This window comes from Micromonospora sp. DT46 (genome assembly GCF_049841735.1).
Lineage (GTDB): Bacteria > Actinomycetota > Actinomycetes > Mycobacteriales > Micromonosporaceae > Micromonospora > Micromonospora reichwaldensis.
The window spans coordinates 1-177,346 of the sequence record NZ_JBNCKW010000012.1 but is presented as its reverse complement, the minus strand read 5'-3'; the positions used below and the strand labels follow the sequence as shown (position 1 = coordinate 177,346).

At 74.6% G+C, this 177,346-nt stretch carries 125 protein-coding genes and 4 tRNA genes; 54 read left to right on the top strand and 75 right to left on the bottom strand.

What is annotated here, in order from left to right; all coding sequences use genetic code 11:
• Window positions 1–173: 173 nt before the first annotated feature.
• The 3 genes from ACLQ20_RS28660 (at window position 174) to ACLQ20_RS28650 (ending at window position 6,175) form a co-directional block, all read left to right on the top strand.
• Window positions 174–1,796, top strand: a complete 1,623-nt coding sequence (locus ACLQ20_RS28660) for a pectate lyase family protein (protein WP_425858144.1) — start codon at window positions 174–176, stop codon at window positions 1,794–1,796.
• 121 nt (window positions 1,797–1,917) lie between these two features.
• A complete protein-coding gene (locus ACLQ20_RS28655; RefSeq protein ID WP_425858143.1) occupies window positions 1,918–4,446 on the top strand; it encodes a pectate lyase family protein in 2,529 nt (842 codons plus the stop codon).
• 295 nt (window positions 4,447–4,741) lie between these two features.
• Window positions 4,742–6,175, top strand: coding sequence for a hypothetical protein (locus ACLQ20_RS28650; RefSeq protein ID WP_425858142.1), 1,434 nt, complete (start codon window positions 4,742–4,744; stop codon window positions 6,173–6,175).
• Window positions 6,176–6,254: 79 nt separating this feature from the next.
• Here the strand turns inward: ACLQ20_RS28650 and ACLQ20_RS28645 are convergent, their stop codons facing one another.
• Window positions 6,255–7,976, bottom strand: a complete 1,722-nt coding sequence (locus ACLQ20_RS28645; protein ID WP_425858141.1) for an acyl-CoA dehydrogenase family protein — start codon at window positions 7,974–7,976, stop codon at window positions 6,255–6,257.
• A gap of 26 nt (window positions 7,977–8,002) precedes the next feature.
• A complete protein-coding gene (locus ACLQ20_RS28640; RefSeq protein ID WP_425858140.1) occupies window positions 8,003–8,554 on the bottom strand; it encodes a PadR family transcriptional regulator in 552 nt (183 codons plus the stop codon).
• A 67-nt stretch (window positions 8,555–8,621) separates the two neighbouring features.
• Between ACLQ20_RS28640 and ACLQ20_RS28635 the strand changes: the two genes are divergently transcribed.
• The 3 genes from ACLQ20_RS28635 (at window position 8,622) to ACLQ20_RS28625 (ending at window position 8,896) form a co-directional block, all read left to right on the top strand.
• A tRNA-Glu gene (locus tag ACLQ20_RS28635) sits at window positions 8,622–8,699 on the top strand.
• Window positions 8,700–8,726: 27 nt separating this feature from the next.
• Window positions 8,727–8,801, top strand: a tRNA-Trp gene (locus ACLQ20_RS28630).
• A 20-nt stretch (window positions 8,802–8,821) separates the two neighbouring features.
• Window positions 8,822–8,896 (top strand) — tRNA-Ser (locus tag ACLQ20_RS28625).
• A gap of 802 nt (window positions 8,897–9,698) precedes the next feature.
• On the opposite strand, the gene ACLQ20_RS28620 is transcribed toward ACLQ20_RS28625, so the two are convergent.
• Window positions 9,699–10,193 (bottom strand): hypothetical protein, encoded by a 495-nt coding sequence (locus ACLQ20_RS28620; RefSeq protein ID WP_425858152.1) that lies wholly within the window; start codon window positions 10,191–10,193, stop codon window positions 9,699–9,701.
• Between ACLQ20_RS28620 and ACLQ20_RS28615 the strand changes: the two genes are divergently transcribed.
• The 10 genes from ACLQ20_RS28615 to ACLQ20_RS28570 all read left to right on the top strand — a co-directional run bounded on the left by ACLQ20_RS28615 (window position 10,085) and on the right by ACLQ20_RS28570 (window position 19,472).
• Entirely contained in the window at window positions 10,085–10,504 is a 420-nt protein-coding gene (locus tag ACLQ20_RS28615) for an ankyrin repeat domain-containing protein (protein WP_425858139.1), read from the top strand. The genes ACLQ20_RS28620 and ACLQ20_RS28615 overlap by 109 nt on opposite strands.
• Before the next feature lie 41 nt (window positions 10,505–10,545).
• Window positions 10,546–10,621: transfer RNA gene (locus ACLQ20_RS28610), tRNA-OTHER, on the top strand.
• A 24-nt stretch (window positions 10,622–10,645) separates the two neighbouring features.
• Complete coding sequence (locus ACLQ20_RS28605; RefSeq protein WP_425858138.1) at window positions 10,646–12,010, top strand: SDR family NAD(P)-dependent oxidoreductase; 1,365 nt, start codon at window positions 10,646–10,648, stop codon at window positions 12,008–12,010.
• Window positions 12,007–13,143, top strand: a complete 1,137-nt coding sequence (locus tag ACLQ20_RS28600) for a gala protein (protein ID WP_425858136.1) — start codon at window positions 12,007–12,009, stop codon at window positions 13,141–13,143. Before ACLQ20_RS28605 ends, ACLQ20_RS28600 begins: the two co-directional genes overlap by 4 nt.
• Window positions 13,140–14,801, top strand: a complete 1,662-nt coding sequence (locus tag ACLQ20_RS28595; RefSeq protein WP_425858135.1) for an ankyrin repeat domain-containing protein — start codon at window positions 13,140–13,142, stop codon at window positions 14,799–14,801. Before ACLQ20_RS28600 ends, ACLQ20_RS28595 begins: the two co-directional genes overlap by 4 nt.
• On the top strand, window positions 14,798–15,979 hold the full coding sequence (locus ACLQ20_RS28590) for an AAA family ATPase (protein WP_425858134.1): 1,182 nt from the start codon (window positions 14,798–14,800) through the stop codon (window positions 15,977–15,979). The genes ACLQ20_RS28595 and ACLQ20_RS28590 overlap by 4 nt, the downstream gene beginning before the upstream one ends.
• A complete protein-coding gene (locus ACLQ20_RS28585) occupies window positions 15,976–17,157 on the top strand; it encodes a DUF2201 family putative metallopeptidase (protein WP_425858132.1) in 1,182 nt (393 codons plus the stop codon). The genes ACLQ20_RS28590 and ACLQ20_RS28585 overlap by 4 nt, the downstream gene beginning before the upstream one ends.
• A 76-nt stretch (window positions 17,158–17,233) precedes the next feature.
• A complete protein-coding gene (locus tag ACLQ20_RS28580; RefSeq protein WP_151453262.1) occupies window positions 17,234–17,959 on the top strand; it encodes a FadR/GntR family transcriptional regulator in 726 nt (241 codons plus the stop codon).
• On the top strand, window positions 17,956–18,807 hold the full coding sequence (locus tag ACLQ20_RS28575; protein ID WP_425858131.1) for a sterol desaturase family protein: 852 nt from the start codon (window positions 17,956–17,958) through the stop codon (window positions 18,805–18,807). Before ACLQ20_RS28580 ends, ACLQ20_RS28575 begins: the two co-directional genes overlap by 4 nt.
• Window positions 18,804–19,472: a lysoplasmalogenase gene (locus tag ACLQ20_RS28570; RefSeq protein ID WP_358122086.1), complete on the top strand. Its 669-nt coding sequence runs from the start codon at window positions 18,804–18,806 to the stop codon at window positions 19,470–19,472. Before ACLQ20_RS28575 ends, ACLQ20_RS28570 begins: the two co-directional genes overlap by 4 nt.
• A 60-nt stretch (window positions 19,473–19,532) precedes the next feature.
• Here the strand turns inward: ACLQ20_RS28570 and ACLQ20_RS28565 are convergent, their stop codons facing one another.
• The 4 genes from ACLQ20_RS28565 to ACLQ20_RS28550 form a co-directional block, all read right to left on the bottom strand.
• Window positions 19,533–20,381 carry a hypothetical protein gene (locus ACLQ20_RS28565; RefSeq protein ID WP_425858130.1) on the bottom strand — a complete coding sequence of 283 codons (849 nt, stop codon included), beginning with the start codon at window positions 20,379–20,381 and terminating at the stop codon, window positions 19,533–19,535.
• Between the two features lie 189 nt (window positions 20,382–20,570).
• Window positions 20,571–21,626, bottom strand: a complete 1,056-nt coding sequence (locus tag ACLQ20_RS28560; protein ID WP_425858129.1) for an enediyne biosynthesis protein — start codon at window positions 21,624–21,626, stop codon at window positions 20,571–20,573.
• Window positions 21,623–23,530 carry a CRTAC1 family protein gene (locus tag ACLQ20_RS28555; RefSeq protein ID WP_425858128.1) on the bottom strand — a complete coding sequence of 636 codons (1,908 nt, stop codon included), beginning with the start codon at window positions 23,528–23,530 and terminating at the stop codon, window positions 21,623–21,625. Before ACLQ20_RS28555 ends, ACLQ20_RS28560 begins: the two co-directional genes overlap by 4 nt.
• 414 nt (window positions 23,531–23,944) lie before the next feature.
• Window positions 23,945–24,622: a MerR family transcriptional regulator gene (locus tag ACLQ20_RS28550; RefSeq protein WP_358122080.1), complete on the bottom strand. Its 678-nt coding sequence runs from the start codon at window positions 24,620–24,622 to the stop codon at window positions 23,945–23,947.
• A 458-nt stretch (window positions 24,623–25,080) separates the two neighbouring features.
• On the opposite strand from ACLQ20_RS28550, the gene ACLQ20_RS28545 reads away from it, so the two are divergent.
• Entirely contained in the window at window positions 25,081–25,857 is a 777-nt protein-coding gene (locus ACLQ20_RS28545; protein WP_151453268.1) for a helix-turn-helix domain-containing protein, read from the top strand.
• Between the two features lie 437 nt (window positions 25,858–26,294).
• On the opposite strand, the gene ACLQ20_RS28540 is transcribed toward ACLQ20_RS28545, so the two are convergent.
• The 9 genes from ACLQ20_RS28540 to ACLQ20_RS28500 form a co-directional block, all read right to left on the bottom strand.
• A complete protein-coding gene (locus tag ACLQ20_RS28540) occupies window positions 26,295–27,656 on the bottom strand; it encodes a cytochrome P450 (protein ID WP_151453269.1) in 1,362 nt (453 codons plus the stop codon).
• Window positions 27,653–28,186: a flavin reductase family protein gene (locus ACLQ20_RS28535; RefSeq protein WP_151453270.1), complete on the bottom strand. Its 534-nt coding sequence runs from the start codon at window positions 28,184–28,186 to the stop codon at window positions 27,653–27,655. The genes ACLQ20_RS28540 and ACLQ20_RS28535 overlap by 4 nt, the downstream gene beginning before the upstream one ends.
• Window positions 28,187–28,206: 20 nt before the next feature.
• The gene (locus ACLQ20_RS28530) at window positions 28,207–28,647 is read right to left on the bottom strand and encodes an acyl-CoA thioesterase (protein WP_132238187.1); all 441 of its coding nucleotides are present in this window, start codon (window positions 28,645–28,647) and stop codon (window positions 28,207–28,209) included.
• Between the two features lie 3 nt (window positions 28,648–28,650).
• Window positions 28,651–34,473: a type I polyketide synthase gene (locus ACLQ20_RS28525; protein ID WP_358122077.1), complete on the bottom strand. Its 5,823-nt coding sequence runs from the start codon at window positions 34,471–34,473 to the stop codon at window positions 28,651–28,653.
• Window positions 34,474–34,546: 73 nt separating this feature from the next.
• Window positions 34,547–35,509 carry a DUF1702 family protein gene (locus ACLQ20_RS28520; protein WP_151453272.1) on the bottom strand — a complete coding sequence of 321 codons (963 nt, stop codon included), beginning with the start codon at window positions 35,507–35,509 and terminating at the stop codon, window positions 34,547–34,549.
• Window positions 35,510–35,694: 185 nt separating this feature from the next.
• Window positions 35,695–36,690, bottom strand: a complete 996-nt coding sequence (locus tag ACLQ20_RS28515) for a DUF1702 family protein (RefSeq protein WP_358122073.1) — start codon at window positions 36,688–36,690, stop codon at window positions 35,695–35,697.
• A 135-nt stretch (window positions 36,691–36,825) separates the two neighbouring features.
• Window positions 36,826–37,431, bottom strand: coding sequence for a copper resistance CopC family protein (locus tag ACLQ20_RS28510; RefSeq protein ID WP_151453274.1), 606 nt, complete (start codon window positions 37,429–37,431; stop codon window positions 36,826–36,828).
• Window positions 37,428–38,006, bottom strand: coding sequence for a hypothetical protein (locus ACLQ20_RS28505; protein ID WP_225852009.1), 579 nt, complete (start codon window positions 38,004–38,006; stop codon window positions 37,428–37,430). The genes ACLQ20_RS28510 and ACLQ20_RS28505 overlap by 4 nt, the downstream gene beginning before the upstream one ends.
• A gap of 113 nt (window positions 38,007–38,119) precedes the next feature.
• Complete coding sequence (locus ACLQ20_RS28500; protein WP_358122070.1) at window positions 38,120–39,193, bottom strand: carboxymuconolactone decarboxylase family protein; 1,074 nt, start codon at window positions 39,191–39,193, stop codon at window positions 38,120–38,122.
• Window positions 39,194–39,388: 195 nt separating this feature from the next.
• On the opposite strand from ACLQ20_RS28500, the gene ACLQ20_RS28495 reads away from it, so the two are divergent.
• The 6 genes from ACLQ20_RS28495 to ACLQ20_RS28470 all read left to right on the top strand — a co-directional run bounded on the left by ACLQ20_RS28495 (window position 39,389) and on the right by ACLQ20_RS28470 (window position 47,115).
• Window positions 39,389–40,450 carry an SDR family NAD(P)-dependent oxidoreductase gene (locus ACLQ20_RS28495; RefSeq protein WP_358122068.1) on the top strand — a complete coding sequence of 354 codons (1,062 nt, stop codon included), beginning with the start codon at window positions 39,389–39,391 and terminating at the stop codon, window positions 40,448–40,450.
• Window positions 40,451–41,016: 566 nt separating this feature from the next.
• Window positions 41,017–41,586 (top strand): DUF5987 family protein, encoded by a 570-nt coding sequence (locus ACLQ20_RS28490; protein WP_425858127.1) that lies wholly within the window; start codon window positions 41,017–41,019, stop codon window positions 41,584–41,586.
• Entirely contained in the window at window positions 41,583–43,217 is a 1,635-nt protein-coding gene (locus ACLQ20_RS28485; protein WP_132238204.1) for an FAD-dependent oxidoreductase, read from the top strand. The genes ACLQ20_RS28490 and ACLQ20_RS28485 overlap by 4 nt, the downstream gene beginning before the upstream one ends.
• Before the next feature lie 101 nt (window positions 43,218–43,318).
• The gene (locus tag ACLQ20_RS28480; RefSeq protein ID WP_358122124.1) at window positions 43,319–44,407 is read left to right on the top strand and encodes a hypothetical protein; all 1,089 of its coding nucleotides are present in this window, start codon (window positions 43,319–43,321) and stop codon (window positions 44,405–44,407) included.
• Window positions 44,391–46,157 carry an MFS transporter gene (locus ACLQ20_RS28475; protein ID WP_425858126.1) on the top strand — a complete coding sequence of 589 codons (1,767 nt, stop codon included), beginning with the start codon at window positions 44,391–44,393 and terminating at the stop codon, window positions 46,155–46,157. Before ACLQ20_RS28480 ends, ACLQ20_RS28475 begins: the two co-directional genes overlap by 17 nt.
• Before the next feature lie 163 nt (window positions 46,158–46,320).
• Window positions 46,321–47,115 (top strand): TIGR03084 family metal-binding protein, encoded by a 795-nt coding sequence (locus tag ACLQ20_RS28470; protein ID WP_425858125.1) that lies wholly within the window; start codon window positions 46,321–46,323, stop codon window positions 47,113–47,115.
• 432 nt (window positions 47,116–47,547) lie between these two features.
• On the opposite strand, the gene ACLQ20_RS28465 is transcribed toward ACLQ20_RS28470, so the two are convergent.
• The 3 genes from ACLQ20_RS28465 to ACLQ20_RS28455 all read right to left on the bottom strand — a co-directional run bounded on the left by ACLQ20_RS28465 (window position 47,548) and on the right by ACLQ20_RS28455 (window position 51,016).
• On the bottom strand, window positions 47,548–48,003 hold the full coding sequence (locus ACLQ20_RS28465; RefSeq protein WP_151456140.1) for an SgcJ/EcaC family oxidoreductase: 456 nt from the start codon (window positions 48,001–48,003) through the stop codon (window positions 47,548–47,550).
• Window positions 48,004–48,135: 132 nt separating this feature from the next.
• Window positions 48,136–49,728 (bottom strand): GMC family oxidoreductase, encoded by a 1,593-nt coding sequence (locus ACLQ20_RS28460; protein WP_425858124.1) that lies wholly within the window; start codon window positions 49,726–49,728, stop codon window positions 48,136–48,138.
• A gap of 106 nt (window positions 49,729–49,834) precedes the next feature.
• Window positions 49,835–51,016 (bottom strand): acyl-CoA dehydrogenase family protein, encoded by a 1,182-nt coding sequence (locus ACLQ20_RS28455; protein ID WP_327028755.1) that lies wholly within the window; start codon window positions 51,014–51,016, stop codon window positions 49,835–49,837.
• A gap of 424 nt (window positions 51,017–51,440) precedes the next feature.
• Here ACLQ20_RS28455 and ACLQ20_RS28450 point away from each other — a divergent pair, with 424 nt between their 5' ends.
• The 9 genes from ACLQ20_RS28450 to ACLQ20_RS28410 all read left to right on the top strand — a co-directional run bounded on the left by ACLQ20_RS28450 (window position 51,441) and on the right by ACLQ20_RS28410 (window position 60,903).
• Window positions 51,441–51,908 (top strand): SgcJ/EcaC family oxidoreductase, encoded by a 468-nt coding sequence (locus ACLQ20_RS28450; RefSeq protein ID WP_132238216.1) that lies wholly within the window; start codon window positions 51,441–51,443, stop codon window positions 51,906–51,908.
• 37 nt (window positions 51,909–51,945) lie between these two features.
• Window positions 51,946–52,431, top strand: coding sequence for an SgcJ/EcaC family oxidoreductase (locus ACLQ20_RS28445; protein ID WP_358122057.1), 486 nt, complete (start codon window positions 51,946–51,948; stop codon window positions 52,429–52,431).
• 71 nt (window positions 52,432–52,502) lie between these two features.
• Window positions 52,503–53,303 carry an SAM-dependent methyltransferase gene (locus tag ACLQ20_RS28440; RefSeq protein ID WP_151456137.1) on the top strand — a complete coding sequence of 267 codons (801 nt, stop codon included), beginning with the start codon at window positions 52,503–52,505 and terminating at the stop codon, window positions 53,301–53,303.
• 56 nt (window positions 53,304–53,359) lie between these two features.
• Window positions 53,360–54,703 carry a nucleotide disphospho-sugar-binding domain-containing protein gene (locus ACLQ20_RS28435; protein WP_425858122.1) on the top strand — a complete coding sequence of 448 codons (1,344 nt, stop codon included), beginning with the start codon at window positions 53,360–53,362 and terminating at the stop codon, window positions 54,701–54,703.
• 183 nt (window positions 54,704–54,886) lie between these two features.
• The gene (locus ACLQ20_RS28430) at window positions 54,887–56,041 is read left to right on the top strand and encodes a DegT/DnrJ/EryC1/StrS family aminotransferase (protein WP_151454574.1); all 1,155 of its coding nucleotides are present in this window, start codon (window positions 54,887–54,889) and stop codon (window positions 56,039–56,041) included.
• A 57-nt stretch (window positions 56,042–56,098) separates the two neighbouring features.
• Window positions 56,099–57,160: a glucose-1-phosphate thymidylyltransferase gene (locus ACLQ20_RS28425; protein ID WP_151454573.1), complete on the top strand. Its 1,062-nt coding sequence runs from the start codon at window positions 56,099–56,101 to the stop codon at window positions 57,158–57,160.
• A 58-nt stretch (window positions 57,161–57,218) separates the two neighbouring features.
• A complete protein-coding gene (gene rfbH, locus ACLQ20_RS28420) occupies window positions 57,219–58,523 on the top strand; it encodes a lipopolysaccharide biosynthesis protein RfbH (RefSeq protein WP_151454572.1) in 1,305 nt (434 codons plus the stop codon).
• Window positions 58,524–58,573: 50 nt separating this feature from the next.
• On the top strand, window positions 58,574–59,920 hold the full coding sequence (locus ACLQ20_RS28415) for a nucleotide sugar dehydrogenase (protein WP_151454571.1): 1,347 nt from the start codon (window positions 58,574–58,576) through the stop codon (window positions 59,918–59,920).
• Window positions 59,917–60,903 (top strand): NAD-dependent epimerase/dehydratase family protein, encoded by a 987-nt coding sequence (locus tag ACLQ20_RS28410; RefSeq protein WP_151454570.1) that lies wholly within the window; start codon window positions 59,917–59,919, stop codon window positions 60,901–60,903. Before ACLQ20_RS28415 ends, ACLQ20_RS28410 begins: the two co-directional genes overlap by 4 nt.
• A 207-nt stretch (window positions 60,904–61,110) precedes the next feature.
• Here ACLQ20_RS28410 and ACLQ20_RS28405 read toward each other — a convergent pair whose 3' ends face one another.
• Window positions 61,111–62,712 carry an MFS transporter gene (locus tag ACLQ20_RS28405; RefSeq protein ID WP_425858120.1) on the bottom strand — a complete coding sequence of 534 codons (1,602 nt, stop codon included), beginning with the start codon at window positions 62,710–62,712 and terminating at the stop codon, window positions 61,111–61,113.
• Between the two features lie 30 nt (window positions 62,713–62,742).
• Window positions 62,743–63,411 carry a DUF899 domain-containing protein gene (locus tag ACLQ20_RS28400; protein ID WP_151454568.1) on the bottom strand — a complete coding sequence of 223 codons (669 nt, stop codon included), beginning with the start codon at window positions 63,409–63,411 and terminating at the stop codon, window positions 62,743–62,745.
• A 381-nt stretch (window positions 63,412–63,792) separates the two neighbouring features.
• Between ACLQ20_RS28400 and ACLQ20_RS28395 the strand changes: the two genes are divergently transcribed.
• Window positions 63,793–67,230 (top strand): AfsR/SARP family transcriptional regulator, encoded by a 3,438-nt coding sequence (locus ACLQ20_RS28395; RefSeq protein WP_425858119.1) that lies wholly within the window; start codon window positions 63,793–63,795, stop codon window positions 67,228–67,230.
• 117 nt (window positions 67,231–67,347) lie between these two features.
• Here ACLQ20_RS28395 and ACLQ20_RS28390 read toward each other — a convergent pair whose 3' ends face one another.
• The 3 genes from ACLQ20_RS28390 to ACLQ20_RS28380 form a co-directional block, all read right to left on the bottom strand.
• Entirely contained in the window at window positions 67,348–67,761 is a 414-nt protein-coding gene (locus ACLQ20_RS28390) for an SgcJ/EcaC family oxidoreductase (protein ID WP_132238240.1), read from the bottom strand.
• A gap of 66 nt (window positions 67,762–67,827) precedes the next feature.
• Window positions 67,828–68,220, bottom strand: coding sequence for a hypothetical protein (locus ACLQ20_RS28385; RefSeq protein WP_151454566.1), 393 nt, complete (start codon window positions 68,218–68,220; stop codon window positions 67,828–67,830).
• An 80-nt stretch (window positions 68,221–68,300) separates the two neighbouring features.
• Window positions 68,301–71,309: a hypothetical protein gene (locus ACLQ20_RS28380; protein WP_151454565.1), complete on the bottom strand. Its 3,009-nt coding sequence runs from the start codon at window positions 71,307–71,309 to the stop codon at window positions 68,301–68,303.
• A gap of 346 nt (window positions 71,310–71,655) precedes the next feature.
• Here ACLQ20_RS28380 and ACLQ20_RS28375 point away from each other — a divergent pair, with 346 nt between their 5' ends.
• Both ACLQ20_RS28375 and ACLQ20_RS28370 read left to right on the top strand, forming a co-directional pair.
• Window positions 71,656–73,005: an acyltransferase family protein gene (locus ACLQ20_RS28375; RefSeq protein ID WP_425858118.1), complete on the top strand. Its 1,350-nt coding sequence runs from the start codon at window positions 71,656–71,658 to the stop codon at window positions 73,003–73,005.
• 73 nt (window positions 73,006–73,078) lie between these two features.
• Window positions 73,079–74,467 (top strand): FAD-dependent oxidoreductase, encoded by a 1,389-nt coding sequence (locus ACLQ20_RS28370; protein ID WP_425858117.1) that lies wholly within the window; start codon window positions 73,079–73,081, stop codon window positions 74,465–74,467.
• 294 nt (window positions 74,468–74,761) lie between these two features.
• Here the strand turns inward: ACLQ20_RS28370 and tpx are convergent, their stop codons facing one another.
• From tpx to ACLQ20_RS28295, 15 genes are all read right to left on the bottom strand, one after another.
• The gene (tpx, locus tag ACLQ20_RS28365; RefSeq protein ID WP_358121369.1) at window positions 74,762–75,289 is read right to left on the bottom strand and encodes a thiol peroxidase; all 528 of its coding nucleotides are present in this window, start codon (window positions 75,287–75,289) and stop codon (window positions 74,762–74,764) included.
• Between the two features lie 179 nt (window positions 75,290–75,468).
• On the bottom strand, window positions 75,469–76,704 hold the full coding sequence (locus tag ACLQ20_RS28360; RefSeq protein ID WP_327028764.1) for an MFS transporter: 1,236 nt from the start codon (window positions 76,702–76,704) through the stop codon (window positions 75,469–75,471).
• A complete protein-coding gene (treY, locus tag ACLQ20_RS28355) occupies window positions 76,701–79,022 on the bottom strand; it encodes a malto-oligosyltrehalose synthase (protein WP_425858116.1) in 2,322 nt (773 codons plus the stop codon). The genes ACLQ20_RS28360 and treY overlap by 4 nt, the downstream gene beginning before the upstream one ends.
• Window positions 79,022–80,524, bottom strand: a complete 1,503-nt coding sequence (malQ, locus tag ACLQ20_RS28350) for a 4-alpha-glucanotransferase (RefSeq protein ID WP_425858115.1) — start codon at window positions 80,522–80,524, stop codon at window positions 79,022–79,024. The genes treY and malQ overlap by 1 nt, the downstream gene beginning before the upstream one ends.
• Window positions 80,505–81,914, bottom strand: a complete 1,410-nt coding sequence (locus ACLQ20_RS28345; protein ID WP_151454558.1) for a glycogen synthase — start codon at window positions 81,912–81,914, stop codon at window positions 80,505–80,507. Before ACLQ20_RS28345 ends, malQ begins: the two co-directional genes overlap by 20 nt.
• Window positions 81,911–82,645: an HAD family hydrolase gene (locus ACLQ20_RS28340; RefSeq protein ID WP_327028766.1), complete on the bottom strand. Its 735-nt coding sequence runs from the start codon at window positions 82,643–82,645 to the stop codon at window positions 81,911–81,913. Before ACLQ20_RS28340 ends, ACLQ20_RS28345 begins: the two co-directional genes overlap by 4 nt.
• The gene (locus ACLQ20_RS28335; protein WP_132238266.1) at window positions 82,645–82,920 is read right to left on the bottom strand and encodes a MoaD/ThiS family protein; all 276 of its coding nucleotides are present in this window, start codon (window positions 82,918–82,920) and stop codon (window positions 82,645–82,647) included. Before ACLQ20_RS28335 ends, ACLQ20_RS28340 begins: the two co-directional genes overlap by 1 nt.
• Before the next feature lie 14 nt (window positions 82,921–82,934).
• Entirely contained in the window at window positions 82,935–83,708 is a 774-nt protein-coding gene (locus tag ACLQ20_RS28330; RefSeq protein ID WP_225852181.1) for a thiamine biosynthesis protein ThiG, read from the bottom strand.
• 280 nt (window positions 83,709–83,988) lie between these two features.
• Entirely contained in the window at window positions 83,989–84,588 is a 600-nt protein-coding gene (locus ACLQ20_RS28325) for a nitroreductase family protein (RefSeq protein ID WP_327031238.1), read from the bottom strand.
• Between the two features lie 168 nt (window positions 84,589–84,756).
• On the bottom strand, window positions 84,757–85,902 hold the full coding sequence (locus ACLQ20_RS28320) for a M20/M25/M40 family metallo-hydrolase (protein ID WP_327028767.1): 1,146 nt from the start codon (window positions 85,900–85,902) through the stop codon (window positions 84,757–84,759).
• Window positions 85,903–86,186: 284 nt separating this feature from the next.
• Complete coding sequence (locus ACLQ20_RS28315; protein ID WP_151456677.1) at window positions 86,187–86,999, bottom strand: SigB/SigF/SigG family RNA polymerase sigma factor; 813 nt, start codon at window positions 86,997–86,999, stop codon at window positions 86,187–86,189.
• 180 nt (window positions 87,000–87,179) lie between these two features.
• Complete coding sequence (locus ACLQ20_RS28310; RefSeq protein WP_151456678.1) at window positions 87,180–87,647, bottom strand: MaoC family dehydratase; 468 nt, start codon at window positions 87,645–87,647, stop codon at window positions 87,180–87,182.
• The gene (locus ACLQ20_RS28305) at window positions 87,644–88,816 is read right to left on the bottom strand and encodes an acyl-CoA dehydrogenase family protein (protein WP_151456679.1); all 1,173 of its coding nucleotides are present in this window, start codon (window positions 88,814–88,816) and stop codon (window positions 87,644–87,646) included. The genes ACLQ20_RS28310 and ACLQ20_RS28305 overlap by 4 nt, the downstream gene beginning before the upstream one ends.
• A gap of 35 nt (window positions 88,817–88,851) precedes the next feature.
• Complete coding sequence (gene fabG / locus ACLQ20_RS28300; protein ID WP_327028768.1) at window positions 88,852–89,610, bottom strand: 3-oxoacyl-ACP reductase FabG; 759 nt, start codon at window positions 89,608–89,610, stop codon at window positions 88,852–88,854.
• A 14-nt stretch (window positions 89,611–89,624) separates the two neighbouring features.
• Complete coding sequence (locus ACLQ20_RS28295; RefSeq protein WP_425858113.1) at window positions 89,625–90,773, bottom strand: acyl-CoA dehydrogenase family protein; 1,149 nt, start codon at window positions 90,771–90,773, stop codon at window positions 89,625–89,627.
• A gap of 90 nt (window positions 90,774–90,863) precedes the next feature.
• Between ACLQ20_RS28295 and ACLQ20_RS28290 the strand changes: the two genes are divergently transcribed.
• The 3 genes from ACLQ20_RS28290 to ACLQ20_RS28280 are packed head-to-tail and all read left to right on the top strand — an operon-like array spanning window position 90,864 to window position 94,066.
• Window positions 90,864–91,529 carry a TetR/AcrR family transcriptional regulator gene (locus ACLQ20_RS28290; RefSeq protein ID WP_327028770.1) on the top strand — a complete coding sequence of 222 codons (666 nt, stop codon included), beginning with the start codon at window positions 90,864–90,866 and terminating at the stop codon, window positions 91,527–91,529.
• A 48-nt stretch (window positions 91,530–91,577) separates the two neighbouring features.
• On the top strand, window positions 91,578–92,996 hold the full coding sequence (locus tag ACLQ20_RS28285) for an aldehyde dehydrogenase family protein (RefSeq protein ID WP_327028771.1): 1,419 nt from the start codon (window positions 91,578–91,580) through the stop codon (window positions 92,994–92,996).
• Window positions 92,993–94,066: a Zn-dependent alcohol dehydrogenase gene (locus ACLQ20_RS28280; protein ID WP_327028772.1), complete on the top strand. Its 1,074-nt coding sequence runs from the start codon at window positions 92,993–92,995 to the stop codon at window positions 94,064–94,066. Before ACLQ20_RS28285 ends, ACLQ20_RS28280 begins: the two co-directional genes overlap by 4 nt.
• Window positions 94,067–94,217: 151 nt before the next feature.
• On the opposite strand, the gene ACLQ20_RS28275 is transcribed toward ACLQ20_RS28280, so the two are convergent.
• The 3 genes from ACLQ20_RS28275 to ACLQ20_RS28265 all read right to left on the bottom strand — a co-directional run bounded on the left by ACLQ20_RS28275 (window position 94,218) and on the right by ACLQ20_RS28265 (window position 98,521).
• Complete coding sequence (locus ACLQ20_RS28275) at window positions 94,218–96,941, bottom strand: LuxR C-terminal-related transcriptional regulator (protein WP_425858112.1); 2,724 nt, start codon at window positions 96,939–96,941, stop codon at window positions 94,218–94,220.
• Window positions 96,942–97,038: 97 nt separating this feature from the next.
• Complete coding sequence (locus ACLQ20_RS28270; RefSeq protein ID WP_121401380.1) at window positions 97,039–97,650, bottom strand: TetR/AcrR family transcriptional regulator; 612 nt, start codon at window positions 97,648–97,650, stop codon at window positions 97,039–97,041.
• Window positions 97,651–97,753: 103 nt separating this feature from the next.
• Window positions 97,754–98,521: an SDR family oxidoreductase gene (locus ACLQ20_RS28265; protein WP_425858111.1), complete on the bottom strand. Its 768-nt coding sequence runs from the start codon at window positions 98,519–98,521 to the stop codon at window positions 97,754–97,756.
• Between the two features lie 134 nt (window positions 98,522–98,655).
• Here ACLQ20_RS28265 and ACLQ20_RS28260 point away from each other — a divergent pair, with 134 nt between their 5' ends.
• Entirely contained in the window at window positions 98,656–99,876 is a 1,221-nt protein-coding gene (locus ACLQ20_RS28260) for an acetyl-CoA C-acetyltransferase (RefSeq protein ID WP_425858110.1), read from the top strand.
• Between the two features lie 66 nt (window positions 99,877–99,942).
• Here the strand turns inward: ACLQ20_RS28260 and ACLQ20_RS28255 are convergent, their stop codons facing one another.
• The 6 genes from ACLQ20_RS28255 to ACLQ20_RS28230 all read right to left on the bottom strand — a co-directional run bounded on the left by ACLQ20_RS28255 (window position 99,943) and on the right by ACLQ20_RS28230 (window position 105,929).
• A complete protein-coding gene (locus tag ACLQ20_RS28255; protein ID WP_327028775.1) occupies window positions 99,943–101,226 on the bottom strand; it encodes an ABC transporter substrate-binding protein in 1,284 nt (427 codons plus the stop codon).
• Between the two features lie 87 nt (window positions 101,227–101,313).
• Window positions 101,314–102,429 carry a branched-chain amino acid ABC transporter permease gene (locus ACLQ20_RS28250; RefSeq protein ID WP_327028776.1) on the bottom strand — a complete coding sequence of 372 codons (1,116 nt, stop codon included), beginning with the start codon at window positions 102,427–102,429 and terminating at the stop codon, window positions 101,314–101,316.
• Window positions 102,426–103,304, bottom strand: a complete 879-nt coding sequence (locus tag ACLQ20_RS28245) for a branched-chain amino acid ABC transporter permease (RefSeq protein WP_151453904.1) — start codon at window positions 103,302–103,304, stop codon at window positions 102,426–102,428. Before ACLQ20_RS28245 ends, ACLQ20_RS28250 begins: the two co-directional genes overlap by 4 nt.
• A gap of 26 nt (window positions 103,305–103,330) precedes the next feature.
• Complete coding sequence (locus ACLQ20_RS28240; protein WP_151453905.1) at window positions 103,331–104,053, bottom strand: ABC transporter ATP-binding protein; 723 nt, start codon at window positions 104,051–104,053, stop codon at window positions 103,331–103,333.
• Window positions 104,050–104,835: an ABC transporter ATP-binding protein gene (locus tag ACLQ20_RS28235; RefSeq protein WP_425858109.1), complete on the bottom strand. Its 786-nt coding sequence runs from the start codon at window positions 104,833–104,835 to the stop codon at window positions 104,050–104,052. Before ACLQ20_RS28235 ends, ACLQ20_RS28240 begins: the two co-directional genes overlap by 4 nt.
• A 194-nt stretch (window positions 104,836–105,029) precedes the next feature.
• A complete protein-coding gene (locus ACLQ20_RS28230; RefSeq protein ID WP_425858108.1) occupies window positions 105,030–105,929 on the bottom strand; it encodes an alpha/beta hydrolase family protein in 900 nt (299 codons plus the stop codon).
• Window positions 105,930–106,099: 170 nt separating this feature from the next.
• Here ACLQ20_RS28230 and ACLQ20_RS28225 point away from each other — a divergent pair, with 170 nt between their 5' ends.
• From ACLQ20_RS28225 to ACLQ20_RS28185, 9 genes are all read left to right on the top strand, one after another.
• Window positions 106,100–107,314, top strand: a complete 1,215-nt coding sequence (locus ACLQ20_RS28225) for a hypothetical protein (RefSeq protein ID WP_151453908.1) — start codon at window positions 106,100–106,102, stop codon at window positions 107,312–107,314.
• Window positions 107,307–107,891, top strand: a complete 585-nt coding sequence (locus ACLQ20_RS28220; RefSeq protein ID WP_425858107.1) for a hemerythrin domain-containing protein — start codon at window positions 107,307–107,309, stop codon at window positions 107,889–107,891. The genes ACLQ20_RS28225 and ACLQ20_RS28220 overlap by 8 nt, the downstream gene beginning before the upstream one ends.
• Before the next feature lie 162 nt (window positions 107,892–108,053).
• Complete coding sequence (locus ACLQ20_RS28215; RefSeq protein WP_327028777.1) at window positions 108,054–108,845, top strand: shikimate dehydrogenase; 792 nt, start codon at window positions 108,054–108,056, stop codon at window positions 108,843–108,845.
• A gap of 147 nt (window positions 108,846–108,992) precedes the next feature.
• Window positions 108,993–109,865, top strand: coding sequence for an STM4015 family protein (locus ACLQ20_RS28210; protein WP_425858106.1), 873 nt, complete (start codon window positions 108,993–108,995; stop codon window positions 109,863–109,865).
• A gap of 5 nt (window positions 109,866–109,870) precedes the next feature.
• Window positions 109,871–110,821, top strand: a complete 951-nt coding sequence (locus ACLQ20_RS28205) for an STM4015 family protein (RefSeq protein WP_425858105.1) — start codon at window positions 109,871–109,873, stop codon at window positions 110,819–110,821.
• A gap of 1 nt (window position 110,822) precedes the next feature.
• Window positions 110,823–111,962, top strand: a complete 1,140-nt coding sequence (locus tag ACLQ20_RS28200) for an STM4014 family protein (RefSeq protein ID WP_192581343.1) — start codon at window positions 110,823–110,825, stop codon at window positions 111,960–111,962.
• On the top strand, window positions 111,950–112,753 hold the full coding sequence (locus ACLQ20_RS28195) for an STM4013/SEN3800 family hydrolase (protein WP_327028779.1): 804 nt from the start codon (window positions 111,950–111,952) through the stop codon (window positions 112,751–112,753). Before ACLQ20_RS28200 ends, ACLQ20_RS28195 begins: the two co-directional genes overlap by 13 nt.
• Window positions 112,750–114,072 carry an STM4012 family radical SAM protein gene (locus ACLQ20_RS28190; RefSeq protein ID WP_425858104.1) on the top strand — a complete coding sequence of 441 codons (1,323 nt, stop codon included), beginning with the start codon at window positions 112,750–112,752 and terminating at the stop codon, window positions 114,070–114,072. Before ACLQ20_RS28195 ends, ACLQ20_RS28190 begins: the two co-directional genes overlap by 4 nt.
• On the top strand, window positions 114,069–114,992 hold the full coding sequence (locus ACLQ20_RS28185) for an STM4011 family radical SAM protein (RefSeq protein ID WP_151453915.1): 924 nt from the start codon (window positions 114,069–114,071) through the stop codon (window positions 114,990–114,992). Before ACLQ20_RS28190 ends, ACLQ20_RS28185 begins: the two co-directional genes overlap by 4 nt.
• A gap of 92 nt (window positions 114,993–115,084) precedes the next feature.
• Here the strand turns inward: ACLQ20_RS28185 and ACLQ20_RS28180 are convergent, their stop codons facing one another.
• The 4 genes from ACLQ20_RS28180 to ACLQ20_RS28165 form a co-directional block, all read right to left on the bottom strand.
• Window positions 115,085–116,680 carry an MDR family MFS transporter gene (locus ACLQ20_RS28180; protein ID WP_151453916.1) on the bottom strand — a complete coding sequence of 532 codons (1,596 nt, stop codon included), beginning with the start codon at window positions 116,678–116,680 and terminating at the stop codon, window positions 115,085–115,087.
• 66 nt (window positions 116,681–116,746) lie between these two features.
• Complete coding sequence (locus ACLQ20_RS28175) at window positions 116,747–117,367, bottom strand: TetR family transcriptional regulator (protein ID WP_151453917.1); 621 nt, start codon at window positions 117,365–117,367, stop codon at window positions 116,747–116,749.
• 157 nt (window positions 117,368–117,524) lie between these two features.
• Complete coding sequence (locus ACLQ20_RS28170; protein WP_425858102.1) at window positions 117,525–120,152, bottom strand: discoidin domain-containing protein; 2,628 nt, start codon at window positions 120,150–120,152, stop codon at window positions 117,525–117,527.
• A 174-nt stretch (window positions 120,153–120,326) separates the two neighbouring features.
• The gene (locus tag ACLQ20_RS28165) at window positions 120,327–121,565 is read right to left on the bottom strand and encodes an ROK family transcriptional regulator (protein WP_425858101.1); all 1,239 of its coding nucleotides are present in this window, start codon (window positions 121,563–121,565) and stop codon (window positions 120,327–120,329) included.
• A gap of 220 nt (window positions 121,566–121,785) precedes the next feature.
• Between ACLQ20_RS28165 and ACLQ20_RS28160 the strand changes: the two genes are divergently transcribed.
• The 4 genes from ACLQ20_RS28160 (at window position 121,786) to ACLQ20_RS28145 (ending at window position 126,395) form a co-directional block, all read left to right on the top strand.
• On the top strand, window positions 121,786–123,084 hold the full coding sequence (locus ACLQ20_RS28160; protein WP_425858100.1) for an ABC transporter substrate-binding protein: 1,299 nt from the start codon (window positions 121,786–121,788) through the stop codon (window positions 123,082–123,084).
• A gap of 66 nt (window positions 123,085–123,150) precedes the next feature.
• Window positions 123,151–124,137: a carbohydrate ABC transporter permease gene (locus ACLQ20_RS28155; protein ID WP_425858099.1), complete on the top strand. Its 987-nt coding sequence runs from the start codon at window positions 123,151–123,153 to the stop codon at window positions 124,135–124,137.
• The gene (locus tag ACLQ20_RS28150; protein WP_132238333.1) at window positions 124,130–124,969 is read left to right on the top strand and encodes a carbohydrate ABC transporter permease; all 840 of its coding nucleotides are present in this window, start codon (window positions 124,130–124,132) and stop codon (window positions 124,967–124,969) included. The genes ACLQ20_RS28155 and ACLQ20_RS28150 overlap by 8 nt, the downstream gene beginning before the upstream one ends.
• A gap of 25 nt (window positions 124,970–124,994) precedes the next feature.
• Window positions 124,995–126,395 (top strand): GH1 family beta-glucosidase, encoded by a 1,401-nt coding sequence (locus tag ACLQ20_RS28145; RefSeq protein WP_358121438.1) that lies wholly within the window; start codon window positions 124,995–124,997, stop codon window positions 126,393–126,395.
• Window positions 126,396–126,470: 75 nt separating this feature from the next.
• Here the strand turns inward: ACLQ20_RS28145 and ACLQ20_RS28140 are convergent, their stop codons facing one another.
• Together ACLQ20_RS28140 and ACLQ20_RS28135 are read right to left on the bottom strand one after the other, a co-directional pair.
• Window positions 126,471–126,761 carry a hypothetical protein gene (locus ACLQ20_RS28140; protein WP_207914442.1) on the bottom strand — a complete coding sequence of 97 codons (291 nt, stop codon included), beginning with the start codon at window positions 126,759–126,761 and terminating at the stop codon, window positions 126,471–126,473.
• Window positions 126,758–127,078, bottom strand: coding sequence for a hypothetical protein (locus tag ACLQ20_RS28135; protein ID WP_311410419.1), 321 nt, complete (start codon window positions 127,076–127,078; stop codon window positions 126,758–126,760). The genes ACLQ20_RS28140 and ACLQ20_RS28135 overlap by 4 nt, the downstream gene beginning before the upstream one ends.
• Before the next feature lie 122 nt (window positions 127,079–127,200).
• Between ACLQ20_RS28135 and ACLQ20_RS28130 the strand changes: the two genes are divergently transcribed.
• Window positions 127,201–128,130, top strand: a complete 930-nt coding sequence (locus ACLQ20_RS28130; RefSeq protein ID WP_151453923.1) for a diacylglycerol/lipid kinase family protein — start codon at window positions 127,201–127,203, stop codon at window positions 128,128–128,130.
• Window positions 128,131–128,151: 21 nt separating this feature from the next.
• On the opposite strand, the gene ACLQ20_RS28125 is transcribed toward ACLQ20_RS28130, so the two are convergent.
• The 14 genes from ACLQ20_RS28125 to ACLQ20_RS28060 all read right to left on the bottom strand — a co-directional run bounded on the left by ACLQ20_RS28125 (window position 128,152) and on the right by ACLQ20_RS28060 (window position 154,045).
• On the bottom strand, window positions 128,152–129,327 hold the full coding sequence (locus tag ACLQ20_RS28125; RefSeq protein WP_425858098.1) for a trans-sulfuration enzyme family protein: 1,176 nt from the start codon (window positions 129,325–129,327) through the stop codon (window positions 128,152–128,154).
• 121 nt (window positions 129,328–129,448) lie between these two features.
• Window positions 129,449–130,309, bottom strand: coding sequence for a carbon-nitrogen hydrolase family protein (locus ACLQ20_RS28120; protein ID WP_425858097.1), 861 nt, complete (start codon window positions 130,307–130,309; stop codon window positions 129,449–129,451).
• Window positions 130,291–130,620: an AzlD domain-containing protein gene (locus tag ACLQ20_RS28115; protein ID WP_132238343.1), complete on the bottom strand. Its 330-nt coding sequence runs from the start codon at window positions 130,618–130,620 to the stop codon at window positions 130,291–130,293. The genes ACLQ20_RS28120 and ACLQ20_RS28115 overlap by 19 nt, the downstream gene beginning before the upstream one ends.
• A 5-nt stretch (window positions 130,621–130,625) precedes the next feature.
• Window positions 130,626–131,510: an AzlC family ABC transporter permease gene (locus ACLQ20_RS28110; RefSeq protein ID WP_425858096.1), complete on the bottom strand. Its 885-nt coding sequence runs from the start codon at window positions 131,508–131,510 to the stop codon at window positions 130,626–130,628.
• Complete coding sequence (locus ACLQ20_RS28105) at window positions 131,503–136,479, bottom strand: amino acid adenylation domain-containing protein (RefSeq protein ID WP_425858095.1); 4,977 nt, start codon at window positions 136,477–136,479, stop codon at window positions 131,503–131,505. Before ACLQ20_RS28105 ends, ACLQ20_RS28110 begins: the two co-directional genes overlap by 8 nt.
• A gap of 12 nt (window positions 136,480–136,491) precedes the next feature.
• Entirely contained in the window at window positions 136,492–138,267 is a 1,776-nt protein-coding gene (locus ACLQ20_RS28100) for a condensation domain-containing protein (protein WP_425858094.1), read from the bottom strand.
• On the bottom strand, window positions 138,267–141,104 hold the full coding sequence (locus tag ACLQ20_RS28095; RefSeq protein ID WP_425858093.1) for an amino acid adenylation domain-containing protein: 2,838 nt from the start codon (window positions 141,102–141,104) through the stop codon (window positions 138,267–138,269). Before ACLQ20_RS28095 ends, ACLQ20_RS28100 begins: the two co-directional genes overlap by 1 nt.
• Window positions 141,101–141,943, bottom strand: coding sequence for an SDR family oxidoreductase (locus ACLQ20_RS28090; protein WP_327028794.1), 843 nt, complete (start codon window positions 141,941–141,943; stop codon window positions 141,101–141,103). The genes ACLQ20_RS28095 and ACLQ20_RS28090 overlap by 4 nt, the downstream gene beginning before the upstream one ends.
• Entirely contained in the window at window positions 141,936–142,640 is a 705-nt protein-coding gene (locus ACLQ20_RS28085) for a thioesterase II family protein (RefSeq protein ID WP_132238353.1), read from the bottom strand. The genes ACLQ20_RS28090 and ACLQ20_RS28085 overlap by 8 nt, the downstream gene beginning before the upstream one ends.
• Entirely contained in the window at window positions 142,637–143,389 is a 753-nt protein-coding gene (locus ACLQ20_RS28080) for a thioesterase II family protein (protein WP_151457456.1), read from the bottom strand. The genes ACLQ20_RS28085 and ACLQ20_RS28080 overlap by 4 nt, the downstream gene beginning before the upstream one ends.
• Complete coding sequence (locus tag ACLQ20_RS28075) at window positions 143,382–148,718, bottom strand: amino acid adenylation domain-containing protein (protein ID WP_425858091.1); 5,337 nt, start codon at window positions 148,716–148,718, stop codon at window positions 143,382–143,384. The genes ACLQ20_RS28080 and ACLQ20_RS28075 overlap by 8 nt, the downstream gene beginning before the upstream one ends.
• A complete protein-coding gene (locus tag ACLQ20_RS28070) occupies window positions 148,715–149,731 on the bottom strand; it encodes a TauD/TfdA family dioxygenase (protein ID WP_358121418.1) in 1,017 nt (338 codons plus the stop codon). Before ACLQ20_RS28070 ends, ACLQ20_RS28075 begins: the two co-directional genes overlap by 4 nt.
• Window positions 149,728–150,786 carry a TauD/TfdA family dioxygenase gene (locus tag ACLQ20_RS28065; RefSeq protein WP_425858089.1) on the bottom strand — a complete coding sequence of 353 codons (1,059 nt, stop codon included), beginning with the start codon at window positions 150,784–150,786 and terminating at the stop codon, window positions 149,728–149,730. The genes ACLQ20_RS28070 and ACLQ20_RS28065 overlap by 4 nt, the downstream gene beginning before the upstream one ends.
• Window positions 150,779–154,045, bottom strand: a complete 3,267-nt coding sequence (locus ACLQ20_RS28060; protein WP_425858088.1) for an amino acid adenylation domain-containing protein — start codon at window positions 154,043–154,045, stop codon at window positions 150,779–150,781. The genes ACLQ20_RS28065 and ACLQ20_RS28060 overlap by 8 nt, the downstream gene beginning before the upstream one ends.
• Before the next feature lie 499 nt (window positions 154,046–154,544).
• Here ACLQ20_RS28060 and ACLQ20_RS28055 point away from each other — a divergent pair, with 499 nt between their 5' ends.
• Window positions 154,545–156,158, top strand: coding sequence for an RICIN domain-containing protein (locus ACLQ20_RS28055; RefSeq protein WP_425858087.1), 1,614 nt, complete (start codon window positions 154,545–154,547; stop codon window positions 156,156–156,158).
• Window positions 156,159–156,340: 182 nt separating this feature from the next.
• Here ACLQ20_RS28055 and ACLQ20_RS28050 read toward each other — a convergent pair whose 3' ends face one another.
• From ACLQ20_RS28050 to ACLQ20_RS28020, 7 genes are all read right to left on the bottom strand, one after another.
• Window positions 156,341–157,144: an SGNH/GDSL hydrolase family protein gene (locus ACLQ20_RS28050; protein WP_151454649.1), complete on the bottom strand. Its 804-nt coding sequence runs from the start codon at window positions 157,142–157,144 to the stop codon at window positions 156,341–156,343.
• Between the two features lie 237 nt (window positions 157,145–157,381).
• Window positions 157,382–158,560, bottom strand: a complete 1,179-nt coding sequence (locus ACLQ20_RS28045) for a class I SAM-dependent methyltransferase (RefSeq protein WP_425858085.1) — start codon at window positions 158,558–158,560, stop codon at window positions 157,382–157,384.
• A 35-nt stretch (window positions 158,561–158,595) separates the two neighbouring features.
• A complete protein-coding gene (locus ACLQ20_RS28040; protein ID WP_358121428.1) occupies window positions 158,596–159,402 on the bottom strand; it encodes a thioesterase II family protein in 807 nt (268 codons plus the stop codon).
• A gap of 25 nt (window positions 159,403–159,427) precedes the next feature.
• The gene (locus ACLQ20_RS28035; protein WP_151454651.1) at window positions 159,428–160,363 is read right to left on the bottom strand and encodes a TauD/TfdA family dioxygenase; all 936 of its coding nucleotides are present in this window, start codon (window positions 160,361–160,363) and stop codon (window positions 159,428–159,430) included.
• 56 nt (window positions 160,364–160,419) lie between these two features.
• On the bottom strand, window positions 160,420–161,748 hold the full coding sequence (locus ACLQ20_RS28030) for an MFS transporter (protein WP_425858082.1): 1,329 nt from the start codon (window positions 161,746–161,748) through the stop codon (window positions 160,420–160,422).
• The gene (locus ACLQ20_RS28025; RefSeq protein ID WP_425858081.1) at window positions 161,745–162,728 is read right to left on the bottom strand and encodes an ornithine carbamoyltransferase; all 984 of its coding nucleotides are present in this window, start codon (window positions 162,726–162,728) and stop codon (window positions 161,745–161,747) included. The genes ACLQ20_RS28030 and ACLQ20_RS28025 overlap by 4 nt, the downstream gene beginning before the upstream one ends.
• A complete protein-coding gene (locus ACLQ20_RS28020) occupies window positions 162,728–177,334 on the bottom strand; it encodes an amino acid adenylation domain-containing protein (RefSeq protein ID WP_425858079.1) in 14,607 nt (4,868 codons plus the stop codon). Before ACLQ20_RS28020 ends, ACLQ20_RS28025 begins: the two co-directional genes overlap by 1 nt.
• Window positions 177,335–177,346: the final 12 nt, after the last annotated feature.

Sequence of the window (177,346 nt, the reverse complement as noted above, 5' to 3'; positions counted from 1 at the left end):
GGCGCCGGGGGGGCCGGGGGGGGTGGGCGGGGGGGGGGGCGCGGCCGGGCTGCCCCTCTTGGCCGCCGGCCGCGGCGCGGGGCGGGGGGCCCGCACGGCCGGTGGGCCGCCGCGTCCGGCGCTCAGCGCGGCGGCCCACCGGTGCACACCCCCCCACCACCAGGAGGTGCACCATGAACCGGACACCCCGCTCCCGGACGCGCACACCGAGGCTGCTCGGCGCGGCGCTCACCGCCGGCGCCCTGGCCGTCGGCACGGTGCTCGCGACCACCTCGTCGGCGCACGCCGACACCCTGTTCAGCGACACGTTCTCCGACGGCGCGGCCGACGGATGGTCCCGCTCCGGCGGCAGCTGGTCGGTGGTGACCGACGGCTCGTACGCCTACCGGCAGTCCGGCACCAGCAGCGACGCCCGGGCCCTGGCCGGCGCGGGCACCTGGACCGACTACGGGGTGCAGGCCCGGGTCCGGCCGACGGGCTTCGGCGGGGCGAACCGGCACGCCGGGGTGATCGCCCGGGCGCAGAGCAGCAGCAGCTACTACGCGCTGGTGGTGACCGCGAGCGGCGGCGTGCAGCTGATCCGCCGCTCCGGCGGCGACCCGGTGTCGCTGGGCTCCGCCCCGGCCGGGATCACCGTCGGCAGCTGGGCGACGCTGCGGCTGGAGGCGGTCGGCAGCTCGCTGCGCGGCTACGTCGACGGCACGCTACGGGTGCAGGCCACCGACGGCGCGTTCGCCGCGGGACGGGTCGGCCTGGCCACCTCGTACGCGAGCGCCACCTTCGACGACGTCCAGGTGGACACGGCCACCGGCGCCCCGCCCACGGCCACGCCGACCGGCGGGCCCACCCTGCCGCCGACCGGGCCCCCGATCGATCCGGGCGCCCCGCCGATCGGTTTCGCCTCGGTGCACGCGCTCGGCCAGAACGGCACCACCGGCGGGGCCGGCGGCCCGACTGTCACGGTGGACACGGCCGCCGAGCTCCTCGCCGCGATCGGCACGGCCGGCCCGCTGACCGTGCGGGTGGACGGGATGATCGCGCTGCCCGGCCCGATGCACGACGTCACCTCGGACAAGACGATCGTCGGCGTCGGCGCGAACTCCGGCATCACCGGCGGCGGGCTGAACATCGGCCTGCCGGTCAGCGATGCGACCAGCCCGCCGGCGAACGCCGTGCACAACGTGATCGTGCGGAACCTGAACTTCCGCAACACCGTCGACGACGCGATCAACGTGCAGATGTTCTCGCACCACGTGTGGATCGACCACAACGACCTGGCGTACGGCTACGACGGCCTGATCGACGTCAAGCGCGGGTCCAGCTACGTCACCGTGTCCTGGAACCACACCCACCACCACACGAAGAACATGCTGCTCGGCCACGACGACCGCAACGCCGCCCAGGACGTCGGCAACCTCAAGGTCACGTACCACCACAACTGGTTCGACCGCACGCCGCAGCGCAACCCCCGGGTCCGCTACGGCGATCCCGTGCACGTGTTCAACAACTACTTCGTCTACAACACCGACGTCGGGGTGGCCTGCCAACTCGACTCCGGCTGCGTGGTCGAGGGCAACTACTTCGAGGACGTCGAGGTGCCCTGGTCGATCAGCTACTCCGGGGACCGGGGCCGCATGATCGCCCGCGACAACGTGCTCGCCGGTACCAGCGAGCCCGGCGACGCGGGCGGCACCGTCCAGGAGCCGCGCACGTTCTACCCGTACACCCTGACCGAGCCGGCCACTGTGAAGTCCGTCGTCACGGCCGGCGCCGGCACCGGCAAGCTCCCCTACTGACCGCCCCTCCGCGGACCGCCGGGTGCGGTTCGGCGCCGGGCATCGGCCCGGCGGTCCACGGCGCACCACACCCTCAGGGATCGATGTTCATCGATCATTTGATCACCACCAGGGAGGTCCCGTGCACCACTCCGACACTCGTCGGCGGAGGCACCGCCGAGGGTTCCTCACCGCGATCGGGGCCGCGTTCCTCGCGGTCGCCCTCACCGTCGGCATGGCCGCCACGGCCCACGCCGACACGCTCTTCTCCGACGACTTCTCCGACGGCAACTCGTCCGGCTGGACGGCCTCCGGCGGAAGCTGGTCGGTGACCGGCGACAGCGCGCGGGCGCTGCGACAGGGCGGCACCAGCAGCGACGCCCGCTCGCTGGCCGGCACGTCGAGCTGGACGGACTACTCCGTCCAGACGACCGTCCGGCCGACGGCGTTCAACGGATCGAACCGGTTCGTCGCGCTGCTCGCCCGGGTGCAGAGCAGCACCAGCTACTACTACCTCGCGCTGCGCAGCAACAACACCGTCGAGCTCAAGCGGCTGACCGGCGGCTCCGCCACCACGCTGGACACCGCCGCCCTGCCGGTCGGCACCGGGACGACCTACACCGTGCGGCTGGACGTCGCCGGCGGCTCGCTCAAGGGGTACGTGAACGGCGCCCTGCTCGCCGAGGCGACCGACACCTCGTACGCCAGCGGCCGGATCGGCGTCGCGACGTTCTACGCCAGCGCCGACTTCGACGACGTGCGGGTCGACTCGGGCGGCGCCGGCCCCACGCCGACGCCGACCAACCCGACGCCGTCGCCGACCGGCGACCCGGGCAACCCCGGCACCAACGTGGCCGACGGTTGGGCCTCGGTCGACGCGTGGGGCCAGAACGGCACCACCGGCGGCGCGGGCGGTCCGACCGTCACGGTCTCGACCGCCAGCCAGTTCGTCACCGAGGCGGCATCGAGCGGGCCGAAGATCATCCAGGTCAGCGGGATGATCGCGCTGCCCGGCCCGATGCACGAGGTCACCTCGGACAAGACGATCGTCGGCGTCGGCGCCAACTCCGGGTTCACCGGCGGCGGCCTGAACATCGGCCTGCCGATCGACAACGCGGTCACCGCGCCGCCCGCCAACGCCGTGCACAACGTGATCGTCCGGAACCTCAACTTCCGGAACTGGGCGGACGACGCGATCAACGTGCAGATGTTCTCCCACCACGTCTGGATCGACCACAACACCTGGACCACCGGGGCGGACGGCGGCGTCGACATCAAGCGCGGCTCGTCGTACGTGACGGTCTCCTACAACCACGCCGACGGCACCGACAAGAACATGCTGCTCGGCCACGACGACGGCAACGCCGCCCAGGACACCGGCCGGCTGAAGGTCACCTACCACCACAACTTCTTCGACAACACCAACCAGCGCAACCCGCGCGTGCGCTTCGGCGACCAGGTGCACGTCTACAACAACTACTACCTGAACACCGGCAACTACGGCGTCGCGTCCACCGAGAACGCCGGGGTCGTCGTCGAGGGCAACCACTTCGAGAACGTCGACGACCCGTACCACCTGGCGGAGGGCTCCTCCGGCGACGGCCGACTGGTCGCCAGGAACAACTGCCTGGTCAACTCCGGCGCCGGGCAGACCGGCGGCAGCGTGACCAACCCGCCGTACGCGTACACCGTGGGCACGGCCTGCGACATGAAGGCCGTGGTCACGGCGCAGGCCGGGGTCGGCCGGGTCGGCCTGCCCGGCAACCCGACCACCCCGCCGCCGAGCACCCCGGCGCCGACCCCGACGCCGACCTTGCCGCCGGCCGGGGACCTGGTCGGCTGGGCGACCCAGAACGGCGGCACCACCGGCGGGGCCGGCGGCCAGACCGTCACCGTCTCCGACGGCCAGGCGCTCGCCGACGCCCTGGAGTCCTCGTCACCGCTGGTCATCCGGGTCACCGGGTCGCTGACCATGCCCGACAAGATGAACGACGTGCGCAGCAACAAGACCGTGCTCGGCGTGGGCGCCGCGACGCTGGACAACGGGTTGAACATCAGCGGCGCGAGCAACGTCATCGTCCGCAACCTGACCTTCCGGGGCTGGGACGACGACGCGATCAACGTGCAGGGCTCGCGCAACGTCTGGATCGACCACAACACGTTCGACGGCGGCTACGACGGCGCGGTGGACGTCAAACGGGCCTCCGACTTCGTCACCGTCTCGTGGAACCGGGTCACGAACCACACCAAGAGCATGCTGCTCGGCCACGACGACGGGCACACGGCCGACATCGGCCACCTGCGGGTCACCTACCACCACAACTGGTTCGACGGGAGCAAGGAGCGCCACCCGCGCGTCCGGTTCGGTGACCCGGTGCACGTGTTCAACAACTACTACTACGGCGCGGACTACGGCGTGGCGTCCACGATGGGCGCCGGGGTGCTGGTCGAGGGCAACCACTTCGAGAACGTGACCCGCCCCACCGCCGTCGGCTACGCCGAGTCGGACCCGGGTGACCTGGTCCAGCGCAACAACATCTTCACCAACTCCGGCGCGCCGGAGAGCGCCGGGGACGTCGCCCCCATTCCCTACCCGTACCGGCTCGACGACGCGAGCGGGGTCAAGGCGGCCGTGACCGCCGGGGCCGGCGCCGGTCGGATCAACCCCTGAGCCGGACCCGGGGGTGGCGGTCGGGCCGACCGTCACCCCCGGGGCGGTGGCCGGGCGGGCTGCAACAGACCTGCACGTACGGCATCGGCGACGGTGGGCAGGGCGAGAGCCCGGAAGCGATAGCCCCCACCAGGGCGGCGGCGGCCCCGCTGACCATCCGGTCCCGCGGGGCCGTCGCATGTGGTCACCCTTTTCGCGGGGGCGTGCGGCCGCGACGGTAGCGTGGCGCCTCAGCACGGCCCGTGGGGCGGCTCTCCCGCCGGCGCGGCGCTCGCGATCGTACGGAGGAGGATGCATGTCCCACGGCGACGACCCGTTCGCGGCACGCGAGGACGCGGCCTCGCGGCCGAGCTTCGACCTCGCGCTGCGCGGCTACGACAAGCGGCAGGTGGACCGCTACGTCGAGCAGGTCGACGGCGAACGGTCGGCGCGGGCCGCGGAGCGGGAACGGGCCTCGACCCAGCTGCGGGAGCTGACCGTCGAGGTGCACCGGCTGCGCGCGGAGGCGACCGAGCTGCGGGACCGGCCGGCGCAGCCGGACCGGGCGTCCTTCCGCGACCTCGGTCCGATGGTCGACCAGATCCTGGCCCTGGCCGAGAAGCAGGCCGGGGCCATCACCGACGCCGCCGGGCAGCGGGCCGCCGAACTCGAGGCCGAGGCGGAGCGGGTGCTCGCCGAGGCCCGCGAGCAAGCCAGCACGACGCTGCGTGAGCTGACGGAGGAGGCGGCCGCGCGGCGCGACGAGCACGACCGGGAACACGAGGAACGCCGCGCCAACGCCCAGGCCGAGCTGGCCAGGATCCGGGAGGCGGCGGAACGGCTGCGGACGGCGGGCGAGGCGGCCCACGACCACGCGATGCAGGAGGCGAAGCGGATCGACGAGCAGACCGCCCAGCAGGTCGAGCAGGCCCGCGTCGAGTCCGAGGCGTTCCTGGCCTCGGCCCGCGCCCAGATCCAGCAGGAGGTGCAGGCGGCGCGCGCGAAGACCCAGCAGGAGCTGGGCAAGTGGCAGGCCGGCGTGGAGCGGGAGATCAACGACCGGCGGGCCGCCGCCGAGCAGGAGATCGCCGAGCAGCTCGCGTCCGCCGAGCGGGAGCTCGGCGCCCAGCGTACGGCGGCCGAGCAGGAGATCGCGACGCTGATCGCGGAGGCCCAGCAGTACGCAGCCAAGGTCCGCCAGCACGTGGACGAACAGGCCGCGACCCACCAGCAGCAACTCGCCGCGACACAGCAGGGCATCCGGGACCGGCGGGAGGCGCTGGCGCGGATGCAGTCCGAGCTGGACGCCGCCCAGCAGCAGCTGGCCCAGGCGCGGCAGGAGAGCGCCGGCGTCGAGCACGAGTTCGCCGAGGTGCAGCAGCGCCTCACCGAGACCCGGCAGGAGCTGACCGACGAGCTGCGCCGCCTCGACGAGGCGCGCCGGGCCGCGGACTCCGCCGAGCAGCACGCCAAGGAGGTCCGCGCCCGGGTCAAGCGGGAGGCGAAGCGGGTCGCCGACCTGGCCGCGGCGGCGGTCATGGCGGCCGCCACGGGCGGCGCGGAGACCGCCGAGTACCCGCAGGTCGCGGCCCGGCCGAGGCCGGACCGGCCGGTGCCGGTGGCGGTGCGCCCCGCCGACGACGCGGCCCCGGAGGGCAGCGACGACGCGGCGGCGCCCGGCGACGGCGGGCGGGCCCCGGCCGAGGCGCCGGCGCCGCAGCCGGCGAACCAGGTGGTCACGGCCGGCTGACCCGGCGCCGGGTGGTGACCGGCGGCGGCCGACCGCCCCGCGCCGGGCAGCCGGCCGTCGGCCGCCACGGTCCGCAGCGTCAGGGGCGCATCTCGTACGCGCCGCTGAGCGCCGCCACCCGCGCCCACATCCGCGCCGTGCGCCCCGCGTCCGCCACGGGCCGACGGACGTGCGCCAGCGCCCAGGCGGCCTGCTCCCCGGTGGTCGCCGCCCGGCCGTGCAGGTCGACGGCGTACGCGGAGAAGTCGCGGACCAGGACGTCGAATATCTCGTCGAGCACGTCGCGGTCCAGGCCGGTCAGCTCGGCCTGCTCCAGGATCAGGTGGCCGTAGACGATCAGCGCGAAGAGCTGGCCGAGGGCGAGCAGGAAGTCGAGGTCGCGCTGCTGCTCCTCGCTCGGGGCGTGGGCGGCCAGCAGCGCGCAGAAGCCGTCGGCCTGCTCGCGGAAGCGGGCGACGTTGGGCACCTCGGCGTGGGCGTCGTAGGCGGCGCGCCAGTCGTGGAACCGGATCGTGCCGAGGCCCCGGGCCGGGCCCTGCCGGAAGAGGAACTCGTCGTCGGTGGCGTCGTGCCGGGTCGGCACCGGCGGGTGTTCGGCCGGGTGGAACAGGTAGTTGGCCATGAACTTCATGATCAGTGTGAGGTTGACGTGCACCGTTCCTTCGAGCTTGGGCAGCCCGCGGATGTCCTTGGCGGCCTTGTCGAAGTAGGTGTCCGCCTCGAAGCCCTTGGCGGCGATGACGTCCCAGAGCAGGTCGACGACCCGCTCGCCCTCGGTGGTGACCTTCATCTTGGTCATCGGGTTGAACAGCAGGTAGCGGCGGTCGTCCGGGCCCGCCGAGCGGAAGTAGTCGACGGCGCGGTCGCTGAACAGCTTCATCGCGACCAGGCGCGCGTACGCGTCGGTCAGCTCGCGCCGTACGTGCGGGAAGTCGGTGACCCGCCGGCCGTAGAGGACCCTGTTGTGGGCGTGGGTCACGGCCTCGTACATGGCGTGCTCGCAGATGCCGATCGAGGCGGTGCAGAGGTTGAACTTGCCCACGTTGACGGTGTTGAGCGCGGCGTCGAACGCGGCCCGTCCGGTGTGCAGCACGTCCTCGGGGCGCACCGGGTAGTCCTGGAGGCGGAACTCGCTGACGTACATCTGCGCGTTCACCACGTTGCGGACCAGGTGGTAGGCGGGGTGGCGGCTGTCGGCGGCGAAGAAGACGTAGCCGTCCGGTCCCTCGACGTCGGCGCGGCGGCCGAAGACGGAGACCAGTCCGGCGACGTTGCCGTTGCCGATGTAGTACTTGGCGCCGGTGGCGCGGAACCCGCCGTCGCCGTCGGGGGTGAGGACCATGTCGGTGGAGTAGATGTCCGCGCCGTGGGCGCGCTCGGAGAGGCCGAACGCCATCACGTGGCCGTCGGCGAGCAGCCCGGCGGCGCGGGCCCGCGCGGCGGCGTTTTCGCTCTGCCAGACCGGGCCGAGGCCGAGCACCGTGACCTGCCAGGTGTACCAGTAGCCGAGGCCGTAGAAGCCGAGGATCTCGCTGAGCGCGGCGTTGCGTGCGGTGTCCCAGCGCCTCGCCGGGTCCCCTCCCCCGTCGGCGGCCGGCGTGCAGAAGGCGGCGAACAGCCCCTCCTTCGCGGCGAAGTCCAGGAAGTCGGCGTACCACTCGTGCCGGTCGTAGGAGTCGAGCAGCGCCTTCTTCCCCCGGCCCTCGAACCAGTCGACGGTGGCCCGCAGCAGCCGGCGGGAGGTGTCGTCGAGGTGGGTGGGGTCGTAGCTGTGCGGGTCGAGCAGGAGCGAGTCCGCCATGACGGGACTCCCTTCGGTGGGGTGGGTCAGTCGTCCAGGGTGCGCAGGGTGGCCAGCACGTCGTCGAGCCAGGCGAGCACCATCCGCTCGTACGCGATGCCGCCGCGCAGCACGACGTGCTGGAGCGCCGCTGCGGCGTCGGGCGCGACGGGGTCGGGGAAGTCCCGCCGCTCGCCGGCCAGGTAGCGGGCGAGCGTCTCCTCGTGGGTGGCGCGGTAGCGCTCGACCTCGGCGACGAGCGCGGCGCGGCCGGCGGCGTCGTCGAAGGCGGCCCCGCGGATCTTGACGGCCAGTTCGTGCCGGACCGCCTCGGGTTGGACGGGCGCGCGCAGCCAGTCCACAAGCGCGGCCCGGCCGGCCGGCGCCACCGAGAAGGACCGCTTGTCGGGGCGGCCCTTCTGGCCGATCTCCTCGGCGGTGACCCAGCCGTCGGCCTCCATCCGCTTCAGCACCCGGTAGATCTGCTGGTGGGTGGCCGTCCAGAAGCGGCCGATGGAGCGCTCGAAACGCCGGGCCAGCTCGTAGCCGGAGCCCGGCCGTTCGAGCAGGGAGACCAGGATCGCGTGTTCGAGCGCCATGCCCGCCATCCTGCTATGCAATTCGTTGCATAGCAAGCTTGGGTGCGTGAGGTGCCCTACACTGCCCGCGGCAGGCGGTAGCGCAGAGGTCGTCGCGTCTCCCTCTCAAGGAGAAAGACGCCGGTTCGAATCCGGCCCGTCCGCCACCCGGGCGTCGCCCGGCCGCCACGTGCGGGCCGTAGCGCAGCGGTCGTCGCGCCCGGTCTCCAAAACCGGGAGGACGCCGGTTCGAATCCGGCCGGCCCGCACTCCTACACTCGCCGACGAGCGGGTCGTAGCGCAGCGGTCGTCGCGCCCGATTGCTCATCGGGAGGACGCCGGTTCGATCCCGGCCGGCCCGCTCCCGACGGAACGAGGACGCCGAGATGGAACGCCGCCGGCAGCGGGAGAAGCAACTGCGACTCCTGGGCTACGCCTCCCCGCCGGCCGTGATCGCCGCCGCCACCGCCCGCCGACGGGCCGGTGACTGGCGGGGTGCCTGCGCCGCCGCAGCGGTCGACGCGCACGTCGACCTGCGGGACGTGGCCGCCCGGTACGGCACCGACGAGGCCGCCCGCGTCGAAGGCGAGCTGCGCGGCCTCGCCCCCGACCTGCTGCGCCGCTTCCTGCCCCGCACCGGGTCGCTGGCCCTGCTGCCCCGCGCTGCCGTCGTGCTCTCCCGGCTGCCCGGCCCGGTCCGGACGACCCCGCGGCTGCTCCGCCGGGGCGTCCCGCTGCTGGTGGCGACCCTGCCGCTCACCGACCACAGCCCCCAGCGGATCGGGCTGCGGGTCACCGACAGCCTGCGCCTGCCAACCCGGTGGCACGACCTGCCCGGCTGGTGCTGGGACGCCGAGGCGGTCGCCACCCGCCGCTGGGCCTACGGCGCCTCGGCCGTCCGGCTCGCCTGGCACACGCCCGACGGCCGCCCGTACCCGCAGGGCGGCACGGCCGCGGCCGGTCGTGCCGACGACCGCGCCACGGAGGTGGAGACGGTGGCCGCGCTGCTGGCGGCCCGACAGCCGGTGGCGGCGTACGAGGCGGCCGGGCTCGCCGTCGACCCGGACGTGGGCCGGCAGGACCCCGCCTGGCGCGCGCCCGCGCTCGTCGTCCACGCCCCGGCGCTGTCCGTGCTCGCCGATGAGACCCGGCGGCTCGCCCACCGCTACGGGACGACGACGCAGTTCGGCGACAGCCACAGGCTGGCCGTCGAGGTCGCCGCCGACGGCCGGCTGACCGTCCGCCAGGCGGCCTGGGACGAGCCGGTCGCCGGGCCATACGCCTTCGGGGTGCCCGCGCCGGCGGACGTGGCGCTGCTGCGCTGGGGCGACCTGGCCCCGGACGAGCTGCACCCGCTGGTGCACGAGGCCCTCTTTCCCGGGCGGACCCAGGCATGGCGGGCTCCGGAGCCGGCGCCGTGCCCACCGATCCGGATCCGGTGCGGGCGGGACTGGCACTCCGTCCAGCTCGCGGCCGGCCGCCTCGTCACCGCGCACACCGACGAGGAGTTGCGCCGGGAGTTCCTGCTCGCCGGGCTGGGCGGGCCGGTCGGTGGCTGCGCGGCGGCGGTGCGCTCCTGGCGTACCGGGGCGAAGCCGGTGCCGAAGGAGATCCGCAGGCTCCGGCAGGACCTCTTCGCCCGCGCGTTCCACGGCGACACCGAAGGGCTACTCGCCCTGCTCGCCGACGGGATCGACCCGGAGCTGCGCGACAACCAGGGTCGCACGCTGGCACACTGGCTGCCCTGGGTCGACCACCACCGGGTGCTCCCGGCGCTCACCGCGGCCGGGCTCGACCTCGACGCACCCGACCCGGGACGGGCACACCCCCCTGCACGCCGCCGCCCTCACGCTGGCCACCGAGGTGATGGAGGTCCTGCTCGCGGCCGGGGCCGATCCGGACGCTGTGGACGAGCGGGGTCGTACCGCCGCCGAAGTGCTCGCCTTCGCACGAACGCTGACGCGCCGGTAGGGGGCCGGTTGTCGGTGGCCTTCGGTATGCTCCCGCGCGGCGAGGCCGTAGCGCAGAGGTCGACGCGCCTTGACAGCAAGCTGGAGGACGCCGGTTCGAATCCGGCCGGTCTCGCCACCCCACCCTCCATGAAGGAGCACCGTGCCCGTCGATCCCACCGAGCTGGCGGCCTGCCTCGCCGTTCTCGGCCGGCTCGACGACGCCGACCTGGACGAGGCGACCCGGCAGAAACTGGAGCGGGCGGTCACGGCCGCCCACCGGGGGATCAAGAGGCGCGCCAGAGCGCGCCGGGACGCCACGACCCGGGCGGCGGACCGCGCGCTGCTGGCCACCGCAACGCGTTTCCACACCGAAATCCCCGACCCCGCACCGCCCGGCCCCGGTTCCGCACCATCCGGTGCCGACCCCGGCGCGGCCGGACGCGGGACGCTCCGCAGGGCACGGCACTGCTACGTGTGCAAGGTTCCCTACCGGCAGGTGGACGTGGACTACCACCTGATGTGCCCGCTGTGCGCGGCGGAGAACCGCGAGCGGCGCCACGCCCGCTGCGACCTGACCGGCCGCACCGCCGTGGTGACCGGCGGCCGGGTGAAGATCGGCTTCCACACCGCGCTCAAGCTGCTCCGTGACGGTGCCGACGTGATCGTGACGACCCGGTTCCCCCGCGACGCGGCCCGCCGCTTCGCCGCCGTGCCGGACGCCGACGACTGGACCGGCCGGCTCTACGTGCACGGGCTGGACCTGCTCGACCTGGCCGGCACGTTCGACTTCGTCGCGCTGGTCGGGCGGCGCTTCGCCGGGCTGGACATCCTGGTCAACAACGCCGCACAGACGCTCTACCGGCCGGCGGCGTACCACCGGGAGGTCCGGGCGGCCGAGTCCACGGCGCTGGACGGGCCGGCGGCACGGATCGCGATCGGCGCCGCGCCCGCCACGACCCCTTCGGCCGGGCTGCCCTCCGGGCTGGACGCGTTCTTCCCCGCCGGGCGGGTCGACGAGACGGGTCAGCCGCTCGACCTGCGCGAGGTCAACTCCTGGATGCTCAGCGACGCCGACGTCAGTCCGGACGAGTGGTTGCAGGTGCACGTGGTGAATGCGTTCGCGCCGTTCCTGCTCACCTCCCGGCTGCGCCCGCTGATGCGGGCGAGCGGCCATCCGCAGCGGCACGTCGTGCAGGTCTCCGCGATGGAGGGCAGCTACTCCCGTTCCGGCAAGACCACCCGGCACCCCCACACCAACATGGCCAAGGCCTCGCTGAACATGCTGGTCCGCACGGTCGCTCCCGATTACCTGACCAGCGGCATCCACATGAACAGCGTGGACACCGGCTGGGTCACCGACGAGCGGCCACACCCGGGCAAGGCGGCCCAGCGCGACCTCGGCTTCCGGCCACCACTCGACGTCGTCGACGGGGCCGCCCGGGTCTACGACCCGATCGTGCGCGGCGTACGCGGGACGCCGGTGAGCGGCCAGTTCCTCAAGGACTACCGGAGCGTGCCCTGGTGACCGACCCGACGCCGGTGCGCTGCCCGGCCATCGCCGACCCCGACGCCGGCCTCGCCGATCCCGGCGACTTCGACCCCCTGCTGGCCCGCCTCGCCGCGCCGGACACGGTCGCCGGGCCCGAGGTGTTCGCGCGCGGCACGGTGCAGCCCGACGGCCGGCTGGACCTGTGCAAGCAGGGCGTCGGCCCGGTGCAGACCGCCCGGATCGTGGCCGCCGCGGTCGACTCCCCGCTGGTGCGGCACCTGCTGTTGGGCACCAACGGCCTCGGCGCCGACGGCGCCCGGGCGGTGGCCGAGGCCCTGCGTCCGGGCCACCACCTCCAGACGCTCTACCTGGGTTGCAACCGGATCGACCCGGCCGGGGTCGACGCGCTCGCCGACCGGCTGGCCGGCGACGACACCGTGCGGGCGCTGTGGCTCAAGCGCAACCCGGTCGGCGACGAGGGTGTCCGCCGGCTCGCCGCGGCGCTCGCGGTGAACTCCGCCATCCGCACGCTCGACCTGGTCAACGTCGGCATGGGCGTGGCCGGGCTGACCGCCCTCGCGGAGGCGCTGACCGCCCGGGAGCGACCCGTACGGCGGCTCTTCCTCGGCGGCAACGGCTTCGGACCGGACGCCGTGCCGGTGCTCGGCGCGCTGGTCAACGCCGCCGGTGTGCGGGAGCTGTACCTGGCGGCCAACCACCTCGGCGACGCCGGCGTGGCCGCCCTCGCCGAACTGGTCGACGGGGTGGAGCTGACGCTCGGGCTGGGAGGCAACGGGATCACCCCGGCCGGGGTGGCGGTGCTGGCCCGGCACCTGGGTTCCTGGCGGGCGCTCGACCTGGCCCGGCCGCCGTCGGAGCGGGCCCTCGGGGCGCGCGGCAACGTCGTCGCCGACGAGGGCGCGGCAATGCTCGCCGACGCGCTGCCCGCCGCCCGGCTGCGTCGGCTGGACCTGCGGCGTACGGAGATCGGCGGGCGGGGCGCGCGGCGGCTCGTCGAGGCCATCGAGGGACACCCGACGCTGGAGTACCTCGGCATCAACGGCGGCGTGCCGCGCCGACAGCGCCGCCGCGCCTCGACACTGCTCGCCGAGCGGCCGGTCACCGCACCCCACGAGGACATCCGGGCGATCGCGAGCGTCTACCGGTGAACCCGCCCGTCATCGACGAGATCCGCACCTGGCAACGCATCCGCCGGTACGCCGTACCCGCCCCGATGATCGAGGCGTGCACCGCCGCCCGGGAAGCCGGCGACTGGCGGGCCGCCTGCGCCGCCGGGCGGATCGACGTGGCGTTCGACCTGGCCGAGGTGGCCCGGGAGCACGGCCGGTCCCGGGCCGGCCGGATCGAGGCGGACCTCGGCGTGCTCGCCCCGGATCTGCTGCGCTGGCACCTGCCGCGCGTACTCGGCGGCCGCACCGGTGTCGCCACCCACCAGCAGTTCCTGCTGTCCACGAGGGACGATCGGTTCGGCGACGGCGACGTCGCGCTGGTGGTGCGGACGCCGAAGACCGTGGACGGGTCGCAGCGGCTGCGGTTGACCGTCAGCCCCGTGCTGGCGGAGGACGTCATCCGGCAGGACCTGGCGCCGGCGTACTGGAGCGCCGGGCACGTGGACGGTCTCGCCGTCGCGTACGGCGGCTCGCCGGCCCGGCTGCCCGGCTTCGAGTCCGACGGCGCCCTCCGGCCGGTCGGGTCGTACGCGCCGGCGGTCGACCCGTACGACCCGGCGAGCCGGGCCGAGGTCTTCGACCGGCTCATCGCCGCTGGCGAGGTGCTCCAGGCGTGGGCCGTGGCCGGCGTCGACCTGGACCCAGACGTCCACCGCCTCGATCACGGGGTGGCGGACGCCGAGCAGGGTCGCCTGGTCCCGCTCGGGCTGGACGCCGAACTCGCCCGGCTCGAGGCCCGCTACGGCGCCGACCGGGTCATGATCGGCTCGGGGTGGCGGCTGGTGGCCGAGGTGCACCGGCTGCGCGACGGCTCGGTGGCCGCCTCGTTCGTCGGGTACGACCGGCAGCACTTCACCCGCCCCCGGTTCGCCACCGTGGTGCACGAGCGGCCCCCCGACCTGGACCTGGTGCGGCACGGCCTGCTCGACCCCGCCGATCTGCATCCCCTGGTGCGCCGGGCCCTGTTCCCGACGACACCGCCGGGGGCCGGCTCCGCCGCGCCGACGTCGGGCATACGGGTGCGCGTGCCGGTGCGCTGCGGGAGTGAATGGCACGCCCTCGTGCACGGCGGCGGCCGGCTCGACCCGGTCTCGCACACCCACGAGGAGGTCGCCGCGGAGGAGTTGCTGCGCGCCCTCGGCGGGCGGTCGGCGGGCTGCTTCGCCGCCGTCCAGGCGTGGCGGGGCGGCACCGGTCGGCTGCCCCGGCCGCTGCGCGAGCTGCGGCGCGACGTGCTGCTCCGGATCCAGCACGGCGGTGCGACGGCGCTGGCGGCGCTGCTCGACGCGGGGCTCGACCCGAGGGTGGCCGACGGCCGGGGTGGGACCCTGCTGCACCACCTGCGCGCCGTGGAGGACGTCGCGCTGCTGCGGCGACTGTGCGACGCCGGCGTCCCGATCGGGGCCGCTGACCGTCGAGGACGCACCGCCCTGCACGTGGCCGTGGGCGACGGCGGCACCCCGGAGCTGGTCCGCGCGCTGCTGGCGGCCGGCGCCGACCCGCACACCCCGGACGAGGACGACACCACCGCCTGCGGCCTGGCGGAGGGAAAGGCGAGCATGTACGACGACGACGGGGACGACGTGCGGCCGGTGTTCGAGATCCGGGACGTACTGGCAGAGTGGACGGGCCGGTGACGGCGACCGCGCGGGCGCTGACCGCGGCGGACGACCTCGTCGCCGCGACCCGCGCGTGGCGGACGGAGCCGGCCGCCGACCCGAAGGTCGAGGCGCTGGCCCTGGCGGTGTCGGCGAACCTGCCGGTGCTGCTGTGGGGCGAGCCGGGCATCGGCAAGTCCGCCACCCTGCAACAGCTCGCCGACGGGCTGGGCCTGCCGCTGGAGACGGTCATCGCCAGCGTGCACGAGCCGTCGGACTTCGCGGGGCTGCCGATCGTCGGGGACTCCCCGGCCACCGACGGCGTGCCGATGGCCCCGCCGGACTGGGCGGTCCGGCTGGCGCGTACCGGATCGGGGTTGCTCTTCTTCGACGAGCTCTCCTCGGCGCCGCCGGCGGTGCAGGCGGCGCTGCTGCGGGTGGTGCTGGAGCGCCGGGTCGGCAGCCTGTCGCTGCCGCCGTCGGTGCGGATCGTGGCGGCGGCGAACCCGCCGACCAGCGCGGCGGACGGCTGGCATCTGGCCCCGCCACTGGCGAACCGGTTCGTACACCTGCACTGGACGCACGACGCGCGCACCGTCGCGCGGGGCCTGGCCGGCACCTGGCCGGCAGTCAGCGTGCCGGCGGTCCGCCCCGCGCGCACCGGCACGGCGCTGGCGCGGGCGCGCGGGGCCGTCGCGGGTTTCCTCACCGCCCGGCCGGGGCTGACCCACCACCTGCCGGCCGACGCCGAGGCCCGTGGCGGCGCCTGGCCGTCGCCGCGCACCTGGGAGATGGTGCTGCGCCTGCTCGCCGTCCATCATGCCGCCGGAGCCGGGGCGGAGGCGCTGGCGCTGGCCGTGGTCGGCGCGGTGGGCGATGGCGCGGGGTTGGAGTTCGTCACCTACCTGGAGAACCTCGACCTGCCCGACCCGGAGCGGGTGCTCGCCGACCCGGAGGCGTTCCGGCTGCCCGAACGCGGCGACCGGCAGTTGGCGTTCCTCACCGCGGTGATCTCGGCGGTGCAGGCGAAGGTCGACCGGTCGCGCTGGGAGGCCGGCTGGGTGGTGCTGGGCAAGGCGGTCGAGGCGGGTGTGCCGGACGTGGCGGCGCGCGCCGCGATGGACCTCGCGGCGTTGCGCGACACCTCCTGGCCGGTGCCGCCGGCCATCCACGCCTTCGCCGAGGTGCTCGGGCTCTCGGGGCGCCTGACCGGATGAGCCCCGACGGTACCCGGCTGGACCGGACGAAGCTGCTCGCGGCCCGGTTCCGGGCGGCGCAGGACCGGCCCTACCTGGCCACCGCGCTGTACAGCCTCACCGTGGTGGAGTCCCCGGAGGTGCCCACCATGGGGGTGGACCGGCGCTGGCGCTGCCACGTCTCGCCGGAGTTCGTCGACCGGCTGCCGGTGCCGCAGCTCGCGGCGGTGTGGATCCACGAGGTCGCCCACCTCCTCCGCGACCACCACGGCCGGGCCGACCGTCTTCCGGCGGGTCAGCAGCACGACCACCACCGGGTCAACGTCGCGCAGGACTGCGAGATCAACGACGACCTGGTGGCGGACCGGCTGCCGCTGCCGGCCGACCGGGTCGAGCCGGCGACCTTCGGGCTGCCGACGGGCCTGCTGTTCGAGGCGTACCTGCCGCTGCTGCCGGCGCACGTGCGGGGACGCGAGGCGCCGGACTGCGGTTCGGGGGCACACGGTGTCGACCGGCGGTGGGAGATCGGTGGTGCGGGCGGAGTCAGCGCGGTCGAGGCGGGGGCGATCCGTCGGGAGACGGCACACGCCGTCCGCGCCCACGTCCGGGCCCGGGGCGCCGTCGCGGCCGGCTGGGAACGGTGGGCCGCCGAGGTGCTCGAGCCCCGGGTGGACTGGCGGCGGGCGTTGACCGGGGCGGTGCGCGAGGCGGCGGCCTGGGCCAGTGGCGCGGTCGACTACACGTACCGGCGCCCCTCGCGGCGTTCCGGGGCGACGCGCGGCGTGGTGCTGCCCAGCCTGCGCCGGCCGGTGCCCCGGGTGGCGATCGTGGTGGACACGTCGGGCTCGATGGGCGACGGTCAGCTCGCGGCGGCGCTCGCCGAGGTGGCCGGGGTGCTGCGGGCGGTCGGTGTCGGCGGCAACCGGGTCACGGTGCTCTCCTGCGACGCGGCCGTGCACGTCGTACGGCGGGTGCACACCGTCGGCGAGGTCCGGCTGGCCGGGGGCGGCGGCACCGACATGCGGGTCGGGATCGACGCCGCGCTGCGCGACCGGCCGCACGTCGTGGTGGTGCTGACCGACGGGCTGACGCCTTGGCCGGCCGCGCCGTTGGAGTCCGTCCGGGTGATCGCGGGGCTGATCGGCGCCGGCGCGCCGCAGCCCTCGTCCTGGATCGCCAGCGTCACGATCGACGACTGAGTCTGCTCGCCGGCCGACGATGCCGACTGGTCCAACCAGTTGACGGGTTGATGTGCGCTGCCCCACACTCCACGGCATGGCGTTCGCTCCCGTCCCCCGCTCGTCGGTCTCCGACCACGTCTTCGGCCAGATCCGCGACGCGATCGTCAGCGGCGTCTACCGCCCGGACGAGGCGCTGCCCGGCGAGCGGGAGCTGGCCGCCACCTTCGGGGTCAACCGGCACGCCGTGCGGGAGGCCCTGCGCCGCCTTCAGCAGCTCGGCCTGGTGCGGGTCAGCCAGGGCGACGCCACCCGGGTGCTGGACTGGCGGGTGCACGCCGGGCTCGATCTCGCCCTGTCGCTCACCCGCTTCCACGACACCCTCCCGGTGGACACCCTGGTCCGCGACATGCTGGAGATGCGGGCCTGCATCGGCGTCGACGCGGCCCGGCTCTGCGCCGAGCGCGGCGACCCGGCGGTGCGGGCCGCGATCCTGCGGGCCGTCGAGGAGTACGCGGGCCTCGCGCCGGATCTGACCGGGATGGGCGAGGCCACCATCGTGCTCTGGCGACACATCGTCGCCGGCTCCGGCAACACCGCCTACCTGCTGGCCTTCAACAGCCTCGTGGCCGGCGCGCTCGCCGTCGGCGAGGTGCCCCCGCAGCGGCGCGCCGCGGAGCTGCTCGACGTCGCGGGACACCGCCGGCTCGCCGACGCCGTCGTCACCGGCCGGTCCGCCGACGCCGCCCGTGAGGCACGGGCCCTGCTCACCGCCCCCCTCACCACCCCCGCCGCAGCACCGAGAAGGGAAGCCCGGGCATGATCCCCGCCGTCCTCTACGCCGTACCGGCGTTCCTGCTCCTCATCGTCGTCGAGGCGCTCTCCTACCGGTTCGCCCCCGACGACGGCGAACGCGGGTACGAGCTGCGCGACACCGCCACCAGCCTGACCATGGGCGCCGGCAGCCAGGTCATCGGCGTGCCGTGGAAGCTGGCGACGATCGGCCTCTACGCCGCCGCGTACACCGTCACGCCGATCCAGCTCTCCCCCACCAGCGTCTGGACGTGGGTGCTGCTGTTCTTCGCCGACGACCTCGCCTACTACTGGTTCCACCGCTCCCACCACGAGGTGCGGCTGCTCTGGGCCGGGCACGTGGTGCACCACTCCAGCGTCTTCTTCAACCTCTCCACGGCCCTGCGGCAGAGCTGGACCCCGATGACGTCCTTACCGTTCTGGCTGGGCCTGGCGCTGCTCGGCATCCCGCCGTGGATGATCTTCCTTCAGCAGTCGGTCAGCCTGCTGTACCAGTTCTTCCTGCACACCGAGCGGGTCGGCCGGCTGCCCCGGCCCGTCGAGTGGTTCTTCAACACGCCCTCGCACCACCGGGTCCACCACGGCGCCAACGCCGAGTACCTCGACCGCAACTACGGCGGCATCCTGATCGTCTGGGACCGGCTGTTCGGCACGTTCGAGCCCGAGCGGGCAACCGTCCGCTACGGCCTGACCAAGAACGTCGGCACGTACAACCCGCTGCGGGTGGCGACGCACGAGTACCGGGCGATCTGGGCCGACGCCCGGGCCGCCTCGTCCTGGCGGCACCGCCTCGGCCACGTGTTCGGCCGGCCGGGCTGGCAGCCCACCCCGCAGGCGCAGCCGGCGGTGGCCCGATGAGCATCCTCTGGCTGTTCGGCGTGGTGGCCGCCGTCGAGCTGATCGGCGTGGCGACCGACTCGACCCTCCTGCAGTGGCTGGCCAAGCCCCTGCTCGCGCCGGTGCTGCTGGTCCACCTGCTGCGGGTACGCCGACGCGTCGACCCCGTGGCCGTCGGGCTGGTCTTCGCGACCGGCGGCGACATCGCGCTGCTGGTCTCCGGCGACACGGCGTTCCTCGTCGGCATGGGCTGCTTCCTCGGCACCCAGGTGGCCTTCCTGACCGCCTTCCTGCGCCACCGGCGCCCGCCGGTCGTCGCGGTCGCCGCCTACCTCGCCTGCTGGGTGGCGGCGAACCTGGTGCTGTGGAACTCCCTCGGCCCGCTGCGGCTGCCAGTGCTCGGCTACAGCCTCGCGCTCAGCCTGATGGCCGCCGCCGCGGCCGGCGTCTCCCGGCGGGTGGCCCTGGGCGGTGGGCTGTTCCTGGTCTCCGACCTGCTGATCGGGATGGACGCCGCCGGCTCCCGGATCCCCGGCCACGGCCTGGCCGTGATGACCACCTACATCGCGGCCCTGCTGCTGATCACGACCGGCTGGATGGCGGCCACCGCCGGGCGTGCCCGGCCCACGGCCGGCACCGGCAGCCCCGCGCGCGCCCCGGGGCCGGTGCCCGGCAACGCCCGTTGACCGGGCCGACGGCGCCCCCGGTCCAGCCCGGACCGGGGGCGCCGTCGGTCGTCGCGCCGCTCAGTTGTACGGCATCGTCGGGAACCAGCCCACACCGAAGATCGCGGGCACGCGCAGGTCCCAGTACACGACGGTGAAGACGCCCAGCGCGACCAGCAGCGCGCCGGTCACGGTCGCGGCCCGGCGCGGCGACGCCATCCAGGCGAGGAACCGACCCCGGCTGGCCAGGATCAGGACCGCGAAGAGCGCCGCGACGATCAGCACGTTGCCCAGCGACTGGAGGGCGAAGGCGAGCGCGCCGTACCCCGGGTTGCCGGTGTCGACGGCCCAGTGGAACAGCTTGTTGAACAGCGGGTACGGCCGGCCGACCAGGAACCCCCCGACCAGGGCGCCCATGACGACCACCCGCGCCACCGGCCGGCGCGCGAAGACGTCGGGCAGCAGGCCGAGGGCCGCCAGCCCGAGGTAGGTCAGCGCGAGGCCGATCAGGCCGAAGACCACCGACGACTGGATCAGGCGTACGGGCATCCCGCCCACGGTGTCGGTGGACAGCTGCGGCAGCCGTTCGCCGAGCAGCACCCCGAGCGCGCCGTAGGTCGCCGACACCGCCAGCATGCCGACCGTCAACCAGGCGACGGGCCGCAGCAGCGACCGTACGCCGTGGCGGCGCCCGGCCGCGCCGGCCTGGCTCATCGGGCCGACCGAGGCCGCCATCGCGATGTTGCAGGCGGTGAAGGTCCCGGCGAAGCCGGACACGAAGGCGAACAGCAGCCCCGCCGCGGTGCCGGTGATGGCGGTGCCCTTAGCGTCATGGCCCAACAGGGTGTCGGCGACGGTGTCGCCGATCACCGAGTCCACCAGCTCGAACGACCAGAGCACGGCGAGCAGCACGCCCGCCGCGGCGCTCATCACCGCCGTCCGTCCGGGGCGGGCCACCGGCCGGGGTACGGATTGCGGCGGCACACCTCGCGGTGGGGCCTGCGGGCTGTGGTGCACGCTCATCGCCTCGCTCTCCTCTCTGCCGTGCGGGTCGGTCGGAACGAGGTCCGTCGCCGGCGCGCCCACCCGGGGCCGCGCCGGCGACGGACCGCCCGTGCGTCAGGTGACGGCGGGCCGCGCCTCCGGCGTGTTCGCACGCCGGGAGCGGTCACGCAGCCAGATGCCCCACCAGAGCAGGCCCCGGGCGAGACAGACGATCGTCACGGCGAAGAAGAGCGTGTAGACGACGTTGAAGGTGATCAGCACGCCGTACACGCCGGCGACGCTCGCGCCGAACATGAACTGGGCCCGACCCGAGCTGGGCGTCGTGCCCGGGTCGGTGATCATGTAGTTGGTGAAGAGCACGAACGCGACACCGGTGATCGGCAGCAGGGCCGCCCAGAGGGCGACGTCCCAGATGAAGTGCCGCACGAGCGCCTGGATGACGAAGCCGCCCACCCAGCCCACGACCAGCGGGATCTTCTTGGTCAGCACCCCGTTGAGCACCGTGCCGGCCGTCAGGATGACCAGCGGCACGAGGATCCGGATCATGTCCGGGACGTCCTCGGTGAAGTGGTACGGCGGGGCGATGTTGACCCAGGAGAAGGCCACCAGGGTCACCGTGATGCCGAAGTTCGACGGGTTCATGAAGTGCCGCATGCGGCCCTTGATCGGCGCCAGGAAGATCGCCTTCTGGCCGATGGCGACGACCACCGCGAAGGCGATCGGCCAGAAGTTGTCGTTGGCGTAGAGCAGCATGTTCGCGGCGAGCGCGGTGATGTGGGTGGGCAGCAGGAATGTGTACATGCCCCAGGCGCCGTTGCCGGTGAAGGCGGCGGGGCGCTTGTTGGCGCGGGCGGTGACCAGCTCGACCACGATCTCGGTGGCGTAACCGACCGCCAGGGCGAGCAGCGGCCAGGTCCAGGGCTGCTCGAAGCCGAGCACCGTGTAGCCGAGGATGTTGAAGATGCTCATGGAGAGGGCGAAGTTGCGCAGGGCCAGGTAGCGGGGGTCCCGCCGGTCGACCCTCGGGGGAGCTCCGGGCGTGGCCGCCACCGCCGCGTTACGGTCGAAGGTGACGGCCGGCGCCGGGCCGACCGGGGCGTCGGCGACCGCGGTGCCCCCCACCCCCCTCACGTCGGTGTCGGTGCGGGCGCTGTCTCGGACGTCGGTCATTTGGCGTTCATCTCCTGGGCTTTGTCCGTGAGCATGATCGTGTGCCAGCCCGCGGCGAGGTCGAGGGTCTGCTTGTGCACGCCACCGTTCAGGTCGCGCCAGGCGATCTCCGCCGAGACCGGCTTGGCGCCGGCGTCACCGAGACCGAAGAAGACGTCGAAGCTGCGCTTGCCCGAGTGGCCGCTGCCGCCGTCGAGCTGGGCGACGCGGGTACGACCGTCCGCGGTCTTCACCCGGACCTGGGCCCCGTACGCGGGCGTGCCGCGGCCGTCCTCACCCGGGCGGCACAGGCGCAGGCCGAGGAAGTTGCCGTTGCCGGGCTTGTCGTTGCGGTAGTAGGACGGGGCGCCCCACTGGCGGGCCACCGCGAAGTCCTGACCCCCGTCGCCGTTGGTGTCGGCGACGGCCACCCCACGGCTGGGGGTGCTGTCGGTCATGCCGAGCTCGGCGCTGATGTTCGCGTAGCGTCCGTTCTTCTCCCGCACCCAGAACGCGAACGGCTCGGAGCCGGCGATGTCGTCGCCCGGCTCGGCCTTGGGCCACATGGCCGGGTTACGGAGCATGAGGTCGTTGCTCATGGCCAGTTCCTGCAACCAGGACCAACGATTGATCTTGCCCTTGACGAACCCGGCGGTCTGGACCACCGACATCTCGCCGCTGTTGTCGAAGTCCGCGATCTTGGCGTCCCAGCCCCAGCCGACCCAGGCCATGTTGAGTTCGGCGGCCTTGTTGTCGAAGACGGCCTTGCCCTCGCTCAACCGCTTGCGGGCGTCGGCCAGGCTCGACGAGTTGTTGCGCCAGACGAAGTTGCTCTCCTCCAAGCCCCAGGAGGTGGTGATGTTGCTGACGAACATGTCGAACTTGCCGGTGCCGCCGAGGTCACCGAACTCGATGGACATGCCCTTGAACGAGTCGTGGCCGACCACCATGGACTTCGGGGTGAGCGCGCCGCGGCGTCCCTCCGCCATCGCGAAGCGGATCTGCCCCGGCGTGGAGACGTTGTGGAAGAAGCGGTCCCGTCCGAAGTCGTTGGCCAGGTACAGCTCGGGCAGCAGGTCGCCGTCGATGTCGGCGGAACCGGCGCCGAGGGTCCAGCCGGTCGCGTACTGCGGCGGGATGGCGGACTGCTCGACGTACGTCGCGGTCGGGTTGTCGCCGCTGGTGGCGGCGGTCCAGCGCAGCACGTGCGCCCCGCCGGCGTTCTGCGCCCGGGACAGCGAGTGGTTCATCTCGACGTTCGGCTGGCCGGCCGGGTCGAGCACCTGGCTGTCGGGGAAGTAGTTGAAGACGCCGATGTCCGGCCGGCCGTCGCCGTCGAAGTCCGCGACCGCGACCGCGTTGGTGTTCCAGAACTTGCCCTGGTACTCGCCGCTGGAGGAGGACGGCTGGCCGATCAGTTCGGTGGGGTGGTAGGTCCCCAGGGCCAGCGGTCCGGCGGCGGAGGCGCGGTGCAGGAACAGCACCGGCGTACGACCCCAGTAATAGGCGAGCAGGTCGGTGCGGCCGTCGCCGTTGAAGTCGCCGGGCACGCAGCCCATCGGCGCCATCGACTTGTGGGTGGGCAGGGGCGCGGGGTCCAGCACGAAGGGCGCGTACCGGGCGGGCCCGTCGGGCGACGGCGTGACGATGACGCTGTCGCTGCGGGTGTCGACCAGACAGAGGTCGTTGGCGATCATGTCGCCGTCGAGGTCGTTGGCCGCGACGGCGGCGCCGACCGACGACACCCAGGCGCGGATGTGCTCGTACTCGGGATTGACGGGCCGCACGGAGCGCTCGGGAAGGCCGGGCGGCAGCGCGATCGGCAGCTCGGTGAAGCCGAACCGCGACGCCAGCGTCTGACGCTCCTCGGCCGACGCGCTGGGCAGCCGGGCCACGGCGAAGAACGCGGCCACGAGGACCAACACGAAGACAGCGGGAATGATTCGGCGGATGGCGCCGACGGGTTGGGATGGCAAGGGGTTCCCCTCCAGATTGGGCCACCACCCGTGCCGTGCAGCGGCTGATCTCGCCGTGCGGCCGGGTCTGGCGACGGGCAGTGTCGCCGACCGAGAAATGGAGTGAATTGTCCCGGCGACAATTTTATCGCTGTCATCCATCGGCAGTTGATTGCCGCAGGAACGGGGCATTCACTCACGCGGGGCGCTACGGCGTACGTGGCCGGCGCTGCCCATTCTCAGCCGATCGAGGCATGGCGTGCGGTCCCTTCACGATGCCTGGTGAACCGGCCGCGAAAGTCGCCACCGGCCCACTTATGGTCGCGGGAGCACGGCTTGAGTTCTTCTCAAAAGTTGCTCAGTGGCCGAGGGAGGGCGCGCACGTTACCGGCCGGTTGGATCCGGCATCTCACCTGTTCGAGGACCGCACTCAACCGTATTCAGTGGGAATCGCAGCGCGGCGTGGTGCTCATGCGCCATGCGGCGCAGGGCGGACAGGGCGACCCCGAACAGGACGCTGCGCACGATCGCGGGACCCTTCTCGGTCCCGCCGTCGCCGGCGAGCAGGTCGAGCTCCGCGACGACGAGTTGCTCTGCGGCGCGGGCGTAGGCGAGGAAGAAGGGAGCGTCGGCCTCGCAGCCGAGGCTGCGCAGCCCGGCCAGCACCTGCGCCAGCACCTCGCCGCCGGAGGCACTGGTCTCGCGGGACCAGCCGAGCCCGTCGGCCAGCTCGGCCACCTCCGTGCGTGCGCAGTCCACGGCGGCCCTGCCCAGCGTCTCCGACCCGTCGAGGTAGAGGGCGCGGTCCAGCACCTGGTACGCGTCGCGCAGGGTGACCTCGTCGTCGTCGATGGCCGCCAGGATCTCCCGGACCGACGAGAGGTCGAGCCCGGCGATCCCGCTCAGGGTCCGGATCAGTCGGATCCGGCGCAGGTGCCGCTCGCTGTAGTCCGCCTGGTTGCGACCGGTGGGCAGGCCCGCCGGAAGCAATCCCTCACGCAGATAGAACTTGATCGTCGGGACCGACACGCCACTCTGTCGACTGAGCTCCGAGATACGCACGCGTCCTCCGCCCTGGCGAACGTTTGGGCAATCTTGCCATAGAGATCGATCGCTAGCCATTGATCGATGCTCATCCACGGCGGATCGGACACGCCGGCGACGGGGGCGCGGGCCACTTGATCGCCACGCATCGGAACGCGCCGCCGATGTCCGAAAAATTACGCTAAGGATTGATAGAAGGCGGCGCGGATACTGGCGAGTTCCACAATACGAAGCGCAATCTTAGCGATCTTCATCCGGAACGTACAGTGGCACTTGCCAATTCTGGGCAAGAATTGATAAGCCCCCCCTCGTCACTCCGCGCTACTCTCCGAACGCAGAACGTGTTGACCGGCCGTCCGGCCTCGGCTAGCATCGACTGCGGTTAGCGGGGAATAGTGGCGGTCGATGCTCCCAAATGACTCGGCCCAATTCGCCACATCCACACATTGGGATTGTCCGCAATCCGGGGGAGACAAATGCACGACAGCGCAGAGCAGGCAGTGGAACGAGCGATCGACACGATGCGCAGCAATTTATCGGAGCAGTTGACGGTGGACGACATGGCACGCGCAGCCATGTTCAGCAAGTTCCACTTCACGCGGATCTTCCAGCGGGTCACCGGCATCTCGCCCGGTCGGTTCCTGTCCGCGATCCGCCTGCAGGAGGCCAAGCGGCTGCTCACCACGACCAGGCTCAACGTCACGGACATCAGCCTCCGAGTGGGCTACAACAGCGTCGGCACGTTCAGCACCAGGTTCACCAAGAGCGTCGGCCTGCCACCCACCACGTACCGGCGGATGGGCGGCTTCGCCCCGCGCATCCCCACCCAACGCCCGTCGGGCCAGACGCACGGCACCATCACCGGGCGGGTCACCGCCCCCGCCCGCGGGCCGGTGCCCGGGCTCATCTTCATGGGGCTGTTCCAGCACCGCATCCCCGAGGGCCCGCCAGCACGCTGCGCCATCATGGAGTCGCCGGGCGTCTACCGCTTCGTGAACGTGCCCGACGGCACCTGGTACCTGCTGTGCCACTCCGTCTCGGGCGACGTGCTCCGGCTCCAGCAGGACACCATGATGGTGTCCGCGGTGGGTCCGCTGGTCGTCCGCGGCCGGCAGACCCTGACCGCGGACGCCCACCTCAAGGAGGTGTCCAAGATAGACCCACCGGTGCTCCTGGCCCTGCTCGACAGCCGGAAGGCGGCGAGCGAACGCCAGGCCCAGGGGGAGAACCGGGCCGAGGTGTACGCGGCCTGACCCGCCCCCGGCGGAGCACCGCGTACCCCTCGGGCGGCGCTCCCCACCGCCGCGTCACCCGCGGTCGGCCACGAGGCACCCCGGCCGCCGGCGCCAGCAACGGCGTCGACGGCCGGGGTACCGCCATGTCCGCCGACGGACCGCCTCGTGCACGCCGCCGGGCCGCACCCGTGCACGCCGCCCCCGCGTCACGCCCCCCGTGCACGCCGCCGCGTCACGCCCCGTTCACGCCGCTCCCCGGCGTCACGCCCCCGTTCGCGTCACGCCCCGTTCACGCGCTCCCCCGCGTCACGCCGGCGCTCCCGTCACGCCCCGCGTCCACGTCCCCGCGTCACGCCAGCGCGGAGCCGGCGTCCGTCCGGGGCGGTGCGGACGCCCGGGCGGACACGCAGCGGTCCCGCGGACGCCGTGGCGCCCGCGGGACCGCTGCGCGGCAATCAGTCGACCTTGTGCACCGTCATCGGCAGCCCGCCGCGCACCCGCAGCGACAGCATCGGCTCGGGCACCACCGGACGGCCCGGCACACCGGCCAGGCGCACGTCCCGCAGCAGCATGGCCAGGACGAGGGTGGCCTCCATCATGCCCAGGTTGTTGCCCACGCAGAACCGTGGGCCGGCGCCGAACGGGATGTACGCGTACCGGGGGCGCTCCGTGCTGCGCGACGGGTCGAAGCGGTCCGGGTCGAACCGGTCCGGCTCGTCCCAGAACCGGGGATGCCGATGCAGGGTGTACGGGGAGATGAGGATGTCCGCCCCCGCCGGCACGTGGTACCCGCCGATCTCGTCGGCCTGCTGGGCCTTGCGGGGCAGGAGCCAGACCGGCGGATAGAGCCGGATGGCCTCCTCCACCACCATCGCCGTGAAGCGCAGCCGGTGCAGGTCCTCGTACCCGGGCAGCCGGTCGCCCAGCACCGTCACGGCCTCCTCGCGGACCCGCTGCCGGATCTCCGGATGCCGGTCGAGCAGGTGCAGGCTCCAGCCCAGCGTGCTGGCGGTCGTCTCGTGCCCGGCCAGCAGCAGCGTGACCAGCTCGTCGCGCAGCCGCTGCCGGGCCACCCGCGGGTCCTTTTCCAGCCGGGTCGAGATGATCAGGCGGGAGAGCACGTCGTCGCGGCCGTCCACGTTCCGGCCCCGGCCGGCGACGAGCTCGTCGACGACCTGCTGGAGGTGGCGACGGGCGCGCCGGAAGCGCAACTGCCGGGGCAACGGGATCCACGGCGGCACCGCGCTGAGCGTCTCCAGCTCGAACATCGCCTGGTCCTGCACGGCGGCGAACGACCCGCCGACGCCGTGGAAGCCGCTCAGCTCGGCGTCGAGCAGGGTCCGCCCGAGCACCCCGAGGGTCAGCGTGGTCATCTCCTCCAGCACGTCCACCGGAGGGCCGCCGGCCCGCGCCGCCAGCCGCTCGACCAGCAGCGCGGCCTCCTCGCCGATCACCCCCGCGTACTGGGCGAGCCGTCCCTTCTGGAACGCCGGCTGGATCACCTTGCGCTGCTTGCGCCACAGCTCACCCTCGCTGGTGAGCAGGCCGTCACCGAGCGCCCGGCGGGCGTGCACCAGGCCGATGCCCTTCTGGTAGTTGGCGCTGTTGTCCGACAGGACGTGCTTGGCGTGGTCGGGGTGGTTGAAGAAGTAGAGCTGCTTGGGGCCGACCGGCAGCCGGGCGGCGTCGCCGTACCGCTCCGCGGCCAGGGTCATCATCCGCAGCCGGTCCCGGCCCATCAGGACCAGCATCTGCAGGCCGGCGGAGCGGGGCGGGCCCGGCGGCGTGCGCCGGGCGGCTCCCTCGATCGTCGTCATGCCGCCTCACTCCGCTCCCGCTCGACCTGACGGAACCGTCCGGAGAGGAAGAGCAGGGCCTCCCCGTCCGACCGGCGCTCCAGGGAGAGCAGCCGGCCGAGGAAGATGGTGTGGTCGCCGCCGTCGTAGGAACGCCACACCTCGCACTCGAAGTGGGCGAGGGCGCCGCTGATCAGCGGCGCTCCCGTCGTCGCGCCCGGCCGCCAGTCCACCTGGTCGAACTGCTCGCCGCCGAGCGGTCGCCGCCCGTCGGCGAAGTACCGGGCCACCTTCTCCTGGTCGTCGGTCAGCACCGAGACCCCGAACTCCCGGGTCTCGGAGAGACAGGCGTGCATCACCGCGTTCCGGTCGACGCACACCAGCACCAACGGCGGGTCGAGCGACACCGAGGTGAACGAGTTGGCGGTCATCCCGTGCGGGGTGGCACCGCCGACGGTCACCACCGTGACGCCGGTCGCGAATGCGCCGTACGCCCGCCGCAGTGCCGTCACGTCGGGCGTCCCGACGGTGAGTGTTCGCTGTACGTCCACGACGTCTCCTCCTCGCGCCGTCAGGTGCGCCGCGCCGAGGTGTACGGCGCGAGCGCCGTCACCAGTGCCTCCGGCACCCTCGCCGGCGCGGTGCGGGTGTTCGGGCCGCGCATGCAGGCGATGCGCTGCCGGCCCCGGGCCACCAGCGTCTCGCCGCCGTCCCGGTCGAGCTTGACGTAGTCGAAGCTGAACTCCAGCTGGGTCTGCGCCAGCTCCACCAGGCGCATCCGGATGGACAGCTCGTCGAACGCGGTGATCTCGGCGAAGAACTCGCAGTCGACCCGGAGGGTGAACAGCTTCAGGTCGTCGCGTACGTCCGCCAGCACGTCCGGCGCCCGTTCCTTCAGGAACATCTCCCGGCAGCGCCCCTGCCAGCGCAGATAGTTGACGTAGTACACGTTGCCGACGAGGTTGGTCTCCTCGAAGCCCACCGTGTGCAGGTACTCGAAGTACTTGTCCATCGCCTACGCCCGTCCTTCCGTGAGGATCGCGAACGCCATCGGCTGGGGCAGGTCCCGCACGGTCGTGACGAGCGTGGCGATCCGCAGGTCGCCGGAGGCGAAGACCAGCCAGCCGGCCCGGTCCGAGGGCACCGCGGCCAGCGGCGCCCGGTGCGAGAGCCCCGCCTTGCGCAGGCACTCGATCGCCGCCCACACCCGCGTGGCCGCCGCGTCCAGGGACTCCCCGCCGTCGGCGGCGCAAAGCCGGGCGAGGTCGACGTGTGCGCCGAGCAGGCCCTGCCAGACCGACTCCTCCCGGGCGCGTACCGCCTCGACGTCGCAGGCCAGCGGCCCGGTCCCCACCACGCACAGCGTCAGGTCCTCGGCGTGCGCGGCGGAGAGGGACCGCCCGTCGGCCAGCTCGGGGCGGCCGTCCGGCCGGTACGCGACCTCGACCGGCCCGCCCGCGGCCCGGCCGGCGGCCACCGCGGTCCGGGCCCGCCGCCGACGGGTCTCGTCCGGCGTGCCCTGCCCGGACGGCTCGCCGCGCCCGCCCTGCTCCGTCGGGGTCGGCTCCACCGCGACGGCGACGTCGCCGCCGACCAGGTCGCCGACCGCCCGCTCTAGGTACGAGCCGAGCAGCGGCGCGACCCACGGGCCACGGCCGTCCTTCTTGCGTACCGCCCGCAGCCGCAGGCCCTCCCACCGCTCCACGACCACACCGTCGGCGGAGCGCAGCGCGATGTCGTAGACGTAGGTGTCGCCGTCGCGGCTGCGCTCCTCGGCGCAGTAGCGGAGCTCCTCCGCCCCGGTCAGGCGGGTCCCCGCCGGGTGCAGCCGCTCGATCCCGGCCGGCAGCAGCGTCGCGTCGGGAACGCAGACCTGGTTGCCGTGCATGAGGGCGTCCCGCACGCCGGGGTCGCCGAGGAGCAGGGCGTCCGGCAGGTAGTCGGCGAACCAGCGCGTCTGCGGAGCCGTGACGACGTCGGCGTCGACGTGCCGGGCGGCCGACCGGTGGTAGCGGCGCAGCCGCTGGAACCGTCCACCCTGGAACAGGATGTCGCCGTACAGGTCGGTGGCGGGCTCCAACGGCACCGCCGGCAGCCCGGCGGGCACCTGCTCGGGCGGGCCCGCCGGCGGTCGCGTGCCGGTGAAGTGCAGCCGCGCCCGGAAGTGCGCCGCGCTGAACTCCGTCTCCGCGCTGTAGATGACCGCGTCCACGACGTCGTCGTCGACCACGAGGGTGGCGATCCGGATGGTGGTGCTGCCCTCCGGCGGCACCACGATGGGCCGCAGGAACTCGGCCCGCTCGACCACCGGTGTGTCGTCGCGTCCGGTCACCGCCGCGGCGACCTGGGCCATCGCCTCCATGCCGAACACCGCCGGGAACAGCAGGTTGCCGTCCAGCCGGTGGTGGTCCAGGTAGAGGTCGGTGACCGGCTTCAGCTCGGCCTCGGCGACCAGCTCGACGCCGTGGTAGCGCACGAGCGGGCGGTCCACGAACCGCAGCAGCGGCAGCTCCGGACGGTCCATCCGGACCGTGTCGATGCCCTCCGTACGCCCGCTGACCACCACCACCGACGGTGCCTGCGGGTCGGCGAGCAGGCGCCGGAGCATCTGCACGCCCTGGTCGGGGGTGACCGGGGTGATGCCGTCGCGGGTCAGCGCCTCGACCACGGACAGCCGCTCACCCATGCCGACGCCGGACCAGACCGACCACTCCAGGCAGAGGCTGCGGCAGTTCGGGTGACGCCGGCCGAAGTCGACGGTCAGCTCGGCCAGCCAGTCGTTGGCCGTGGCGTAGTGCGCCTCGCCGCGCAGGCCCGCCCGGCCGATGATGCTGCCGAACGTCACCAGCAGGCGCAGCCGGTCGGGGTCGACCGCGTCGAGCACGGCGCGCAGGCCGTCGACCTTCGGCGCGAACGTGCGGCGGAACGCGTCCATGGTGAGGCCGGTCAACGCCGCCGGCTCGTTGCGGCCCGCGCCGTGCAGCACCGCCGTGACCGGTCCCAGCTCGGCGACGAGCCCGTCGACGGCCTGCCGCACCTGCTCCGGGTCGGAGACGTCGGCCCGGGCGTAGCGCACCCGTACGCCGGCGTCCGCCATCCGCTTGAGGTTCGCGGCCAGCTCGTCGTCCTGGGCGGGATCGGAGCGGCCCAGCACGGCCAGGCCGGCGCCGCTGTCGACGGCCATGGCCAGGGCGCACTCCGCGGTGATGCCCTTGCCGCCGCCGGTGACCAGCAGCAGGTCCTCGGCGCCCAGCGGCTGCCGCGTCTCGGCGGGCCGCACCGGCAGCCCGCGCAGGGTCGGCACCCGGCGCCGCCCGGCGGCGTCGTAGCGGACCTCGGCGAACCCGTCCGTGGCGCCGACCTCCGCCGTCACCCGGGCCACGGCCTCCGGCACCGGCGGGGTGTGCACGATGGTGGTGCGCAGCTGCGGCGCCTCCAGCCGTAGCGTCTTGGCCAGCCCGGCCGCGCCCGGTCCCTGCTGGACGAGGACGAAGCGGGTGCCGGGGGCGGCGGCCGTCGCCGCCTGCGCGCCGCGCAGGGCCAGTTCGAGATCGGCCTCGGCGCACCGCTCCGGCAGGCACACCAGCACGCCCGCGCCGAGGCCGGCGGTCTGCAGGGCCGCGCGCAGCGGCTCGGCGAGCGGGTGACCGGCGGGGGCGAACAGCTGCCAGGCTCCGTCGGCCCCGGCCCGGGCGGCGACCGGGGCCGGCGCCTCGTCGAGGTCCACCGACCAGGCCCGGCACCAGTCTGCGACGCCGTGCACGATGGCCGGGCCGGCCGCGTCGGTGTCCCGACCGGTCCGGGCGAGCTGCTCCAGTGCCTCGGCGAGCTGCCCGACGGTGGCCGTCGCGAAGTTGGTGGGAGTCTGCGCGGCCGGCACGCCGAGCTGCTGCGCCGCCTGGTTGACCAGCTGGCCGACGGTGATCGAGCTGAGGTGGAGGTCGTCGAGGAGCTGGCTGCCGTCGTGCACCATCTCCAGCGGCAGCTCCGCCCGCTCGGCGGCCAGCCGGCGCAGCAGTTGCAGGCTCGACTCGCCGGCCGGCTGCTCCGACTCCGGCCGCTGCCCGTTCGCCGTCGACGGGACCGCCGCCCGGACGCCGGCGCCCTTGGGCAGGCTCACCACCGGGGCGGACTCGCAGGGGCTGGCGAAGAAGCGGAAGTTCTGGCCCACCTCGAGCGGCCGGACCAGCCGGTCGTGGAAGAGGGTGCCCTCCACGCCGCCGGCGCCGACGACGTACGCGGCCGCCGCGACCCGCAGCAGGCCCGCCAGCGACTCGTCGTCGGTGTTGAGCGCCACCGCCGGCAGGTCGGTGCTGGCCGCCGCGAGGCCGGAGAGCACCTGCCCCGGGCCGACCTCGACGAAGAGGTCGACCTCCTTGGCGGCGAGGGCCACGGCCTGGCTGAACAGCACCGGGTCGGTGATCTGGCGGTGCAGGAGGGCGGAGACGTCGGTGTCGTGGGCGAGCGGTTCGCCGGTGACGGTGGAGACGACCCGCCGGGTGACGGATCCGAACCGCTCCCCCGCCAGCGCGCCGAGGAAGGCGTCCGCGGCCGGCTCGACCAGCGGGGAGTGGAACGCGTGGGACACCGACAGCCGCGTGGTCCGCAGGCCGGCGGAGCGGGCCCGCTCGCAGGCGTCCTCCACCGCGGCCTCCGAGCCGGCGATCACGGTCTGCTCCGGCCCGTTGTACGCGGCGATCACCACGGACAGGCCGGCGATCAGCCCGGCCACCCGCTCGGGCGGGGCGCCGATGTTGGCCATCGTGCCGGAGGCGCTGTGCTCCCCCATCGTCCGGCCGCGCACGCCGGCGACCCGGAGCAGGGCCTCCTCGTCGAGCACGCCGGCCCAGTGCAGGGCGGCGATCTCGCCGAGGCTGTGCCCGACGGCGACCGTCGCGTCGAGGTTGAGCAGCGACAGCGCCCGCAGGCCGGCGAGCGAACCGGTGACGATCCGCGGCTGGGCCACCGCGGTGGCGACCATGTCGCCGCTGCTCGGCAGCGCCGCCCGCTGGTACACCTCCTCCACGTCGGCGAAGCGGCGGCGCAGCGCGCCACCCGAGGTGCCCTTGCCGGACCCCTGCCCGGGGAAGAGGAAGCCGATGCGGCCCGGGCCGCTCACGTGGCCCAGGAAGCAGCGGCCGTCGGAGGAGAACAGGCGTACCTCGCCGGCGTCGAGGGCGTCGCAGATCCGGCGCAGCTGCCGCTCGCCGTCCTCCGGCGAGGAGACCACCACGCCCGCCCGGTACGGCAGGTCGCGCAGTTCCCGGTGCAGGGTGGCGGCGAGGTCGCCCAGCTGGGCGTACGACACCGTGGGCACGAACTCGACGAGACGCTGCAACCGCTCGCGCAGCTCCTGCGGGCTGCCCCCGTCGACGAGCAGCAGCTCCACGTCCTGCATCGAGGCGGCGAGGTTGCGGAAGCGGCTGTCCAGCCGGGACGAGCGACGCGGCTGCCCGTTCTCCAGCACGATGTGGGTGTTGATGCCGCCGAAGCCCATCGCCGTGATGCCGGCGCGCACCGGCAGGCCGCGCGGCCACGCCTCGGCCTTGCGCAGGGCCCGCAGCGCGGACTGCTCGGCGGTGAGGATCTCGTGCGGGTCGACGCAGCCGATGGTGGGCGGCAGGACCTCGTGGTGGACGGCCATCGCGGCCTTGATCAGGCCGGCGACGCCGGCCGCCGCCTTGGTGTGCCCGATCATGCCCTTGATCGAGCTGATCGCGGCCTGGGCGGCGTTCTCGTCGGCGGTGCGCCGGGCCAGGGACAGGGCCTGGAGTTCGGTGGCGTCGCCCACCTGCGTGCCGGTGCCGTGGCCCTCGAAGAGCCCGACGGTCTCGATGCCGAACCCGGCCCGGTCGTACGCCCGGCGCAGGGCGAGCTGGTAGCCGGCGACCTCGGGCCGGGTGATGCCGCCCTTGCCGTCGGAGGAGATGCCCCAGCCCGCGATGGTGGCGTAGATGCGGTGCCCCGCCTGGCGGGCCTCGGCCTCGCGCATCAGGACCACCATGCCGCAGCCCTCGCCGGGCCAGAAGCCGTTCGAGCCGCGGTCGTAGACCCGCATCTCGCCGCGCGCCAGCGCGCCGGTCTTGGCGAAGCCGATGATCTCGAAGGGGTCGATGGAGAGGTCGACCCCGCCGGCGACCGCCACGTCGACCTCGCCGTCGGAGAGGGTCTTGCACGCGGTGGCGACGGAGAGCAGCGACGAGGAGCAGGCGCCGTCGACGGTGTAGCCGCCGCCCTTGAAGTCGAAGTGGTTGCAGATGCGCCCGGCGATGGTGTTGGACAGGCCGCCCGCGAGGGTGTCCTCGTCGACCTCCGGGAACGGGCCCTTGAAGGTCGCCTCGAAGTCGTCGAGGAACGTGGTGAGCTGGTCGTCGTCCCAGTCCTGCTCCTTGAGCGCGGCGGCGACCATGCGGCGCACGTAGGGCCAGCGCAGCCGCAGCTGGTTGGCCCGGGAGAACTCGCCGGTCAGCGTGTTGCCGACGACCACGCCGGTGCGCTCGCGGGGCAGTCCCTCCCCCATCGGGAACCCGGCGTCGGCCAGCGCCATGGCCGCCATGTCGAGGGCGAGCCAGTGGGTGAGGTCGGTGGAGCGGTAGGTGCTGCCGGCGATCTTGTAGGCGATGCGGTCGAACTCGTAGCCCTCGATGACCGCCGCGTTGCGGGCGTAGAAGCGGTCGGGCGTGGCCGGGTCCGGATCCCAGTAGTCGTCCAGACTCATCCGCACGTCGGGCAGCCGGCGGAAGGCCCGCCGCCCGGCGAGGGCGTTCTCCCACAGTTCACGGGGCGACGTGGCGTCCGGGTAGCGGCACGCCATCCCCACGACAGCGATCCTTGTCACGAGGTCTCTCCTTCGTTGCGTGCGGTGGTGGACCGCCTGGGCGCGGGACGGGCCGCTGGGTGGGGCGCCACGGTCAGCACCGCCCCTCGAACTCGGCGGCGATGGCCTGGCGCCACCGCTCGTAGGCGGGCGTGCCGCCGTCCTGCCCGCTGGGCAGGGTCACGTCGGTCACCTTCGACGCCTCGGCGGTGGACATGCCGCAGAACACCTGCGTGGCGACCTCGTTGTGCGGGACGACCAGACCGGCGCGTACCCGGGCCCCGGCCGCGAAGGCGCTGCCCTGGGCGAGGTCCACCCGGTAGTCGCCGGCCCGGTCGCGGAACCGGTGCAGGTCCGCCTCGGTGGCTCCCCCGGCGTAGGTGGCGGCGAGGCCCGCCCCGGCGTACAGGTCGGCCCGCCGGTGCGCGGGGAACGCGGCGAAGATCTCCGTCACCCGGTCCACGTCGGTGCCGCCGACGAACCAGGTGGCCCGCCCGATGCCCTGGTCGATGACCCGGTCGGCGTACTCGCGCGGGCCCTCGGCCGGCCACGGGAACCGCGGGTGGCGGTACTGCCCGTACACGTACCGGTCGGTGTGGAAGTACGCCTGGTGGAAGCCGTAGCCGTCGAGCACCAGCCACCGCAGGAGCGGGTCCGGGGCGTACAACTGGCCCCAGCGGATCCGGGGCAACCGGGCCATCGCCCAGCCCACGCCGACGTACGCCATGTAGACGTGCGCGTCGCCCCGGCCGGCGAGCAGACCCGCCACGTGCCGGGGGCGGCCCGGCCGCAGCGCGTCCCGGACGGCGAAGCCCATCGCGGCGCCCTCGTACGCGAAACCACGAAAACGCGTCGGCACCGTTTCCAGGCGGCGTTCGGCCGCCTCGGTCGTCGGCGCCTCGGCGGCGTATCCGTAACCGGCGAGGAATGAGGCGCCGACGGTTTCGAGCAGCGCCTTCGATTCCTCGTTCTTCACGTGGAATCCGCGCACGTCCATTTTCGTCTCGGAGATATTTGGCGTCAGGATTCTGCGCCGCAGATCACGCAGGCTCTGCATGGCACGTTCCCCCAAAGGGTCGGTGTTTCCGTTTACCGGGGATGGACATCCATTTCGATGATGGCAAGCGCGGGAAGGATTGATTTCTTCAACCTTGCGCACTCGTCGCAACTAGGCGGAACATTCACGTGCACCGTCGGCACGCGGCGGCACGGCGACCGTCCGGGGGACGACGCGGGCGGTTCTCAGCGACCGTGGTTGATGCCGGCCGGCTCGAAGTGCGCGCGGACGTTGCGCCGCCACACCTCGTACGCGGGCACCGGCCCGGCCGGCTCCGCGCGGACCGCCACGTCGTCGGCGAGCGCCGCGGCGGCGGCCACGGACCGGCCGCCGAGCGCGTGCATCGCCGCCTCGCTGTGCGCCGGCACGTGCCCGGCGTGGCTGCGGGCCTTGGCGGCGAAGACCGCGCCCTGGGCCAGGTCCGGCGCGCACGGGCCGGCGTCGGCGCGCAGCGCGGCGAGCGCCTCGGCGTCGGCGCCGCCGGCGAAGGTGGCGGCGAGCCCCACCCCGCTCCACAGGTCGCCGTGCCGGTCGGCGGCGAAGGCCCGCACGGCCCCGGCCACGTCGGCGGTGCGGGCGCCGTGGATGAACCACAGCGCCCGGCCGAGGCCCTGGTCCGTGGCCCGGAGGAAGTAGTCCCCGTGGCCCTGCCACGGGTACGCCGCCAGCCGCTCCTGCCGGGTCACCCAGCGGTCGAGGTGGAAGTAGGCGCGGTCGAACCCGTAGCCGTCCACGGCCAGCCAGGTCATCGTCGGGTGGTACGGGGAGCCGGTGAGGTCCGGCACGACGTGCCGCCAGAGGGGCCGCGGCAGGCGTGCCATCGCGAAGCCGATGCCGATGTAGGCGAGGAAGAGGTGCGGCGCGCCGGGGCCCCGCAGCAGGTCCCGGGTGCGGGTGCCGCGCCTTGGCCCCATCACGTCGAGGATGGTGCAGGCCATCGTGGCGCCCTCGTAGGCGAAGCCGAGCAGTTCCCGGTCGACGAGCGCGAGCCGGCGTTCCAGCTCCCACGGGTCGCGGGTGTCGATGCCCCACTCGAATCCGCAGACGACCGACTGCGGAACCGCCTCCAGCCGGCGGGTGACCTCCGTGGCGGGGCCGGGGAAGCCCCGACGCGCGAAGGTCACCTCCGCGAGCGTCGGTGCCATCAGCAGTCGACGCATGGAGCCCAGTACCGTCGGCATGGCAGATCCCCCTGTCGTTACGACGACGCCGGCCCCGGCCGGCGGGTGACTTCATCGTCACGCCGCGCCGGCCGGGGCCGCGTCTTCTGCTGTGCGCTCATCCGCCGCGACGGGCGGGGCCGCGCGGTGGGCGGGTCACGGGCCGGTGACGGGCCCCCTTCCCCGCTGCGGACGGAGGAACATCAGCAGCAGGGCCACCGCGACGAGGCCCAGGTCGAGCAGGAGGAGCACGCCGTTGATGCCGTCGATCCGGGCGTGGTCGTGGCTGGCGTTCGCGGCCTCGTCCCCGATCGGCGCGGCGACGGGCCCGGCCGGAACGGCGCCGGGGGTCACCGTGAAGCCGGCCAGGCCGGCGACCTGTCGGCCGTCGGGCAACAGGGCCCGGTAGGCCACGCGGTACGCGCCCGGCCCGGCGTCGCGTACCCGCACGGCCAGGCGGCCGTCGCGGACGGCCGCCTTCCCGATCGAGACGACCGCCCCGGTCGGTCCGGTGACGGCCAGGTGCACGTTCTCGGCCGACTCGGCGCCGCCGAGCGTGAGCGTCACCTCGGCGGGCGCGACCCCGACGACCGACCCGTCGCCCGGGTTCAGCATGAACCTCCGGCTCTCGGCCGGAGTGCCGAAGGCCAGCAGCGCCACGATCGACAGCACGATGCCGACCGCGACGGCGATGGCCGCCCGCTGCACCGCCCCGACGGACGTGGGCGGTGCCGGCGGACGGGCGCCGTCCACGGTGGTCATGACGGCTGGGCCGCGACCTCGGGCTGCCGGCAGCTGCACGACATCAGCTCCGCCTCCGCCGGGGAGGGCCGCAGGTGCAGGTACATCGCGATCACCATCGGCACGAAGACGACCGTGTTGTAGAACAGGTGCAGCTCGACCCGGGGGATCACGACCTGGAGCAGGCTGGTGGGCACGGGGCTGTCGAACAGGTGCCGGCCGGTCTGCGCCTGCAACAGCAGCAGCAGGTGCTCGATGTGGTGCCAGAACTGGATCGCCAGGGCGGCGGTCCACCAGCTCCGGCTGCGCCCGACGAAGCCGGGGCGCAGCATCCACAGCCCGACGAGCATCACGATGGCGTAGCCGTAGTGCAGCCACTCCGAGCTGACCAGCCACGGGAACGGCATGCCGAGCACCCCGCGGGCCTCGGGCCGCGACCAGCCCAGGCCCCAGATCTGGTACGCCTGCACCAGGTGCTCGGCCCAGTGCGCCAGCACGATGACGAGAAAGGCGTTCAGGGCCGCCCGGTGGTGCGCGCCGTTGAGTGTCGCCCAACGCCCGGAAGCTCCGGGCAGGGTCGCCTGGTAGCTGGTCACGTTTCCTCCTTGGAAGGGTCACGGGCGCGAGAGACACCACGCCCCTCACCCAGCGTGTCGGCTCCGACACGCCGTCACGTCTCCAATGTTGCCCAGTTGAAGTCGGGAATCCGTCAGACCGGCTCGGGCGAGCCGGCGGGGGCGTACCAGGTGCCCACCCGGCGGGCCGCCGCGAAGCTGGCCCAGGCCACCGCGTCGACCAGGGCCGCGTCACCCGGCTGGTGGCGGCGGAACTCCGTGACCACCTCCTCGTCGACCTGGTAGGAGGCGAACACGGTCAGCAGGGCCAGGCGGCCGGCGGCCCGCTCCGCCTCGGGCAGCGGCGCGATCAGCCGCTCGCACCACTGTCGACTCAGGCCGGTCTCCTCCCCCCGCCAGGCGTCGAGGCGTTCCGCGACCAGCTCCCGGACCGCCGGCGGGACGGCCCGCTCGCCGGCCGCCTCGAACGCGGCGTAGGCACGGGCCATCGCCCCGGCCACGTGCGGGCTGCCCGCCGCCCAGGCGGCCTCCGCCGGCAGCGGCGCCGGCGGCAGCAGCTCCACCGAGCGGCCCGGCTCGCGGGCGTCGCGCAGCGTTCCCTGCAACACCCAGCCGATGCCCCGCTTCAGGCGCCGGCGCGCCCGCGGCGTCAGCCCCGGCGGGAGCAGGAAGTTGGAGAGGAACACGTTGACCACGCGGGCGATGTAGTGGAAGCCCACCACCACGCCGACCAGCTCCGGGCGGTCCCGCTCCGGAAACGGCAGGACCGGCCGCGAGGTCTGCGGCTGGTGTGCCGTACGGCCCCACTCCGCCGCCACGCGGATGCGCCGGTCGGCGATCTCGGTGAGCCGGTCGGCCACGATCGCCTCCGCGTCGTGCTCCGTGGAGAGTTCGTAGAGCCCGACGCTGTGCATGTCCACGCAGTACGGGCAGATGTTCGCCACGGACACCGCGGCGGCCACCGCCTCCTTGGTCGCCCGGTCCACGTTCTCCGTCGGCAGCAGCGGCTCCCGCATCACCATCCAGTACGCCGCCAGCACCTCCGGCGACGGGGAGTGCAGCTGCGCCGGCGGCACCACCAGCTGCATCTCCTGCGCGACCTGCCGGTAGACGGCGTCCACCAGGCCCCGCGCGGACCCCTGCGGCACCGGCGTGACGTAGTTGACCTGGCGCTGGACCACCGACGAGGCCACCCGACGAGCGATCATGATCTGCCTCCTGTTCTGCGCCGCCCCGCCGGACGGTCACGACGACGGCTCCCACGACTGCGGCAATGCCAGTATTGGGAGTCCGGGGGCGCGGGCAACGCCATCGACGCCGGTTGAGCACCCTGGGAGAAGGAGGGCCCGGCGGCGCCCGCCCATGATGGGCGACGACCCAGTCCCCCACCCGCGGGAGTCGCGATGCTGGTCCTGGTAACCGGTGGCACCGGATTCATCGGCTCCCACTCGACGGCGGCCCTCCTCGACGCCGGGCACCGGGTCCGGCTGCTCGTGCGCGACCCGGCCCGCGCCCGGCGGGTGCTGGCGGCGCTGGGCGCCGACGCCGGGCGCGTGGAGCTGGTCACCGGCGACGTCACCGACCCCGCCGACGTGGCCCGGGCCGCCGACGGCTGTGCCGCCGCGCTGCACGCCGCCGGCGTGTACAGCTTCGACTCGCGGGACCGGGCGCGGATGCGGGCGGTCAACCTCCGCGGCACCGAGGTGGTGCTCGGGGCGGCGCGGGCGGCGGGCCTCGACCCGATCGTGCACGTCTCCACCTTCGGCGCGCTGCTGCCGGCCACGGGGTCGCCGCTGACCGTCGACTCCCCGGTGGGCGCGCCCCGGGAGGCGTACCTGAGCAGCAAGGCCGCCGCCGAGCACGTGGCGCGCCGGCACCAGGACGACGGGGCACCGGTGGTCATCACCTATCCGCTGGCCTCGCTCGGGCCCGACGACCCGCACCTGGGCGACCAGACCACCCGGGTACGCAACGTGCTGCGCGGGTTGATGCCGCTGTGGCCGACTGGCGGCTTCCCCGTCGGGGACGTGCGGGACGTGGCCCGGCTGCACGCGGCGGTGCTCGAACCGGGGCGCGGCCCCCGCCGCTTCCCGGCCCCCGGCCGGTACGTCACGACGCGGGAGTTCGTCGACGCGCTGCGCCGGGTCACCGGGCGGGCCCTGCCCACCCTCCGGCTGCCGGCCCCGGCCCTGCTGCCGATGGGCCACCTGGTCAGCGCGGCGCAGCGGCTCTCGCCCGTGCACCTGCCCGCCGAGCACGGCGCCATCTACCTGTGCGCCACGGCCCGCCCGATGGACGGCACGCCCACCGAGGAGCTGCTCGGGTCGGCGAGCCGGTCGCTGGACGAGACCCTGACCGACACCGTGCGCTGGCTGCACCGGACCGGGCGGCTGAGCCGCCGGCAGGCCGGGCGCGCCGCGCTCCCGGCGACCGCCCCGCCGCGCCGCGCCACCGAACCGGCCTGACCCCCGCCCCGACCCGGCCGGACTGCGCTCCGCGCGCGCCGCCCGCCCGCGCGGACCACGCCGCCGCAACGCGCCGGCCTGGGCACACCGCACCGGCTCCCAGATCGTGCCGCTCGCGAGAACGGGACGCGCTGCGAGGACAGGGCGCGCTGCGAGGACAGGGCACGTGGCCGGGCACCGGGCCCGGCCCCACCGTTCGCCGCGGCCGGGCCGCGGTGTCCGCCGCCCGGGACGGCCCGCCGTGTCCGCCGCGCGGAGCGGCACCTTCCGTCCGCGTGGATCGGGGCGCGGAAATTGCGCTCCCGCCGCCGTACGCAGATTCCACGCCAATCCTCCCGACCGTCGGGACAGCGGCCTCAGCAAAACAGAAGATGCGTCCCACCTGCGTCGGTAGCCACGATGATGCAGAACTTCGCGCACCGTCCACGCCGCACGGAAAGCATTTCCGGGCGACCACCAATTCATCCCTTGCATCCGTCGCCCTAGCGGGCGGTGGTCAAGGCTGCCCGAAAACGCCCTGGCGGGACCGGTAACCGACGCGCCCGCCCCAGAAGGAGGTAGCCGCCGTGCAACCGGAAACACCCGAGGAGCAGCAGGCACGCGTGCTGACGCTGGAAGCGTTCGCCGACACCATCATCCCCGGGGCGAAGCGGTCCGCCGACGACCGGGCGATCGCCGGCGTCTCGACCGACGGCGGCGCCGTCGAGTGCGGGGCGCTGGCCCTGATGGAGGACCCGGCCGGCGGGTTGTCGCTGATGCTGGGGACGCTCAGTGAGGCCCTCAACGCGCACGCGACCGGGTACGCCGAGGCGAACGGCCTGACCCTCGACCCGGCGGTGCCGCCCTTCGTCGCGCTCGCGTTCGACCACCGCACCGCGCTGCTGAGCCACCTGCTCGCCCCGGACAACCCGGAGAAGGAGATGTGGGTGGGGCTCGCCCTGTTCAGCAACATGGCCTACGACAGCGCCGCCCACATGAACACGCTCGACGCGCTCGCCGCCGGGCATCCGGGGCTGCTGGCGATTCGCATCACCCAGCCCGACGACGACGGGCTGTGGCGGTTCCCCGAGTACTCGTACGGACGCCCGCTGTCGCGACTGCACCCACACACCACCCCCACAGGGAGCCCGGCATGACCAGTAGCGCAAGCACCGACGTCGTGGTGATCGGCAGCGGCTTCGGCGGCGCGATCCCGGCCTACCACCTGGCCGCGGGCGGGGCGCGGGTGGTGGTCCTGGAGCGCGGACCGTGGCTGTCCAGCGAGGAGTTCGACCACGACTTCAAGCTCGGCTCGTCGTACACCCGGATCTTCGACTTCACCGTCGGCGACGGGATGAGCGTGCTCGGCGGCAACTGCGTCGGCGGCGGCAGCGTCGTCTACTTCGCCACCATGCCGCGCGCGCCGCAGTTCGTCTTCGAGCGGCAGGGCAGCATCGGCCGCCGGATGTGGCCGGCGGCCATCACCCGCGCCACGCTCGACCCGTGGTACGACCGGGTCTGCGAGTCGCTGCCGGTGACGATGCAGAGCTGGGACAAGGTGCCGTACGCCGGCGGCCTCTTCGCGGCGGCCTGCGCGCACGCCGGGCGCACGGCCAACCCGGTGCCGTCGGCCGTGGACGTCGACAAGTGCACCAACTGCAACTGGATGATGGCCGGGTGCCGCTTCGACGCGAAGCGCTCCCTGCTGCTCAACTACCTGCCGGCCGCCCTGGCGCACGGCGCCGAGATCCGGCCGTTGCACGAGGTGCAGCACCTCTCCCGCACCGAGGACGGCGGGTACCGGGTGCACTACCGCATCGTCGACGCGGAGGACTACCGGATCCTGCACGACAGCGGGACGATCGACGCCAAGATCGTCATCGTGGCGGCCGGGGCCGGGGCCACCCCGGTGATCCTGCAACGCTCGGAGCCCACGCTGGGCACGATGCCCCCCGCCGTCGGCCGGTACTTCTCCGGCAACGGCGAGCGGCTCAACACGGCCGTCTTCGACGACGACCGGGTCCGGGAGGTGCTCGGGCTCAGCCGCCCCAACGGAAAGGGCTACGACGCCAACCAGATCGGCCGCGGGCCGACGGTGGCGACCTGGGACCGGCTCGACCCCGACCTGCCCGAGTACGAGCGGTACTCGCTGGAGCAGCTCTTCTTCCCGTTGGGGCTGGGCACGATCCTCGCCCAGGTGCCCGACGCGCAGGGCCCGAGCTGGTTCGGCCTGGAGAAGAAGGAGATGCTGCGCCGCTGGCAGTCGTGGCTGACGCTGTTCACGATGTCGGAGGACGACAACGAGGGCGTCTTCGGGCCGCCGCCGGCGACCGGCAACGCCGACCGCATCTCCCAGCAGATGCTCGGCCGGGGCCCGTTGCGTTACCGGCCCACCGCCAACACGCTGCGGGGCTGGGCCGCCGCCGACGCGGACGCCCGGGACATCCTGGAGCGCGACGGGCTGGCCCGGGTGATGCCGTGGACCAACGACGTGGTCGGCGCGTACACGGTGCACCCGCTGTCGTCCTGCCGGATCGGCGACGACCCGGCGACGTCGGCCCTCGACGACCGGCACGAGCTGCGGCAGCACCCCGGCATCTTCGTCACCGACGGCTCGGCGGTGCCGGGCGCGCTCACCGTCAACCCGGCCCTCACCATCGCCGCGCTGGCCGAACGCGCCGTGCCCGGCATCGTCCGCGCGGCGCAGCAGCGGGGCATCGACGTCACCTACCACGGCTCGCTGCCCGACGGCACGGTCACCGCGGTGCCCCAGGTCGTGCCCAGCTAGGACCACGACGGGCCGGGGGCGCGCCCCGCCCCCGGCCCCGGCCCGCCCGACCAGGAAGGAAACCGATGGGCAGGCGACTGGCTCGGGTGACGAGCCGCACCATGCTGACCCACGTCCGGCACGTGACGCCGGTCGCCCCGGAGGCCGCCGACGGGCCCGTCGCGCGGGTCTACCGGCAGATGGCCGACGACTTCGGCGTCCTCGCGCCCCCGGTGCTGCTGCACTCCCCCGCCCCCGACGTGCTGCGGGCCTGCTGGCTGATGCTGCGCGAGACGCTGCTCGCCGAAGGGCTGGTGGGCCGCGAGGCCAAGGAGGTGGTCGCCGCCGCCGTCTCCGAGAGCAACCGGTGCCCGTACTGCGTGGAGGTGCACGGCGCCACGGCGGCCGGACTGCTGGGCGACCCGGGCGGGTGGCTGGGCGCCGGGGTCGGCGGGATCGGCGACCCCCGGCTGCGGGCCCTGGCCGAGTGGGCCCGGCACAGCGGGGACGCCAGCGCGGCGCGCCGCCGTCCCCCACCGTTCCCCGCCGCGCACGGGCCGGAACTGATCGGCGTGGCGGTGGCCTTCCACTACCTGAACCGGATGGTGAGCGTCTTCCTCCAGGACTCCCCGTTGCCGCCGGCGCCGGCCGGGATCCGCGCCGGGGTCCGGCGGACCGCCGCCCGCATCATGGGGGCGCTGGCGCGCGCCGGACGGCCACCCGGCCGGTCCCTGGAGCTGCTGCCGCCCGCGCCGCCGGAGGCCGACCTGGCCTGGGCCGTCGGCCAGCCGCACGTGGCCGCCGCCTTCGCCCGGGCCGGCCAGGCGGTCCACCACGCCGGTCAGGCCGCCCTGCCGGAGCACGTCCGGCGGCGGATCCTGGCCTGCCTGGCCGGCCCGCCGCCCCCGGAGCCGGGCGGCGGCCGGTGGTTCGACGCCGCCGTCGCCGAACTCGCGCCGGCCGAGCGACCCGTCGCCCGGCTGGCGCTGCTGACCGCGCTCGCGCCGTACCGGGTGACCGACGCCGACGTCGCCGCCTGCCGCGACGGCGGCGCCGACGACGCCGCGCTGGTCACGGTCACGGCCTGGGCGAGCCTCGCCACGGCCCGCCGGATCGGCGCGACCCTGTACGAGGACGGCCTGCGGCCCGCCCCGCTCGGCGTGCCCGACGCCGACGACGAGCAGGAGGCGTCGCGTGCGGAGCAACCGTGACCCGGAGCGGGGCGCCGAGGCGGTGACGACGCCGCGACCGGTCAACCCGTGGGCGGCCCTGCTGGTGCTGTGCCTCGGCAACTTCCTCATCCTGCTCGACACGAGCATCGTCAACACCGCCGTGCCGGACATGATGCGGTCCCTGGACACCGGGATCGACAGCATGCTCTGGGTGCTGAACGGTTACCTGCTGGCGCTGGCGTCGCTGCTGATCGTCGCCGGGCGCCTCGGCGACCTGTTCGGCCCGCGTACCGTCTTCATGGCCGGCATGGCGGTGTTCGCGGTGGCCTCCGTGCTCTGCGGGGCGGCCCAGTCCCCGGGGCAGCTCATCGCCGCGCGGGTGGTGCAGGGCGTGGGCGCCGCGGCGCTGCTGCCGCAGGCGCTGGTCCTCATCTCCGGCATCTTCCCGGCCGCGCGGCGGGGCGCCGCCTTCGGGATCTTCACCGCCGTCGCGGGCGTGGCCGCCGTCAGCGGCCCCACCCTCGGCGGTCTCGTGATCACCCGGCTCGGCTGGGAGTGGATCTTCTACCTGAACGTGCCGCTCAGCGTGGCGGGCGTCGCCCTCGCCTGGTGGCTCGTCCCCGACCTGCGCACCCGCCGGCCGCGCCACCTCGACGTGGTCGGCGTGCTCCTGGCCACCGCCGCGCTGGTGGGCCTCATGTACGCCCTCATCGAGGGCGAACGGCACGACTGGGGCACGGTACGCGGGCCCGTGAGCATCCCGGCGATCCTGGCCGTCGCGGCGCTGTGCGGAGTGGTCTTCGCGCTGCGCCAGCGCCAGCAGCGGGAGCCGCTCGTCCCGCCCGGGCTGTTCCGCCTCGGCAACTTCGGCCCGGCGACCCTGATCACGCTCGTCAGCTCCTTCGGGCTGTACGGCTTCCTGCTGGTCTTCGTGATCGAGACGCAGGCGCTGCTCGGCATGAGCCCGCTGGAGTCGGGCCTCGCCGCGCTGCCCTGGACGGTGGTGCTCAGCGCCGTCGCGCCGGTCGCCGGGCGGCTCACCGACCGGCTCGGCGGCCGGCGTCTGCTCGCGGGCGGGCTCACCGTGTACGCGCTCGGCGTGCTGGGCATGGCGCTGCTGGTCACGCCGCACTCCACGGCCGGCACCTTCGTCCTGCCGCTGGTCGCCGTCGGCATCGGCATGGGGGCGTCCATCGCGCCGACCACCACCGAGGCGATGCGCCACGTCCCCGCCCAACTGGCCGGCGCCGCCGCGGGCGTGCTCAACACCGCACGGCAGGTCGGCGGCGCGCTCGGCGCGGCCGTCGTCGGCGCCGTCCTGCAACACCGGCTCGCCGACACCCTGCCCGAGGCCGCCCGCGCGGGGGCGGCGCAGCTGCCTCCCGAGGCCCGGGCGGACTTCCTGCACGGCTTCGGCGGGGCCGCCGGGGAAGGCGTCAAGCTGGGTGCCGGCCAGGCCGGCGGGTTCGTCATGCCGCCCGGAACCCCGCCGGAGCTCGCCGACCGGTACCGCGACGTGGCCGCCGGCGCGTTCGCCGACGCGTTCCTGCCCGCCGTCCGGCCGGCCCTGGGGGTGGTGGTGGGCGTCCTGCTGCTCGGCGGGCTGTTCGCGCTCCGGCTACGCGGGCGCCCGGCCGGCCACGAGGCGGAGCCGCCGGTCGACGGCACGCCGCCGCCCGACGGCGGCCCGGGCCGCGAGGCCCCGGAGACGGTCGGACCGGGACGTGGCCGCCCGTCGCGCTCCGCACAGTGGGAGAAGACACCCACCACGCCACCCGCCGATGATTGATGCGCCGGCACCGACCCGATCGGCCGGCTCCCCCGTCAACCGCCGGCCGTACGGCGCCGGCGACGTGCGCCACCGCACCGGTCGAGGTCACCCCCCGCGACGAAGCCCGGGGCCCGCATCGTCCGTCCGGGTCGGGGCGGCACCGCATCGAGAGGATGAGCGCGTGGCAGAACAGGACGTGTTCGCCGCCCTGGAGGCCGAGGGCGACGACGTCGACCGCATGGTCGCCGAGCTGGACGACGCCGGGTGGCGGACCCCCACCCCCGCCGAGGGCTGGACGGTCGCGCACCAGATCGCCCACCTGACCGCCACCTTCCGGATGGCCGGCCTGGCCGCCGCCGACCCGGACGGCTTCAAGGCCCTCATGTCGCGCATGAGCGGCGACTTCGACGCGAACGTGAACGCGGCGATGGCTCCGTACCTGGCCGAGGCGCCCGCGGCGCTGCTGGCGCGGTGGCGCGAGGAGCGGACCCTCGCCGAGAAGGCCCTCGCCGCCGTCCCGGCGGGACAGCCGGTGCCCTGGCTCGTCCGGCCGCTGCCGGCGCCGGTGCTCGCCGCGGCGGGCATGATGGAGCTGTTCGGGCACGGCCAGGACATCGCCGACGCCCTCGGCGTACGCCGCCGCCGCACCGACCGGCTCCGGCCGCTCGTCGAGTTCGCGGTCCGCACCTGGGACTTCGGCTACCTGGCACGGGGGCTGGAGGTGCCGAGCAGCACGTTCCGCTTCGTCATCACCGCCCCGTCGGGCGCAATCTGGTACTTCGGGCCGCCGGACGCCGAGCAGATCGTCAACGGCACCGCCGAGGACTTCTGCCTGCTGGTGACCCGGCGTCGGCACCGCGACGACCTGTCGCTGAAAGCCATCGGCGCCGAGGCCCACCACTGGCTGGACATCGCCCAGGCGTACCGGGGCCCGGCCGGCCCGGGGCGGCGGCCGGGACAGTTCGCCACCACCTGACGTCCCGTGCGCCCCGGCCGGACCGCCGGGGCGCACGGGCCACCCCGCGACCACGGCCGAGCGCCGTGGTCGCTTCCGTGTGCGCGGCCCCGCCATCGCGTACCGCCTGCGGCCGACCGGGGTCGGCACCAGGGCCCGGCGCGGCGCGACGGCGGACCAGGACCAGGGCCCCGGCCACGGCGCCGCGAGCACGCCAACGGCGGACCTCGTCCGGGGAGCCGACGAAGAGCGGCCGGGCCGCCGGACGAACGACGAACCGCCGCCGGCGGGCCGGCGGCGGACGCGGTGGGTCCGGACGGTGAGGTTCCGGGGCGGGTGCCGGAGGAGCCGGTCGCGGGGTACGACGCGACCCGGGCCCGGGAGCGGGACGCGGCCGGCCGGAGCCGGTCGTCGCCTCCCGCGCCCGGGCCCGGGTCGACGGGGTGGGCCGGGTCAGCCCTTGACCGGGCTCGACTGGTAGGACAGGACCCGCCAGTCGTCGTCGACGCGGACGGTGACGAAGACGATGCGGCTGCTCCGCTCCGGGGCGACCTCGGTCTCGCCGGCCAGCAGGATGCCGCCCTCGGCGACGATCAGGGCGGAGTCCCGGTGCAGCATGCTGATCTCGACGGGCTCGAAGGTCATCCGGGCCCCCTTGTACGGGCCGGCGAACGTGTCGGTCAGCCAGGCGCGGATCTCATCCCGGCTCTTCAGCTGTTCGTCGCCCATCAGCATGCTGCCGTTGTCGGTGAACATCTCGGCGATGGCGTCGGCGTCGTTGGCGTCCCAGTTGGCCCGCACGCGCAGCGGCGCGGTGAAGGCGTGGCCCTCCTCCCCGTTGCTGTACGCCCCGTAGTGCTTCGCCCACTGCTTGGACTGCTCGACGAGCGACGCTGCCTTGTTGGTCATGGTGTGCTCCTCTGCCGGGTGTCGGATGTGAGTGGTCGCCGGCGCTCCGGTCGCGTCGGCGCGGGTACCGCTGGTGGTCGCCGCCTCGGGCCACGGCCGGTCGCGTCGCCGGCCGCGGCCCCGCCCGACGCGCTACCGCGCCGGGCCCGCCGCACCGGCGGCCAGCGCGGGCTCGGTGGCCGCGGCCACCCCCTTGATCAGGTCCGCGGCCTTCTCGCCGATGGCGATGGTCGCGGCGTTCGGGTTGCCGCTGACCAGGCGGGGCATCACGGACGCGTCCGCGACCCGCAGCCCGTCGACCCCGAGGACGCGCAGCTCCGCGTCGACCACGGCGCCCATCGCGCAGGTGCCGGCCGGGTGGTAGATGGAGTGCGCGTACTGGCGGACGTAGTCCCGCAGGTCGGCGTCGGACTCCGACGCCGGCGGCCGGAACGGACGCTCCGTGTACGGCGCCAGGGCCGGCTGCCGGGCGATGTCCAGCCCGATCCGCAGGGCCGCCACCGCGTCGTCCAGGTCGGACTCCTCGGCGAAGTAGTTGTGCACGATCTTCGGCTTCGCGGTGGGGTCGGCCAGGGCGAGCAGCACGCTGCCCCGGCTGCGCGGCGCCAGCATCGACGGACCGTAGGACAGGGCGTGGTCCGTGGGCGTGCCCAGGCCGTTGTCGGCGAACATCACCGGCGCGGAGAGGAACTCCACGTCCGGCGCGGCCAGGCCGTCGGAGGTCCGGACGAACCCGCCGGCCTCCGGGCCGTTGGAGGTCATCGGCCCCCGCCCCTCGGACATGAACTGCTCGAGGTCGTCCGGGGTGCCGGCGGCGATCAGGCTGACCGGGTGCGAGTGGGCGTAGATCAACGGCACCAGGACGTGGTCCTGGAGGTTCTGCCCGACCTGCGGCTGGTCCAGCGCGACCGGCACGCCGAGCGCCGTGAGCAGCGCCGCCGGCCCGATGCCGGAGAGCATGAGCAGCTGCGGCGAGTTGTACGCCCCGCCGGACAGCACCACCTCCCGCTCGGCCCGGATCTCGACGTCCTCGCCGAGCCGCTGGCCCACCACGCCCACCGCCCGGCCGTTCTCGATGAGCACCCGGTGCACCTGGAGGTTGACCTCGACGGTCAGGTTGGGCCGGTCGGCCACGGGGTGCAGGAAGGCGGTGGCGGTGCTGGCCCGCCGGCCGTCGCGCTGGGTCAGCTGGAACAGCCCGAAGCCGTCCTGCTGGGCGCCGTTGAAGTCGTCGTTGGCGCCGAAGCCCGCCTCCTGGGCAGCGGCGACGAAGGCGGCGGACATCGGGTTGCGGGACCGGCCGTCGGAGACCCGCAGCGGACCGCCGGCCCCGTGGTAGGCCGACTCGCCCCGCTCGTTGTCCTCCGACCGCTTGAAGTACGGCAGCAGCTCGTCGAAGCTCCACCCGGGCTGGTTCCACCCGTCGAAGTCCGACCGGTGGCCCCGGACGTAGATCATCGTGTTGATCGAGCTGGTGCCGCCCAGCACCCGGCCGCGGGGCAGGTAGATCCGGCGGCGGTCCAGCTGCGGCTCGTCGTGCGTGTCGTAGTCCCAGTCGAGCTGGGTGCGGAACAGCTGGCCGAACGCCACCGGAACGTGCACGTTCTGCGCCGTGTCCGCCGGGCCGGCCTCGACGAGGCAGACCCGGACGTCGGGATCCTCGCTCAGTCGCGCGGCCAGCACGCAGCCCGCCGATCCCGCCCCGACGATTACATAGTCGTACATCCACCCCTCCTCGTCGCGTGCCCGCCCGCAGGCGTGACATCAGCGCAGCTGGTACGGATCCGGGGCGGCACCCGGCGTCGCCGGGTGCCGCCGCCCGGGCCCGGTGTCAGATGTAGAAGCTGTTCGGCTCCTGGCCGCAGAGCACCCGGCCGTAGAGCTCGAAGTTGGTCTGCGGGGTCATCAGGGCGTGCAGGTTGACCGTGTGCACGTCCCGGGCGATCCGCTGGATCGGCACCGAGCTGTAGACCGAGGAACCGCCGCTGGCCAGGGCCAGCACCTCCACCGCCTCGCGGCCCAGCTGGCAGACCGCGCCCACGTCGGCGCGGGAGCGGACCCGCTCCTCGAGCGTCCACGGCTCGCCCGAGCGGCCCTTGCTGTCGGTCAGGTCCGCGACCCGGTACCCGTGGAACTCGGCCTGGTCGGCCTTGAGCGTCGCCTCGGCCACCTGGAGGTGGGTCACCGGCGCCTCGGCCTGGCTGCCGTAGTCGGTGTAGGTGATCTTCCGGCCGGGCAGCCGCTCGAAGAACACCTCCCGGGCGGCCCGGGCCAGCCCGATCACGGTGCCGACCGAGGACGCGGCGGCGACGCCGAGCAGGGGCGCCCGGTACATCGGCGACTCGGCGTTGAGCTTCGAGGCGTACTGGCCCTGGAGCACGGCCGGCAGCGGCAGCACCCGCTCCTGCGGCACGAAGACGTCCCGGGCGACGGTGGTGACGCTGCCCGAGCCCCGCATCCCCGCGGTGTGCCAGTCGTCGACGACCTCCAGGTCCGACATGGGCACCAGCATCATGAGGGGCATCGGGGTGCCGTCCGGCGCCGCCCCCATCGCGATGATCTCCTGCCACTGGCTGTGCAGGGCTCCGCTGATGAAGCCCCACTGGCCGTTGAGCAGCACACCCCCCGGCCGGGGCTGCGCGTTGCCGGTCGGGCTCAGCGTGCCGCAGACCCGCACGTCGGGCGTGCCGAAGACCTCGTCCTGCACCTCGTCGGGGAACATCCCGACCATCCAGCCCGGGATGCACCACACCGAGGCGGTCCAGGCGACGGAGCCGTCACCCCGGGCCAGCTGGGCCGTCACGTCGGTCAGCGTCCGGGTGTCCGACTCGTACCCCCCGTACCGCTTCGGGATCCGCATCCGGAACAGGCCGGCGTCGGCCATCGCCTCGACCACCTCGTCGTGCATGCGGCGGTTCTCCTCGGACCAGCTCGCGTGCTTCTGCAACAGGGGCACCAGCTCCGTCGCGCGACGCACCAGTTCCGTGCCGGGCACCGTCTGGGTGACGTCCACCCTGACCTCCTCGATAATCGTCGGTTCGGCGGTTACACCACCGCCGCGTGACCGCCGGGCGCACGGCACGGGACCGGGCCAGCGGGGGCATCCGCCCCGGTCGCGTCCGGTCCGGCCAGCCGTCACCGGCGGCGGGCGGCGCGGTCGCTCGGGGCGCGCCCCGCCTGGGGTGGCCCTGGCATCGTCTGCTCCCGCCGGAGGTCGACGCATCTCCGCAAGTGCGGTGTCGCGGGATTCGCCGCCGGCCACCCCCGCTCCCACCCCGCCCCGACCGCCCGGCGCGACGGCCTGCCCCGGCCTGCCCGGCAGCGCAATCAGAGAGATGCAGTCGGTGACGGGCCCCGGCAACGATTCGGGGTAGCGATCACGACCGGTACCCGGCGTCGGCGCATCCCGCCGCCCGAACCGACGAAGGAGCACCCCCATGACCACGACCACCCAGGCCAACCGACCCGACCTCGACGCCTACTACGGCCCCTTCACCAGTGAGAAGGAGAAGGAGGCCCTCGGCGTTCCGCTGCGGCTGGTCGCCGCCTGGAGCCGCAACGACGCCGCCGGCGTCGCCGACAGCTTCACCGAGGACGGCATCCTCATCCTCCCCGGCGACGTCTACAAGAAGGGCCGCGACGAGATCTACTCGTTCATGGCCGCCGCGTACGCCGGCCCGTTCAAGGGCACCGGCGTCACCGGCAACCCCGTCGACGTGCGGTTCGTCAACGACGAGGTCGCCCTGCTGCGCACCCACGGCGGCATCCTCGCCCCGGGCGAGACCGAGATCGCCCCGGAGCTCGCCGTCCGCTCCACGTGGATCGTCGTCAAGCGCGACGGCGAGTGGAAGCTCGCCGGCTACCAGAACAGCCCGCGCGGCGCCGGCGCGACGCTGCGCTGGTGACCGTCCATCCCCCCGTGACGATCGGCAAGGAGCACCCATGACCACCAAGGCAGCGTCGCGGTGGGGCGACGCGACGGAGATCCTCGAGGCCGCCCGCGTCGCGGAGGACCACTCCTACTACCGGGAATTCGTCAGCGACGACGAGAAGGCCGTCCTGGCCGTACCGCAGCTGATCCAGGCCGCGTGGAAGGCCAACGACCCGGACTTCTTCGCCGACCTCTTCGCGGAGAACGGCAGCCTGCTCATGGGCGACGAGCAGCTGACCAGCCGCGACGAGATCCGCGCCTTCATGACCAAGGGGTTCGCGGGCCCGTACCGGGGCGCCTACGTCAAGGGCTACCCGGTGTCGGTGAGCTTCCTGCACCCGGACGTCGCCATGGTGGTCACCGGCGGCGGCATCATCCTCGCCGGCGAGAGCGAGGTCGCCCCCGGGCGGCACATCCGGGCCACCTGGATCATCGTCCGCCAGGACGACGGCCGCCCGCTGCTGCTCTCGCACCAGAGCAGCCCCGTCACCGGCTGACCCCGGGGGCCGGTCCCGTCGGGGCCGGCCCCCACCCGCACTCCCAACCAGCGACGTACGAGGAGAGACCGATGTCGACAGAACCTGCCCAGTCCGTGGAGCGGCCGTCGCCGGCGCGGATGTACGACTACTTCCTCCACGGCACGAACAACTACCCGGTGGACCGGGCCGCGGCGGAGGCCGTGATCGGGCGGGTCGGACAGACGCTCACCCGCGACGTGGTGTGGGAGAACCGCCGGTTCCTGGGCCGCGCCGTCCGGCACCTCGCCGAGGAGTGCGGGATCCGGCAGTTCATCGACGTCGGGGCGGGCTTGCCGAGCCAGGAGAACACCCACCACGTGGCGCGGCGGGCCGTCTCCCAGCCCCGGGTGATCTACGTGGACAACGACCCGGCGGTCGCCGAGCACGGCAAGCGCCTGCTCACCGAGGACGAGCGGGCCAACACCGGGATCTTCACCGCCGACCTGCGCGACCCCGGCTCGATCCTCGACCACCCGGACACCAAGTCCCTGATCGACTTCTCCCAGCCCGTCGGGGTGCTGTTCATCGCGGTCTTCCACTTCATCCGGGACAGCGAGGACCCGAAGGGCATCATCCGGGCCTTCCGCGACCGGCTGGCGCCCGGCTCGTACCTGGCCCTGTCCCACCTCTGCGTGGAGGGCGGGCCGGACGAGGAGCGCCAGATGATGGAGGACAGCTACCGCAACGCCACCGCGCCGATGGTCTACCGGACCGCCGCGCAGATCGCCGACCTCTTCGAGGGCTTCGAGCTCGTCGCGCCCGGGCTCGTGCCGACCGGCCGCTGGCGGCAGGACGACCCCGACGCCACCTCCACCGACCGGATGTACGCCGGGGTGGCCCGCAAGCTCTGACCCGTACCGCCGACCGCCGCACCGCACCCACCAGGACCGCACAACCGAGGAGAGACATGCGCGTCGTGTTCGCCCTGTGGCCCAACCCGGCCCACCTGTACCCGCTGGTTCCGCTCGCGTGGGCGTTGCAGAGCGCCGGCCACGAGGTCCGCGTCGCGTCCCACCCCGTCCTGGCGGAGAGCACGCTGGCGGTCGGGCTGACCCCGGTCGCGGTGGGCGACCCGGAGATCATGCCGATGGGCCCCGGTCGGCCGCAGCCGCGCAGCGTCAAGCAGCGGCTCGACCGGATCACCGAGGCGCTGGAGCTGACCCCGCCGGACAAGGAGGTCTGGGACGTCTTCTACCAGTTCATGCTGCCGTCCATGTGGGACTTCCACCCGGTCGGGTCCACCGCCCGCGACCCGCACCCGGTCCTCGACGACCTGGTCGCCTTCACCCGCGACTGGCAGCCCGACCTGGTGCTCTGGGACCCGTGCTTCCCGGCCGGCGCGGTGGCGGCGCGCGTCGCCGGTGCGGCGCAGGCGCGGCTGCTCTGGGGGCTGGACTACTTCGCCTCGACCATGGACCGCTTCGCCGAGGCCGCCGCCCGACCGGGCCCGGGCCCGGAGGAGAACCCGCTGGTCGAGACCATGCGGCCGGCCGCCGAGCGGTACGGGCTGGAGATCGACGACGAGCTGCTGCTGGGCCAGTGGACCGTCGACCCCACTCCCCCGGGCGTACGCCTGCCCACCAGCGCCCGGACCGTGCCGACGCGCTGGGTGCCCTACTCGGGGCAGACGGTGCTCCCCCGGTGGCTGCACCACCGGCCGGAGCGGCCCCGCGTCGCGCTCTCCCTCGGGCTGTCCCAGCGGATGTACTTCAAGGGCGGCTGGGACCACGTGCCCGGCCTGCTGGAGATGGTCTCCGACCTGGACGTCGAGGTGGTCGCGACGCTCAACGCCGACCAGCTGGCCGGCATGCCCACCCTGCCGAAGAACGTCCGCGCGGTGGACTACCTGCCCCTGACCCAGCTGCTGCCGTCCTGTTCGGCGATGGTGCACCACGGCGGCATGGGCACCTTCGCCAGCGCGGTGGCGCTGCGGGTGCCGCAGCTGATCACCGACTCCGACGACGACAACGGCATGATCACCATCGAGGCCGACGGCCTGGAGTGGTCGATGGCCACGAAGCACATCGAGTCGTCGGTGACCGCCCGCTGCGTCGCCGAACGCGGCGCGGGACTGGTCCTGGACATCAAGAACCTCTCCGTGGACGCGATGCGCAAGCAGCTCGTCCGCGTGCTGGACGAGCCGGCGTTCCGGCAGGGGGCCGACTCCCTCTACGACGACCTGCTCGCCACGCCCAGCCCGACCGAGACCGTCCCGGTGCTGGAGAAGCTCACCCGGCGGTACCGGGCCTGACCCGGCAGCGCCGTCGCCGCCGGCGGGCGGGCCCCTGCGCACGCCCGCCGGCACCGTCCGCTCCCGCACCGCCCGCCCGCGGCCCACCCGGGTGGCGCGCCCCGCGCCGCCCCGCTGCCGGCTGCCCGCCGCCGCCCCCGCGTCGCCGCCGGTGCACGGGCGTCCTCGACGACAGGAGAAGCGATGATCAACGTCTTCCAGCCGACCCTCGGCGCCGAGGAGCTCGACGCCGTGCGCGCCGTCTTCGACAGCAGCTGGCTGGGGCACGGGCCGCGTACCAGGGAGTTCGAGCAGGAGTTCGCCGCGCACGCCGGGCTGGTGCCCGAGCGGACCATCTTCATCAACTCGGCCACGGCCGGGCTCTTCCTCGCCGTGGAGCTGCTGGCCCTCGGGCCCGGTGACGAGGTGGTGCTGCCCTCGATCAGCTTCGTCGGCGCCGCCAACGCCATCGCCTCGGCCGGCGCCCGGCCGGTCTTCTGCGATGTCGATCCGCGCACGCTCAACCCCTCCGTCGCCGACGTGGAACGGGCCCTGACCCCCACCACGAAGGCGGTGATCCTGCTGCACTACGGCGGCGTGCCCGGCGAGGTGGCCGAGATCGCCGAGCTGTGCCGCCGGCGCGGGGTCGCCCTGGTGGAGGACGCGGCGTGCGCCGTCGCGTCGACCGTCGACGGGCGTCCCTGCGGCAGCTTCGGCGACATCGCCATGTGGAGCTTCGACGCGATGAAGATCCTGGTCACCGGCGACGGCGGGATGCTGCACGTACGCGACGCGGAACTGGCCCGGCGGGCCCACCGCCTGGCGTACCACGGCCTGGAGCACGCCAGCGGCTTCTCCGCCGCCGGCAAGGGGGTGCCGCACCGCTGGTGGGAGCTGGACGTGCGGGAGTTCGGCCGCCGGGTGGTCGGCAACGACCTCACCGCGGCGATCGGCCTGGTCCAGCTCCGCCGCCTGCCCGGGTTCGTCGCGCGCCGGCGGGAGATCGCCGCGGAGTACGACCGCCTACTCGCCGACGTCGAGGGCGTCCGGCTCCCCCCGCCGTTGCCCGCCGGGCAGCGCAGCTCGCACTACTTCTACTGGGTGCAACTCGACCCGGAGATCCGCGACCAGGTGGCCGCCGACCTGCTCGACATCGGCATCTACACCACGTTCCGCTACGCGCCGCTGCACAAGGTGCCCGCGTACGGCGCCGGTTGGCACCTGCCCGGCGCCGACGAGGCGGCACGGACCACCCTCCTCCTACCGCTCCACCAGGGACTGGACGATGCAGACGTACGAACGGTCGTCGACGGCTTGCGCAAGTCCGTCGAGCAGCGGCAGGGCGGCACCCGTGACTGACCCGACGGCGCGGCCGGTGGCCGGCCCACCCGGGCGGCGGGGCGCCGGGGGTACGCGATGAAGGCCCTGGTGCTCTCCGGCGGCGCCGGCACCCGGCTGCGCCCGCTGAGCCACTCGATGCCCAAGCAGCTCGTCCCGGTGGCGAACAAGCCGGTCCTGGAGCACGTGCTGGAGAACGTCCGCGACGCCGGGGTGACCGAGATCGGCGTGATCGTGGGCGCCTGGGCCGACCAGATCAGCGAGGTCCTCTCCGACGGCTCCCGCCTCGGGGTGCGGCTGACCTACCTGCGTCAGGACCGGCCCCGCGGGCTGGCCGACTGCGTCCGGCTGGCCCGGCCGTTCCTCGGCGACGACGACTTCGTCATGTACCTCGGCGACGTCATGCTGCCCGACGGCGTGGCCCGGTACGCCGACCGGTTCCGCCGCCACCGGCCCGCGGCCCAGGTGCTCGTGCACAAGGTGGACGATCCGCGCGCCTTCGGCATCGTCGAGCTCGATCCCGACGGCACGGTACGCCGCCTGGTGGAGAAGCCCCGGCAGCCGCGCGGGGACCTCGCCCTGGTCGGCGTCTACTTCTTCACCCCGGCCATCCACGCCGGCGTCGACGCCATCACGCCCAGCGCGCGCGGCGAGCTGGAGATCACCGACGCGGTGCAGTGGCTGGTCACCAACGGCGCCGAGGTGCGCGCCAGCGAGTACGACGGGTACTGGCGCGACACCGGCCAGGTGGCGGACCTGCTGGCCTGCAACCGGCACCTGCTCGACGCCCAGCCGCGCGCGGTCGCCGGCAGCGTCGATCCGGCCAGCGAGCTGACCGGCGCCGTGGTCGTGGAGCCGGGCGCCCGCATCGTCGCCAGCCGCGTCGAGGGGCCGGTGGTCATCGGCGCGGGCGCCGTGGTCGAGGGCTGCCGGATCGGCCCGCACACCGCGATCGGGCCCGGCTGCCGGCTCGTCGACGCCGAGGTGGCCGACTCGATCGTGCTGGCGGACGCCTCGATCACCGCCGTCCGTGGACTGCGCGGCTGCCTGATCGGCCGCTCCGCCACGGTCAGCCTCAGCCCGGCGGCCGGGAGCCGGCTGGTGGTCGGCGACCACAGCCGGATCGAGTTCGCCGCATGACGCCCGTACGGCCGCCGACCGACGCCCGCTGCCGGGCACGATCCGAGAGGAAGATGGGATGAGCGACCCCAAGGCACTGCTGCTGGACAGCGTCCGCAAGTACCACCAGGAGGTCCAGGAGGAGCGGCCGTTCGTCCCGGGCGAGACCGAGATCTGGCCCTCGGGCGCGGTGCTGGGCGCCGAGGAGCGGGTGGCGCTGGTCGAGGCCGCGCTGGACCTGCGCATCGCGTCCGGGCAGAACGCCCGCCGGTTCGAGTCGGCCTTCGCCCGTAAGCTGCGGGTCCGCAAGGCGCACCTGTGCAACTCCGGCTCCTCGGCCAACCTGCTGGCGGTCTCGGCGCTCACCTCCGCCCAGCTCGGCGACCGGCGGCTGCGCCGCGGCGACGAGGTGATCACGGTGGCGGCCGGGTTCCCCACCACGGTCAACCCGATCCTGCAGAACGGGCTGGTGCCGGTCTTCGTCGACATCGAGCTGGGCACCTACAACGCCACCGTCGAGCGGGTGGCCGCCGCGATCGGCCCGAAGACCAGGGCCATCATCCTGGCCCACGCGGTGGGCAACCCGTTCGCGGTCGCCGAGATGGCGCAGCTCGCCAAGGAGCACGACCTGTTCCTCATCGAGGACAACTGCGACGCGGTCGGTTCCTTCTACGACGGCCGGCCCACCGGCAGCTTCGGCGACCTGGCCTCGGCGAGCTTCTATCCCGCGCACCACATGACGATGGGCGAGGGCGGGTGCGTGGTCACCAACAACCTGGCCCTGGCCCGGATCGTGGAGTCGCTGCGCGACTGGGGCCGGGACTGCTGGTGCGACCCGGGCAAGAGCAACACCTGCATGAAGCGGTTCGAGCACCAGCTGGGCACCCTCCCGGAGGGCTACGACCACAAGTACATCTACTCGCACGTCGGGTACAACCTGAAGACCACCGACCTGCAGGCCGCCCTGGGGTTGGCCCAGCTGGCCCGGGTCGACGAGTTCTGCGCCGCCAGGCGGCACAACTGGCGGCGCCTGCGCGAGGGCCTGGACGGGGTGCCGCACCTGCTGCTGCCCCACGCCACGCCGCGCAGCGACCCGAGCTGGTACGGCTTCGTGATCACCGTGGAGCCGGGGGCGCCGTTCGACGTGCCCGAGCTGGTGGGCTTCCTGGAGGACCGCAAGATCGGCACGCGGCGGCTGTTCGCGGGCAACCTGACCCGCCACCCCGCGTACGCCGACCAGCAGTACCGGGTGGTCGGCGAGCTGACCAACAGCGACATCGTGACCAGCCAGACCTTCCACGTCGGGGTCTTCCCCGGGCTCACCGACGAGATGATCGACTACGTCGTCTCGTCCATCCGGGAGTTCGTCAAGACCTACGGCTGACCGGCGGGATCCCGCCCTGGGACCCGGCAGCTTCCCTGATTGGAGCACAGATGGGCGTTCTGTCCGACCGACGAGATCCTCGGGTGGCGGTCGTCGGGCTCGGCTACGTCGGGTCCTGCATCGCCGCGGTCCTGGCCGAACGGGGCCTGGACGTGGTGGGCGTGGACGTCGACCCACACCTGGTCGACGAGTTGCGCGCCGGGCACTGCCGGTTCGAGGAGCCCGGCCTGCCGGAGCTGGTCCGCGCCGGCATCGAGGGCGGCCGGCTGCGGGTGTCCACCGACTACGCGGCGCTGGCGGAGACCGACGTCGTCCTCGTCACCGTCGGCACGCCGGTGCGCCGCGACGGCTCGCTCGCCGACGAGCAGCTCCGCGGCGCCTGCGTCGAGCTGGCCCGCCACCTGCGACCCGGCCAACTGGTCGTGATCAAGAGCACGGTCCCGCCGGGCACCACCCGGGACTTCGTCCTGCCGCTACTGGAGCGCGGCGGGCTGAGCGGCGGGAAGGACTTCGGGATCGCCTTCACCCCGGAGCGGCTCGCCGAGGGCACCGCGCTGCGGGAGCTGCGGACCTTTCCCATCGTCGCCGGCGGCCTGGACGCCGACAGCACCCGGGCGGCCGGCGGGTTCTGGCAGCGGGCGCTGGGGGTGGACGTGATCCCGGTGGACTCGCTGGAGGCGGCGGAGATCGTCAAGCTCGCCGACAACTGGTGGATCGACCTGAACATCGCGCTCGCCAACGAGCTGGCCAAGTTCAGCGCGCTGTTCGACGTCGACGTGCTGGACGTGATCGCCGCCGCCAACAGCATCCCGAAGGGCAAGAGCAACATCAACATCCTGCTGCCCAGCGTCGGGGTGGGCGGCTCCTGCCTGACCAAGGACCCCTGGATGGTCTGGCACTCGGCCCGGGAGCGGGGCCTGGAGATCCTCACCGCGCCGGCCGGCCGGCAGGTGAACGCGGGGATGCCGGGTTACACGGCGCGCCTGGTGCTGGACGAGCTGGCCGCGCTCGGCAGGTCGGCGGAGACGGCGACGGTGACCGTGCTGGGGTTGGCGTTCAAGAACGACACCGGCGACCTGCGGGCCACCCCGACGCTGCCGGCCGTCGCGGCCCTGCGCGAGGCCGGCTGCGAGGTCCGCCTGCACGATCCGCTGGTCGACCCGGACGAGGCGGAGAAGCTCTTCGGGCTGCGGCCGGTCGCCGACCTCGACGAGGCGGTGCGGGGCGCGGACTGCCTGGCCGTCCTGGCCCACCACCGGCGGTTCGCCGAGATCGACTACGCCGCGCTGCCGGTGGCCCGGCCGTGCCTGGTGCTCGACGGGCGCGCGTACTTCCCGAAGGACAGGATCGCCGGGCTGCGGGCCGCCGGGTACCACTACCGGGGGATCGGCCGGTGAGCGCGCGGGTGGTGGTGACCGGCGGGCACGGCTTCATCGGCGGTCACCTGGTGGACCGGTTGCTGGAGCGCGGCGACGACGTCACCGTCTTCGACGGCCCGGCGCCGCCGGTGGGGCGCTCGCCGGCCGCGGCGCACGCCCGGCTGGTGGAGGGCGACGTGCGCGACCCGGGCCGGCTGGCCGAGGCGATCACCTCCGGGGTCGACGTCGTCTACCACCTGGCCGCCGTGGTGGGCGTCGACCAGTACCTGTCCCGCCCGCTGGACGTCGTCGACATCAACTTCACCGGTACCCGCAACGTGCTGGACCTGGCCTGCCGGGCCGGCGCCCGCGTCGTGCTGGCCAGCACCAGCGAGGTCTTCGGCAAGAACCCGGCGGTGCCGTGGGCGGAGGAGGACGACCGGGTGCTCGGCGCGACGTCCGCCGACCGCTGGACGTACTCGTCGAGCAAGGCCCTCACCGAGCACCTCACGTACGCCTTCGCCCGGCAGCACGGGCTGGCGGCCACCATCGTCCGCTACTTCAACGTCTACGGTCCCCGGCAGCGCCCGGCGTACCTGGTCAGCCGTTCCGTGCACCGGGCGTTGAACGGGCGTCCGGTGGTGGTCTACGACCAGGGGCGGCAGACCCGCTGCTTCACCTTCGTCGACGACGCCGTCGCCGGTACGCTCGCCGCCGCCACCAGCCCGGCGGCGCTCGGCGAGTCGTTCAACATCGGCAGCATGGTGGAGAACACCATCGGCGAGGTGGCGGAGATGATCGGCACGCTCACCGGCACCGCCGCGGTGACCGACGTGGACACCAGCCGGGCGCTGGGCAGTGCCTACGAGGACCTGGCCCGGCGGATCCCGGACACCACGAAGGCGCGCACGGTGCTGGGCTGGAAGTGCGAGGTGCCGTTGCGTACCGGCCTGGAGCGGACGGTGCACTGGGCCCGGGAGAACCCGTGGTGGTTGGCCCTGCCCGACACCGGCGCGAACTGACGTCCCGACACCGAGGCGCCGCCCGACCCGCCGGGGTCGGGCGGCGCCGTCGTGCGTGCACCCGGTCCGCCGGCGCCGCCGACGGGGGACGCGGGTCCCGCCAGGCGACCCGCGACAGCTCCGGGTGCCGCTCGGACGTACGCGAACGGCGTGCGGCCGGGGTGGAGTGCTCCACCCCGGCCGCACGGTCGCGCCGCGACCGACCCGTCAGCGCCGGGCCGACGCGGGCGTCTCGTCGGTGCCGCCGGCCGGGACCGCCGGGGCATCGACGACCGGTTCCTCAGCCGCCGGGCGTACTCGGCGCAGCAGCAGCGCCGAGGCCACGGCCGCGATCACCGCGATCACCGCGCTGACCAACCCGGCCACGTTGAACCCGCTGGTGAACGCCGCCCTGGCGGCCTCGAGCAGGGCGGTCCCGGTCTGCTCGGAGAGCTGCCCGGTCACCGCACTCGCGCCGGCCAGCGAATCGCCGGCCGCCTCCCTCACCTGCGCGGGCAGGTCGGCGGGGAGGGCCGGGGCGATCTCGCTGCGGTAGACGGCGGTGCCGACGCTGCCCAGCACCGCGACGCCGAGCGCCACCCCCAGCTCGGTGCTCGTCTCCGACATCGACGACGCCGAGCCGGCACGTTCGGGCGGCGCCGCCCCGATGATCAGGTCCGTGCCCAGCACGGCACCGGGACCGAAGCCGAGATAGACGATCACCAGACCGGTCACCGCGAGGCCGAGCCCCCCGGCGGTGCCCACCTGGCTCAGCAGCGCGAAGCCGACCGCGGCGATCGCCATGCCGCCGGCGACCACGTAGCCCGGGGCGAACTTCTGCGCGATCATCGGCGCCAGCATCGAACCGACCAGCATGGACACCGCGTACGGCAGCATCCAGAGCCCGGCCCGCAGCGGGGAGAGGCCCTCGACCAGCTGGGCGTACTGGGCGAAGAGCAGCGCGATGCCACCGATGGTCGACCCGCCGAGCAGCATGATGCCCAGGGCCGCGCTGAAGGTCCGGTTGGCGAACAGCCGCACCTCGAGCAGCGGGTTGGTGAGGCGGCGCTGCCGCGCCACGAAGATCACGCCCACCACCACACCGACGACCATGGCCAGGATGGGCCGGACGCCGAAGCCGTCCTTCGCCAGCTCCTTGAGGCCGTAGACGAAAGGCAGGATGGTGGCCAGCGACAGCACCACGCTGAACAGGTCGAGCCGCCCTGCCTCCGGGTTGCGGTACTCGGGCAGCAGCAGCGGCGCGGCCACCAGCAGCACGACCATCACCGGTACGCCCAGCAGGAAGACCCCGCCCCACCAGAACGACTCGAGCAGCACGCCGCCGACCAGCGGTCCGATGATCGCGCCGATCATGAAGCAGCTCATCCAGAGGCCGATGGCCATGGTGCGCTGCTGCGCGTTGCGGAACATGTTGCTGATCAGCGACAGCGTGGAGGGCATCAGGGTCGCCCCGGCCACGCCCAGCAGCGCCCGGGTGGCGATCAACATCTCGGCGCTGCTCGAGTAGGCGGCGATCACCGACGCCACGCCGAAGGCCGCCGCGCCGATCATGAGCAGCCGGCGGCGGCCGATCCGGTCACCGAGGGTCCCCATGGTCACCAGGAATCCGGCGATCATGAAGCCGTAGATGTCCATGATCCAGAGCAGCTGGGCGGCGTCCGGCGCCAGGTCGGCGCTCAGCTGCGGTAGCGCCAGGTAGAGCACGTTGAGATCCAGCGACAGCAGCAGGGTGGGCAGCGTGAGCACGGCCAGGCCGATCCACTCGCGCCGGCCCGCTCTCGGTTCCGCCTCGCTCGCGTTCACATCCATCGTGGTCCTTCCTCCGTATCGGTGCGGCGCCTAGTTGTCGTACTCGTCGTGCAGCCGCCACCAGCCGTACGGCTCCTCCTGCGGGCGTCCGTCCGGGGTGTCCTCCCAGGTCTCCTGGCGGCCGAGCGGGGTGAGGTCGAGCAGCGTCCAGTTGCTGCCGAGCGCCTCGACGCCCCGCTCCGAGGTGAAGTAGGTGCGGTACACCTCGTCGCCGTCGCGCAGGAAGACGCTCAGCCCGAACGCCTCCCCCGCCTTCGTGGTGAGCCCGAGGTCGGTGTTGAAGTCGGTGCCGTGGGACGAGTACCAGGGCAGCGTCCAGCCCATCCGCTCCTTGAGCGGGGTGATCTCCGCCAGCGGCGCCCGGGAGATCAGCGCCAGGGTGGTGTCCCGGGCGTTCAGGTGGGCGGGGTGGCCGAGGTTGTCGACGAACATCGAGCATCCCTCGCAGTAGTGCGACTCGCCCGGCCTGAGCATGAAGTGGTAGACGATCAGCTGACGCCGACCGTCGAAGATGTCGGCCAGGTTGGCCTTGCCGCCCGGGCCCTCGAAGACGTATTCCTTGTGGATCCGTGTCATGGGCTGCCTGCGGCGCTCCGCGGCCAGCGCGTCCCGGGCCCGGGTCGCCTCCTTCTCCTTGGCGAGCAGCCGCTCCCGGGCGGTGTCCCATTCCGACTGCGACACGATCGTCGGTAGGTTCATGCTGTCTCTCCATTCGTGGTCACGGACGCCCCCTGCCGGGAGCGGTGGCGACGGGCGCGGGCGCTCCGGCGTACCGGAGGGAGCGCGGGCCGTCGCACGGCACGGACGCCGACCGGAGCCCTGGGCACGCTCCCGCGCCGGTGTCGCCCGCCCTCCGGCCGGCTCGTTGGCGGTCGACCTGGATCGGCCGGCCCGGGACGCGAACGCGGTCGCACCATGACATCCGGTGCGCCTCCCTCGCCTCGCCGGGCCGGATCCGTCGCCGGTCCCACTCTGCCGCCCACCGCTCCCGGTCCACTCCCGGTCTTCTCCCGGTGCGCTCCCGGTCGCCGCGCCGCGCCGTGACCGCCCGTCGTCGGTGCGCTGCGCTACGGTGACGCCATGCGTTTCGGGCTCCTCGGTCCGTTGGCGGTCTGGACGACGGACGGCGCACCGGTCACCGTGCCCGATCTGAAGGTTCGTGTCCTGCTCGCCGACCTGCTGGCGCACCAGGGCCGCCCCGTCCCCGTCGACCGGCTGGTCGAGGACCTGTGGGGCGAGCGCCGGCCGGCCAATCCCAGCGGGGCGCTACAGACCAAGGTCTGGCAGCTGCGGCGGGCGTTGAACGACGCGGAGGCCGGCGGCAGGGACGCGGTGGTGTCCCGACCGCCCGGATATCTGCTGCGCACCGCACCCGGGCAGACCGACGCCGACCGGTTCGGCGCGCTGGTCGAGCGGGCCACCGGCACGGCCGCCCCACCCGCCCGGGTCGCGCTGCTGGACGAGGCCCTGGCCCTGTGGCGTGGCCCGGTGCTGGCCGACTTCGCCGACGAGCCGTTCACCCGCCCGCTGGCCGCCCGGCTGGAGGAGCAGCGCCTGGTGGCCGTCGAGGAGCGGGCCGAGGCCCGGCTGGTCCTCGGCGAGCATCAGCTGCTGGTCGGGGAGCTCGCCGACCTGGTGGCGCGGCACCCGTTCCGGGAACGGGCCCGCGCCCTGCAACTGCGCGCCCTCTACCGGGCCGGGCGACAGGGCGAGGCGCTGGAGAGCTACGCCCGCTTCCGCCGGCAGCTCGCCGAGGAGCTGGGCCTGGACCCGGGCCCGGAGCTGGTGGCGCTGCACCGGGCGATCCTGGCGCACGACCCGGCGCTGCTCGCCGACCAGCTTGGCTCGGGCGACCGGAGCGGTGCAAGCGACCAGGGCGACCAGGGCGGTACAAGCGGCCAGGGCGTCCCGAGCGGCAGGAACGGCCAGGGCGGCGGGAGCGGCCAGGGCGGCGGGAGCGGCCCGAGGGATCCGCGCGGCGCCGAGCCGAGCGGCGCGGACGATCCGCTGGCCGCGCCGCGCCCGGCAGGTGCGGGACGGGTGACGCCGAGGACCAACCTGCCCGCCCCGCTGACCCCGCTGGTCGGGCGCGCGGAGGCCGTGCGACACGTCCACGACCTGCTGCGCGTCGAACGGCTACTCACCCTCGTCGGTCCGGGCGGAGTGGGCAAGACCCGGCTGGCGGTCGAGGCGGCGCACCAGCTCGTCGAGGCGTACCCGGACGGGGTGTGGCTGGTCGAGCTGGCCTCGCTGCGCCCGGACGACCCCGCCGCGCTGGCCGGGTCGCTGCTGGCGGTGCTCGGCATCCGCGAGGCCACCGGGGCCGACCGTGGGCCGACGGGCGCCCCGGCCACCCCCGCCGACCGTCTCGTCGACGTGCTGGGCGGCCGGTCCCTGCTGCTGGTCCTGGACAACTGCGAGCACGTCGTGGAGCCGGTCGCCGAGCTGGCCCAGCGGATGCTGCCGCACGCCCCGGGCGTACGCCTGCTGGCCACCAGCCAGGATCCGCTCGGCGTGGCGGGTGAGCGGGTCTGGCCGGTCCCCCCGTTGGAGCTGCCCGACCCGGAGGTCACCGAGCCCGAGGTGCTCGCCCGTTCCAGCGCGGTGCAGCTCTTCGTCGCCCGGGCCACCGCCGCCGCCCCCGGATTCGCCCTGGACGCGACCAACGCCCGTGACGTCGCCGAGCTGTGCCGCCGCCTCGACGCGGTGCCGCTCGCGCTGGAGCTGGCCGCGACCCGGGTACGCGCGCTGGGCGTGCACGGGCTGGTCACCCGGCTGGACGACCGGTTCCGCCTGCTCTCCGGCGGCCACCGGGGCGCCCCGCCGCGCCAGCAGACCCTGCGCGCGATGATCGACTGGAGCTGGGAGCTGCTTTCCGACCCGGAGCGGGTGGTGCTGCGGCGCCTCGCCGCGCACGCCGACGGCTGCACCCTGGAGGCCGCGGAGGCGGTCTGCGCCGACCCGGACCTGCCCGCCGACGAGGTGCTCGGGCTGCTCGTCCGGCTGGTCGACCGCTCGCTGGTGGTGATGACCGAGGGCGCCGGTGAGCCGCGCTACCGGCTGCTCGAGTCGGTCGCCGAGTACTGCCTGGCGCGGCTGCGCGCGGCCGACGAGGTGGCGGTGGTGCGCCGCCGCCATCGGCGCCACTACCTCGAGCTGGCGCGGCGGGCCGACGACGAACTGCGCGGGGCGGCGCAGCGGCGCTGGCTCGCGCGGCTGGACCAGGAGACGGCCAACCTGCGCCGCGCGCTCGACGGCGCGCTGGCCGACGACGACGCGGCCGGCGCGCTGGAGCTGGCGACCGCGCTGGCCTGGTACCGGTACCTGCGCGGCCGGCTGCGCGAGGCGCGCCGGTCGATCGAGGCGGCGCTCGCCGTGCCCGGTGCCGTGCCGACCTCGCTAAGGGCGGCGGCCACCTGCTGGCGGGCCGGGCTCGCCCTGCTGGAGGCCGGTGGCGACCACGCCCCGCTGGTGGCCCCGGCGTTGGCGGGCTGGCCGCCGGACGAGGACCCGGCGGGGCGGGCCCGGGCCACCTGCTTCCTCGGCCTCGCGCTGCTCAACACGGGGGACGTCACGACCAGCCAGGAGCTGGTCGACGACGCGCTGGCGCAGTTCGAGATGCTCGGCGACCGGTGGGGGGTGGCGACGGCGCTGAGCCTGCGGGCCGGGCACGCGCAGTCCCGGGGCGACCTGGAGGCGGCCAGCCGGGACAGCGCGCGCAGCGTGGCGCTCTTCCGCGAGTTGGGCGACCGGTGGGGCCAGCTCCAGGCGTCCTTCGCGCTGACCACGCGGGCGGAGGCGACCGGCGACTACCCGGAGGCGGCCAGGCTGCACCGGGAGGGCCTGCGGATGGCCGAGGAACTCGGGCTGTGGCTGGAAGCCTCCGACCGGCTCTCCGGCCTGGGCCGCATCGCGCTGCTCAGCGGCGACTACGACCGGGCCCGGGAGTTCCACGAGCGGGCGCTACGGCTGGCCGCCGAACAGAACTTCAAGCCCGGGGAGCTGTACGCGCAGATCGGCCTCGGGCTCGGGGCCCGCCGCGAGGGCCGGCTGGACGCCGCCGAGGAGCTGCTGCGCGGCGTCCTGGCGTGGACCCGCCAGCCGGGCCTGGACGCCGACGTGGTGCGGGCACTGCTCCTGGCCGAGCTGGGCTTCGTCGCGGAGCAGCGCGGCACCGCCCGCGACGCGCACGAGTTGCACGCCGAGGCGTTCGAGGTCGCCACCGCCATCGGCGATCCCCGGGCGCAGGCGCTCGCGCTGGAGGGGCTCGCCGGCACGGCGACGCTCGAGGGCCGGCACGGCGACGCCGCCCGGCTGCTCGGCGCGGCGGCCATGGCGCGGGCCTCGGTGGGCGCGCCGCTGCCGGCCGGCGAACGGGGCGACGTCGACCGGATCACTCAGGCCGCGCGCGACGCGCTCAGCCCGACCGCGTTCACGGAGGAGTTCGACCGGGGCACCGCGCTGACCCCCGCCGAGGCCTACCGCTCGCTGGTGGCCGGCCTCCCCCGCCCCGCCTGAGCGGGCGGGGCTCAGCCCGGGCGGCGGTCACCCGGACGCACCGACGCACCCCGCACCGCCCGTGGGCGGTGCGGGGTGCAGTCGGACGCCGGGCGACCCGCCGTTGCGTACGCCTCGTCAGCGGTTGGCCGTGCCCTTGGAGTTCTGGTAGGCGGCGATGCTCCACCCCCCGTCCACCCGGACCACCGTGGAGGTGGCGAGGAAGGCGCGCTCGGCGACGAACTCGGTCTCCCCCTCCAGGAGCACGCTGCCCTGGGTCACCAGCAGCGCGATGTCGTCGGTCAGGAAGCGGACGTCGAGCGGCTCGACGAGGACGTGGGTCCCCCCGTACGGCCCGGCGAACCCGGCGGCCATGTAGGAGCGGATCTCCTCCCGGCCCTTCATGTAGGCGTCACCGATGAGCGTGCCGTCCTCGACGAAGATCGCCGCGAACGCGTCGGCGTCGTTGGCCGCCCAGGCCGTCACGATGCGCCGCGCGACGTCCCGTACGGCCGTCTCGTCGCTCACGACAGCGGCATTGCCTGCGGACATGTCGTTCCTCCTCCTCGTGTCACCGGTACGCCGCGGGCGTCCGGACGTGCGGGCCGCGTGGGCGGGTCAGCAGGTGATGCGGACCTCGGGAGAGGTCAGGTAGGCCATCATGTTCGGGTCCCAGACGACGGACCGGTAGATCCGGGTGCCGCTGGCCCGGCACGGGAATTCGAGCCGGGTCGTCGACCCGGGGTCCATGTAGCGATCCAGCACCGTCCGCCAGCCGGTGTCGGTGGTTTCGTAGCGCATCAGCCAGATGACCGCGAGGACGACGCAGTCGTTGGTCGCCACGCTACGGACCATCAGGCCGGCGGGGCTCTTCTCCGGGGTGCTCGGCGCGCTTATGCAGCTCCGCGGTTCCGCAGCCGCCGCCGCGGCGGCGGTCGGGCCCGAGCCGACCGCCCCGACGGCGAGGACGACGGCCAGCGTCAGCGACAGCCATCTCGATACCGTTGCCATGCTTCCTCCTGTCCGGCCGGCCGGCCGGCTTCCGCACCTGGGCGCGAAAGCGGCGGCCGGCCTGCCCGTGTCGTACCGGATCACTTCACGAACCGGTACGCGTTGACGATGGTCTGGTCCAGCCGGTTGCCGTGCGAGTCGACCAGGGTGGCGCGCAGCGACACCGTCCGGGTTCCCTTCGGCGCGTGCACCACCGCGCGGTAGCCGCCGTCGCCCGCCGGCACCACCGGGGCCTTGCGCCAGGTGCGGCCCCCGTCGACGGAGACCCGCACGGCCAGCTGCCGGACCCGACCCACGCGGGCCTCCGGCTGGGACATCACCGACACCGGCAGCAGGGTCACCGGCGCCCAGCGGGCGACGTTGTGGTCGTCGACCGTCGGCGCGTACCGGACGACCCACAGCGGGAAGGACTCGCCGGCCTCGCCGGCGGTGTCCGACCGGAACGTCCACGTCGCGTCCACCCGCGTCGACAGGGGGGAGTACGACGGTCGGCTGGTCCGCTTCTCCACGCGGAACGTCGCGGGCCCCGGCGGCACCTCGGCCTCCAGGTTCCCGGCGCCGGAGGCGGCCACCAGGCGGCCGTCGCGGTACATCCGGGTCGTCGCCGCGTCGGTGAGGGAACCGGCCCGATGCCCGTCCTGGTCGGAGTACATGGGGATGCCGAACCAGACGGTGTCGCCGCGCCGGCCGGCGTGACCGGCGAAGTCGAACATCGGCCCGAGCACCGACGCGTTCCACCGGTCGGTGTACCGCTGCCCGGCCTGGTACGACTGGTTCGCCTGGCCGAAAGCCGTGATCTCGACCGGTAGCCCGTCCCCGCCCGGGACGTTCTCGCCGAAGGCGGCGCTCCACAGGGTGGCGCCGCCCTCCAGCAGGTGCGTCGTGCGCGCCGGCAGCCTGAACGGCAGCAGCGGAGTCAGCGTGCCGATGACGCCGGGCGCGTTGGGGAACAGGGCCTTGGTCGCCGCGCGGCCGGTCACCTGGGCGACCAGCCGGCTGTCCACCGTCGCCAGGTCCCGATCGGCCACCTTCCGGTCGAAGCCGGTGAAGAAGCCGCCCGGGCGGGTGTCGAGCAGCCCGTAGGTGTAAGGGGTGTCGCGGAAGTCGCCAGCCGGGCCGGGCACCGCCCAGGTGGAGTGGAGGTAACCGGTCATCCGCTCGGCGGGCAGGTCGGGGCCGAGCTGCCCGGAGCGCAGACCCTCGAAGCCGTCGAGGGCCAGGGCGAGGCCGAACCCGGTGCCGTCCTCGGCGCGCCGGTTGAAGCCGAGGTCGACCATGGCGGTCCGCGCGTCCGGGCGGGGCACGGTGGTGCGTACCGGGGCGGTCCGCCGGGCGTCCATGGTCACCGTGGCGTCGGCGTCGAGGGCCAACTCCGGCTGGACCAGGCGGTGCCAGGTCGAATCGGTGTCGCCGAAGTCGACCACGTCGCCGACGAGGACGTAGCTGCCCTTCGGCAGCCGGGTGGTGGCGGTGCCGTCCTCGCCGTACAGCAACGCCCTCAGCTCGCCGGTGAGGTCCAGCACCATCGTCTCGGCCCGGCCGGTGGGCCGCCCGTCCGGCCCGAGGTGCCGGACGGTGAGCGTGTGGCTCTCGACCTCCTTCTCCACCTCGACGCGCGAGCGCACGGCCAGGTCGGGCGCGCCCGCCGGGGTGGCGGTGACGGTGCCCGTGTAGCGGCCGTCGGGCCCGTCGTGGCGGGTGTCGGCGGCGACGGTGACGCCGGCCGACCCGCCCGCCGGCACGGTCACCGTGGTCGCGTCGAGCCGCAGCGCCCCGGCGGGGGCGGGCGTGCCGTCGGGGCCGGTCAGCGCGACGTCGAGCCGCAGCTCGACGGGCCGGTCGCCGTGGTTGTGCCAGGTGAGCGTCCGCTGTTGCGGGCGGTCGTCGGCGTGCGGCCACTGCTGCACCCCGAAGGCGAGCGAGGCCGTGGCCGGGAGCACGTTCCGCCGGGCCAGCGCCGCCGCGTCGAGCGCACCGTCCACCGCGGAGGCGGCGAGGGCGGCGCGGAGCCGGTCCACGGACCAGTCCGGGTGACGCTGGGCGAGCAGTGCCGCGCCCGTCACCGTGCCGGCCGGCAGCCCGGCCGCACGCCCGTCGGGCCCGTCGTGGGTGGCGATCGCTCCTGCAGCCCCGTCCGCAGCGGGGGCCAGCACGAGGGCCCCGGTGCGGTCGCCGATCCGTTCGATCGCCCGGCCGAGCGGGCCGGTGCCGAGCTGCTCCGCGCCACCGACGCCGAGGTCGACGACGTCGGCCCGGCCGGCGGCCCACTCCAGGCCGGCCAGGATCGCCGACTCCGGGCACCGGCCGTCGTCGTCACATACCTTGCCGTCGAGCAGCGTCGCGCCGGGCACGGCGGCGGCGGTGCGGGTGCCGTGTCCGTGCCGGTCACCGGTGCTCGCGCCGGCGAAGACCTGCCGGCGCGCCACCCGGGCGGCCGGCCTGGCCCGCTCGGCGTCGACGCCGGTGCTCAGCACGGCCACGGTCGGCGCGGCGCCACCCGCCGACAGAGCCGGGGGCAGGTCGGTGGGCGGCGCCGGCACGGGCGCCGGGGTCAACGGCCTGTCCAGCCAGATCCTCTCGATGCCTGCCCGCTGCTCGCGAATCGCCGACCAGGCCGAGGCGGCGTCCGTCTTGACCACGGTCACCGCGCTCATCCCGGCTACGGCGAACCGGCCGGTCGTGCGCAGCCCCGGCCCGGTCAGACCGGCCGCGGGATCGGCGCCGCGTCGCGACACGATCAGCGGCAGCCCGGGGCTGCGGGCGTCGTCGTAGCCGGCCCGGACCAGCGCCGTGACGTCGAACAGGCGCCGGTCCAGCAGCCCGGCGGCGACCAGCGGGCGGGCGTCCTCCGGGAGGACCGTGCGGTGCCCGCCGGCACGGTGGCTGGTGAAACGGGTGCCGGCGCGGCCCGGGGCGGCGGTCACGGTGACCCGCGCGCCGTCCGGGGAGACGGTGACCCGGTCGCCGGTGATCAGGGTGACCCGATGGTCGGACTGGCTGGCGGGCGCCGGCGCGGGGTCCGCGTCTCCGCCCGCGACGGCGGGGGTCTGCTGCCCGGTGATCACCAGTACTGCCGCCAGGGCCGCCACGCCCCCGACCGCGATGGCCCTTCGGCCGCGCCCTCCGCTACCGGTTGCCGCACGTTTCTCGCCCACCCTGTGTCCCCTCCGCCGCTTCGGTCCGCCGCACGTGCGGCGGTCATCGCTGGTGTCTGGTCATCAGGGATCGTCGTCCGGCCCCTCTGGGCCCCGCATCTCCCGTCGTGCGCTCATCCCGTCGCCGGGCGCGGGGTTGCGCACGGTGGAAGGTGCGCCGGGTCCGGCCGAGCAGCACGATCCGACAGTGGAGCGGACGGACGCGCCGGGGCGCCCGGCTCTGCCGAGGCAAGGCTCAACAGATCCTTTTCGGACAGTGCGGGTGCGTGAGGAGCGGACGATGACATCAGTGCGAGGGGACGCGCCGGGGGCGACATCCGCCACCGGCGAGCGGGCCCGACCGAGGATCTTCTTCCCCGAGCTGGAGGGCATGCGCGGGGTCGCCGCCGTGATGGTCATGCTGACCCACATCGCGCTGACCACGGGCATGATCGCCTCCGACATGTACGGCGCGGCCGGCAACCCGGTCGCCGGACCGATCTTCAACACCATGGACGTCAGCCTGCCGATCTTCTTCGTCCTCTCCGGGCTGGTGCTCTACCGGCCCTTCGCGCTGGCCACCCTCACCGACCGGCCGCCGATGGCGCTGAAGCCGTACTTCTGGCGGCGGGCCCTGCGGATCCTGCCGGCGTACTGGTTGCTGGCCGTGACGGCGCTGCTCGTGCTCAACGCCGACGCCGTCACCGGGCTGTGGCACGTGCTGCGCCCGCTGCTCGTGCTGCACGTCTACCAGCCGAACGCGATGCCCACGGGCATGGAGCAGACGTGGAGCCTCGCGACCGAGGTCGCGTTCTACGTCACCCTGCCGCTGCTGGCCTGGGCGTTGCGCCGCTGGGCGGTACGCGCCGCCGACCCGGGGACCCGCGCGAGGCGGCTGCTGGTGCCACTGGGCGCCCTGGTGCTGACCGGCGCCGGCTTCGCCGCGTACCACCACCTGCCCTCGATGGGCCCCTTCCCGATGCAGCACCTCTGGCCGACCGAGTACATGGGCTACCTGGCGGTCGGCATGATCCTGGCGACCCTCTCCGCCGTCGCCGAGGTGGCGCCCGAGCGGACGCCGGCCCCGTACCGGTTCCTCATCCGGCACCCGGGCGCAGCGTGGATCGGCGCGGCGCTGGCGTACGCGACGGCCTGCTCCCCCCTGGGCGGCCCGAACGACATGAACTACCCGCCGCTGGGCTCGGCGATGGTCGACCACGCCCTCTACCTGGCCATCTCCCTGCTGCTGGTGGCGCCGCTGACCCTGCCGGCGGGCCGTCCCGGCTACATGCGGGCGGCCCTGTCCAACCCCGTGCTGCGCTTCCTCGGCCGGATCTCCTACGGGGTCTTCCTCTGGCACGTCTTCTACCTGTGGGTCTACTACGGAACGACCGGCACGCCGCTGGGCACCGGCAACTTCTGGCTCGTCACCGCGGCGGTGGCCGGTGCCAGCGTGGTGACGGCGACGCTGAGCTTCTACCTGGTGGAGCGCCCGGCGATGGGGCTGCGGCCGTGGTTGGGCCGGGCGCCCGTGGACCCGGGGGCCCAGGCGCCGAGCACGGTCCGCGAGCAGCTCCCGGCCGGCCGCGAGGCGGCGCAGTGGGAGCCGCGCAGCACCGAGCCGGCCGCCCCCGCAGTAGCGGCCGAGTGAGAGCGACCGCAGACCGGCACCCCCTGTACCGGGCGGGAGGTCCGTCCGGCGGCAAACCGAGAGGAACCACACGATGAGCGACACCGCGAGAGGCCGGGCCGTCGTCCTCGGCGCGAGCATGGCCGGACTGTTCGCCGCCAAGGTGCTCGCCGAGGCGTACCGGGAGGTGGTCCTGGTGGACCGGGACCGGCTCGCCGACGCGACCGAGGTGCGCCGCGGCGCACCGCAGGGGCGGCACCTGCACGGCCTGCTCGCCCGAGGTCAGCAGGCCATCGAGGAGCTGCTGCCCGGCTTCACCGACGAGGCGACCGCGGCCGGACTGCGCTCGGGCGACCTCGGCACCCGGATCCGCTGGTACTTCAACGGCCACCGGCTGAAGCCGGCGGAGACCGGCCTGCTGGTCGTCGGGGGCTACCGGCCGGGCATCGAGGCGCTGGTGCGGCGCAGGGTACTGGCCCTGTCGGGGGTGCGGCTCGTCGAGGACGCCGACGTCGTCGCCCCGGTCGCCACCGCCGACGGCAACCGGATCACCGGCGTACGGATCCACCACCGCGGCGCCGACGTCGCCGAGGTCATCGACGCCGACCTGGTGGTGGACGCCACCGGCCGCGGCTCCCGGACCCCCGCCTGGCTGACCGAGCTCGGCCACGGCCCGGTGCCGGAGGAGCGGATCAAGATCGGGCTCACCTACACCAGCGCGCGGTTCCGCTTCTCCCACGACCCGTTCCACGGCGACGTCTCGATCAACCCGGTGGCCACCCCCGCCCATCCGCGCGGCGCGTTCCTTGCCACGCTGGGCGGCGACACCGGGCTGCTCTCGCTCACCGGCATCCTCGGCGACGAGCCGCCGACCGACCGCGAGGGCTTCCTGGCGTACGCGGCCTCGCTGCCCGTGCCCGACATCATCGACGCCATCCGGGACGCCGAGTTCCTCGACGAGCCGGCCTCGTTCCGGTTCCCGGCCAGCGTCCGGCGCCGCTACGAGCGGGTGTCCCGGCTGCCGGAGGGGCTGCTCGTGGTCGGCGACGCGGTCTGCACGTTCAACCCGGTGTACGGCCAGGGCATGACCGTCGCCGCCCTGGAGGCGCTGATCCTGCGGCGGCACCTCGCCAGCGGTGGGGCGCCCCGGCCGCGGGCCTTCTTCGCCGACATCTCCCGGCAGCTCGACGCCCCGTGGGAGGTCGCCGCCGGCGGCGACCTGGCCCACCCGCGGGTGGAGGGTCCGCGCCCGTTCAAGGTGCGGATGGCCAACGCCTACATCGCCCGGGTGCACGCCGCCGCCACCCGGGACAACCGGGTCACGGACGCCTTCCTGCGGGTGGCCGGGCTGATCGACCCGCCGCAGGCGATCATGCGCCCCTCGGTGATGCTGCGCGTGCTGCGGGCGGGCGGGCAGCCGGCCGGCTCCGTCGCCACCCCGTCCGGCCCGGTGGCCCGTCCCCCGGCACGCGACCGCGGCTGAGGCGGGTCCACACCCGCGGAGGCCACTACCCCACACGAGCTACGGCCCGTCGTGCCGCGCACGACGGGCCGTACCGGTGGACGGAGGTGGGGACGCCGCCGGCGGCGCACCTGACGGGGATGCGGCCGGCGCGCGCACGTGCCTAGAAGCGCGAGAGCAGGGCCCGGCGCGGGCACGCGCACATGGCCGCGAGCGGGCGCAGGCCTGGTGGCGGGCAGCGTCACGCGGTGACCACGACGCATCGACGTCGTGGCCACCGCGTGCGCGCACCGGCGGGTGGCGACCCGGGGCGGGTCAGCGGGACGACGCCGACCTCGCCGCGGCGACCACCTCCTCGTAGCGCGGGTGCTCGCCGACCTCGCGCACGTACTCGACGTGCACGACGCGGTCCTCGGCGTCGACCACGAAGACCGCCCGGGCGAGCAGCCGGAACTCCGCGATCACCACGCCGTAGGCGAGCCCGAAGGACAGGTCGCGGTGGTCCGAGGCCGTCCGGACCCCCTCGATGCCGGCGTTGCCGCACCACCTGGCCTGCGCGAAGGGCAGGTCCACGGAGATGGTCAGCACGCTCACCCCCGGCAGGGCGGCGGCCTCCTCGTTGAACCGCCGCGTCTGCTGGTCGCAGACGCCGGTGTCGAGCGACGGCACCACGGACAGGATCCGCACCGTACCGGCCGACGAGGCCAGGTCGACCGGCGAGAAGTCGTTGGCCAGCGCGGTGAAGGCCGGCGCGGGATCGCCCACACGCACCTCCGGCCCGAGCAGCGTGACCGGGCGGCCCCGGAACGTCGTGACGCCGGCACGTTCCAACGCGACTGTCATCAGGTTCTCCTAGCGTCCAGCGGGAGTGGGCGGGTCGGCCGGCGCCGGCGGGACCCACCGGGCACCGGCGGCCCCAGGGAGGCGCGGCCGGTACCGGGCGGTACGCCGGCCCGCGCCGCACCCAGCATCGTCCGCCGCGCCCGACGGCCGCACCTTCGCACGTGCCGCCTCGCGCCGGGTCAGCGCACCGCGTCGGCGTGCTCGGGGGCGGTGGCCGACTCCTCGGCCGGCGGCCGGCGGCGCAGCATCGGCACCGGGATCAGCGAGACGACCCCGGCCGCGACCGACAGCACCACGTAGTTGGTGGTCGCCAGCACCACCCCGGCCACCACGCTGGCCACGGCCGAGGCGGCCCACACGAGGGCGTCCACCCGGCCCTGCACCGCCCGCCGCGCGGCCGGGGTCAGTGCCTGGGTGAGCAGGGCGCTACCGCCGACGAAGGTGAGGTTCCAGCCCCAGCCGAGCAGGAAGAGCGAGACCACCAGGCGGGTGAGGCCGCTGCCGTGGGCCGCCGGCCACGACGCCACCACGACGGAGGTGACCAGCAGGCCGATGCCCATCAGGATCGCGGCCCGACCGCCGAAACGGTCCGACAGGTAGCCGGAGAGCGGCGCCAGCGCGAACATGCCGATCATGTGGCCGCTGAGCACCACGCCCACCGCCGTGAGGCCGTGGTGGTTGCTGCTCATGTGCAGCGGCGTCATGGTCATCAGGGCGACCATGGCCAGCTGCCCGGCGATCATGGACACCAGCGCGACGGACACCACCGGGTGCCGCCACACCTGCGCCGGGGTCGGATCGTTGGCGCCCCGCCGGGCCGCCGTCCGCGACCGGGGCATGGCGGCGGAGGCGAGCACGCAGATGCCGGCCGCCAGCAGCGCCACGAGGAACGGCCCGGCCAGGTCCGGCAGACCCAGCCGGCTGGCCGCGGTGGCGCTCGGTTCCATCAGGTTGGGCCCGAAGACCGCCCCGACGGTGCCCGCCCAGACGATGACCCCGACGGCCAGCCCCTGCCGGCGGGGCGGGTACAGGTCCGCCGCGCAGTACCGCGACAGCTGCGCCCCGCCGTTGCCCACCCCGAGCAGCACCATGCCGAAGATCAGCAGCAACACCTGCCCGGAGGCCACCGCCGCGCCGGCCACCGCCGCGCCCACGATCGCGACCAGGTAGCCCAGCGACAGCGCGGAACGGGTGCCCCGACGCGCCATCAGCGCGGCCAGCCAGAGCGTGCCGGCGGCGGTACCCAGCACGCCGGCCGCGTTCGGCACGCCGCTCCAGAGCTCGGTCAGTTCCTCCGCGCCGATCAGCGTGGACGCCGTGCTGGCCCCCACCATGGAGGTGTTGGTGGCGGCCACCCCACCGAGCAGGGCCGCCATCGACCGTCGCCGGCCGGTGGTTTCCACGTCGACGCTCATGATCCTCTTTTCTTGACGAGCAGTGCCACCGGCAGGCGGCCGAACAGGTCCTCGACGCGGGGCGCCGACGAACGGACCGGCGCGCCGGTGAGCACGTCCACCCAGCCGTCGGCGTCACCGGGCAGGGGCACCACGGTGTCGGCCCAGCCGCCCCGTTCGGCGAGCCCCACCGGCAGCCGGGTGGCCAGCGCCACGACGCCGTCGTCACCGCCGCGCGAGAAGCCGATGAGGTGCTCCGCCGCGCCGCCCTCCGCGCGGACCGGGCGGTAACCGCGGAACAGCCGCGGACTGTCCCGGCGCAGCCGCAGCACCCGGGAGGTGACCAGCAGCTTGGCCGCCCCCGTGTCGTCGACCCGCGGCGTCCGTCCCGCGTCGATCTCCGCCAGCAGTCGCCGGCGGGCCGCGAAGTCGACCGGGCGGCGGTTGTCCGGATCGACAAGCGAGTAGTCCCACAGCTCGGTGCCCTGGTAGACGTCGGGCACCCCGGGACCGGCGAGCTGGAGCAGCTTCTGGCCCAACGAGTTCGACCAGCCGGGCGCGGCGATCCGGTCGACGAAGGCACGGACCTCCGCCGTGAGGGACCCGTCGGCGAGCACCCGGGCGGGCCAGCTCGTGACGCCGTCCTCGTAGTCGAGGTCGGGATCGTGCCAGTTGGTGCGCACCCGCGTCTCGCGGGCGACCTTGAGCAGGTAGGCGGAGAGCCGCTCGGGGCCGATCGGCCAGGCGCCGAGCAGGGTCTGCCACGCCAGCGGTTCGAGCAGGGGATCGCCCAACGGCTGCCGGGCGGACCAGCGGCGGAAGCGCTCGGCGTACGCCTCCGGCAGCTCGCTGAGCACCGCCAGGCGGGCCCGTACGTCCTCCGAGCGCTTGGTGTCGTGGGTGGACAGCGTGGTCATGGTGGCGGGCCAGCCGGCCTCCCGGGCCGCGTTCGCCACGTGCAGCTCACCCGGCGACACCCCGAACCGGCCCGGGTCGACGCCCACCTCGTTGACCGCGACCAGGCTGTTGTGCCGGTAGATCGCCGTGTCCTCGACGCCCTTGGCCATCACCGGGCCGGTCGCCTGCTGCACCCGCACCGCGAGCGGGCCGGTCGGCCGGGCGACCATCTCGTCCCGGACGGCGGTGAGGATCCCCCGCAGCGCCGGCCGACGCCGGGCGGCCCGCTCGACCGCCTCGTCCAGCGCCCAGCGGTGCTGCGGGAGATAGGACCGGTAGACGGGAAACTCCACCAGCAGGGCCCGGACGGCGTCCGCGCGCTCGGCCGCCGGGCAGCGGGGCAGCAGCGCCGCGACGAGCGCCTCCACCCGTCGCGCCTCGGCGACCAGCATCGTCGCGACGACCTGCTCGCGCGCCTCGCGCACGACGTCGGCCAGCGCGGTGTCGGTCAGGCCGGCCGCCTCGGTCAGCCGCTGCCGGCCCGCCGGGGCCACGAAGACGCCCGAGATCTCGGCCAGCGCGTCGTAGCCCGTGGTGCCGTCCACCGGCCAGCCCGCCGGCAGCTCCTCGCCGACGCCCAGCACCTTCTCCACGACGATCCACGCTGCGGGCGCCGCGGCCCGCAGCCGTCGCAGGTATTCCGAGGGGTCCGCCAGGCCGTCCGGATGGTCGACGCGCAGCCCGGTGACCTGCCCCTCCCGGACCCAGCGCAGCGTCTCGGCGTGCAGCGCCCCGAACACCTCCGGGTCCTCCGTGCGCAGGCACGCCAGCGTGTCGATGTTGAAGAACCGGCGGTACGTCAGGTCGGCCGCCCCCCGGCGCCAGGACACCAGCCGGTAGTGCTGCCGGCCGTGCACCTGCGCCACCGTGCCGTGCCCGGTGCCGGGCGCCAGCGGGAACCGGTGCTCGTGGTAGACCAGCGAGTCGTCGGCGAGCTTCAGCTCCCCCTCGGCCGCCGCGCCGCCGTCGCCGTCGTCGCCCAGCACCGGCAGCAACAGCGGCCCCGCCGACCAGTCGACGTCGAAGAACCGGGCGTAGCGGGACTCCAGCCCGTGCCGCAGCACGTCGGACCACCACGGGTTGGCCGCCGCGTCGGCGACGCCCATGTGGTTGCAGACCACGTCGACCACGAAGCCGAGCCCGGCCTCGGCGAGCCGGCGGGCGAGCGCGAGGCGCGCCCGCTCACCGCCCCGGCCCGGGTCGGCGCGCGTGGGGTCGACCAGGTCGTAGCCGTGCGTCGAGCCCGGCGCCGCGGCGAGCAGCGGGGAGGCGTAGAGCGCGCCGACACCGAGGTCGACCAGGTAGTCGGTCAGCACGACGGCGTCGGGGAGACCGAGGTGGGGGCCGAACTGGAGACGGTACGTGGAGGTCGGTGCCGCCATCAGCCGGTGAACCCCCTGGCCCGTCGGGTGGACGCCCGCCGGTCCCGGCCGTACGTCTCGGTCAGCCGGCGCAGCCGGAACTCCAGGCCCGGGGTCAGCGCCTCCGCCCGGAACCGCCACCGCCAGCTCCCCTCGGCCTGCCCCGGGACGTTCATCCGGGCCGCCGGGCCCAGCTCCAGCACGTCCTGCAACGGCAGGACGGCGAGCTCGGCCACCGACGCGAAGACCGCCCGCGCCATCGACCGGCAGATGCCGTCCGGTACGCCCCCGAGGTAGCGCTCCACCCGCAGCCGCTGGTCGGCGCTCGACTCCTCCCACCAGCCCAGTGTGGTGTCGTTGTCGTGGGTTCCCGTGTAGGCCACGCAGTCGGTCGGGTAGTGGTGCGGCAGATGCTGGTTCTCGTCGCCGGCGAAGGCGAACTGGAGCAGCCGCATGCCGGGAATGCCGGCGTCGATGCGCAGCTGCTGCACCTCCGCCGAGGCGGGCCCCAGGTCCTCGGCCAGCATCACCACCTCGCCGAGTTCCTTGCGGACGGCCTGGAACAGCGACGGGCCCGGCCCGTCGCGCCAGCGCCCCGCACTCGCCGGCCGGCCCACCGGCACGGCCCAGTAGCGCAGGAAGCCCCGGAAGTGGTCGAGCCGGATCATGTCGTACAGCTGGGTCATCCGGCGGATCCGGTCGACCCACCAGGCGTACTGGTCCTCCGCCATCAGCTCCCAGCGGTAGAGCGCGTTGCCCCAGACCTGGCCGTCGGCGCTGAACTCGTCGGGCGGGAACCCGGCCACGGCGGTCGGACGGCCCGCCGCGTCCAGCTGGAACAGCTCCGGCGCCGCCCACGTCTCGCAGCTGTCCGTGCCGGCGAACATGGCCACGTCGCCGATCAGCTCGATGCCGAGCCGGCGGGCATGGTCGCGGACGGCGGTGAAGTGCGAGGCGAACAGGTACTGCTCGAAACGGTAGTAGTCGAGGCGGTCCCGCTCGGTGTCGTCGAGCCGGGCCAGCGCGTCCGGGTCCCGCCGGGCCAGCGGCGCCGGCCAGCTCGTCCACGGCCCGCCGTACCGCTCCCGCAGGGTCATGTAGCGGGCGTAGTCGTCCAGCCACCACGCCTGTTCCCGGGCGAACGCCTCGCTGTCGGCGGTCGGCGTGAAGGCGGCGTACGCCCGGGCCAGCAGGTCGGCCTTGACGGCGCCCGCCGCCGGGTAGTCCACGGTGTCCGGCGGCAGCGCCGGCACGTCCGCCAGGTCGGCGGCGGTGAGCAGACCCTCGTCGCGCAGCCGCTCGACGCTGACGTAGAGCGGGCTGCCGGCCAGCGTGGAGCTGGCCTGGTACGGGCAGCCGTCCGCGCCGACGGGGTTGAGCGGCAGCATCTGCCACACGCTCTGCTCGGCGGCCGCGAGGAAGTCCAGCCACTCGATCGCGGCCGGCCCGAACTCACCCACCCCGAACCGGCCCGGTAGTGAACTGGGATGCAGCAGGATCCCGCTACGTCGGTTGACCGGCACCCGAGTCGTCCTCCCGTCCTGTCCCGTGCGCCGGCGCGCGCACGTACAACTGCTCGTACCGCTCGGCGGCCTCGTCCCACGAGAACCGGGCCCGCATGCCGCGCTCCCGCAACCGCGCCCACGCCTGCCGGTCGGCCCAGCGCGCGACCACCTGCGCGATCAGGTCGACCAGGTCCGGCGCGCGGTAGCCGTCGAACGAGAAGCCGAGCCCCGTCGCGGCGACCGTCTCCGCCATGCCGCCGACCCGCCGCACCACGGGCACCGACCCGTAGCGCAGCGCGATCAGCGGCGCCAGCCCGCACGGCTCGAACCGGGAGGGCGCCAGGAAGGCGTCCGAGCCGGCGTACGCCAGCCGGGCGATCGCCTCCCCGCTGTCCGGGTGGTAGGCGACGTGCGGGTAGTAGCGGGCGGCGCGGCGGAACGACCGCTCGTACTCGGCCCCGACGCCGACGACGACGAGTTGCAGGCCGAGGGCGGCGATCTCGTCGATGCCCTCCAGCAGCAGGTCGACGCCCTTCTGGTCGACCAACCGGCCGACGAAGGCGAACAGCGGCACCTCCGCATCCGTCGCCAGGCCGCTGCGCTGCTGGAGCGCGCGCTTCGCCACCGCCTTGCCCGCGAGGTCGTGCACGTCGAAGCGGGCCGGCAGGTGCGGGTCCGTGGCGGGGTCGAAGTCGTCGTAGTCGACCCCGTTGCGGATCCCGTGGTAGTCCTCGCCCCGGGCCCGCAGCAACCCTTGCAGCCCGACCCCGTGCGCGGGGGCGAGGGTCTCGTCCCGGTAGCGGGCGCTGACGGTGGTAACCGCGTCGGCGTACCGGATGCCCTGGGCCAGCAGGTTGCCGGTGCCGTAGCGGGTCAGGTCCAGCTCGTCGGCCTTGTCGTGCGGGAACAACCCCTGGTAGGCGAGGTTGTGGATGGTCATCACGGTCCGCGGCGACGCGTCGAGGGCGCGCAGGTACGCCGGGACGTGCCCGACGTGCCAGTCGTTGCAGTGCACCGCGTCGGGCGGGCTCGCCGACCGGGCGGCCAACTCGGCGACCGCCCGGGAGAACAGCACGAAGGACGACAGGTGCTTCTCCACGTACCCCTCGGGCCGCTGCCAGTCGGGATGCTGCGGCGTCCGCAGGGTGAGGTACCGGACGCCGTCGTGGTCGCCCAGGTCGTCGACGGTGAACTCGGCGCGCGCCGAGCCCGCCGCGACCGCCACCGTGCCGACCCGGCGGCCGTCCGGCAGCCCCGCGTAGCCGGGCAGGAACAGCCGTACGTCGTGCCCCCGGCCGGCCAGCGCCCGGGGCAGGGCCCGGGCGACATCCCCGAGACCGCCCACCTTGACCAGGGGCGCCACCTCGGAGGTGGCGAAGAAGACCCGCAGCGGGCGGCCGGCGCTCACGCCCGCGTCCCCGACAGCGTGGCCGGCCCCGCGACCGTGGACAGGCCCGCGATCGGGGCGCCGGCCAGGCGCAGCTCGACCGCGCCGGCGGCGCGGGCGACGCTCAGCGCGGCGAGGTCCGGCGCGGTCCAGGTCGCCCCGGCGGCCCGCAGGGCCGGCGCGTCGCCGACGCCGACCGTCACCGCCCCGGCGGACGAGGCCGCGCGGACGCCGCTGGGGGCGTCCTCGACGACCAGGCAGCCCGCCGGGGCCAGCCCGAGCCGGCGCGCCGCGAGCAGGTAGCAGTCCGGCGCCGGCTTGCCGCGCGCCGTCTCGCCCCACGTGACCATGGCGTCGAAGGCCGCGGCGACGCCCAGGTGCGCCACCACCCGCCGGGCCCGGCGCGCGGAGGCGCCGGTGACCAGCGCCAGCCGGACACCGGCGCCGCCGAGCGTCGCCAGGATCTCCCGGGCACCCGGCACCTCGACGAACGCGAGGTCGGTCTCGGCGACCCGCACCCGGCGCAGGATCTCCTCCCGCGTGTCGGCGTCGAGGTCGCCGAAGAGCGCCGAGACCGAGTGTTCCGGGGAACAGCCGAGCACGTCGTCGCGGATCGCCGACGCGGACAGCGCCCGATCGTGCTCGGCGGCCAGGCCCCGCCAGAGCGACAGGATGGCCTCGGTCGAGTCGATCAGGACGCCGTCCAGGTCGAACAGCACACCGGCGAAGACAGGGACCGGTCCGGACGCCATCAGCCCCCCGCCACGGCGGGCAGGATGGTCAGCGAGTCGCCGTCGCGCAGGCGGGAGTCGAGCATCCCGCTGGTGCGCACGTCGACGTCGTTGATGTAGAGGTTGACGAAGCGGCGCAGCTGCCCGTCCTCCCCCATCACGCGGCTGCCCAGCCCCGGGTGCCGGGCCTCGAGGTCGGCCAGCACCTCGGCGACGGTCGAGCCGTCCGCGGTCACGTACTTGCTGCCACTGGTGTAGTTGCGGAACACGGTCGGGATGCACACCTCGACGGCCATGGTCGGCTCCTCGGTCAGTAGGGGATCTCGTCGCCGGGCATGGCGCCGGCCAGGTACGACAGCCGACCGGCCTCCACGGCGTGCTTCATCGCCTGCGCCATCAGCATCGGCTCCCGGGCCTTCACCAGGGCGGTGTTGACCAGTACCGCCGCCGCCCCGAGCTCCATCGCCAGGGTGGCGTGCCGGGCGCTGCCCAGCCCGCCCTCGACGACCACCGGAATGTCGACCGTGTCGATGATCTGGCGGATCGGGCCGGGGTCGGGGATGCCGTGGCCGGAGGCCACGGGGGCGCTCATCACGCGCAGCGCCGAGCAGCCGAGCGCCGCCAACTCCTTGGCGGTCGCGAGGTCGGGCAGGATGAACGGCATGACCTCCCAGCCCTGCTCGCGCAGCTGGGCGGCGACCTCGACGGTGGCCCGGTTGTCCGGCTCGTTGGTCCGGCCGCGGACGTCCAGCTTGAACACGGTGATGCCGTAGGCGTCGTGCAGGATGTTGACGGTCTTCCACGCGCTCTCGGCCGACCGGGCGAACGAGGTCGTGCCGATCCACAGGTACTGCTCGATGGGAATCTCGTCGGCCAGGTCGGACAGCAGGAGACTCGAACGGTTGTTGTCGGGGTCCACGGTGGTGATGAAGACCTGCGAACCGGTCGCCTCGAGCACCTGGCGGATCACCGACGGCGACGTGTACTGCTCGATACCGACGAGCAGGCGCGAGGTCAGCTCCGTGTCGCCGAGCCTGACCCATGCGTCCCGGAGGCCAGCGACCTCCATCGAATCCACGGACATGTACACCCTTTCTGGTCGAGCCGGGCACGACCGGCGGCGGGAGCGTCAGCCCGGGCCAGGGTGGGGCGGGGGCGGGGCCCCCGAAGCCCGCCAAGACCCGGACGCACCGCCGGCCGGCGAATCACCGATCGGTCCGTCACAGGAGTTGCGAAAAGAATCTTGGTTGCCACGGCGCAGCGCGGCATCTTCCAACGTGCGGCACTTCATTACGCGCGGATCATTGATTGTTTACGAGAACGGTGATATTCGGCCGGCCCGCCCCGGCGCGGGGAAGGGGCCGTCACCGCCGGATCAGGACCTCCGGCAGCGGCTTGCGGACCAGGTCCGGCACCGTCGCGTCCGGCGCCGGATAGCCGACCGGCATGACCAGGTACGGGCGCTCCTCCGGCGGGCGTTCGCACACCTCGTTGAGGAAGCGCATCGGGCTCGGCGTGTGCGTCAGGGTGGCCAGGCCGGCGTGGTGCAGCGCCGTGATCAGCACGCCGACCGCGATGCCGACGGACTCCTTGACGTAGTAGGGCTTCGGGGACCGGGGACCCTGGTGCACCTCGAACACCACGATCACGACCGGCGCCACCTCCAGGAAGGGCTTGTGCCAGTCCGTACCGATCGGGGCGATCGCCTCCAACCACTGCGCCGACGCGCGCCGGGCGTAGAACTCGCGCTCCTCGGCCTCGGCGGCCTCCCGCAGCCGGCGCTTGCGGGCCGCGTCGGTGATTACGACGAACCGCCACGGTTGCAGGTTCGCGCCGCTCGGCGCGGTCGCCGCCGCGCGGATCGCCTCATCGATGACCTCCATCGGCACCGGCTGCGGCGAGAAGTGCCGGATGGAGCGTCTGGCGGCCATCCGGTCGGCGAAGGTACGCGCGTTGTGCACCATGTCCCCCGCCGCCGCCAGCGGCGAGTCGGGTCCGGGGTCACCGGTCATTCCAGCCATGAACGCCTCCCGCGTGATCGACGGATCCAGCATCACCCAACGGCGCCGGGCGCGTTTACGCAACCGTGCGGAACTTCGACCGCCGGCCGCCGCCCGGGGCGGGTGGGCGGCTCACCCGTCCGTCGACGAGCCCTGCCCGGCGGGTACCGCGCCGAGCGGCCGGTGCTCCTCGGCCGCTTCGGTCGGGCCGGGCGTGGCGAGGAGGCGGGCCGTCAGGGCGGCCAGCAGCGCGGTGCGCTCCGGCATCCGCGCGACGTCGACGTACTCGCCACGCGCGTGCGGCAGGCCCCCCACCCCACCCAGACCGTCCAGGGTCGGTACGCCGAGGGCGCCGGTGAAGTTGGCGTCGGAGGCGCCCGGGGCGGCGACGCCGCGTACGGCCGGCAGCCCGAGGTCCACCGCCACCGACTGCGCGACCCGCAGCAGCGGCGTCGACACCGAGGCCGGCAGCGGGTACCGGTTGATCCCGCCGCTGACGGCCAACCGCGCGTCGGGCAGCCGGGGGGTCAGCTCGCGGACCAGCCGGTCCACCCGGTGCAGCTCCTCGCGGGTCCAGGCGCGTACGTCGACGCAGAGGACCGCGGACTCCGGCACCACGTTCGTCATCGTGCCGGCGGTGAGGGCCGTGGGGGTCACGCTCGTCTCCCCCGCGGCGAAGGCCTGCACCGCGAGGACGTGGTGCGCGAGTTCGACCCCGGCGTTGACGCCCCGGTGCGGTTCGACGCCGGCGTGCGCCGCCCGGCCCCGCACCGTGATCCGGTAGACGGAGCCGCCCTTGCGCGCGACCTTCAGGTCGCCGCCCTCGGTGCTCGGCTCGCCGACGAGCACCGCCCCGGAGCGCCGGGCCTGCTCCTCGATCAGCGGCCGGGAGGTGGCCGACCCGCTCTCCTCGTCGCAGGTGAGCAGCAGCCCCACCCGCGAGGTGTCCGGCAGCAGTTCCAGCGCGGTGAGCATCTGCACGATCCCGGCCTTCATGTCGCAGACCCCGGGCCCCGTCGCGGTGCTTCCGGTGATCGTGAACGGCCAGTCCCGGATGGTGCCCGCCGGCCAGACCGTGTCGTAGTGGCCCAGCAGCAGCACGCGTTGGTCGGGGGCCGCCCAAAGCAGGTGCGGCAGTCCGTCGAGGACGACACGACGCCCCCGCCGGCCCAGCGCGGCGTCGCCCCACGCCTCGAGCAGGTCGGCGCAGGTCGCCAGTTCCCGGCCCCGCCCCGGCGGCGACTCGCAGGTCACCAACCGGCGCAACCGCGCCGTCATCACCGCTGCCCGGGCCTGCGCCCCACGCCGAAATACATCGACATCCACCATGGTCTGATGGTGGCATCGCCACCCCCGGCGACCACAGGGCACGACGCCGACACCGCACGGATGCGGTGGGTGCGGCGCCCAACACGGCAACCTGGAAGACAGGGCCACGAGGCGGACCGGCCACCCATACGGAAACGGACTCGTCCACCCCGCCGGGCACGGCGGGGCGGACGAGGACGGTACGTCGAGGCGGGTGTCGGACGGCTACGTGGCCGCCCGCCGCGGGGGTGTCGTCAGCGGCTGCCCTCGAGCTGGCCGCGCAGCTTGCCCAGCGCGCGGGCGAGCAGACGGGAGACGTGCATCTGGGAGACGCCGACCTGCGTGGCGATCTCGCTCTGGGTCAGGTTGCCGTAGAAGCGGAGGGTGAGGATCTTCTGCTCCCGCTCGTCGAGGGTGGCGAGCGCCGGGCCGAGAGCGACCCGCAGCTCGGCCAGCTCGAACTCGCTGTCCTCTGCGCCCAGGGTGTCGCCCAGCTCGGTGGCGCTGTCGCCGTCGCCGATGGGGGTGGACAGGGAGACCGCGTTGTAGGCGCGGGCGCCTTCGAGCCCCTCCAGGACCTCTTCCTCGGTGACGCCGAGGTGGACGGCGATGTCGGCGACCGTCGGCGCGCGGTTGAGCGTCTGGGTGAGGGTGCCGTTGGCCTCGGAGATGCGCAGCCGCAGCTCCTGCAGGCGGCGCGGCACGCGGATGTTCCAGGTGCGGTCGCGGAAGTGACGCTTGATCTCACCGAGGATCGTCGGGATGGCGAAGCCGGCGAAGTCCACGCCACGGGAGGCGTCGAACCGGTCCACGGCCTTGATCAGCCCGAGGGCGGCGGTCTGGGCCAGGTCCCCGTTGGGCTCGCCGCGCCCGCTGTAGCGGAAGGCGAGGTGGTGGGCCAGCGGCAGCCACGCCTCGATCACCCGCGCCCGCAGCGCCGGCCGGTCGGGGTGCCCCTCCGGCAGGGCGGCGAGGGCGGCGGTCAGCTCACTCGCGCGGGTCTCGTCACCGGGGGCCGTGGTGGTGGCGTCGGTGGTGGTGGTCGGCGCGGTCGTCGTGGTGATCATGCTGCCCTTCCTGTCCTACAGATGCGGCGACGCCGGGTACCGGCGACCGCAGTGCCACCACCCTAGACCAACGGCCGTCGCCATATCAACCGAACGGCCGATGGATAAAAGCGACAGAAACTCCCGAACAAGGCGCTAACCATGTGGTCCCCGCCACGCGCGGCTGGTGCCGCCCGTGGTTCAGGAGGCCGCCGGCCCCACGTGGAGCCGGCTCACCGTCTCGGCGACGCAGACCGGCTTGCCGCCGGCGTCGCACTCCACGGTCGCGGCGGTGACCAGCTGCACCCCGCCGGCCACCGGCGACACCTCGGCGATGGTGGCGACGGCCCGGACCGCTGTGCCGACCCGCAGCGGGGCGGGGAACCGCACCCGGTTCAGCCCGTAGTTGACCCCCATCCGCACACCCCGCACCCGGTAGAGCCTCCCCACCAGCGCCGGCAGCAGCGACAGGGTGAGGAAGCCGTGCGCGATAGTGCCCCCGTACGGGCCGGCGGCGGCCCGCTCCGGGTCGAGGTGGATCCACTGGTGGTCGTCGGTGGCGTCGGCGAACAGGTCGACGCGCCCCTGCTCGATGCGCTGCCACGGCCCCGGGCCGAGGGTCTCCCCGACCGCGGCGGCCAGCTCGTCGACGGAGTCGAAGGTCCTCATGCCAGGTGCCCTCCCAGTCGGGTGTAGCCGCGCAGCAGGTCCCGGGCGATGATGAGCCGCTGCATCTCGTCGGTGCCCTCGAAGATCCGGTAGAGCCGGACCTGCCGGTACCACCGCTCGACGGGCAGCTCCCGGGTGTAGCCCATGCCGCCGTGGATCTGCAGCACGCGGTCCACCACCCGGTTGACCATGCCGGCGCCGTAGAGCTTCGCCATCGAGGAGGCGTGCCGCGGGTCCATGCCCTGGTCCACGGTCCAGGCCGCCCGCAGGATGAGCCAGCGGGCCGCCTCCAGCTCGGTCTCGGAGTCGGCGATCATCCACTGGATCGCCTGGTTGTCGCCGATGGGCCGGCCGAACGTCTGCCGGGTGGTGGCGTGGTCGATCGCCATCCGCAGCGCCCGCTCGGCGATGCCGACCGCGTGTGAGGGGATGGTGTAGCGGCCCTTGCCGATCCACTCCATCGCGAGCGCGAAGCCCTGGCCGGGCTCGCCGAGGATGTTCCGCTCCGGCACCCGCACGTCGTCGAAGACCAGCGCGGCCGGCCCGCCCTCGCCCATGGTCTGGATGAACTCCGAGCGCCAGCCCATGGACCGGTCCACCAGGAAGGCCGTGGCGCCGCCGTTGCGGGGGCCCTTCTCCCGGTCGGTGACCGCGATGACGATGGCGAAGTCGGCCTCGTTGCCGCCGGTGATGAAGGTCTTCTCGCCGTTGAGCACCCAGTCGCCGCCGTCGCGGCGGGCGCTGAGCCGGATGTTGGCGGCGTCGGAACCGGCGCCCGGCTCGGTGATCGCGAAGCAGCTACGCCGCTCCCCCTCGATCGTCGGGACCAGGAACTCCCGCTGCTGCTCCTCGTTGGCCCGGAACAGGATGTTGTCGGCCTCGCCGCCGAAGCGGAACGGCACGTACGAGCGGCCGATCTCGGTCCAGATCAGCGACTGGGTGACGGCCGGCAGGTCCATGCCGCCGTACGCCTCGGGGGTGGCCAGCCCCCAGAAGCCGAACGCCCGCGCCTTGAGCTGCAATTCGCGCAGCTCGTCCGGCTCCAGCCCGGGCCGGTGGGCGCGTTCGCGCCGCAGCAGCTCCGGCTCCAGCGGCATGACCTCCCTGGCGATGAAGTCGCGGGCCGTGTCGCGGATGGCCCGTTCGGTGTCCGAGAGCGCGAAGTCCATGTCCCCTCCGGGGTCGGTGCGGTGCTACGCGCGGCTCAGCGCGCGCCGCCGTTGACGTACAGGGTCTGGCCGCTGACGTACGAGGCGTCGTCGCTGGCCAGGAAGGCGATCACCGAGGCGATCTCGGCGGGCTGGGCGACCCGGCGCAGCGGGGTGTGCTCGGCGACCGCCCGCTGGTGCTCCTCGGGGCTGCTGCCCACCCGCTCGGCGGTGGCCGCGGTCATCGCGGTCGCCACGTAGCCGGGCGCGACCGCGTTCACGGTCACGTTGAACGGGCCCAGCTCGGCGGCCAACGTGGCGGTGAGGCCCTGCACGCCGGCCTTGGCCGCCGCGTAGTTGACCTGGCCCCGGTTGCCCAGCGCGGAGCGGCTGCTGAGGTTGACGATCCGGCCGTAGCGGGCCGCCACCATGTGCTGCTGCGCCGCCTGGCAGCAGAGGAACATGCTCGTCAGGTTGGTGGTCAGCACCGCCTCCCACTCGGGCAGCGGCATCCTGAACAGCAGGTTGTCGCGGGTGATCCCGGCGTTGTTGACGAGCACGTGCAGCCCCCCGTACGCCTGGACCACCTGGTCGGTCATGGCGGCGACGGCTTCGGCGTCGGTCACGTCGCAGCCGATGCCGACGGCCCGGCCACCGGCGGCGGCGATCTCGTCGGCGACGGCCCGGGCGCGCACGGCGTCGAGGTCCACCACCGCGACGGCCGCGCCCTCGGCGGCGAGTCGGTGCGCGGTGGCCGCGCCGATGCCCTGCGCGGCGCCGGTGACGACGGCGACCCGGTCGGCGAATCTGGTCACGGTTCCTCCTGGCTCTAGAAGGCGTTGACGCCGGTGAGCGCGCGTCCGATGAGCAGCTGCTGGATCTGGCTGGTGCCCTCGTAGAGGGTGGCGACGCGGGCGTCGCGCAGGTACTTGCCGACGGGGTACTCGTCGATGTAGCCGTAGCCGCCGAAGACCTGGACCGCGTTGTTGGCGGCGCGCACGGCGGCCTCGCTCGCGAAGAGCTTGGCCATCGACGCCTCGGTGGCGAACGGCTCGCCCCGGTCGATCAGGTCGGCCACCCGCCACACCAGCAGCCGCGCGGCGTCGGTGTCGACGGCGATGGCGGCGAGCAGTTGCTGCACGAGCTGGTGGCCGGCGATGGGCTTGCCGAACTGGGTGCGCTGCCCGGCGTAGCCGACGGCCGCGTCCAGGCAGCCCTGGGCGATGCCGACGCAGCCGGCAGCCACGGACATCCGGCCCTTGGCCAGGGTGGCGAGGGCGAGCCGGAAGCCGGCGCCCTCCTCGCCGAGGAGCGCGGATTCCGGCACCCGTACGCCGTCGAAGCGCAGCTCCCCGGTGGCCTGCCCGCGCAGGCCCAGCTTGCCGTGGATCTCCCGCCGGGTCAGGCCCGGCGCGTCGGTGGGCACCAGGAAGGCGCTGATGCCCCGGTGTCCCGGGCCGCCGGTGCGGGCGAAGACCAGCGTGACGTCGGCCGTGGTGCCGTTGGTGATGAACATCTTCGCGCCGGTGATCAGCCAGTCGGTGCCGTCGCGGACCGCCCGGGTGGTCAGCGCGGCGGCGTCGGAGCCGCTGTCCGGCTCGGTCAGCGCGAAGCAGCCGAGCGCCGCGCCGGAGCAGAGCCGGGGCAGCCACTGCTCCCGCTGCTCGGCGGAGCCGTGCGCGGCGATCGACTTGGCGACCAGGCCGAGGGAGACCGAGACGATGCCCCGCACGGCGGAGTCGCCCCGGCCGAGCTCCTCCAGTACGAGGCAGTAGGAGAGGTGGTCGCCGCCCGAACCGCCGTCGTCCTCGCCGATGGTGAGCCCCAGGAAGCCCAGGTCGCCGAGCTTGCCGACGATGTCCGGATCCACGGACTCGCGGCGGTCCCAGGTGGCCGCGTGCGGCACCACTTCACGGTCGACGAAGTCCGCGGCGAGCCGGCGGACCGCCGCCTGCTCGGCGGAGAGTTCCAGATCCATGAGGCTTAAACTAGCGGTGCAAGTTTAATTCCGTCCAGACCCGGCTGTGGCAGAGTCTGCGACGGACCACCCTGAGCGAAGGAGGACCGGATGCCCCGGCCGCGGCAGGCGCTGCTCAGCCGGCAGCGGATCGTCGAGACCGCCGCCGCGCTGATCGACGCCGAAGGGCTGGAGGGCTTCTCCACCCGCCGGCTCGCCGCCGAACTCGGGGTACGCGGACCCTCGCTCTACAACCACTTCGCCACCAAGGACGAGATCCTCGACGCGGTGGCCGACAGCGTCACCGGCCAGGTGGACGTGTCGTTCTTCGGCAGCGTCGACTGGCGCGAGGCGCTGCGCAGGTGGGGACACTCCTACCGGGCGGCGCTGGCCGCGCACCCGAACATCGTGCCGTACCTGGCCCGGGGGCCGGGGCGCCGACCGGCGGCGCTGGCCATGGCCGACGCCGTCTACGGCGGGCTGGTCGCCGCCGGGTGGCCGCCAGCCCGGGCGACCCACGTCGGCGCGCTCATGCGCTACTTCGTGGCCGGCTCGGCGCTGGGCTCGTTCGCGCGGGGCTTCGTCGAGGACCCCGGGCTGTACGCGGAGCAGTACCCGCACCTGACCCAGGCCCACCGGCTGGCCGAGCACCAGCAGCGGGTGGACGAGGGCGCCTTCGCGCTGGGCCTCGACGCGCTGATCCACGGACTGTCGCGCACCTACGAGGAGCACATCGGGCCGCTGCCGCCCCTCCCGCCGGCCGACGACGCGTACTAGAGTCAAAACTTGCGCTGCTAGTTTCGGCCGACGTACGTGAGGGGCACGATGGATCTCGCACGGACCGACTTCTACCTGGACGGAGAGTGGGTCGCCGCCGGCGCCGGGGAGACCGTCGCGGTGCGGAACCCGGCGACCGAGGAGGTCGTCGCCGCCGTCCCTGCCGGCACGCCCGCCGACGTCGACCGCGCCGTCGCGGCGGCCCGGGCCGCCTTCCCCGGCTGGGCCGACGCCGCGCCCGTCGAGCGGGCCGCCCGCCTGGACCGGCTGCACGCCGCGCTCTCCGCCCGGGCCGACGAGATCGCCCGCACCGTCGCCCTGGAACTCGGCACCCCGCTGAAGGTCGCCACCCGGGTCCAGACCGGCCTGCCGCTGACGGTCCTGCACAGCTACGTCGAGCTGGCCGCCCGCCCCCCGGCCGACGAGACGGTCGGCAACTCGCTGGTGGTCCGGGAACCGGTCGGCGTGGTCGGGGCGATCACCCCGTGGAACTACCCGCTGCACCAGGTCGTCGCGAAACTGGCCCCCGCCCTGGCCGCCGGCTGCACCGTGGTGCTCAAGCCGAGCGAGCTGACCCCGCTGACGGCGTACCTGCTCTTCGACGCCGTCCACGAGGCCGGCTTCCCGCCCGGGGTGGTCAACCTGGTCACCGGCACCGGCCCGGTCGTCGGCGAGGCCATCGCCGCGCACCCGGACGTCGACATGGTCTCCTTCACCGGCTCGACGGCCACCGGGCGGCGGATCTCCCACCTCGCCGCCGACCGGATCGCCCGGGTCGCCCTGGAACTCGGCGGCAAGTCGGCCAGCATCGTCCTCGACGACGCCGACCTGGCCACGGCCGTCAAGGTGGGGGTCGGCAACGCCTTCCTCAACTCCGGCCAGACCTGCGCCGCCTGGACCCGCCTGCTCGTGCACCGCGACCGCTACGACGAGGCCCTCGACCTGGCCGCCAAAGCCGCGGCGGGCTACCGGCTCGGCGACCCGTTCGACCCGGCCACCCGGCTCGGCCCGCTGGTCTCCGCCGCGCAGCGGGAACGGGTCCGCGAGCACGTCGCCCGGGGGCTGGCCGACGGGGGCCGGCTCGTCGCCGGCGGGCCCGACGCCCCGCTGCCCGAGCGGGGCTACTTCGTCGCCCCGACGGTGATCGCCGACGTCGACCCCGACAGCGCCCTGGCCCAGGAGGAGGTCTTCGGCCCGGTGCTCGCCGTCATGCCGTTCGACGACGATGACGAGGCGGTGGCGATCGCCAACAACTCCCGCTACGGGCTGGCCGGCGCGGTCTGGTCGGGCGACGAGGAGCGGGCGCTGCGGGTGGCCCGGCGGCTGCGTACCGGCGCCGTCGACGTCAACGGCGCCCCGTTCAACCCGCTCGCCCCGTTCGGCGGCTACAAGCAGTCCGGCCTCGGCCGGGAGCTGGGCCGGCACGGGCTCGAGGAATTCCTCCAGGTCAAGGCCATCCAGCGATGAGGGCGCTGGTCGTCCGGGCCGTCGACGCCCCGCTGCGGGTGGAGGAGATCGAACTGCCGGCCCCCGGCCCGGACGAGGTACGGGTGAGCGTCCGCGCCGCTGGCGTCTGCCACTCCGACCTGTCCATGGTCGACGGGACGCTCGCACCCCCGTACCCGCTGGTGCTGGGGCACGAGGCGGCCGGGGTGGTGCTCGCGGTCGGCGACGCCGTCACGCGGGTCGCGCCCGGCGCGCACGTGGTGCTGAACTGGGCCCCGCCGTGCCGCAGCTGCTGGTACTGCGGGCGGGACGAGCCGTGGCTGTGCGAGCGCACCGGGTCGCCGTCGGCCCCCCGGGGACGCACGCCGGCCGGCGAAGCGCTGCACGTCACGCTCGGCCTCGGCGCCCTCGCCGAAGAGGTGGTGGTGCCCCAGGCCGCCGTCATCCCGGTTCCCGCGGAGCTGCCCTTCGAGGCGGCGGCGCTGCTGGGCTGCGCCGTGCTCACCGGCGTCGGCGCGGTCCGCCGCACGGCGAGGGTGGCCCCCGGCGAGTCGGTGGCCGTGATCGGCCTCGGCGGGGTGGGGCTGTCGGTGGTCGCCGCCGCGCGGGCCGCCGGCGCCGACCAGGTGCTCGCCGTCGACGTCTCCCCGACCAAGAAGGCGCTGGCCGTCGCGGCCGGCGCCACCGACTTCCTGCTCGCCGACGAGACGCTCAGCCGGGCGGTCCGGGAGCGGACGGCGGGTCGGGGCGTCGACCACGCGCTGGAGTGCGTCGGGCGGTCGGCCACGATCCGCACCGCCTGGCGCGCCACCCGCCGGGGCGGTCAGGTGACAGTCGTCGGCATGGGCGCCAAGGACGACATCGTCGGGCTGGGCGCGCTGGACATCTTCCACTCGGCCCGGACCCTGCGTTCCTCGGTCTACGGCTCCTCCGACCCGGACCGGGACGTGCCCGAGCTCGCCCGGGCCGTGCTCGACGGCACCCTCGACCTCGGCTACCTGATCACCGACCGGACGACCCTCGACGGCGCCCCCGAGGCCTTCGCCCGCATGTCCCGCGGCGAGGGCGCCCGCACCGTGATCCTCCCCTGACCCCCGGGCTCCCCTCCCCTCCCCGCCCCGCGCCCCCACCGGCGTCGATCATGGACTTGTGGTGGGCGGTCAGTGCCACTTCGCGGCTTTCGCGGGGCACCACGACTGCATGATCGGCGCCGGTCGGGGGTGGGATGGAGGGCCGCGGGGGTCAGGAGAGGGCGCGGGCGAGTTCCGTGCGGGAGCGGATGTTGAGGCGGTGGAAGATGTTGCGGAGGTGATGGTCGACCGTACGGGTGGAGAGGAACATCCGGGCGGCGATCTCCCGGTTGGTGGCTCCCTCGGCGACCAGCTGCGCGATCCGCAGCTGCTGGCCGGTCAGCAGCCGCGCCGCCGACTCCTCCGGCGGGCCGACCGACTCCCCGGCCGCCCGCAGCTCCGTGGTGGCCTGTTCCGCCCAGGTGGCCGCCCCGAGCAGGGTGAACGCCTCCCGGGCGGCGTGCAGGTGCTCGCGCGCCGCGCGCGGTCGGCGGCTGCGGCGCAGTTCCCGGCCCAGGAGCAGCTCGGTGCGGGCGCGCTCGAACGCGCCGGCGTCCGTCGGGTGCAGCCGCAGGGCGGTGCGGAACTCGTGCTCCGCCTCGGCGCTGCCCCGGGGCGCGAGCAGCCCGTGGCAGCGCGCGGAGAGGGCCCGGCGCGACGGGCTCGCCGTACTGCTGGCCCACCTGTCGAAGACGGCGAGGGCGGCGCCGGCCGCCGGCCGGTCCGCGACGGCGGCGGCCGCCTCCACCAGGTACGGGGTGGCCATCACCAGGACCAGCACCTGCCCCCGGCCCGTGCCGGGGCAGGCCAGCGCGGCCAGTCGCGCGGCGGCGGCGGCCGGCCGGTTGTCGACCAGGTCGAGCACCGCCAGGGCCCACTGCGCGAGGGCGCGGGGCCGGCTGTGCGCGCCCGGGTCCTCGCCGATCTCCCGGATCCGGCGCAGGGCGGTGTCGCGGTCGGCCCGGATGGCGGCCAGCACCGCCAGCATGCCCAGGTGCACACCGGCCCAGTTCTCCTGGCCGGTGTCCCGGGCGATCCGCAGCCCCTCCCGGGAGCTGTCCGTCGCGGCCTCGTGCCGGCCCAGCCAGTACTCGGCGGCCGCCCGTAACTCCAGGGCGCGGGGCAGGGCGGACAGCTCCCCGCGCTCGCGGGCAAGCTCGACGGCGCGCTCGGCGAGCCGGTGCGCCGCGCCGTCCACGGCCACCAGCAGCCCGGCCGCCGCCGCGCAGGTCAGCGCCCCGGGGGTCAGCGCCGGCCCGGTCAGCTGCCCACCGAGGACGACCGCCCGACGCAGGGCGGGCCCGGCCTGCTCGTGGTCGCCGCGCAGGGTCGCCGCGGTCCCGGCGACGTAGGCGCTCAGCAGCTCGGTCGCGGGCGGGTCGTCGGGGCGGCGCAACAGCTGCGCCCGCCGGGCGACGTCGGCGTAGCGGTACTGGTCGCCGGTGAAGCAGGCGGCCTCGCCCGCCCGCACCAGCGCGCCGAGGGCCAGCGCGCGATCGGTGCCGGCCAGCGCGGCCGCCGCGGCCAGCAGCGTGGCGGGCGCGGACCGGGGCCGGCCGGCGCGCAGCTCCAGCTCGCCGCGCAGCAGCCCGGCCCGGCCCCCCTCGGTGGCGTCCACGGCGGCGGGCAGGCTCCCCAGCAGCAGTCGGGCCCGGTGCGTCCGGCCGGCCGACCAGGCGTACCGGGCGGCAGCCACCAGCCGGGCGGCGGCGCGTGCCGGGTCGTCGGTGAGTTCGGCGGCCCGTTGCAGCGCGGCCGAGGCCGCCGTTCCCGCGCCCTCGCACTCGGTCGCGGCCTGTTCCAGCTCGGCGGCCAGGGCCGGGTCGGGCCCCTGGGCGGCGGCGGCGAGGTGCCCCGCCCGGCGCAGCCGGTGCCCGGCCCCGTCGAGCACGCCGGCGAGCAGCAGGTGCGCCGCGCGCCGCTCGGCCAGCGGCGCGGCGGCCCGGACCACGGTCCGGACGAGGGGCTGCGGGAAGGTCACCCATCGCGGCTCGACGCGGACCAGGCCGGCGAGTTCGGCCGGCGCGAGCGCCTCGACCGCCGTGCCGGCGACCCGGGCGGCCCGGACCAGGGTGGCCGGCTCCCCGTCCTCGTCGAGCGCGGCGAGCAGCAGGACGCGGCGGGTGTCGGCCGGCAGCCGGTCCAGGCGGGCCCGGTAGGCGCGGCCCAGCCTGCCGTCGGGCGGGGGCGTCTCGGGCACCGGTTCCTCCCCGCGGCACTGGCCGGGGGTGAGCACCTCGGCCAGGTCGACGAGCGCCTGCGGGTTGCCCCCGGCCGCCGCAGCGAGCGCGGCGGCCACGGGCGGTGCGGGCGGCCGGCCGGCCAGCCGGTCGGCGAGCAGTGCGGCGCTGTCCCGGTCGTCGAGCGGGCGGAGCCGGTGCCGGGCTATCCCGCCGAGGGGGACGTCCGCGGCCGTGGTGAGCAGGACGGCCACCGACGACCGGCGCAGCCGGCGGGCGACGAACGCCAGCGTGTCCGCGGTGGGCTGGTCGCCCCGGTCCACGTCGTCCATCGTGCACAGCAACGGCCGGTCCCGCGCGGCGGCGGCGAGCAGGCCGAGCACGGCCAGGGAGAGCGCCAGGCGCCGGTGGGCGGGGCAGCCCGCGCCGGCCAGCGCCCGCAGCAGCACCCGCCGCTGCTGTTCGGGGAGCGCGCCGGCCCGGTCGAGCACCGGGTCCAGCAACCGTTGCAGCCCCGCGTACGGCAGGGCCGCCTCCTCGGGCAGCCCGGTGCCGGCCAGGACGGTGCAGCCCTCGGCGTGCCGGTGGGCGTAGTCGACGAGTGCGCTCCGGCCGGAGCCGGGCTCGCCCTGGACCAGCAGCGCTCCCCCGCCGGTGGGCAGGTCACCCAGCAGGCGCCGGATCGCGGCGCACTCGTCGGCCCGGCCGCGCAACACGGCTAATTGCACTGACGATGCAGTAACCATGCAATCGAGTGTTACCTATCGGTAGCCCGATGGAAAGACCGGCGGCGCCGCCTTCCCACGTCGCGCGTCAGCGCGGGCCGACGTCGGCCAGCAGGGCGGCGACCGTCCGGGTCATTACCGCGCGGGCCTGGTCCACGCCCAGCCCCAGCCCGTCGCGCAGCATCGACCAGGCCGGCCACATGCTCGCGGCCACCAGGGCGTGCACCACCTGGTCCCGGTCCGGGCCGGCCTGCTCCAGCTCGGCGGCGAAGAGCTGCTCGACCTCGTCGCGCACCCGCGCGATGTGCTTGAGGCGGTTGCGGCGCAGCTGCCCGGAGACCGGCTCGCGCATCTGGGCGGCGCGGGCCGACGGGGCGATGAGCTGGAGCAGCCGGGCCCGCTGCCGGCAGTACGCGTCGACCCGCCGGGCCAGCGGCAGCGCCGGCGAGATCGGCCGGTGGGCGGCGTCCTGCTGCCGGAGCAGCTCCGCGCCGCTGGCCTCGAACAGCGTCTCCATGTCCTTGAAGTTGGTCCAGAGCGTCCGCAGCGAGATTCCGGCCCGCTCGGCGATGCGCTCGCCGGTCGGCCGCAGGTCCCCCTCGGAGATGAGCGCCAGGTGCGCCTCGACGATCGCCGCCCGGGTGCGTTCGGCCCGGGCGGTCCGGCCGTCGACCCGGACCGGCGCCTCGGCACCGCCCATCCGCGCCCGCCTCCTCATCGCCGTCACGTCGTCCGTACCGCCGCGCCGAGTCTAGCCGCGGGCCACCCGGCGACCGTCCGGCCCCGGCCCGGGCCCGGCGCGGTCATCCGGCGGGCCGGCCGGCGAGGCTGACCCCGCCGTCGAGGACGAGGGTCTGCCCGGTGATCCAGGCCGCGTCGTCGGAGGCGAGGAAGGCGACCGCGCCGGCCACGTCCCGCGGCAGCCCGAGGCGCCCCAGCGGGTACGCCCGGGCGACCTCCTCCTCCCGGCCCTCGTGCAGCGCCGCCGCGAAGCGGGTCTTCACCACGGCGGGCGCGACCGCGTTGACCCGGACCTTCGGGGCGAGTTCGACGGCCAGGCACGCGGTGAGGTGGTCGACGGCGGCCTTGCTCACCCCGTAGAAGGCGATGCCGGGCGACGGGGTGCGGCCGGCGATCGAGGAGACGTTGACGACGCAGCCGCCGCGCTCGCCCATCCCCGCGGCGACCTGCTGCACCCAGCCGAGCGTGCCGACCAGGTTGACGTCGAGGATCTTGCGGGCCGCCGCCAGGTCCAGCTCGACCAGCGGCCCGTACGCCGGGTTGATGCCGACGTTGTTGACCAGCACGTCGACCGGCCCGAACGCCTCGGTCACGGCGTCGACCGCCGTCCGTCGGTGCCCCGCGTCGTCGGCCCGGCCGGCGACGGCCACGGCGTGGGTGGGCCCGCCCAGGGCCGCGACCGCCTCGGCCAGGGCCTCCGGGTGTCGCGCGGTCAGTCCGACGCGGGCGCCCTCGGCCACGAGCCGGCGGGCGACGGCCAGGCCGATGCCGCGACTGGCGCCCGTGACGAGCGCGACCCGGCCCGCGAGTCGCCTCGAATCTGCATTCACGATGCAGATAGTAGGAGGGCGGCCGGCGCTCGTCAACGACGGAACGTCGATGGACAGGTCACATTCCATTGACAGCACCTCGGCATAACAGCACTGTCGATGCAGATAGTTCGCCCTCCGGAGAGGACGCTCCCATGCCCGAAGCCGTCATCGTCGCCGCCGCCAGGTCACCGATCGGGCGCGCGCGCAAGGGCTCCCTGCGCGACCTGCGCGCCGACGACCTGGCCGCCACCATCGTGCGCGCCGCCCTCGACCAGGTGCCGGCGCTCGACCCGCGCGAGATCGACGACCTGATGCTCGGCTGCGGGCAGCCGGCGGGCGAGCAGGGCCACAACCTCGCCCGGGTGGTCGGCACCCTGCTCGGGCTGGACCACCTGCCCGGCACGACCGTCAACCGGTACTGCTCGTCGTCGTTGCAGACCACCCGGATGGCCCTGCACGCCATCCGCGCGGGCGAGGGCCACGCCTTCCTCTCGGTCGGGGTGGAGTGCGTCTCCCGCTACGACCGGGGTCGCGCCGACGGGCACCCCGGCACCACCAATCCCGCCTTCGCCGGGGCCCTGGAGCGCACCGCGACCAGGGCGGCCAGCGACCTGTCGGGCTGGCACGACCCGCGCGAGGACGGCGAGCTGCCGGACGTCTACGTCACGATGGGACAGACCGCCGAGAACGTGGCGCACCTGCGCGGGGTGTCCCGGCTCAGCCAGGACGAGTTCGCCGTACGGTCGCAGCTGCTGGCCGAGAAGGCGATCGCCGACGGCTTCTGGGCCCGCGAGATCACCCCGGTCACCGTCCCCGGCGGGGCGGTGGTGGCCGCCGACGACGGGCCGCGCGCCGGGGTGACCCTGGAGGCGGTGGCGGCGCTGCCGCCGGTGTTCCGGCCTGACGGCACGGTGACCGCCGGCAACTGCTGCCCGCTCAACGACGGCGCCGCCGCGCTCGTCGTGATGTCGGACGTACGGGCGCGGGAGCTGGGCGTCACCCCGCTGGCCCGGATCGTCTCCACCGGCCTGAGCGCCCTCTCCCCCGAGATCATGGGGCTCGGGCCGGTGGCGGCGTCGCGGCAGGCGCTGCGCCGGGCCGGCATGTCCGTCGACGACGTCGACCTCGTCGAGATCAACGAGGCGTTCGCCGCGCAGGTGCTGCCCAGCGCCCGGGAGCTGGGGGTCGACTGGGACCGGCTCAACGTCAACGGTGGCGCGATCGCGGTGGGCCACCCGTTCGGCATGACCGGCGCCCGGATCACCACCACGCTGATCAACTCGCTGCGCTGGCACGACCAGGAGATCGGGCTGGCGACCATGTGCGTCGGCGGCGGCCAGGGCATGGCGATGGTCGTCGAGCGGCTGAGCTGACGCCGACCGGGCGTGGCGGGCCGGGAGACCGACGCGCCACGCCCGGCCGGTGCCGGGTGCGACCGGTCAGGAGGCCGTCGGCACCCCGTTGGCCGGCGGCGCCACCGGCGGGGCGGTGTGCTCGCGTACCGGCCCGTCGCCCTCGTCCGTCTCGTACGTCGGCCCGAAGTAGGCCTGCGTCCCGCCGCTCACCCGGGTCAGCCGCTGCCCGCCGTAGCCGGAGTGGTCGGTGTCGGAGTAGCGCAGCGGGGCCAGGCCGGGCCCCTGGTAGCCGCCCTTGCGGACGGCCTCGGTGACCGCCTCGCGGGTGAGGTCCTTGCCGGCGGCGAGGAGTACCTGCACGAAGAGGTAACCGACCGCCATGCCGTAGACGGTGTTGCCGTCGAACGGCGCGTCCCCGTTGTACTCCTTGTTGACCTTGGTGAAGAGCTGGATCCACGGGTCGGCGGCGTCGTTCTGCATCGGCAGGTAGTTGGCGCCGACCATGCCCTCGAGCAGGCCCGCCGCGGCGCCGAGCTGCTTGGCCAGCGTCGGGTGGTCGGCGCCGACGTTGGAGACCAGCCACTGCGGCTTGAAGTTCAGCCGGGCGGCGGTGCCGACCGCCAGGGCGGTGAAGCCGGGCACGGTGGCGAGGATGACCACCTGGCAGCCGGCCGCCTTGAACGCGCCGATCTGGGGTGCCACGTTGGTGTTGCTGGTGACGTACGTCTGCTTCGCCGCCACCGCGCCGGCGCCGAGCACCTTCTCCACCCCGACCAGGCTGTCCCGGCCGAAGTCGTCGTCCTGGCCGAGGAAGCAGACCTTGCGCCCCGGCAGGCTGGTCTTCACGTGCTGGGCCAGGATCTTGCCCTCCACCGTGTAGTCGGGGTTGAAGCCGAACGTGCCCGGATACCGGTCGGGCTGGTCCCAGCTGCGGCTTCCGGAGGCGACGAAGAGGTCAGGTACCCGGTTGCTCTTGAGGAAGTCGAGCACGCCGGTGTGGGTCGGCGTGCCGAGCCCGTTGAGGATGGCGAAGACCTTGTCCTGCAGGACGAGCTGGCGGACCACCTGCTGGGTGTTCGCCGGGTTGTAGCCGTCGTCCATGATCTTGTAGGTGATCTTCCGGCCGTGCACGCCCCCGTTGGCGTTGACGTGGTCGAAGTACGCCTTCGTGGCGGGCGCGATCTTGGAATAGCCGGCGGACGCCGGACCGGTGAGCGGCATGTGCGTGCCGACCACGATCTCGGTGTCGGTGACGCCGGGGACCGTGCCCCCGCCGCCGCCACCGTCGTCCCCGGTGCAGGCGGCGGAGGCGACCAGCAGGGTGATGGCGGTGGCGAGCGCGAGGCCGCGCCGTGCCGTTCGTGTCATGTCAGACACCGACCTTTCCTCGGTCCGGGTGGTGGTGGTCGTGGTGCGGGTGGTGGGTGGTGTGGTGCGGACGGCCGGCGGGGCGGCTCAGGACCGCCGCCGGCCCGCCCGGCGCGCGGAGACCGCCCGGGTCAGCCGGGACAGCAGGCCCTGCACGCCGCCGGGAGCGGCGATCATGACGACGACCAGGGTGAGCCCGAAGATCGCCAGCGGGAGGTTGCCCTCGACCCGCTGCGCGACCGCCGGCGACAGCGTGAGCTGCTCGGTGAGGGCGTGCGTCAGGTCGGGCAGGGCGACCAGCAGGACGGCGCCCCAGGCCGCGCCGGCGAGGCTGCCCAGCCCGCCGATGACGACCGCCATCAGCAGGAACAGCGACAGCGTCAGCGAGAAGGCCCCGGGCGACACGCTCTGCGCGAGGACCGCGAGCAGGGCGCCGCCGAGCCCGGCGCCGGCCGCGCTGACCACGAAGGCGAGGACCTGGGTGCGGGCGACGTGGATGCCGGCGAGGCGGGCGGCGACCTCGTCGTCGCGGACCGCCCGGAAGGTGCGGCCGTACCGGCTGCGGACCAGGTTGGCCAGCAGCAGCAGGGCCAGCAGGGTGGCCGCGGCGGTCACCCAGAGCTGCCAGCGCTCGTAGGGGAAGTACGCGCCGAGGGCCACCGGCGGGGGCTCGACCGGCACCGCCAGCCCCTGCTCGCCGTTGAACACGCCGTCGAAGGTGACGGTCAGCGCCGGCACCACGACCGCCACGGCCAGGGTGACGCCGGCCAGGTACGGGCCGCGCAGCCGGGCGGCGGCCACCCCGACCACGGCGCCCACCACGAGGGCGGCCAGGACGGCGGCGCCCAGCGACACCGGGAGCAGCCAGCCGCCGGTCATCCCGGCGTCGGCGAACGCGTTCTGGCACAGGGCCACGGTGTACGCGCCGGTCGCCATCAGCGCGCCGTGCCCGAGCGAGAGCTGACCGTTGAGCCCGGTGAGGACGGTCAGCCCGGCGGTGGCGCACAGGTAGGCGGCCACGGTCGCGAGCTGGAAGTTGCGGAACGGCTCCAGCCCGTAGCTGGCGGCCACCAGCAGCAGCGCGGCGACGACCGCGAGGCCGAGGTGACGCAGCAGGGTCGAACCGAGGCGGGGCTCGGCGGGGCCGGTGCGGCCGACCCGCGCCTTCGTGTCCGGCGGGGTCACCGCCCGGGTGGCGCTCACACCCGCCTCGCCGCGACCGGGGCGAACAGCCCGCCGGGACGCACCAGCAGCACCGCCAGCAGCAGCACCAGCACCGCGAGCGGGGTGACGTCGCTGCCGGCGTAGCCGCTGACGTAGGAGAGCAGCAGGCCGACCGCGAGGCCGCCGACCACCGCCCCCGGTGGACTGTCCAGCCCGCCCACCACGGCGGCGGTGAACGCCGAGACGAAGACCAGGTCCATCGCGTGCGGGTGCAGGCCCAGCTCGGTGGGGATGACCAGCATGCCGGCCAGGGCGCCGACCCCGGAGGCCAGCGCCCACCCGAGGGTGAGCATGCCGCCGACGTTCACCCCGAGCAGCCGGGACACCTCGGGGGCGAACGCCGCCGCGCGCATCCGCAGACCCACCGCCGTGCGGGTGAAGGTCCAGGCGAGCCCCACGACCACCACCGCGACCGCCGCGAAGACGAACAGGTCGTACGGCGACAGGACGGCGACGCCGCCCACGGTCAGCGGGTTGCGGGAGAAGGGCGTCGCGGCGGGCAGGAACTCGCTGCCGTACGCCATGCCGAGGACGGCCTGGATCAGCAGCACCAGCCCCAGCGCGACGATCACCGGGTTGAGCGGCGAGGTGTGGTCGACGAAGCGCATGACGACCAGGTCCACCGCCGCGCCGAGGAGCAGCCCGGCGCCGAGCGCGGCCAGGAAGCCCAGCCAGTACGAGCCGGTCGCGGCGGAGACGCTGTAGGCCACGTACGCGGTGGCGACGGCCATCGCGCCCTGCGCGAAGTTGACGATCCGGGCCGCCCGCCAGATGAGCACCAGCGCCAGTGCGAACGCGGCGAGGACCGCGCCCCTGGACAAGCCGTCGAGGGTGAGGAAGACGAAGCGGTCCAACGGTCCTCCCTTGCGGGGACGAGGGTTCAGAAGCCGAGGTAGGCGTGGCGCAGGTTGGCGTCGTCGCGCAGCCGGGCGGCCGGGGCGGTGGTGACGACCCGGCCCAGGGACATCACCACGCCCTGGTCGGCGACGGACAGCGCGCTGCGCACGTTCTGTTCGACGAGCAGGACGGTCAGCCCGGTGTCGTCGCGCAGCCGGCGCAGCAGGGCCATGGTCTGGGCGACGACCCGCGGCGCCAGGCCGAGCGACGGCTCGTCGAGCAGCAGCAGGCGGGGCCGACCGACGAGGGCCCGGCCGAGGGCGAGCATCTGCCGCTCGCCGCCGGAGAGCTGGTGCCCGAGGTGTCGCCGCCGCCGGGCCAGCGGTTCGAAGAGCTGGTAGACCTCGTCGAGGGCGCGGGCCGCGTCGGCCCGGTCGCGCCGCCACAGCCCGCCGAGGCGCAGGTTCTCGTCGACCGTCAGCTCGCCGACCACCCCGCGCCCCTCCGGCACGTGGGCCATGCCGCGACGCACGAGCTGCTCCACCGCGACGCCGCGCAGGTCCTCCCCGGCCAGCACGACGCGACCGGCTGCCGGGCGGAGCATGCCGGACAGGGCGCGCAGCAGGGTGGTCTTGCCGGCGCCGTTGGCGCCGACCACCGCCGCGATGGCGCCCCGCGCCACGGTCAGGTCGATCCCGTGCAGCACCGGCGCGCCGCCGTAGCCGGCCGCCAGGCCGCGCACCTCGAGCAGGGCCTCGCCGGTCATGCCGCGGCCTCGTCGACCGCCGCGCCGAGGTAGGCGTCGGCGACGGCCGGGTCGTCGCGCACCTCGTCGGGGGTGCCGGCGGCGATCACCCGCCCGAAGTCGAGCACCACGATCTCGTCGCAGACGGACATCACCAGGTCCATGTGGTGCTCCACCAGCAGCACCGCGCAGGGGTCGGTGTCGCGTCGGGGCAGCCCCCGGATCAGCTCGGCCAGCTCGGCGATGTCGTCGGCGCCCAGGCCCCCGGCGGGTTCGTCGAGCAGGAGCAGCCGGGGCCGCGCGGCCAGCGCGCGGGCCAGGGCGACCCGCTGGCGTACGGCGAAGGGCAGCGTGCCCGGCGCGGCGTCGGCGTGCCCGGCGATCCCCAGGGTGTCGAGGACGTCGAGGGCGTGCCGGCGCAGCCGGCGCTCGTCGCGGTCGCTGCGGGGCAGGCCGAGCAGGGCGGCGAGGAAGCCGGCGCGGGCCGTGTGGGTGGCCCCGGTCATCACGTTCTCCAGCACGGTGAGCCCGGCGAAGAGCCCGGTGCCCTGCAGGGTGCGGGCGACGCCCAGCCGGGTGAGCCGGTGCGGGCGCGGGTGCAGCGGCCGGCCGTCGAGGGTCAGGGAGCCCTCGTCCGGCGGGACGAAGCCGCAGACGACGTTGAACAGCGTGGTCTTGCCGGCCCCGTTGGGACCGATCACGCCGACCACCCGGCCGGGCGGCACCCGCAGCGAGACGTCGTCGAGGGCGGTGAGGCCGCCGAAGCGGACCCCGATGTGGTGCAGTGCGAGCCCTTGCTCCATCACCCGTCCCCCCGGCAGCCGCCAGTATTTACACTGGGAGTGTACGTTTCTGACGGGGGCCGTCAATACCTCCGACGCTCGCGGGCACGCTCGTCGGCCGCCGCCCGGACCTGGGCGGCGGCCGACGGTTTCTGCACCGACCGGGCAGCCATGCGCCGTGGGGCGGCCGGGGGTGACGGCCGCCCCGGGGAGCGTCAGGCGCTCGGGCAGGTGTTGCGGTACTCCTGGATCGCGGAGCCGCTCGGGCCGGGGCAGAGGAACTGCTCGTAGCGGGTGTCGTCGTCGACGAACCGCTTCAACCAGGCGACCGCCTGCCGGGCGGTGGGCGTGTTGACGGTCTGCGGGAAGAAGTGGCTGGCCCCGTTGAGCTCCAGGTACGCCTTCTCGGACGAGGCCGGGATGCTGGTGTAGAACGGCTCCGAGTGCGACGAGACCGGCGCGACACTGTCGCTCTCCCCGCCGATGATCAGGGTCGGCACCCGGACGTCGGACCAGGACTTGTCCAGGTTCCACGGCGCGAGCGGCACCGCGGCCTGCAACGACGGCCGGGAGACCGCGGCCTCCAGGCTGCCGCCGCCACCCATCGAGTGGCCGGAGACGGCGAGCCGGCTGGCGTCGATCCGGCTGCGTACGGAGCTGCGCTGCGTCAGGTAGTCGAGCGCGGCGAGCAGTTGCCGACCGCGGCTGTCCGGCTGGTCGAGGCGCGTGTTGGTCTCGATGCCGATCACCACGAAGCCGTGCGAGGCGATCCGCGGCCCGAGCCAGTCGATGCTGGACCAGGCGGCCGTGTAGCCGGGCGAGATGGCGACGGCGCCGAAGGTGCCCTCGGCGGTGCTGGTCGGGTAGTAGATGACGCCCCCGCCGAAGCCGGTGACGCTGAGCGAGGAGACGTTCTGCGACGAAGTGGCGAACGGGCCGCGGCTGGCCTCCAGCAGGGCGACGCTCGGGGCGGGGCCGCGCTCGTACGGGTTGGCGGCGGCCTGGGCGGCCGGCGGGGCGGCCAGCGCGCCCGCCGTGGCCAGGACGGCGGCCAGGGCCAGGCCGGCGAGGCGGACGACGGGACGGGGACGGGCGGTGGTGGTTGGTGATGACACGTCGGGCACTCCCTACGGGACGGGGCATATCGACATGCATCAGTCTTCGGCGGTGTCGACGGCGGCGCATCGGTGAAATCACCAGTCCGGCCCGGGAAAATCGGGCCGGCCGTTTTCGCCCGGACTGTCGGGGTAGGGCATTTGGCACCCCGGCCGAAGAAGGAGACGCCGTGTTCAACCCGTTGGAGCACAAGGGAATCCCGCTGGAGAGCCAGATCCGCAACTGGCGCGAACTCAACGTGGAGCCGATCGACCCGGAGGCGGTCGATCCGTACACCCGCTGCCGCATCATCACCATGAACGGCATCGAGGTCGAGGCGATCAACTTCCAGCACCAGTTCGCCCGCAACTGCCCCGACCAGGAGGTCCGCCGGCAGCTGGCGTACGTGCGCTACCTGGAGAGCCAGCAGCAGCGGGTGGTGAACTGGCTGCTGCCCGGCGCCGCGAGCGTGCTGGAGACGACGCTCGGCTACGAGCAGGTGGCCGTCGACCTGACCGCGTGGGTGGCCCGGCACGAGCCCGACCCGTACCTGAAGCAGAGCTACGAGTTCGGCGTGCTGGAGGACTTCGACCACCTCTACCGCTACGCCAACCTCTACGAGATGGTGGAACGCCGCAAGGCCGACAAGATCGTGCAGGGCCTGACCGAGGTCATGCCCGGCCGGCCCACCGTCGCCGAGCACCGGCACCCGTTCGACGAGGTGCGCACCCCGTACGACCGCAACAGCGTCGACCCCCGCTCCAAGCTGCACGCGCTGACCATCCTGTCGGCGGAGCAGCAGGTCATGTTCTATTACATGAACGTCGGTCCGCAGTACATGGAGCCGATCGCGCGACAGCTCTACCAGGAGATCAGCCTCATCGAGCAGGAGCACGTCACGCACTACGAGTCGCTGCTCGACCCGGGCGAGAACTGGTGGGAGCGGCTGCTCACCCACGAGTACAACGAGTGCTGGCTCTACTACTCCTTCATGCAGCAGGAGAGCGACCCCCGCATCAAGGCGGTGTGGGAGCTGCACCTGCAGATGGAACTGGCGCACCTGCAACAGGCCGCCGACCTGCTGCGCCGCCACGACGGCCGGGAGCCGGAGGAGATCGTGGGCGGCGCCGGCCTGCCCGAGCCGCTGACCTTCGAGCCGAACAAGGAGTACCTGCGCCACCTGCTCGCCACCCAGGTCGACCTGAACAAGCTCGGCGAGGGGTACGTGCGGGAGGCGCACGAGCGCTTCGAGTCGATGCAGCAGCAGCTGCACGACGGGCAGAAGCCGCCGAGCGAGCAGGTGATCGACATGCACCGGGAGCGCTTCGGCGACGAGTACCGCGTCGAGACCGAGGGGCCCCACCCGGTGGAGTCGCTGCGCGCGCGGGGAGGCAGCCATGCCTGACACCGGCGCCCCGGCCACGCGCGGCCCCGAAGACGACGTCGTCGACCTGCTGCTGGCCCAGCACGCGCGGGTCGAGGAGCTGTTCCTGCTGGTCATCGGCAGCACCGGGGAGACCCGCCGGGACGCCTTCGACGACCTGGTGAAGCTCCTCGCCGCGCACGAGACCGCCGAGGAGGAGGTCGTCCACCCGCTGGCCCGGACGCTGCCGGGCGGGGGCGGCGACGCCATGGTCGACGAACGCCTCGCCGAGGAGCGTCAGGCCAAGGAGACCCTGAAGACCCTGATCGCCGGCGGTGTCGACGCCGAGGGCTTCGACACCGGCATCATCCTGCTGCGCGACGCGGTGCTCACGCACGCCCGCTACGAGGAACGCCAGGAGTTCCCGCTGCTGCGCCAGCACGTGCCCGCCGACCGGCTGCGCACGATGGCCGGCGCCGTACGGATGGCGGAGGCGACCGCGCCGACGCGCCCGCACCCGAGCGCCCAGTCCGCGAAGGGCAACCTCGCGGCCGGACCGGCGCTGGCGGTCATCGACCGCGTCCGCGACGCGATCCGCAGGCCGTCGTCCAGCGGCTGAGCACCCGCCGACACCAGCACACCGCGCCCACCCGACCGATTCCGGCGGGTGGGCGCGGCGCGTCTGCCGCCGTGCCCGCGCCGGGGCGGGTGCCGCCGTCGCGTAGGGTCGGCACCGCCCCGGTCCGGCCACGCCGGACGCCCCCTGCCCGCGGAGACGCCCATGACCGAGATAGGCGGCGCCACGAGGGTGTACGCGCTGCTCGGCGACCCGATCGCCCAGGTGCGCGCCCCCGGGCTGCTCAACCCGGTGCTGGCCCGGCGCGGCACCGACGCGGTGCTCGTCCCGGTCCACGCGGCGCCGGCCGACCTCACCCAGGTGGTGCGGGGGCTGCAACGGGTGGCGAACCTGGACGGGATGCTGGTCACCGTGCCGCACAAGGCCGCCGTGCTGGAGCTCGCCGACCGGGCCAGCGACCGCGCCCGCCTGGCCGGCAGCGCCAACGCGCTGCGGCGCGAGCCCGACGGGACGTGGACCGCGGACACCTTCGACGGCGACGGGTTCGTCCGCGGGCTTTCCGGGGCCGGACACCATCCCCGGGGCCGCCGGGCGTGCGTGGTGGGCGCGGGCGGGGCGGGCAGCGCGATCGCGGTGGCGCTGCTCGACGCCGGCGTGGCGGAACTGCGGCTGAGCGACACCGACCCGGACCGGCTGGAGACGCTGCGGCGGCGGCTGTCCGCCGCGTACCCCGGCCGGGTCGGCGCGACCGCGCGACCGCGACTGGCGGACGCCGACCTCGCGGTCAACGCCACGCCCCTGGGGCTGGGCCCCGACGACCCGCCGCCGTTCGCGGTGGCGGACCTGCCGGCGCACGCGGTGGTCGCCGACATCATCATGACGCCGGCCGAGACGCTCCTGCTGGCCCAGGCACGGGCCCGGGGACTGCGGGCGCACCCGGGAGAGCCGATGCTCGCCCACCAGATCGACGCCTACCTCGACTTCTTCGGGCTCTGACCGACCGGCGGTCGGCGCACTGATCATCCTGTCGGGCGGACCTGTTACCGTCGCGCCGCCGCTGCACCAGTCGGACCGGAGGTAGGCGTGATCAGCTCGCACGTGTCGTCGTTCGTCGGATTACCGACAGTGCCCTTCACCCCGGGGATGACACTCCCCGACGATCCGTCGGCGGTCGCCTGGCGGCTGGAGGTCGAGGACTTCGACGCGGATCCCGAGGAGTTCCTCGGTCTCGTCCGGGCGCTGCGGGAACAGGTGCCGGCCGACGCGGTGCGCGCCCTGGTGATCGGCGAGTGGGGCGAGGCGTACGAGCGGCCCCTGCCGATCGAGGCGCTGGTCGAGGCCGCCGGGGAGTGGACCGGCCTGCGGGCGCTCTTCCTCGCCGACCTGACCTACGAGCAGTGCGAGATCTCCTGGCTCATGCACGGCGACATCACGCCGCTGCTCGCGGCGTACCCGTCGCTGGAGGTGCTCTGGGTGCGCGGGGCGCAGGGCCTGCGGCTGGAGCCGGTCCGGCACACCGGGCTGCGCGAGTTGCGCTTCGAGTCCGGCGGGCTGCCGGCCGGGGTGGTCCGGGCCGTCGGCGCGTGCGAGCTGCCGGCCCTGCACCGGCTGGACCTGTGGCTCGGCAGGAAGGACTACGGCGGCGACGCGAGCGCCGAGGACCTGGCCGGGGTGCTCGCCGGCGCCGGCCTGCCGGCCCTGCGTCACCTCGCGGCGTGCAACGCCGAGATCGCCGACGCGGTCGCGGCGGCGGTCGCCAGCGCGCCGGTCGTCCCCCGGCTGGAGGCGCTCGACCTGTCGATGGGCACCCTGACCGACGAGGGCGCGAAGGCGCTGCTGGCCGGGCAGCCGCTGACCCACCTGACGCACCTCGACCTGCACCATCACTACCTCTCCGAGGAGGCGGCCGCCGCGGTGGTCGCCGCGCTGCCGGGGGCGCGGGTCGACCTGTCCGACCCACAGGTCGCCGAGGACTACGACGGCACCGTCTACCGCTACACCGCGGTCGGGGAGTGAGCGAGATGGCCTTCGGTTCCCACGCGCGCCACTTCGCCGGCCGTCCCGTGGTGGACGTCCCCGCCGACGGGCCGCTGCCCACGGTGGACGGCCCGGTCTCGTGGCGGATCGCCCACTGGCACTTCGACGACGAGACCACGGAGAACTCGCTCTCGGCGGAGTTCCGCGACGCGTTCGACCGGTTCGTCGCGCAGGCCGGTCCGTCCGTGGAGTCCCTGGTCGTCGGCTCCTGGGGCTACGCGGCGTTCCATCCCGCCCCGATCGCGCAACTCTGCGCGGCGGCGGCGCGCCTGCCCGCCCTGCGCGCGCTCTTCCTCGGTGACATCACCTCCGAGGAGTGCGAGGTCTCCTGGATGAGGGTGGGCGACGTCAGCGCGCTGCTGACGGCGTACCCGGCGCTGGAGGTGCTGCGGGTGCGCGGCGGCGAGAACTTCGCGTTCTCCCCCGTGCGGCACGCGCGGCTGCGGGAGCTGGCGGTGGAGAGCGGCGGGCTGTCCCGGGCGTTCGTCGGCGCGGTGCTCGACTCCGACCTGCCCGCGCTGACCGACCTGGAGCTGTGGCTCGGCACCTCCGACTACGGCGGCGACACGCAGGTCGCCGACCTCGCCCCGCTGCTGGCCGGGGAACGGTTCCCGCAGCTGCGCCGGCTCGGCCTGTGCAACTCGGAGATCGCCGACGACCTCGCCCGGGCGCTGGCGTCCGCGCCGGTGGTGTCCCGGCTGCGACGGCTGGACCTGTCGATGGGCACGCTCGGCGACGAGGGCGCGGCGGCCCTGCTGGCCGGTCAGCCGCTGACCCACCTGGCGGAGCTGGACCTGTCCCACCACTACCTGACGGAGGAGACCGCCGCGTCGCTGGTCGCCGCGCTGCCGGGCGTCGCGGTGGACGACTCCGACCCGCAGGAGCCCGAGGAGTACGACGGCGAGAGCTACCGCTACACGGCGGTGTCGGAGTGACATGCGCCTGACCGTCGTCGGCAACCCCGGCAACCGTCGGGTCGGCCTGTTCACCCGGGCGGTCCTCGCCGCCGGCCTGCCCCGGCCGCAGGTGCTGCCCTGGGTCGACGTGCTGGCCGGCGCGGCGCCGCCCGGGGCCGGCGCGCTGGTACGGGTCGACTCGCCCGGCGAGGACGCCGAGGTGGACCGGCTGCTGCGCCGGTCCACCTCGCCGGCGCGGCACGGCGAGCTGATCGGCCTGGCCGACACGTACGCCGGGCTGCTGCGGGGCCTGGACCGGGTCGCCGCCGGCGGCGCGGAGCTGCTCAACGACCCGGCGGACGTCGCGGTGCTGTGCGACAAGCGGCGCTGCCACGCCCGGCTGTCAGCCGCCGGGGTGCCGGTGCCGGCCGCGCTGCCCCCGGTGCACGGGTGGCAGGAGCTGCGGGCGGCGATGGCGGCGGCCCGCTGGAGCCGCGTGTTCGTCAAGCCCGCACACGGCTCGTCGGCCGCCGGGGTCGTCGCGCTGGCCGTGGCCCGGGGGCGGGTGCAGGCGGTCACCACGATCGAGGCGGCCCCGGACGGGCTGTTCAACTCGCTGCGCCCCCGCCGCTACACCGACGAGGCCGAGGTCGCCGCCATGGTCGACCGGATCGCCGCCGACGGCCTGCACGTGGAGCGGTGGCTGCCCAAGGCGGGGCTCGGCGACCGGGTGGTCGACCTGCGGGTGGTGACGATCGCGGGGCGGCCCACCCACGCCGTGGTGCGCGCCGCCCGGGGGCCGCTGACCAACCTGCACCTGGGCAACGCGCGCGGGGACCTCGCCGAGCTGCGCGCGGCGGCCGGGCCGGCGGCATGGGCGGCGGCCATGGAGACGTGCGAGCGGGCGGCCGCGTGTTTCCCCCGCAGCCTCCAGGTCGGCATCGACCTGATGTTCCTGCTCGGCTGGCGGCGCCACGCGGTGGCCGAGGTCAACGCCTTCGGCGACCTGCTGCCGGGGGTCCTCACCGACGGCCGGGACACCTACGCCGAGCAGGTGCGCGCCCTGACCGACGGCCGGTGGGACCGCTGGCGGTCGGCTGCCGGCCGGACACCGCCGGGCGACGACGCGGCACGGCCCGCCGGCGCGGTCGGGCGGGAGGTGCTCGCGTGCGCAGTCTGATCGGCAGCCACGACCTGCTCCTGCTCACCCTCGACACGCTGCGCCACGACGTCGCCGCCGACCTGGCCGCGCGGGGGCGCACGCCGCACCTGGCGCGCGCCCTGCCCGGCGGGCGGTGGGAGCAACGGCACTCCCCCGCCAGCTTCACCTACGCCGCGCACCACGCGTTCTTCGCCGGCTTCCTGCCCACCCCGGTCACCCCCGGCCGGCACGAGCGGCTGTACGCGGCGGCGTTCCCCGGCAGCGAGACGTCCGGCGCCGACACCTGGGTGTTCGACGCGCCCGACCTGCCCACGGCGCTCGCCGACGTCGGCTACCACACGCTCTGCCTGGGCGGGGTCGGCTTCTTCAACCGGCGCAGCCCGCTCGGGGCGGTGCTGCCGGGCCTGTTCGCCGAGGCGCACTGGGAGCCGGAGTTCGGGGTCACCTCCCCCACCTGCCTCGACGCGCAGCTCGACCGGTTGGCCGAGGTGCTGCCGCGGGTGCCGGCGCGGCAGCCGCTGTTCACGTTCCTCAACGTCGCCGCCCTGCACCAGCCCAACCGGCACCACCTGCCCGGGGCGCAGGTCGACGACCTGGCCAGCCACGCCGCCGCCCTGGAGTACGTCGACGGCCGGATCGACCGGCTGTTCGCCCTGCTCACCGGCCGGGGTCGGCCGGTGTTCGCGATCGTCTGCTCCGACCACGGCACCGCCTACGGGGAGGACGGCCACACCGGCCACCGGATCGGCCACGACGTGGTGTGGACGGTCCCGTACGCCCACTTCGTCCTGCGACCGGGGGAATGGTGACCAGCACCGACACGGGCCTCGACGGCTCGCCGTACCAGCAGTACCTCTACGCGTACCCGCACAAGACCTCCTACCGGCCGCTGCGACCGCGCCCGCTGCTGGCGGACGTGTGGCGGGCCGAGGCGCGTGAGGCGCTCTTCCTCTACGTGCACCTGCCGTTCTGCGAGATGCGCTGCGGCTTCTGCAACCTGTTCACCCGCGCCAACGCGCCCGCCGAGCAGGTGACCGACTACCTTCGGCAGCTGCGCCGGCAGGCGGGACGGGTCGCCGACGCGCTGGGCGACGACGCCGGCTACGCCCGTGTGGCGTTCGGCGGCGGCACCCCCACCTACCTGACCTCCGACGAGCTGACCGAGCTGTTCGGCATCGCCACCGCGATGGGCGCCCGGCTGCCCGGCGTACCGCTGTCGGTGGAGACCTCGCCGGCGACCGCGACGCCGGACCGGCTCGCGGTGCTCGCCGCGCACGGCACCACCCGGGTGAGCATCGGCGTGCAGAGCTTCCTCGACGCCGAGGCCCGCGCCGCCGGCCGGCCGCAGCGCCGCACGGAGGTGGAGGCGGCCCTGGCCGCGATCCGCGACGCCCGGATCCCGGTGCTCAACATCGACCTGATCTACGGCATCGACGGGCAGACCGCCGACACCTGGCGGGAGAGCCTCGACGCGGCCCTGGCGTGGCGGCCCGAGGAGCTGTACCTCTACCCGCTGTACGTGCGGCCGCTGACGGGGCTCGGGCGGCGGGCGCACGGCCGCGCGGACTGGGACGCCCAGCGGCTCGCCCTCTACGAGCAGGCGGTGGCGACGCTGGGTGCGGCCGGCTACCGGCAGGAGTCGATGCGGCAGTTCCGCCGCGCCGACGCGCCCACCCCGGACGGGCCGGACTACTGCTGCCAGGACGACGGCATGGTGGGTCTGGGCTGCGGCGCCCGCTCCTACACCACGTCCCTGCACTACTCGTTCGACTACGCGGTCGGCGTGTCGCAGGTGCGCGCGGTGCTCGACGACTACCTGGCCCGCCCGGCCGACGACTTCCGCTTCGCCGAGTTCGGGTTCGCCCTCGACGGCGCCGAGCAGCGCCGCCGGTGGCTGCTCAAGTCGCTGCTGCGCGCCGAGGGGGTCGACGCGGCGGCCTACCGGGCCCGCTTCGGCGCGCTTCCGGGCGAAGACTTCCCGGAGCTGGGCACGCTGACCGAGCGGGGGTGGGCCGGCGACGGCGGGCTGCGGCTGACGCCGGCCGGGCTGGCCCGCTCCGACGCGATCGGCCCGTGGCTGACCTCGGCCCGGGTACGCGACGCGATGACCGGGTACGTGCCGAGGTGAACCTCGCGATCCTCTACCGGGGTCCCCTGGCGAGCTGCAACTACGACTGCCCGTACTGCCCGTTCGCCAAGCGGCGGGACCCGCCGGAGCTGCTGCGCGCCGACCGGGCGGCGCTGGACCGGTTCGCCGGCTGGGTGGCGGCCACCTCCGACGTGCGGCTGTCGGTGCTGTTCACCCCGTGGGGCGAGGGGCTGACCCGCCGCTGGTACCGCGACGCGATGGTGTCGCTGTCGCACCTGCCGCACGTCGACCGGGTGGTCATCCAGACCAACCTGGCCGCCCGGGTGGACTGGCTGGCCGACGCCGACCCGCGCGCCGCCGCCCTCTGGGCCACCTACCACCCCGGCCAGGTGGACCGGGACCGCTTCCTGGGCCGCTGCGCCCGGCTGACCGAGCTGGGCGTCCGGTACTCGGTCGGGGTGGTCGGCCTGCCGGAGCACCTCGCCGAGGCGCGGGCGCTGCGCGCCGCCCTGCCCGCCGAGGTCTACCTGTGGGTGAACGCCGCCGAGGGCCGGCGCTACGACGCGGCCGAGGAGGCGACCTGGACGGAGCTGGATCCGCTGTTCGGCTACAGCGTCCGCCCGCACGTGTCGCTCGATCGTCCGTGCCACGCGGGCGAGACGGCGATCTCGGTGCGCGGCGACGGCACCGTGCGCCGCTGTCACTTCATCGACGAGCCGATCGGCAACCTCTACGACGGGTCGTGGCGCTCGGCCCTGCGACCGCGCCCGTGCGGCAACGCGGTCTGCGACTGCCACATCGGGTACGTCCACCTCAAGCCGCTCGGCCTGCGGGACGTCTTCGCCGGCGGGGTCCTGGAACGCATCCCGGCCGCCTGGCCGCCCGTACGCCGGCCGGTGCCGCTGGCCGCGCCGGTGCACGCGACGGTGGCCGCCCCCGCGCCGCCTCCGCCGGCGTAGCGCGGAGCGGGCCGGCGAACCGGCGCACGCACGCCGCCGGACGTGGAGCAGGGGCGGCCCGGCACAGGCCGGACCGCCCCTGCACGGGTGGCTCAGTGCACGCCGGGCAGGACGGCAGCCGCCTCCTCCTTGGCCCGCCGCTCCTCACCGCTGAGGGTGTGCAGCGGCTTCTCCCGGATGAACAGCACCACCACCAGGGCGAGCACCGCGAACGGGGCGGCCACCAGGAACAGCTCGCCGGTCGCGGTGCCGTACACGTCCTGGATGATCCTCAGCACCGGCTCGGGCAGTGCGGACAGGTCGGGCACCTCGGTGGAGCCCTCCCCGCCCGGGGCGCCGCCGGCCAGCGGGCCGAGCTTCTCCGCGCTCAGCGAGGCGACCCGGTTGGCCAGCACCGCGCCGAGCGCGCTGACGCCGATCGTGCCGCCCATGCTGCGGAAGAAGGTCAGCACGGAGGTGGCCGCGCCCAGCTCGTGCGCCGGCACGTCGTTCTGCGCCGCGAGCACGAGGTTCTGCATGAGCATGCCGACGCCGATGCCGAGCACCGCCATGTAGACGCTGAGCAGCAGGATGCTGGTCTCGGCGTCGATGGTGGCCAGCAGCAGCATGCCGACGACCATCACGGCGGCGCCGGCCACCAGGTAACGCTTCCAGCGGCCGTACTTGGTGATCAGCTGGCCGGCGACCGTCGACGAGACCAGCAGGCCCAGGATCATCGGCAGGCTCATCAGTCCCGCCACGGTCGGCGACTTGCCGAGCGAGAGCTGGAAGTACTGGGACAGGAACACGGTGCCGCCGAACATCGCCACGCCGACCAGGATGCTGGCGATGGTGGTCAGCGAGACCGTCCGGTTGCGGAAGATGTCCAGCGGCACGATCGGCTCGTCCGCGCGGGACTCCACCCAGATCGCCAGCGCCAGCAGGGCGAGACCGCCGCCGACCATCAGCGCCGTCCAGCCCGAGGCCCAGGCGAACTTGTTGCCGGCCAGCGACGACCAGACCAGCACGGTGGAGACCCCGGAGGTGATGAGCAGCGCGCCCAGCCAGTCGATCTTCACCTTGCGGCGGCGGGTCACCGGCAGGTGCAGGGTGCGCTGGAGCAGGAAGATGGAGAGCAGGGTGAACGGGACGCCGATCAGGAAGCACCAGCGCCAGCCGAGCCAGGAGGTGTCCACCAGCACGCCGCCGATCAACGGCCCGGCGATGGTGCCGACGCCGAAGACCGCGCCGAAGATGCCGGCGTAGCGGCCCAGCTCGCGGGGCGGGATCATGGCCGCCATCACGATGGTGGCCAGGGCGGTCATGCCGCCGGCGCCGATGCCCTGCACGACCCGGCTGACCAGGAGCACCTCGACGTTCGGGGTGAGCCCGGCGATCAGCGAGCCGATCACGAAGAGGCCGAGGGAGAGCTGGATCAGCAGCTTCTTGTTGTAGAGGTCGGCCATCTTGCCCCAGAGCGGCACGGTCGCCGTCATGGCCAGCAGCTCGGTGGTGACGATCCACGTGTAGACGGTCTGGGTGCCGTTCAGGTCGGCGATGATGCGCGGCAGCGCGTTCGCCACGACCGTGGAGGCGAGGATCGACACGAACATGCCGACCATCAGGCCGGAGAGTGCCTGGAGCACCTCGCGGCGGGACATGCGGCCGGCGCCGACCTTCAGGGGCTCGGCGGGCACGGTGGCGGTCATGGACCTTCCTTACCGGGTACGGGTTTCACGGCCTCCCGGGCACCTTTCCCGGAAGGGGCTTGCGGGTCAGGGCCGGTCGGGCTGCGGCAGCCCCGCGGCGAGGGCGGCGAACGCCTCGTCGACGAGGGCGGCCAGGTCCGCCCGGTCGGGGTGGGCAGCCCATCGGGTCATGGCGTGGCGCAGCGCTGCGCCCGTCACGGCGGTGACCAGCGCCGGGTAGCCGTGGTCGGGTTCGACGCCCACCCGCGCCGCGACGACCTCGACGATGGCGCGTTCCGTCTCGGCGTTGCCGGCCAGCAGGCGGGGCAGCAGCGCGGGATTGCGCGCCACCACGTCCATCCGCAGGCACCACAGCTCGCGCTCGGCGCGTACCTCGTCGATCACCTCGTCGAGGGCCGTCCGCAGCGCGGTCAGCACCGGCACCTCGGGCGGCACGGCGGCCAGCCGGGCCACCAGGCGCGCCGCGTCGCCCGCCTGGTCGCCGACCAGGGCGTCGTCCTTGCAGGCGAAGTAGTTGAAGAAGGTGCGCGGGGAGACGTCGGCCGCCTCGCTGATCTCCTCCACCGTCACCTGGGCCAGGCCGCGCTCGGCGACCAGGCGCAGGGCCGCCTCGGTCAGCGCGGCCCGGGTCTGGCGCTTCTTGCGGTCGCGCCGCCCGGGAGCGGGTTCGGTGCCGGCGGGATTCACGCGCCGGACACTACTAGCGATCTTGCAGGTACTGCAATGTTTTATTATGTGAAGTGACGCCGGCCATCTCGCGGGGCCGTTCCGGGGTCGCCGGGCGGCACCGGAAGCGGGGGCGGGCCCGGCCGGGACGCTCCGGCCGGGCCCGCCGCCGTGCGGGTCACGGATAGTTCGTCAGGTACACCTGCTGGTTGCCCGCGTTGGCGGTGCCGCCGGTGCCGTTGACCACCCGGTTGATCGTGCCCACGCCACCGAGGGAGACGGTGACCATGTTGGTGAACCGGACGTTCGGGCTGGTCGGCGCCTCGATGGCCCGATCGGCGACGACCGCGGGGTTGACGTTGAAGTAGCAGTAGCTGCCCATCCCCCACGCCTGGTGGCTGCTCACCCCGTCCGCCACCTTGTACGCCGCGTAGCCACGGGTGGCCCCGTTCATCCAGGCGGCCTGGTTCGGCGGGTCGTACGGCATCTCGTTCTGGTAGAAGTACGTCCGCCCGCCGTTGCCGTTCCAGACGGTCTGGTACCGCTGGTAGTGCTCGACGAAGAGGCCGTACATGGTCACGTCGTCGCCGTTGACCGTCAGGCCGGTGTCGGCGGTGTTCACCGCCCAGCCGACCCCGTCGCCGTGGTCGGCGCGCCAGAGCCACATGTGGTCGCCGATCACGTGGTCGCTGTTGACGGTCAACGTGTTGGTCGCCCGGCCGACGCCCGGCCCGCCGATGCGGAAGAAGACGTCGTGCAGCGAGGTCGGGTTGGCCGCGTGGCTGGCCGCCGAGCCGGGCGGCCCGACCTCCATCAGCACCGGCGAGTTCACCTGGCCGGCCTCGAACATGATGCCCGCCACCTTCACGCCGTCCACGTCGGCGACCCGCATCGCGACGGTGCCGTTGTCGGCCTGGATGGTCGCCAGGCCGAGGCCGAGGACCACCGTGTCGGGGCGGTCCACCCGGATCGGCTCGGTGACGTGGTGCACTCCGGGGGTGAACAGCAGGTGCCGGCCCTGGGCGAGCGCGGCGTTGATGGTGGCCGCGCCGGTGCCCGGCCGCACGACGTAGAACTGGCTGAGCGAGATGGAGGTGCCGGCCGGGGTCCTGCCGTACCAGCTGGTGCCGGTGGAGTTGGTGCGCAGCGCCGGCACGAAGACCCGGTACTCGCCGGTGCCGTCGACGTAGAGGAACGGCTTCTCGCGTACCTGGGGGGTCTGCGGGATGACGGTGTGCGAGGGGTTCGGGAAGTGCGGCGGCGGGGCGCCGGTGACGCCCTGGAAGACCATGTTCCACACCGAGCCGGTCCAGCCGTTGCCGAACTCGCTGTTGCGCGAGTACCACTGCTGCTGCGAGCCGGAGACGACCAGGCCGTCGATCCTGGTGTCGGCCATCAGGCCGCCGCTGGACCAGCCGTCGCCGCCGTTCCAGAGCTGGATCTGGTTCTGCGCGCCGCGCAGGTGCATCCGCCGGTACGGCGCGGCCTGCGAGACCGCCCAGCGCTCCACGCTCACCCCGGCTGGCAGGGTCACCGAGAGGTTCTCGGCGGCCCGCCAGAAGTTCTGCGTGGCGTTGCCGCCCATCCAGAACGCCTCGACCCGGACGTGCCCGTTGAGGTTGACGTCGTCGGGGCTCATGCCGAGGCCGGCGACCTGGGTGAAGAAGCCGAGGTTGACGTCGGCGGTGTAGCTGCCGGGCTTGAACAGCACCGCGTAGCGCTCGGGGCCGAACTGGTTGCGCTCCTGCTGGGTGAAGAGCGTGTTCAGCCGGTTCTGGATGGTGGCGGTCGGGGTGGACGGGTCGAAGACGAAGGTGTTCGGCCCGAGGTTCGGGTTGCGGGGGTCGGTGGGCTCCACAGGCGGGGCGTCGCCGCCGGTCACGTTCACCGCCAGCTCCCAGAGCGAGTAGCCGTACGCGGTGGCGCGCGCCGTGCCGTACACCCGCAGGTAGCGACCGCTGCCGGTGACGGCGAGCGACTGGCTGCCGCCGGCGCCGGTGGTGGTGCCGTACACGGTGGTCCAGGCGTTGCCGTCGGCCGAGGTCTGGAGCTGGAACGCCCGCGCGTACGCGGCCTCCCAGGTCAGCACCACGCGGCAGATCGACCGGACGGCCCCCAGGTCCACCCGCAGCCACTGGGGGTCGGCGGCGGCGCTCGCCCAGCGGGTACCGGGGTTGCCGTCGACCGCCGCCGAGGCGGGGAGGCCGGCGTTCTCCACCGACGACGCGGTGGCCGGCCGGCCCTGGGCGACGTTGGCGCTGCCGCAGGTCGGCGCGGTGCCGCCGGCCTCCCCGTAGACCTGGAACTCCCAGAGGGAGTAGCCGTAGCCGGTGCCGCGCGCGGTGCCGTGCATCCGGACGTACCGGCCGGCGCCCGTCACGTTCACCGTCTGGGTGCCGCCGGTGCCGGCGGTGGTGCTGTGCACGGTGGTCCAGGCCGCGCCGTCGTCGGAGGTCTGGATCGTGAAGGCCCGGCCGTAGGCGCCCTCCCAGGACAGGACCACCTGGCTGAGGGTGGCCCGGGTGCCGAGGTCGACCTGGATCCACTGGGGGTCGCTGAAGGCGCTGGCCCAGCGGGTGCCGGTGTCGCCGTCGACCGCGGCGGACGCCGGGGTGCCGGCGTTCTCCGTCGACGAGGCGGTCGCGGGCCGCCCCTGGGACAGCAGGCTCGGGGCGGCCTGCGCCGGGGGCGTCGCGGCGGCGGGGGTGAGCGCCGCGACGAGGAGCAGCGCGAGGCCGACGAGCAACCGCCGGGCGGGTCGCCCTGGCGGCGGCGTCGGGCGTACGGATGTAGCGCGAGATGTCATGACTTCGCCTGTCGATAGAGGGTGGCGGACCTCGGGCGTGACGGGATGACGAAGGGGGCCGCGGCACTGCGGGGCGGCGACGCCGGACGGTGCCGGGACGAGAGAGAGCGCTCTCGTCCGAGTGTTGCGGCGTCGTCGCGCAGCCGTCAAGACATCGATAAATAACGCTGTTATTTATCCGTGAAGTTCGATTTGTTCGGTAACCCGCCGATTCGCCGACCGCACCCCGCCGGCCGTGAGCAGCCGGGCGATCGGGAGCGTCGCCGCACCGAGCGCCACCGCGTCGACGCCCAGCAGACCCAGCTCGATCGAGGCCTGTTCGTACGGCTGGCGCAGGGCCTGGCGGCCGGCCGCCTCCCGCACGGCCGGCAGCAGGCCGCCCAGCGCCATGCCGGCCCAGCCCCCGAGCACGACCCGCTCCGGGTTGAACAGGTTGATCAGGTTGGCGACCCCGGCGCCCAGGTACTCGGCCGTCTCGTCCAGCACCCGCCGCGCGGCGGCCGAGGTGCCGGCCGCGTCGATCAGGGCCGCCAGCTGGGACTCCTCGTCGTCGCCCGGGACCGGGTGGCCGCCCCGGGCCTCGCGGTAGCGGTCGATGACGGCCTCCGCGCCGACGTACGCCTCCAGGCAGCCACGGGCTCCGCAGCGGCAGGGCCGCCCGCCGTAGACCAGGGTGGTGTGCCCCCACTCCCCCGCGCTGCTGGAGGCGCCCCGGTAGGTCACCCCGTTGGTCACCACCGCGGTGCCGACCCCCGAACCGACAAGCGCGAAGACGGCGTGCCGGGCCCCCCGGCCCGCGCCGAACCACATCTCCGCCTGGCCGAGCGTCTTCGCGCCGTTGTCGACGTGCAGCGGCAGGTCGGTGCCCGCCGCGATCAGCCGCTCCAACGGCACCCGGTCCCAGCCGAGCGACTGGGCGTGCACCACGGCCTCCCGGCCCTGTTCGACCACCCCGGAGACGCCGATGCCGACGCCGAGCACCTCGTCGACGCCCACCCCGGCCCGGGCGGCGACCGCGTCGATGCCGGCCAGCACGTGCCCGGCCACCTCCGCCGGCTCCGTCCGCCGCGGATCGAGCGGGTACGCGACGCTGGCCAGCTGGGCCATCGCGAAGTCGAACAGCTCCACCCGGACCCGGGTCTCCCCGACGTCCACCCCGATGACGAACGCGAAGCGCGGCGCGACCCGCAGCATCATGCTGGGCCGGCCGCCGTCGGACTCGGCGGCGCCCGCCTCGGCGATCAGCCCCTCGTCGATCAGGTCGGCGACCACGTTGCTGACCGCCGGCTGGCTCAACCCCGTGCTGCGGACCAGAGCCTGCCGGGTGAGCGGGCCGTCCAGGAAGACCTTCGACAGCAGGGCGGACCGGTTCCGCAGCCGGACGCCCCGGTTGGTCGCGCGCGCCAACTCCACCTGCCACCTCGATCCCCTCGGCCCTCGGGAGCGACTGTACGACCCCGTGCTTGACGGCCCCTCGGCCAACCACTTTAATGACCACATTCATTAAGTCGTGATGGAACTGTCGAGCCGTCGGCCCCCGCCGGCGCGCCCCGCCCACCGTCCGCCGGCGCCTCACCCCGTTTCCCGACGCGACGCCGGCGACCCCCCACCACGTGCAACGGAAGGGCCGAACGTGTCGAGACGACACCTCGCGATACTGACGGCGGCCGTGCTGGCCGCCACCACCCTCACCGCCTGCGGCGACTCCGGGGACTCCTCCGGCGCGGCCGGGAAGACCCTCACCTACTGGGCCAGCAACCAGGGCGCCAGCCTGGAGGCCGACAAGCAGACCCTCCAGCCGGAACTGGACAAGTTCGAGCAGCAGACCGGCATCAAGGTCAACGTCGAGGTGGTGCCCTGGTCGGACCTGCTCAACCGGCTGCTCACCGCCGCCACCTCCGGCCAGGGCCCGGACGTGGTCAACATCGGCAACACCTGGTCGGCGTCGTTGCAGGCCACCGGCGCGCTTGTCGAGTTCGACGACGCCACCCTCGCCAAGGTCGGCGGGAAGGACCGGTTCGTGCCCGCCGCGCTGGCCGCCGCGGGCGCGCCCGGCAAGCCGCCGGCCGCGGTGCCGCTCTACAGCCTCGCCTACGCCCTCTACTACAACAAGAAGGCGTTCGCCGACGCCGGCGTCACCAGCCCGCCCACCACCTGGGAGCAGGTGGCCGAGGTCGGCCGCAAGCTGACCGGCGGTGACCGCTGGGGCCTCGCCGTCGAGGGCGCCAACCCGTCGGAGAACGCCCACCACGCCTTCACCTTCAGCCAGCAGTACGGCGGCGAGTGGTTCGACTCCGCCGGCAAGCCCACCTTCGACACCCCGCAGAACGTCACTGCCGTCAAGCGGTACGTCGACCTGATGGCCGTCGACAGGATCGTCAACCCGAGCAACGCCGAGTACGCGCAGAACCAGTCGGTCTCCGACTTCGCCAACGGCAAGGCCGCCATGCTGCTCTGGCAGGCCGCCGGGTCCAACCTGAAGTCGCAGAACATGGCCCCCGACGCGTACGGGATCGCCCCGGTGCCGTTCCCGGCCGCCCCGCCGGCCGGCGGCAAGAAGGTCAACAGCATGGTCGCGGGGATCAACATGGCGGTGTTCAAGCACACCAAGAACACCGACGCCGCGCTGGAGTTCGTCAAGTTCATGACCAGCGACGCCGAGCAGGTGGCGCTGAACAGGACGTACGGCTCGCTGCCCGCCGTCGCCGGCGTCGCCGGCGACCCGGCGTTCGCCGCGCCGGAGCAGAAGGTGCTCCAGCAGACCCTCGCCACCACGGCGGCGCCGCTGCCGCAGGTGCCCGACGAGAGCACCTTCGAGACCCTCGTCGGCACCGCCATCAAGGAACTCTTCGCCGACGCCGCCAGCGGCAGACCGGTCACCGAGGAGAGCGTCCGGCAGAAGCTGACCCGGGCCCAGCAGCAGATGCGCTGACCCGCCGGACCGGTGGCCGTGGGAGGGACGCCGACCCTCCCACGGCCACCCAGCGAGAGGACCACGATGGCCACCACCACGCCCGCCCGGGACGTCGCCGCACCGGAGCGGCCCGCCCGCCGCGCGGCCCCGGTGCGACGCCGGTCGCCCGGGCGCCGCCGGTCGCTGCTGCCGTACCTGCTGCTCGCCCCGGCCGTCGTGCTGGAGCTGGCGATCCACGTCGTGCCGATGCTCGTCGGGGCGTGGATGAGCCTGCGGGAGCTGACCCAGTTCCACATCCGCGACTGGTCCACCGCGCCCTTCGTGGGCTGGGAGAACTACCGCGTGGTGCTCGACGTCGACTCGGCGGTCGGGGCGCAGCTGCTGCACTCGTTCGGGGTGACCGTCGGCTACACGGTGGCCTCGGTCGGGCTCTCCTGGGTGCTCGGCACCACCGCCGCCGTACTGCTGCAACGCCCCTTCCGCGGCCGGGCCGTGCTGCGCGCGCTCTTCCTCACCCCGTACGCGCTGCCCGTCTACACGGCCGTGATCACCTGGAGCTTCCTCTTCCAGCGGGACACCGGCCTGGTCAACCACGTGCTGGTCGACCAGCTCCACCTCCTCGACGACCGGCCGTTCTGGCTGATCGGGGAGAACAGCTTCGTCGCGCTGCTGACCGTCTCGGTCTGGCGGTCCTGGCCGTTCGCCTTCCTCTGCGTCATGGCCGGCCTGCAGAACATCCCCGGCGAGCTGTACGAGGCCGCCGCCATGGACGGGGCCGGATTCTGGCGGCGGCTGCGCTCGGTGACGCTGCCCATGCTGCGCCCGGTCAACCTGGTGCTGGTACTGGTGCTCTTCCTCTGGACCTTCAACGACTTCAACACCCCGTACGTGCTCTTCGGCGGCTCCGCGCCGGAGCAGGCGAACCTCATCTCCCTGCACATCTACCGCAGCTCCTTCAAGACCTGGGACTTCGGGGCCGGGTCGGCGATGTCGGTGCTGCTGCTGCTGTTCCTGCTGCTGGTCACCGCCGGGTACCTGCTGCTGACCAACCGTCGGAGGAACGATGCGTGAGACCGCCGCCGAGCGCTGGGCCCGCCGGATCGTGCTGACCCTGCTCGCGCTCTTCGTGCTCGTCCCGCTCTACGTCATGCTCAGCTCGGCGCTCAAGCCGTTGCAGGACGTGCAGGGCGCCTTCACCTGGTGGCCCCGGCGCCCGACCGCGCAGGCCTTCGTCGACATGTGGTCGACCGTGCCGCTGGGCCGCTACCTGGTCAACAGTCTGGTCGTCTCGACCGTGGCGGCGGTCTTCTCGGTCACCGTGGCGATCTTCGCGGCGTACGCCGTCAGCCGGTACCGCTTCCGCGGCCGGGGGCTGTTCTCGGTGACCGTGCTCTCCACCCAGATGTTCCCCGGGATCCTCTTCCTGCTGCCGCTCTTCCTGATCTACGTCAACCTCGGCACCGCCACCGGCATCCAGCTGTACGCCAGCCGCACCGGCCTGATCATCACCTACCTGACGTTCTCCCTGCCGTTCTCGATCTGGATGCTGGTCGGCTACTTCGACTCGATCCCCCGCGGCCTCGACGAGGCGGCCCAGGTCGACGGCGCCGGCCCGCTCCGCACGCTGTTCCGGGTCATCCTGCCGACGGCGGTGCCGGGCGTCGTCGCCGTCGCCGTCTACGCCTTCATGACCGCCTGGGGCGAGGTGCTCTTCGCCTCGGTGATGACCGACGAGGGCAGCCGCACCCTCGCGGTCGGCCTCCAGGGCTACTCCACCCAGTTCAACGTCTACTGGAACCAGGTGATGGCCGCGTCGCTGGTGGTCAGCGTCCCGGTGGTGGCCGGTTTCCTGGCGTTGCAGCGCTACTTCGTCGCCGGCCTCACCGCCGGCGCGGTCAGGTGAGGCCGTGACGGCCGCACACGAGGCCATGACGGCCGCACACCCGAAGGAGAGCCCACCCGTGCCGGACCTGTCCACGCTGCCGCCCGACTTCCTCTGGGGGGTCGCCACCGCCGCGTACCAGATCGAGGGGGCCGTCCGCGCCGATGGCCGCGCGCCGTCCATCTGGGACACCTTCTGCGACGTGCCGGGCGCCGTCGACAACGGCGACACCGGCGCGGTGGCCTGCGACCACTACCACCGGTGGCCGCAGGACGTGGCGCTCATGCGGCGGCTCGGGGTGGACGCGTACCGGTTCTCGGTGGCCTGGCCCCGGGTGCGGCCCGACGGCGTCGGCCGGGTCAACCCGAAGGGCCTGGACTTCTACGACCGGCTGGTCGACGCCCTGCTGGCGGCGGGGATCCGCCCGTTCGTGACGCTCTACCACTGGGACCTGCCGCAGGTGTTGCAGGACCGGGGCGGCTGGCCGGAGCGGGACACCGCCGAGGCCTTCGCCGACTACGCCGCCGTCGTGGCCGCCCGCCTCGGCGACCGGGTCGCCGACTGGACCACCGTCAACGAGCCGCTCTGCGTGTCCTGGATCGGGCACCTGGAGGGCCGGATGGCGCCCGGCGAGCGGGACCTGGCCAGGGCGGTGCGCGCCTCGCACCACGTCCTGCTCGGGCACGGGCTGGCCACCCGGGCGATCCGGGCCGCCGCCGCCCGGCCCGCCTCCGTCGGGATCGTGCTCAATCCCAGCCCCTGCGAGCCGGCGAGCGACCGGCCCGAGGACGTGGCCGCCGCCCGGCGGATGGACGGCCACGTCAACCGGTGGTGGCTCGACCCGCTGCACGGACGCGGCTACCCGGCCGACATGGTCGCCACCTACGGCGTCGAGCCGCCGGTGCGGGGCGACGACCTGACGGTGATCGCCACCCCCACCGACTACCTCGGCCTGAACTACTACTTCCGTCAGGTGGTGGCCGACGACCCGGCGGGGCCGGCGCCGTACGCCCGGCAGGTGCCGGTGCCAGGCGCGGTGCACACCGCGATGGGCTGGGAGGCGTACCCGGCCGGGCTGGAGCAGCTGCTGGTCGCGGTGACCGAGGAGTACGCCCCGGCGCGGGTGCTCGTCACCGAGAGCGGGTCGGCGTGGCGGGACGAGGTCACCGCCGACGGCACCGTCGAGGACCGGGAACGCACCGACCACCTGGAGCGGCACCTGGCGGCGTGCGCGGCGGCGGTCGACCGGGGCGTGCCGCTGGCCGGCTACTTCGTCTGGTCGCTGCTCGACAACTTCGAGTGGTCGTACGGGTACGACAAGCGCTTCGGGCTGGTGCACGTGGACTACCCCACCCAGCGCCGGACGCTCAAGGCGAGCGGCCTGCGCTACGCCGACCTGATCCGCGCCCACCGGCGGCGTACCGGACGGCTGACGCCCTCCCGGTGAGCCGGGGACGATCCGCCGGGCCGCACGGGACCCCGGGCGCCACCCGGGGCTCCGTGCGTCACCCGCCGGGCGGGGTCAGCAGAACCAGCCGTCCTGCACCCAGCCGCGCCGGTTGACGTGCCCGTAGGCGAATCCGTAGACGTAGCCGCCGCTGCGCGGCCCCTCGACGAGGAACGTCTGGCCGCGGTAGAGGGTGCCCATCCACGCGCCGACCGGGGCGGTGCGGACGAAGAGGTCCTCGGCGCACACCGTCTCCCGTTGCCCGATCGTCCCGTTCGCGGCGTGCCCGGCCGACGGCGTGAGCGCCAGTACGGCGCAGACGGTCGCCAGCAACGCGCCGAGCCGGCGCGGCACTCCCCCGCTCACCACGAGTCGTAGCCCCCGATGCACTCGCTGCGCACGTAGCCCCAGTCGTTGGGCCCGAAGTCGAAGGTGGCGGCCCAGCCGTTGTAGACGGGGTGCGCGCCGGGCGTGTGACCGATCTTGTTGCCGTACGCCAGCGTGCGCTTGAACCCGTGCGGGCCGCTCGCCGAGTCGTAGTTGGCGTAGAAGCTGGCGCTCTGGCAGACGATCACGGCGTGCCGCGGCACGACCGGGTCGGCCTGTGCGCCGGTGGCGCCCAGCGTCGCCAGGACCCCGCCCGCCGCCAGGACGCCGACCGCGCGGATCACCTGTGTTCGCATCGACACCTCCGGGGTGGAAACCTTCCTTCCCGCCACCCTAACGAATACGTCGAAAACCTTCTATGCCTGCGATCCCCCGCGTCCTCGTGCCGGCGTCCCGGGTGCCGATAGGGTCGGGGCCCATGCGGACGAAGCAGGAACTGGGCGCGGCCATCCGGCGGGACCGGCGGGCCGTCCTCGTCGTCAACGCCCACTCCCGCCGGGGCCGCCAACTGCACGAGCGGGCCCGGGCCCGGCTGACGGCGGCCGGCTTCCACCTGCTGGGCGACCACCCCGTCGAGCAGCCCGGCCAGCTCGAGCGCGTCCTCGCCGCGGCCGTCGACCTCGGGCCGGACCTGCTGGTGGCGGGCGGCGGGGACGGCACCCTGAGCACCGCCGCGCGGCTGCTCGCCCACCGCGACATGGCGCTCGGGCTGCTGCCGCTGGGCACCACCAACAACTTCGCCCGCACCGTCGGCGTCCCGCTCGACCTCGACCGGGCCGTCGACGTGCTGACCGGCGGCACGGTGATCGACGTCGACCTCGGCCTCGCCGGTGACATGCGGTTCACCAACCACGTCGGCGTCGGCCTCTCCGCCGACATCATGCTACGCACGCCGCCGCGCCTGAAGCGGGTCACCGGCCGGCTGGCGTACCCGCTGACCGCCCTGGCCCTGCTGGCCCGGCACCGCCCGCTGCGGGTCACCGTCCGCGCCGGGGGCGCCCGGCACGAGTTCCGGACCCACCAGGTGTACGTGGCCAACGGCGGCTTCCACGCCGGGCGCCCGATCGCCGCCGACGCAGACGCCGACGACCGGCTGCTGGTGGCGTACCCGGTCGGCGGCGCGAACCGCCGTGGACTGCTGCGCGACACGGCCCGCAACGCGGCGACCGGGCACCGGCGCTCCGTCGGCGACGCGCCGTTCCTCGCCGTCGGGGAGCTGTGGCTGGAGACCGACCGGCCGGCGCGCGTCGAGGTCGACGGCGAGCTGTGCGGCCGTACGCCGATCCGGATCGGGCTGGACGCCAACGCGCTGCGCGTGATGGCGCCGGCCGGGAGCCCCGACCGCTGACCCGTGCGGCCGGCCCGGGCGCTACTCCGCCCGGTCCGCCGCGTCGAGGGCCGCCAGGAAGTCGGCGACGAGGTCCTCGGTGTCCTCGATGCCGGTGGAGACCCGGACGAGGCCCTCGCCGATGCCGGTGGCGGCCAACTGCTCGGCGTCGACGATCCCGGCCCACATCGAGCGCGGGTGCACCACGAGGGTGCTGACGCTGCCCAGGCTGGCCGCCCGCTTGGCCAGGCGGAGGCCGTCGAGCAGCCCGGTCGCCGCCCGCCCGTCGCGCAGTTCGACGCTGAGCACCCCGCCGAAGCCGGTCATCTGCCGGCCGGCCAGCTCGTGCTGGGGATGCGTCGGCAGCCCCGGGTAGCGGACCCGCCGCACCGCCGGGTGGCCCTCGACCGCCCGGGCCAGGGCCAGGGCGTTGGCGTTGTGCCGGTCCACCCGCAGCGACAGGGTGCGGATGCCGCGCAGCAGCAGCCAGGCGTCGATGGGGCCGAGGGTGCTGCCGGTGACGATGGCGGTCTGCCACACCCGGTCGACGAGGTCGGCGGAGCCGACGACCACCCCGGCCGAGACGTCGGAGTGCCCGCCGAGGTACTTCGTCCCGCTGTGCCACACCAGGTCGGCGCCGAACTCCGTCGGCCGCTGGTTGACCGGGGTGGCGAAGGTGTTGTCGACCGCGACCAGCGCGTCGTTGGCGTGCGCCAGCTCGACGACGGCGGCCAGGTCGGTCAGTTCGAGCAGGGGGTTGCTCGGGGTCTCCACCAGGACCAGCCGGGTCTGCGGGCGCAGCGCCCGGACGAAGGCCTCGGTGTCGGTCTGGTCCACCTGGGTGAAGGCCACCCCGAACCGGGCCAGCAGGCCGGTGACCAGGGACGTCGTGCCGCCGTACGTGCTGCGCTGCACGATGACGTGGTCACCGGCGGAGAGCAGGGCCAGGGCGATGGTGCTGATCGCGCCCATCCCGGAGGCGGTGACCAGGCCCGCCTCGGCGCCCTCCAGCTGGGCGACCACGGCGGCGACCTGCGCGTGGTTCGGGTTGCCGTAGCGCGTGTAGAAGGCGTTGCCCCGGGTCTCGGTGGCGACGGCGGCGAACTGCTCGTCGGACTCGGCGCTGAAGGTGGCGCTCTGCACGATCGGCGGCGACACCGCCCCGCCCGGGCTCAACCCGTCGTCGCCGTGGACAGCGATCGTGCCGGTGCCGGTCACAGGTTCTCCTCACGTGGTGGGCTGCCCGCCGGGACGGCGGGTCGGACAGGTGCGGGCGTCACCCGGGCGGCGGGCGCCCGACGACGGCTCGTCCGCGTGGACGCTCCCGACGGACGGGCGGTCACCCGGCCGGGACGGGCACGGCCGCCGGGGGCGGCGCGGGCGCGGCCCGGTCGGTGAGCATCCGCAACGCGTCGCGGTGCCGGCGCAGCACGGCGTCGTCCAGGTCGGCGACGGCGAGCCCGGGCCCCGTGCCGGCGTCGGCGAGGACCCGACCGTCGGGAGCGTACACGGCGCTGCGACCGGCGAACTCCCAGTCGCCGTGCGATCCCGCGAAGTTGGCGAACAGCACGTAGCAGGTGTTCTCCAGGGCGCGGGCCGGGAAGTACACGCCGCGCCGGTGGTCGGAGTCGCCCGTCGTGAACGCGCTCGGGCACAGGTAGGCGTCGGCGCCGGCGAGGGCCAGCGCGCGAGCGTGTTCGGGGAAGCTCGCGTCGTAGCAGACCCCCAGGCCGAGCCGCCAGCCGCGCACCTCGACCAGGCAGTCGGCCCGGCCGGGCACGAACAGCTCGCGCTCGTCGCGGTCCAGGTGGCGCTTGTCGTACGCGGCGGCGGGCCGGCCGTCCGCGCCGACCACCAGGGCGCCGATCGCCCAGCCGTCGGCGCGTCGCCGGCAGCCGCCGACCACCGCCACCACCCGGTGGGTGCGGCAGGCCTCGGCGACGATGTCGAGCGGGTCACCGCCCGCCTCGACGGCGCACCGCGCGATGTCGTCGCGCAGCAGGCCGACGTCGTAGCCGCAGAGCGACAGCTCGGGGAAGACGACGAGGTGGACGCCGCGGTCCGCCGCCTCGGCGATGCTCCGCGCCGCGGTCCGCGCGTTGCCGGCCAGGTCGCCGGGAACGGCGGTGACCTGGGCGGCCGCGATCCGCAGCGGGGCGCGCCCGGCGGGGTGGGCGGCCGTCACGCGGCCCCCAGCCACCAGCGCAGGCCGAAGAAGACCACCAGGCCCACCGTCCAGACGATCATGAAACGCTCGACGAAGAGGCCGGTCACCAGCGTGACCAGGCCCGCCACCAGGTACGGCACGGTGACGACGGTGATCTCGATCCGGTTGTCCACCGGGGCGATCACCGACGGGACGGCGATGGCCGCCAGCAGCGCCGGCGGGAGGTAGCCGAGGAAGACCTTGACGTCGTCGGGGAGCACCCGGTCGCGGAAGACCAGCAGCGGCAGGTACCGGGGTGCGAAGGTGGCGAGCCCCATCCCGAGGATGAGCAGCAGCATGGACATTCCGGTCACCTTCCGTCCGTGTCACGGGCCGTCTCGGCGGCCCGGCGTTCCCCGGCCGCCGCCCCGGCGGTCCGCGGTTGCGGCGTTCTCGACTCCGGCCCCGGCCCGCCCGGCTCCCCCGGCTCCCCCGGTTCCCCCGGTTCCTCCCCCGGCTCGCCCGGCTCCGCCGGCTTCGGCGGGAACCACCGCCGTTCCACCAGCTCGCAGGCCATGCCGACGAACGCGCCGCCGAACGCCGCCACGATCAGGCCGAGGTTGTAGGGCAGCCCGAGCAGGAGCAGGGCCAGCGCCCCGGCGGAGACCGCCGCCGTCCAGACCTTCCAGCCGACCAGCGCCGAGGCGAGCACGACCAGGAAGACCGCGGTCATCGGGAAGTCCAGGCCGGAGCGCAGCCGCTCCGGCAGCAGGTGCCCCGCGATCATGCCGACCACGGTGGCGATCGCCCAGTTGACGTACATGACCGCGGAGGCGCCGAAGTAGAACATGCTCTTGCGCCGGGCCGGCTCGTCGCCCTTGATCCGGTCGAAGGCCACGAAGAACACCGCGTCGATCAGGCCGAAGCCCAGCAGTAGCCGCCACCGCTGCGGCAACTCGCGCACGTGCGGCGCGAGCAGCGTGGAGTAGATGAGCATCCGCAGGCTGAGGATCAGCGTCGTCAGGACGATGACCGGCCAGGCCGCCCCCTCCGAGATCAGCTTGAAGCCGATGAACTGGGCGGTCCCGGAGTTGACCACCATGGCCAGGCCGAACGTCTCCAGGTAGGACAGGCCGGCGGCCAGGCCGAGGGTGCCGCCGATCACGCCCAGCGGAAAGGCGGAGAGCAGGAACGGCACCATCGAGCGGGCGCCGGCGACGAACTCGTCCCGCGTGGTCGGCGTACGGTCAGACATGGTTCTCCCCAGGACGGCGGGCGGACGGTACGGCGGCGGCCGCCGGCGGCGCGCCCGGTCCCGTCGCGCCGACGATAGCGGCCACCTCGGCCGCGCGGGTGCGGCAGAAGTAGTGCCCGCCCCCGTCGATCTCCCTCAACTCCACGTCGGCGGCGATCCGCCGCCACGCCTCGTGCGCCGCGCCCGGCCCGGCCGTCAGCGGGTCGTCGGCGGCCACGACCACCGTGACCGGCACCGGCAGCGGCTCCCCCACCCGGTCCCGCAGGTAGCGGTGCGAGCCGACGGCGTCGTGCCGGAAGGCGGCGACCAGGGCGTCGACGTGCCCCGCGTCCAGGCCGTCCAGCTCGGTGAAGCCGGTCTGGTCCACCAGCCAGCCCACCACGTCCGCCGGCGCCATCCCGGTGACCTCCGCGATGCTGGCGTCGATCTCCTCCGGCCCGCGCAGCAGCTTGCCGCCGAGGAAGAGCCGCTCGGGTGGCCGGCCGGCGGCGGCGAGCAGCCGGGTGACCTCGATCGCCGCCGCCGCGCCGACGCAGTGCCCCCAGACCAGCACCGGCCGGCCGCCCAGCTCCCCGATCTCGGCGGCCACCCGGCGGGTCAGCTCCGGCAGGTCCAGCAGCGGCTCGGGCCGGCTGACGTCGTGCCCCGGCAGCGCCACGGCGTGCACCGCGATCCGGTGCGGGGCCAGCGCCTCGGCCAGCGGTCGGAACGCGAGCGGGCTGCCCGCCGCGTACGGGAAGCAGACCAGGACCCGGTCGTGGGCGGCGTCCGGCGGGGACAGCGGTTGCAGCAGCCGGTCCTCCGGCGCGGCGTCCGCCTCGACGGCGCGGGCCAGCGGGCCGAGCGTGGAGGTGGTCATCAGCTGCCGCAGGGTGACCAGGGGCCGTAGCGCGGCGATCACCCGCATCGCGGCGAGCGAGTTGCCGCCCAGGTCGAAGAAGTTGTCCTCCTCGGCGATCCCGGCCAGCGGCACGTCGAGCGCCCGCGCCCACGCCTCGGCGATCCGCCGGGCGACCGGCGTGCCCGGCGCGGTCCGCCCCGCCGGCTCCGTCGGCCGGCGCGTCGCCGGGGCGGCCCGGTCGAAGCGGCGCCGGGTCGGGGTGACCCGGGGCTCGGGCAGGCCGGGCCGCAGCCCGGCGTGGGCGCGCGCCGGGTCGGTCGCCAGCTCCGCCAGCACCCGCCGGTACACCTCGCCGATGCCCGCCGCCTGCTCCGGCGTGAAGGCCGCCGAATGGTAGTGCAGGCTCAGCCGGACCCGGTCGGTGAAGAAGTCCCGCATGAACTCGGCACGCAGCGCGAACTCCGTCTCCGTGCTCACCTGCACGTCGAGCAGGTCGAAGCCGGGCAGCTCGCGCAGCTGCTTGAGCAGGTAGAAGTGGGTGTAGTTGAAGACGGTCTCGAAGAGCAGGTCGGTGGTGCCGGCGTCCGCCTTCATCTGCGCCATCGGGTAGCGCCGGTGGGGCAGCAGGTCCGCCTCCGCGCGGTACACCGCCCGGACCAGGTCGGCCCAGGAGCCGCCGCCGAGGTCCACCCGCATCGGCACGGTGTTGAGGAACAACCCCAGCGCCCCGGTGGCGCCCTCCGCCTCCGGCCGGCCGCTCTGCTCGTACCCGGTGACGACCTCGGTGTCCCCGGCGAGCGCGCCGACCACCTTGACGTGCGCGGCCAGCAGCACGGTCTTCAGCGGCACCGCCAACCGGTCGGCCGCGCGCAGCAGCCGCTCGGAGAGCGCGTCGTCGATCTCCACCTCGTGGAAGACGACGGGCCGCTCGGCCGGCGCCTCCGGCGGCTGCCACCGGGGCAGCTCGGTGACCCCGCCCGCGGCGAGGACGCCACGCCAGAAGTCGCGGTCCGCCGCCGACTCCAGCGCCCGGCGTTCCAGCCCGATGTAGTCGCGGAAGTGGTTCTCGGCCGGCCCCTCGTCCGGGCGGTCGCCGGCCAGCAGCCGGTAGTAGGTGTCGAAGAGCTGGGTGTGCAGCAGGGTGATGCTCCAGCCGTCCAGCGCCGAGTTGTGCTGGCTGACGCTGTAGCGGTAGAGCTCGTCGCCGAGGACGTGCACGTGGATGCGGACCAGGCCCGGCTCCTGCCAGCGGAACCGGTACGACTGCTCGCGCGCGTGCCAGTCGGCGTGCCAGCGCTCCTGCTCGGCCGGGTCGCGGTCGCGCAGGTCCACCACCCACAGCGGGCTCGGCGCGTCGGCGTGCACGAGTTGCAGGTACTCGCCGAAGCCGGTCAGGTGGTAGCTGGTCCGGAAGATCGGGTGCCGCGCGACGAGGATCCGCACCGCCTCGGTGAACGTTGCCTCGTCGAACGGCGCGTTGATGAGGAAGCTGATGATGTCGTGGTACTGGGCGGCGCCCCGGGACAGCTCGTTCTCGTAGATCAGCCCCGCCTGGAGCTGCCCGAGCGGGTACGCGTCGACCACCCCGTCCGGCAGCAGGGCCCGGTCCGCCTCGTCGAGCAGGGCGAACGGCGGGTGCGTCACCGCCCGTTCCGCGCCCGGCGGGCCGGCCGCGAGCAGCGCCGCGATCGTCGGGTGGCGGAACAACTGCTGGAACGTGAGGTCCACCCCGGCGGCGTGCGCCCGGGCCAGCACGGTGACGAAGTGGATCGAGTTGCCGCCGATGGCGAAGAAGTTGTCCTCCACGCCGACCCGGTCGAGACCCAGCACCTCGGCCCAGATGTCGGCGAGGATCCGCTCGGGCCCGGTGCGCGGTGCCACGTACGGCCGCTCGGGCGCGGCCGGCTCGGGCAGCGCCCGCCGGTCCAGCTTGCCGCTGCCCGACAGCGGGAACTCCGCCAGCTCGACCACCCGGGCGGGGACCAGGTAGCCCGGCAGCAGGGTGCCCAGGTGGGCGGTGAGCGTCGCCTCGCCCACCGGCTCGTCGGCGACCACGTAGCCGATCAGGTTGCCGTCGCGGGCCACCACCACCGCGTCCTTGACGGCCGGGTGCCCGCGCAGCGCCTCCTCCACCTCGCCCAGCTCGACGCGGTAGCCGCGTACCTTCACCTGGTGGTCGAGGCGGCCGAGGTAGTCGAGCGTGCCGTCGGGCAGCAGCCGGGCCAGGTCGCCCGTGCGGTACACCCGCTCCTCGCCCACCTCCGGCGCGGCGACGAAGCGGTCCCGGGTCAGCTCCGGGCGGTTGAGGTAGCCCCGGGCGAGCTGCACCCCGGCGACGCACAACTCCCCCGGCACCCCCACCGGCTGGGGGCGCAGCCGCTCGTCGAGCACGTACAGGCGGGTGTTGTCCACGGGCCGGCCGATCGGCACCCGCTCCCGGCCGGGCCGGCAGCGGTGGTGGGTGACGTCGACGGTGGCCTCGGTGGGCCCGTACAGGTTGACCAGCGTCGCGCCGGGCAGCAGCTCCGCGAGCCGGTCCACCTGCCGGGGACCGAGCGCCTCGCCGCTGGCGAAGACCTGCCGCAGGCTCGCCAGCCGGCCGGTGTCGGCGGTGCCGAGGTAGTCGAGGAACGCGCCCAGCATCGACGGCACGAAGTGCGCGGTGGTGACGCCGTGCGCCTCGACCGCCCCGATGATGGCCTCCGGGTCGCGCTCCGCGCCGGCGGGAAGCAGGCAGACGGAGGCGCCCTCGCGGGCCCACCAGAACAGCTCCCACACCGACACGTCGAAGGTGGTGGGCGTCTTGTGCAGGATCACGTCGGCGGGGCCGATCGGGTACAGCCGCTGCATCCAGGCCAGCCGGTTGGCCAGCGAGCGGTGCTCGATCATCGCGCCCTTCGGGGCGCCGGTCGAGCCGGAGGTGTAGATGACGTACGCGAGGTCCCGCCCGTGGCGCGGCGCGTCGGGGCCGGGCGACCCGACGGCGGCGGGCACCGGGCCGGCCGTCGGCAGCGGGAGCACCGGCACGCCGTGCGGGACCCGCGCCGGGTCGGCGGCGAGCACCACGGCGGCCCCGCTGTCGTCGAGCAGGTAGGCGACGCGCGCCGCCGGGTAACCGGGGTCGACCGGCAGATAGGCGCCGCCGGCCCGCAGGGTGGCCAGGATCGCCACCAACTGCTCGCGGGAGCGCTCGGCGAGCACGCCGACGATCGACTCCGCGCCCACCCCGGCGCCGCGCAGCCGCTCGGCGTACGCGGCCACCCGGGCCTCCAGTTCCGCGTACGTCCAACTGCCGGCCGCGGTGCGGACGGCGACGGCGTCCGGGCGGGCGCCGGCCCACCGGGCGACCCACTCGTCCGGCCGGCCGGCCGGGTCCTGGCCGACGCCGGTGTCGTTGACCTCCCGGAGCACGTCCCGGTCGCCGTCGGTCAGCAGGCTCAGGTCCGTCACCGGCGCGTCCGGCTCCGCCAGGGCCCGCCCCAGCAACAGCGCCAGGTGGGCGCCGATCCGCTCGGCCGTGGCGCCGTCGTAGCGGCGGGCGTCGTGGTGGACCGTCACCTCGGCGGCGCCGAGGGCGAAGAACACCCCGACCCCGGCGCCGTCCGGGGCGCCGCCCCCCACCGCCACGTCGACGAGCGGGTGCGGGCCGGGACCGGCGTCCGCCGCCAGTTCCTCGGCGAGCAACTCGACCGGGTAGTCGGCATGGCGCGCCGCCTCGGGCACCGCCGTTCGCAACTGCCCGACCAGGTCGCGGTAGCTGCTCTCCGCCGCGCAGCGCACCCGCAACGGCAGCATCCCGGCCAACTGCCCCGGCTCGCCCGGACGGCCGACGAGCATGTCGTCGGCGCCGGTGTAGCGGCGCAGCAGGGCGGCCACCGCGGCCGTCACCAGGACCTGGCGGGCGTCCTCGCCGCCCCGGCCGGCCCGGGCGAGCCGGTCGATGACCGCCTCGTCGAGCGGCACGGTGACGGCCGCCGGCTCGGGCGGGGCGCCGGGCGCCGGGGTGCGGTCGGCGGGGAAGCCGACCGGGTCGGCGCCGGAGCCGAGCACGGCACGCCAGTGGCGGGCGTGCTCCGGGCGGCGCGCCGCGGCGATCTTGAGCTGGCCCCGCGTCATCAGCGACTGCATGATCTCTCCGGCTCACAACTCGATGTCGATGGTGGAGGGTGCCCCGGCGGCGACCCGGCGGGCCCCGGTCAGCTCGCCGACCGGCACCCCGGGGTCGGTCAGGACGGTGTCGGCGATCTCCAGCCAGAGGTCGGCGAAGGCCCGCACCGTCCCGGGCAGGAACAGCCCGGCGTCGTACGCCCAGTGCACGCGCAGCGAATCCGCGCGCTCGTAGACCTGCATGTCCAGGTCGAACATGGCCTGGCCGGTGGGCGCGACGGCCAACTCGACCCGCCGCCCCAGGAAGTCGGCGGCGGCCACCTCGGCGTGCTGCATCGCGAACAGCGTGTCGAAGAGCGGATGCCGGTCCTGGTCGCGGACCGGCAGCACCTCGGCGACCAGCGTGTCGAACGGGTAGTCCTGGTGCGCGAACGCGTCGACCACGTCGTGCGCCACCTCGGTCAGCGACTCCCGGAAGGTGGCCTCCGGCCGCACCCGGTGCCGCAGGCAGACCGTGTTGACCAGCATCCCCATGGTCGCGTCCAGGCCCGGGGCGCCGCGACCGGCCACCGGGGTGCCCACCGTGACGTCGGTCCCGCCGGTCGCCGCGGCGAGGAAGGTCGCGTAGCAGGCGAGCAGCACCTGGAACAGGGTCACGCCCTCGCGCCGGGCCAGCGCCCGCAGGGCTGCGGTCCGCTCCGCCCCGACGTCGAACTCGACCGTGCCGGCCCGCGCCGTCGCCGGCCGGCCGGTCAGCCGCGCCGCGTCGGTGGGCAGCCGCAGGGGCGCCGGCGGCTCGGCGAAGCGCCGCCGCCAGTAGTCGCCCCCGGGCGGCTCCCCGGCCGTGGCCCACACCGCGTAGTCGGCGTACTGGGCGGGAACCGGCGGTGGTTCGCCGCCGGCGTAGACGATGTCGACCTCGCGCAGCAGCAACGCCAGGGAGAGGCCGTCGGTGACGATGTGGTGCAGGTCCAGCGCCAGCACCGGGCCGTCGCCGGTACGCCGCAGGCCGGCCCGCAGCAGCGGCGGGGCGGCCAGGTCGAACGGCTCGACCGGCAGCGTCCCCGTGCCCTCGACCTCCGGCAGGTCGAACGGGACGGCCGGCAGCACCCGCTGCACCGGCCGGCCCGCCTCGGTGCCGAAGGCGGTGCGGAGGATGTCGTGCCGGGCGATGACGGCGCGGAACGCGTCCGCCAGCCGGGCGCGGTCGACGTCCGCCGGCAACGGCACCAGCAGCGGCAGGTTGTAGGTCACCGACGCGGGGTCGCGGGACTGGGCGAGGAAGACGCGGCGCTGCTGCGGGGAGAGCGGGTAGGCGTCCGCCGCCTCGGCGCGGGGCAGCGGCACGGCCGCCCGGGCCCGGCCGATCTCCTCGGCGAGACCGGCCACCGTCGGGTGGCGCAGCACCGCCGCGAGGGAGACGCCCATCCCGAGGGCCCGCTGCGCCTCGACGGCCAGTCCCGTCGCGGCGAGCGAGTCGCCACCGGCGGCGTAGAAGTCGTCGAGCACGCCCAGCTTCGGCACGCCGAGCAGGCGTTCCGCGATGCGCACCAGGACGCGCTCGGTGTCGTCGCGCGGCGGCAGGTACGCCCCGAACCGGTCGTCCGGCTCCACCAGGTCGGCGGGATCGAGGGAGTCGACCTGCACGATGTGCCGGGGCAGGTCGGCGTCGGGCAGTTCCCGGGCGAGCAGGCCGCGCAGGTGCAGCGGGTCGAGGTAGTCCTCGGCCACCACGTACACGCAGCCGCCCTTGACGGCCACCTCGCGTACCTGGGGCCAGAGGCGGGTCAGCGTGTCGACGTCGGCCATCACCGCTCCGTACCGGTCGCGCCGACCAGGGCGCGCACCGTGGGGTGCACGTACAGGTGGCGGGGGGTGAACTCGCCGAGGCCCTGCGCGCGCAGTTCACGCAGCAGCCGCAACGCGAGCAGGGAGTTGCCGCCGAGGTCGAAGAAGTTGTCCTCCGGCCCCACCTCGGCGCCGAGCACCCGCTCCCAGACCACCCGTATCCGCTCGGCGCGGCCGGGCCCCGCCCCGGGGTCGGCGGGTTCCCGGGGGGCGGGCAGGGGCCGGGCGGCCGGCGCGGGCAGCCGGGCGGCGTCGAGCTTGCCGTTGGCGGTGAGCGGCAGCGCCGGCAGCGGCGTCACCGTGGCCGGCACCATGTACTCGGGCAGGATCCGGGCCACCCGGCGGCGCAGCTCGGCGGGCGGGTCGGCCCCCTCGGCGAGCACCACGTACGCGTGCAGCCGGGCGTCGGCGGTGTCCACCGTGACCGCCACGGCCAGCACGTCCGGGTCGTCGAGCAGCACCTGGCGGATCTCGTCCAGCTCGATCCGGTAGCCACGGATCTTGACCTGGTCGTCGAGCCGGCCCAGGTGCTCCAGCCGCCCGTCCGGGAGCAGCCGGCCCCGGTCGCCGCTGCGGTACATCCGCCCGCCCCGCCAGGGGTCGGGCAGGAAGCGCTGGGCGGTCAGCTCGTCGCGGTGCAGGTAGCCGTCGGCCACCCCGGCGCCGCCGACGTGGATCTCCCCGGCGGCGCCCGGCGGCAGCAGCCGCCCCGCCGGGTCGAGCACGTGCACGTACCAGCCGGGCAGCGGGCGCCCCACGGAGCGGGTGCCGGCCAGGGCCAGGCCCCGGTCGATGGTCTGCGCGGTGACGTGCACGGTGGTCTCGGTGATGCCGAACATGTTGACCATCCGGCAGTCGCGCTCCGGGTACCGGTCGAACCAGCCGGTCAGCATGCCGGCGTCCAGCGGCTCGCCGCCGAACACCACCAGGCGCAGCCCCAGCCGGTGCGCGGCCCGACGGTCGGCGTCGACGAGCTGCGCGAACGCCGACGGGGTCTGGTTGAGCACGGTGACCCGCTCCACGCGCAGCAGGGCGTGGAACTCGGCCGGGTCGCGTACCACCAGGTGCGGAACGACGACCAGGTGCCCGCCGGTGAGCAGGCAGCCCCAGATCTCCCAGACCGAGAAGTCGAACGCGCTGGAGTGGAACATCGTCCAGGTGTCCGCCGGGCCGAGCCCGAACTCGTCCCGGGTCGCGGCGACCAGGGCCAGCACGTTGCGGTGCGGGACCTGGACCCCCTTCGGCCGGCCCGTGGAGCCGGAGGTGTAGATGACGTACGCGGGGTCGTCCGGGCCGGCCGTCGCCGCCCCGGTGCCCGCCGGGTCGTCAGGGTCGTCGGCGAGCAGCTCGTCGACCTCCACGCCGTCGGCGCCGACGAGCAGGGTCACGCGGGAGTCCTCGACGGTGTAGCGGATGCGCTCGGCCGGGTAGGTGGGGTCGATCGGCACGTAGGCGGCGCCGGCCCTGAGCACGCCGAGCAGCGCCGCCACCAGGTCCACCGAGCGTTCCAGGCAGACGCCGACCCGGGTGCCCGGCCCGCAGCCCCGCGCCCGCAGCGCCGCCGCGATCCGCCCGGCGCGGGCGTCGAGCTGGGCGTACGTGAGCCGGTCGTCGCCGTAGGACACCGCCGGGGCGTCCGGGGTGGCCCGCGCCCACCCGGCCACCCGCTCGTGGATGCCGCCGGTCGGCTCGGGCAGGTCGACGGCCGCCCCGCCGAGGGCCGCGACCCGGTCCCGCTCGGCGTCGTCGAACAGGTCGCAGTCGGCCAGCGCCCGGTCGCCGTCGGCGAGGAGCTGGCCGAGGACGCGGGTGACGTAGCCCGCCACCGTGGCGACCACGTCGGCGGACCACACGCCGGTGCGGAAGTCGCAGGTGACGGTGCTGCCGCGCAGGGTCAGGGTGAGCGGCCACGGCGGCGTCAGGCTGGGCAGGTAGGTGTCGGCCGGACTGTCGGCGGTCAGCACGCCGACCGCGGCCTCCGGCGGCCCGGCGTCGGGCGTCCGCCCGGCAACGAGCCACGGGGCCGGCTCGGCGGGCCGGGCCGCGAGGGCGCGCAAAGTGCCGTCCACCGCCACGGGCACGACCGCCGGCCCCTCGTCGCGCAGCGTGCCGACCCGCACCCGGCGCACGCCGCCGAAGCGGGCCAGCACCGCGCCGACCGCGCCGGTCAGCGCCAGCAGGTCGGTCCCGGCGGGCACGGCGAAGGCGTACGACGCGGTCCGGTCGGCGCGCGGGTTCCCGCCCCGCCAGGCGGTGTCCCCCTCGTGTTCCCCGTCGTCCGCGGCCCCGGTCCCGGCCGTCTCCCCGGCGGCGGTCCCCGGCGACTCCGCCTGCCCGGCCGGCCCCGGCTGCCCGGTCGGCCCCGGCTGCCCGGCCGGGTCCGGCGCGACGCCCTCGGGGCGGTCCCCGGGCTCCGGGCCGGCGGTCGGCTCCGCCCCGGCCGGCGACGCGCCCCCGGCCGCCTCGACGGCCAACTCGCCCAGCGCGCGGCCGGTGAGCGGGCCACGCCGGGCGACGAGCACCAGGTCGGCGCCGGCGTCGTGGCGCAGCAGCACCGCCCGCACCGGCGGACCGTCGGCGGGCAGCGGCCGCGCCAGTTCGGCGGCGCGGCGCGCGGCGGCCGCCGACGCGGGCACCCGGTCCACCCAGAGCCGAGCGGCGTCGAGGCCCCGACGCGCCAGCGCGGCGGCGAACCGGGCGGCGACCTCGTCGGGGTCGCCGGCGACGGCCACCGCCGCCGCGTGGCAGGAGCGGCCCGGGTCGGAGTGCTGTCGGGTGGGCTGTGGACGGCTGCTCATCGGGTGGTGAATCCTCCGTCGACGGTGATGACCGAGCCGGTGACCTGCGACGACTCGTCGGAGGCCAGCCACAGTGCGGCCTGGGCCACCGAGTCGGGCTCGATCAGCGCGTTCATCGGCTGGGCCTGGACGAACGTCTCCTCGTGCTCGGCGACCGGCACCTCCAGCGACCGGGCGATCTCGGCCAGCATCCGACCCTCGACGTACGGGTCGTCGCGCACCGAGCCGGGGCACAGGGCGTTGACCCGCACCTTCAGCGGCGCGTAGTCCAGCGCCGCGGCCCGGGTCAGGCCGACCAGGCCGTGCTTGGCGGCGACGTACCCGGCGAAGTGCCGGTAGCCGACCAGGCCGGCGGTCGACGCCACGTTGACGATGCTCCCGGCGCGCTGCCGGCACATCACCGCGCCGACCGCGCTGACCATCCGCCACGGGCCGGAGAGGTCGACGTCGAGCATGAGCTGCCACTCGGCCTCGCTGATCTCGTGCACCGGCTTGCCGGAGGGCGCCGCGATGCCGGCGTTGTTCACCAGGACGTCGATCCGGCCGAACCGGTCCAGGCAGAGCGCGACGGCGGCCCGGACCGCGTCGAGGTCCCGCACGTCGGCCTCGACCGGGTACGCGGCCACCCCCAGCTCCGCGCAGAGCTTGGCGGTGTGCGTGAGCTGGCTGGCCGAGCCGAGCGGGTACGGCACGGCGGGCAGGTCGTGGGCCACGTCCACCAGGACCAGGTCGGCGCCCTGCGCCGCGAAGGCGGTCGCGCAGGCCCGGCCGAGTCCCCGCGCGGCGCCCGTGATGATCGCGGTCCGGCCGGCCAGCCGGCCCGGCGTCGGCTCAGGCACCGGCCAGCCTCCGTCGCACCAGCGCCAGCAGCTCGGCCGGATCGTCGGCGAGGTACATGTGTCCACCGGCGACGGTGAGGGAGGCGAACCCGGCGGAGGTGACCCGGTCCCAGCCGGCCAGCGCGGAGGCGGCCACCAGGGTGTCGTCGGCGCCGCGCAGCGCGGTCACCGGCACGTCGAGCCGCTTGTCGCCGCCCGGCCGGTAGCCCTCGTGCAGCTCCACGTCGGCGCGCAGGGTCGGCAGCAGCAGCTCCCGCATGTCGGGGTCGGCCAGCGCCGGATGCGTGTAGCCGGCGAACTCCTCCACCCGCGCCACGAACTCGTCGTCGGGCAGGTCGGCGGCCGTGTGGTCGCGGCCCGACCACGGGTCGGGCGAGCCGCTGACGAACAGGTGCGCCAGCCGTACCCCGGCGGCCTGGGCCAGCCGGCCGGCCATCTCGTACGCGAGCACCGCGCCCATGCTGTGGCCGAACAGCGCCACCCGGTCGCGGCCGGCGACCAGTTCGAGCACCTCGTCGAGGAGCCCGTCGACGGCCTGGTCCATCCGGCGGTACGGCTCCTCGACGAAGCGCTTCTCCCGGCCCGGCAACTGCACCGGGAGGATCTCCAGGTCGGGCGGTGCGACCCGCTGCCACGGTTGGTACACCGAGGCGCCCGCGCCGGCGTACGGGAAGCAGAGCAGTGACGTGACGGTCAAGACGGCTCCTTGCCGAGGAGGGCGGACCGGACGGCGCCGAGCAGTCCGGGGTCGGCCCGGGCGAGCAGGTCGTGCCCGCCCGGGACGGTGACGGTGGTGCAGCCGGCGGTGGTGAGGTCGGCCCACGCCGCCGTCCCGACGTCGTCGACGTGCGGGTCGGCGTCGCCGCGGATCGCGGTGACCGGCACGCCGATCGGGCCGGCGTCGCGGTAGCGGTAGCTGCGGCCGAGTTCGAAGTCGGCGCGGGCCGCCGGCAGCGCGGCGGCGGCCAGCTCCGGGTGCGCGGCGACGGCCGCCGGCATCGTGCCCAGCGCGACCAGTTCGGCGAGGAACGTGGCGTCGTCGGCGCCGGAGTGGTCCGGTTCGACCTCGGCGCGGTGCGGGGCGACGGCCGAGGAGACCACCAGCAGATCGGCCGGCCGGTGCCCGCGTCGCTCCAGCCGGCGGACCAGCTCGAACGCGACGTACGCGCCGAGGCAGTCGCCGTAGACCGCGTACGGCCGGTCCAGGTGCGGGGCCAGGGCCGCCTCGAGGGCCTGCACCAGCGGCGTCATCCGCCGTGGCGCGGGATCGGCGACCCGCTCGCGGCGGCCCGGGTACTGCACCGCGTTCACCTCGACGGCGCGCGGCAGCCCCGCCCGCCAGGTCTCGAAGGCCCCGGCGTTGCCGCCCGCGTAGGGCAGGCAGAACAGGCGCAGGGCGGGCCGGGCGACGGGCGCCCGGACCACCAGCCACGGGTTCTCAGCCATCGCGGCTCACCCGCTCGACGACGGCGCCGTAGCTGCCCAGCGCGACGAACTCCGGCAGGGTGATGCTGCTGCCGTGGCGCTGCCGCAGCGCGGTGACCAGGCGCAGCGCGCGCAGCGAGTCGCCGCCCGCGGCGAGGAACTCCGCCCGCTCGCCGCGCGGCGCCACGCCGACGACCTCCTGCCAGACCGACGCCACCCGGGCCGCCCAGCGGTCCCGGGCGTCCCCGTCGCGCGGGGCGGGGACGACGGGACCCGCCGGTCCGACGGCGGGCAGCGGCACCGTCGGGTCGGTCGCCAGCAGCCGGCGGTACGCCTCGGCCAGCCGGTCGGCCCGCGCCTCGTCGACGTGCCGGGCGTCGTACTGGAGGGTCAGGGCGAGCTGGCCGGTGGCCGGGTCCACCTCCACGTCGACGGCGAGGCTGAACGCCACGTCGACAGTGATGCCCCGGCTGTCGACGATGCGGCTGCCACGGCCCCCGCCGCCCTCGCCCTCGTCGGCGCCGCCGTGGAAGTGGGTCCAGTTGAAGAAGTGGTCGAACCGGGGCCCGGCCCCGCCCGCCCGGACGATCTCGGCGAGCGGGAACCGGTGGTGGCCCATCAGCGACCGCTCCGCCTGCCAGGCGGCGGCGGCCAGCTCGGCCAGCGACCGGGTGCCCAGCACGGCGCTCACCGGCAGGGTGTTGAGGAACAGCCCGAGCGTGGCGTCGCTCCCCTCGGCCTCGGGCCGGGCGCCGACGACCAGCCCGGTGACCACCTCGTCCCGGCCGGCGACCTCCCCGATCACCCGCAGGTGGACCGCGAGCAGCCAGGACTTGGCCGGTACGCCGGCGGCCCGGGCGGCCGCGGTGACGGCGCCGGTGGTGGACGCCGCCAGCGGCACCCGCCGGGTGGTGGTGATCCGTGGCTCCGCCCCGCCGAGCAGCAGCGGCGGCACGCCGCCGGCACCCTCGAGCCAGAACCGGCGTGACCCGGCGTCCGCCACGGCCTCCCGTTCCGCCGCCACGTACGCGCGGAAGGGCAACGTCGGGCGGTGCGGCACGGACAGCCCGGCGCGGCGCCGGTCGTACGCGGCCAGCAACTCGCCGAGGAGGAGGTGCAGGCTCCAGCCGTCGAGGATCGCGTGGCACTCCGCCACGATCAGGGTGAAGGTGTCGGTGTCGTCGCGCACGGCGTGCAGCCGCAGCAGCGGCGGCCGGTCCCAGTCGAAGGGCCGCACCCGCTCGGCCGCCACCAGCTCGTCGACGCGGGCCCGGCGGGTGGCCTCGTCGGCGTCGGTCAGCTCCGTCACCGGCACCTCGACCGGCACCTCGGCGTGCACCAGTTGCAGCGGCTCGGTGTGGGTGCCGAGGGAGAAGCCGGTCCGCAGCACCGGGTGCCGCGCGACCAGGTCGGCCAGCGCGGCGCGCAGCGCCTCCGCCTCCAGCGGCGCGTCGACGCGGTGCGCGGTGACGTTGTGGTACATCGCCGGGTCGCCGGTCAGCTCGCAGTGGTAGACCATGCCCTGTTGCAGCGCGGTCATCGGGTAGGCGTCGGCCAGCCCGGCGGGCAGGCGGTCCCGGTCGGCGGCGGCGACCAGGGCGAACGGTTCCGCCGCCCCGGAGGCGTCGGTGGCGTCGGCGCCGGGCCCGGTGAGGGTGATCTCGCCGTGCGCGACCAGTTCCCGGATCGACTGGTGCACGAAGATGTCGCCGAGCCGGAACGACAGGCCGCGCCGGTTCGCCGCGACCTGCATCTGGATGCTGCGGATCGAGTCGCCGCCGAGGGCGAAGAAGCTGTCGGTCACCCCGACCGACTGCGTGCCCAGGACCTCCCGCCACGCCTCGACGAGGATCTCCTCGGCCCGGTTGGCCGGCGCCACGGCCGGCTCCCGCCGGGCCCGGTCGAGCTCCGGCGCGGGCAGCGCGGCCCGGTCGAGCTTGCCGTTGCGGGTCAGCGGCAGGTCGTCGAGGAGCACCACGGCCGCGGGGACCAGGTGGGCGGGCAGCCGCTGGGCGAGCCAGTCGGTCAACCGGGCCTCCAGCGGGCCGGCGGCCGGGCCGTCCGGGACCGCCACCGCGGGCCGCGGGTCGGCGGCGTACTCGGGGCGCACGGCGTGCAGGGTGTGCCGGTCGGTGCCGGTGAGCAGGTCGTCCTGGCGGGTGACCACGTCGAACCCGCGGTCCTCGAAGAGGGCGATCAGCTCGTCCAGGCGCCCCTCGGTGTCGGTGCCGACGGCGTCGTGCACCTCCATGGCGACCTGCGCGATGAGCAGCCAGTGCCGCTCCTCGATGCCGGCGAGCACGTCGGCCTCGGCCCGCTGCACGTCGATCTTCAGCAGGTCGATGCGCTCCGGCCCGACCTCGTCGATGACCTCCGACAGCGGGCGCACGTCGACTGTCACCTCGGAGCCGTCGAAGCGCTCCGCCAACAGCTCGTCGACCCGCTCCAGCAGGGTCTCCCGGTCGGACTCGCCCCGGTCGCGCTCGTTGGCGAGGAACCGCTTGATCACGGCGACCTCGGCCGCCGGGTCGGCGTACGCGGCCTGGCCGGACATCATCGAGTAGCCCGGGTAGTAGGTGAAGGAGACCTGCCCCGGCGCGGTGGACAGGCCCACCGGGTGCACGGTGGCCGGCACGCCGAACTCCTCGACGTTGCGCCGCAGGGCCGCCACCACCGACGGCACCGGCTCGAAGGCGTGGATGGTCGCGTCCGGGCAGGCCGCGTGGACGAACAGCGAGAACATGCCGATGTTGGCGCCGACGTCGAAGACCGTCGCGCCCCGGCGCAGCACGATGCCGTCGCGCAGGTAGACCCGCTGCGTGAAGATCTCGTCGTACAGGTAGCGGGTCTCGTGCGGGTTGATCCCGGCGACCCGGTCCAGGTCGACGTCGACGGCCGGCGCGGCCGGGCGGACGTAGCCGACGAGGCGGTCGCCGTGCCCGTCGTCGTCGCGGGCCACGACCGCCGCGTCGGCGACCTCCGGGTGCGCCCGCAGCGTCGCGGCCACCTCGCCCGGCTCCACCCGGAAGCCGTGGATCTTCACCTGGTCGTCCAGCCGGCCCAGGTAGCGCAGGCGCCCCTCGGCGTCGAAGCGCACCCGGTCGCCGGTGCGGTAGACCCGCTCCGTCCGGCCGCCGGGCAGGGCGGCCCGGACGAACCGGCGGCCCGTCGTCTCCGGGTCGCCCAGGTAGCCGTCGGCCAGCTGCGGCCCGCTGACGCAGAGTTCGCCGGCCACGCCGGGCGGCACCGGCCGCAGCCGCTCGTCGAGGACCCACACGCCGACGCCCGGCAGCGGACGGCCGATGGTCGGCGCCGTCGCGGGGCGGATCTCGGCGGCGGTGCTGTCCACGGTGCACTCGGTGGGCCCGTACAGGTTGACCGCCCGGACGCCGGGCAGCGCGGCGAGGGTGTCCCAGAGGTCCGGCGGGATCGCCTCGCCGCCCACCAGCAGCAGCTCCGGCAGCCGGGCGTCGCCGGCCCCGGCGAGCAGGATGCGCAGCTGGGAGGGGGTCAGGTCGAGCACGTCGACCCGGTTGTCGGCGAGGGCCACGGCCAGCTCGGCACCGTCGCGCCGGACGTCCTCGGGCACCAGGTACAGGCTGCGGCCGTGGGCCAGCTGCACGAGCTGCTTGACCGAGGCGTCGAAGGTGAGCGGGGCGTTCACCGCCACCCGCAGCCCGGCCCGGCTGCCCGCGTACACGGTCTCCTCGAGCGCGTACGCCAGGTGGGCCGCGGCGCCGTGCGGGACCTGGACCGGTCGCGGCGTGCCCGTGGAGCCGGAGGTGAAGATGACGTAGGCGGGATCGGTGGGCGCCGCCGGGGGCACGGCCACCGTCGCGGTGCCGGCGGCCAACTCGGCGACGGTCGCGCCGGCGAGCCCCGCCGGGCCGCCCGCGCCGACGACGAGCCCGGCGTCGACCGCGCGGACCTGCGCGGCGAGCCGCTCCGCCGGCGCCGCCGGGTCCAGCGGTACGTACACCGCGCCGGCCCGCAGCACGCCGAGGAACGCGACGACGGTGTCCCGGGACCGGGTGGCGAGCACGCCCACCCGCGCGCGGTGCAGCCCCCGCTCGACCAGGCCCGCGGCGACCCGGGCCGCGACGTCGCGCAGCTCGCCGACGGTGTACGTGCCGTCGGCGGCGACCACCGCCGGGCTGTCCTGGTCGGCGCCGGCCAGCCCGTCCTCGAGCAGCTCGACGAGGGTGCGCACCGCGGCGCGGGACGGCTGGCCGGCCGCCTCGGCGAGCCAGCGGGCCTCCCCCTCGCCGGTCAGCACCAGCGGCGTGCCGTCGGCCAGCGCCCGGGGCAGCGACCCCAGGATCGCCAGCAGGCCCTCCAGCAACCAGCGGCCCCCGACGACCCGCAGGGTCACCTCGTCGTCGCCGACCACGGCGGTCAGCTGCGGGCCGGCCGTCGCGGGCGGCGCGGAGACCTCGACGGCGGTGGCGCCCAGGCCACCCAGGGCCGCCGGGTCCCCGGCCGGTACGACGGCGAAACCGGCGACCGCGTCGGAGTGTTCGCCGACCGGATCGACCAGGTGGAACGCCTCCTCGGCGGCGGACTCGGCGGCGCGTACCTCGTCGAGCAGCGCCTTGGGCGCGGCCGGCAGGGGCAGGCCCAGCCGGACCGGCGCGTGGCCGCCCAGCGGGCCGACGACACCGGCCGTCCCGGTGGCCTGCCGCCCGTCGCTCCACCGGGCCAGCACCAGGTCCGCGTCGTCGACCCCGGCGGGCGGCTCGGCCCGGCGGGACAGCGCGAGCGCCCAGGCGGCGAAGAGCAGGTTCGCGACGCCGACGCCGGCCTCCCGCGCGGCGGCGGTCAGCGCCGCGGCGGGCAGGGTCGCGGTGCCGACCTCGGCCGGGTCGTCGCCGTGCGGGGTGACCAGCCGCGCGGCCGGCGCGGCGGGTGCGCCGAACGGGTCGGCCTCCTGCCGCTGCGACAGCTGCCACTCGGTGACGTCGAGGAACTGCAGGGCGTCGGGGTCGTCGGCCAGCCGGCCGTCGGCGTACGCGCGGGCCAGGTCGGCGAGGACGAGCCGCAGGCTGGCCGGGTCGGCGATCAACGGCGTGGCGGCCAGCTCCAGGGCGTCGTCGGTGACGGTCACCGACAGCTCGCCCTGGGCGCCGACGACGACGCTGCGGCCGTCGTCGACGTCCTGCAACGGCACCCGCAGCCCGGGGTGGTGCACCAGGGTCAGGCGCAGCGCCTCGTGCCGGGCGACCACCGCGTCCAGGGCGGTCTGCAACCGGGCCCGGTCCAGCGGGCGGTCGAGCAGCACCCGGGCGCGGACCAGGTCCTGCGCCCCGGACCAGGCCAGCCGCTGGATCGGGGACAGACGGTAGCCGTTCACACCACGCTCCGGTTGAGGTAGAGGTCGGACATGGCGACCAGGATCTGCCGGTCGCCGCTGAAGGGTTCGCGACCGTGGGTCGCGAGGAAGTTGTCCACCACCAGCACGTCGCCGCGCTGCCAGGGAACCGACACCGCGTGTTCCCGATACAGGTCCCGGATGCCGGCCACCACCTCGTCGGGGATCGGCTCGCCGTCGCCGTAGTAGGCGTTGCGGGGCAGCCCCTCGGGCCCGTACTCGCGCAGCAGGGCGGCCGACACCTCGGCGGGCATGTTGGAGACGTGGAACAGGTGCGCGTGGTTGAACCAGACCGTCTCGCCGGTGCGCGGGTGGGTCGCCACCGCCTGCCGGCGGGCCCGGGTCCGCAGCCCGTCGCCGTCGAGCCAGGTGTACTCGGTGGCCGAGTCGGCGCAGTACTTCTCCACCTCGGCGCGGTCGGTCGTCTGGAACGCCTCCTGCCAGGGCAGGTCCAGGTGCGGGCCGTAGTTGCGCACGTAGCTGACCCCGTGCCGGAGGAACCGCTGCCGTACCTCGGCGGGAATGCGCGGGCTCACCACCCGCTCGCTGGCCAGCGGGGTCGCGCCGCCGCTGCCGGTGGCCGGCTGGGCGCACCAGAAGTAGAGGTGGGTGGGCCAGTTGTGCGAGTACGACATCTCGTGGTGCAGCGGGATCCACTGCTCGGCGTTGAACTCGGTGGAGGTGAAGACCTTCTCCGCGACCTCGTGCCGGGGCGCGGCGCGTTCCAGGTAGCCGAGCAGGTCCGGGCTGACCGCGCGGGCGGCCCGGCTGAAGTCGTCGGCCGTGGCCACCTCGAAGCCCCGGAAGAAGACCGCCCCGTGGGCGTCGAGGTCGCGCAGCAGCTCGTCGCGGCGCCCCGCCAGCCAGCCGGCCAGGTCGAGGTCCGGCACGGCGGCCTCCACCAGCAGCACGAACGTGTCGTCGACCAGCACCCGGCGGGACACCGGCGAGGTGACCGCGCCGGTGCCGCGCCGACGCGGCGCCGGCCCGGTCACGACCGCACCCCCGCGGAGGTCACGGTGGCGGCGGTCAGCTCGGGCGCGGCGACCGGGTCGGACATCGCGGTCAGGATGCGGCGGGGCGGCGTGAACGGCTCCCGGGCGTGCGCGGCCAGCATGTTCTCCACCAGCAGCACGTCGCCGCGCCGCCAGGCGAAGGAGCGGGTCTCGGCCGCGTACGCGGCGCGCAGCTCGGCCAGCACGTCGTCGCCGATGGGCGTGCCGTCGCCGTACGCGGTCTGGTAGGGCAGGTCCTCCTCGGCCAGCGACGCGCGCAGCCCGGCGCTGACCTCCGCCGGCAGCGAGGTGACGTGGAAGAACAGGGCATGGTTGAACCAGGTCCGCTCCCCCGTCACCGGGTGCTCCCGCACGGCGGGGCGGACCTGCCGGGTGCGCAGCTGCTGCTCGCCGACCCACTCGACGTCGATCAGCGCGCGGGCGCAGTACGCCTCCACGTCGGCCCGCTCGTCGGTCTGGAAGGCCGTCTGCCACGGCAGGCTGATCCCCGGCAGGTAGTTGCGCCGGTAGAGCACGCCCCGGCGCTCGAATCCGGCGACCGTCTCCGGCCGCAGCCGGTCGAGCACCCGGCGGCTGTCGGCCAGTGGGGTGCGCCCACCGGCGGCGGGCTCGGTCTCGCAGTGGAAGACGATGCGCAGCGGCCAGTTCACCGTGTACGACTGCTCGTTGTGCAGCACGATCGGCTGGTCGGCCGGGTGCTCGGTGGAGGTGTAGACGCCCTCGGTCACCTCGCTGCGCGGCGACGAGCGCTCGCCGTAGCTGAGCACGTCGTCGGAGAGGGCGGCCATGACGGTGCGGAAGTCGGCCGCGCCGTCCACCGCGAAGCCACGGAACAGCACGGCGCCGGCGCGGCGCGCCAGCTCGTCCACGGTGGACCGGTTGCCGGCCAGCCAGGCGGCCAGGTCCACGTCGGGCACGTTGGCCCGGACGAGGGCCGGCAGGGGGCCGCCGGGCCAGTCGGGGCGTACGTCGACCAGGGACCGTTCGCGGCCGCGGCGCGGGATCACCGGCGCGACCGGGGTCTGCTCACTCATCTCTCGTTCCCCCCAGGGTGTGGGCACATCGGGCGAGGCTGCGCCGGGGATCGGCGGCCGCGCCGCGTAGGAGTGCGGTGAAGCGGCGGTGCCACGTGTCGACCAGTTCGCCGTCGAAGCGGTCGGTGCGGTAGGTCCAGAGCGCCGCCAGCCCGTCGCGGCGCTCGTCGAGCCAGAGGGTCAGGTCGAGCCGGGCGGTGTCGGGGGTCAGCTCCACCCCGACGAACTCGCCGCCGGAGGCGTCGACGTGCCGGGCCGCCGGAGCGTTCTGCACGCCGAACGCGACCTGGACCAGCGGGTTGCGGCCCGGCTGCCGGGCCGGGCGGAGCCGCTCGACGACGACGTCGAACGGCACGTCCTGGTGGGCGGCGGCGAAGAGGGTCACCTGGCGCGCCTCGTCCACCAGGTCGGCGAAGGACCGGTCCGGGCCGGGCCGCAGGCGCAGGGGCATGGTGTTGACGAAGCAGCCGACGCTCTGTTCGGCGGCGACGCTGGTCCGGCCGGCGAAGGCGACACCGATGAGCACGTCGGTGCGGCCGGTCTCCGCGGCGACCAGCGCGGCGAAGGCGGCCAGCCCGACCATGTGCAGGCTGGCGCGGCTCGCGCGGGCGAGGTCGCGGACCACGGCGGCGGTGTCGTCGTCGATGCGGGTCCGCAGGGCGGCCCCGGCCGGGGACCGGTCCGCGCGGGGCGACGTGCCGGCGGCGCGCGCCGGTGCGGCGGCCGGCAGGTCCAGGACCGTCGGCGCGCCGCGCAGCGCGGCGACCACGGCGGCCACGGCCTCCCGGCCGGCCGGGGCGGCCAGCCAGTCCCGCTGGGCCACGGCGAGTTCCGCCGGGCCGGTCGCCGGACCGGCCGGCCACGGCGGGCCCGCCCCGGCGCCCGCCGACTCGGCCTCGCAGGCGCGGCCCAGGTCCCGCACGATGACGCTGAACGACCAGTCGTCGCAGACGATGTGGTGGGCGACCAGGAGCAGCGCCGCCCGCCCGTCGTCGGCGGCGACCAGTCGGGCGCGCAGCAGCGGGCCGGTGGCGAGGTCCATGGGGGTACGCGCGTCGGCGGCGGCGAGCTGGTCGAGCTGCTCGTCCAGCGGCACCCCGGCACGGGGCGGGGCGACGACCAGCGGGACGTCGAGGTCGTCGCGGACCCGCTGCACCGGACCGTCCGGGGTCGACGGGAAGACGGTACGCAGCGCCGGATGCCGGGCCACCACGCGGCGCAGTGCCCGGCCGAGCGCTCCCGGGTCGGTCCCCGGCGGCAGCCGGACCGCGAACGACACCAGGTAGGAGGTGTCGGCCGGGTCCAGCTGGTGCAGGAACCACAGCCGGGTCTGCGCGGCCGAGAGCGGGGCCGTGTCCACGGGCGCCGCGGGTGGCGTACCGCCGGCTGACGGGTGCCCCGGCCCGGGTGCGGCTCCGGCGGTCGCGGTCCCGGCGGGCGCGGCGGTGCCGGCGGGCGCGGCGGCGGGTCCGGCGGCTCGGCGCAGGTCGTCGAGGTGGTCGGCGAGCGCCTCCACCGTGGCGTGCGCGAACAGCGCCGCCGGGGCGACCGGCAGGCCCGTCGCGGCGGCGAGCCGGGTGGCGCAGCGTACGGCCAGGAGGGAGTCGCCCCCGAGGGCGAGGAAGTCCGCCTCCGCCCGGTCCACCGGCCGGCCGAGCACGTCCCGCCAGACGGCGGCGACCGTGGCGGCGGAGCCGGCCAGCGGCACGCCGTCGCCGTCGATCGCGGCGACGGCGACCTCCGGGGCGGGCAGCGCCGCCCGGTCGACCTTGCCGTTGGGGGTGGTCGGCAGGCGGTCCAGCCAGACGACGGCGGACGGCACGAGCGGGGCGGGGACCGTCTCCCGCAGCAGGTCCCGCACGTCGTCGCGGCGCTCGCCGACGAGGTAGCCGACGAGCAGCGGGTCGCCGCTCGGCCCGGTCCGCACCGCGGCGGTCGCCTCGCGTACGCCGGGCAGGGCGGCCAGCCGCGCGGCCACCTCGCCCAGCTCGATGCGGTAGCCGCGCAGCTTCACCTGGTCGTCCATCCGGCCGAGGAACTGCAACTGCCCGTCGGGGCGCAGCCGGACCCGGTCGCCGGTGCGGTACATCCGCTCCCCCGGGCGGAACGGATCGGCAAGGAAACGCGCCCGGGTCTCGTCCGGCCGGTTGAGGTAGCCCCGGGCCAGCCCGGCACCGGCCAGGTACAGCTCTCCCGGCTCTCCGGGCGGCACCGGCCGGCCGTCCGCGTCGAGCAGGTAGACACGGGTGCCCGGCAACGGACGGCCGATCGGCGGGTCTCCCCCGTCGGCCGGCACCTCCGCCCAGGTCGAGTAGGTGGTGTCCTCGGACGGCCCGTAGAGGTTGCAGAGCCGGCGTACGTGCGGCCGGGCGAGCACCCGGGCGGCGAGCGCCGCGGTCAACGGCTCGCCGGCGAGGCAGACGGTGCGGACGCTGCCCGGCAGCGCGCCGGCCGCGAGCAGCTCGCTCATCGCCGACGGCACGGTGTTGACCAGGGCGACGGGCAGCCGGTCGGCGTCCGGCGCGGCCAGCGCCAGCGCGTCTCGGACGAGCACCACCCGACCGCCCCAGCAGAGCGGGCCGAAGAGCTCGAAGACGGACAGGTCGAAGCAGACGGACGTGGCGGCGAGCACGCCGCCCAGTTCGACGTCGGTGAAGGTCTCCCGGGTCCAGTGCATGAGCACGGAGGCCGAGCGGTGCTCGACGGCGACGCCCTTGGGCCGGCCGGTCGAGCCGGAGGTGTAGATGACGTACGCCAGGTCGGACGGGTCGCCGGGCAGGCCGGGGCGGGCCGCCGGGCGGGCGTCGAGGTCGAGGTCGTCGAGACGGAGCGCGGCGTCGGCGAACCGGTCGGCGAGGTCGGCCACCGTCAGCACCAGTCGGGCCCCGGAGTCCTCGGTCATGAAGGCGACCCGGGCGGCCGGGTAGGCCGGGTCCAGCGGCACGTAGCAGGCACCGGCCTTGAGCACGCCCAGCAGCGCGACCACGAGCCGGGGACTGCGGGGCAGGCAGACGCCGACGCGGTCGCCCTGGCGCACCCCCCGGTCGACGAGGAGCGCGGCCAACCGGTTGGCCGCCGCGTCCAGCTCGCCGTAGGTGAGAACCTGCCCGTCGCACCACACGGCGTCGGCGTCCGGGGTCCGGTCGACCTGGGCCTCGACCATCCGGTGCAGGGTGTCGACGGCGGGCGGTCGGACGTCGGGGCGACGGGACGGGGTGGGCCGACGGACCGGCCCGGCGGGGCGCGCTGGTGCGCTCACCGCGAACCGCAAGCTGGCATGGCGCGTCCCACCGAGCATTCCCCCCACTACCGACGGTGATCGGTCGCGCGCCCGCTGCCAGGTCGACGACCGGAGACAATGACGCATCGTGACCATGAGCCACCGAGCCATCGCTCTCCGCAGAGAGAGTCCACGACCGCCGATTCCACTGCCAAGATGTCTCCCAGAATCCGGGACACGAGTGGCGCCCGCATGGAATCCCAGATTCGGCCGTTCCCGCGGGTGATCAGGCGCCCCGACGGGCCTCACCACGGCAGACTTCCCACCGCGCGATCAACGGGTCCGATGTGGCCACCGAACGACTGTCAGGTATCGGGCAGCTCCCCCGACCGCCGGCGGCCGACCGCGCCGACGGCGTTCGCGCCGGCACGGGAAAGCGCTTACCATCTCTTATGCATCGACGGGATTGGATCGCTGGCGGCCTCGACGGGGTGGTCGCGCGCCCCTCCCGCCGCCCCGCGCCAGCCGAAGGAGCCACATGACGTCCCCCGACCCGCACAGACATCCCACCCGTCGACGCCTCGGCCTGGTGGCCGCGGCCGCGCTGGCGCTCGTCGGCGCCGCCGTGGCCGTCGGTCCGCAGCCCGCCGCGGCGGCCACGGTCGACCCCGGCGCCACCTACGTCCTCGTCAACCGGCACAGCGGCAAGGCCATGGACCTGTGGGGCTGGTCCACCGCCGACGGCGCGCCGGTCAACCAGTTCACCCGCAACGACCTGGCCGTGCAGCAGTGGCGGTTCGTCGACGTGGGCGGCGGATACCACCAGATCCGCTCGGTGCACAGCGGCAAGGTGCTGGAACTGCCGAGCGCCGATGACGGGGTCCAACTCGTCCAGAACACCGCCGCCAGCGGCAACACCCGGCAGCACTTCCGGCTCGCCGACGCCGACGGCGGCCACGTCCGCCTCGTCAACCGGCACTCCAACAAGGCGCTGGACGTGTGGCAGTGGTCGACCGCCGACGGCGCGATGATCTCCCAGTACCAGGACCTCGGCGGCGCCAACCAGCAGTGGCAGTTGGTCAATCTCGGCTCCGGCGGCACCGCCTGCGGCAGCGGCGCGTTCCAGGCCGAGGCGGTGCTCAGCGGCGGCACCTGGACCGCCCGCAACGGCGCCAGCACGGTCTACACCGGAAGCGACATGCGCGCTGCCGTCCAGGCCGCCGTGAACAGCCTCAGCGCCGGGCGGACCAGCAAGCAGCGCGTCGTCGTACGAGGCTCCGGCTCGATGAGCGCCGGTTCACGGATCTCCCTGCCCAGCTACACCGCGATCGACGTCTGCGGCACCATCGACGTCACCGGCTCGGGCAGCGGCGACCAGGCGCCCATCTACTCCCGCGGCACCACCAACATCGAGGTCGGGCACCTCACCGTCACCGGCGCCCCGCTCTACGGGATCTTCCTGCGCAACGTCACGGACGTCGTCCTCGGCCGCATCGACATGCGGCTCCGCAGCGGGCTCGGGATCCGCATCGACAACCGCGGGGACACCAGCCAGTGGACCCGCAACGTCCGGATCGACAGCGCGTACGTCTCCGGCGCCAGCTCCCACGCGGTCGAGACGTACGGCGTGGACGGGCTGACCATCGGCACCGTCACGGCCCGCGACGTGGGCGAGTCGGGCCTGCTGCTCAACCAGACGATCAACGCCACGGTCACCACCGTCGACGCCGAGAACGCCGGCGCCGGCACCGGGTACGCCGCCTTCCGGATGGCCAACCGCAACGGGCGCGTGGGCTCCGGCTACCCGACCAACGTCCGGGTGGGCACCGTCCGGGCGCGCGGCGGCGGCCGGGGGATCTTCTGCGTCTCCGAGTCCGGCGGCGCCACGGTCGACCGGGTGGACATCGCCAACACCGGCAACAACGCGGTCCTGATCGAGAACTGCCAGAACGTGAACATCGCCGCCGGCGGCGGCACGATCAGCGGCGGCGGCGAGATCCGGCTGGCCGAGCGCACCGAGTTCCCCGGCAACCGGGACATCACGCTGCGCAACTTCACCCTGGTGAACAGCCGGATCGTCGAGAACCCCTGCGCGGACAACCTGACCATCAGCAACGTCGGGCTGAGCAACTCCACGATCGTCCGGTGCTGACCGGGCGGCCCCGGCACGCTCGCCGGGGTCGCTCCGGCCGTCCGGCGCCGCGGTCGACCGGGACGCCGGATGGTCGGACGGGCACGGACGCCGCGCGGGCGACCGTGCCCGTCCTCCCGCCCTGGACGCTCCCGGCCCCGAGGGGGGCGGGACCGGGAGCGTCCGGACGGAGAACGCGTCGGTCAGCCCGCGACGGAGCGGAAGACCGGGTAGTAACCGCCGGACTGGCCGGCCGCGGTCGGGTGGTACGAGATGCCGAGGTTGGCGAAGTTGAGGGCGTGCAGCCACTTCGTGCCGGAGCTGCACAGCTGGTGCCCGACGAACTGCGACCGCACGTCGGCGAACTTGAAGCCGGCGGCGACGGCGGCGGTGCGGGTGAGGTCGTCGACCAGGTTGATGCCCTCGTTGATCTTCGCCCGGGAGGTGGCGCTCAGCCCGATGCAGGTGGTGCCGAGCTGGTAGAAGACCGGGTATCCGACGACCACCACCCGGGCCGAGGGCGCCCGGGTCTTGATGCCGTTGTAGACGTTGCGCAGCAGGCCGGGCAGCTGGGCCCGGGCCTTGTCCTGGGCGGCCTGCACGGCGGCCACGCACTGGGTGGTGCCCTGGAGCACGCAGGTGGACATGATGTTGCCGAAGCCGACGTCGTTGCCGCCGATCGTGACGCTGACCAGGGTGGTGGTGGAGCTCAGCGCCGACAGCTGCGTGTTGATCAGGCTGGTGGTGGTGGCACCGGAGCAGGCGACCGAGCGGTACGACGCGGGCTTGATGTTCGCGGCGTACAGGGCCGGGTAGGCGTTGGTGCTGCGCTGGCAGGAACCGCTCTCGCTGGTGTAGCTGCCGGCACCCACGCCCGAGGCGTACGAGTCGCCGAGCGCCACGTAGCGGTCGGCGGGCGCGGCCTGGGCGGGCGCAGACAGGGTAAGGCTGACGCCGAGAGCCGTGGCCAGGCTCAGGGCGAGGGAAACGAGACGGGTTCTCCGCACGTCGCACTCCGGGGGTAGAGGAATCGAGTGCGAGATTGATATCACCGAATATTCGTCCACGAAAGATCTTGCCGGAACATTTAGGGGTGCCGGTAAAGACCTACCGGGTTCCCGTACCGGTACGTGCGCCGGCAGGGGTCGCGCGCGCCCGGACCGGGGTCCCGACCGCACGGTGCCGCGAGTCGCGCGGCCCGGCGGACGCGACCCGGTCGGGGCGTACGCGGACGGGGTGGAACCTCAGCGGGACGAGTCGCCCCCACCGGTGGCCGTCGCCACGAACATGGTCTGCACCTGCTCGGCGGCGTCGAGCCCGGGCACGGCGTGCGCCCGCACGTCGACGAAGCCGGCCCGGCCCAGGGCGGCGCGCCAGCCCGCCACGTCCAGCAGCGGGGACGCCGGCACCCGCGGCTCGTCCTCCGCGTGCCGCCACCAGCCCTCGGCCAGGCCGAAGGTCAGCGTGTTGTAGTCGAGGCGGCTGGTCATCTCGTTGATCACCAAAATGCCGCCCGGCTTGAGCAGCGCGTGGCAGTGCCGCAGCGCGACGGAGATCCGCAGGGTGGCGTGCAGGACGTTGCTGGCCAGGACGACGTCCATCGAACCGGGTTCGAAGCCCTGGTCCTCGGGCGCGCCCTCCACGTTGTAACGGGCGAAGTCGACGTGCGGCCGGTCGACGCCGAAGCGCTGCCGTCCCAGCCGCAGGAACGCCGGCCCCACGTCGGTGTAGAAGTACCGCAGCCGCTCCGTCCGGTCCGTCAGGGCGTCGAGCACCGGGCCGCTGGTGCCACCGGTCCCCGCACCCACCTCCATGACGTGGACGTAGGACCGCGGATAGCGCCGCAGGAACTGCCGGACGTGCTCCCGCACCCGCGCCGCGCAGAGCCGGTTGTAGAAGTCCAGCTGGACGTTGTCCCGGTAGATCGCGGAGACCAGGTCGGCGGAGCCGCCCGGGAAGAGCACCTCGTTCGCCGGCCGGTCGCCCCGCACCACCTCGACGAGCTGCGTCTGGCAGGCGACCAGCAGCGGCACGTATCCGGCGACCTCCGGGTGCTCCCGGCGCAGCGTCGCCGCCGCCGCGTCGACCGCGTCGTCCCCGGCGAACCCGGCCGCCTCGGCGACCCGTCCGGTCACGGCGAGCCCGTCGCCCTGCCGACGCAGCAGGCCGGCGTCCGCCAGCAGGTCGAGCAGGGCGTCGCCGAGCCGCTGGTAGCCGGGAGCCACCGCGAGCCGGGCCAGGATCTCCTCCCGGCCGGCGACGGCACCGGGGGCGGGCAGGACTCCCGCGGCGGCCAACCGGGCCGCCAGCAACCGCCGCCCGAAGTCCGTCACCGCCTCGAAGGAGGTACGGAACCGCGCGTGGCGTTCCTGGTCCACGTCCACGAGCGGCTGCGGCGTCGCCTCGACGTCCGGTGCGGTCACGATGCGCCCTCCAGGTGCGAGTCCGGCGGTGCCGGTCAGATCAGGTGCGCGGCCACGGATGCCGCGGCACGGGGTACGGTCGGCCGGCCGGCGAGCTGCGCGGTCAGGTCCGCGAGCAGCTCCGCCCGCGCCGGCACGAGATAGAAGTGGTCGCCGGGGAACGCCCGCAGCCGGAAGCCGCCGGTGGTCAGCTCCGCCCAGGCGGAGACCGACTCCCGGTCGCAGGCCGGATCCCCCGTGCCGAGGTACGCCGTGATCGGCGCGGACACGGTCCGCGGCGCGCGCGGCAGGTAGCCGTGGATCAGCCGCAGGTCGGCCCGGAGCGCCGGTACGACCAGTTCCCGCAGCTTCCGGGAGCGGAAGACCACCGGATCCACCTCGCCGAGCGCGGCGATCCGGACGAGGAACTCCTCGTCGTCGAGGTGGTCGGGATGCTGGTCGATCCGGGTGACGTGCGGCGCCCCGTGCCCCGAGACGAACAGGAACTCCGGCACGACGCCGAACCGCTCCTCCAGCCGGACGGCCACCTCGTAGGCGACCGAGGCGCCCATGCTGTGGCCGAACAGGGCGAGGGGACGGTCCAGGTAACCGGTGAGCGCCTCGGTGACCCGGTCGGCGAGCACGTCCATCCGGTCGACGCACGGCTCGGAGAGCCGGTCCTGGCGGCCCGGGTAGCGGACGGCGAGCACGTCGACGGAGTCCGGCAGCCGCGCCGCCCAGGTCTGGAAGAACCCGGCCGAGCCGCCGGCGTGCGGCAGGCAGACCAACCGCAGACCCGCGTGCGCGCCGCCCCGGAACACCCGCAGCCAGGGATCGCCGCCGCTCGGGCGGGACAGGGACATCTGGGGCACTTCCCGGTCGCGCCGCTCAGTCCGACATCGCCACCAGCACCCGGCGGTCACCCGTGTACGGGCGCCGGCCGTGCGCGGTGAGCACGTTGTCGATCAGCAGCAGGTCGCCGACCCGCCAGTCGACGTCGACCGCCGCCTCCAGGCCCCGGTCGCGGATCTGGGTGACGTACTCGTCGGGGATCGGGGAGCCGTCGGCGAAGGTCACCGACTGGGGCAGCTCGTCCGGGCCCATCACCTGGGTCATCACCCGGGCGATGTCGTCGTCCAGGCCGGCCGGGTGCCACTGGTCGGCCTGGTTGAACCACACCTCGGCCCCGGTGACCGGGTGCCGCAGGGTGGACTCCCGCAGCTGGACCACGCGCAGTCCGTCGGCGGTCCACTCCCAGGTGGCGTTGGCGCCGGCAAGGAACTCCTCGACCTCGTCGCGGCTGTCGGTCTCGAACGTCTCCCGCCAGCTCTTGCCCAGCCCCATGCCGTCGTGCAGGTTCTGCTGGTAGCGCAGCCCACCGGCGAAGTCGGCGCGCAGCTGCGGGTCCAGGGAGTCGAGCCACAGCTCGGCGTCGACGACGGGGGTGGCGCCGCCGGTCTCGGCGGCGATCTGGCAGAAGAAGAGCAGCCGGGCCGGCCACTGCGCCGCGTACGACAGCTCGTTGTGCATGGAGATGGTGTACCGGGACGGGTACTCGGTGGACGTGTAGACGTTGCGGCCCACCTTGGTGCGCGGCGAGTTGCCGTGCACGTACGCCAGTCGCCTCGGCAGCAGCAGGTCCATCACCGGGTCCAGGGTCTCCGGCCGCACCCCGAAGCCACGGAAGACGAGCGCCTTCTCGGCCGTGAGCACCTCCGCCAGGTCCAGCTCGCGCAGGTGGTCGACCAGTCCCTCGGCGCTCGGCGCGCAGCCGGCGCTCTCCGGGGTGATCTCCAACGGCTTCCAGCTCGCGTGCTCGTTCATTCCGGGGCTCCTCACCGTCCCAAGCTGTGCGATCCCTCCCAGGCTCTGCCGCTCCGCTATATTCCGTCCATATCGCCACCATCCCGGGTCGCGCGGCCCGCCCGCTCGGCGGCCTCCGCCCGTTCCGCCTCGGCCCGGGCGCGACCGCCGAAGCCGAGCACCGCGAGCACCGCGATCACCCCCATCGCCCCGCCCACGATCAGCATGGCCCTGGTGAAGCTCGTCGAGTCGAGCAGGAAGCCCGCGAACAGCGCCCCCAGCGAGTTGGCTCCCGAGCTGAGCAGCATGACGATCGAGCCGGCCCGCCCGCGCAGGTGGTCAGGTGCGCTCTGGAGCACGTACAACATCCCGGCCACGTTGCTGATGCCGGCGCCGTAGTGGATCAACGCGAAGATCGCGCCGAGGACGACGAGTCCCGGTGCCAGCGCGAGTCCCGGTGCCAGCGCGAGCAGCGGCATCAGCACCGCCCAGGCGATGTTGACCCCCATGATGATCCGGCGGATCCCCCAGCGACTCAGGTAGAAGTTGCTGGTCATCGCGCCGGCCATGCCGAAGACGCTGTTCACCATCAGCAGCATCCCGACCGTGGCTGACGAGCCGCCCAGGTTCTTGACGATCACCACGAGGCCCAGGCCCAGCACCTGGAACAGGATGTTGCTCGCCGCGAAGAGGCCGAGGGCGCGGCGCAGGTAGAGCTGGCCCCAGACGAAGACGAAGCCCTCCCGCACCCGGGTCAGCAGGCCACCGGGCTCGTCCGCGCGCGCCTTCGGCGCCTGCAGGTCCCGCCGCACGAACAGCAGGGTGACCAGCGAGATCACGTGCATCAGCACGGCGAAGCCGAACGGCGCCCAGCGGGTCAGCGCGTACAGCCCGGCGCCGGCCGGCTGGCCGAGGATGCTGGCCGCGTTGGCCCGCGACTCGTTCGCCGCCGTCGCGGCACCGTACCTGTCGGCCGGGACCACGTTGAACACCGCGGCGCGTTCGGCCAGGGCGTAGCAGATGCCCAGGCTGGCCTCCACGAACGCGACAGCCATCAGGTGCGGCAGCCACACCGAGTCCCGGGCCACCGCGACCGCGACGCTGCCGATCGCGACGATCCGCCCGACGTTGCAGAGCACCATGGTCCGCCGGCGGTCCCAGCGGTCGACCAGCGCGCCGGCCGGCAACTGGGTGACCAGGTTGGGCAGCAGCGCGGCGAAGGTGACCAGGCTGGCCGCCGTGGCCGAACCGGTCGACCAGAAGACCAGCAGGGTGTAGCTGATCGAGGTGGCCCGGGAGCCCAGCGCCGAGACCCCGGAGCCGACCCAGAGCAGCAGGAAGTCGCGGTTGCCGGTCAGGCGGCCCGGCTGCCGGGACGTGTCCGCCGGGTGCCCGACCGCGCTCACGACGCGGACCCGGCGGGGGTGGCCCGGCACCAGTCGAGCACGGCCATGGCGCTGTAGAGTTTGTTCTCCGCCTGCTGGAAGGCGATGCTGGCCGGCCCGTCCAGGACCTCGGCGGTCACCTCCTCCCCGCGGTGCGCCGGGAGGTCGTGCATGAAGACCGCGTGCGGGCTGCGCCGCCACAGCTCCCGGTCCACCCGGAACGGGGCGAAGCGCAGCCGCCAGTCGGGGTCGGGCTTGCTGGTGCCGGTGGTCTGCCAGCGGGTGGTGTAGATGGCGTCCAGGTCACCCGGCAGGTCGTCCATGTGGTGCCGTTCGACGAGGTGGGCGCCGCAGCGCTGGGCCTGCTCCCGCGCGACCGCCGCGATCTCCGCCGGCAGCCCGTACCCCGCCGGGGTGCGCAGCTCCAGCTCGACGCCGGGGAAGCGGGTCAGCGCCAGGGCCAGCGCGGTCGCGGTGTTGTTCGCCTCGCCCAGGTAGAGCAGCCGCAGGCGCTCGATGCGGCCGAAGCGCCGCAGCAGGGTGGTCAGGTCGGCCAGCGCCTGCGTCGGGTGCTCCTCGGCGCTCATCGCGTTGATCACGGCCATCCGGTGCTGGCGCGACCAGTCGCGCATCTCCCCCGGGTCGGCGGCGGTCCGCGCCACCAGCACGTCGAGCATGCCCGACAGCACCCGGCCGGTGTCCTCGCTGGACTCCCCGGTGTTGACCTGGAGGTCGTTCGGCCCGTACTGGATGGTCCTCGCGCCGAGCCGCAGCGCGGCCACGGTGAACGCGGTCCGGGTCCGGGTCGACGTCTTCACGAAGTAGGTGCCGACCACCCGGTCGGCCAGCGGGCTGGCGGATTCGCCGGCGGCGAACCTCGCCCCCCGCGCCACGATCGAGTAGAGGTCGTCGTCGGTCAGGTCGCGGATCGACACCAGGTGCCGCACCTGCCGGGTCGGTGGGTCGGTGACCGTGGCAAGGCTGCTCGGTACGGTCGTCATCACATTTCCTCCGTCAGTGCGGTGTCGGACGCCAGCCGCGACACGACCTCGTGGCCCTGGTCGCCGTTTGTCAGCAGCACCAGCCCGGAGCCGTCGGGCACCCGGCCGGCGGTGAGCGCCTGGTAGCCGGGGATGCGGCCCCGGTGGGTGAACTCCACCCGTGTCCCGGCGGGCCCGTCGATGCGGTCCACCATGCAGCCGAGTCCGAAGACGCCGCCCGTTCCGGTGGTCAGTTGCGCCACCGCCAGCTCCCGGCTCAGCAGGGCCGGGTCGCCCCGGTACGCGAGGTGGATCTCCCTGACGAGCTGGGCCAGGTCGGTGGCGGTGGTCCAGAGGCCGGCCGCCGCCAGGTCCGTACGCACCTGCCAGCCGCCCGGGAGCGGCTCGCCCCGCTCGTCGTGCCCGACGGCCACCGGCCGGCCGGACGTCTCCGGGAAGCTCTGGTCGAAGCTGCTGCCGGTCATCCCCACCGGTCCGAAGACCAGCTCGGCCATCAGGTCGGCGAAGGGCGTCGCGGTGACGTCCTCCATGAGCTGCTGCACCACCACGAAGTGGCTGTTGCGCTCCACCGCCACCGCGTCGGGCGCGTCGAGCGCCCGGACCGGACCGGTGGGCACGCCCCGGCCGTGCAGCACGTCCGACAGGCTCGGCACGGGGCCGCCACGCGGGTGCCCGGTGCTGCCCGTCGGGGTCAGCCCGGCGACGTGGGAGAGCAGCTGCCGCAGGCTCACCGGTCGATCGGCCGGCAGCTGCCAGCCCTTCAGGTACGCGTTGACGTCCGTGTCGAGCTGGAGTTGCCCCCGCCCGAGAAGGACCAGCGCGCCCACCGCGGTGACCAGCTTGCTGACCGAGCCGACCTGGAAGATTGTCGCCGGGGTCACCGGGGCGTCGCCGCCGGCCGCGCGGTGCCCGGCGGCGCGGACCTCCACCACCTCGCCGTCGGCGAGCAGGGCCAGCGAGGCGCCGGGCACCCGGTGGGCGGCGAGCAGCGGCTCGACAGCCGGCAGCACCGGCACGGCCCGCGCCACGCCGGCCCGTACCGCCGGATCCGCCGCTTCGACGGACGCCGCCGCCCCGGTCGGGGCGAGCGAGGCGGCCAGCTCGGCCAGGGTCCGGTCGAGCATCGCCGCCCGCAGCGTCAGCGGAACTCCGGCCTGCCGGGCCGCCGTGACCACCGGTACGACCAGCAGCGAGTGCCCGCCCAGGGCGAAGAAGCGGTCGTGCCGGCCCACCCGGTCGATCTCCAGGACCCCGGCCCAGATGTCGGCGATCAGCTTTTCCAGCCCGGGGCGGGGCGGGGTGTGGTCGGCCGCCCCGGCCAGGTCCACCGGGGGCAGCGCCCGACGGTCGACCTTGCCGTTGGCGTTGAGCGGGATGGCCGGCACCGGGACGAAGACGCTCGGGACCAGTTGGCTGGGCAGCCACCGGGCACAGTGCGCGGCCAGGTCCGGCGCGTCGCCGACGTGGTAGGCCACCAGGCGGGGTCCGCCGGCGCCCGTCGACTCGACGGTCACCACCGCGTCCCGCACGCCCGGATGCGCCACCAGCACCGCCCTGACCTCGCCGGGCTCCACCCGGTGCCCTCGGATCTTCACCTGGTCGTCGACCCGGCCGAGCAGGTCGAGCTGCCCGTCCGGCAGCCAGCGGCCCAGGTCGCCGGTCCGGTACAGCCGCCCGCCGTCCGCGGCGAACGGATCGGGCACGAACCGGTCGGCGGTCAGGTCCGGCCGGCCGGCGTAGCCCCGGGCGAGGCCGGGGCCGCCGAGGTGGACGTGCCCGACCACGCCCACCGGCACCGGTTGCAGGTCGGCGTCGAGGACGTACGTGCGCATCCCGGCCATCGGCCGGCCGATCGGCGCGACGTCGCCCGGCAGCGGCCCGGTGACCGGGTACCGGCTGACGGCCACCGTCGCCTCCGTCGGCCCGTACTCATTGAGCAGCACGCTGCCCGGCGCGAGCGCGTGCCAGCGGTCGCAGACCTGCCGGGTCAGCGCCTCGCCGCCCAGGACCAGCAGCGGGGTCAGGGCCGCCGCCTGCTCCGCGCCGAGCTGGCGGGTCAGCAGGTCGAGGTGGCCGGGGGTCAGCTTGACGAAGCTGAACGGGCCGGCGTCGGCCAGCCTCGGGCCCAGCTCGTCCAGCCCGGCGCCGGGCGGCAGCAGCCACAGCCGCTGCCCGGTGACCAGCGGCGCCCAGATGCTGGTCACCACCATGTCGTACGCGACCGACGAGAAGAGCGCGGCGCCGCCGGTGCGGTCCCCGATCAGCTCCTCGGCCGCCCAGCCGAGGTAGTTGGCGAGGCTGCCGTGGCTGATCTGCACGCCGTTCGGCCGGCCGGTCGAGCCGGAGGTGAAGATGACGTACGCGAGGTGCTCCGGGTCGGGACGGCCGGGCGGCGGGTCGGCGGGCAGCGCGGCGATCCGCTCGGCGTCGCGGTCGAGCAGCACCAGCTCGACGCCGGTGAGCCGGTCGGCGTGGCCGGTCGAGGTCACCACCACCGTCGCCCCGGCGTCGGCGAGCATCGCGGCGACCCGCTCGGCCGGGTGCCCCGGGTCGATCGGCAGGTACGCGCCGCCGGCCCGCCACACCCCGAGCAGGGCGGCGACGAGGTCGGCGCCCCGGTCCAGCAGCACCCCGACGACCCGCTCCGGGCCGATCCCCGCCCCGCGCAGGTGGTGGCCGATGCGGTTGGCCGCCGTGTCCAGCTCGGCGTAGGTCGTACCGTCGACGGCCTCCGCGTCGGGGGTGGCGGCGGCCCGCGCCGCGACCCGGTCCGGGACGAGGTCGACGCATCCGGGCACGGCCGAGGCGTTCCAGCCCACCAGCACGTCGTCGCGTTCCCCGGCGGGCAGGTACGCCGCCCGGGGGTCGCCGTCGGGGTCGGCCACCATGGCCTCCAGCACCAGCCGGTACATGCCGCCCAGCCGCGCGGCGTCGGCCCGGCCCAGGGCGTGGCTGTCGGTGCTCAGTTCGAGCCGGCCGGCGCCCGCGGCGACGGCGAGCGCGAACTCGGAGGTGCTCGCGCCGATCCGCTCCACGGGCGCGGTGCGCCCGCCGTCGACCTCGGTGAAGTCGAGGTAGCTGAAGTAGACGTCGGTCAGGCCGGCGCCCCGGCCGGGGGTGCGGATGGCCGGCGCCGGGTAGCGGCGGTGCGGCCACAGGTCGGCCTCGCGGGCGTGCACCCGCTGGACGAGTTCCCGCCAACTGCCCGCCGTCCGGTCGTGCGGGAACGGCAGGGTGTTCAGCGACATGGCGTAGACCCGCTCGCTGCCCACCACGTCCGGCCGGGTGTTGCAGACCAGCCCGCTGTAGAAGGCCGGCTCGTCGGTGAGCTGGCTGAGCACCTTCAGGTGCGCGGCGTGCAGCACCGCCTTGAGCGAGACCCGGGCCGCCGAGGCCAGGGCCCGCAGTCGCGGCTCCAGGTCCGCGTAGGACACCACCTCGGTGTACGGCTCCCGGGTGGCCGGTGCGGGCGGCGCCCACGCGGCGGGGAGCAGGAACCTCGGGTGCCGCTCGACCACGTCCTGCCAGTACCGCTGGTCGGCCGCCGAGTCCAGGGCGCGCAGCTCGCCGGCGACGAAGTCGGCGAAGCGCACCCCGGGCGGGGCGGTGACGTCGGGTTCCGCGCCCGCCCGCCGCGCGTGGTACCGGTCCAGGATCTCCATCACCAGGGCGTGCAGGCTCCAGCCCTCGATGATGACGTGGCAGATGGTGAGCACCAGCCGCCAGCTCCGGTCGGTCTCCAGGCACACGGTGAACCGCAGCAGCGGCGCCCGCTCGACGTCGAACAGCTCGGCGTACTCCTCGCCGACGAGCCGGCGCACCAGGGCCGTCCGGTCCGCCTCGGCGACCCCGCGCAGGTCGCGGGTGCGGACCGGGACGTCCACCGTGCGGTGCACGAGCTGCATCGGCACCGAGTAGCCGCTCGTGTCCACCGAGGTACGCAGCACGTCGTGCCGGGCCACCACCTCGGCGACGGCGGTCCGCAGCGTCGCCAGGTCGAACGGCTCGTCGTCGGGGATCAGGAACGAGACGACGTTGTGGTAGTGGTTCTGGCCGTTGTCGGCCAGCATCTCCAGCAGCATCCCCAGCTGCACCCGCGACAGCGGGTACGCGTCGTCCAGCCCGGCCGGCAGCAGCGGCAGGTCGGCGGGGGCGACCAGCTCGAAGGGCTCGACGGGGCGGTCGGTCGGCGCCGGCGCGTCCCGGCTCGCCAGCACCTCGCCGAGCGCCCGGACGCTCGGGTGCCGGAAGATGTCCGCGACCGTCACGTCCAGCCCGGCCGCGCGCATCGTCCCGGCCAGCACCAGCGCCGTGATGGAGTGCCCGCCGAGGTCGAAGAAGCCGTCGGTGACGCCGACCGCCGGCAGGCCCAGCACGTCGGCCCAGACGGCGGCCACGCGCTCCTCCAGCGGACCGGCCGGGGCGACGAAGTCCCGGCCCGCCAGCGTCGCGCCGGTGGGGGCGGGCAGCGCCCGCCGGTCCAGCTTGCCGCTGTTGTTGCGCGGCAACTGTTCCAGCAGCACGAACGCCGACGGGACCATGTACTCCGGCAGGGCACGCGCCAGCGAGGCACGCAGCGCGGCGGCCTCCGGCGCGGGCCCGTCGCCGGCCACCAGGTACGCGGTCAGCCGGGGGTCGGCCGGGTCGTCCGCGCGCAGCACGACGACCGCCTCCGCGACACCGGGCAGCGCGGTCAGCGCCGCCTCGATCTCGCCCGGCTCGATCCGGTAGCCCCGCAGCTTCACCTGGTCGTCGAGGCGGCCGAGGAACTCCACGCTGCCGTCGGGCAGCCGGGTGGCCAGGTCGCCGGTGCGGTACATCCGGCTGCCGGCCGGGCCGTACGGGTCGGGCAGGAACCGCCGGGCGGTCAGCTCGGGCTGGTTGAGGTAGCCGCGGGCCACCCCGTGCCCGGCCAGGTACACCTCGCCGGGCACGCCGATGGGCGCCGGGTGGCCGTACTGGTCGAGCACGTACATCCGCACGCCGGACAGCGGCCGGCCGATGCGGCTGCCCACGCCGGGCGCCAGGTCGGCCCGGGTGATCCGGTGGTAGGTGGAGTAGACGGTGGTCTCGGTGATCCCGTACATGTTGACCAGCGCGGTGCGGGCCAGCCCGAGGCGGGACGCCCACGGGGCGAGGTCGGCGAAGTCGAGCTTCTCCCCCGCGATGACCACCGCCCGCAGCGACAGCTCCCGGATTCCGGGGGCGTCCTCGGCGGCGAGCCGGACCAGCCCGCGCAGCGCCGTCGGGGTCTGCGCCAGCATGGTGACCCGCTGCGTGACCAGCAGGTCCAGCAGGTCCTGCGGCACCCGGGCCACCTCGCGGGGCACCACCACCAGCCGGCTGCCGTGCAGCAGCGCGCCCCACAGCTCCCAGACGGAGACGTCGAAGGCGTACGAGTGGAACAGCGCCCACACGTCGGTCTCGTCCACCGCGTAGTGCTCCTGCGCGGCGTCGAGCAGGCGCAGCACGTTGGCGTCGCTCACGCAGACGCCCTTGGGCCGACCGGTCGAGCCGGAGGTGTAGATGACGTAGACGAGGTCGTCGGGGTCGCGGGCGATCCCCGGATCGGTCTCCGGGTGCCCGGCCAGGTCGCCGGAGTCCAGCAGCACCCGCCGCCCGTCGAAGCCGGCGAGCACCTCCGCCTGCGCGGAGGTCGTCACCACGGTCCGTGCCCCGGCGTCGGCCAGCATGTAGCCGATCCGCTCGGCGGGCTGGGCCGGGTCCAGCGGCAGGTACGCCGCGCCGGCCTTGAGCACGCCGAGCAGCGCGGGCACCAGGTCCGCGTCCCGGTCGAGGCAGACCCCGACGACGGTCTCCCGGCCGGAGCCGGCCGCGCGCAGGTGGTGCGCCAGCCGGTTGGCGGCGGCGTCGACCTGGGCGTACGTCAGCTCGACGGCGCCGGCCACCACGGCCACCGCCTGCGGATCGCGGGCCAGCTGGGCCTGGAACAGCTCGACCATGGTGCCCGTGACCGGCTCGTCGGCGCCGGTGTCGGTGACGCCGAGCAGCCGGTCGCGTTCACCCCCGGGCACGCAGACGGCCTGGCAGTCGCCGTGGGGGTCGGCGACCATCGCCTCCAGCACCGCCCGGTACATGCCGGCGATCCGGTCCAGGTTGGCCTGGCTGACCAGCCCCGCCCGCGCGGAGAGCGCGTAGCGGCCCCGCTGGGCGAAGCAGGAGAGGTCGAACTCGGTGGCGCCCTCGCCAGCGGCGCCGGTGACCACCGGGCCGGATCCGTCGCCGCCCTGCGTCGCGCGGGTGAAGTCCTGGTAGTTGAACAGGACGTGCAGCAGCCGGTGGCCGGCCTCGCGCTGCATCTCGGCCAGCGGGAACCGCCGGTGCGGCCAGAGCGCGACCTCCCGGTCGAACACCGCGGCGACGAGGTCGCGCCAGGTGCGGGCGGACCGGTCGTACGGGAACGGCACGGTGTTGAGGTACATGCCGTGCACCTCGTCGGCGCCGAGCACCTCGGGCCGGGCGTCGCAGACGAGGCCGGCGTGGAAGCCCGGCTCGCCGGTGAGCTGGCTGAGCACCTTCAGGTGCGCGGCGTGCAGCACCGCCTTCACCGACACGTCGGTGTCGCGGGCCAGGGCGCGCAGCGCCTCGTCCAGGTCGGCGAAGTCGACCGTGGCGTCCACCGTGGCGTCCGGCGCGTCCGGCTCGCCCCAGCCGGCGGGCAGGGTGAACGGGGCACGCCCGTCCCACACCGACCGCCAGTGCTCGCGGTCGGCGCTCGACTCCAGCGCGGCGATCTCGGCGGCGATGAAGTCGGCGTAGCGCACGGTCGGCACGTCGGCCGACGCCGGGGTGCGGCCGTCGGCCAGCTCGGCGTAGCGGTCGAGCACCTCGGTGACCAGCCGCGCGCTGCTCCAGCCCTCGGTGACGGTGTGGGAGATGGTGAAGGTGAACCACCAGCTCTCGTCGCTGTCCACGTGCGCGGTGACCCGCAGCAGCGGCGCGGTGGCGACGTCGAACGGGCGGCCCCGCTCGGCGGCGATGAACTCCGCGAAGAGCGCGGCGTGCCGCTCGGCCGGGACGCCCCGGCCGTCCTCGACGCGCACGTCGGGTTCGGCGTGGGCGTGCACGAGCTGCATCGGCACCGAGTAGCCGACCAGGTCGAACGACGTGCGCAGGATCTCGTGCCGGGCCACCACGGCGCGGACCGCGCCGCGCAGCGCCCCGGCGTCGAACGGCCGCCCGTCGCGGACCTGGTGGGCCAGGACGCTGTGGTAGACCGCGCGGTCGCCGCTGACGGCCGACTCCACCAGCATGCCGAGCTGGGTGCGCGACGCCGGGTAGGCGTCGACCAGGCCGCCGGGCAGCCTGGCCCGGTCGGCGGCGCCGATCAGCGCGTACGGGGCGACCGGGCGGAACTCGTCGGTGTCGGCGTCGGTCAGCGCGGCGGCCAGCCGGCGGACGGTCCGGTGCGCAAAGACGTCCCGCACGTTGGTGGGGTGCCCGGCGGCGCGCAGCGTGCCGACGAGGGTGACCGCGAGCATCGAGTCGCCGCCGAGGTCGAAGAAGCTGTCGGTGACGCCGACGCGGGCCACGCCGAGCACCCGCGCCCAGATCCCGGCGATCTCCTCCTCCACGTCGCCGGTCGGGGCCTGGTAGTCCCCCGTGGCGTACGCGCCGGTGTCGGGGGCCGGGAGCTGGCGCCGGTCGACCTTGCCGTTCGGGTCCTTGGGGATGGCGTCGAGGGTGACGTAGGCGGCCGGCACCATCGCCTCGGGCAGCGCGGCGAGCAGCCGCTCCCGCAGCCCGGACGGGGTCGGTGCGTCGCCGGGGGTCGGCAGCACGTACCCGACGAGGGTGCGGCGGCCGTCGTGCTCGCGTACGGCGGCGACGGCGTCGGCCACGCCGGGGCAGCCGCGCAGAGCCGTCTCGATCTCCCCCAGTTCGATGCGTACGCCGTGCAGCTTCACCTGCGAGTCGAGCCGACCCAGGAAGTCGACGGTGCCGTCGGGCCGCCACGCCGCCGCGTCCCCGGTGCGGTACAGCCGCGCCCCGGGCGGGCCGTACGGGTCCGGCACGAACCTCTCGGCGGTCAGCCCCGGCCGGCCCAGGTAGCCCCGGGCCAGCCCCGTCCCGCCGATGCACAGCTCGCCGGGCACGCCCAGCGGCACGGGGTCCAGCCGCTCGTCGAGGACGTACAGCCGCAGGTTCGGGTGCGGGGTGCCGAGCGGCACCCGGGACAGCCCGGCCAGGGCGTCGGTGGTGCACTGCCAGCTGCTCACGTCGACGGTGGCCTCGGCCGGGCCGTACGTGTTGTGCAGCTCGCAGCCGGGCAGCGCGGCCAGGAACGCCCGCGCCACGTCGACGCCGATCTCCTCGCCGCCCACCGCCACCGACCGCAGCGACCGGCAGCCGGCCAGCCCCTCGGCCAGCAGCGCCGGCAGCATCGACGGCACGAAGTGGACGGTGGTGACGCCCTCGCGGGCCATCAGCTCGCACAGGTACGCGGGGTCGCGGTGCCCGCCGGGGCGGGCCACCACGATCCGGGCGCCCGCCGACAGGGCCGCGTAGACCTCGCCCGGGGAGACGTCGAAGCCGATCTCGGTCTTCTGGAGCACGACGGCGTCGCCGTCCAGCCGGTAGACCCGCGCGCCGACGTGCCCGGTCCGGTTGACCAGGGCCCGGTGCGACAGCAGCGAGCCCTTGGGGCGGCCGGTGGAACCGGAGGTGTAGATGACGACGCTGCCGTTGTCGGGGTCGGTGAGCGGCTCCGGGTCGGTCGGCGGGCGGTCGGCCCAGGCGTCCGGCTCGTCGAGCAGCACCACCGTGGCGTCGACCGGCGGCAGTTGCGCCCGCAGCTCGGCGGTGGTGAGCAGCACCGGGGCCGCCGCGTCGGCCAGCATGAACGCCAACCGCTCCGCCGGGTACGACGGGTCCAGGGGCAGGTACACCCCACCCGCCTTGTGTACCGCCAGCATCCCCACGACCTGCTCCACCGACCGGTGCGCACACACCCCGACCAGCGCCTCCGGCCCCACCCCCAGCTCCCGCAGGTGGTGCGCCAACCGGTTCGCCCGGCCGTTGAGCTGCCCGTACGAGAACGACACGCCCTCGGCCGTGATCGCCACCGCGTCCGGCCGCCGCGCCGCCTGCGCCTCGAACGCCGCCGGCACGTACCCGCCGACCTCGACGGTCCGGCCCGGGGCGAACCGGGCGATCTCCTCGCGCTCCCCGGCCGGCAGGCGCGGCGCCGCCGCGTCCCCGTCCGGGTCGGTCACCATCGCCGTCAGCACCTCGCGGAACATCGCCCCGATCCGCACCAGGGCGGCCGGGTCGGCGGTCCGGCTGTCGCTGACCAGGCGGACGGTGCCGCCGCCCGCCCCGACCGACAGGCCGAACTCGGTGGCCCCGGGCCCGCCGACCTCGACGAGGTCCGTGCCAGCGCCCGGCGCCCCGGCCGCCGCGCCGCCGTCCTGCCGGGTCTCCACGTAGCCGAAGACGACGTCGATCGGCCGGGACCCGGCGTCGGCCAGCCGCGCCACGGCCGGCAGCGGGTAGCGCCGGTGCGGCCACAGCTCCACCTCGCGGTCGAAGACCGACCGCACCAGCTCCCGCCATGTCCCCGTCGCGGGGGCGTGCGGGAACGGCAGCACGTTGATGTACATCCCGTGCACCCGCTCCGCGCCCCGCACCTCCGGCCGCGCGTCGCACACCAGGCCCGTGTAGAAGGCGGACCCGCTGGTGAGCTGGCTCATCACCTTCAGGTGCGCGGCGTGCAGCACCGCCTTGACCGAGGTGTTGGTGTCGCTGGCGAGGCGTCGGACGGCCGCGTCCAGGTCGTTGACGTCCACCGTGTACCGGCAGACCGCCGCCGCGCCGGACCGGTCGCCGAAGGCGTCCGGGAGGGTCAGCTTCGGCCGCCCGGTCACCACCGCCCGCCAGTGCTCGGCGGTCTCCGGCGAGCGCAGCGCCGCCAGCTCCCCGGCGACGTGGTCGGCGTACCGGACGGCGGGGGGCTCGTCCTGCTTCGGCGCCCCGCCGCGGCTGCGCCGGGCGTACTCGCCGAGCAGCTCGGCGAGCAGGGCGTTGAGGTCCCAGCCGCCGGTCACCAGGTGACTCACGGCGAGGGTCAGCCACCAGGCGCCGGCGTCGTCGGCGTGCGCGGCGACCCGCAGCAGCGCGGCGGCCGAGTCCAGGTCGAAGGGGGTACGCCGCTCGGCGGCCAGGTGCTCCTCGTGATCAGCGGCCGGGTGCACGGCGACCGGCACGGCGACGCTCGCGCGCACCAGCTGCATCGGCACCGAGTAGCCCGTCAGGTCGACCGAGGTGCGCAGCGTCTCGTGCCGGGCGACCAGCGCGTCGACCGTCGCCTGGAGCGCGCGGGCGTCGAACGGCCGCCCGTCGTCGACCCGGATCGACTGCACGATGTGGTACAGCGACCTCTCGGGGTCCTTCTGGATCTCCACGGCCATGCCGACCTGCGCCTGCGTCGCCGGGTACGCGTCGACCAGGCCGCCGGGCAGCCTGGCCCGGTCGGCGGCGTCGATCAGCGCGTACGGCTCGACGGGGCGAAAGGCCCCCTCCTTGGGGGTGTCGGCCTCGGCGAGCGCGGTGACCAGACGGCGGATCGTGCGGTGCGCGAAGATGTCCCGCACGGTGACGTCGTGGCCGGCCGCGCGCAGCGACCCGACCAGGGTCACCGCCGTCATCGAGTCACCGCCCAGGTCGAAGAAGCTCTCGGTCACGCTGACCCGGTCGAGGTCGAGCACCCAGGACCAGACGCCGGCCATCGCCGACTCCACCGGGCCGTTGGGCCGCTCGTAGCGGCCCCGGGCGTAGGACCGCGCGTCCGGCGCCGGCAGTTGCCGCCGGTCGACCTTGCCGTGCGGGTCCACGGGAACGGCGTCGATCGTGACGTACGCGGCCGGCACCGTCGCCTCGGGCAGCTCGGCCAGCAGCCGTTCGCGCAGCTCACCGGGGGTGGGCGCGGGCCCGCCGTCGGTGACGAGGTAGCCGACCAGGGTGCGCCGGCCGTCCTGCTCCCGGACCGCGGCGACCGCGTCGGTCACCCCGGGGCAGCCGCGCAGGGCCGTCTCGATCTCCCCCAGCTCGATGCGTACGCCGTGCAGCTTCACCTGCGAGTCGATGCGCCCCAGGAAGTCGACGGTGCCGTCGGGCCGCCACGCCGCCGCGTCCCCGGTGCGGTACAGCCGCGACCCGGGCGCGCCGTACGGGTCCGGCACGAACCGCTGCGCGGTCGTTCCCGGCGCCCCGAGGTAGCCCCGGGCCAGCGCAATCCCGCCGATGCACAGCTCGCCGCGCACCCCGACCGGCACCGGTTGCAGGTGCTCGTCGAGCACCCGGACGGTGAGGTTGGTGAACGGGGTGCCGAGCGGCACCCGGGACAGTCCGGCCAGGGCGTCGGTGGTGCAGAGCCAGCTCGTGACGTCGACCGTGGTCTCGGCCGGGCCGTACGTGTTGTGCAGCTCGCAGCCGGGCAGCGCGGCCAGGAACGCCCGCGCCACGTCGACGGCGATCTCCTCGCCGCCGACGGCCACCGACCGCAGCGACCGGCAGCCGCCGATCCCCTCGGCCAGCAGCGCGGACAGCATGCTCGGCACCAGCTCGACGGCGGTGACGCCCTCGCGGACGATCAGCTCCCGCAGGTACGCGGGGTCGCGGTGCCCACCGGGGCGGGCCACCACGATCCGGGCGCCCGCCGACAGGGCCGCGTAGACCTCGGCCGGGGAGACGTCGAAGCCGATCTCGGTCTTCTGGAGCAGCACCGCTTCTTCGTCGAGGCGGTTGATCCGCCGGCCGGCGTACGCGGAGCGGTTGACCAGCGCCCGGTGCGGCACGAGGACGCCCTTGGGCTGGCCGGTCGAGCCGGAGGTGTAGATGACGTAGCAGCCACTGTCGGCGTGGGTGACCGGCTCGGGGTCGGTGGCCGGCTGGCCCGCCCAGGCGTCCGGCTCGTCGAGCAGCACGGTGGCCGCCTCGGCCGCCGGGAGCTGACCGCGCAGCTCGGCGGTGGTGAGCAGCACCGGGGCCGCCGCGTCGGCCAGCATGAACGCCAGCCGCTCCGCCGGGTACGACGGATCCAACGGCAGGTACACCCCACCCGCCTTGTGCACCGCCAGCATCCCCACGACCTGCTCCACCGACCGGTGGGCGCACGCCCCGACGAGGACCTCCGGCCCCACCCCCAGCTCCCGCAGGTGGTGCGCCAACCGGTTCGCCCGGGCGTTCAGGTCCCGGTAGCTGACGCGGGTGCCGTCGCAGGTGATCGCCACCGCGTCCGGCCGCCGCGCCGCCTGCGCCTCGAACGCCGCCGGGGCGTACCCGCCGACCTCGGCGGTGCCGCCGGACGACCAGCCCTCGACCTCGTCGCGTTCGGCCGCCGGAAGGCGGACGGCGACCGCGTCGCCCTCGGGGTCGGCCACCATCGCCGCCAGCACCTCGCGGAACATCGCCCCCACCCGGGCCAACGCGGCGGGACCGAAGGCGTGGCTGTCGCCGACCAGGTCGAGGAAGCCGCCGGCGGCGGTCACCTGGAGGGCGAACTCGGTGCCGCCCTCCCCGGCGATGGCCTCGAAGTCGACGGACTCGTCGGCGACCGCCCCGGCCCGGCGGAATTCGGTGTAGTCGAAGACGACGTCGATCGGGCGGGACCCGGCGCCGGCCATCCGCTGCACCGCCGGCAGCGGGTACCGCCGGTGCGGCCACAGCTCCACCTCGCGGTCGAAGACCGACCGCACCAGCTCGCGCCACGTGCCGGCACCCCGGGCGTGCGCGAACGGCAGCACGTTGATGTACATGCCGTGCACCCGCTCGGCGCCCCGCACCTCGGGCCGCGCGTCGCACACCAGGCCCGTGTAGAACCGCCCCTGGTCGGTGAGCTGGCTCATCACCTTCAGGTGCGCGGCGTGCAGCACCGACTTGGGCGACACGTCGAGGGTCGACGCCAGCGCGCGCAGCTTCGGCTCCAGGTCCTGGTAGCTGACCCGGGTCCGCAGGCTCTCGCGCGGGCCGTCGGTGCGGCCCCAGCCGTCCGGCGTGGTGAAGCCGGCGTACGTGTCGACGATGCCCCGCCAGTACGCCTCGTCCTCGCCGCCCTTCAGCGCGGCCAGTTCGGCGGCGACGAAGTCGGCGTACCGGACGGCGTTCGGCTCCGGCGACTCGGGCACCATGCCGGCGCTGCGCCGCTCGTAGCAGCCGATCAGCTCGACCAGGAGAGTGTTCAGGTCCCAGCCGCCGGTGACCAGGTGGCTGACGGCGACGGTGAGCCACCAGCCCCGCTCGTCGGTGCGGTGGGCGGCGACCCGCAGCAGCGGCGCCGGCTGGTCCAGCGCGAAGGGCCGGGCCCGTTCCGCGTCGACGTACGCCCGCAGCCGCGCCTCGACGTCGTCGCCGGTCAGCTCCGTCACCCGTACGTCGACGGGCGCCTCGGCGTGCACGAGCTGCAGCGGCACCGAGTAGCCGGTGAGGTCGAACGAGGTACGCAGCGTCTCGTGCCGGCCGACCACGTCCCGCACGGCGGCCCGCAGTGCGTCGACCGAGAACGGCCGGCCACTGTGCACCCGGAAGCAGCGCACGATGTGGTACAGCGACTTGCCGGGGTCCTTCTGGATCTCCACGGCCATGCCGACCTGCGCCTGCACGGCCGGGTAGGCGTCCACGAGGCCGGCGGGCAGCGCGGCCCGGTCGGCGGCGGTCAACAGGGAGAAGGGCGCGACGGCCTGGAAGGCCGGGGCCGCCGGGGCGGCGTCCTTGGCGGAGAGGTGCCCGGCCAGGGCGGCGACCGTGCGGTGCACGAAGACGTCCCGGACGGCCACCCCGAAGCCGGCCGCCCGCAGCGCGCCGACCAGGGCGACCGCGCGCAGCGAGTCGCCGCCGAGGTCGAAGAAGCTCTCCCGGGTGCTGACCTGTTCGAGGTTGAGCACCTGGCCCCAGATCCCGGCGAGCCGGCTCTCCAGCTCGGTCTCCGGGGCGACGTGTGCCCGCTCGACGGGCACCGCCGCCTCCCAGAGGGCGGCGCGGTCGACCTTGCCGTTGGCGTTGAGCGGGATCGCCTCCACGGCGACGAACTCGGCCGGGATCATGTACTCCGGCAGGTGCTCCGCGCACCGCTGCCGGATCCGGTCCAGCAGGCCCGGCGTCGCCGGCGCGGCCGGGCGGTAGAACGCCACCAGCCGGGCGTCGCCCTCGGCGGCCGATCCGGAGACCAGGGCGACCGCGTCGGCCACGCCGTCGGTGCCCTCCAGGACCGTCTCGATCTCGCCGAGTTCGATCCGGTAGCCGCGGATCTTCACCTGGTGGTCGACCCGCCCGACGAACTCCACCGCCCCGTCGGGCAACCGCCGCACCAGGTCCCCGGTGCGGTACATCCGCGCCCCGGCCGCGGTTCCGGGCTCGTTGCCGGCTGCGGCGAACGGGTCGGGCACGAACCGCTCCGCCGTCAACGCCGGCTGACCCGCATAACCACGGGCCACACCCACGCCGCCCACGTACAGCTCGCCGACCACACCCACCGGGGCAAGGTGCAGGTCCCCGTTGAGCACGTACATCGTCATGCCCGGCAGAGCACGACCGATCGGCACCACCGGACCCGCCTGCTCGGTCTCCACCGGGAAGATGCACGTGCCCACACTCGCCTCGGT

Excerpts from the sequence above, each read along its gene's own strand:
- ACLQ20_RS28660 (WP_425858144.1), top strand. The coding sequence starts at position 174 with ATGAACCGGACACCCCGCTCCCGGACGCGCACACCGAGGCTGCTCGGC.
- ACLQ20_RS28650 (WP_425858142.1), top strand. The coding sequence starts at position 4,742 with ATGTCCCACGGCGACGACCCGTTCGCGGCACGCGAGGACGCGGCCTCG.
- ACLQ20_RS28645 (WP_425858141.1), bottom strand. The coding sequence starts at position 7,976 with ATGGCGGACTCGCTCCTGCTCGACCCGCACAGCTACGACCCCACCCAC.
- ACLQ20_RS28640 (WP_425858140.1), bottom strand. The coding sequence starts at position 8,554 with ATGGCGCTCGAACACGCGATCCTGGTCTCCCTGCTCGAACGGCCGGGC.
- ACLQ20_RS28585 (WP_425858132.1), top strand. The coding sequence starts at position 15,976 with ATGAGCCCCGACGGTACCCGGCTGGACCGGACGAAGCTGCTCGCGGCC.
- ACLQ20_RS28580 (WP_151453262.1), top strand. The coding sequence starts at position 17,234 with ATGGCGTTCGCTCCCGTCCCCCGCTCGTCGGTCTCCGACCACGTCTTC.
- ACLQ20_RS28575 (WP_425858131.1), top strand. The coding sequence starts at position 17,956 with ATGATCCCCGCCGTCCTCTACGCCGTACCGGCGTTCCTGCTCCTCATC.
- ACLQ20_RS28570 (WP_358122086.1), top strand. The coding sequence starts at position 18,804 with ATGAGCATCCTCTGGCTGTTCGGCGTGGTGGCCGCCGTCGAGCTGATC.
- ACLQ20_RS28565 (WP_425858130.1), bottom strand. The coding sequence starts at position 20,381 with ATGAGCGCCGCGGCGGGCGTGCTGCTCGCCGTGCTCTGGTCGTTCGAG.
- ACLQ20_RS28560 (WP_425858129.1), bottom strand. The coding sequence starts at position 21,626 with ATGACCGACGTCCGAGACAGCGCCCGCACCGACACCGACGTGAGGGGG.
- ACLQ20_RS28545 (WP_151453268.1), top strand. The coding sequence starts at position 25,081 with ATGCACGACAGCGCAGAGCAGGCAGTGGAACGAGCGATCGACACGATG.
- ACLQ20_RS28540 (WP_151453269.1), bottom strand. The coding sequence starts at position 27,656 with ATGACGACGATCGAGGGAGCCGCCCGGCGCACGCCGCCGGGCCCGCCC.
- ACLQ20_RS28530 (WP_132238187.1), bottom strand. The coding sequence starts at position 28,647 with ATGGACAAGTACTTCGAGTACCTGCACACGGTGGGCTTCGAGGAGACC.
- ACLQ20_RS28520 (WP_151453272.1), bottom strand. The coding sequence starts at position 35,509 with ATGCAGAGCCTGCGTGATCTGCGGCGCAGAATCCTGACGCCAAATATC.
- ACLQ20_RS28515 (WP_358122073.1), bottom strand. The coding sequence starts at position 36,690 with ATGCCGACGGTACTGGGCTCCATGCGTCGACTGCTGATGGCACCGACG.
- ACLQ20_RS28510 (WP_151453274.1), bottom strand. The coding sequence starts at position 37,431 with ATGACCACCGTGGACGGCGCCCGTCCGCCGGCACCGCCCACGTCCGTC.
- ACLQ20_RS28500 (WP_358122070.1), bottom strand. The coding sequence starts at position 39,193 with ATGATCGCTCGTCGGGTGGCCTCGTCGGTGGTCCAGCGCCAGGTCAAC.
- ACLQ20_RS28495 (WP_358122068.1), top strand. The coding sequence starts at position 39,389 with ATGCTGGTCCTGGTAACCGGTGGCACCGGATTCATCGGCTCCCACTCG.
- ACLQ20_RS28485 (WP_132238204.1), top strand. The coding sequence starts at position 41,583 with ATGACCAGTAGCGCAAGCACCGACGTCGTGGTGATCGGCAGCGGCTTC.
- ACLQ20_RS28480 (WP_358122124.1), top strand. The coding sequence starts at position 43,319 with ATGCTGACCCACGTCCGGCACGTGACGCCGGTCGCCCCGGAGGCCGCC.
- ACLQ20_RS28465 (WP_151456140.1), bottom strand. The coding sequence starts at position 48,003 with ATGACCAACAAGGCAGCGTCGCTCGTCGAGCAGTCCAAGCAGTGGGCG.
- ACLQ20_RS28460 (WP_425858124.1), bottom strand. The coding sequence starts at position 49,728 with ATGTACGACTATGTAATCGTCGGGGCGGGATCGGCGGGCTGCGTGCTG.
- ACLQ20_RS28450 (WP_132238216.1), top strand. The coding sequence starts at position 51,441 with ATGACCACGACCACCCAGGCCAACCGACCCGACCTCGACGCCTACTAC.
- ACLQ20_RS28445 (WP_358122057.1), top strand. The coding sequence starts at position 51,946 with ATGACCACCAAGGCAGCGTCGCGGTGGGGCGACGCGACGGAGATCCTC.
- ACLQ20_RS28440 (WP_151456137.1), top strand. The coding sequence starts at position 52,503 with ATGTCGACAGAACCTGCCCAGTCCGTGGAGCGGCCGTCGCCGGCGCGG.
- ACLQ20_RS28435 (WP_425858122.1), top strand. The coding sequence starts at position 53,360 with ATGCGCGTCGTGTTCGCCCTGTGGCCCAACCCGGCCCACCTGTACCCG.
- ACLQ20_RS28430 (WP_151454574.1), top strand. The coding sequence starts at position 54,887 with ATGATCAACGTCTTCCAGCCGACCCTCGGCGCCGAGGAGCTCGACGCC.
- ACLQ20_RS28425 (WP_151454573.1), top strand. The coding sequence starts at position 56,099 with ATGAAGGCCCTGGTGCTCTCCGGCGGCGCCGGCACCCGGCTGCGCCCG.
- rfbH (WP_151454572.1), top strand. The coding sequence starts at position 57,219 with ATGAGCGACCCCAAGGCACTGCTGCTGGACAGCGTCCGCAAGTACCAC.
- ACLQ20_RS28415 (WP_151454571.1), top strand. The coding sequence starts at position 58,574 with ATGGGCGTTCTGTCCGACCGACGAGATCCTCGGGTGGCGGTCGTCGGG.
- ACLQ20_RS28405 (WP_425858120.1), bottom strand. The coding sequence starts at position 62,712 with ATGGATGTGAACGCGAGCGAGGCGGAACCGAGAGCGGGCCGGCGCGAG.
- ACLQ20_RS28400 (WP_151454568.1), bottom strand. The coding sequence starts at position 63,411 with ATGAACCTACCGACGATCGTGTCGCAGTCGGAATGGGACACCGCCCGG.
- ACLQ20_RS28395 (WP_425858119.1), top strand. The coding sequence starts at position 63,793 with ATGCGTTTCGGGCTCCTCGGTCCGTTGGCGGTCTGGACGACGGACGGC.
- ACLQ20_RS28390 (WP_132238240.1), bottom strand. The coding sequence starts at position 67,761 with ATGTCCGCAGGCAATGCCGCTGTCGTGAGCGACGAGACGGCCGTACGG.
- ACLQ20_RS28385 (WP_151454566.1), bottom strand. The coding sequence starts at position 68,220 with ATGGCAACGGTATCGAGATGGCTGTCGCTGACGCTGGCCGTCGTCCTC.
- ACLQ20_RS28375 (WP_425858118.1), top strand. The coding sequence starts at position 71,656 with ATGACATCAGTGCGAGGGGACGCGCCGGGGGCGACATCCGCCACCGGC.
- ACLQ20_RS28370 (WP_425858117.1), top strand. The coding sequence starts at position 73,079 with ATGAGCGACACCGCGAGAGGCCGGGCCGTCGTCCTCGGCGCGAGCATG.
- tpx (WP_358121369.1), bottom strand. The coding sequence starts at position 75,289 with ATGACAGTCGCGTTGGAACGTGCCGGCGTCACGACGTTCCGGGGCCGC.
- ACLQ20_RS28360 (WP_327028764.1), bottom strand. The coding sequence starts at position 76,704 with ATGAGCGTCGACGTGGAAACCACCGGCCGGCGACGGTCGATGGCGGCC.
- treY (WP_425858116.1), bottom strand. The coding sequence starts at position 79,022 with ATGGCGGCACCGACCTCCACGTACCGTCTCCAGTTCGGCCCCCACCTC.
- ACLQ20_RS28340 (WP_327028766.1), bottom strand. The coding sequence starts at position 82,645 with ATGGCGTCCGGACCGGTCCCTGTCTTCGCCGGTGTGCTGTTCGACCTG.
- ACLQ20_RS28335 (WP_132238266.1), bottom strand. The coding sequence starts at position 82,920 with ATGGCCGTCGAGGTGTGCATCCCGACCGTGTTCCGCAACTACACCAGT.
- ACLQ20_RS28330 (WP_225852181.1), bottom strand. The coding sequence starts at position 83,708 with ATGTCCGTGGATTCGATGGAGGTCGCTGGCCTCCGGGACGCATGGGTC.
- ACLQ20_RS28325 (WP_327031238.1), bottom strand. The coding sequence starts at position 84,588 with ATGGTGCACAACGCGCGTACCTTCGCCGACCGGATGGCCGCCAGACGC.
- ACLQ20_RS28320 (WP_327028767.1), bottom strand. The coding sequence starts at position 85,902 with ATGACGGCGCGGTTGCGCCGGTTGGTGACCTGCGAGTCGCCGCCGGGG.
- ACLQ20_RS28315 (WP_151456677.1), bottom strand. The coding sequence starts at position 86,999 with ATGATCACCACGACGACCGCGCCGACCACCACCACCGACGCCACCACC.
- ACLQ20_RS28310 (WP_151456678.1), bottom strand. The coding sequence starts at position 87,647 with ATGAGGACCTTCGACTCCGTCGACGAGCTGGCCGCCGCGGTCGGGGAG.
- ACLQ20_RS28305 (WP_151456679.1), bottom strand. The coding sequence starts at position 88,816 with ATGGACTTCGCGCTCTCGGACACCGAACGGGCCATCCGCGACACGGCC.
- ACLQ20_RS28295 (WP_425858113.1), bottom strand. The coding sequence starts at position 90,773 with ATGGATCTGGAACTCTCCGCCGAGCAGGCGGCGGTCCGCCGGCTCGCC.
- ACLQ20_RS28290 (WP_327028770.1), top strand. The coding sequence starts at position 90,864 with ATGCCCCGGCCGCGGCAGGCGCTGCTCAGCCGGCAGCGGATCGTCGAG.
- ACLQ20_RS28285 (WP_327028771.1), top strand. The coding sequence starts at position 91,578 with ATGGATCTCGCACGGACCGACTTCTACCTGGACGGAGAGTGGGTCGCC.
- ACLQ20_RS28280 (WP_327028772.1), top strand. The coding sequence starts at position 92,993 with ATGAGGGCGCTGGTCGTCCGGGCCGTCGACGCCCCGCTGCGGGTGGAG.
- ACLQ20_RS28270 (WP_121401380.1), bottom strand. The coding sequence starts at position 97,650 with ATGGGCGGTGCCGAGGCGCCGGTCCGGGTCGACGGCCGGACCGCCCGG.
- ACLQ20_RS28260 (WP_425858110.1), top strand. The coding sequence starts at position 98,656 with ATGCCCGAAGCCGTCATCGTCGCCGCCGCCAGGTCACCGATCGGGCGC.
- ACLQ20_RS28255 (WP_327028775.1), bottom strand. The coding sequence starts at position 101,226 with ATGACACGAACGGCACGGCGCGGCCTCGCGCTCGCCACCGCCATCACC.
- ACLQ20_RS28240 (WP_151453905.1), bottom strand. The coding sequence starts at position 104,053 with ATGACCGGCGAGGCCCTGCTCGAGGTGCGCGGCCTGGCGGCCGGCTAC.
- ACLQ20_RS28235 (WP_425858109.1), bottom strand. The coding sequence starts at position 104,835 with ATGGAGCAAGGGCTCGCACTGCACCACATCGGGGTCCGCTTCGGCGGC.
- ACLQ20_RS28220 (WP_425858107.1), top strand. The coding sequence starts at position 107,307 with ATGCCTGACACCGGCGCCCCGGCCACGCGCGGCCCCGAAGACGACGTC.
- ACLQ20_RS28215 (WP_327028777.1), top strand. The coding sequence starts at position 108,054 with ATGACCGAGATAGGCGGCGCCACGAGGGTGTACGCGCTGCTCGGCGAC.
- ACLQ20_RS28210 (WP_425858106.1), top strand. The coding sequence starts at position 108,993 with ATGACACTCCCCGACGATCCGTCGGCGGTCGCCTGGCGGCTGGAGGTC.
- ACLQ20_RS28205 (WP_425858105.1), top strand. The coding sequence starts at position 109,871 with ATGGCCTTCGGTTCCCACGCGCGCCACTTCGCCGGCCGTCCCGTGGTG.
- ACLQ20_RS28200 (WP_192581343.1), top strand. The coding sequence starts at position 110,823 with ATGCGCCTGACCGTCGTCGGCAACCCCGGCAACCGTCGGGTCGGCCTG.
- ACLQ20_RS28180 (WP_151453916.1), bottom strand. The coding sequence starts at position 116,680 with ATGACCGCCACCGTGCCCGCCGAGCCCCTGAAGGTCGGCGCCGGCCGC.
- ACLQ20_RS28170 (WP_425858102.1), bottom strand. The coding sequence starts at position 120,152 with ATGACATCTCGCGCTACATCCGTACGCCCGACGCCGCCGCCAGGGCGA.
- ACLQ20_RS28155 (WP_425858099.1), top strand. The coding sequence starts at position 123,151 with ATGGCCACCACCACGCCCGCCCGGGACGTCGCCGCACCGGAGCGGCCC.
- ACLQ20_RS28150 (WP_132238333.1), top strand. The coding sequence starts at position 124,130 with ATGCGTGAGACCGCCGCCGAGCGCTGGGCCCGCCGGATCGTGCTGACC.
- ACLQ20_RS28145 (WP_358121438.1), top strand. The coding sequence starts at position 124,995 with ATGACGGCCGCACACCCGAAGGAGAGCCCACCCGTGCCGGACCTGTCC.
- ACLQ20_RS28135 (WP_311410419.1), bottom strand. The coding sequence starts at position 127,078 with ATGCGAACACAGGTGATCCGCGCGGTCGGCGTCCTGGCGGCGGGCGGG.
- ACLQ20_RS28130 (WP_151453923.1), top strand. The coding sequence starts at position 127,201 with ATGCGGACGAAGCAGGAACTGGGCGCGGCCATCCGGCGGGACCGGCGG.
- ACLQ20_RS28115 (WP_132238343.1), bottom strand. The coding sequence starts at position 130,620 with ATGTCCATGCTGCTGCTCATCCTCGGGATGGGGCTCGCCACCTTCGCA.
- ACLQ20_RS28110 (WP_425858096.1), bottom strand. The coding sequence starts at position 131,510 with ATGTCTGACCGTACGCCGACCACGCGGGACGAGTTCGTCGCCGGCGCC.
- ACLQ20_RS28105 (WP_425858095.1), bottom strand. The coding sequence starts at position 136,479 with ATGCAGTCGCTGATGACGCGGGGCCAGCTCAAGATCGCCGCGGCGCGC.
- ACLQ20_RS28100 (WP_425858094.1), bottom strand. The coding sequence starts at position 138,267 with ATGGCCGACGTCGACACGCTGACCCGCCTCTGGCCCCAGGTACGCGAG.
- ACLQ20_RS28095 (WP_425858093.1), bottom strand. The coding sequence starts at position 141,104 with ATGAGCAGCCGTCCACAGCCCACCCGACAGCACTCCGACCCGGGCCGC.
- ACLQ20_RS28080 (WP_151457456.1), bottom strand. The coding sequence starts at position 143,389 with ATGGCTGAGAACCCGTGGCTGGTGGTCCGGGCGCCCGTCGCCCGGCCC.
- ACLQ20_RS28065 (WP_425858089.1), bottom strand. The coding sequence starts at position 150,786 with ATGAGTGAGCAGACCCCGGTCGCGCCGGTGATCCCGCGCCGCGGCCGC.
- ACLQ20_RS28055 (WP_425858087.1), top strand. The coding sequence starts at position 154,545 with ATGACGTCCCCCGACCCGCACAGACATCCCACCCGTCGACGCCTCGGC.
- ACLQ20_RS28040 (WP_358121428.1), bottom strand. The coding sequence starts at position 159,402 with ATGTCCCTGTCCCGCCCGAGCGGCGGCGATCCCTGGCTGCGGGTGTTC.
- ACLQ20_RS28035 (WP_151454651.1), bottom strand. The coding sequence starts at position 160,363 with ATGAACGAGCACGCGAGCTGGAAGCCGTTGGAGATCACCCCGGAGAGC.
- ACLQ20_RS28025 (WP_425858081.1), bottom strand. The coding sequence starts at position 162,728 with ATGACGACCGTACCGAGCAGCCTTGCCACGGTCACCGACCCACCGACC.